199 protein-coding genes, 1 tRNA gene, 1 pseudogene and 1 riboswitch (2 of these 202 running past the window's edge) are annotated in these 227,023 nt (G+C 71.5%); of the genes and pseudogenes, 101 read left to right on the top strand and 100 right to left on the bottom strand.

The window, feature by feature from the left end; translation table 11 throughout:
* On the bottom strand, positions 1-674 hold the start of the coding sequence (locus tag ACIQ7M_RS21140; protein WP_403646428.1) for a hypothetical protein. The gene continues 988 nt to the left of window position 1, outside the view; 674 of the gene's 1,662 nt are visible here — the first part of the coding sequence; its start codon is at positions 672-674; the stop codon falls past the left edge of the window.
* Between the two features lie 288 nt (positions 675-962).
* On the bottom strand, positions 963-2,348 hold the full coding sequence (locus ACIQ7M_RS21135) for a transcriptional regulator (RefSeq protein ID WP_355765437.1): 1,386 nt from the start codon (positions 2,346-2,348) through the stop codon (positions 963-965).
* Positions 2,349-2,653: 305 nt separating this feature from the next.
* Here ACIQ7M_RS21135 and ACIQ7M_RS21130 point away from each other — a divergent pair, with 305 nt between their 5' ends.
* The 3 genes from ACIQ7M_RS21130 to ACIQ7M_RS21120 all read left to right on the top strand — a co-directional run bounded on the left by ACIQ7M_RS21130 (position 2,654) and on the right by ACIQ7M_RS21120 (position 5,854).
* Positions 2,654-3,307, top strand: coding sequence for a bifunctional DNA primase/polymerase (locus ACIQ7M_RS21130; protein ID WP_403646424.1), 654 nt, complete (start codon positions 2,654-2,656; stop codon positions 3,305-3,307).
* A 139-nt stretch (positions 3,308-3,446) separates the two neighbouring features.
* On the top strand, positions 3,447-4,244 hold the full coding sequence (locus ACIQ7M_RS21125) for an ABC transporter ATP-binding protein (RefSeq protein WP_403646421.1): 798 nt from the start codon (positions 3,447-3,449) through the stop codon (positions 4,242-4,244).
* On the top strand, positions 4,241-5,854 hold the full coding sequence (locus ACIQ7M_RS21120) for a transporter (protein ID WP_403646419.1): 1,614 nt from the start codon (positions 4,241-4,243) through the stop codon (positions 5,852-5,854). The genes ACIQ7M_RS21125 and ACIQ7M_RS21120 overlap by 4 nt, the downstream gene beginning before the upstream one ends.
* Positions 5,855-6,033: 179 nt before the next feature.
* Here ACIQ7M_RS21120 and ACIQ7M_RS21115 read toward each other — a convergent pair whose 3' ends face one another.
* Complete coding sequence (locus ACIQ7M_RS21115) at positions 6,034-6,900, bottom strand: alpha/beta hydrolase (protein WP_355765449.1); 867 nt, start codon at positions 6,898-6,900, stop codon at positions 6,034-6,036.
* A 672-nt stretch (positions 6,901-7,572) separates the two neighbouring features.
* A complete protein-coding gene (locus tag ACIQ7M_RS21110; protein ID WP_103554111.1) occupies positions 7,573-8,265 on the bottom strand; it encodes a metal-dependent transcriptional regulator in 693 nt (230 codons plus the stop codon).
* Between the two features lie 359 nt (positions 8,266-8,624).
* On the opposite strand from ACIQ7M_RS21110, the gene ACIQ7M_RS21105 reads away from it, so the two are divergent.
* Positions 8,625-9,380, top strand: a complete 756-nt coding sequence (locus tag ACIQ7M_RS21105) for an SIS domain-containing protein (RefSeq protein WP_355772740.1) — start codon at positions 8,625-8,627, stop codon at positions 9,378-9,380.
* A gap of 57 nt (positions 9,381-9,437) precedes the next feature.
* On the opposite strand, the gene ACIQ7M_RS21100 is transcribed toward ACIQ7M_RS21105, so the two are convergent.
* Positions 9,438-10,829 (bottom strand): PAS domain-containing protein, encoded by a 1,392-nt coding sequence (locus ACIQ7M_RS21100; RefSeq protein ID WP_403646414.1) that lies wholly within the window; start codon positions 10,827-10,829, stop codon positions 9,438-9,440.
* A gap of 741 nt (positions 10,830-11,570) precedes the next feature.
* Here ACIQ7M_RS21100 and ACIQ7M_RS21095 point away from each other — a divergent pair.
* Positions 11,571-12,635, top strand: coding sequence for an isopenicillin N synthase family dioxygenase (locus ACIQ7M_RS21095; RefSeq protein WP_403646411.1), 1,065 nt, complete (start codon positions 11,571-11,573; stop codon positions 12,633-12,635).
* A gap of 61 nt (positions 12,636-12,696) precedes the next feature.
* Here the strand turns inward: ACIQ7M_RS21095 and ACIQ7M_RS21090 are convergent, their stop codons facing one another.
* On the bottom strand, positions 12,697-13,797 hold the full coding sequence (locus tag ACIQ7M_RS21090) for a citrate synthase 2 (RefSeq protein WP_355772748.1): 1,101 nt from the start codon (positions 13,795-13,797) through the stop codon (positions 12,697-12,699).
* A gap of 452 nt (positions 13,798-14,249) precedes the next feature.
* On the opposite strand from ACIQ7M_RS21090, the gene pdxH reads away from it, so the two are divergent.
* Complete coding sequence (gene pdxH / locus ACIQ7M_RS21085; RefSeq protein ID WP_355772760.1) at positions 14,250-14,888, top strand: pyridoxamine 5'-phosphate oxidase; 639 nt, start codon at positions 14,250-14,252, stop codon at positions 14,886-14,888.
* Between the two features lie 54 nt (positions 14,889-14,942).
* On the opposite strand, the gene ACIQ7M_RS21080 is transcribed toward pdxH, so the two are convergent.
* From ACIQ7M_RS21080 to ACIQ7M_RS21045, 8 genes are all read right to left on the bottom strand, one after another.
* Positions 14,943-15,560, bottom strand: a complete 618-nt coding sequence (locus tag ACIQ7M_RS21080) for a TetR/AcrR family transcriptional regulator (protein WP_403646408.1) — start codon at positions 15,558-15,560, stop codon at positions 14,943-14,945.
* Positions 15,548-16,282, bottom strand: a complete 735-nt coding sequence (locus ACIQ7M_RS21075) for an enoyl-CoA hydratase family protein (RefSeq protein ID WP_403646405.1) — start codon at positions 16,280-16,282, stop codon at positions 15,548-15,550. The genes ACIQ7M_RS21080 and ACIQ7M_RS21075 overlap by 13 nt, the downstream gene beginning before the upstream one ends.
* Positions 16,279-17,844 carry a 4-coumarate--CoA ligase family protein gene (locus ACIQ7M_RS21070; RefSeq protein ID WP_403646402.1) on the bottom strand — a complete coding sequence of 522 codons (1,566 nt, stop codon included), beginning with the start codon at positions 17,842-17,844 and terminating at the stop codon, positions 16,279-16,281. The genes ACIQ7M_RS21075 and ACIQ7M_RS21070 overlap by 4 nt, the downstream gene beginning before the upstream one ends.
* Positions 17,845-17,861: 17 nt before the next feature.
* Positions 17,862-19,022, bottom strand: coding sequence for an acyl-CoA dehydrogenase family protein (locus ACIQ7M_RS21065; RefSeq protein WP_389844596.1), 1,161 nt, complete (start codon positions 19,020-19,022; stop codon positions 17,862-17,864).
* 115 nt (positions 19,023-19,137) lie between these two features.
* The gene (locus tag ACIQ7M_RS21060) at positions 19,138-21,018 is read right to left on the bottom strand and encodes an acetyl/propionyl/methylcrotonyl-CoA carboxylase subunit alpha (protein WP_403646399.1); all 1,881 of its coding nucleotides are present in this window, start codon (positions 21,016-21,018) and stop codon (positions 19,138-19,140) included.
* A gap of 8 nt (positions 21,019-21,026) precedes the next feature.
* Entirely contained in the window at positions 21,027-22,625 is a 1,599-nt protein-coding gene (locus ACIQ7M_RS21055; RefSeq protein ID WP_403646397.1) for an acyl-CoA carboxylase subunit beta, read from the bottom strand.
* Positions 22,622-24,295, bottom strand: a complete 1,674-nt coding sequence (locus tag ACIQ7M_RS21050; RefSeq protein ID WP_403646394.1) for an acyclic terpene utilization AtuA family protein — start codon at positions 24,293-24,295, stop codon at positions 22,622-22,624. The genes ACIQ7M_RS21055 and ACIQ7M_RS21050 overlap by 4 nt, the downstream gene beginning before the upstream one ends.
* The gene (locus tag ACIQ7M_RS21045) at positions 24,292-25,086 is read right to left on the bottom strand and encodes a TIGR03084 family metal-binding protein (protein WP_403646391.1); all 795 of its coding nucleotides are present in this window, start codon (positions 25,084-25,086) and stop codon (positions 24,292-24,294) included. The genes ACIQ7M_RS21050 and ACIQ7M_RS21045 overlap by 4 nt, the downstream gene beginning before the upstream one ends.
* Positions 25,087-25,237: 151 nt before the next feature.
* Here ACIQ7M_RS21045 and ACIQ7M_RS21040 point away from each other — a divergent pair, with 151 nt between their 5' ends.
* Positions 25,238-26,008: an SDR family oxidoreductase gene (locus ACIQ7M_RS21040; RefSeq protein WP_403646388.1), complete on the top strand. Its 771-nt coding sequence runs from the start codon at positions 25,238-25,240 to the stop codon at positions 26,006-26,008.
* Positions 26,009-26,202: 194 nt separating this feature from the next.
* On the opposite strand, the gene ACIQ7M_RS21035 is transcribed toward ACIQ7M_RS21040, so the two are convergent.
* The 3 genes from ACIQ7M_RS21035 to ACIQ7M_RS21025 all read right to left on the bottom strand — a co-directional run bounded on the left by ACIQ7M_RS21035 (position 26,203) and on the right by ACIQ7M_RS21025 (position 31,412).
* On the bottom strand, positions 26,203-27,159 hold the full coding sequence (locus ACIQ7M_RS21035) for an EamA family transporter (protein ID WP_403646385.1): 957 nt from the start codon (positions 27,157-27,159) through the stop codon (positions 26,203-26,205).
* Positions 27,160-27,298: 139 nt separating this feature from the next.
* Positions 27,299-28,423 carry a lipid II:glycine glycyltransferase FemX gene (locus tag ACIQ7M_RS21030; RefSeq protein WP_386976543.1) on the bottom strand — a complete coding sequence of 375 codons (1,125 nt, stop codon included), beginning with the start codon at positions 28,421-28,423 and terminating at the stop codon, positions 27,299-27,301.
* A gap of 46 nt (positions 28,424-28,469) precedes the next feature.
* Positions 28,470-31,412 carry an FAD-binding and (Fe-S)-binding domain-containing protein gene (locus ACIQ7M_RS21025; RefSeq protein ID WP_403646960.1) on the bottom strand — a complete coding sequence of 981 codons (2,943 nt, stop codon included), beginning with the start codon at positions 31,410-31,412 and terminating at the stop codon, positions 28,470-28,472.
* Between the two features lie 523 nt (positions 31,413-31,935).
* On the opposite strand from ACIQ7M_RS21025, the gene ACIQ7M_RS21020 reads away from it, so the two are divergent.
* The 7 genes from ACIQ7M_RS21020 (at position 31,936) to serC (ending at position 38,951) form a co-directional block, all read left to right on the top strand.
* Positions 31,936-33,756, top strand: a complete 1,821-nt coding sequence (locus ACIQ7M_RS21020; RefSeq protein ID WP_403646381.1) for a sensor histidine kinase — start codon at positions 31,936-31,938, stop codon at positions 33,754-33,756.
* Positions 33,753-34,160, top strand: coding sequence for a roadblock/LC7 domain-containing protein (locus ACIQ7M_RS21015; RefSeq protein ID WP_261701833.1), 408 nt, complete (start codon positions 33,753-33,755; stop codon positions 34,158-34,160). Before ACIQ7M_RS21020 ends, ACIQ7M_RS21015 begins: the two co-directional genes overlap by 4 nt.
* Positions 34,157-34,513, top strand: a complete 357-nt coding sequence (locus ACIQ7M_RS21010) for a DUF742 domain-containing protein (protein WP_355764934.1) — start codon at positions 34,157-34,159, stop codon at positions 34,511-34,513. The genes ACIQ7M_RS21015 and ACIQ7M_RS21010 overlap by 4 nt, the downstream gene beginning before the upstream one ends.
* Positions 34,494-35,132 carry an ATP/GTP-binding protein gene (locus ACIQ7M_RS21005; RefSeq protein WP_389844622.1) on the top strand — a complete coding sequence of 213 codons (639 nt, stop codon included), beginning with the start codon at positions 34,494-34,496 and terminating at the stop codon, positions 35,130-35,132. Before ACIQ7M_RS21010 ends, ACIQ7M_RS21005 begins: the two co-directional genes overlap by 20 nt.
* Positions 35,129-36,349, top strand: a complete 1,221-nt coding sequence (locus tag ACIQ7M_RS21000; protein ID WP_403646376.1) for a cytochrome P450 — start codon at positions 35,129-35,131, stop codon at positions 36,347-36,349. Before ACIQ7M_RS21005 ends, ACIQ7M_RS21000 begins: the two co-directional genes overlap by 4 nt.
* A gap of 113 nt (positions 36,350-36,462) precedes the next feature.
* Positions 36,463-37,686, top strand: coding sequence for a cytochrome P450 (locus ACIQ7M_RS20995; RefSeq protein WP_355764941.1), 1,224 nt, complete (start codon positions 36,463-36,465; stop codon positions 37,684-37,686).
* Between the two features lie 146 nt (positions 37,687-37,832).
* On the top strand, positions 37,833-38,951 hold the full coding sequence (gene serC, locus ACIQ7M_RS20990) for a phosphoserine transaminase (RefSeq protein ID WP_355764944.1): 1,119 nt from the start codon (positions 37,833-37,835) through the stop codon (positions 38,949-38,951).
* A 143-nt stretch (positions 38,952-39,094) separates the two neighbouring features.
* Here the strand turns inward: serC and ACIQ7M_RS20985 are convergent, their stop codons facing one another.
* Complete coding sequence (locus ACIQ7M_RS20985; RefSeq protein ID WP_403646371.1) at positions 39,095-40,087, bottom strand: WD40 repeat domain-containing protein; 993 nt, start codon at positions 40,085-40,087, stop codon at positions 39,095-39,097.
* A 176-nt stretch (positions 40,088-40,263) separates the two neighbouring features.
* Between ACIQ7M_RS20985 and ACIQ7M_RS20980 the strand changes: the two genes are divergently transcribed.
* Complete coding sequence (locus tag ACIQ7M_RS20980; protein ID WP_355764950.1) at positions 40,264-40,947, top strand: SGNH/GDSL hydrolase family protein; 684 nt, start codon at positions 40,264-40,266, stop codon at positions 40,945-40,947.
* Positions 40,948-41,063: 116 nt separating this feature from the next.
* Positions 41,064-42,056 carry an aldo/keto reductase gene (locus ACIQ7M_RS20975; RefSeq protein ID WP_403646367.1) on the top strand — a complete coding sequence of 331 codons (993 nt, stop codon included), beginning with the start codon at positions 41,064-41,066 and terminating at the stop codon, positions 42,054-42,056.
* 266 nt (positions 42,057-42,322) lie between these two features.
* Here ACIQ7M_RS20975 and thpR read toward each other — a convergent pair whose 3' ends face one another.
* The 3 genes from thpR to ACIQ7M_RS20960 all read right to left on the bottom strand — a co-directional run bounded on the left by thpR (position 42,323) and on the right by ACIQ7M_RS20960 (position 45,185).
* Positions 42,323-42,913, bottom strand: a complete 591-nt coding sequence (gene thpR / locus ACIQ7M_RS20970; protein WP_389844645.1) for an RNA 2',3'-cyclic phosphodiesterase — start codon at positions 42,911-42,913, stop codon at positions 42,323-42,325.
* Positions 42,914-43,062: 149 nt separating this feature from the next.
* Positions 43,063-44,427, bottom strand: a complete 1,365-nt coding sequence (locus tag ACIQ7M_RS20965; RefSeq protein WP_403646363.1) for an MFS transporter — start codon at positions 44,425-44,427, stop codon at positions 43,063-43,065.
* 320 nt (positions 44,428-44,747) lie between these two features.
* Positions 44,748-45,185: a MarR family winged helix-turn-helix transcriptional regulator gene (locus tag ACIQ7M_RS20960; RefSeq protein ID WP_103551027.1), complete on the bottom strand. Its 438-nt coding sequence runs from the start codon at positions 45,183-45,185 to the stop codon at positions 44,748-44,750.
* Positions 45,186-45,329: 144 nt separating this feature from the next.
* Here ACIQ7M_RS20960 and ACIQ7M_RS20955 point away from each other — a divergent pair, with 144 nt between their 5' ends.
* The gene (locus tag ACIQ7M_RS20955; protein WP_037624226.1) at positions 45,330-45,512 is read left to right on the top strand and encodes a hypothetical protein; all 183 of its coding nucleotides are present in this window, start codon (positions 45,330-45,332) and stop codon (positions 45,510-45,512) included.
* A 31-nt stretch (positions 45,513-45,543) separates the two neighbouring features.
* On the opposite strand, the gene ACIQ7M_RS20950 is transcribed toward ACIQ7M_RS20955, so the two are convergent.
* On the bottom strand, positions 45,544-46,995 hold the full coding sequence (locus ACIQ7M_RS20950; protein ID WP_355764963.1) for an NCS2 family permease: 1,452 nt from the start codon (positions 46,993-46,995) through the stop codon (positions 45,544-45,546).
* 235 nt (positions 46,996-47,230) lie between these two features.
* Between ACIQ7M_RS20950 and ACIQ7M_RS20945 the strand changes: the two genes are divergently transcribed.
* Both ACIQ7M_RS20945 and ACIQ7M_RS20940 read left to right on the top strand, forming a co-directional pair.
* Positions 47,231-47,506 carry a DUF2530 domain-containing protein gene (locus ACIQ7M_RS20945; protein ID WP_386983422.1) on the top strand — a complete coding sequence of 92 codons (276 nt, stop codon included), beginning with the start codon at positions 47,231-47,233 and terminating at the stop codon, positions 47,504-47,506.
* 142 nt (positions 47,507-47,648) lie between these two features.
* Positions 47,649-50,048 (top strand): cation-translocating P-type ATPase, encoded by a 2,400-nt coding sequence (locus ACIQ7M_RS20940; protein WP_386983420.1) that lies wholly within the window; start codon positions 47,649-47,651, stop codon positions 50,046-50,048.
* Positions 50,049-50,063: 15 nt separating this feature from the next.
* Here the strand turns inward: ACIQ7M_RS20940 and ACIQ7M_RS20935 are convergent, their stop codons facing one another.
* The 4 genes from ACIQ7M_RS20935 to ACIQ7M_RS20920 form a co-directional block, all read right to left on the bottom strand.
* Complete coding sequence (locus tag ACIQ7M_RS20935) at positions 50,064-50,996, bottom strand: hypothetical protein (protein ID WP_403646357.1); 933 nt, start codon at positions 50,994-50,996, stop codon at positions 50,064-50,066.
* Positions 50,997-51,277: 281 nt separating this feature from the next.
* Complete coding sequence (locus tag ACIQ7M_RS20930) at positions 51,278-52,081, bottom strand: hypothetical protein (RefSeq protein ID WP_403646355.1); 804 nt, start codon at positions 52,079-52,081, stop codon at positions 51,278-51,280.
* Positions 52,082-52,380: 299 nt separating this feature from the next.
* Positions 52,381-55,545 carry a sacsin N-terminal ATP-binding-like domain-containing protein gene (locus ACIQ7M_RS20925; protein ID WP_403646352.1) on the bottom strand — a complete coding sequence of 1,055 codons (3,165 nt, stop codon included), beginning with the start codon at positions 55,543-55,545 and terminating at the stop codon, positions 52,381-52,383.
* Positions 55,546-56,026: 481 nt separating this feature from the next.
* Positions 56,027-56,953, bottom strand: a complete 927-nt coding sequence (locus tag ACIQ7M_RS20920; RefSeq protein WP_355772443.1) for a DUF3027 domain-containing protein — start codon at positions 56,951-56,953, stop codon at positions 56,027-56,029.
* 409 nt (positions 56,954-57,362) lie between these two features.
* Between ACIQ7M_RS20920 and ACIQ7M_RS20915 the strand changes: the two genes are divergently transcribed.
* From ACIQ7M_RS20915 to ACIQ7M_RS20900, 4 genes are all read left to right on the top strand, one after another.
* Complete coding sequence (locus ACIQ7M_RS20915; protein WP_355772440.1) at positions 57,363-58,787, top strand: MFS transporter; 1,425 nt, start codon at positions 57,363-57,365, stop codon at positions 58,785-58,787.
* Between the two features lie 75 nt (positions 58,788-58,862).
* Entirely contained in the window at positions 58,863-59,369 is a 507-nt protein-coding gene (locus ACIQ7M_RS20910) for a DUF2771 domain-containing protein (RefSeq protein ID WP_355772437.1), read from the top strand.
* Between the two features lie 26 nt (positions 59,370-59,395).
* On the top strand, positions 59,396-60,094 hold the full coding sequence (locus ACIQ7M_RS20905; protein WP_389844836.1) for a futalosine hydrolase: 699 nt from the start codon (positions 59,396-59,398) through the stop codon (positions 60,092-60,094).
* Positions 60,078-60,941, top strand: a complete 864-nt coding sequence (locus ACIQ7M_RS20900; RefSeq protein ID WP_355772434.1) for a 1,4-dihydroxy-6-naphthoate synthase — start codon at positions 60,078-60,080, stop codon at positions 60,939-60,941. Before ACIQ7M_RS20905 ends, ACIQ7M_RS20900 begins: the two co-directional genes overlap by 17 nt.
* Positions 60,942-60,969: 28 nt before the next feature.
* On the opposite strand, the gene ACIQ7M_RS20895 is transcribed toward ACIQ7M_RS20900, so the two are convergent.
* Positions 60,970-61,353 (bottom strand): cold-shock protein, encoded by a 384-nt coding sequence (locus ACIQ7M_RS20895; protein ID WP_339130057.1) that lies wholly within the window; start codon positions 61,351-61,353, stop codon positions 60,970-60,972.
* A 197-nt stretch (positions 61,354-61,550) separates the two neighbouring features.
* Here ACIQ7M_RS20895 and ACIQ7M_RS20890 point away from each other — a divergent pair, with 197 nt between their 5' ends.
* On the top strand, positions 61,551-61,802 hold the full coding sequence (locus tag ACIQ7M_RS20890; RefSeq protein WP_355772431.1) for a hypothetical protein: 252 nt from the start codon (positions 61,551-61,553) through the stop codon (positions 61,800-61,802).
* Between the two features lie 88 nt (positions 61,803-61,890).
* On the opposite strand, the gene ACIQ7M_RS20885 is transcribed toward ACIQ7M_RS20890, so the two are convergent.
* Positions 61,891-62,511: an HAD family hydrolase gene (locus ACIQ7M_RS20885; RefSeq protein WP_403646345.1), complete on the bottom strand. Its 621-nt coding sequence runs from the start codon at positions 62,509-62,511 to the stop codon at positions 61,891-61,893.
* A 64-nt stretch (positions 62,512-62,575) separates the two neighbouring features.
* Entirely contained in the window at positions 62,576-63,583 is a 1,008-nt protein-coding gene (locus tag ACIQ7M_RS20880; RefSeq protein ID WP_403646342.1) for a hypothetical protein, read from the bottom strand.
* Positions 63,584-64,104: 521 nt separating this feature from the next.
* On the opposite strand from ACIQ7M_RS20880, the gene ACIQ7M_RS20875 reads away from it, so the two are divergent.
* Both ACIQ7M_RS20875 and ACIQ7M_RS20870 read left to right on the top strand, forming a co-directional pair.
* Complete coding sequence (locus ACIQ7M_RS20875; RefSeq protein ID WP_403646339.1) at positions 64,105-66,660, top strand: helicase-associated domain-containing protein; 2,556 nt, start codon at positions 64,105-64,107, stop codon at positions 66,658-66,660.
* A 75-nt stretch (positions 66,661-66,735) separates the two neighbouring features.
* Positions 66,736-68,382: a DNA repair helicase XPB gene (locus ACIQ7M_RS20870; protein WP_355772419.1), complete on the top strand. Its 1,647-nt coding sequence runs from the start codon at positions 66,736-66,738 to the stop codon at positions 68,380-68,382.
* Positions 68,383-68,411: 29 nt separating this feature from the next.
* Here the strand turns inward: ACIQ7M_RS20870 and ACIQ7M_RS20865 are convergent, their stop codons facing one another.
* Positions 68,412-68,606: a hypothetical protein gene (locus ACIQ7M_RS20865; protein WP_355766752.1), complete on the bottom strand. Its 195-nt coding sequence runs from the start codon at positions 68,604-68,606 to the stop codon at positions 68,412-68,414.
* A gap of 424 nt (positions 68,607-69,030) precedes the next feature.
* On the opposite strand from ACIQ7M_RS20865, the gene ACIQ7M_RS20860 reads away from it, so the two are divergent.
* A complete protein-coding gene (locus ACIQ7M_RS20860) occupies positions 69,031-71,100 on the top strand; it encodes a HelD family protein (protein ID WP_403646334.1) in 2,070 nt (689 codons plus the stop codon).
* Between the two features lie 101 nt (positions 71,101-71,201).
* Here ACIQ7M_RS20860 and ACIQ7M_RS20855 read toward each other — a convergent pair whose 3' ends face one another.
* Positions 71,202-72,416: a trypsin-like serine peptidase gene (locus ACIQ7M_RS20855; RefSeq protein ID WP_403646331.1), complete on the bottom strand. Its 1,215-nt coding sequence runs from the start codon at positions 72,414-72,416 to the stop codon at positions 71,202-71,204.
* Between the two features lie 203 nt (positions 72,417-72,619).
* On the bottom strand, positions 72,620-73,324 hold the full coding sequence (locus ACIQ7M_RS20850) for a copper homeostasis protein CutC (RefSeq protein ID WP_403646328.1): 705 nt from the start codon (positions 73,322-73,324) through the stop codon (positions 72,620-72,622).
* 158 nt (positions 73,325-73,482) lie between these two features.
* Between ACIQ7M_RS20850 and ACIQ7M_RS20845 the strand changes: the two genes are divergently transcribed.
* Positions 73,483-75,918, top strand: a complete 2,436-nt coding sequence (locus ACIQ7M_RS20845) for an N-acetylmuramoyl-L-alanine amidase (RefSeq protein ID WP_403646325.1) — start codon at positions 73,483-73,485, stop codon at positions 75,916-75,918.
* 24 nt (positions 75,919-75,942) lie between these two features.
* Here ACIQ7M_RS20845 and ACIQ7M_RS20840 read toward each other — a convergent pair whose 3' ends face one another.
* Together ACIQ7M_RS20840 and ACIQ7M_RS20835 are read right to left on the bottom strand one after the other, a co-directional pair.
* On the bottom strand, positions 75,943-76,620 hold the full coding sequence (locus tag ACIQ7M_RS20840) for a maleylpyruvate isomerase family mycothiol-dependent enzyme (RefSeq protein ID WP_355766767.1): 678 nt from the start codon (positions 76,618-76,620) through the stop codon (positions 75,943-75,945).
* A 67-nt stretch (positions 76,621-76,687) separates the two neighbouring features.
* Positions 76,688-77,719, bottom strand: coding sequence for a saccharopine dehydrogenase family protein (locus ACIQ7M_RS20835; protein ID WP_403646321.1), 1,032 nt, complete (start codon positions 77,717-77,719; stop codon positions 76,688-76,690).
* Positions 77,720-77,829: 110 nt separating this feature from the next.
* Here ACIQ7M_RS20835 and ACIQ7M_RS20830 point away from each other — a divergent pair, with 110 nt between their 5' ends.
* The 3 genes from ACIQ7M_RS20830 (at position 77,830) to ACIQ7M_RS20820 (ending at position 80,833) form a co-directional block, all read left to right on the top strand.
* Entirely contained in the window at positions 77,830-78,882 is a 1,053-nt protein-coding gene (locus ACIQ7M_RS20830) for a helix-turn-helix domain-containing protein (RefSeq protein ID WP_403646318.1), read from the top strand.
* Complete coding sequence (locus tag ACIQ7M_RS20825) at positions 78,840-79,520, top strand: hypothetical protein (protein ID WP_403646314.1); 681 nt, start codon at positions 78,840-78,842, stop codon at positions 79,518-79,520. The genes ACIQ7M_RS20830 and ACIQ7M_RS20825 overlap by 43 nt, the downstream gene beginning before the upstream one ends.
* 206 nt (positions 79,521-79,726) lie before the next feature.
* Positions 79,727-80,833, top strand: coding sequence for a GNAT family N-acetyltransferase (locus tag ACIQ7M_RS20820; protein ID WP_403646311.1), 1,107 nt, complete (start codon positions 79,727-79,729; stop codon positions 80,831-80,833).
* Between the two features lie 74 nt (positions 80,834-80,907).
* Here ACIQ7M_RS20820 and ACIQ7M_RS20815 read toward each other — a convergent pair whose 3' ends face one another.
* On the bottom strand, positions 80,908-81,177 hold the full coding sequence (locus ACIQ7M_RS20815) for a DUF4031 domain-containing protein (protein WP_355766781.1): 270 nt from the start codon (positions 81,175-81,177) through the stop codon (positions 80,908-80,910).
* Entirely contained in the window at positions 81,174-81,569 is a 396-nt protein-coding gene (locus tag ACIQ7M_RS20810; protein WP_389844711.1) for a hypothetical protein, read from the bottom strand. The genes ACIQ7M_RS20815 and ACIQ7M_RS20810 overlap by 4 nt, the downstream gene beginning before the upstream one ends.
* Before the next feature lie 56 nt (positions 81,570-81,625).
* Here ACIQ7M_RS20810 and ACIQ7M_RS20805 point away from each other — a divergent pair, with 56 nt between their 5' ends.
* Genes ACIQ7M_RS20805 through ACIQ7M_RS20790 form a run of 4 tightly spaced genes read left to right on the top strand, consistent with a single transcriptional unit; the run spans position 81,626 to position 85,694 of the window.
* Complete coding sequence (locus ACIQ7M_RS20805) at positions 81,626-82,546, top strand: MurR/RpiR family transcriptional regulator (protein WP_355766787.1); 921 nt, start codon at positions 81,626-81,628, stop codon at positions 82,544-82,546.
* A gap of 38 nt (positions 82,547-82,584) precedes the next feature.
* The gene (gene murQ / locus ACIQ7M_RS20800; RefSeq protein ID WP_403646306.1) at positions 82,585-83,520 is read left to right on the top strand and encodes an N-acetylmuramic acid 6-phosphate etherase; all 936 of its coding nucleotides are present in this window, start codon (positions 82,585-82,587) and stop codon (positions 83,518-83,520) included.
* 16 nt (positions 83,521-83,536) lie between these two features.
* Positions 83,537-85,072: a PTS transporter subunit EIIC gene (locus ACIQ7M_RS20795; protein WP_403646303.1), complete on the top strand. Its 1,536-nt coding sequence runs from the start codon at positions 83,537-83,539 to the stop codon at positions 85,070-85,072.
* 34 nt (positions 85,073-85,106) lie between these two features.
* Positions 85,107-85,694 (top strand): hypothetical protein, encoded by a 588-nt coding sequence (locus ACIQ7M_RS20790; protein ID WP_355766795.1) that lies wholly within the window; start codon positions 85,107-85,109, stop codon positions 85,692-85,694.
* Between the two features lie 42 nt (positions 85,695-85,736).
* Here ACIQ7M_RS20790 and ACIQ7M_RS20785 read toward each other — a convergent pair whose 3' ends face one another.
* A complete protein-coding gene (locus ACIQ7M_RS20785; protein WP_355766823.1) occupies positions 85,737-85,943 on the bottom strand; it encodes a hypothetical protein in 207 nt (68 codons plus the stop codon).
* A gap of 122 nt (positions 85,944-86,065) precedes the next feature.
* On the opposite strand from ACIQ7M_RS20785, the gene ACIQ7M_RS20780 reads away from it, so the two are divergent.
* Both ACIQ7M_RS20780 and ACIQ7M_RS20775 read left to right on the top strand, forming a co-directional pair.
* Positions 86,066-86,905 carry a helix-turn-helix domain-containing protein gene (locus tag ACIQ7M_RS20780; protein WP_403646299.1) on the top strand — a complete coding sequence of 280 codons (840 nt, stop codon included), beginning with the start codon at positions 86,066-86,068 and terminating at the stop codon, positions 86,903-86,905.
* Positions 86,889-87,092, top strand: coding sequence for a DUF397 domain-containing protein (locus ACIQ7M_RS20775; protein WP_403646296.1), 204 nt, complete (start codon positions 86,889-86,891; stop codon positions 87,090-87,092). Before ACIQ7M_RS20780 ends, ACIQ7M_RS20775 begins: the two co-directional genes overlap by 17 nt.
* 80 nt (positions 87,093-87,172) lie before the next feature.
* Here ACIQ7M_RS20775 and ACIQ7M_RS20770 read toward each other — a convergent pair whose 3' ends face one another.
* The 5 genes from ACIQ7M_RS20770 to thrC all read right to left on the bottom strand — a co-directional run bounded on the left by ACIQ7M_RS20770 (position 87,173) and on the right by thrC (position 92,846).
* Positions 87,173-88,294 (bottom strand): NADH:flavin oxidoreductase, encoded by a 1,122-nt coding sequence (locus tag ACIQ7M_RS20770; RefSeq protein ID WP_403646293.1) that lies wholly within the window; start codon positions 88,292-88,294, stop codon positions 87,173-87,175.
* 299 nt (positions 88,295-88,593) lie between these two features.
* Positions 88,594-90,216, bottom strand: coding sequence for a chaperonin GroEL (gene groL, locus ACIQ7M_RS20765; protein ID WP_355766807.1), 1,623 nt, complete (start codon positions 90,214-90,216; stop codon positions 88,594-88,596).
* A 414-nt stretch (positions 90,217-90,630) separates the two neighbouring features.
* Positions 90,631-90,834 (bottom strand): cold-shock protein, encoded by a 204-nt coding sequence (locus tag ACIQ7M_RS20760; protein WP_005315736.1) that lies wholly within the window; start codon positions 90,832-90,834, stop codon positions 90,631-90,633.
* 441 nt (positions 90,835-91,275) lie between these two features.
* Complete coding sequence (locus ACIQ7M_RS20755; RefSeq protein WP_355766811.1) at positions 91,276-91,551, bottom strand: MoaD/ThiS family protein; 276 nt, start codon at positions 91,549-91,551, stop codon at positions 91,276-91,278.
* Positions 91,548-92,846 (bottom strand): threonine synthase, encoded by a 1,299-nt coding sequence (gene thrC, locus ACIQ7M_RS20750; protein ID WP_403646289.1) that lies wholly within the window; start codon positions 92,844-92,846, stop codon positions 91,548-91,550. Before thrC ends, ACIQ7M_RS20755 begins: the two co-directional genes overlap by 4 nt.
* Positions 92,847-92,863: 17 nt before the next feature.
* Positions 92,864-93,020, bottom strand: a riboswitch (SAM riboswitch).
* A 205-nt stretch (positions 93,021-93,225) separates the two neighbouring features.
* Between thrC and ACIQ7M_RS20745 the strand changes: the two genes are divergently transcribed.
* The gene (locus tag ACIQ7M_RS20745) at positions 93,226-94,170 is read left to right on the top strand and encodes a glucosyl-3-phosphoglycerate synthase (RefSeq protein WP_355766817.1); all 945 of its coding nucleotides are present in this window, start codon (positions 93,226-93,228) and stop codon (positions 94,168-94,170) included.
* A 78-nt stretch (positions 94,171-94,248) separates the two neighbouring features.
* Positions 94,249-95,709 (top strand): trehalose-6-phosphate synthase, encoded by a 1,461-nt coding sequence (locus ACIQ7M_RS20740; RefSeq protein ID WP_403646284.1) that lies wholly within the window; start codon positions 94,249-94,251, stop codon positions 95,707-95,709.
* Between the two features lie 317 nt (positions 95,710-96,026).
* Here the strand turns inward: ACIQ7M_RS20740 and otsB are convergent, their stop codons facing one another.
* The gene (gene otsB / locus ACIQ7M_RS20735) at positions 96,027-96,881 is read right to left on the bottom strand and encodes a trehalose-phosphatase (RefSeq protein WP_403646281.1); all 855 of its coding nucleotides are present in this window, start codon (positions 96,879-96,881) and stop codon (positions 96,027-96,029) included.
* 193 nt (positions 96,882-97,074) lie between these two features.
* On the bottom strand, positions 97,075-97,302 hold the full coding sequence (locus ACIQ7M_RS20730) for a DUF3263 domain-containing protein (protein ID WP_261701885.1): 228 nt from the start codon (positions 97,300-97,302) through the stop codon (positions 97,075-97,077).
* 361 nt (positions 97,303-97,663) lie between these two features.
* Between ACIQ7M_RS20730 and ACIQ7M_RS20725 the strand changes: the two genes are divergently transcribed.
* From ACIQ7M_RS20725 to ACIQ7M_RS20715, 3 genes are all read left to right on the top strand, one after another.
* Positions 97,664-98,659, top strand: coding sequence for an ROK family protein (locus ACIQ7M_RS20725; RefSeq protein ID WP_403646277.1), 996 nt, complete (start codon positions 97,664-97,666; stop codon positions 98,657-98,659).
* 7 nt (positions 98,660-98,666) lie between these two features.
* Positions 98,667-99,851: an N-acetylglucosamine-6-phosphate deacetylase gene (gene nagA / locus ACIQ7M_RS20720; RefSeq protein ID WP_355775352.1), complete on the top strand. Its 1,185-nt coding sequence runs from the start codon at positions 98,667-98,669 to the stop codon at positions 99,849-99,851.
* Positions 99,852-99,995: 144 nt separating this feature from the next.
* On the top strand, positions 99,996-100,925 hold the full coding sequence (locus ACIQ7M_RS20715; protein WP_403646274.1) for a 1-phosphofructokinase family hexose kinase: 930 nt from the start codon (positions 99,996-99,998) through the stop codon (positions 100,923-100,925).
* A 119-nt stretch (positions 100,926-101,044) separates the two neighbouring features.
* Here ACIQ7M_RS20715 and ACIQ7M_RS20710 read toward each other — a convergent pair whose 3' ends face one another.
* Together ACIQ7M_RS20710 and cdgB are read right to left on the bottom strand one after the other, a co-directional pair.
* Positions 101,045-102,007 (bottom strand): CBM35 domain-containing protein, encoded by a 963-nt coding sequence (locus ACIQ7M_RS20710; RefSeq protein WP_386985872.1) that lies wholly within the window; start codon positions 102,005-102,007, stop codon positions 101,045-101,047.
* A 117-nt stretch (positions 102,008-102,124) separates the two neighbouring features.
* A complete protein-coding gene (gene cdgB / locus ACIQ7M_RS20705; RefSeq protein WP_355763257.1) occupies positions 102,125-103,849 on the bottom strand; it encodes a diguanylate cyclase CdgB in 1,725 nt (574 codons plus the stop codon).
* A gap of 509 nt (positions 103,850-104,358) precedes the next feature.
* On the opposite strand from cdgB, the gene ACIQ7M_RS20700 reads away from it, so the two are divergent.
* Entirely contained in the window at positions 104,359-104,841 is a 483-nt protein-coding gene (locus ACIQ7M_RS20700; RefSeq protein WP_355763358.1) for a flavin reductase family protein, read from the top strand.
* A gap of 83 nt (positions 104,842-104,924) precedes the next feature.
* Here ACIQ7M_RS20700 and arfB read toward each other — a convergent pair whose 3' ends face one another.
* On the bottom strand, positions 104,925-105,353 hold the full coding sequence (gene arfB, locus ACIQ7M_RS20695; protein ID WP_355763260.1) for an alternative ribosome rescue aminoacyl-tRNA hydrolase ArfB: 429 nt from the start codon (positions 105,351-105,353) through the stop codon (positions 104,925-104,927).
* 214 nt (positions 105,354-105,567) lie between these two features.
* Between arfB and ACIQ7M_RS20690 the strand changes: the two genes are divergently transcribed.
* Complete coding sequence (locus ACIQ7M_RS20690) at positions 105,568-106,143, top strand: TerD family protein (RefSeq protein ID WP_266399397.1); 576 nt, start codon at positions 105,568-105,570, stop codon at positions 106,141-106,143.
* A gap of 72 nt (positions 106,144-106,215) precedes the next feature.
* Here the strand turns inward: ACIQ7M_RS20690 and ACIQ7M_RS20685 are convergent, their stop codons facing one another.
* Positions 106,216-107,625, bottom strand: a complete 1,410-nt coding sequence (locus ACIQ7M_RS20685; protein ID WP_403646269.1) for a M1 family metallopeptidase — start codon at positions 107,623-107,625, stop codon at positions 106,216-106,218.
* A 502-nt stretch (positions 107,626-108,127) separates the two neighbouring features.
* Between ACIQ7M_RS20685 and ACIQ7M_RS20680 the strand changes: the two genes are divergently transcribed.
* A complete protein-coding gene (locus ACIQ7M_RS20680; RefSeq protein ID WP_355763266.1) occupies positions 108,128-108,628 on the top strand; it encodes a hypothetical protein in 501 nt (166 codons plus the stop codon).
* Between the two features lie 25 nt (positions 108,629-108,653).
* Here ACIQ7M_RS20680 and ACIQ7M_RS20675 read toward each other — a convergent pair whose 3' ends face one another.
* Entirely contained in the window at positions 108,654-109,607 is a 954-nt protein-coding gene (locus tag ACIQ7M_RS20675; RefSeq protein ID WP_403646266.1) for a hypothetical protein, read from the bottom strand.
* A gap of 131 nt (positions 109,608-109,738) precedes the next feature.
* The gene (locus tag ACIQ7M_RS20670) at positions 109,739-110,446 is read right to left on the bottom strand and encodes a pentapeptide repeat-containing protein (protein ID WP_403646263.1); all 708 of its coding nucleotides are present in this window, start codon (positions 110,444-110,446) and stop codon (positions 109,739-109,741) included.
* A 192-nt stretch (positions 110,447-110,638) separates the two neighbouring features.
* Here ACIQ7M_RS20670 and ACIQ7M_RS20665 point away from each other — a divergent pair, with 192 nt between their 5' ends.
* The 3 genes from ACIQ7M_RS20665 (at position 110,639) to ACIQ7M_RS20655 (ending at position 114,465) form a co-directional block, all read left to right on the top strand.
* Complete coding sequence (locus ACIQ7M_RS20665; protein WP_403646260.1) at positions 110,639-111,805, top strand: NAD(P)-binding protein; 1,167 nt, start codon at positions 110,639-110,641, stop codon at positions 111,803-111,805.
* 99 nt (positions 111,806-111,904) lie between these two features.
* Entirely contained in the window at positions 111,905-112,885 is a 981-nt protein-coding gene (locus ACIQ7M_RS20660) for a zinc-binding dehydrogenase (RefSeq protein ID WP_403646257.1), read from the top strand.
* 80 nt (positions 112,886-112,965) lie between these two features.
* Entirely contained in the window at positions 112,966-114,465 is a 1,500-nt protein-coding gene (locus tag ACIQ7M_RS20655; protein WP_403646255.1) for an MFS transporter, read from the top strand.
* 22 nt (positions 114,466-114,487) lie between these two features.
* Here the strand turns inward: ACIQ7M_RS20655 and ACIQ7M_RS20650 are convergent, their stop codons facing one another.
* On the bottom strand, positions 114,488-115,894 hold the full coding sequence (locus ACIQ7M_RS20650; protein ID WP_403646252.1) for an NAD(P)/FAD-dependent oxidoreductase: 1,407 nt from the start codon (positions 115,892-115,894) through the stop codon (positions 114,488-114,490).
* 9 nt (positions 115,895-115,903) lie between these two features.
* A complete protein-coding gene (locus ACIQ7M_RS20645; RefSeq protein WP_386985882.1) occupies positions 115,904-116,557 on the bottom strand; it encodes a rhomboid-like protein in 654 nt (217 codons plus the stop codon).
* A gap of 170 nt (positions 116,558-116,727) precedes the next feature.
* Between ACIQ7M_RS20645 and ACIQ7M_RS20640 the strand changes: the two genes are divergently transcribed.
* Positions 116,728-119,673, top strand: coding sequence for an AfsR/SARP family transcriptional regulator (locus ACIQ7M_RS20640; RefSeq protein WP_403646249.1), 2,946 nt, complete (start codon positions 116,728-116,730; stop codon positions 119,671-119,673).
* A 34-nt stretch (positions 119,674-119,707) separates the two neighbouring features.
* Here ACIQ7M_RS20640 and ACIQ7M_RS20635 read toward each other — a convergent pair whose 3' ends face one another.
* The 3 genes from ACIQ7M_RS20635 to ACIQ7M_RS20625 form a co-directional block, all read right to left on the bottom strand.
* Positions 119,708-120,406: a sigma-70 family RNA polymerase sigma factor gene (locus tag ACIQ7M_RS20635; protein ID WP_355763289.1), complete on the bottom strand. Its 699-nt coding sequence runs from the start codon at positions 120,404-120,406 to the stop codon at positions 119,708-119,710.
* A 185-nt stretch (positions 120,407-120,591) separates the two neighbouring features.
* Positions 120,592-121,554 (bottom strand): hypothetical protein, encoded by a 963-nt coding sequence (locus ACIQ7M_RS20630; protein ID WP_403646244.1) that lies wholly within the window; start codon positions 121,552-121,554, stop codon positions 120,592-120,594.
* 17 nt (positions 121,555-121,571) lie between these two features.
* Entirely contained in the window at positions 121,572-122,399 is an 828-nt protein-coding gene (locus ACIQ7M_RS20625) for a lytic transglycosylase domain-containing protein (RefSeq protein WP_403646240.1), read from the bottom strand.
* A 597-nt stretch (positions 122,400-122,996) separates the two neighbouring features.
* Between ACIQ7M_RS20625 and ACIQ7M_RS20620 the strand changes: the two genes are divergently transcribed.
* The 8 genes from ACIQ7M_RS20620 to ACIQ7M_RS20585 all read left to right on the top strand — a co-directional run bounded on the left by ACIQ7M_RS20620 (position 122,997) and on the right by ACIQ7M_RS20585 (position 131,457).
* Positions 122,997-123,575, top strand: a complete 579-nt coding sequence (locus tag ACIQ7M_RS20620) for a hypothetical protein (RefSeq protein WP_403646237.1) — start codon at positions 122,997-122,999, stop codon at positions 123,573-123,575.
* A complete protein-coding gene (locus tag ACIQ7M_RS20615) occupies positions 123,572-123,871 on the top strand; it encodes a hypothetical protein (RefSeq protein ID WP_403646234.1) in 300 nt (99 codons plus the stop codon). Before ACIQ7M_RS20620 ends, ACIQ7M_RS20615 begins: the two co-directional genes overlap by 4 nt.
* Positions 123,872-123,948: 77 nt before the next feature.
* Positions 123,949-124,236 carry a hypothetical protein gene (locus tag ACIQ7M_RS20610; protein ID WP_355763305.1) on the top strand — a complete coding sequence of 96 codons (288 nt, stop codon included), beginning with the start codon at positions 123,949-123,951 and terminating at the stop codon, positions 124,234-124,236.
* A gap of 18 nt (positions 124,237-124,254) precedes the next feature.
* Positions 124,255-125,004 (top strand): hypothetical protein, encoded by a 750-nt coding sequence (locus tag ACIQ7M_RS20605; RefSeq protein ID WP_403646231.1) that lies wholly within the window; start codon positions 124,255-124,257, stop codon positions 125,002-125,004.
* Position 125,005: 1 nt separating this feature from the next.
* Positions 125,006-126,238: a hypothetical protein gene (locus tag ACIQ7M_RS20600; RefSeq protein ID WP_355763311.1), complete on the top strand. Its 1,233-nt coding sequence runs from the start codon at positions 125,006-125,008 to the stop codon at positions 126,236-126,238.
* Between the two features lie 142 nt (positions 126,239-126,380).
* Positions 126,381-127,874, top strand: a complete 1,494-nt coding sequence (locus ACIQ7M_RS20595) for an SCO6880 family protein (RefSeq protein ID WP_355763314.1) — start codon at positions 126,381-126,383, stop codon at positions 127,872-127,874.
* Positions 127,875-128,128: 254 nt separating this feature from the next.
* Positions 128,129-129,664, top strand: a complete 1,536-nt coding sequence (locus tag ACIQ7M_RS20590) for an ATP/GTP-binding protein (protein WP_386987408.1) — start codon at positions 128,129-128,131, stop codon at positions 129,662-129,664.
* The gene (locus ACIQ7M_RS20585) at positions 129,652-131,457 is read left to right on the top strand and encodes a type IV secretory system conjugative DNA transfer family protein (protein WP_403646227.1); all 1,806 of its coding nucleotides are present in this window, start codon (positions 129,652-129,654) and stop codon (positions 131,455-131,457) included. The genes ACIQ7M_RS20590 and ACIQ7M_RS20585 overlap by 13 nt, the downstream gene beginning before the upstream one ends.
* Here the strand turns inward: ACIQ7M_RS20585 and ACIQ7M_RS20580 are convergent.
* Both ACIQ7M_RS20580 and ACIQ7M_RS20575 read right to left on the bottom strand, forming a co-directional pair.
* On the bottom strand, positions 131,375-132,541 hold the full coding sequence (locus tag ACIQ7M_RS20580) for a DUF418 domain-containing protein (RefSeq protein WP_403646224.1): 1,167 nt from the start codon (positions 132,539-132,541) through the stop codon (positions 131,375-131,377). The two genes, ACIQ7M_RS20585 and ACIQ7M_RS20580, sit on opposite strands and share 83 nt — an antisense overlap.
* A 284-nt stretch (positions 132,542-132,825) precedes the next feature.
* The gene (locus tag ACIQ7M_RS20575) at positions 132,826-133,218 is read right to left on the bottom strand and encodes a hypothetical protein (protein ID WP_355763326.1); all 393 of its coding nucleotides are present in this window, start codon (positions 133,216-133,218) and stop codon (positions 132,826-132,828) included.
* A gap of 160 nt (positions 133,219-133,378) precedes the next feature.
* Between ACIQ7M_RS20575 and ACIQ7M_RS20570 the strand changes: the two genes are divergently transcribed.
* Entirely contained in the window at positions 133,379-134,422 is a 1,044-nt protein-coding gene (locus ACIQ7M_RS20570) for an NlpC/P60 family protein (protein WP_403646220.1), read from the top strand.
* A gap of 284 nt (positions 134,423-134,706) precedes the next feature.
* On the opposite strand, the gene ACIQ7M_RS20565 is transcribed toward ACIQ7M_RS20570, so the two are convergent.
* Positions 134,707-135,150: a DUF4913 domain-containing protein gene (locus ACIQ7M_RS20565; RefSeq protein ID WP_386987392.1), complete on the bottom strand. Its 444-nt coding sequence runs from the start codon at positions 135,148-135,150 to the stop codon at positions 134,707-134,709.
* Between the two features lie 290 nt (positions 135,151-135,440).
* On the opposite strand from ACIQ7M_RS20565, the gene ACIQ7M_RS20560 reads away from it, so the two are divergent.
* From ACIQ7M_RS20560 to ACIQ7M_RS20550, 3 genes are all read left to right on the top strand, one after another.
* Entirely contained in the window at positions 135,441-137,138 is a 1,698-nt protein-coding gene (locus ACIQ7M_RS20560) for a hypothetical protein (protein ID WP_403646217.1), read from the top strand.
* 153 nt (positions 137,139-137,291) lie between these two features.
* Positions 137,292-137,486, top strand: a complete 195-nt coding sequence (locus ACIQ7M_RS20555; RefSeq protein WP_403646214.1) for a hypothetical protein — start codon at positions 137,292-137,294, stop codon at positions 137,484-137,486.
* A 2-nt stretch (positions 137,487-137,488) separates the two neighbouring features.
* Positions 137,489-138,640: a hypothetical protein gene (locus ACIQ7M_RS20550; RefSeq protein ID WP_403646211.1), complete on the top strand. Its 1,152-nt coding sequence runs from the start codon at positions 137,489-137,491 to the stop codon at positions 138,638-138,640.
* Positions 138,641-138,743: 103 nt separating this feature from the next.
* Here ACIQ7M_RS20550 and ACIQ7M_RS20545 read toward each other — a convergent pair whose 3' ends face one another.
* Positions 138,744-141,878, bottom strand: coding sequence for an AfsR/SARP family transcriptional regulator (locus ACIQ7M_RS20545; RefSeq protein WP_403646208.1), 3,135 nt, complete (start codon positions 141,876-141,878; stop codon positions 138,744-138,746).
* A 196-nt stretch (positions 141,879-142,074) separates the two neighbouring features.
* On the opposite strand from ACIQ7M_RS20545, the gene ACIQ7M_RS20540 reads away from it, so the two are divergent.
* The gene (locus tag ACIQ7M_RS20540) at positions 142,075-143,742 is read left to right on the top strand and encodes a hypothetical protein (RefSeq protein WP_403646205.1); all 1,668 of its coding nucleotides are present in this window, start codon (positions 142,075-142,077) and stop codon (positions 143,740-143,742) included.
* Between the two features lie 272 nt (positions 143,743-144,014).
* Positions 144,015-146,585, top strand: a complete 2,571-nt coding sequence (locus tag ACIQ7M_RS20535) for a hypothetical protein (RefSeq protein ID WP_403646202.1) — start codon at positions 144,015-144,017, stop codon at positions 146,583-146,585.
* Between the two features lie 78 nt (positions 146,586-146,663).
* Here the strand turns inward: ACIQ7M_RS20535 and ACIQ7M_RS20530 are convergent, their stop codons facing one another.
* From ACIQ7M_RS20530 to ACIQ7M_RS20520, 3 genes are all read right to left on the bottom strand, one after another.
* The gene (locus ACIQ7M_RS20530) at positions 146,664-146,960 is read right to left on the bottom strand and encodes a hypothetical protein (protein WP_386989604.1); all 297 of its coding nucleotides are present in this window, start codon (positions 146,958-146,960) and stop codon (positions 146,664-146,666) included.
* A gap of 800 nt (positions 146,961-147,760) precedes the next feature.
* Positions 147,761-148,561: an HNH endonuclease gene (locus ACIQ7M_RS20525; protein ID WP_403646198.1), complete on the bottom strand. Its 801-nt coding sequence runs from the start codon at positions 148,559-148,561 to the stop codon at positions 147,761-147,763.
* A gap of 7 nt (positions 148,562-148,568) precedes the next feature.
* Positions 148,569-149,840 (bottom strand): restriction endonuclease, encoded by a 1,272-nt coding sequence (locus ACIQ7M_RS20520; RefSeq protein ID WP_403646195.1) that lies wholly within the window; start codon positions 149,838-149,840, stop codon positions 148,569-148,571.
* Positions 149,841-150,353: 513 nt separating this feature from the next.
* Here ACIQ7M_RS20520 and ACIQ7M_RS20515 point away from each other — a divergent pair.
* Positions 150,354-151,742 (top strand): hypothetical protein, encoded by a 1,389-nt coding sequence (locus ACIQ7M_RS20515; protein ID WP_403646192.1) that lies wholly within the window; start codon positions 150,354-150,356, stop codon positions 151,740-151,742.
* A 30-nt stretch (positions 151,743-151,772) separates the two neighbouring features.
* On the opposite strand, the gene ACIQ7M_RS20510 is transcribed toward ACIQ7M_RS20515, so the two are convergent.
* Both ACIQ7M_RS20510 and ACIQ7M_RS20505 read right to left on the bottom strand, forming a co-directional pair.
* On the bottom strand, positions 151,773-152,342 hold the full coding sequence (locus ACIQ7M_RS20510) for a GNAT family N-acetyltransferase (RefSeq protein WP_403646189.1): 570 nt from the start codon (positions 152,340-152,342) through the stop codon (positions 151,773-151,775).
* Positions 152,339-153,106, bottom strand: coding sequence for a GntR family transcriptional regulator (locus ACIQ7M_RS20505; RefSeq protein ID WP_403646186.1), 768 nt, complete (start codon positions 153,104-153,106; stop codon positions 152,339-152,341). Before ACIQ7M_RS20505 ends, ACIQ7M_RS20510 begins: the two co-directional genes overlap by 4 nt.
* 471 nt (positions 153,107-153,577) lie before the next feature.
* Between ACIQ7M_RS20505 and ACIQ7M_RS20500 the strand changes: the two genes are divergently transcribed.
* From ACIQ7M_RS20500 to ACIQ7M_RS20440, 13 genes are all read left to right on the top strand, one after another.
* A complete protein-coding gene (locus tag ACIQ7M_RS20500; protein ID WP_403646183.1) occupies positions 153,578-153,844 on the top strand; it encodes a DUF6284 family protein in 267 nt (88 codons plus the stop codon).
* Positions 153,841-154,731 carry a DUF2637 domain-containing protein gene (locus ACIQ7M_RS20495; RefSeq protein ID WP_403646180.1) on the top strand — a complete coding sequence of 297 codons (891 nt, stop codon included), beginning with the start codon at positions 153,841-153,843 and terminating at the stop codon, positions 154,729-154,731. The genes ACIQ7M_RS20500 and ACIQ7M_RS20495 overlap by 4 nt, the downstream gene beginning before the upstream one ends.
* Entirely contained in the window at positions 154,731-155,111 is a 381-nt protein-coding gene (locus tag ACIQ7M_RS20490) for an RRQRL motif-containing zinc-binding protein (protein WP_403646177.1), read from the top strand. The genes ACIQ7M_RS20495 and ACIQ7M_RS20490 overlap by 1 nt, the downstream gene beginning before the upstream one ends.
* 29 nt (positions 155,112-155,140) lie before the next feature.
* A complete protein-coding gene (locus tag ACIQ7M_RS20485; RefSeq protein ID WP_403646174.1) occupies positions 155,141-155,371 on the top strand; it encodes a hypothetical protein in 231 nt (76 codons plus the stop codon).
* 2 nt (positions 155,372-155,373) lie between these two features.
* On the top strand, positions 155,374-155,691 hold the full coding sequence (locus tag ACIQ7M_RS20480) for a hypothetical protein (protein ID WP_403646171.1): 318 nt from the start codon (positions 155,374-155,376) through the stop codon (positions 155,689-155,691).
* 72 nt (positions 155,692-155,763) lie between these two features.
* On the top strand, positions 155,764-157,887 hold the full coding sequence (locus ACIQ7M_RS20475; RefSeq protein ID WP_403646168.1) for an ATP-binding protein: 2,124 nt from the start codon (positions 155,764-155,766) through the stop codon (positions 157,885-157,887).
* A 204-nt stretch (positions 157,888-158,091) separates the two neighbouring features.
* Positions 158,092-158,568, top strand: a complete 477-nt coding sequence (locus ACIQ7M_RS20470; protein ID WP_403646165.1) for a hypothetical protein — start codon at positions 158,092-158,094, stop codon at positions 158,566-158,568.
* A gap of 86 nt (positions 158,569-158,654) precedes the next feature.
* Positions 158,655-159,341, top strand: a complete 687-nt coding sequence (locus tag ACIQ7M_RS20465; protein ID WP_403646162.1) for an SAM-dependent methyltransferase — start codon at positions 158,655-158,657, stop codon at positions 159,339-159,341.
* A complete protein-coding gene (locus ACIQ7M_RS20460) occupies positions 159,338-160,231 on the top strand; it encodes a bifunctional DNA primase/polymerase (RefSeq protein ID WP_403646159.1) in 894 nt (297 codons plus the stop codon). The genes ACIQ7M_RS20465 and ACIQ7M_RS20460 overlap by 4 nt, the downstream gene beginning before the upstream one ends.
* Positions 160,228-160,662 (top strand): hypothetical protein, encoded by a 435-nt coding sequence (locus tag ACIQ7M_RS20455; RefSeq protein WP_403646156.1) that lies wholly within the window; start codon positions 160,228-160,230, stop codon positions 160,660-160,662. The genes ACIQ7M_RS20460 and ACIQ7M_RS20455 overlap by 4 nt, the downstream gene beginning before the upstream one ends.
* Positions 160,659-161,816 (top strand): DUF3631 domain-containing protein, encoded by a 1,158-nt coding sequence (locus tag ACIQ7M_RS20450; RefSeq protein WP_403646153.1) that lies wholly within the window; start codon positions 160,659-160,661, stop codon positions 161,814-161,816. Before ACIQ7M_RS20455 ends, ACIQ7M_RS20450 begins: the two co-directional genes overlap by 4 nt.
* 168 nt (positions 161,817-161,984) lie before the next feature.
* Positions 161,985-162,185, top strand: a complete 201-nt coding sequence (locus ACIQ7M_RS20445; protein ID WP_365734053.1) for a helix-turn-helix domain-containing protein — start codon at positions 161,985-161,987, stop codon at positions 162,183-162,185.
* Positions 162,186-162,253: 68 nt separating this feature from the next.
* Positions 162,254-163,639, top strand: coding sequence for a tyrosine-type recombinase/integrase (locus ACIQ7M_RS20440; protein ID WP_403646149.1), 1,386 nt, complete (start codon positions 162,254-162,256; stop codon positions 163,637-163,639).
* Positions 163,640-163,685: 46 nt separating this feature from the next.
* On the opposite strand, the gene ACIQ7M_RS20435 is transcribed toward ACIQ7M_RS20440, so the two are convergent.
* A tRNA-Thr gene (locus ACIQ7M_RS20435) sits at positions 163,686-163,759 on the bottom strand.
* A gap of 239 nt (positions 163,760-163,998) precedes the next feature.
* On the opposite strand from ACIQ7M_RS20435, the gene ACIQ7M_RS20430 reads away from it, so the two are divergent.
* The 3 genes from ACIQ7M_RS20430 to ACIQ7M_RS20420 all read left to right on the top strand — a co-directional run bounded on the left by ACIQ7M_RS20430 (position 163,999) and on the right by ACIQ7M_RS20420 (position 166,709).
* Positions 163,999-165,135: a sn-glycerol-3-phosphate ABC transporter ATP-binding protein UgpC gene (locus ACIQ7M_RS20430; RefSeq protein WP_355763355.1), complete on the top strand. Its 1,137-nt coding sequence runs from the start codon at positions 163,999-164,001 to the stop codon at positions 165,133-165,135.
* 246 nt (positions 165,136-165,381) lie between these two features.
* Complete coding sequence (locus tag ACIQ7M_RS20425; protein WP_355773729.1) at positions 165,382-165,831, top strand: hypothetical protein; 450 nt, start codon at positions 165,382-165,384, stop codon at positions 165,829-165,831.
* Between the two features lie 146 nt (positions 165,832-165,977).
* Complete coding sequence (locus tag ACIQ7M_RS20420) at positions 165,978-166,709, top strand: nucleotidyltransferase family protein (protein ID WP_329300396.1); 732 nt, start codon at positions 165,978-165,980, stop codon at positions 166,707-166,709.
* 200 nt (positions 166,710-166,909) lie between these two features.
* Here the strand turns inward: ACIQ7M_RS20420 and ACIQ7M_RS20415 are convergent, their stop codons facing one another.
* From ACIQ7M_RS20415 to ACIQ7M_RS20390, 6 genes are all read right to left on the bottom strand, one after another.
* Positions 166,910-168,616: a DoxX family protein gene (locus tag ACIQ7M_RS20415; RefSeq protein ID WP_403646955.1), complete on the bottom strand. Its 1,707-nt coding sequence runs from the start codon at positions 168,614-168,616 to the stop codon at positions 166,910-166,912.
* A 123-nt stretch (positions 168,617-168,739) separates the two neighbouring features.
* On the bottom strand, positions 168,740-169,684 hold the full coding sequence (gene rlmB / locus ACIQ7M_RS20410; protein ID WP_355773732.1) for a 23S rRNA (guanosine(2251)-2'-O)-methyltransferase RlmB: 945 nt from the start codon (positions 169,682-169,684) through the stop codon (positions 168,740-168,742).
* A gap of 118 nt (positions 169,685-169,802) precedes the next feature.
* Positions 169,803-171,203, bottom strand: a complete 1,401-nt coding sequence (gene cysS / locus ACIQ7M_RS20405) for a cysteine--tRNA ligase (protein ID WP_403646144.1) — start codon at positions 171,201-171,203, stop codon at positions 169,803-169,805.
* A gap of 342 nt (positions 171,204-171,545) precedes the next feature.
* Entirely contained in the window at positions 171,546-172,115 is a 570-nt protein-coding gene (gene ispF, locus ACIQ7M_RS20400) for a 2-C-methyl-D-erythritol 2,4-cyclodiphosphate synthase (RefSeq protein WP_386989281.1), read from the bottom strand.
* Complete coding sequence (gene ispD, locus ACIQ7M_RS20395) at positions 172,105-172,857, bottom strand: 2-C-methyl-D-erythritol 4-phosphate cytidylyltransferase (RefSeq protein WP_355773737.1); 753 nt, start codon at positions 172,855-172,857, stop codon at positions 172,105-172,107. Before ispD ends, ispF begins: the two co-directional genes overlap by 11 nt.
* 346 nt (positions 172,858-173,203) lie before the next feature.
* Positions 173,204-173,686 carry a CarD family transcriptional regulator gene (locus tag ACIQ7M_RS20390; RefSeq protein ID WP_003953493.1) on the bottom strand — a complete coding sequence of 161 codons (483 nt, stop codon included), beginning with the start codon at positions 173,684-173,686 and terminating at the stop codon, positions 173,204-173,206.
* 1,040 nt (positions 173,687-174,726) lie between these two features.
* On the opposite strand from ACIQ7M_RS20390, the gene ACIQ7M_RS20385 reads away from it, so the two are divergent.
* Positions 174,727-175,389, top strand: a complete 663-nt coding sequence (locus tag ACIQ7M_RS20385) for a DUF461 domain-containing protein (protein WP_386980607.1) — start codon at positions 174,727-174,729, stop codon at positions 175,387-175,389.
* 178 nt (positions 175,390-175,567) lie between these two features.
* Here the strand turns inward: ACIQ7M_RS20385 and ACIQ7M_RS20380 are convergent, their stop codons facing one another.
* Positions 175,568-176,248 (bottom strand): response regulator transcription factor, encoded by a 681-nt coding sequence (locus ACIQ7M_RS20380; protein WP_037622332.1) that lies wholly within the window; start codon positions 176,246-176,248, stop codon positions 175,568-175,570.
* A complete protein-coding gene (locus tag ACIQ7M_RS20375; RefSeq protein ID WP_355759776.1) occupies positions 176,245-177,525 on the bottom strand; it encodes an ATP-binding protein in 1,281 nt (426 codons plus the stop codon). The genes ACIQ7M_RS20380 and ACIQ7M_RS20375 overlap by 4 nt, the downstream gene beginning before the upstream one ends.
* 243 nt (positions 177,526-177,768) lie before the next feature.
* On the opposite strand from ACIQ7M_RS20375, the gene phoU reads away from it, so the two are divergent.
* The 5 genes from phoU (at position 177,769) to ACIQ7M_RS20350 (ending at position 185,111) form a co-directional block, all read left to right on the top strand.
* Positions 177,769-178,458 carry a phosphate signaling complex protein PhoU gene (phoU, locus tag ACIQ7M_RS20370; RefSeq protein WP_339130165.1) on the top strand — a complete coding sequence of 230 codons (690 nt, stop codon included), beginning with the start codon at positions 177,769-177,771 and terminating at the stop codon, positions 178,456-178,458.
* 870 nt (positions 178,459-179,328) lie between these two features.
* Positions 179,329-179,481 carry a hypothetical protein gene (locus tag ACIQ7M_RS20365; RefSeq protein ID WP_328451008.1) on the top strand — a complete coding sequence of 51 codons (153 nt, stop codon included), beginning with the start codon at positions 179,329-179,331 and terminating at the stop codon, positions 179,479-179,481.
* Between the two features lie 286 nt (positions 179,482-179,767).
* Positions 179,768-183,685, top strand: a complete 3,918-nt coding sequence (locus ACIQ7M_RS20360; protein WP_403646135.1) for an ATP-binding domain-containing protein — start codon at positions 179,768-179,770, stop codon at positions 183,683-183,685.
* 102 nt (positions 183,686-183,787) lie between these two features.
* Positions 183,788-184,294: an HAD domain-containing protein gene (locus tag ACIQ7M_RS20355; RefSeq protein WP_386980610.1), complete on the top strand. Its 507-nt coding sequence runs from the start codon at positions 183,788-183,790 to the stop codon at positions 184,292-184,294.
* Between the two features lie 124 nt (positions 184,295-184,418).
* The gene (locus tag ACIQ7M_RS20350; RefSeq protein ID WP_403646132.1) at positions 184,419-185,111 is read left to right on the top strand and encodes a PA14 domain-containing protein; all 693 of its coding nucleotides are present in this window, start codon (positions 184,419-184,421) and stop codon (positions 185,109-185,111) included.
* A gap of 959 nt (positions 185,112-186,070) precedes the next feature.
* Here ACIQ7M_RS20350 and ACIQ7M_RS20345 read toward each other — a convergent pair.
* Both ACIQ7M_RS20345 and ACIQ7M_RS20340 read right to left on the bottom strand, forming a co-directional pair.
* Positions 186,071-187,189 (bottom strand): fatty acid desaturase family protein, encoded by a 1,119-nt coding sequence (locus tag ACIQ7M_RS20345; protein WP_403646129.1) that lies wholly within the window; start codon positions 187,187-187,189, stop codon positions 186,071-186,073.
* A 7-nt stretch (positions 187,190-187,196) separates the two neighbouring features.
* Complete coding sequence (locus tag ACIQ7M_RS20340) at positions 187,197-188,252, bottom strand: ferredoxin reductase (protein WP_403646126.1); 1,056 nt, start codon at positions 188,250-188,252, stop codon at positions 187,197-187,199.
* A gap of 87 nt (positions 188,253-188,339) precedes the next feature.
* On the opposite strand from ACIQ7M_RS20340, the gene ACIQ7M_RS20335 reads away from it, so the two are divergent.
* Positions 188,340-189,479, top strand: a complete 1,140-nt coding sequence (locus tag ACIQ7M_RS20335; protein WP_403646123.1) for a PucR family transcriptional regulator — start codon at positions 188,340-188,342, stop codon at positions 189,477-189,479.
* A 630-nt stretch (positions 189,480-190,109) separates the two neighbouring features.
* On the opposite strand, the gene ACIQ7M_RS20330 is transcribed toward ACIQ7M_RS20335, so the two are convergent.
* The 3 genes from ACIQ7M_RS20330 to ACIQ7M_RS20320 all read right to left on the bottom strand — a co-directional run bounded on the left by ACIQ7M_RS20330 (position 190,110) and on the right by ACIQ7M_RS20320 (position 192,950).
* Entirely contained in the window at positions 190,110-190,943 is an 834-nt protein-coding gene (locus ACIQ7M_RS20330; RefSeq protein WP_403646120.1) for a hypothetical protein, read from the bottom strand.
* Between the two features lie 9 nt (positions 190,944-190,952).
* Complete coding sequence (locus tag ACIQ7M_RS20325; protein ID WP_403646117.1) at positions 190,953-191,486, bottom strand: SigE family RNA polymerase sigma factor; 534 nt, start codon at positions 191,484-191,486, stop codon at positions 190,953-190,955.
* A gap of 702 nt (positions 191,487-192,188) precedes the next feature.
* Complete coding sequence (locus ACIQ7M_RS20320; RefSeq protein WP_355759792.1) at positions 192,189-192,950, bottom strand: phosphoglyceromutase; 762 nt, start codon at positions 192,948-192,950, stop codon at positions 192,189-192,191.
* A gap of 195 nt (positions 192,951-193,145) precedes the next feature.
* On the opposite strand from ACIQ7M_RS20320, the gene ACIQ7M_RS20315 reads away from it, so the two are divergent.
* A complete protein-coding gene (locus ACIQ7M_RS20315; RefSeq protein WP_403646114.1) occupies positions 193,146-194,504 on the top strand; it encodes an MDR family MFS transporter in 1,359 nt (452 codons plus the stop codon).
* A gap of 124 nt (positions 194,505-194,628) precedes the next feature.
* On the opposite strand, the gene ACIQ7M_RS20310 is transcribed toward ACIQ7M_RS20315, so the two are convergent.
* Positions 194,629-195,153 (bottom strand): DUF2000 family protein, encoded by a 525-nt coding sequence (locus ACIQ7M_RS20310; RefSeq protein WP_403646111.1) that lies wholly within the window; start codon positions 195,151-195,153, stop codon positions 194,629-194,631.
* A gap of 49 nt (positions 195,154-195,202) precedes the next feature.
* On the opposite strand from ACIQ7M_RS20310, the gene ACIQ7M_RS20305 reads away from it, so the two are divergent.
* Positions 195,203-195,994, top strand: a complete 792-nt coding sequence (locus tag ACIQ7M_RS20305; protein WP_386980653.1) for an AraC family transcriptional regulator — start codon at positions 195,203-195,205, stop codon at positions 195,992-195,994.
* Between the two features lie 36 nt (positions 195,995-196,030).
* Here ACIQ7M_RS20305 and ACIQ7M_RS20300 read toward each other — a convergent pair whose 3' ends face one another.
* From ACIQ7M_RS20300 to mshA, 3 genes are all read right to left on the bottom strand, one after another.
* Positions 196,031-197,785 (bottom strand): glycosyl hydrolase family 28-related protein, encoded by a 1,755-nt coding sequence (locus ACIQ7M_RS20300; RefSeq protein WP_403646108.1) that lies wholly within the window; start codon positions 197,783-197,785, stop codon positions 196,031-196,033.
* A gap of 188 nt (positions 197,786-197,973) precedes the next feature.
* Positions 197,974-198,465 (bottom strand): YbjN domain-containing protein, encoded by a 492-nt coding sequence (locus ACIQ7M_RS20295; RefSeq protein ID WP_355759802.1) that lies wholly within the window; start codon positions 198,463-198,465, stop codon positions 197,974-197,976.
* A 71-nt stretch (positions 198,466-198,536) separates the two neighbouring features.
* Positions 198,537-199,874 (bottom strand): D-inositol-3-phosphate glycosyltransferase, encoded by a 1,338-nt coding sequence (gene mshA / locus ACIQ7M_RS20290; RefSeq protein ID WP_403646105.1) that lies wholly within the window; start codon positions 199,872-199,874, stop codon positions 198,537-198,539.
* A 379-nt stretch (positions 199,875-200,253) separates the two neighbouring features.
* On the opposite strand from mshA, the gene ACIQ7M_RS20285 reads away from it, so the two are divergent.
* The 3 genes from ACIQ7M_RS20285 (at position 200,254) to ACIQ7M_RS20275 (ending at position 204,298) form a co-directional block, all read left to right on the top strand.
* Positions 200,254-201,066, top strand: coding sequence for a class I SAM-dependent methyltransferase (locus ACIQ7M_RS20285; protein WP_403646102.1), 813 nt, complete (start codon positions 200,254-200,256; stop codon positions 201,064-201,066).
* Positions 201,067-201,320: 254 nt separating this feature from the next.
* Entirely contained in the window at positions 201,321-202,463 is a 1,143-nt protein-coding gene (locus tag ACIQ7M_RS20280; protein ID WP_403646099.1) for an NlpC/P60 family protein, read from the top strand.
* 497 nt (positions 202,464-202,960) lie between these two features.
* A complete protein-coding gene (locus tag ACIQ7M_RS20275; RefSeq protein ID WP_355759808.1) occupies positions 202,961-204,298 on the top strand; it encodes a SpoIIE family protein phosphatase in 1,338 nt (445 codons plus the stop codon).
* 407 nt (positions 204,299-204,705) lie between these two features.
* On the opposite strand, the gene ACIQ7M_RS20270 is transcribed toward ACIQ7M_RS20275, so the two are convergent.
* The 3 genes from ACIQ7M_RS20270 to ACIQ7M_RS20260 form a co-directional block, all read right to left on the bottom strand.
* Positions 204,706-205,044: a DUF2516 family protein gene (locus tag ACIQ7M_RS20270; protein WP_355759810.1), complete on the bottom strand. Its 339-nt coding sequence runs from the start codon at positions 205,042-205,044 to the stop codon at positions 204,706-204,708.
* 116 nt (positions 205,045-205,160) lie between these two features.
* Positions 205,161-205,751: a hypothetical protein gene (locus tag ACIQ7M_RS20265; RefSeq protein WP_355759812.1), complete on the bottom strand. Its 591-nt coding sequence runs from the start codon at positions 205,749-205,751 to the stop codon at positions 205,161-205,163.
* A gap of 55 nt (positions 205,752-205,806) precedes the next feature.
* Complete coding sequence (locus ACIQ7M_RS20260; RefSeq protein ID WP_355759813.1) at positions 205,807-206,319, bottom strand: helix-turn-helix transcriptional regulator; 513 nt, start codon at positions 206,317-206,319, stop codon at positions 205,807-205,809.
* 376 nt (positions 206,320-206,695) lie between these two features.
* On the opposite strand from ACIQ7M_RS20260, the gene ACIQ7M_RS20255 reads away from it, so the two are divergent.
* Both ACIQ7M_RS20255 and ACIQ7M_RS20250 read left to right on the top strand, forming a co-directional pair.
* Positions 206,696-207,166, top strand: coding sequence for a DIP1984 family protein (locus ACIQ7M_RS20255; protein WP_108710717.1), 471 nt, complete (start codon positions 206,696-206,698; stop codon positions 207,164-207,166).
* A gap of 277 nt (positions 207,167-207,443) precedes the next feature.
* A complete protein-coding gene (locus ACIQ7M_RS20250) occupies positions 207,444-207,857 on the top strand; it encodes a DUF5958 family protein (protein ID WP_403646094.1) in 414 nt (137 codons plus the stop codon).
* An 18-nt stretch (positions 207,858-207,875) separates the two neighbouring features.
* Here ACIQ7M_RS20250 and ACIQ7M_RS20245 read toward each other — a convergent pair whose 3' ends face one another.
* On the bottom strand, positions 207,876-208,469 hold the full coding sequence (locus ACIQ7M_RS20245) for a DUF4240 domain-containing protein (protein WP_403646091.1): 594 nt from the start codon (positions 208,467-208,469) through the stop codon (positions 207,876-207,878).
* Positions 208,470-208,744: 275 nt separating this feature from the next.
* Here ACIQ7M_RS20245 and ACIQ7M_RS20240 point away from each other — a divergent pair, with 275 nt between their 5' ends.
* From ACIQ7M_RS20240 to ACIQ7M_RS20225, 4 genes and pseudogenes are all read left to right on the top strand, one after another.
* The gene (locus ACIQ7M_RS20240) at positions 208,745-208,969 is read left to right on the top strand and encodes a hypothetical protein (protein ID WP_403646088.1); all 225 of its coding nucleotides are present in this window, start codon (positions 208,745-208,747) and stop codon (positions 208,967-208,969) included.
* A complete protein-coding gene (locus ACIQ7M_RS20235; protein ID WP_403646085.1) occupies positions 208,966-210,009 on the top strand; it encodes an AAA family ATPase in 1,044 nt (347 codons plus the stop codon). The genes ACIQ7M_RS20240 and ACIQ7M_RS20235 overlap by 4 nt, the downstream gene beginning before the upstream one ends.
* Positions 210,010-210,012: 3 nt before the next feature.
* Positions 210,013-210,420 (top strand): annotated as a pseudogene (locus ACIQ7M_RS20230) (TniQ family protein); the annotation flags it as partial.
* Positions 210,421-210,564: 144 nt separating this feature from the next.
* Complete coding sequence (locus tag ACIQ7M_RS20225; protein WP_403647005.1) at positions 210,565-210,993, top strand: hypothetical protein; 429 nt, start codon at positions 210,565-210,567, stop codon at positions 210,991-210,993.
* Between the two features lie 262 nt (positions 210,994-211,255).
* Here the strand turns inward: ACIQ7M_RS20225 and ACIQ7M_RS20220 are convergent, their stop codons facing one another.
* The 5 genes from ACIQ7M_RS20220 to ACIQ7M_RS20200 all read right to left on the bottom strand — a co-directional run bounded on the left by ACIQ7M_RS20220 (position 211,256) and on the right by ACIQ7M_RS20200 (position 217,120).
* Positions 211,256-213,388 carry a HelD family protein gene (locus tag ACIQ7M_RS20220; RefSeq protein ID WP_403646082.1) on the bottom strand — a complete coding sequence of 711 codons (2,133 nt, stop codon included), beginning with the start codon at positions 213,386-213,388 and terminating at the stop codon, positions 211,256-211,258.
* 40 nt (positions 213,389-213,428) lie between these two features.
* On the bottom strand, positions 213,429-214,109 hold the full coding sequence (locus ACIQ7M_RS20215; protein ID WP_403646079.1) for a TetR/AcrR family transcriptional regulator: 681 nt from the start codon (positions 214,107-214,109) through the stop codon (positions 213,429-213,431).
* Between the two features lie 40 nt (positions 214,110-214,149).
* Positions 214,150-215,022 (bottom strand): phosphotransferase family protein, encoded by an 873-nt coding sequence (locus ACIQ7M_RS20210; RefSeq protein ID WP_403646076.1) that lies wholly within the window; start codon positions 215,020-215,022, stop codon positions 214,150-214,152.
* A gap of 476 nt (positions 215,023-215,498) precedes the next feature.
* Positions 215,499-216,287: an HAD family hydrolase gene (locus ACIQ7M_RS20205; RefSeq protein WP_386980673.1), complete on the bottom strand. Its 789-nt coding sequence runs from the start codon at positions 216,285-216,287 to the stop codon at positions 215,499-215,501.
* Positions 216,236-217,120: a GntR family transcriptional regulator gene (locus ACIQ7M_RS20200; protein WP_403646073.1), complete on the bottom strand. Its 885-nt coding sequence runs from the start codon at positions 217,118-217,120 to the stop codon at positions 216,236-216,238. The genes ACIQ7M_RS20205 and ACIQ7M_RS20200 overlap by 52 nt, the downstream gene beginning before the upstream one ends.
* A gap of 188 nt (positions 217,121-217,308) precedes the next feature.
* On the opposite strand from ACIQ7M_RS20200, the gene ACIQ7M_RS20195 reads away from it, so the two are divergent.
* Entirely contained in the window at positions 217,309-217,503 is a 195-nt protein-coding gene (locus ACIQ7M_RS20195) for a hypothetical protein (protein ID WP_382792264.1), read from the top strand.
* Here the strand turns inward: ACIQ7M_RS20195 and ACIQ7M_RS20190 are convergent.
* On the bottom strand, positions 217,493-218,422 hold the full coding sequence (locus tag ACIQ7M_RS20190) for a winged helix-turn-helix domain-containing protein (protein ID WP_403646069.1): 930 nt from the start codon (positions 218,420-218,422) through the stop codon (positions 217,493-217,495). The two genes, ACIQ7M_RS20195 and ACIQ7M_RS20190, sit on opposite strands and share 11 nt — an antisense overlap.
* Before the next feature lie 195 nt (positions 218,423-218,617).
* On the opposite strand from ACIQ7M_RS20190, the gene ACIQ7M_RS20185 reads away from it, so the two are divergent.
* Complete coding sequence (locus ACIQ7M_RS20185; RefSeq protein WP_037622368.1) at positions 218,618-218,803, top strand: hypothetical protein; 186 nt, start codon at positions 218,618-218,620, stop codon at positions 218,801-218,803.
* A 163-nt stretch (positions 218,804-218,966) separates the two neighbouring features.
* Here the strand turns inward: ACIQ7M_RS20185 and ACIQ7M_RS20180 are convergent, their stop codons facing one another.
* The 3 genes from ACIQ7M_RS20180 to ACIQ7M_RS20170 all read right to left on the bottom strand — a co-directional run bounded on the left by ACIQ7M_RS20180 (position 218,967) and on the right by ACIQ7M_RS20170 (position 222,501).
* Positions 218,967-220,322: a GNAT family N-acetyltransferase gene (locus ACIQ7M_RS20180; protein WP_403646065.1), complete on the bottom strand. Its 1,356-nt coding sequence runs from the start codon at positions 220,320-220,322 to the stop codon at positions 218,967-218,969.
* Between the two features lie 267 nt (positions 220,323-220,589).
* Positions 220,590-221,702: an asparaginase gene (locus ACIQ7M_RS20175; protein ID WP_403646062.1), complete on the bottom strand. Its 1,113-nt coding sequence runs from the start codon at positions 221,700-221,702 to the stop codon at positions 220,590-220,592.
* A gap of 145 nt (positions 221,703-221,847) precedes the next feature.
* On the bottom strand, positions 221,848-222,501 hold the full coding sequence (locus tag ACIQ7M_RS20170) for an AmfC protein (RefSeq protein WP_403646059.1): 654 nt from the start codon (positions 222,499-222,501) through the stop codon (positions 221,848-221,850).
* Positions 222,502-222,695: 194 nt separating this feature from the next.
* Between ACIQ7M_RS20170 and dtd the strand changes: the two genes are divergently transcribed.
* Positions 222,696-223,121, top strand: a complete 426-nt coding sequence (dtd, locus tag ACIQ7M_RS20165) for a D-aminoacyl-tRNA deacylase (protein WP_403646055.1) — start codon at positions 222,696-222,698, stop codon at positions 223,119-223,121.
* 43 nt (positions 223,122-223,164) lie between these two features.
* On the opposite strand, the gene ACIQ7M_RS20160 is transcribed toward dtd, so the two are convergent.
* The 5 genes from ACIQ7M_RS20160 to ACIQ7M_RS20140 form a co-directional block, all read right to left on the bottom strand.
* Positions 223,165-224,130: a YgfZ/GcvT domain-containing protein gene (locus ACIQ7M_RS20160; protein WP_403646052.1), complete on the bottom strand. Its 966-nt coding sequence runs from the start codon at positions 224,128-224,130 to the stop codon at positions 223,165-223,167.
* Positions 224,131-224,173: 43 nt separating this feature from the next.
* On the bottom strand, positions 224,174-224,599 hold the full coding sequence (locus ACIQ7M_RS20155) for a Fur family transcriptional regulator (RefSeq protein WP_355759844.1): 426 nt from the start codon (positions 224,597-224,599) through the stop codon (positions 224,174-224,176).
* A 75-nt stretch (positions 224,600-224,674) separates the two neighbouring features.
* Complete coding sequence (locus ACIQ7M_RS20150) at positions 224,675-225,250, bottom strand: FABP family protein (RefSeq protein ID WP_351860268.1); 576 nt, start codon at positions 225,248-225,250, stop codon at positions 224,675-224,677.
* A 263-nt stretch (positions 225,251-225,513) separates the two neighbouring features.
* Positions 225,514-226,506: a hypothetical protein gene (locus ACIQ7M_RS20145; RefSeq protein WP_403646048.1), complete on the bottom strand. Its 993-nt coding sequence runs from the start codon at positions 226,504-226,506 to the stop codon at positions 225,514-225,516.
* Positions 226,503-227,023: the 3' portion of a hypothetical protein gene (locus ACIQ7M_RS20140; protein ID WP_403646045.1), read on the bottom strand. The gene runs 406 nt beyond the window's last position; the window shows 521 of its 927 coding nt (coding positions 407-927); the start codon falls outside the window, past its right edge — the gene reads right to left on this strand; it ends in the stop codon at positions 226,503-226,505. The genes ACIQ7M_RS20145 and ACIQ7M_RS20140 overlap by 4 nt, the downstream gene beginning before the upstream one ends.

Genomic DNA, 227,023 nt, shown 5'->3' with positions numbered 1-227,023 from the left:
TGCGGGGTGCCGGCCGCGACCTCCGGCGGCAGGGCGCCCGGCCCGACCGGCGGGATGAACTGGGTGGCGCCCTCGTCCGGCCCGGCGGGGACCGGCGGTATGAACTGCGTCGCCCCCTCGTCGGCACCCGGGGCGGCCGGTATGTACGGAATGTACTGGGTGGCGCCGTCCTCGCCGCCGGACGGGAGCTGAGTCCCGTGGCCGGCGTGCCCGCCCTGCTGCTCCTGGGTCCCGTAGGCGCCGTAGCCGTCGTATCCGGCGGCGGCGCCCGAGCCGTGCGCCCCCGGCGCATAGCCGTTCTGGGCGCCGTACGCCGAGGACTGCGCGCTCTCGGGCGGCAGCGGCGCGGAGCCGGATCCGGGCGCGCCGAAGCCGTGCGCCTGCTGTGCGCCGTGCGGATCCGCCGCCGCCGGCCAGCCCTGGGCACCGGGAGGCGTGGGGGCACCCCACGACGGATCGGCGTTCGCGGGCGCGCCCCAGCCGTCGGCGGCCTGTGGGGCGGGGGCGGCCGACTGGTCGGGGCCCCACTGTCCACCCCAGGCCGGACCACTGGCCGGGGTCACACGGTCACCCGTCGTGCCCGGCAGCAGAGGCTCGCTACCGTCGGAGGGCAGCACGATGCCTTCGCGCGCGGGCCGCGCCGAGGGCTCCTCGCCCTGTCCACTCTGCGTCACCGGGACTCCTACGAATGGGGGACCTTCGGAATCATCGGCTCACGCTACCGGGTCCCCACAACCCGGTGCCACGCAGCACCTGCGGTGACCGCGGCGCCCTGTGACGCGGGTAACGAAACCGCCCCCGAATGCGCTGTATCTCACTCCTCTCCCCCACAGCGCCCTCGTTTTCCCGGCGTTCACTCCTCTACGGGCCATATGTTCACGGACCCGAGCCCGGAAGACCGCGAAGCGAAATGATCACACCCGCACCGACGACCGCTGCCGCACGAGGTCTCCGGCGTGCGGTCACGCCGCCGCCTGCAACTCCATGCGCGCCCCGAACTCCCGCACCACGGCCTCGTCCTGGAACGGCGCCAGGCGCTGCTGAAGGTCCTCCAGATACTCGGCGCCGCGGTTGGAGCGGAGTGTGCCGAGGAGTTCGACGGCCCGCAGACCGGTGTGGCAGGCCTGCTCCACCTCGCGCCGCTGGACCTGTGCGGTGGCGAGCAGGACATAGCCGATGGCCCGGCGGCGGGCACGCGACTCGGGAAGGCGGGCCAGGGCCTCCTCGGCGCACCGCGCGGCGGCCTCGGCCTGGCCGAGGTCCCGGTGGCAGTGGGCCAACTCGTCGGCCAGATAGGCCTCGTCGAAGTGGGCGATCCACGTCGGGTCGTCCCCGGAGGCCGCGTCCGCGTTCTCCAGGGCCGTGACGGCCTTCCCGGACGCCACCTGCGCGGCGCGCGCGTCGCCCAGCAGCGCGTGCCCGCGCGCCTCGGCGGCGTGGAACATCGACTCCGCCCGCGGTGTCACCCGGCCGCGCGCCCCTTCCTGGGCCGCGCGCGCCAACTGCGCGATCTCGCGCGGGTTGCCGAGCTGGGCGGCCAGGTGGCTCATGGACGCGGCGAGGACGTAACCGCCGTAGGCGCGGTCGCCGGCCGCCTGCGCGAGCCGCAGTGCCTGGATGTAGTAGCGCTGGGCGAGCCCGGGCTGGCCGGTGTCGATGGCCATGTAGCCGGCGAGTTCCGTCAACCGGGAGACGGCGGCGAACAGTTCACGTCCGACCGCCTCGCGGTAGGAACCGGCGAGCAGCCCGGAGACCACGCTGTTCAGGTAGTGCACGACCACCGGGCGCACATGCCCGCTGCCGTACTGGTGGTCCAGGTCGGTCAGGGCCTGGGTCATCGCGCGGACGGCCGCCACGTCCGAGAGCCCGACGCGCGGGCCCGCCGACCTGGCCACCTGCGAGTCCGGCGACGAGATCAGCCAGTCGCGGCTCGGCTCGACGAGCGCGGAGGCGGCGACGGACGACCCGGACAGGAAGTCCCGCCGTCCCACGTCGCTGCGCCACAGCTCGCAGACCTGCTCGATCGCGCCCAGTATCGTCGGCGAGAACTGGAGCCCCACCCCGGACGCCAGGTTCTTGCCGTTGGCCATGCCGATCTCGTCGATCGTGACCGTCCTGCCGAGCTTGCGGCCGAGCGCCTCGGCGATGATCGCCGGAGCCCGCCCCCGGGGCTGCTGCCCACGCAGCCAGCGCGCGACCGACGTCTTGTCGTAGCGCAGATCGAGTCCGTGCTCCGCTCCGCACATGTTCACTCGGCGGGCCAGCCCGGCGTTCGAGCAGCCCGCTTCCTGGATGAGTGCCTGGAGCCGTTCGTTCGGCTGCCTGGCGATGAGAGGCCTTGCGGCCATGGCGTACCCCCTGTGGCTGCGGTGCCTGCCCACGCACCGAGTTGACGTGTCCTCACCGGCCGGTGCACCGAAGGAGGCCGGCCAGGAAGATCAATGCCCCGCAGACATACCGAAGATGCGAGACATGTGAGGATTGCCGGGGTAAGGGCGGTCGCCCGACCCCACCCCTGATTACCCGCTACCGGCTGCCGCTGCCCCCGCGCGCCCCCACACGTGCATCCATGCGCCCCAGCCGGGAAACCGATGCTCCTCCCCCGCGCGCGTGTCCCCCGTAACCCTGGGGTGACGCGGAAGTTGAGATCGACGTGGAAGAGATCATCACAGGAACCGAGTCCGCACACATTCCCCAGCAGCGTGGCGAATCGCTGCCGGAAACCGCCGTGCGCTATGCCGAGGAACGCCACTGGGACGTGTTTCCCGGCACCTGGCTGGTGACGGCCGGCGGGGTGCAGCTCTGCTCCTGCGGTGACCCCGCCTGCGCCGCGCCCGGCGCTCATCCGGCGCGCGAGGACTGGGCGGCCCAGGCCACGGGCAGCGCGACCGTCGCGCGGCGGTTCTGGTCGGTGCGGCCGGAGGCGTCGATCCTGTTGCCCACGGGGCGTGCGTTCGACGCGATCGACGTGCCCGAGACGGCCGGGTTCCTGGCGCTCGCCCGGATGCGGCGGATGGATCTCGCCCTCGGGCCGGTGACGTGCACCCCGGACCGCCGCATGCAGTTCTTCGTGCTCCCCGGAGCCGCGGCGAAGGTCCCCGCCCTGGTGCGGGCGCTGGGCTGGCCGCCCGCCTCGCTCGATCTGACCGTGCTCGGCGAGGGCGCCTACGTGGCCGCACCGCCGACCCGGGTCGGATCCCGGGGTGCCGTGCAGTGGGCCTGCCGGCCGACGCCCGCGAACCGCTGGCTGCCGGAGGCGGAGGAGCTGATCTCCCCGCTGGCCTACGCCTGCGGACGGGACCGGTAGCGACCGGCGGGGACCGCCGGAGAGGGGCGGGGACGGGCGGTGCCCGGACAGGAACGGGCGGAGCCCGGCCGGCATCCGTAGATCGACCGGACTCGGCGGGGACCGGTACCGGGCGGCCGGGGGCCCTTAGGGTGCCTGTATGAGCGAGGGAGCGAAGGGCGGCGGCGTGCCCGCCGTGCGTGTGCGGGGGCTCTGGAAGCGGTTCGGTGAGCAGGTCGCCGTGGCCGGGATCGATCTGGAGCTTCCCGCGGGACAGTTCATCGGGCTCGTCGGGCCGAACGGCGCCGGCAAGACCACCACCCTGTCGATGGTGACCGGGCTGCTCAGGCCCGATCAGGGCACGGTCGAGGTCGTCGGTCGCGACGTCTGGCGCGACCCCGCGGAGGTGAAGGCCCGGATCGGCGTGCTGCCGGAGGGGCTCCGGCTCTTCGAGCGGCTCTCCGGACGGGAACTGCTCGGCTACACCGGCCGGTTGAGGGGGCTGCCCGGCGCCGAGGTCGACAAGCGCGCCACCCAGCTCCTCGACGTCCTCGACCTCGCGGGCTCCCAGCACAAACTCGTCGTCGACTATTCGACGGGCATGCGCAAGAAGATCGGCCTGGCCTGCGCGCTGCTGCACAACCCCGAAGTCCTCTTCCTGGACGAGCCGTTCGAGGGCGTGGACCCGGTCTCCGCGCAGACCATCCGGGGCGTCCTGGAGCGGTACACCGCGTCCGGCGCCACCGTCGTCTTCTCCTCCCATGTGATGGAGCTGGTCGAGTCGCTGTGCGACTGGGTCGCCGTCATGGCCGCCGGGCGGATCCGCGCGCACGGCCCGCTCGCCGACGTGCGCGGCAGCGCGCCCTCGCTCCAGCAGGCCTTCCTGGAACTGGTCGGCGCGCACGGCCGCGGCACCACGGCCGATCTGGACTGGCTGGGCGGCGGGACGCCCCGATGAGCGCCGGCACCGGCGTCTCCGCCGCGTCGATCACCCCCGTCGTCGTACGGCTGAAGCTGTCGCTCCTGCGCAACGGCCTGCGGCAGTCCGCCGGGCGGCGGGCCGCGTTCATCGCGTCCACGGTGCTCGTGCTGCTCTTCGCCGCGCTCCAGCTGCTCGGCCTGATCGCTCTGCGCGGCAACGAGCACGCCGAGGCCGTCGGCGTCCTGCTCACGGTGATCCTGGCGCTCGGCTGGGCGGTGATGCCGCTGTTCTTCCCCAGCGGCGACGAGACGCTCGATCCGACGCGGCTGGTGATGCTGCCGCTGCGGCCCCGGCCGCTCGTCCGGGCGCTGCTGGCAGCCTCCCTGGTCGGTGTCGGGCCGCTCTTCACGTTCTGCCTGCTGCTCGGTTCGGTGATCGCGGTCGCGCACGGGGCGGCCGCGTACGCGACGGCGGTGGTCGCCCTCGTCCTCGCCCTGCTGGTCTGTGTGGCCCTCGCGCGGGCCGTCGCGGCCGCCAACATCCGGCTGCTGTCCAGCCGCAAGGGCCGCGATCTGGCGGTGCTCAGCGGACTGGTCGTCGCGGTCGGCGCCCAGCTCGTCAACTTCGGCGCGCAGCGGCTCGGTTCGGCGGGCGGGCTGTCGGAGCTGGACCCGGTGACGGACGTGCTGCGCTGGATCCCGCCCGCGTCGGCGGTCGGTGCCGTGGACTCGGTGAGCGACGGGTCGTACGGGGCGGGGACGGTCCAGCTCGCGCTGTGCGCGGCCGCCCTGGCGGGGCTGCTGGCGCTCTGGTCCCGTCATCTGACGCGGCTGATGACCTCACCCGACGGGTCCACGCTCCAGGCCGCGGAACCCGCCGCCAAGGAGCGCGGCCCCTCGGGGCTCGCGCGGCTGCTGCCGGCCGGACGCACCGGCACGGTCATGGAGCGCAGCCTGCGGTACGTGTGGCGCGATCCGAAGACCAAGGCGGCCTGGGTGACCTCGCTGGCCATCGGGCTGATCGTGCCGGTGTTCAACGCCCTCCAGGGCACCGGCTCGGTCTACTTCGCGTGCTTCGCGGCCGGGATGCTCGGGATCCAGATGTACAACCAGTTCGGGCAGGACACGTCCGCGTTCTGGATGGTGGCGCTGACGATCTCCTCGACCCGCGACGCCTATGTCGAGCTGCGCGGGCGGGCGCTGGCCCTGCTGTTGATCACCCTGCCGTACGCGACGCTCGTGACCACCCTGACGACCGGGCTGCTCGGCGCGTGGGGGAAGCTGCCCGAGGTGCTCGGCCTGTCCTTCGCGCTGCTCGGCGCGATGCTGGCGACCGGCGCCTGGTCCTCGGCGCGCTTCCCGTACTCCATCCCGCAGGAGGGCTACAAGAACGTGGCGCCCGGTCAGGCCGGTCTCGCCTGGATCGCGATCTTCGGCGGCCTGATCTCGGCCGCGCTGCTCGCCTCTCCCGTCATCGCCCTGACGATCTGGCTGAACGTGAGCGCCGACGGCGACCGCTGGACCTGGCTGCTGCTGCCCGTGGGCGCCGTCTACGGGGCGCTGATCACGCTGCTGGGGCTCAAGCTCGCGGCACCCCGGACGGCGGGGCGGCTGCCGGAGATCCTGACGGCGGTCAGCAAGGGGTGAGCGCGCGGGCCGTCACCGGTGCTTGCGCGGCGTTGCGGTGCGCGTCCCCCTGAAAGGTGAGCTGAGCGGCCGGGACGGCACACCGCGCCGCAGCACTATTGGGCACCGCACACGAGCGGAATATGAAGATCCGGTGAAGGTTCGTGATCATCTTGTGACGCGTCCGGACGGCGCCGGCGCTAGCCGGTGAGCACTCCGTCCAGGAACGGCTCGATCGCGGCGCGCCACGCCTCGGGCTGGTCGTAGTGCACGAGGTGGCCGGCGTCCGCGACCTCGGCGTACTGGCCGCGCGGCAGGACCCGGACCATCTCCTGGGACTCGGCCCGGCCGAGTTCGCCGTCGAGGCCGCGGACGACCAGGGCGGGGCACCGGACCTGGGCGAGCTCCTCCCAGTGGGCGTCGTACACCCAGGTCTGGCGGGACTTGAGCATCTGCTCGGGCTCGAAGACGGGGCGCCAGCCGTCGGGGGACTCGTGCATCACCTCGGCGTAGAACTCGCCGCGGGAGGGATTCGGGCGTTCCACCCAGGGATCGTCCTCGCCGAACCACTTCCGTACGTCGGCGAGTGTGGCGAAGGGGACGGGCCAGGCCTTGAACCAGTCCTCCCATTCGCGCTGGGAGGCGGAGCCGAGCGCCGAGGCCCGCATGTCGCAGATGATCAGGGCCCGGACGAGATCGGGGCGCTTGGCGGCGAGCTGCCAGCCGGTCAGTGCGCCCATCGCGTGGCCGACGACGACGGCCGGTCCGAGGCCGAGCTGGTCGAGGGCGGCCTCGGCGTCCTCGACGTAGGCCTCGCGGGTGTACTCGGCCTCCGGGGCCTTGCCGCTCTGGCCGTGACCGCGCTGGTCGAGGGCGATGGCGCGATGCCGCTCGGAGAGCCAGCGGGCGGTGGACGCCCAGTGCGAGGCGCGGCCCATGAGGCCGTGCAGTAACAGCACGCCGGGCGCCTCGGACGCCTTCGGCTGGTCACTCTTGGGAGGGTCGGCGTACTCCCATGCGGCAAGGCGTACACCGCCCGCTCCCGTCACGTCGATGCGCCGCACCATCGGTAATGGCACCCCCCTGGCTCGCTCGGACCCGCTCGCTGCCGCTCTTCCCGGCCGGTCCACTCGTACCGCTCTCTGCCGCTGTTCCCGGTGTGCGGGCCGATGCCCTCGCGCACTCCGCCACATCGTCACGTTATCGAATGGGGATTCGAGAATGGCCTTTCCGGCCGCAACACCCCTCGTTCGAGTGACCACCCGCCAGGATTGACCGCCGTCGCCCGGGGGAGATCTTCTGCGGGAGGCGGACCGCTCGGGGAAAACGGTCCGAAGGGAATGACCCTGGGAGCTCGGGGCTCCGGGTCAGCACAGGGGAGGACAGGCCCCGGCGCCGGAAGGCGCCGGGGCCCTCTCCGCGTCTGCGGCACATCCTCACGCCCCTCCCCGACCGTGCACGCTCGCTCCCGGACACGGTCAAGAGCCCTCAGGTCATATGCCTCACGCGACAGCCTCGCACGCAAACGGTCTCGGCGCTGCGATTCGGCACACTGAATCTTGGTTTCGAGATGGTCGCGGAAACATCACAACTGCCCCTCCCGCCACAGCAGTTGACCCGTCAGGGGCGGTACGGACAGGGGTGTCCGGCGTGCTCCCGGGCGCCGACGTGGAGGTCAGCGACTGCCGGCCTCTCGGTCGGCGCCCGGGAACTGCCCCTCGCGGGTACCGGAAGACGTGTCAGCGCTTGGCGACGAACACATGCGAGGCAACGTCCGCCTCCAGCTCCGCGGCCTCACCGCCGCTGCCGACGAGGACCCCGCCGGCCGACTCGGTCACGCTGACCACGGAACCGGGCTGCACGCCCGCCCGCCGCAGCGTGTACATGAGCTGGGCGTCCGTCTGGATCGGCTCTCCGATCCGCCGGACGACCACGGTCTTTCCGTCCAGACCCGGGTCCAGCTCGGACAGCGCCACCATGCCCTCGTCCAGGAACGGGTCCGCGCCGTCCTTCTCGCCCAGCTCCTCCAGGCCCGGGATCGGGTTTCCGTACGGCGACTCGGTCGGGTGGCGCAGCAGTTCCAGCACGCGCCGCTCCACCGCCTCGCTCATCACGTGCTCCCAGCGACAGGCCTCCGCGTGCACCTGCTCCCACTCCAGGCCGATCACGTCGACGAGCAGGCACTCGGCGAGACGGTGCTTGCGCATGACGCGGGTGGCCAGTCGCCGCCCCTCGTCGGTGAGTTCCAGATGCCGGTCGCTCGCCACCGCCACCAGACCGTCGCGCTCCATCCGCGCCACTGTCTGGCTCACCGTCGGGCCGCTCTGGTCGAGCCGCTCCGCGATCCGGGCGCGCATGGGGACAACGCCTTCCTCCTCCAGCTCGAGGATGGTGCGGAGATACATCTCCGTGGTGTCGATCAGTCCGGACATTCGTGCCCCTCGATTAGCTCTGCCGGAGACTCGATGGCCCACCGGCGTGTGCGCTGGCCCTGGACTCAATTCTGACGCATACCACTGACAACCGTGCCTCGCCGTCCGAACCGCTTGGCAACGATCGCCCCGGAATCCACGCGGACGAGGACCCGCCCGGCCCCCGGGCGCCCTCGCCACCGTGCTCGCGGGCGCCCCGGAAGCCGTATTGACAGGGCAGTGGTCCAGACCGCAACGTGATCCGCGACACGACGGGAGTACGGCCGCGCCGGGCGACCGGTTCAGCCGTTCGCCCGCCCCGCGCCGACCCGGCGCCGACGAGATCTCCAAGCCGACGAGACTTCTAAGGGGCTTCGCCGATGAGCGACAGCAAGCTGGCCGGGCAGTTCTTCGACGCCGCGATCGGCCTGCTGCGGCGGGTACGCGACGAGGACACCGGGGAGATCGAGGCGGCCGGGACCCTGATCGCGGACACCGTCGTGGACGGCGGCCGGCTCTTCGCCTTCGGCGCCGGTCACTCCTCGCTCGCCGCGCAGGACATCGTCTACCGCGCGGGCGGCCTCGCCCTGATGAACCTGCTGGCCGTACCGGGCGTGGTGGGCGTCGACGTCATGCCCGCGACCCTGGGCTCCGCCCTGGAGCGGGTCGACGGTCTGGCGAGCGCGGTCCTGGACTCCAGCCCGCTGCGCTCCGGCGACCTGCTGGTGATCATCTCGCTCTCCGGCCGCAACGCGCTCCCGGTGGAGATGGCGATGAACGCCCGCGCCCTGGGCGTGAAGGTCATCGGCGTCACCTCCGTCGCCTACGCCACCGAGACGACGTCACGGCACGTGTCGGGGACCTACCTCAAGGACCACTGCGACGTCGTCCTCGACTCGCGGATCCCGGTCGGCGACGCGGAACTCACCCTGGACTCCATCGAGGCACCCTTCGCCCCCGCTTCGACCGTCGTCACCTCGGCCCTTCTCCAGGCCGTGATGGCCACCGCGGCCGGCGCCCTCGCGGACCGCGGTATCGAGCCGCCCCTGCTCCGCTCGGGCAACGTCGACGGCGGCCACGAATGGAACGGCCGGGTCATGACGGAGTACGGGGACCGGATCTTCTACCGCCGCTAGGGCGCGTCCGGCGGACCGGGCAGGAGGAGCGCGTCCGGCGGACCGGGCCGGAGGAACTCACGGGCCCTGTGGCCTGTCCGCGAGTTCCTCCAGGTCCAGGGCCATCGCGATCCGTACGGCCACGTCCTCCGCGTACATCGCGTCCGAGCGCTCGAACCGGCTGCGGCCCGCGCTCCGCAGGAACGTCACGACGCCGAGCGTCCGGCCGCGGCTGCGCAGCACCGCGCACAGGGCGTACACGGAGTCGCGCGGCCACTGGCGGGCCAGGGCCCATTCCCGCGCCTGCTCGGGATCGGCGGCGGCCGCGTCGGCCCGGACCGAACCGGCGCGGTCCACGCACTGGAGCGCGGGGTGCCCCTCCCCGTAGCGCAGGGGCAGTCCGGCCTTGCCGGTGATGTGGCTCGGTCCGGGCGACCCGGCCGGCGTGGCGACGGTCCGTACGAGCCGGACGGGCCCCTCCCCGTTCGCCGGCCCGCCCGGGGCCACCCGGTCGACCAGGGCGTGGTCGGCGAAGCCCGCGAGGGCGAAGTCGAGGTGGACGGCGGCGGCCTCGCCCGGGTTCTCGCACTCGGCCGCGGCCCGCGCGGCACGGTGCAACTGGTTGGCGCGGAAGCGCAGCAGCGCCGCCTCCTGCTCGGTCTGCTTGGCCTCGGTCACGTCCTGGAAGAGCCAGCCGACACCGAGCGGTACGGGCTCCTCCGCGAGCGGCGAGGCGAGCCGCACGAAGCCGCTGCGCCAGCACCGCCGCTTCTCGCCCTCCGGCGTGCGCAGGCCCACCCACATCTCCGCGGGGGCCGGCGGCGCGCCTTCGGACAGGACGTGGGTGAGGGCGCTCTCCAGCTCCTCGCCGCCGTGGGAGAGCAGGTCCCCCAGCGGCCGGCCGAGGGCGGAGCTGCGGCCGGTGCCGAGGGCCTGCGCGGCGTAGGCGTTGACGACGGCGGGCCGCAGGTCCGCGTCGACGAGCACCACGCCCCAGCCGGCGTCCTCGAAGAGCGCCTCGCTCAGGGCGATCGACCGTTCGAGGTCGATCTGGGTGTGCACCTCGCTGAAGGCGCAGTACACCCCGGCGGGCTTGCCCTCCGGGCCGCGGACGGCGGCGGACTGGGTGCGGACGAGCACCCTTCCGCCGTCCTTGGTGAGGAGCGCGAACTCGTGCACCTGGCGGCCCGGCGCCTCCATGGCGGACATCAGCCGGCCCTCGACCTCCTGGGCGTCCGCGGTGCGCACGGCCCAGCCGGCGAATCCGCGCCGCCCCACCGCCTCGGCCGCCGTCCACCCGAGGATGCGCTCGGCCTCGCGGTTCCAGTGGGTGAGGACACCGTCGGCGTCGAAGGCGCACAGGGCGGCGTCCATGCCGTCCAGCAGCGCGGCAAGCAGATCGGAGCCGTCCGGCTCGGGCTCGTCCGGCCCCAGCTCGTCGGTGGTCCCACTACGCCGGGAAGCACTCACCTGGACCCCCTGCAGGCTGCGTCCGTGTGTACGGCGCGACAGTTCGCTCGCTCATCACCATTCAACTCGAACGTGACCGAGCCCACACCTCGTTCCCCGAAGATGCCCGAAGACGAGGGAAATCCCTGTGTGCCGCGAACAGCGCGAAGACCCCGAATAAATCGCTTGAGCCTTCCGGGACGGGTTCCTAAAGTTCTCCACACGTAGGAGAGGAGGTGGTTCGGCTCATGACGGAAACCCGGACATACGAGGTGGCTGCGGGCTAGCGGCCCGTTGTCGGACTCGGTTCGGCGCCGGACCGGCATGCGACACGCATGCAGCCGGCCCAATCCAACGCAGTCACCCGACCCGTGAGCTCGCCGGTGCGTCCGGCCGGCCCCGTCGCCGCGAGGCGGAGGGACCCGAGCTCACGGGTCGTCCGCGTTCCCGGTCCGCGCCCGCCGCTTCCGGGCGGACCCCTGGTGAACGCGGACCCCGGGCGAACGCGGGCCTCCAAGTGAGCGCGGACCATCGGGTGACCCGGGTCACAGGCGGTTCGCGGGGAGAGCAGTAGGCTGTGGCCATGCTTCCGATGCTCGTCCGACGCCGCCACGTGGATTTCGTGCGCGTCACGAGCATGGGCTGTCGGCGCTCCGCCTGACCGGCCCCCTTCGCACGGCTTCTTCCCTTCCCCGGCACCCGTGGCCCCCGCCCCACCCCCGGCGGCCGCCCGGGCACCCGTAGACCCCGCGGACGCACCTCATGACGACGAACACGTCTTCCACGTATTCCACCGCTGCCCAGGACGAGCGGCCCCCGGCCCCCTACCAGCAGCTTCCGATCATCGACCTCTCGGCCGCCGACCGCGGCCCCCAGGCACGGGCCCTGCTGCACGCGCAGCTCCACAGCGCCGCCCACGACGTGGGGTTCTTCCAGCTCGTCGGGCACGGAGTGACCGAGGCCGAGACCGACGCCCTGCTGCGGGCCATGCGCCGGTTCTTCGCGCTTCCCGAGGCCGACCGGCTGGCCCTCGACAACGTCTTCTCACCGCACTTCCGCGGGTACACGCGGACGGGCGACGAGCGCACCGGCGGCAGCCGCGACTGGCGGGACCAGCTCGACATAGGCGCCGAGCGGCCCGCGCGGGCGCCCGGTCCCGGCGAGCCCGCGTACTGGTGGCTCCAGGGGCCGAACCAGTGGCCGGCCGCGCTGCCGGAGCTGCGGACGGCCGCGCTGGCCTGGATGGAACGGCTGAGCGCGGTCGCGGCCCGGCTGCTGCGCGAGCTGCTGACCGCCATCGGGGCTCCCGCCGGCTTCTACGACCCGATCTTCGGCGAGCGTGCCCACCCGCACCTGAAGCTGGTGCGCTACCCGGGGAGCGCCGGCGACGGGGCCGACCAGGGCGTGGGCGCGCACAAGGACTACGGATTCCTGACGCTGCTGCTCCAGGACCGCATCGGCGGGCTCCAGGTACAGCGCGAGGACGGCCGTTTCCACGACGTGCCGCCGCTGCCGGGTGCCTTCGTGGTCAACCTGGGCGAGCTCCTGGAGGTCGCGACCAACGGCTATCTCGTGGCGACCAACCACCGGGTGGTGAGCCCGGCCGGGGCCACCGAGCGGTTCTCCGTGCCGTTCTTCTACAACCCGCGCCTGGACGCCCGGATCGAGCCGCTGCCGTTCCCGCACGCCTCCGCCGCGCCCGGCGTCACCGACGACCCGTCGAATCCGCTCTTCGCCGAGTACGGCTTCAACGAGCTCAAGGGCAAGCTGCGGGCGCACCCGCTCGTCGCCGCCCGCCACCACGCGGAGCTGCTCGCTCCCGCGTGATGACGGACGGCCCGCGACGCGGCCGGTGCGCCCCGCACAGGGCCGGCGCACCTCGCACGGGTCAGTGGACGATGTCCTCGAAGCCCTCGACCTCCTGGACGCCGCGCGTGCCGGGGCCCACGTAGTGCGCGGAGGGGCGCACCAGGCGGCCGGTGCGCTTCTGCTCCAGGATGTGCGCCGACCAGCCCGCGGTACGGGCGCACGTGAACATGGACGTGAACATGTGCGCCGGGATCTCGGCGAAGTCCAGGACGATGGCCGCCCAGAACTCGACGTTCGTCGCGAGGACGCGGTCCGGGCGGCGGGCGTGGAGCTCGGCGAGGGCGGCCTTCTCCAGGGCTTCGGCGACCTCGAAGCGGGGGGCGCCCAGCTCGCGCGCGGTGCGGCGCAGCACCCGGGCGCGCGGGTCCTCGGCGCGGTAGACGCGGTGGCCGAAGCCCATGAGGCGCTCGCCGTTGTCGAGGGCCTGCCGGACGTAGGCGTCGGCGTCCCCGGTGCGCTCGATCTCCTCGATCATGCCGAGGACGCGGGAGGGGGCGCCGCCGTGCAGCGGGCCCGACATGGCTCCCACGGCCCCGGAGAGCGCCGCGGCGACGTCCGCGCCGGTCGAGGCGATCACACGGGCGGTGAAGGTGGAGGCGTTCATGCCGTGCTCGGCGGCCGAGGTCCAGTAGGCGTCGACGGCGGCGACGTGCTTGGGGTCCGGCTCGCCGCGCCAGCGGATCATGAACCGCTCGACGATGGAGTGGGCCTTGTCGATCTCGTTCTGCGGGACCATGGGCAGGCCCTGCCCGCGGGCGGACTGGGCGACGTACGACAGCGCCATGACGGCGGCGCGGGCGAGGTCCTCGCGGGCCTGCTCGGCGTCGATGTCGAGGAGGGGTTTGAGGCCCCAGACGGGCGCGAGCATCGCGAGCGCGGACTGCACGTCGACGCGGATGTCGCCCGAGTGGACGGGGATCGGGAACGGCTCGGCGGGCGGCAGGCCGGGGTTGAAGGCGCCGTCGACGAGGAGTCCCCAGACGTTGCCGAAGGAGACGTGGCCGACGAGGTCCTCGATGTCGACGCCCCGGTACCGGAGAGCGCCGCCCTCCTTATCGGGTTCGGCGATCTCCGTCTCGAACGCGACGACTCCTTCGAGTCCGGGTACGAAGTCGGACATCAGGCGGCTCCTCGTGATGTGTGCGACGGATGGTGTTGTCGGGGTTGTGGTGACCCTGCGCCCCTGTGGGGGTGACGGTCGACGGTGAGGCGCTTCGCCGGCCGGTTCCGCGGTCGTCCGCGAAGACTCCCGAATGTTCTTCGGTCGGTCTCCGCCGGCTCGCGGTCCGAAAGCGGTCACCCCGGTGATGCCCCGTACGACTGGTCCTCCAACCGGAACGGCACCAGCACGATATCCCCGAGTGCCATCTTCAGGGAGAGAACGCGGCACTGAGTGCCACTGCGTGACGAAGCACACCCGCTCGCGCACCCGGCCCGCGCAGCACCCCGATACGGCAGGATGACGGCGTGAACGATCGTGTCCCGGACGAATCCACGAACGAGCCCCTCATCAAGGCCGCGGCCGAGGCCGCCGAGGCCGCGCACGAGAAGATCGCCGCCGACCCGGCGTCCATGCGGGCGCACTACCGCGCCGAGGGACTCGACGAGGGCGATCTCGCCGCGCACCCGATGGAGCAGTTCTCCCGCTGGTTCGAACAGGCGGCGCAGGCGGCGGTGCACGGTTTCGTGCACGAGCCGAACGCGATGGTCGTCTCCACGGCGGACGCCGAGGGCCGGCCCAGCTCCCGCACGGTGCTGCTCAAGGGGTACGACGACCGGGGCTTCGTCTTCTACACGAACTACGACTCCCGCAAGGCCCGCGAGCTGGCCCACAACCCGTACATCTCGCTGCTCTTCCCGTGGCATCCGCTGGCCCGGCAGGTCATCGTCACCGGGACGGCGCGGCGCACGGGCCGGGAGGAGACCGCCGCGTACTTCCGCACCCGCCCGCACGGCTCCCAGCTCGGCGCCTGGGCGAGCACCCAGTCCACCGTCATCTCCGGGCGCAGCGAGCTGGATGTCGCGTACGCGGAGCTGGACGCCCGCTACCCGGAGGGCGAGCGGGTGCCCGTGCCGCCGCACTGGGGCGGATTCCGGATCGCCCCGCAGACGGTCGAGTTCTGGCAGGGCCGCGAGAACCGTCTCCACGACCGGCTCCGCTACGTGGCCCGGTCCGACGGCGGCTGGCGGATCGAGCGGCTCAGCCCCTGACCGGGGGCCGGGAACGCCGCGGGGCCGCGGCGCGGGCGGGCGCCGGGCCGCGGATCAGCCGAGCGTCTCCTCCACGATCGTCCCCCACTGCGCCACGACCCGCTCCCGGCGCGCGGTGTCGTCGGTGAGCAGGTTCGCGAGGCCGAGCCCGCGCGCCATGTCGAGCAGCCCCTGCACCGTCTCGCGCACCCCGGGCCGGGACTCGTCCGCGCCCAGCAGGTCCACCGCGATGCGGTGGCTCTCGCGGCCGACGCGCCCTTCGAGCTCGGTCACCCGCGCACGGAGCTGATCCTCGTTCGAGGCCGCGACCCAGAGGTGGAGGGCGGCGCGGAACAGCGGCCCGGTGTAGAGGCCGACGAGGGCCTCGACGACGGCACGCCGGTCGGCGGGGCCGTCGGGGAAGAGGTCCCGCAGGGCGCTGGAGCGTTCCTCGGCGACGTACTCGACGGCCGCCGTGAAAAGGTCCTCGCGGGTGGGGAAGTGGTGCTGGGCGGCGCCCCGGGACACCCCGGCGCGCTCGGCGACGACGGAGACCGTGGAGCCCGCCCAGCCGTGTTCGGCGAGGCAGGCCACGGCGGCGGCCAGGAGCCGCTGCCGGGTGACCCGGCTGCGGTCCTGTTTGGGGACGTGCGGAGTACGTGCCGCGTGTTCCGTCGAGCTCACACCACCCATGCGGGATCCCGTCGTTCGAGGAAGGCCGTCATCCCCTCGCGGGCCTGCGCGGAGGAGAACAGCCGGGCCGAGAGTGCGGTGAGGGCCGCCGCGTCCCGGTCGAAGGTCTCCAGCACCTTAGCCGTGAGCAGCGCCTTCGTCTCGGCGAGGGCTTCGGGGGCCGCCCGGCGCAGCCCGTCGAGGACGGGTGCGAGGACGGCGTCCACGTCGTCCCCGGACGCCGTGAGGAGCCCGGTGCGGACGGCCTCGGGCGCGTCGAAGCGTTCGCCGGTGAGGTAGTACCGGGCGAGTGCGCGCGGGTCGGTGCGGGGCAGCAGCGGCAGCGAGATGACGGCGGGGGCGACCCCGATCCGTACCTCGGTGAGGGCGAAGCTCGCCGCCTCGCCCGCGACCGCGATGTCGCAGGCCCCGAGCAGGCCGAGGCCGCCCGCCCGGACGTGTCCCTCCACCCGGGCCACGACGGGCTTGCGCAGCTCGACGATCTGCCGGAGCAGGCCGACGAAGGCCTCCGGTGGCGGGGGGTCGCGCAGGTCGGCGCCCGCGCAGAAGGTGTTCCCGGTGTGGGTCAGGACGACGGCGCGTACGTCGCCGTCCTTGCCGCAGCGGGTGAGCGCGTCGGCGAGCTCGCCCACGAGGACGCCCGACAGCGCGTTGCGGGTGGCGGGCGAGTCCAGGGTGAGCGTGGTGATGCCGCGCTCGTGTTCGGTGCGGACGACGGTCATGACAGGCCTCGCAGTTCGCGGCGCAGGATCTTCCCGGAGACGGCCCTCGGGACGGCGTCGATGAAGGTGACGACGCGGACCCGCTTGTACGGGGAGACGCGCTCGGCGACGTACAGCATGACCTCGTTCGCGGAGAGGTCGGCGGCCGAGGGCTGGCGTACCACGAAGGCGTGCGGGACCTCGTTGTTGTCCTCGTTGTAGGACCCGATGACGGCGGCGTCGGCGATGCCGGGGTGGGTGAGCAGCAGTGCCTCCAGTTCGGCGGGGGCGACCTGGAAGCCCTTGTACTTGATGAGCTCCTTGACGCGGTCCACGACGAACAGCCAGCCGTCCGCGTCGACACGACCGACGTCCCCGGTGTGCAGCCAGCCGTCGGGGTCGATCATCGCGGCGGTCGCGTCGGGCCGGCCCAGATAGCCCTTCATGACCTGGGGTCCCCGGACGACGATCTCACCGCGTTCTCCGACGCCGACGTCCTTGTCCGGGTCGTCGAGGGAGACGATGCGCATCTCGGTGCCCGCGACGAGTTTGCCGACCGTCCCCGGGGGCGGGTTCTCGGCGTCCAGCGGGACGACGTGCGTGCCGGGCGACAGTTCGGTCATGCCGTAGGCCTGACCCACCGGAGGCAGCCCGAGCCTGGCCGAACAGGCGGCCGCGAGCGCGGCGTCCAGGGGCGCGGCCGCCGAGACGATGTACTCCAGGGACGACAGGTCGTACTCCGCGACGGCGGGGTGCTTGGCGAGCGCCAGGACGATCGGCGGCGCCACGTACAGACCGGTGATGCGGTGTTCCTGGATGGCGCCGAGAAAGGTGTCGAGGTCGAAGCGGGGCAGCACGACCACGGTGGCGCCCTGCCGCAGGGGGGCGTTCATCAGGGCCGTCAGTCCGTAGATGTGGAAGAACGGCAGCACGGCGAGGATGCGCTCGCCGGGGCCCATCGGCATGGCCGGCGAGAGCTGGGCGAGGTTGGTGGCTATGGAGCGGTGGGTGAGCATCACGCCCTTGGGGACGCCCGTGGTGCCCGAGGAGTACGGGAGCGCCGCCACGTCCTCGACGGGGTCGATGTCCACCCGCGGTTCGGGCGCGGTGCTGCCCAGCAGGTCGAGCATGGACCGGTGGCCCTCCGCCTGGTCGCAGACGAAGATCTCCCGTACGCCGCCCGCGAGTTCGGCCGCCCGGCGGGCGGTGTCCAGCAGGGGCGAGACGGTCACGATCCAGCGGGCCGAGGAGTCCAGGAGCTGCTTGGCGAACTCCTCCGCCGTGGCGAGCGGGTGCACCGTGGTGACCGACGCCCCCGCGCGCGTGGCCCCGTAGAAGACCACGGGGAAGGCGATGGTGTTGGGGCTGTGCAGGGCGAGCACGTCGCCCTTGCGCAGCCCCGCCTCGGCGAACGCGGCGGCCAGCCGCCGGTGGAACTGGTCGACCTGCGCGTAGCTGAGCGTGGTGCCGTCGACGCCGTCGACGAGCGCGGGCGTCTCGCCGCGCTCGGCTGCGCGGCCCAGGACGGCCTCGTGGATGGGTTCCTCGACGGCCGGTACATCTGCGTACTCGCTGCGGAACACGGTTCCTCCTAGAGCGCTCAGTACGACTTGGGCAGGCCCAGGGTCTGGTGGGAGACGTAGTTGAGAATCATCTCCCGGCTCACCGGCGCGATACGAGACACGCGCGCCGCCGTGATGAGGGAGGCGAGGCCGAACTCCCGGGTGAGGCCGTTGCCCCCGAGGGTGTGCACGGCCTGGTCGACGGCCCGTACACAGGCCTCACCGGCCGCGTACTTGGCCATGTTGGCGGCCTCCCCCGCCCCGATGTCGTCGCCCTCGTCGTACAGGTACGCGGCCTTCTGCATCATCAGCCGGGCCAGTTCGAGCTCGATGTGGGCCTGAGCGAGGGGGTGGGCGATGGCCTGGTGCGCACCGATCGGCGCCTTCCAGACGGTGCGTTCCCGCGCGTACTCCACGGCCCTGGCGAGCGCGAAACGGCCCATGCCGATCGCGAACGCGGCCGTCATCACGCGCTCCGGGTTGAGACCGGCGAACAGTTGCAGCAGTCCCGCGTCCTCGTCGCCGACCAGCGCCTCGGCCGGCAGCCGCACCTCGTCCAGCGTGAGCTCGAACTGCTTCTCCGCGCTGGCCAGTTCCATGTCGATCTGCCGCCGTCCGAAGCCCTCGGCGTCGCGCGGGACGATGAACAGGCAGGGCTTGAGACTGCCGGTGCGGGCGTCCTCGGTGCGGCCCACGATGAGCGTCGCGTCGGCGATGTCGACGCCGGAGATGAACACCTTGCGGCCGGTCAGGACCCAGTCGGTGCCGTCACGGCGGGCCGTGGTGGTGATGCGGTGCGAGTTGGAGCCGGCGTCGGGCTCGGTGATGCCGAACGCCATCGTGCGGGTGCCGTCCGACAGGCCCGGCAGCCAGGTGCGCTTCTGCTCCTCCGTGCCGAAACGGGCGATGACCGTGCCGCAGATGGCGGGCGAGACGACGAGCATCAGCAGCGGACAGCCGGCCGCGCCCAGCTCCTCCAGGACGATGGACAGTTCCGCGATGCCGCCGCCTCCGCCGCCGTACTCCTCCGGGAGGTTCACCCCGAGATAGCCGAGCTTGCCCGCCTCGGCCCACAGCTCGTCGGGGTGACCGCCCTCGGCGACGGCCTTGGTGAGGTACGCGCGGCCGTAGCGCTTGCCGAGAGCGGCGACCGCGGAACGGAGCGCCTTGTGTTCGTCGGTCTCTGTGACAGGGCTCATGAGGGCTCCTCGATAAGGAGAGTACGGAAAATACGGCCTGTGCATAGCGGTCGGGCCCGCGCGGCGGACCCCTCGCGCGGTGGTGCGGCCCGGCGCCCCGGAGCGGGGCGCCGGCTCATCCGGCGCCGGTCTCCGGCGCCCCGCCGGGCGCCGTCTCCTCCGTGACGACGGCCAGCAGCGCGCCCACCTCCACCTGCTGTCCGACCACGGCGTGCAGGGCGGTGAGCGTCCCCGCCGTCGGCGCCGAGATCCTGTGCTCCATCTTCATCGCCTCCAGCCACAGCAGCGGCTCCCCGGCCCGCACGGCGGCGCCCTCGGCGAGCCCCTCGGCCACCCGGACCACGGTGCCGGGCATCGGGGCGAGCAGCGAGCCCGGAGCCCGGTCCGCGGCCGGATCGGGGAAGCGGGGGAGCTCGGTCAGCGCGGTCGCGTTCACGAAGACCCGGCCGCCGCCGTACCGCGCGACCTCGAACGTCCGCCGCACGCCCGCCACTTCGAGGACGACACGGCCGGCGTCGGCGTGCAGCACGCGCACCCCGTCGGCCGCGAGTCCCTGACGCGTGTGCCGGTACGCGGCCTCGTGCTCGGCGCCGTGCATCCGGTAGCGCCTGGTCTGCGGAGCCGACGCCAGGTTGCGCCAGCCGCCGAACCGGGAACGCCCGTGCGCGTCGGCCAGGGCCGCGGCCAGCGGGGCGTACGGGTCCGGGGCGGGCTCCGTCAGCGCGGCGAGGTGACGGTCGTAGAAGCCCGTGTCCATGCGGGCCTCCGTGAACTCCTCGTGGCGCAGCGACCGTACGAGCAGATCGCGGTTGGTGACCGGGCCGTGGAGCGTGGCCCGCTCCAGGGCGCCCGCCAGCCTCCGCACGGCCTCCGCGCGGGTGGCGCCGTGCGCGACGACCTTCGCGAGCATCGGGTCGTAGTGGATGCCGACCGAGTCGCCGTCGGCGAACCCGGTGTCCAGCCGGACGCCGTCCGGGACGGCGATCCTGTGCAGGGTGCCCGTCTGCGGCGCCCAGGCGCCCGCCGGGTCCTCCGCGTACAGCCGGGCCTCGACCGCGTGGCCCCGCGCGGGCGGGGGTTCGCCCTCCAGCCGCTCCCCCTCCGCGACCCGCAGTTGCAGGGCCACCAGGTCGACCCCGAACACCGCCTCCGTCACCGGGTGTTCGACCTGGAGGCGGGTGTTCATCTCCAGGAAGTGCGCGGTGCCGTCGGCGACCAGGAACTCGACCGTGCCGGCACCGACGTAGTCCACGGCGCGGGCGGCGCGCACCGACAACTCGTACAGACTCCGGGTGAGTTCGTCCCCCAGCCCGGGGGCCGGCGCCTCCTCGATCACCTTCTGGTGGCGGCGCTGGAGGGAGCAGTCGCGGGTGCCTAGCGGCCAGACCGTGCCGTGCGCGTCGGCCAGGATCTGCACCTCGACGTGCCGGCCGCCCTCCACGTACGGCTCGACGAACACCTCGCCGTCGCCGAAGGCGCTCAGCGCCTCCGCCCGGGCCGCCTCCAACTCGGCGTCCAGATCCGCCAGTTCACGGACGATCCGCATCCCGCGCCCACCGCCGCCCGCGGCGGCCTTGACCAGCACCGGCAGGTCCCCGGCGGTGACCCGCTCCAGGGGTGCGAGCCCCATCAGCTTCTTGGCCCGCGTCTTGGACGCCATCGCCTCGATCGCCTCGGGGGACGGCCCGACCCACACCAGCCCGGCGTCGATCACCGCCCGCGCGAAATCCGCGTTCTCCGACAGGAACCCGTACCCCGGGTGCACCGCGTCCGCGCCCGCGTCCAGCGCGGCCCGCACGACGAGATCGGCCCGCAGATACGTCTCGGCGGGTGTCGCGCCCGGCAGCCGCACCGCCGCGTCCGCCTCGCGCGTGTGCAGGGCGTTCTCGTCGGCGTCGGAATACACCGCGACGGTGCGCACCCCGGCCGCACGGCAGGTGCGGAAGACCCGGCAGGCGATCTCGCCCCGGTTGGCGACCAGCAGACTCGCAATCAAGTGATCCCTCACATCCGGAAGACGCCGAAGCCACCGCGCGCGCCCTCGAAGGGCGCCGTGTGGATCGCGGACAGGCACAGGCCGAGGACGGTGCGGGTGTCGCGCGGGTCGATGACCCCGTCGTCGTACAGCCGCCCGGACAGGAACATCGGCAGCGACTCGGACTCGATCTGCTGCTCCACCATGGCGCGCAGCGCCGCGTCCGCGTCGTCGTCGTACGGGCGGCCCTTCGCGGCGGCCGACTGCCGGGCGACGATCGACAGGACGCCCGCGAGCTGCTGCGGTCCCATGACGGCCGATTTGGCGCTGGGCCAGGCGAACAGGAACCGCGGGTCGTAGGCCCGCCCGCACATCCCGTAGTGGCCGGCTCCGTAGGAGGCGCCCATGAGCACCGACAGGTGCGGGACCCGCGAGTTGCTCACCGCGTTGATCATCATCGCGCCGTGCTTGATGATGCCGCCCTGCTCGTACTCCTTGCCGACCATGTAGCCGGTGGTGTTGTGCAGGAAGAGCAGCGGGATGTCGCGCTGGTTGGCCAGTTGGATGAACTGGGCGGCCTTCTGGGACTCGGCGCTGAACAGCACGCCCTGCGCGTTGGCGAGGATGCCGACCGGGTAGCCGTGCAGGCTCGCCCAGCCGGTGGTCAGGCTCGTCCCGTACAGCGGCTTGAACTCGTCGAAGTCCGAACCGTCGACGAGCCGGGCGATCACCTCGCGCGGGTCGAAGGGGTGCTTCAGATCGCCGGGGACGATGCCCAGCAGTTCGTCCTCGTCGTACTTGGGGGGCTCGGCCGGGGCCGGATCGCCGTACGCCTTGCGGTGGTTGAGCCGGGCGACGACCCGGCGCGCCTGGCGCAGCGCGTCCCGCTCGTCGACGGCGAAGTAGTCCGCGAGGCCCGAGACGCGCGCGTGCATCTCCGCGCCGCCCAGCGACTCGTCGTCGCTCTCCTCGCCGGTGGCCATCTTCACCAGTGGCGGACCGCCGAGGAAGACCTTCGCCTTCTCCTTGACCATGATCACGTGGTCCGACATGCCGGGGACGTACGCGCCTCCGGCGGTCGAGTTCCCGAAGACCACGGCCACCGTGGGGATCCCGGCCGCCGACAGCCGGGTGAGGTCGCGGAAGATCGCGCCCCCGGGGATGAAGATCTCCTTCTGCGAGGGCAGATCGGCGCCGCCCGACTCGACCAGGCTGATGCAGGGCAGCCGGTTGGCGAGGGCGATGTCGTTGGCCCGCAGTGCCTTCTTCAGGCTCCACGGGTTGCTGGCGCCGCCGCGCACGGTCGGGTCGTTGGCGGTGATCAGGCACTCGACGCCCTCGACCACGCCGATACCGGTGACGAGCGAGGCGCCCACCGTGTAGTCGCTGCCGTAGGCCGCGAGCGGCGACAGCTCCAGGAACGGGGTGTCCGGGTCGAGCAGCAGCTCGATGCGTTCGCGGGCGAGCAGCTTGCCGCGCCCCCGGTGCCGCTCGACGTACTTCTCGCCGCCGCCCGCGAGGGCCTTGGCGTGCTCGGTGTCCAGGTCGGCGAGCTTGGCGAGCATGACCTCGCGGTTCGCCCGGTAGTCCTGGCCGCCCACGTCCAGGGCGGACGAAAGGACCGTCATAGCAGGACCTCCGGGATGTCGAGGTGACGGGAACGGAGCCATTCGCCGAGCGCCTTGGCCTGCGGGTCGAAGCGGGCCTGGGAGGCGACGCCTTCGCCGAGGATGCCCTCGACCACGAAGTTGAGGGCGCGCAGGCCGGGCAGGACGTGCCGGACGACCCGCAGCGGACGGCTCTCCGGGAGCAGCTCGCGGAAGCGGTCGGCCGTCAGTTCATGGGCGAGCCAGCGCCAGGCCTCGTCGGTGCGGACCCAGACGCCGACGTTGGCGTTGCCGCCCTTGTCGCCGCTGCGGGCGCCCGCGACGAGACCGAGGGGGGCCCGGCGGACCGGACCCGCGGGCAACGGCTCGGGCAGGGGCGGTTCTTCGAGTGTCTCCAGTACGAGCGTGTCCTGGGCCGGGATCACCGAGAGGCGGTTCCCGTCGGGCAGGACGGCCCCGTGGTCGACGGCGCCCTGGGGGACGTACACATCCTCGAAGACCCCATAGGGCGCGCCCTTCCCCGGTGGTGCCACCACATGGAATCCGGGGTAACTGGCGAGCGCCAGCTCGATGGCCGCCCCGCTCAGCGCCCGCCCGACGGTGGCCTGGTCGGGATCGCGGACGACGAGCCGCAGCAGGGCGCTGGCCGTCTCCTCGGTGTCCGCGTCGGCCCGGTCGGTGCGCACCAGTTCCCAGCGCACCTCCGCGGGCGGCGTCTTGGCGAGCGCGTCGCCCATCTGCTCCCGCACCAGCGCGGCCTTGGCCTCGACGTCGAGTCCGGTCAGGACGAAGGTCACCTCGTTGCGGAAGCCGCCGAGCCTGTTGCGGCCGACCTTGAGGGTGGGCGGCGGGGCCTCGCCGCGCACGCCCTCGATCCGCACCCGGTCGGGGCCGTCCTGGACGAGCCGTACGGTGTCCAGGCGGGCGGTGACGTCGGGTCCCGCGTACCGGGCGCCCCCGGTCTCGTACAGGAGCTGCGCGGTGACCGTGCCGACGTCGACGAAGCCGCCGGTGCCGGGGTGCTTGGTGATGACGCAGCTCCCGTCCTCGTGGATCTCCGCGAGCGGGAAGCCGGGACGGCGTACGTCGCCGTCGCCGAAGAAGGAGTAGTTGCCGCCGGTGGCCTGGGTCCCGCACTCCAGCACGTGCCCGGCGACGACGGCTCCCGCGAGCCGGTCGTGGTCCGTGGGCCGCCAGCCGAAGTGGGCGGCGGCGGGCCCGGTGACCAGGGCCGCGTCGGTGACCCGTCCGGTGACCACGATGTCCGCGCCCGCCGACAGGCACTCGGCGATGCCGAAGCCGCCGAGGTAGGCGTGGGCGGCGAGACTGCCCGGGTGGCGGGCGGTGAGGTCGTCGCCCTCGACGTGGGCGACGCGCACCGGGATGCCGAGCCGGCCGGCCAGTTCCCGTACGGCGTCGGCGAGCCCCGCCGGGTTGAGGCCCCCGGCGTTCGTCACGATCTTCACGGACCGCTCGTGCGCCAGGCCGAGACAGTCCTCGAGCTGCCGCAGGAAGGTGCGGGCGTATCCGGCGGCGGGGTCCTTCAGCCGGTCCCGGCCCAGGATCAGCATGGTCAGCTCGGCGAGGTAGTCACCGGTGAGGACGTCGAGTTCGCCGCCGGTGAGCATCTCGCGCAGGGCGTCGAAGCGGTCGCCGTAGAAGCCGGAGGCGTTGCCGATGCGCAGGGTCACTCCGCGTCCCCCTTCGGCGGGCGTCCGTCGCCGGGCGGGCCCGCGAAGGCCTGGGCGATGCCGAGCCAGCGGTCGGCGTCGGGCCCCTCGGCGCGCACGTCGACGTCGGCGCGGTTCGCCCGCTGGGTGACCAGCAGACAGAAGTCGAGGGCGGTGCCGGTGACGCGCTGGGGGGCGTCCTCGGGGCCGTAGGTCCAGGTGGCGCCGGAGGGGGCGAGGATCTCCACCCGGAACTCCTCGGCGGGCGCGGCGAGCCCGCGCGCGGCGAAGGCGAAGTCCCGGGTGCGCACCCCGATGCGGACCACATGGCGGAGCCGGTCGGTGGGGGCGCGGACCACACCGAGGGCGTCGGCGACGTCCTGGCCGTGGGCCCAGGTCTCCATGAGCCGGCCGGTGGCCATGGAGGCGCCGGACATGGGCGGGCCGTACCAGGGGAAGCGGGTGCCCGGCACGGCCTCCCGCAGGGCCCGGTCCAGTGCGGCGCGGCCGCCGCGCCAGCGCGCCAGCAGTTCGGCGGACGGCAGCCGGGCCCCGTCGTCGGCGCCGTCGTCCACGAACGTCGTGGGCGCCGCGAGCGCCTTCTCGACGAGGCCGTGGAAGGCGTCGGCGTCCGTGACGGACAGGTGGGCGGAGTGGTCGGTCCAGGCGAGGTGGGCGATCTGATGGGCGACGGTCCAGTGCGGCGCGGGCGTCGGGAGCGCCCACTGCTCCGGACCGAACTCGGCCACGAGCCGGTCGAGTTCTTCGCTTTCGTCACGCAGATCGTCGAACACGGGCGTCGGATCGGACATGGGGGGAGCATCTCAGCGCCCCCAGAAACAATCAAGCATGCTTGCATTAAATTATTTCTCCGCTTCCCGCCCCGGACCCGTCACATCTCCTGTCCCCGCTCCGTCATACCGATGACGACGCGACACGAGGGACGCAGAGGGAGACGTGAGCATGAGCGAGACCAAGAAGATCGCGGTGGCCGGGGCGACCGGGCGACTCGGGCGGCATGTCGTGGACGTGCTGACGGAGCGCGGGCACACGGTCGTAGCGATGTCCCGGGCCACCGGGGTCGACATCGTCACCGGGGCCGGACTGGCCGAGGCGCTGGAGGGTGTGGACGTCGTGATCGACGCGTCCAGCACGCCCTCGCCGGACCGGGAGGTGGCGACGGAGTTCTTCACGGCCGCGGCCCGCAATCTGCACGAGGCCGGGCAGAAGGCCGGGGTCGGCCGGCTGGTCGTCGTGTCGATCATCGGCATCGACGCCTCGGTCGCCGGTTACAACGCGGCCAAGCTGGAGCACGAGCGCGCGGTGCTGGCGGGACCGGTGCCGGTGCGGGTGCTGCGGGCGGCGCAGTTCCACGAGCTCGTGGAGCAGTTCACGCAGTGGGGGCGCCAGGGCGACACCGTGTACGTGCCGAGGATGCGGACCCAGCTCGTCGCGGCGCGGGTCGTCGCGGAGGCGCTGGTGGAGATGGCGGAGGCGGAGGAGGCGCCGGGGGCGCTGGCCCCGTTCCCGGAGGTGGCCGGTCCGCGCGAGGAGAGCCTGGAGGAGGCGGCCCGGCTGCTGCTGTCCCGCCGGGACCCGGCCGCGAAGGTGATCGCCGTGAGCGACCCGGCCAACCCGGAACGGGACCTGTTCGAGGACGGCGGCCTCCTCCCGGGGCCGGACGCCCGGCTGACGGGCCCGGCGTTCGCGGAATGGCTGGACACGACTTCCTGAGCCGGGGCGCCCCGGGGTGCCGGGGGCGTCCGCGCCGGGGGTGCCGGGTGGGCGTGGCACCGGAGACGCCGGGGGACGTGCTGGGTGCAGGCGTCGGGGGTGCAGGGTGGGCGCGGGCGTCGGGGCGTCGCAGCGCGAAGGGGGCGGTTCGCGCAGGGCCGGCCGACCGTGACCGGGCCCGTGCCGGGTGGGCGTCAGGGGGCGTCGAGCGGGAGTGTCGCCTTGCCTCGGCCCACCTGGGTCCGTACCGCTCCGATGCTCGCGCCGATGACCAGGGCGATCGCGGCCGACTGGGTCGCGGACAGGGACTGGTCGAGGATGAGGAAGCCCGCTGTCGCGGCGATGGCGGGCTCGAGGCTCATGAGGACCGCGAAGGTGGAGGCGGGCAGGCGGCGCAGGGCGAGGAGTTCGAGGGTGTAGGGCAGCACCGAAGAGAGGACCGCGACCGCGGAGCCGAGCGCCACCGTGGTCGGGTCCAGGAGCCGGGTGCCGGACTCGGCGATCCCCAGCGGCAGGAACAGCAGCGCCGCCACGGCCATGGCCAGCGCCAGCCCGTCGGCCTGTGGGAAACGGCGGCCCGTACGGGCGCTGAAGACGATGTACGCCGCCCACATCGCGCCCGCCCCGAGCGCGAAGGCCACGCCCACCGGGTCCAGGGAGCCGAACCCTCCGCCGCTCAGCAGGAAGACCCCGCACAGGGCGAGGCCCGCCCAGACCGCGTTGACCGCGCGGCGGGAGGCCATCACCGAGAGGGCGAGGGGGCCGAGCACCTCCAGGGTGACGGCGGCGCCGAGGGGGATGCGGGCGACCGACTCGTAGAAGAGGCCGTTCATCGCGCCCATGGTGATGCCGAAGACGGCGACCGTCCCCCAGTCGGCGCGCGAGTGGCCGCGCAGCCGGGGACGGCAGACCACGAGCAGGATCACCGCGGCGGCGAGCAGCCGCAGGGTCACCACGCCGAGCGCGCCGGCGCGCGGCATGAGGGTCACGGCGAGGGCGCCGCCGAACTGGACCGAGATCCCCCCGGCCAGCACCAGCCCGACGGGCCCGAGGGAACCGAGACGACCGGGCGCGCCGCCCGAGGACACGGTGGCGTGCTCCGTCCCGGGAACGGGTGCGGACGTCGAGGTGGTGGCGCTGGGGGTGCTCACGGGCGGTCCTGGAGGCTGGCTACGGGTCGGGGCGTTCATCACGATGCACTACCGAGTCCAGGGTAGTGGACTTCGTCAGGAGTGTGAACCGCTTATACAGCTGTCCTGGATGCTGAGACCGGGGCCGGTTCGTTCCGCCTCAGCGACGGGACATGTAGACGTCCAGCGCCTTGTGCAGCAGCCGGTTGATGGGCAGGTCCCACTCCCCGAGGTACTCCGCGGCCTCGCCGCCCGCCCCCGCCTTGAAGCGCAGCAGCCCGACGAGGTGGTCGCTCTCGTCGAGGGTGTCGGTGATCCCGCGGAAGTCGTACACGGCGGCGCCCAGCGCGTGCGCGTCGCTCATCATGCGCCACTGGATGGCGTTGTTGGGCTGCACCTCGCGCTTGCGGCCGGTGGAGGCGCCGTAGGAGTACCAGACATGGCTGCCGACGGTCAGCATGGTGGCCGCGGCCAGGACGTCGCCCTCGTGGCGGGCGAGGTACAGCCGCATACGGTCGGGGTCCTCGGCCGTCAGCGAGGTCCACATCCGCTGGAAGTAGGGCAGCGGGCGCGGGATGAAGCGGTCCCGTTCCGCCGTCTCCGCGTAGAGCTCGTAGAAGGCGGGCAGGTCGTCGTAACCGCCCCTGACCACCTCGACGCCGGCCTTCTCGGCCTTCTTGATGTTGCGCCGCCACTGCTGGTTGAGGCCCTTGTGGATCTCCTCCAGGGAGCGTCCGGCGAAGGGGACCTGGAAGACGTAGCGCGGCTGGCCCGCCGCGAAGCCGTCCTCGCCGCCCGGCTCGGTCCGCTGCCAGCCCATGGCCCGCAGCCGCTCGGCGATCTCGGCGGCGCCCGGCTCGTGCGAGGAGGCCGTCACCTCGCCCAGGCGCCGCGCCGCCGGATCGGCGATGGCCGTCTTGACCGTGTCCGCGCTCCAGCGGCGCGCGACGACGGGCGGGCCCATCTTCACGGTGAACGCGCCGCGCGACTTCAGGTGCGCGACCATCGGCCGGAGCCAGCGTTCGGCGAGGTCCGGGTCGTGCCAGTCGATGACGGGACCCTCGGGCAGATACGCGAGATAGCGCTTGACCTTCGGCAGCGGGCGCAGCAGCACGAGACCGGCCCCTCGGAGGCGGCCGTCCGCGTCGAACCAGCCGAGGCTCTCCGCGCGCCAGTCCGGCTTCACGTCCCCCCAGGACGGCACCTGCATATGGCTGGCCGAGGGCCGCGAGCGGACGAACGTCAGATGTTCGTCGCGGGTGATCGACTGCAGGCGGAGGGTCATACGGGTCGCTCCTCGAAGTCCTTCGGCCGGTGCCGTCCCAGCGTACTTACGCGGTTCCCGCGGACCCCTCGTTCCGCGGGCCGTCGTCCAGCGCCTGTGCCAGTACCTCCGCCAGGTGGCGGCCCCGGCGGCCGGAGAGCTGGGCCAACTGGGTGCGGCAGGAGAAGCCGTCGGCGAGGATCACGGCGTTCTCGTCGGCCGCCCGGACCGCCGGCAGGAGCTGTTCCTCCGCGCAGGCCCGGGACACCTCCTCGTGGCCCTTCTCGAAGCCGAAGTTGCCCGCGAGTCCGCAGCAGCCGCCGGCGAGGGCGCCGGTCAGGCCCGCCGCCTCGCGCAGCCGGCGTTCGGGGCCGTCGCCGAGGACCGCGTGCTGGTGGCAGTGCGTCTGCCCGGCCGCCGGGCGGTCCAGGCGGGGCGGGGTCCAGTCCGGCGCGTGCCGCTCCAGTGCCTCCGCGAAGGTCACCACCGCCGTCGCCAGCCGCGCCGCGCGCGGGTCGCCGGGCAGCAGTTCGGGCAGGTCCGTGCGCAGGGCCGCGGCGCAGCTCGGCTCCAGCACGACGACCGGGAGGCCGTCCATGGCGAGGTAGGGCTCCAGGAGGTCGAGGGTGCGGCGCAGGACGGCGCGGGCGCGGTCGAGCTGGCCGGTGGAGACGTACGTCAGTCCGCAGCACACGCGCTGCCGGCGGCGCGGGAGCAGCGTGCCCGGGCGGAGGGGGCCCCTGGTGACCCCGTCACCGACGGGCCCGTGGCGCCACACCGTCCTCGGCGGCAGCAGCACCGCCAGTCCGGCGGCCTCCAGGACCCGTACGGCGGCCCGTCCGACGGAGGGTTCCAAGTGCTCGGTGAAGGTGTCCGGCCACAGGAGGACCGTCCGGCCCTCGAACCCCGGGAACAGCGCGGTCCCGGGCCGCCGCCCCGCCGCGCTCGCTCCACCCCGGCGGCGCTCCCGCACGTACGCCCGTGCCCGGTCCCGGAACCGGGCCGACCACCACTGGCTGAACGTCTCCGGGGCCAGCCGCGGGATGTCCCGTCCGGGTGCGACCCCGGCCAGACGCTTGGCCGCGGCGGCCACCGGGGGCAGGGACACGAGGGCGTTGACGAGCCGGGCCGAGCGGGTGCGGGTCACGGCCGCGAGCCAGAAGGGGAGCCGGCCCAGGGCGTAGTGGGCGGCGGGGCGGCGGCGGCCGGCGTAGTGGTGGTGGAGGAACTCCGCCTTGTACGTGGCCATGTCGACGCCGACCGGGCAGTCGGACCGGCATCCCTTGCACGACAGGCACAGGTCCAGCGCGTCACGGACCTCCGTCGAGCGCCACCCGTCGGTGACGATCTCGCCGGCGAGCATCTCGTGCAGCAGCCTGGCCCGGCCGCGCGTGGAGTGCGCCTCCTCGCCGGTCGCCCGGAAGGAGGGGCACATGACCCCGTCGGGGCCCGGGGCCGGTGCCGTACGGCACTTGGCGACGCCCACGCAGCGGCGCACCGCCGCCGAGAAGTCGCCGCCGTCCGCCGGATAGCCGAACTCCACGTCCACCGGCCGGCGCGGGAGCACCGCGAAGCGCAGGTTCTCGTCCAGCCGGTGCGGGCGTACGAGCATGCCGGGGTTGAGCAGGGCGTCCGGGTCCCAGAGGTCCTTGGCCCGTTCGAAGAGGCGGACCATGTCGGCGCCGTACATGGCCGGCAGCAGTTCGGCGCGGGCCTGCCCGTCGCCGTGCTCGCCGGACAGGGAGCCCCCGTGGGAGACGACGAGGCGGGCGGCCTCCTCCGAGAAGCGCCGGAAGCGGGCGACGCCCGCCGCGGAGATCAGGTCGAAGTCGATCCGGACGTGGACGCAGCCGTCGCCGAAGTGCCCGTACGGGATGCCGTGCAGGTCGTGGGCGGTGAGCAGGGCGCGGAAGTCGCGGAGGTACGCGCCGAGCCGGGCGGGCGGCACCGCGCAGTCCTCCCAGCCGGGCCAGGCCTCGGCGCCGAGCCCGCGCCCCCGGCCGGACAGGGCGTCGTCGCCCGCGTACGGCATCCGGGTCGCCGTGCCGCTCGCGTCCTCCCGCAGCCGCCACAGCGCCCGCTGCCCGGCCGGGTCGGTGACCACCAGGGCGTCCAGCACGTCGGCCGCCCGCACGATCGTGTCCGCACGCGCGCGGGCCTCGGCCGGCGATCCGCCGCCGGTCTCCACGAACAGCCAGGCCCCGCCGCGCGGCAGCCCCGCGTCGGCGGGCACGAGATCGGCGGCCATCCCCTCCACGGTCAGCGGCCCGTACCCGAGCAGGCCGGACGCGGCGTCCGCGGCCGCGCTCTCGTCGGGGTAGGCGAGGACGGCCAGCGCCCGCGCCCGGGGTGCCTCGACCAGTCGTACGACCGCCTCGGTGAGCAGGCCCCAGGTGCCCTCGGAGCCGCAGAACGCGCGGGCCGTGTCCGCGCCGCGCTCGGGCAGGAGCGCGTCGAGGGCGTACCCGGAGATCCGTCGCGGAAGCTCGGGGAAGCCGGTCCGCAGCAGCGCCAACTCGCCTTCGACCAGGGCCCTCAGGCCGTCCGGGGCGCCCTGCCAGGCACGGCCGAGGCGGCGGGCGTCACCGGCCGCGCCGACGACGGTGAGTTCCCGCACGTTGTCCGCGGTGGTTCCCCAGGCGACCGAGTGGGAGCCGCAGGAGTTGTTGCCGATCATCCCGCCGAGGGTGCAGCGGCCGTGCGTGGAGGGGTCGGGGCCGAAACGCAGGCCGTGCGGGGCCGCGGCCTCCTGGAGACGGTCGAGTACGGCACCGGGCTGGACGACGGCCGTACGGGCCTCCGGGTCGACCGCGAGGATCCGGTTCATGTGCCGGGTGAAGTCGAGGACGACGCCGGTGCCCGTGGCCTGCCCGGCGATCGAGGTGCCGCCGCCGCGCGCGACGACCGGCACCGCGTGGGCGCGGCACACGGCGAGCGCGGCGGCCACGTCGTCGGCGTCCCGCGGGGCCACCACACCGAGGGGTACGCGCCGGTAGTTGGAGGCGTCCATGGTGGTCAGCGCCCGCGCCGTCGCGTCGAAGGAGACCTCGCCGCGCACGGCCCGCACGAGCTCGGACCGGAGCTCGTCGGACGGCGCTCGCGACCCCCCGGCGGGGAGCCCGTCCGGCCCGTCCCCGGACGGACCGCCAAGCCGTCCGGTGGCCCGGCCCCGCCCTCGCCGCCGGGGCCGCCCGCCCGGTTCGCCCCCGGCCTGACCGCCGGGGCCCCCGGCCGCCTTCCCCCCGGCCCGTCCGTCGGGCTTCCCCTCGGGCTTTCCTTCCGGCCGACCACCCAGATCCGTCATGTCTCCAGAATGCCGCCGGGCTTCGGCGACGGCCCTCCGGCCGCGCACCCGAAAGGCCCCGATATGCGGGGGCGATCATGAAACCGCTTTTCGAAGCTTCCCAATCGGATCACGAACTCTCATATAGTGACGGCGAGTTGAGCATCATGTGTCGCTTCTCGCCCAGGACCGACCGAGGACACGACCGAGGACACGTTCTCCCCCCAGGAACACGACCGAGGACCCATTGATGACCCCGCCCCAGCCCTCCGGCGAACGACCCGCCCCCCGCGCCACGGCGAAAGCCGCGCTGAGCGCCGCCGTCCCGGCCGCCGCCGCCGTGGTGGCCGCCGTCCTGCTGGCCCCCGAGCCCGCCCGCGTGCCCCTCGCCTGGGGCACCGGCGCCGCCGCGTTACTGCTGTGCGCCGCCGTCGCGGTGGCCGCCCACGCCGTACAGGCCAGACGCATCGCGCTCCGCCGTCTCGACGGCGTGACCAAGGACACCGGCCGGCTCCTCCAGGAACGCGCCCGGCTGGTCGAGGAGTTCGGCCAGGAGCGGGCCCGGCTCGCCGACGAGGCCGCCCGCGAACGCGCCCGCGCCGCCGAGGCCGCCGCCCAGGAACGGATCCGCCTGACCGAGACGGCCGAACGCGAACGAACCCGCCTCACCGAGCAGTTCGCCGAGGAGCGGACGCTGCTCACCGGCGACCGCGCCCGGCTCACCGAGCGCAACGCCGAACTCTCCGAACGCACCCGGCGCGCCGTCGGCGACCGGGCCGCAGCGATCTCCGCGACCGCCAACGCGGCCGCCCGCATGCAGGCGCTCTCCACCGGCATGCTCGCCGACCTGCGGGCCATGGAGGAGCGGCACTCCGACGAGGACGTCCTCGCCGACCTCCTCCATCTCGACCACCGCACCGCGCAGGCGGGCCGCCTCGCCGACTCCGTCGCCGTCCTGACCGGCGCGCGCTCGGGGCGCCGCTGGGCCCGCCCGATCGTCATGGAGTCCATCCTGCGCGGCGCCATGGGCCGCATCGGCGGCTACCAGCGGGTGCGCGTCCACTCCGCCAGCGAGGCCGCCGTCTCCGGCCACGCCGCCGAGGGCGTCATGCACGCGCTCGCCGAACTCCTCGACAACGCCGCCAACTTCTCGCCGCCCACCGCCGAAGTGCACGTGTACGTCGAGGAGGTCCCGGCGGGTGTCATCGTCTCCGTCGAGGACAGCGGCCTGGTCATGGGCGACGTACAACTGCGCCGCGCCGAACGCGCCGTCTCCGGGGAGGCGGTGGGCCCGGCCGGTCTCGGCGGCCTCACCGGCACCCGCCTCGGTCTCGCGGTGGTCGGCCGGCTGGCCCGCAAGCACGGCCTGAAGGTGTCGTTCCGGCCCTCCGCCCGCGGCGGCACCGGCGTCCTGGTCCTGATCCCGCAGGACATCCTCACGCAGCCGAACCTCCCCCTCGGCGCGGCCCCGCTGCCCGTCGGACCCGAACTCGTCGTCCCCGTCGCCCCGACCGCCGTCGACGGCCAGGCGTCCGCGCCGAGGTCCCTGGACGGCCCCGAGTCGCCGGAGCCCGTGCCGTCGCCGGGATCGCGGGAGTCCCGTACGCACCGGGAATCCGCCGAGTCCCCCGAGTTCCCCGTGTCGCCGGCGTCCCCCGTGTCGTACGCCGCCCACGCGTCCGGCGATCTCGACCCGGACCCCGTCCCGACCCACGACTCGCCCCGGCACGAGCAGGGCCTCGCCGACACCGGCGGCCTGCCCAGACGCCGCCGCGGACGCACCCTCGCCCACGCCGAGCGCAGCCGCTCGCACGTCACACCCCCGGCCGCCCCCGAACCCCGTACCGGCGACGACCCCAAGAACCGGTCGGCGGCCCGCTTCGGCACCTTCCGCCAGGCGGTCCGCGGCACGACGCCGGACGCCCCCGGGCCCGTGACGGCCGACGATCCGGCCCCGGCCGAAGCACCGGCACGGGCCGAGGACCACGCATCCGCGTCCACCACCGCCCCCACCCCGACCCCCACCACCCCCACCGCGCACGCGCTCCCGGAAGGCGACACCACTTCATGACCGGCACCATCACCGCCGACGAGAAGCTCACCTGGCTCATCGAGGGCCTCCTCGAGCGCACCCCGGGCGCACGGCACGCGCTCGTGCTCTCCCGCGACGGACTGAAGCTGTGCCGCACCCCGGAGCTGTCGGTCGACCAGGCCGACCAGCTCGCCGCCATCGCCGCCGGCATCCAGTCGCTGTCCCACGGCGCCTCCGTGGAGTTCGGCGACGGCAGCGGCGGCGTCCGCTCGGCGATGGCCGAGTTCTACGGAGGGGTGCTGTTCATCGTGGAGGCCGGCGACGGCGCGCACCTCGCCGTCGTCACCGCCGAGGACGCCGACGCCGGACTGGTGGGACACAACATGAGCGAACTCGTGGAACAACTCGGCGAGCACCTGACCTCGCCGCCCCGGTCGTCATGAGCCGTCCCGGCAGGGACGACGCGCCGGACCGGCTGTACACCCTCACCGGAGGCCGCACCCGGTCCGGCCCGGACACCCCCTTCGACCTCGTGACGCTGGTGGTCGCCGAGTGCGACCCGGCGGTGGGCATGCAGTCCGAGCACGCCGCGATCCTGCGGATGTGCGAGCGGCCGACGGCGGTCGTGGAGATCGCGGCGGAGCTGAAGCTGCCGGTGTCGATCACCCGCGTCCTGCTCTCCGACCTGCTCTCCACCGGCCGGGTCAGCGCCCGTCACCCGCACACGACGGTTCCCTCCGGTCTTCCCGATCCCGACATCCTGGAGCAGGTGCTCGTTGGACTCCGTAACCTCTGACGCTCGTGCGCCCCTGTCCGCGTCGGCCGACAACGGCCTCAAGATCGTGATCGTGGGCGGCTTCGGGGTCGGCAAGACGACCCTCGTCCGCTCGGTCAGCGAGATCCGTCCCCTCAACACCGAGGAGACGATGACGCAGGCCGGCGAGGCCGTCGACGACATCAGCGAGGTGCGCGGCAAGTCCGCGACCACCGTCGCCTTCGACTTCGGCCGCATCACGCTGGACACGCACAACATCCTGTACCTGTTCGGCGCGCCCGGGCAGGAGCGGTTCTGGTTCCTGTGGGACCGGCTGTTCTCCGGGACGCTCGGGGCGATCGTCCTGGTCGACACCCGCCGCATCGACGAGTCCTGGTACGCCATCGACCGGCTGGAGCACCACGGCACGCCCTTCATCGTGGCCTGCAACGACTTCGGCGGCCCCGCGCACACCCCGGCGCAGATCCGCGAGGCCCTCGACCTCGACCCGCACGTACCGCTGCTCGACTGCGACGCCCGCTCCCGGGAGTCCAGCAAGCAGGTGCTGATCACGCTGGTGGAGCACCTCCAGTCCCACTACGCCCGTCACGGCGCCGCGGCCGTGGAAGGCGCCCTTCAATCACCGGAGCCCGCGCTGTGACCCCCGCCTCCACCACCGCGCCCGTCCCCCTCGGCGGACCGCGGTTCCAGACCGAACCCGCCGAGCTGTACCGGGAGATGCGGCGCGACCACGGCTCCGTCGTGCCCGTCGTCCTCGACGGCGACATCCCGGCCTGGCTCGTGCTCGGCTACCGCGAACTGCACCAGGTCACCGGCGACCCCCAGCTCTTCAGCCGGGACTCGGAGCTGTGGAGCCAGTGGGAGCGCATCCCCGACGACTGGCCGCTGCTGCCGATGATCGGCCGCAAGCAGCCCTCCATCCTGTACACCGTCGGCGAGCGCCACCGCGAGCGCGCCGCGATGATCAGCGACGCCCTCGAAGCCGTCGATCCCTTCGAACTGCGCTCCCAGGCCGAGAAGTTCGCCGACGAGCTGATCGACGCGATCTGCCCCGAGGGCGAGACGGACCTCATCGGCGACTACGCGGCCCTGCTCCCCGTACGGGTCCTCGCGACGCTCTACGGCTTCTCGGACGAACAGGGCCCCGGCCTGGTCACCGCCCTGAACGACATGATCAACGGCCGTGAGGGCGCACTGGCCGGACAGCAGCATCTGGCCTCCTCCATGGCCCGGTTGATCGCCGACCGCAAGGAGACGCCCGCCGACGACGTCGTCTCCCGGATGCTCGCCAACACCGCCGGCTTCGACGACATGGAGATCGTCCAGGACCTCATGGTCATGATGGCCGCCGGCCACCAGCCGACGGCCGACTGGATCGGCAACTCGCTGCGCCTGATGCTCACCGACGAGCGGTTCGCGGCCTCCCTGTTCGGCGGCCGGCACAGCGTCGCCGAGGCCATGAACGAGGTCCTGTGGGAGGACACCCCGACCCAGAACGTGGCCGGGCGCTGGGCCTCCCGCGACACCCAGCTCGGCGGCCGCCGGATCCGCTCCGGCGACCTGCTGCTGCTCGGCCTCCAGGGCGCCAACTCCGACCCCCAGGTCCGCACCGACAGTTCCGCGCTCACCGGCGGCAACAACGCCCACTTCTCCTTCGGTCACGGGGAGCACCGCTGCCCGTTCCCGGCACAGGAGGTCGCCGAGGTCATCGCGCGGACCGGCATCGAGGTCGTCCTGGACCGGCTGCCGGACATCGACCTGGCGGTACCCGCCGACACGCTGACCCGGCGCCCCTCCCCGTGGCTGCGGGGACTGAACGAACTGCCCGTGCGCTTCACGCCCGTACCCGTCCTCTGAGACCCCTTCGCCACCCGGCCGGCACACCCCTCGTCCGGCCGGGTTCCGGGGCTGTCCCCATGCCCCGGGGGAAAACGCTTCACCCCCACCCCAGCCCTTGGAGGCACCCCCGCATGACCACCGGTACCGAAGAGACCCGCATAGTCCTGGACCCCTTCGTCGCCGACCTGGACGGCGAGAGCGCCGCGCTGCGCGCCGCGGGGCCGCTCGCCGCCGTCGAACTGCCCGGCGGTGTCCCGGTGTGGGCCGTCACCCACCACGCCGAGGCGCGCGCCCTGCTCACGGACCCCCGCCTGGTGAAGGACATCAACGTCTGGGGCGCCTGGCAGCGCGGCGAGATCGCCGCCGACTGGCCGCTGATCGGCCTCGCCAACCCCGGCCGCTCCATGCTCACCGTGGACGGCGCGGACCACCGGCGGATGCGCACCCTGGTGGCGCAGGCGCTGACCCCGCGCCGGGTGGAGCAGATGCGGGAGCGGATCGCGAAACTGACGGAAAGTCTGCTCGACAACCTCACCGGGGACGTCGTCGACCTGAAGGCCGACTTCGCCTACCCCCTGCCCATGTACGTGATCGCCGACCTCATGGGCATCGAGGAGTCCCGGCTGCCGCGCCTCAAGGAGCTCTTCGAGAAGTTCTTCTCGACGCAGACCCCGCCCGCCGAGGTCATCGCGACGCTCACCGAACTGGCCGGGATCATGGCGGAGACGGTGGCGGCCAAGCGCGCCGAGCCGGGCGACGACCTGACCAGCGCGCTGATCCTGGCCTCCGAGGACGGCGACCACCTCACCGACGCCGAGATCGTCTCCACCCTCCAGCTCATGGTCGCGGCCGGCCACGAGACGACGATCTCCCTCATCGTCAACGCGGTCGTCAACCTGTCCGCCCACCCCGAGCAGCGCGCCCTCGTCCTGTCCGGCGAGGCGGACTGGTCCGCGGTCGTCGAGGAGACCCTGCGCTACGCCACTCCGACCTCCCACGTCCTCATCCGTTTCGCCACGGAGGACGTCCCGGTCGGCGACAAGGTGATCCCGGCGGGCGACGCGCTCATCGTGTCGTACGGCGCGATCGGCCGTGACGAGAACGCCCACGGGCCCACCGCGGGCGAGTTCGACATCAGCCGCACCGGCAAGAACCGGCACATCTCCTTCGGCCACGGGCCCCACGTCTGCCCCGGCGCCGCCCTGTCCCGCCTGGAGGCGGGCGTCGCCCTGCCCGCCCTGTACGAGCGCTTCCCGTCCCTGGACCTGGCCGTCCCGGTGGCGGAACTGCGCAACAAGCCGGTGGTGACGCAGAACGACCTGTTCGAGCTGCCGGTCCGGCTCACCGCCGAGTGAACTGACCAGGCGTGACGGCACGGCCGCCGGAGGAGCCGCCACGGCCCCTCCGGCGGCCGTGCCCTCGGCACGCGCCGTCAACACAAGCCGTCTCAGCCGACGGACGACGTTTCACCGAGGTTTCCCGGAACGGCTAGGCTCCTGGCGTGGCTGATATCCAGATCCCCGCTGACCTCAAGCCCGCCGACGGACGATTCGGCGCCGGCCCCTCCAAGGTGCGGACGGAGGCACTGGACGCGCTGGCCGCGACCGGCGCCTCCCTGCTCGGCACCTCCCACCGCCAGGCCCCGGTCAAGAACCTGGTCGGCAAGGTGCGCGAGGGCGTCCGCGAGCTGTTCTCCCTGCCCGACGGGTACGAGGTCGTCCTCGGCAACGGCGGCTCCACCGCGTTCTGGGACGTCGCGACGCACGGCCTGATCGAGAACAAGTCGCAGCACCTCACGTTCGGCGAGTTCTCCTCCAAGTTCGCGAAGGCGGCCAAGCTCGCCCCGTGGCTCGCCGAGCCGACCGTGGTCTCCTCCGACCCGGGCACGCACCCCGAGCCGGTCGCCGAGGCGGGCGCCGACGTCTACGCCTTCACCCACAACGAGACCTCGACCGGTGTCGCCGCCCCGATCAAGCGGGTCGCGGGCGCCGACGAGGGCGCCCTCGTCCTGGTGGACGCCACCTCCGGCGCCGGCGGCCTGCCCGTCGACATCGCCGAGACGGACGTCTACTACTTCGCCCCGCAGAAGTCCTTCGCCTCCGACGGCGGCCTGTGGATCGGCGTGTTCTCCCCGGCCGCGATCGAGCGCGCCGAGCGCATCCACGCGTCCGGCCGGCACATCCCGGAGTTCTTCTCGCTGCCCACGGCGATCGACAACTCCCGCAAGAACCAGACGTACAACACCCCGGCGCTGGCCACGATCTTCCTGCTCAACGAGCAGCTCGAGTGGATCAACGGCCAGGGCGGCCTCGCCTGGTCCTCGGCCCGCACGAAGGACTCCTCGACCCGCCTGTACCGCTGGGCCGAGGACAGCAAGTACGCCACCCCGTTCGTGACCGACGCCGCCAAGCGCTCGCAGGTCATCGGCACGATCGACTTCGCCGACGAGATCGACGCCGCCGCCGTCGCCAAGGTGCTGCGCGCCAACGGCATCGTCGACACCGAGCCGTACCGCAAGCTCGGCCGCAACCAGCTCCGCGTCGCCATGTTCCCGGCGATCGACCCGGCGGACGTCGAGGCGCTGACGCGCTGCATCGACTACGTGATCGAGAAGCTGTAACCGCGGAACGACCACCGAGGGGCGTCCGGCGCGCGAGCGTGCGGGGCGCCCCTTCGTCGTGTGCGGGGACCGCCGGGCGTCCGTCGCCACGGGCACAGGCCCGCCGGACGCCCCTCGGCCGTCGTACGGGCCGTGACCGCGCGTCAGCGGCGGCGCAGCCGCTTGAAGCCGAACACCACGGCGAAGAGGGCCGCGACCGCGATGGCGCCGACCTTCACCTGACCACTCATCCCGTCCCCGCTCCCGGCAGCCGAACCTCCGCCCTTGGAAGGCGAGTTGGAACCGGAGCCCGAGGCACCCGGCGCGTCCTCCGGCTCCACGGGGCTGTCCGCGCCCTCACTGCCGTACATGAGCTTCGATCCGTCGGGCGTGTAGGTGATCGACTCACCCTGGCCCTGGAGGGGCACGTTCAGGCGCTCCAGGCGTTTGATCCGGCCGCCGTTCCAGGAGTAGGCGATACCGCCGAAGTAGCCGCGCACGGCGAGCTGCCGGCCGTCGGGGGAGAACGCGCCGTCCGTGACCCACAGGTCGATCGTGGCGACCGGCTTGAAGACGTTGGTCGTGGTGGCGGAGAGCTCGGCGGGACCTTCGTAGAGGTGGCCGCCGTCCTCGTCCTTGTCGGCGATGTAGACCCGCCCGGTCTTGGGATGCACCATCAGCGCCTCCGCGTTGCGGGGACCGTCCGCGTACTTCACGACGTACTGGGTGGCACGGATCGTCTGGTCCTTGAGCACCTTCGGCTCGGGGAGCTTGTAGACCCACACGTGGTCCCACGTGCCGCCGAGGTTGTCGCCGATGTCGCCGACGTACAGATCGCCGTCGGGGCCGAGGGAGATCGCCTCGACGTCCCGGGGCGCGCCGACCCCGCTCATGGTGATCCTGGCGACGGTCTCGCCCGTACGACTGTCCACCGCGTACAGGTACGGCCCGTCGTCACTGTCGTTGTGGGTCCAGTAGACGCCCGGGTGGATACGGGAGGCGGCGAGGCCGCTGGACTCCTTGATCCGGGGGTCCTTGACGGTGAATCCCCCGTCCCCTCCGTCGGCGAGGGCGGGCGCCGCCAGAGCGAGGACGAGGGCCGCTCCGGCAAGGGCTCCGGCGGCGGCTCCGGACACGTACGAGTGGGATCGGCGCATGGCCCAAGCCTGCCATCCCACCGGCCCGTTCACGTCGCCGCCGCCCTCCCGGACACGTACCGCCCGGCCACCGCTCCCCACCCGGACCGGTGCACCGCGCCGGACCCCCCGCGGGCGTGTCCAGCCTCACACCGTCCGGGCCCATGGCACCCGGGCCGATCGTCCATGATGATCGGATGCTCAGGTTCATGCCCGTCGGCGACTCCATGACGATCGGTAGCGCGGGCGAACACACGTGGCGCTACCGGATGTGGCAGCACCTGCGCGCGACGTACGGGGGCCCGTTCAAGATCGTCGGCCCGCGCGAGACGCTCCACGACAAGGCGACGGACTCCCCCGACTCGTACGAGTACGCGGACCCGGAGTTCCCCCGCGCCCATCTGGCCGGCTGGGGCGAGGGCTGGCTGCACATGACCCCGCTGATCCGCGAGGCGGTCCGCGCCCAGCGCGCCGACGTCCTGCTGGTCTCGCTCGGCCTCATCGACCTCGGCTTCTACACCAACGCCGTCCAGACCGCCGACAACGTCCGCGCCTTCGTCGCCGAGGCCCGCGCCGCGAACCCGCGCGTCCGCATGGTCCTCCTCGCGGTGATACCGAACGTCCGCGCCCGGGACGACGCACCCTTCGCCACCGAGGTGGCCGCGTTCAACGAACTCCTCGCCAAGACGGTCGCCGACCTCGACGAACCGCGCTCCCCGCTGCTGCTCGCGTCCCCGCCCTCCTCGTACGACATCGACTTCGACACCTACGACGGCACCCACCCGAACGCGAACGGCGAGCACAAGATCGCGGAGAGTTTCGCGGAGGCGATGCACCAGGCGTGGGACCTGGGCGAGTCGTACACGGCCCAGCCGGCCTGACAACCGCGCCCGGCAACCTCGCCCGCGTCCGGCTCCGTTCGTCCCCGGCCCCCTCGCCCGCCGTCGCCCGGCCCGCTCTTGCCTAGAGCGCACTCCACGTCGTTGGCTGGTGAACCATGAAGTACACACAGCTCGGACGCACGGGGCTCAAGGTCAGCCGGCTCGTCCTCGGCACCATGAACTTCGGCCCGCAGACAGACGAGTCCGACAGCCACGCGATCATGGACGCGGCGCTGGACGCGGGAATCAACTACTTCGACACGGCCAACGTCTATGGGTGGGGCGAGAACAAGGGCCGTACGGAATCGATCATCGGCAACTGGTTCGCCCAGGGCGGCGACCGCCGGGAGCGGACGGTCCTCGCCACCAAGGTGTACGGGAACATGGGCGCCGAGGGCGACCCGTGGCCCAACCAGGACAAGCTGTCCGCCCTGAACATCCGACGGGCGGTCGAGGCGAGCCTGAAGCGGCTCCAGACGGACTACATCGACATCTACCAGTTCCACCACGTCGACCGGTCCACCCCCTTCGAGGAGATCTGGCAGGCCGTCGACGTCCTCGTCCAGCAGGGGAAGATCCTCTACGTGGGGTCCAGCAACTTCCCCGGCTACAAGATCGCCCAGGCCAACGAGATCGCCGCCCGCCGCGGCGGGACCATCGGCCTGGTCAGCGAGCAGTGCCTCTACAACCTCGCCGAGCGCCGCGCCGAGATGGAGGTCATCCCGGCCGCCGAGGAGTACGGGCTCGGCGTCATCCCCTGGTCCCCGCTGCACGGCGGGCTGCTGGGCGGAGTGATCAAGAAGGAGGTCGAGGGCGGCCGCCGGGCGAGCGGCCGGTCCGCCGACGCCCTCGCCGACACGACCGTACGCGCTCAGATCCAGGCGTACGAGGATCTGCTGGAGAAGCACGGTCTGGAGCCCGGAGAGGCCGCGCTGGCCTGGCTGCTGACCCGCCCCGGCGTCACGGGACCCATCGTGGGCCCGCGCACGGCGGAACAGCTCGAATCGGCGCTGCGCGCGGTGGAGCTGGAACTGTCGGAGGACGTCCTGGAGGGCCTCGACGAGATCTTCCCGGGCCCGGGCCCGTCCCCCGAGGCATTCGCCTGGTAGAGGAGCCGTCCCGCGGGGCGTTCGTCTCGTGGCGGGGCCGGGGCCGTGGCCTCAGCGCGCTCGCCTCGGAGCGGGGTCGCGGCCTCAGGGCGTTCGCCTCGGAACGGGCCGTGGCCCCAGGGCGTTCGTTCGCCGTGCTGCCCGGCCGCGCGTCCGGCGGTGGCGGTCGCTATCTGACCGCCGCCGCCATGGCCACGACGAAGAACATCAGCACGAGCACACCGGCCATGATCCGGTTACGGGTCTTCGGGTTCACGCCACCGAGGTTAACGGTCCACCGGGCCGGTCCCGTCGCCCGCCCCCAGCGGGCAACCGGCCACTGTTTCGTATCGGGGCTGCTCACCGGGCACTCCCGACGTCGGCAGGTTGCTGCGGACGAGACACAGCTCACCCACCGTCCAGGGATTCCCGGCGAACGCGTCCAGCGCGGCGACGTACGGCTTGAAGTCCGCGGAGTCGCGGCTGCGGGCCACCGTCAGATGCGGCCGGTAGCGGCGGTGCTCCTCCATCTCGACGCCCGCCTTGCGGCCCGCCGCCTCCGCCCGGTCCGCCAGCAGCCGCATGGTCGCGATGTCCCCCGCGGCGCCCACCCACAGGGCCCGCCCGCCGAAGTGCCCGCCGCCGCGCAGGGACAGCGGGAACGGGTCGGTGCGCCGGCCGGCCCGCAGCAGCCGCTCCGTGAGGTCCGGGACGATCTCGTCGGCGACCTCGCCGTAGAACGCGAGCGTGAAGTGCCAGCCGGGGCGGCCCGTCCAACGCAAGGCGTCCGCTCCCGGCATCCGCCGCAACGCGTCCACGTCCGGGGCCAGTTCACGCACCGCACCGGCGGGGGGCAGTACCGCCGCGAAGAGTCTCATGGGCCCCAGCCTTCCAGGGAACGACGGTCGGCACACGGGAGTATCCGCGCGGTGGCCGGAGACGTGCGAGAGGCGGCCGACCGCTTCGCGCGGGCCGGCCGCCTCCGAGCCGCCTGGTCACACGACGGCGGGGTCCCACGGACGTGAAGTCACACCGCGGTGACGAGCTGCTCCTCGCTCCGCACGCGCGGGACGAAGCGGACCCGGGGACGGCCGTGATGCCACCCGAGGGAGACCCGCAGCCCGCCGAGGCGGGCCAGGACCAGACCGATCGCCGTCGCCGAGGCCATCGCGACCAGTCCGCCGAGCGCGAAGCTCACACGGGGCCCGTAGACGTCGGTGACCCAGCCGATCAGCGGCGCGCCGAGCGGTGAGCCGCCCACGAAGACCATCATGAACAGCGCCATGACCCGGCCGCGCATGGCCGGGTCGGTGGCCATCTGGACCGAGGTGTTCGCGGTGACGTTCACCGTCAGCCCGAAGATGCCGATGGGGACCATCAGGAGCGAGAACAGCCAGAGCGTGGGAGCCATGGCGGCCACCACCTCCAGCGCGCCGAAGGCCACCGCGGCCGCGATCAGCACGCGCAGCCGGGCCGTGCCGCGCCGGGCCGCGAGCAGCGCCCCGGCCAGCGAACCCAGTGCGATGAGCGTGTTGAAGAGGCTGTAGGCCCCGGCACCGGAGTCGAAGATGTCGTCCGCGTACGCCGACAGCCAGACGGGGAAGTTGAAGCCGAAGGTGCCGATGAAGCCGACGAGGACGATCGGCCAGATCAGTTCGGGGCGCCCGGCGACATAGCGGAGGCCCTCGCGGAGCTGGCCCTTGGCGCGCGGCGCCCGCTCGACGACGTGCAGTTCACGGGCCCGCATCAGCAGCAGACTCGCCAGCGGGGCCACGAACGACAGGCCGTTCAGCAGGAAGGCCCAGCCGGTGCCCACGCCGGTGATCAGCAGGCCCGCGACGGCGGGTCCGACCAGCCGCGCGGACTGGAAGTTGGCGGAGTTCAGGCTGACCGCGTTCTGGAGCTGGCCGGGGCCGACCATCTCGGAGACGAAGGACTGGCGTGCCGGGTTGTCGACGACGGTGGCCATACCGACGGCGAACGCGGCGAGATAGACGTGCCAGACCTGGACGTGTCCGGAGAGGGTGAGGAAGGCGAGCACGAGGCCGGTGAGGGCCATCGCCGTCTGCGTCACGAGGAGTGTGGGCCGCTTGGGGAGGCGGTCGACGAGAACACCGCCGTACAGGCCGAAGAGCAGCATCGGCAGGAACTGGAGGGCGGTGGTGATACCGACCGCGGCGGAGGAGCCGGTGAGGCTGAGCACCAGCCAGTCCTGGGCGATGCGCTGCATCCAGGTGCCGGTGTTGGAGACGACCTGACCCAGGAAGAACAGGCGGTAGTTCCGGATCTTCAGCGAGCTGAACATCGAGGAGGAGCGGGGGGAGTCGCGGGTGGCCGGGGAGTCGTGGGTGGCTGGTGCGGGGGCGGAGTGTGCTCCGGGTCCCGTACTCAAAAGGGCTCGCCTCCAGTGCGATCGGGGACGTCGGCGTCATGGGGGCGTCGGCGCTGGTTTTTTTGGGGGGACGGCGGACCCTCCGTTGCTCCGAGATCGGTGATCCGAACCGAGATCAGCGATCCGGACCGAGACCGGTGATCCGGCCAGTGACCGGTGATCCGGGCCGAGATCAGTGATCCGAGTCTTAACCGGCGATCAAGACCGAGATCAGTGCTCTCGGCCGAGAGCGGCGATCCGATTCGTGACCGGCGATCCGAACCGAGATCGGTGATCCGGACCGGGATCGGGATCGGGGAGCGAAAGAGGGCCGTCGTCGGTCAGATGTGCGCGAGCTTCTCCAGGACGGGAGCGGCTTCGCGGAGCTTGGCCCATTCGTCCTCGTCGAGGGCCTCGACCAGTCCGGCCAGGAACGCGTTCCGGCGGCGGCGGCTCTCCTCGAGCATCGCCTCGGCCTTGTCGGTCTGCGTCACCACCTTCTGGCGCCGGTCCTCGGGGTGCGGCTCCAGCCTGACCAGCCCCTTGGCTTCGAGCAGCGCGACGATGCGGGTCATCGACGGCGGCTGCACATGTTCCTTGCGGGCGAGCTCGCCGGGCGTGGCGCTGCCGCAACGGGCGAGGGTGCCGAGCACCGACATCTCGGTGGGGCTCAGCGACTCGTCGACTCGCTGGTGCTTGAGTCGACGCGACAACCGCATCACTGCGGAGCGCAAGGCGTTCACGGCGGCCTCGTCGTCGCCATGGGTGAGGTCAGGCATGTTCTTTAGCATAACTCATTACCCTCGCTAAAGAACAACTGGGCACCTGTGAAACGCGCCATCCGCCGCGGGGATCACTCATATGAGTGAGATCGCTCCGGAAAGTGACCCGTATCCGGCCGGGAAGCGGCGACCCTCGACTGCATGGGGACCAGCGTGCTCAGCCTGCGTATCGACGGGGAGCTGCTCGACCGGCTCCGCGACCATGCCGCGAAACGCGGAATGAGCGTCCAGGACTATGTGGTCCGGACGCTCATTCGCGACGACTTCGACGAGCGGTTCCAGACCGCCGTCGAGGAGACGGAGAAGTTCTACGGGGTCACGTGAGACCCCGTGCGGCCTGGGCCGCCGATGCCGCTCAGGTCAGGCCGAGGGCCGGCATGAGGTAGTAGAAGGTGAACACCGCCGACACCACGTACATGGCGACCGGGATGTCGCGACCCCGGCCCGCCGCCAGGCGCAGCACGACGAAGGTGATGAAGCCCATCCCGATGCCGTTGGTGATCGAGTAGGTGAACGGCATCATCATCATCGTCACGAAGGCCGGGATGGCGATCGTGTAGTCCGCCCAGTCGATCTCCTTGACCGAGTGGGACATGATCAGGAAGCCGACCGCGATCAATGCGGGGGTGGCCGCCTGGGACGGGACCATCGTGGCGACCGGGGTCAGGAACAGGGCGACGGCGAACAGCGCGCCGGTGACCACGTTCGCGAAGCCCGTGCGGGCACCCTCGCCGACGCCGGCCGTGGACTCCACGAAGCACGTGGTGGCCGAGGAGGAGGAGGCGCCGCCCGCGGCGACGGCGATGCCGTCGACGAAGAGGACCTTGTTGATGCCGGGCATGTTGCCCTGCGCGTCCGTCAGCTTGGCCTCGTCGCTGATGCCCATGATCGTGCCCATCGCGTCGAAGAAGCACGACAGCAGCACGGTGAAGACGAAGAGGATGCCGGTCAGCACGCCGACCTTGCCGAAGCCGCCGAACAGGCTGAACTGGCCGATCAGGCCGAAGTCCGGGCTGGCGACGGGGTTGCCGGGCCACTTCGGGGTGGTCAGACCCCAGGACGGGATGGTCGTGACGGAGTTGATGATCACCGCGGCGACCGTCATGGTGACGATCGAGATGAGGATGGCGCCGGGCACCTTGCGCACGATCAGCGCGAGGGTGAGCAGCGTGCCGAGGATGAAGATCAGGACGGGCCAGCCGTGCAGGTGGCCGTCGGTGCCGAGCTGGAGCGGGACGGTCGTCTGGGCGATGTCCGGGATGCGGGTGACGAAGCCGGAGTCGACCAGGCCGATCAGCATGATGAACAGGCCGATGCCGATCGCGATGCCCTTGCGCAGGCCCAGCGGCACCGCGTTCATGACGCGCTCGCGCAGACCGGTGGCGACCAGGAGCATCACGATGAAGCCCGCGAGGACCACCATGCCCATCGCGTCCGGCCAGGACATCCGGGGCGCGAGCTGGAGGGCGACGACCGTGTTCACGCCGAGGCCGGCGGCCAGCGCGATCGGCACGTTGCCGATGACGCCCATGAGGAGCGTGGTGAAGGCCGCGGTCAACGCGGTCGCGGTCACGAGCTGCCCGTTGTCGAGGTGGTGCCCGTACATGTCCTTCGCGCTGCCCAGGATGATCGGGTTCAGCACGATGATGTACGCCATCGCGAAGAAGGTGGCGAAACCGCCGCGGATCTCGCGCGGAAGGCTGGAGCCCCGCTCGGAGATCTTGAAGAAGCGGTCGAGAGCGCTCTGCGCGGGCCGGGACTCCGGCTCCTGCGGGGCGGGGGCCTTGGTTGCGGCCGAGGTGGACATGCGGGTCCTCAAACGTGCGGGGGGACGGGACGTGATCGAGCCTGGTCAGTGGTCGTACACCAGCAGGTTCCCCCAGGTCGCTGTTGGTGTTTTCTACGAATACAACTGGCCAGACTCGGACCGTTTCAGTATGAACATATGAGTCAGAAATCGCTATCTCCGCGCGTAGACCCTTGTGGCGCAAGGGAGACAGGGTGCGAACACAACCGGTCGCCGGTCCTCGTAAGCTGTGCACATGGCGAAGTGGACCCCCAAGCACGAGGCGCCGGAGCCCCTGGAGGGCCCCGTCGTCGCCACCATCACGGGCGGCACGATCCTCTGGTTCGTCCTCTTCCTGGTGCAGCTCCCGTTCTACGGCTGGTTCGACGACCACGGACACCTGTGGTGGCTGTGGACCTGCCTGGCCGGCGCGGGCCTCGGGCTGATCGGCGTCTGGTACGTCCGCAAGCGTGACGCCGCGATCAAGCGCGCTCAGGCGGACGGCTCCCCCGCCGCCCCCGTGACGGAGTAGACGGCTCCCCCGTACCCCCGTGGTGGAGTGAGGGGCCTTCTCCACCCACGGCAGCACGACCCGCCGCTCCCCGTCCTCCCCAGGTCGGAACTTTGACGCACTCGGCGGGTGAAGCCGCATATCCGCACGTACCGTCGAAGGCATGACCCACACCGACGCGGGCGCCGGACTGGATCCCGTTCACCCCGTGCCCATACCCGCCTCCGGGCGGGCCGAGGGGCTGTCGGCCGCCGAGGTGGCCGAGCGGGTCGCGCGCGGCGAGGTGAACGACGTACCGGTGCGCAGCAGCCGCTCCGTGGGCGAGATCGTCCGGGCGAACGTGTTCACCCGCTTCAACGCGATCATCGGCGTGCTCTGGCTGGTCATGTTGTTCGTGGCGCCGTTCCAGGACAGCCTGTTCGGCTACGTGATCATCGCCAACACCGGGATCGGCATCATCCAGGAGTGGCGCGCCAAGAAGACGCTGGACTCGCTCGCGGTGATCGGCGAGGTGAAACCCACCGTCCGCAGGGACGGGGTCGCCGCCGAGGTGCGCTCCTCGCAGATCGTGCTCGGGGACCTCATCGAGATCGGGCCGGGCGACAAGGTCGCCGTCGACGGCACCTGCGCGGAGGCCGACGGGCTGGAGATCGACGAGTCGCTGCTCACCGGTGAGGCCGACCCCGTGGTCAAGCACGTCGGCGACCCGGTGATGTCCGGCAGCTTCGTCGTCGCCGGCGGCGGCGCCTTCACGGCGACGAAGGTGGGCCGGGGGGCGTACGCGGCACAGCTCGCGGAGGAGGCCTCGCGGTTCACGCTCGTCCACTCCGAGCTGCGCAGCGGTATCTCCACGATCCTCAAGTACGTGACGTGGATGATGATCCCGACCGCCATCGGCCTGATCATCAGCCAGCTCGTCGTCAAGCAGCACGGCTTCAAGGACTCCGTCGCGCGGACCGTCGGCGGAATCGTGCCGATGGTCCCGGAGGGCCTGGTTCTGCTCACCTCCGTCGCCTTCGCGATCGGCGTCATCCGCCTCGGCCGAAAACAGTGCCTCGTCCAGGAACTTCCCGCCATCGAGGGCCTCGCCCGCATCGACACCGTCTGCCTCGACAAGACGGGCACCCTCACCGAGGGCGGCATGGACGTCACCGAGCTGCGCCCGCTCGGAGGCACCGACGAGCCGTATCTGCGCAAGGTCCTCGGCGCGCTCGGCGAGTCGGATCCGCGGCCGAACGCCTCCCTCCAGGCGATCATCGCCGCCTACCCGGACAGCGAGGAGTGGCGCTGCACCCAGTCCCTGCCGTTTTCCTCCGCCCGCAAGTACAGCGGCGCCGGCTTCAGCGAGGGCAACGGCGAGTCGAGCGCCTGGCTGCTCGGCGCCCCCGACGTCCTGCTGGAACCCGATGACGCGGCTCTGGCCGAGACCGAGCGGCTCAACGAGGCGGGCCTGCGGGTACTGCTGCTCGCGCGGACCACCAAGGATCTCGACGACCCCGCTGTCGCGGAGGCCGCCCGGCCCGCCGCACTGATCGTGCTGGAGCAGCGGCTGCGTCCTGACGCGGCCGACACCCTGCGCTATTTCGCCGAGCAGGACGTCAAGGCCAAGGTCATCTCCGGCGACAACGCGGTGTCGGTGGGAGCGGTCGCCGGAAAGCTGGGACTCACCGGCGAGGTCGTGGACGCGCGCCGGCTGCCGGACGAGCGCGAGGAGATGGCCAAGTCCCTGGAGAAGGGCACGGTCTTCGGGCGGGTCACCCCGCAGCAGAAGCGGGACATGGTCGGCGCCCTGCAGGCCGGCGGGCACACGGTGGCGATGACCGGCGACGGCGTGAACGACGTCCTGGCCCTGAAGGACGCCGACATCGGGGTGAGCATGGGCTCGGGGTCCGAGGCGACCCGCGCGGTGGCCCAGATCGTGCTGCTGAACAACAGCTTCTCGACCCTGCCCTCGGTGGTCGGGGAGGGCCGCCGGGTGATCGGGAACATCACCCGGGTCGCGACGCTGTTCCTGGTCAAGACGGTCTACTCGGTGCTGCTGGCCGTGCTGGTGGTGTGCTGGCAGGTGGAGTACCCCTTCCTGCCGCGCCATCTGACCCTGCTGTCCACCCTCACGATCGGCGTCCCGGCCTTCTTCCTCGCCCTCGCCCCCAACAAGGAGCGCGCCCAGCCCCACTTCGTACGGCGGGTGATGCGGTACTCGATCCCGGGCGGCGTGGTCGCGGGAACGGCGACCTTCGCGATGTACCTGATCGCGCGCCACTACTACACGGGAGAGGGCTCGCTGGAGGCGGAGACGAGCGCCGCGACGCTGACGCTGTTCCTGGTCTCGATGTGGGTGCTCGCGATCATCGCCCGGCCCTACACCTGGTGGCGGATCTGCCTCGTCGCCTCGATGGGCGGGGCGTTCCTGCTCGTGCTCGTGGTGCCGGGGCTCCAGCACTTCTTCGCGCTGAAGCTGGTCGGCACGACGATGCCGTGGATCGCGGTGCTGATATCGGTGACAGCGGCGGCCGTCCTGGAGTTCCTGTGGAGATGGGTCGACCGCCGCGTTCCCGCGTAGGGGCTACGTCAGCGACTAGCGCACGTCGACGTAGTCACCCGCGGCCTTGACGGCCGGGGTGGTCGAGGTGCCCACGAAGCTGTAACGGAAGTATCCGTCGACAGTGGCGGTCGTGGTGGTCTTCAGGTTGCCGGAGCCGTCCGTCTTGATGGTCTTGACGGTGGTGTAGGTGCTGCTGCTCTTCTTGCGGAACTGGAGCTGCACCGACTGGCCGGTGTAGCCGTGGTAGGCGTTGTCCTCCCAGTTGGCGCGGGAGAGCTTGCCGGTGACCGTGACGGTCTTGCCCTTCTTCACGGGCTCCGGCGCGGCGTTGACGGTCAGCTTGGAGTAGCGCTGGACGTTGGGGGAGGTGAAACCGCCCTGGTCCGCGACGCCGACCTTGCTCAGGTCGATGTTCTCGTCGGCCGGGTCCTCGCCGTTGTACGCGATGGCCAGGCCGGCGGCCTTCCAGGCGCCCGCGTCCGAGTTGAGCAGCTCGCCCTCGGCCGGGTAGATGTCGATGCCCGCCTTGCAGGAGGCGGCGGTCGCCGAGGTGGCGGTGCAGGTCCCCGGGTTGTTGCCGAAGAGCATGTTGTCCGGCGTGTCGAACGAGCCCTTGTAGAGGTAGGGGCCGTTCAGGAAGTCGTCGGCGGTGATGTCGACGCCGGCACCGTGGTTCAGGGTGTACGTGACCGGGACGCTCACGTGGTTGCTGATGCCGACGGCGATGGCCTTGCCGCCGTTGACCTTGATGTTGGAGAAGGTGACGTCGAGGTCGTACGGAACGCCGTCGACAGCGCCGGTCGAGCCGGTGTACGCGCTCTTGCCGGACGCGGCGTGAGCGGCCTCCCGCACCTTGGCGACATCGGTGCGGTACGAGGAGGAGTCGGCGGCGTGGGCGCCCGGCACGACGAAGGCGGAGAGAGCCAGGGCGCCGGAGACGGCGGCCACAGTGGCACGTATGCGCATGCAATCCCCAAGTGGAGAAGGGGCCCCGACGGTGGTCGTTCCTTACGGCTCGTCTTCACACGGGGCCCACGTGTTGGTGGAGTCAGTTGACTCGGAAGAGGAGATCATCCGGACGCACGAAGGGTTGTACGGGAGATGAAATCTTTGTGCGTCTCTTTCGGCCGGGCTCAGGGCCGGGCTCGGCGTTCGTACGGGGATCGGGACAAACCGAAATCCCCGGCCCTGGGGGCCGGGGATTCCTGGTGGCATCGGGTGTTCAGGTGTGACCGGGCGTTCCGGTGTTACTGAACGTCGAGGTAGTCACCCGCGGCGCTGACGGCCGGGGTGGTCGTGGTGCCCGCGAAGCTGTAGCGGAAGTACCCGTCGGCGGTGGCCGTCGTGGTCGCCTTCAGCTTGCCGGCGCTGTCCGTGGTGACCGTCTTGACCGTGGTGTAGGTGGTGCTGCCCGCCTTGCGGAACTGCAGCTTCACCGGCTGGCCCGTGTAGCCCTGGTACTTGTGGTTGTCCCAGTTCGCGCGGGTCAGGGCGCCGGTGACCGTGATGGTCTTGCCCTTCTTGACCGGCTCGGGCGCGGCGTCGACCGTCAGCTTCGACAGACGCTGGACCTTCTGGGCGCCCAGGTTGCTCTGCCACTTGACGTGGTCGTCGTTGTCGATGACGACCGAGCCGACCTTCCAGGCGCCGGCCTGGGAGTTGGCCAGGTCGTCGTGGTCGCCGGTGGCGGCCGGACGGAACTGGATCTTGGCCGTGCACTTGAGCACGGTGGAGGAGGAGGCGGTGCAGGTGCCGGGGTCGTCGCCGCCGATGAGGGCTTCGCTCGGCGCGGTGATCGAGGTACCGCGGTAGAGCAGCGGACCGCTCACGAAGGAGCCGGCGCTGACGCTCGCGGGGTGCGTCACGGTGTAGGTCGCGCTGACCGTGACCTGCGCGGAAGCGCCGACGACGATGTTCTTGCCGCTGTTGATCACGACGTTGGAGACGGTGACGTCGGACACCGGGTTGCCTGCGGCCTGCGCGGCCGGCACGGCGAGAGCGGAAAGGGCCAGGGCGCCGGTGACGGCGGCCACGGTGGCTCGTATGCGCATGGGGTTCCCCAAGTGGAGAAAGGGGGTCCCGGCGGTGGTCGTTCCTCACGGCTCGTCGTCAGCACGGGACCCAAGTGATCAGTGAGTCTGTTGACTCAAGGGGTGAGATTAGTGAGGGGTGGGACTGGTTGTACGGGCGGGGTGAAGAAGTCGCAGTTTTTAGGTTCGCGTTACGCGGGAATGGCGAAACACGGAGAAACGCCCGGCCCCGGAGTCTCCGGGACCGGGCGGGACCGGGCGGGACCGGGGGAACGAGACGTGTCGTCCGCGGACGGCACGGACCCGGCCGGTCGGGGCAATCAGTCGAACCAGCGGTCCCGGGCCAGTTCCTCCGTGCGGGACGGGTCCTCCAGCAGCGCGGCGACCTCGAAGCGGCGCGGCCACTGGCCCGCCGCCCAGGCGAGTCCGGCAGCGACACCCTCCAGAGTGGAAGCGTGCAGGACCCCGTCCCGGGTGCGGCGCCAGTCGATCTCGGTGCCGTCGACCACGAGCTCCTCGTGCTCCACGTACGAGGCGGGGGTCGCGGGGCCCAGCAGGACCCGTACGGACTCCGGTACGTCGTGCTCGGTGCCCTCGGAGGTCACCTCACCGGTCACCGACTCGCTGAGCCGGCGCACCTGGAACAGCTCGGCGAGCTCGGCGGCCCGCGCCGGAGGCACCGGCAGCAGCGGCATCCCATCGGTGAAGGCCAGCAGATCCGGCGAGTCCACGACCACGGCGTCGGCCGCGTCCACGACCCGCACCTCGCCGTCCACGACCGCCCGCAGCTCGTCAGGCAGCGTCACCCGCTCGGGGTCGAGATCTGCCAACGCGCTGTACAGGCCGTGCAGTTGGGCTCCGGAGACGGGACGGTCGGGTTCCGCGAGCCGGTCGAGCAGTTCGGCCGCGCCGCCCGGTTCGTCGAGCAGGGCGGCAACGGAGGTCCGGACACCGAGCGCCCGCAGGACCTGCTCGTCGTCGAAACCGGTCGCGTCGGCCTCGTCGTACAGACCACGCAGCAGCGGATCGCCGCCGGCGGCCAGCAGACCGGCCGGCCTGCGCCCGTCGAGCACCGGATGCCCGCGCAGCCACCACGCCGTGTACGGCCGGACGATCTCGTGCGTGCCGTCCGGGAGCAGGACGCGCACCTGCTGAATGATCGCGTCCCGCAGCGGCGGCTGGGCGAGCAGCGCCAGGGCCTGCGGCCACCGGTCGTCGTCCACCAGGTCCAGATCCCGTACGGCCACGATCTCGGTCGCGACGGGCGGCACCGGCGAGTCGGGCAGCCTGTCCAGGACGTCCTCGCACCACACGTCCACCGCGTCCAGCAGACCCGCGTCGTCAGTCTCGGCGAAGTCCCCCTCGCGCGGCTCCAGTTCGTCCGGGTCGAGCACGAGGTCGGTGGCGCGCACCAGGGCGAAGCCGGCGAGCACGCCGCAGGCCGCGAGGGGCTGCTCGCCCCAGCGGTCGGCGAGCTCGTCGTCGACGAAGGCGAGTTCGTCCTCGCGCATGATCCGGGCGAACGGGCTGCCGGGCAGCACGAGTTCACCGGCGGGCACGAGTTCGCCCTCGTCGTCCGGCAACGCGAGCGCGCCCAGCCAGGGCTCGTCGCCGGGTTCGAGCGCGGCGTCACGGACCAGCGCGAGGACGGTGTCCGCGAGCTCCTCCGCGTCCAGGGTGTCCTCGTCCCACGCGCCGCCCTCGTCGTCGAGCGAGGCGGCCACCGCGGCCCGCACCTGCGGCGTCGTGAGCACCGCGCGAGGCGAGGCCGGCAACGCGCCCAGCTTCTCCAGGAGGGGGTGGGCCGCGTCGGGGTGCGCGACCTTGAGGCCGAGCCTGGCGAGCGTGCCGGGGGCCACCAGGGACCCCTCGGGGGTGGGCAGCAGGATCTGGCGGGGGCCGATCGTCGTACGGCCGTCGGCCAGCGGCACCGGCAGACCCGACAGCCGGTCCGGGTCGACCCCGGCGAGGCTGTCGTACAGGCGGTGCCACCACTCCGGGTCCTTCTCCAGGCCGGCCAGCCGGTCCACGGCCTCGGTGAGCGGGACCCGGGCGACGCCCAGCGTGCGCAGCTCCACCCGTCGTTCGAGCCCGGCGGGCAGCAGGCCGGTCAGCACCTCGGCGAGCACCCGGACGGTCTCGGCGCCCGCGCCCTCCACCACCTCGGCGTCGCGCGGCCGCAGGGCGGCGGGGGCCTCCGCGGGGCTGCTCCCGGGCCAGTCCTCGGGGGTGTCGACGGCCGGCAGCCGGGCCGGCGGGGCGGCGAGCGGCAGGAACGCGGTGCGCGGCAGCCGGTCCAGGATCGCCTGGCGCAGCGCTCCGTCGAGCTCGCCCTTGCCGAGCGGGCCCGGCACCAGGTCGATGATCCCGGTGTCCACCGGCCGCCAGGCGGCGAGGAGTTCGGCGTACGCGTCCGCCGCGCGCTCCACCAGGAAGTCCGTCAGCGGGCCGGGGGCGGCGTGGCGGCGGGTGGTGTCGAGCGGGAAGGAGGCGATGAGGAGCGCGGGCACACCGAGGGCTTCGTCGCTCGGCGTCGGCGCGTGCACGACGGGGCTGGTCCTCGGGCGGCCCGGGGCTCCCTCGGCGTCCACGGGGACGGCCCAGGTCACGGACCAGTGCGGGCGCAGGCGCTCCTCGACCGGGCGGTCGGCGAGCAGGGCGGTGTCGAGGGGGCCGTGCGCCGCGACGGTGCGGTAGCGGGTGGTGCCGTCGCGGGTGTCGTCGATGACGGCGCCGTGCTCGGCGGCGGTCCGGCGCAGGGTGCGGACCTCGGCGTCGCCGATCTCCACGACCACTTCCTCCAGGCCGGGGAGGGCCAGCAGGAGGGCGTCGTCGATGTCCCGCAGGAGGCGCTCGGCGAGGTCCTCGGCGGCGGTGTCGCGCAGCGGGAGGATCACGGCGGTGTCGTACGGGTCCGGGGCGGTGCCCTCGGCCGCGAACGGCAGCCTCAGCAGTGGTACGTGGCCGTCCCGTCGGCGGATCTCGTCGCCGAGGCCGGGGCTGTCCGCGGCGGTGCCGGCGGCGAGGTCGCGGGCCTCGGCGAGCGCCCAGCGGACGCCGCCGTGCCGGCCCACGACGGCGGGCTCGTCGGTGACGGCGAGGACCGCGGCGAAGCCGACGCCGAAGCGGCCCACGGCCGTCGTGTCGTCGGCGTCCCGCTTCGCGGAGGCCCTGAGGGTGGCGAGGGACTCGACGCCGACCGCGTCGAGGGGGGCGCCGGTGTTGGCCGCCACCAGGACTCCGTCGCGGAGCGTGAGGCGAAGGCGGCCGGGGGTGCCGGCGCGGGCCGAGGCGTCGGCGGCGTTCTGGGCGAGTTCCACGACGAGGCGGTCGCGGTACCCGCCGAGGACGAGGTCCTCCTCGGCGTTGGCGTCCTCGCGGAACCTGGCCGGGCTGGCCGCCCAGGCGTCCAGTACTCCGCGGCGCAGGCGGGCCGTGCCGAACGGGTCCGCACCCTCGGCAGCCGGCCGCACGAACTTACTCACGGGTTCACTCTCCCTCTCGCCTGACGCGACCGCGAATGCTGCACCGGGTCGCGGCTTGAAGGTACCGCGCGCTCTGCCCTGCTCCGGGCGGGGTCCGGGGTGGGTGGGTCGGGGCCGTGCCGGTGCATCAGCCCGTCGCCGTCGGACGGAGACGTGACGGTCGGTGGCGACGGGCATCGATGCACCGGCACGTCCCCTCGCGCCGGATCCCGGCTGCGGGTGCGTCGTGGCCGGCGAAGATTCAGCCCCTCCGGCGTTTGAGGAGCGGGGTCCGGGGCGGAGCCCCGGGTACGGGACGGGTAGGGGCGGAGGGGGCGAAGGAACGGCTCGGCGCGTCCGTACCGGGGAAGGTGTAAGCCCCGGTTCCCCGGACCCGGGGTTCGGCCGCCCGCTCACCGCCGGTTCCCCGGACCCGGGGTTCGGCCGCCCGTTCGCCGGGGACAGCACCTGCCTCGTTCACCGGCCCCGAGGCCAGTGAAAACTACGAGTGGCCCAGTTCCGCCTGGGAATCGTCCGTGGTCGACGGGACCGAGCCCGAGTCGGGGGACGGACGCAGCGGGAACGGGTCCACCTGGGTCTCGTCGATCACGGGAAGCGGCGGCCGCGGCGGCGCCGGCATGACGGCGGCCTCGGAGTGCCCCCCACACCCGTACGCGAGCGACACCACACGCCCGTCCGCGGGCGAGAACTCATTCGCACAGACACCGAACGCCTGCCCGAGCGAGCCCCCGATCCGGTTCAGGAAGCCACAGCTCACGCACGTGGCGGGCGCGGCCTGCGCCATCGCCGTCTTGGCACCGAACGAGTCCTCCCAGCGGTCGGCCGCGACATGCAGCCCGTACCGGGAGAGCACCCGGGCCCGGCGGAGCCCCAGTTCCTCGGCGACGGCGGCGATCGAGCCCCGGCGCGGAGCCATGGGCAGATGCGCGGGCGTGCCCGCGGTCACCTCGGCGTCCTCCGCCTCCACCAGCTCGGCCATGTCCTCGGAGACCGCGGAGTTCGGCGCAGGCTCGTCCTCGCCGGACCAGCCCGGCTCCAGCCGGAGATCCTCGGCGTCCGTGGGGAGCAGGTCCCCGGGGCCCATGTCGCCGGGGCGGAGCCGCTCGCTCCACGGCACCCACTCCGGGGCCAGCAGGGCGTCCGTGCCGGGCAGCAGCACCGTCTCGTCGAGAGTGACGATCTTCGCCCGGGAGGCACGGGCCACGGTCGACGCCCAGCGCCAGCCGCGGTAACCGGGTTCCTTGCACTCGAAGTAGTGCGTGACAACACGGTCCCCCTCGGAGACCATCCCGAGATGCTCGCCCACGATGCCGGGATAGGCGGCTTCCTCGGCTGCCGCGCGGGCGAGGTCGACGGCCTCGGCGCACAGACGGTCCGGGGTGCGGCTTCGCGTTGTCGCTGCGCTCACAGGTATCGCTTCTCTCCTACGCCGTCTCACGGGTGCGCCAGTCCTCGGCGGGGGTGCGGACGGAGCGGACCGTTGGGCCGCGTCGACGTCCGCGCCCGATCGCACTCGGGCGCACCTACGCCATCCATTCTGCGGGATGGCCGAGAGGCGCGCGGCCGAGAACAATCGCCGCAGGCGCGTTACGCACGCTACCTTCTCCTGGCCCCTGGGCCCACACCGGCGGCCTTCTTCGGTGCTCCGCGCCGGGATCTTCGGCGCTCCTCGGCCCCCGGAGTCCCCCGCTCCGCCGCGCCGCGCGACGAATGTTTTCCCCGCGCCCACCCGTCTCGCCCAGTCCGATGGGCCCCACTCGGCCCCCATACGCGCGGTAACCGCACTACGCACCCCGAACTCGGGGCACTATGACGGAGTGGCGTCCGCAAGGTCACCCCAGGGAGCAACCGGAGTCGGTGGCGCCAAGGGGAGCAACCGGAGTGGCGGATCGGGCCGGGTTGCCGGATCCGTCCGTGCGGTCGGGCGTGCCCTGCACTTCCCCGTGTCACGGACCGCCCGCGGCATCCGCAAGGCCACGCACGCGCACGGAGCGGGCGAGTCGGGTCTCGGGAAACTGATCGAACTGCACGCGGTGAACGGCGCGGGCGACGTCATGATCACGGTGGCGCTGGCGTCCACCGTGTTCTTCTCCGTACCGACCGACGAGGCCCGCAGCCGGGTCGCCCTCTACCTGGGCATCACGATGGCGCCCTTCGCCGTCCTCGCCCCCGTGATCGGCCCGCTGCTCGACCGGCTGCCGCACGGCAGGCGGGCCGCGATGGCGGGCTCGATGCTCGCTCGGGCGATGCTCGCGCTGATTCTGGCGAGCGCCGTCGTCACCGGCACCTTCGAGCTCTATCCCGCCGCGCTCGGCGTACTCGTCGCCTCCAAGGCGTACGGCGTGGTGCGCAGCGCCGTCGTACCCCGGCTCCTGCCACCCACGTTCTCCCTGGTCAAAGCCAATTCCCGGGTCACTCTGGGTGGACTCCTGGCCACCGGTGTGGCCGGGCCGATCGCCATCCTGCTCCAGTCGGCGGGAGCGCGCTATCCGCTCTACGGCGCCTTCACGATCTTCATCCTGGGCACATTCCTGTCGTTCTCGCTGCCGCCCAAGGTCGACTCCGCCAAGGGCGAGGACACGGCGCTGCTCGCCGCCGACCCGGACCATCTGCACGGCCCGCGCCTGAAGAAACCCCCGCGCCCCGGACTGCGGACCGTGGGAACGGCCGTCACCCACGCCCTCGGCGCCAACGCCTCGCTGCGCTGCCTGTCCGGCTTCCTGATCTTCTTCCTCGCCTTCCTGCTGCGCGAGCACCCACTCACCGGCAAGAGCGCCGCGGTCTCGCTCGGCCTGGTGGTCGTCTCGGCGGGCGTGGGCAACGCGCTCGGCACGGCCGTCGGAGCCTGGCTGAAGCAACGCTCCCCGGAGATCATCATCGTGACGGTGGTGGCGGTCGTGGTGGCCGCCGCGATCACGGCGGCGCTCTTCTTCGGCACCCTGATGATCGCGTGCCTCGCGGCGATCGCCGGCTTCGCCCAGGCACTCGCCAAGCTGTCCCTGGACGCCCTGATCCAGCGAGACGTCCCGGAACTTGTCCGGAATTCGGCGTTCGCCCGCTCCGAGACACTGCTCCAGATGGCCTGGGTGCTCGGCGGAGCCATCGGCATCGCGATGCCGCTCAACGGTCCGCTCGGCCTCTCCGTGGCCGCCGGGATCGTCGCCGTCGGATGGCTGACGACCGTGCGGGGACTGCTCCTGGTGGCCCGTCGCGGGGGATCCGCCCGCAGCCGCGTCTCCTGAGCCGCGCGGGGGCCTCGCACGGCACGCCGCACCCCACGTGGGGGCACGGGTGGGCGTGCCCGATAGCCTTCGGTCATGACCTCCCTGCCCCGCGGCAGAGCCGCCAATGGACAAGGCGCTGCGCGCCGTCGCCGCGCCGTCGCCACTGTCGGCGCCGTTTCCGCCGGACTCCTCGCCCTGTCCGCCTGCGACAAGCCGACCCCGATGGCCACCGTCACGGTCGGAACCAAGTCGGTGAGCACCGAGACCGACTGCTACAACGACGGCGACACCGTGAACACCGCGGACCTGACGGACTGCCTGCGGTCCAAGGACGTCAAGTCCATCACCGTCGACCCGGACGAGACCGTGCGGTTCGGCGTGGACCCGAAGATCGCGGACAGCGGCTGGACGATCCTGATGAACGGGCAGCAGCTCCTGCCCGAGACCACCAAGAAGACCTACCTGACCATTCCGGGCAGTGTCTTCTTCAACCAGCAGTACGGCGCCACCGGCAACTCGACGCTCGTCTCCGTCAAGGAGGGCGACAAGGCGGTCAAGGGCCTGTGGACCTTCAAGTTCAAGAAGGACACGGACAACTGATCGCCGCCGCCGGGCCGAGGGTGCTCGTGGCCACCGCCGTCTCCGTGGAGCGGGAAGCGGTGGCCGGGGCGTCGTCCGGCACGGCGCGGGAGATACGGCTCCCGGGGGCGACGCTCCACCGGACCGGCGGGCTCGATCTGCTCGCCGCCGGTGTCGGCCCCGCCCTCGCCGCCGCCTCCGTCTCCGCCGCACTGACCGCCGCCGCCCTCGACGGCGCGCCCTACGGCCTCGTCGTCTGCGCGGGGATCGCCGGCGGATTCCAGCCCGACGCGCCCGTGGGCTCGCTCGTGGTCGCCGACGACATCGTGGCGGCCGACCTGGGCGCCGAGGCACCGGAGGGGTTCCTCCCGGTCACCGAGCTCGGCTTCGGGACCGTCAGCCACCGGCCTCCGGAATCACTCGTACGAGAGGTCGCGGCCGTCACCGGCGCCCGCACCGGCACGGTCCTCACCGTGTCGACCGTGACCGGCAGCGCGGCACGCGCCGCCGAACTGCGCGCCCGGCATCCGCGCGCCCTCGCCGAGGCGATGGAGGGTTTCGGGGTGGCCGAGGCGGCCGGCGCGCACGGTGTGCCGGTGCTGGAGATCCGCGCGGTGTCCAATCCCGTCGGCCCGCGGGACCGCGCCGCCTGGCGCATCGGCGAAGCCCTCGCGGCCCTCACCGGGGCATTCGGGAAGCTGGGGCCCCTCCTGGAGAGTTGGAACCCACATGAGCGCACTGCCTGAATCCGCCGAAGCCCTGCGGATCGCCTACTCGCCCTGCCCCAACGACACGTTCGTCTTCGACGCCTGGGCGCACGGCCGCATCCCGGGGGCACCCTCGCTGGACGTGACCTTCGCGGACATCGACATCACCAACGGCATGGCCGAGCGCGGCGAGTTCGACGTGCTGAAGGTGTCGTACGCCGTGCTGCCGTACGTCCTCGACGACTACGCGCTGCTGCCGTGCGGCGGCGCGCTCGGGCGCGGCTGCGGTCCGCTGGTGCTGACGAAGGAGGCCGGGACCGACCTGACGGGCCGTACGGTCGCCGTGCCGAGCGAGCGGTCGACGGCGTACCTGCTGTTCCGGCTGTGGGCGGCGGACACGGTTCCCGGCGGGGTCGGCGAGATCGTGGTCATGCCGTTCCACGAGATCATGCCGGCCGTGCGGGACGGGAAGGTCGACGCGGGGCTCGTCATCCACGAGGCGCGCTTCACGTACCAGAACTACGGGCTGCACAAGCTCGCCGACATGGGCGAGCACTGGGAGCGGACCACCGGGCTGCCGATCCCGCTGGGCGCGATCATCGCCAGGCGGTCGCTGGGAGCCGAGCGGCTCCTGGAGCTCGCCGAGGCCGCCCGCGCCTCGGTCCGCGCCGCCTGGGACGACCCCGAGGCCTCCCGCGCCTACGTCCTGGAGCACGCCCAGGAGATGGACCCGGGCGTCGCGGACCAGCACATCGGCCTGTACGTCAACGAGTTCACGGCCGATCTGGGCGAGCCCGGATACGCGGCGGTCCGCGGGCTGCTCACCCGTGCGGCGGCCGAGGGGCTCGTACCGCCCCTCGGACCGGACGCGCTGGCTTTCCCCTGATCCCTGGTCCCCGGTCCTCGCCCGGGCCTCACACGTCGAGCTGGTCGGCGACCGCGCGCAGCAGGCCGGCGATCTGCTTTCCGGAGGTCTTGTCCGGGTAGCGGCCCTGTTCCAGGGTGGGCGTGATGTTCTCGAGCAGGGTCGTCAGGTCCTGGACGATGGAGGCCAGTTCGTCCGGTTTACGGCGCTGGGCGGCCGCGACCGACGGGGCCGGTTCCAGAAGAGTCACCGAAAGGGCCTGATCGCCGCGCTGACCGGCGACGACGCCGAACTCGACACGCTGGCCGGGCTTGAGGGCGTCTACTCCGGCGGGCAGGACCGAGGAATGGACGAAGACGTCGCCGCCGTCGTCACGGGAGAGAAAGCCGAAGCCCTTCTCAGTGTTGAACCACTTGACTTTGCCGGTGGGCACGTCTGTCCTCGTCCTCGTACTCGTCGGGAACTTCTCGGGGAACGGCTCGGGTGGTTGCAGGGGCAACTGCCCGTTAAACGCCTCTGGATAGCACTACAGCGGGTCCGCCGACCCGCCGGTACCAAGGCTAATGGTCCGTCGGCTCGTGACAAGACGTCGCTGGATTGTTCCTTCGCGCAGGGAACTACCCTGGTGGGGTGCGTGACAAAACCCAAGCGAATTCCACTGAAGCCGGTGACGGGCTGATCCGTGCCGGTGCCATCGTGTTCTTCATCGGAGCGTTGGCCACACTGGTCACCGTGGCCCCGCTGTTGTTCGGCACGAAGCCTTTTCCGTTCTACATGTTCGGCTTGAGCATGCTCATGGGCGTCGGATTCCTGCTGGCCGCCGCGGGCGTGCTCCAGTCCGCCGCGCAGGGCCGCCGCCGCGCCCGAGCCGCCCGTTCCTGACGGCGGTCGTTCCCGACGCGATCGCCCCTGACGGCGGTCGCCCCTGACGGCAGCGGCGGTTCCGGCCGGTGCCGGGTCCGGCGTGCCCTCAGCGGTGGTTCTCCAGCCACGCCGGGAACTCGGTGAGATCGCCGAGGACGACGTCCGCGCCCGCCGCGCGCAGTTCCTCCGCGTCGCACGGCCCGGTCGCCACGGCCACGCTGTACGCCCGTGCCGTGCGCGCCCCGCGTACGTCGCCGGTGTGGTCGCCGACGTACACGCTCGCACCGTGCTCCCGCAGCGCGACCGCCTTCTGTTCGGCCCACAGGTTGCCGACCACTTCGTCCGCGTCGATGGCGAGGTGGTCCAGGTGCAGCCTGGCGTTGGGCTCCCACTTCGCGGTCACGACGACCGCGCGGCCGCCCGCCGCCCGTACCGCCGTGACGGCCTCGCGCGCGCCGGGCATCGCGAGCGAGCCGGTGATCGCGTGCTCCGGGTACATCTCGCGGTAGAGACCGGCCATCGCCGCTATGTCCTCGGCCGGGAACCAGTGGGCGATTTCCTGCTCCAGCGGGGGCCCGAGCCGTGTGACCACCAGGTCGCAGTCGATGTACGTCCCCGTCCGTGCCGCCAGCGCCTCGAAGCAGGCGTGGATCCCGGGGCGGGAGTCGATCAGGGTCATGTCGAGGTCGAAGCCGACGGTCAGCGCGGGTGAGGTCATATGCGCCATTGTGCCCAGACCTCCGGGAGACCGGTCCACGCCTTTTCGCCGAGGCCGGGCTCGGAGGCCGGGCTCAGCGCCTTCGCTGGGAGCGCCAGACCAGGTACAGGGCCGAGGCGATCGCCGCGCCGCGGACGACGAAGGGCCAGGTCTCGGCCATCGCCTCGTTCATGTGGCCCGCGGCGACGGGGTCGCCCCACCGGCCGTCCGAGCGGCCCCAGAGCCAGACGATGCCGGCCGTGGCGGACAGTCCCGGCAGGACGAGGACGGCCCACTTCGACTCCGCCCGGGTCAGCCGGCGCGAGCCGTAGGCGATCAGCCAGCCGAGGCCGAGCGCGAACCAGTTGCCGAGGACCGCGCCCGCGACGAGGAGGGCGGCGGCGAGCAGGAGCAGCGGGTTGGCGTAGCCGCCGAGACGCGGGAGGAGCCGGCGGGGCAGGCGGCGCGCGGTGGTGGTCTCGGCGGCCGGCTCGTCCTCGGGGTCCGGTGCCGCCGGCTCCTCGGCCGGGTTCGTCTCCTTCCCGGGACCGCCGTCCTCGTCCCCCGGCGGCGGCTTGAGCAGTTCGGGGATCTCCACGCCGCCGACGAACCCCGGCACGCTGTCGCCGAGTCCGAAGGGACTGTCGGTGGCGCGCCACCAGTCGGGCCGGGTCGCGCTGTCGCCCAGTTCGGCCGCGCTCGCCAGATGGGGCGGGGACGGCACGTCGGCGCCGGCGCTCTCGGCGGGCCGCTCCTGGGCCGGGCGGGGGCGGGGGACGACGCGGCGCAGTCCCTTGGGGCGCTCCTCCCGTTCGGTGGCGCGCTGGGAGGGCACGGCGGCCCGGGTCCGGGCGCCGGACTCGTCGCCGGGGGTGCCCCGTCCGGCCGCCGCGACGATCTCGTCGGGGGTGCCGAGGCGGTCGAGGATGCGGCGGACCGCGGCGGGGGTGTCGGCGCCGGCTCCGGCCCGGCGGCGGCCGATCTCCTCGCGCAGTTCCGTGACCAGGCGCATGCGGGTGCCCGACGGCAACTGGCGCTGCTGGGCCAGGTCGCCGACCCGGCTCAGGTAGTCGAAGACAAGCTGGTCGCTCTCGATCCCCACGAAGTCCCCTCCGGGGCCGGTGCGTTGGATACCCCGTGGGGACGAAGGTACCGGTTCTCCCCCGCGCGAGAACGTCCGGTCCGGGGCTCGGCCTGCCGTGCGAGGCGCGTCATCCCACCGGGATCCGGCCGCCGGAAGACGTGCGAGACGCCGGGCGGCGGGCCACCGGTGGACACGCGACGCCGGGACCGGGCGCGGGGAGACGGGCCGGAGCCGGGGGCCGGGACACGTGCAGGGGGCCGGGCACCGGCAGACGTGTGCGGCACCGGGACCGGGCACGGGGAGGCGTGCCGGAGCCGGGAGACGTCCAGGGGCCGGGGGCTGGGGGCCGGGAGGGGGCGCGGCGCCGGAGAACGGTCGTCTGGCGGCGCGCGCGGCGCTGGAGAACGGTCGTCGGGAGGCGGGCGGGGTGGCGGGGCGGGCGGGAATGTGATGACAGGTCCTGGATCGCGGGGGCGCCCCGGCGGTCCACCGGCCGGGGGCCGGGTCCGGCGGGCGTGCCACCCGCTACCGTTGACAGGATGAGCCCCGAGACGACCGCCCCGCGGTCCCTGGCGGAAGCACTCCGCGCGCGGGACGACGCCTCGCTGTCCGCCCTCCTGCGGTCCCGGCCGGACCTGATCACCCCCGTCCCCACGGATCTCACCCAGCTCGCCACACGGGCGGGCACCCGGGCGTCGGTCGTGCGCGCCCTGGAGCGGCTGGACCGTTTCACGCTCCGGACGGCCGAGGCGCTGGCGGTGGCGCGGGAGCCGGCGACGTACGACGAACTGCTCGGGCTGCTGGCGGGCGACGACGGCGACCCGGCGGTCACGGCCGCCTTCCCGCACGCGCTCGGGACGCTGCGCGAGCAGGCGCTCCTGTGGGGGGCCGACGACCGGCTCCGGCTCGTCCGCACGGCACGTGAACTGCTCGCGCCCTCCCCTCAGCACCCGTCCCCGACGGGACTCGGACCGACCGTCGGCGAGGCCACCGCGGGCATGTCGCCGGGGCGCATCCAGGAGATCGTGGCCGCGGCGGGGCTGGCGTCCACCCATGACTCCGTGTCGGCGGTGGCCTCGCTGAGCGCCCTGTTCTCCGACCGGAGCCGGATGTCGGCCCTGCTCGACGAGGCGCCCGCCGAGGCGGTGGAGGTGCTGTCCCGGCTGGTGTGGGGTCCGCCGTACGGGCAGGTGACGGCCGAACCCGCGGCGCATCTGCGCTGGCTGATCGCACGGGGGCTGCTGCTGCCGACGGCGCCGGGCACGGTCGTGCTGCCCCGGGAGGTCGCCCTGCATCTGCGGGCGGGCCGCGCGCACCGGGTGACCGAACCGGTGCCGCCCGCGGTCGAGGCCGCGACGACCCACCGTCCACAGGCTGTGGACGCCGCCGCGGCCGGTCAGGCGTACACGACACTGGCGACCGTCGAGGAACTGCTGAAGGACTGGCACGAGGGCGGCCCCGCCGTGCTGCGCGCGGGCGGTCTGAGCGTGCGGGACCTGAAGCGGACGGCGGTGGCGCTCGACGTCCCCGAACCGGTCGCCGCGTTCTGGGTGGAACTCGCCTACGCGGCGGGCCTGGTGGCCTCGGACGGCGAGGCGGACGAACGCTACGCGGCGACACCCGCGTACGACGCGTGGCTGGAGCTGCCCGCCGCGGAGCGCTGGGCGCGGCTCGCCACGGCGTGGCTCGCGGCGACCCGCACGGCCGGTCTCGTCGGCGGACGGGACGCGAAGGACCGTACGCTCTCGGCGCTCGGCCCGAACCTCGACCGCTCCGCGGCACCCGAGGTCCGCCACCGCGTCCTCGCCCTGCTCGCCGAGCTCCCCGAGGGCGCCTCCGCCGACGCGGACTCGCTCCTCGCCCGGCTGTACTGGGAACGGCCCTCGCGCAGCGTCCGGCCCTCGCCGGACGACCTGCGGGCCCGGCTGGCCCGCTGGACGCTCTCCGAGACGGAGCTGCTCGGGGTGACCGGCCGGGGCGCGCTGTCCGCGCAGGGGCGGGCGCTGCTGGGCCTGCCCGCCCCGGCGGGCGCGCGGGCGGCGGAGCCGGAGGGTCCGGGCGACAGGCTTCCCGCGCACAAGCGGCGCTCCCCGGTGGCCGCCGCCGTGCCGGCCGCCGTACCCCGCTCCCCCGCCGAGCGGGCCGCGGCGGCGGCCCGGGCCGCCGCCCTCCTCGCGCCGCTGCTGCCCGAGCCGCTCGACCACGTCCTGCTCCAGGCGGATCTGACGGCGGTCGCGCCCGGCCCGCTGGAACGTCCGCTGGCCGACACGCTCGGGGTGCTCGCGGACGTCGAGTCCAAGGGCGGGGCGACGGTCTACCGCTTCACCCCGGCCTCGGTGCGCCGGGCGCTCGACGCGGGCCGTTCGGCGTCCGACCTGCACGCCTTCCTCGCCGCCCACTCCCGCACGCCGGTCCCGCAGCCCCTCGCCTACCTGATCGACGACATGGCGCGCCGGCACGGTCATCTGCGGATCGGGGCGGCCTCGGCGTACGTCCGCTGCGACGACGAGGCGGTGCTCAACGAGATCATCGCCGACAAGCGCTCCCAGGAGTTCGGGCTGCGGCGGATCGCGCCGACGGTGCTGGTCGCGCAGGCCGACCCGACGACGCTCCTCACCGGTCTGCGGTCGATGGGCTTCGCGCCGGCCGCCGAGTCGGCGGAGGGCGACGTGCTGATCAGCCGGGCGCACGCCCACCGCACGCCGCCGCGCACGGCCCCCGAACCCGTCCCGGACGGCCCGCCGGTCCCCGACGCCACACTCCTCGGCGCCGCGATCCGCGCGATCCGCGCCGGTGACCTCGCCTCCACGGCTCCGCGCAAGGACGACTCGGCCGCCGGGCGTCCCGGCAACGGCGCCCTGCCCCGCACCAGCTCCGCCGAGACCCTCGCGACCATGCAGGCCGCCGTCATGACGGGCGAGGCGGTGTGGATCGGCTATGTCAACGCCGAGGGCGCGGCCAGCCAGCGCGTCATCGCCCCCATCCGGGTCGAGGGCGGCTTCGTGACGGCGTACGACCACACGGCGGACGAGGTCCGCACCTATCCGCTGCACCGGGTCACGGGGGTCGCGGAGCTGGCCGACGACCAGCCGTGACCGCCCGCCGGTAGGGCACACTGGACGTTTGGCCGAGCATCCGCGCCGGGTGCCGCCACGCAGAAAGGGACGGGTGTGAACGGACCCCTCATCGTCCAGTCCGACAAAACGCTGCTGCTGGAAGTCGATCACGATCTGGCCGACGCCTGCCGTCGGGTCATCGCCCCCTTCGCCGAGCTGGAGCGGGCGCCCGAGCACATCCACACCTACCGGGTGACCCCGCTCGGCCTGTGGAACGCGCGGGCCGCCGGGCACGACGCCGAGCAGGTCGTGGACGCGCTCGTCGAGTTCAGCCGCTATCCGGTCCCGCACGCGCTGCTCGTGGACATCGCCGAGACGATGGACCGCTACGGACGCCTCACGCTGAGCAAGCACCCGGCCCACGGGCTCGTCCTGACCACCACCGACCGGCCCGTCCTCGAGGAGGTGCTGCGCTCCAAGCGGATCGCCCCGCTCGTCGGCAACCGGATCGACCCGGACACCGTGGCCGTGCACCCCTCCGAGCGAGGCCAGATCAAGCAGACCCTGCTGAAGCTGGGCTGGCCGGCCGAGGACCTCGCCGGGTACGTCGACGGTGAGGCGCACGCCATCGAGCTCGACGAGACCGGCTGGGCGCTGCGGCCCTACCAGCGGCAGGCCGTGGAGAACTTCTGGCACGGCGGCTCCGGCGTGGTCGTGCTGCCCTGCGGCGCGGGCAAGACGCTCGTCGGGGCCGGTGCGATGGCGGAGGCCAAGGCGACCACGCTCATCCTCGTCACCAACACCGTCTCCGCCCGGCAGTGGAAGCACGAGCTGGTGAAGCGGACCTCGCTGACCGAGGACGAGATCGGCGAGTACAGCGGCACCCGCAAGGAGATCCGCCCGGTCACCATCGCCACCTACCAGGTGCTGACGACCCGGCGGAAGGGCGTCTACCCGCACCTGGAGCTCTTCGACTCCCGCGACTGGGGCCTGATCCTCTACGACGAGGTCCACCTGCTGCCCGCGCCGGTCTTCAAGTTCACCGCCGACCTCCAGGCCCGGCGCCGGCTGGGGCTGACCGCCACGCTGGTGCGGGAGGACGGGCGCGAGTCGGACGTCTTCTCGCTCATCGGGCCCAAGCGGTTCGACGCGCCCTGGAAGGAGATCGAGGCGCAGGGCTACATCGCGCCGGCCGACTGTGTCGAGGTGCGGGTGAACCTCACCGACTCCGAGCGGCTCGCGTACGCCACCGCCGAGAACGAGGAGAAGTACCGCTTCTGCGCCACCACCGCGACCAAGCGGAAGGTGACCGAGGCGCTGGTCCGCCGGTTCGCCGGTCAGCAGATCCTCGTGATCGGCCAGTACATCGACCAGCTCGACGAGCTGGGTGAGCACCTGAACGCGCCGGTGATCAAGGGCGAGACCAGCAACGCGCAGCGGGAGAAGCTGTTCGACGCGTTCCGCGAGGGCGAGATCAGCGTGCTCGTCGTGTCCAAGGTCGCGAACTTCTCGATCGACCTGCCGGAGGCCACGGTGGCCATCCAGGTCTCGGGTACCTTCGGCTCCCGCCAGGAGGAGGCCCAGCGGCTGGGCCGCGTCCTGCGCCCGAAGGCCGACGGTCACCAGGCCCACTTCTACTCCGTGGTCGCCCGCGACACGATCGACCAGGACTTCGCCGCCCACCGCCAGCGCTTCCTGGCGGAACAGGGCTACGCCTACCGGATCATGGACGCCGACGAGATCCTGGCCGACACCGAGTAGCCGCCCGGCGAAGAAGCGGGCGTACGCGTTCAGCGGCGGCGTACGCCGGCTTCTTCGCCGTACTCGCCGAGCAGGACGACCTCGATGGCCGCGCGCCCGAACACCTTGACGGCCTTCAGCGCGTCGCCGAAGCGGTGGCGGTGCTGGGTGGAAGTGACGGCCGTCGCGCCACGCGCGACCGGCCCGGGATGGGCAGGACCTGGGGTGAAAGTGGCTGCGCTCATATCTCCATGGTGCGGCCACACCGACCCGAACGGCGTCGGTCCATGGACCGAACCTCGCCCACCCCTCAGGTACCGCTCCGGGCCACCCGCCGTACGCCTCACGACGGACCCCGCCCCCTAGGGACTCCCGGGCCGAGCCCTGAGGCGCCACGTGGGCACCGGGAGGACGCGGCGCCCGGACGCGGAAAAACCATTGGCCCCGGCATCCATCCTTCGCCTAGAATCTTCGGTCTTGCCCGCCTCCCTCGACGGAGTGCCGCCGCCCGGCCGGAAACCGGACGGCACCCGGAATCACCGCGGATTCCGCAGGGATTCCCGACGGAATCCGTGGCGATTCACGATCTGCACCACTCGCGCAGCACCGCCAGAAGCACCACGGCACTCCCGCAGCACCCCCACAGCAGGTTTCCGGAGGCAATTCCCCGTGTCCACCCTGTCCGACGGTCCGCCCGGCGCCCCTTCCGAGTCCGACGATCCCCTCTCCCGCGAGCGCTCCCACCTCACCCACTCCCGTTCGGCGCTCCGCGCGATGCGTGAGGACGCGGAGAACCTCGACATCCGCGACGTCACCGCGAACTGGGTGAACGCCGAGGTGCTGCACCGCCAGATCACCGAGCGCATCAAGGCCCTCGCCGACCTCAGCCACACCCCGCTCTTCTTCGGGCGGCTCGACTATCTGCACGCCCCGGGCTCCGACCTGGCGGAGGGCGCCGAGGGCGAGCGGTTCTACATCGGGCGCCGGCATGTCCACGACGCCGACGGCGACCCGATGGTCATCGACTGGCGCGCGCCGGTGTCGCAGCCGTTCTACCGGGCCTCGAAGAAGGACCCGATGGACGTCGGGCTGCGCCGGCGGTTCGGCTACACCGGAGGCGACCTCACGGCGTACGAGGACGAGCACCTCTCCGACCCGGCCGAGGCCGCGGCCACCAGCAAGCTGCTCCAGCAGGAGATCGAGCGCCCGCGCGTCGGCCCGATGCGCGACATCGTGGCGACCATCCAGCCCGAGCAGGACGAGATCGTACGGTCCGGGCTGTCCGGTTCGGTCTGTGTGCAGGGAGGTCCCGGCACCGGGAAGACCGCCGTCGGCCTGCACCGGGTCGCCTATCTGCTGTACGCGCACCGGGAACGGCTCGCCCGCACCGGCACCCTGGTGATCGGACCGAACAAGTCCTTCCTGCACTACATCGAGCAGGTCCTGCCCGCGCTCGGCGAGCTGGAGGTCAGGCAGGCGACCGTCGACGACCTCGTCGCGCACGTCGAGGTGCGCGGAAGCGACGACGCGCCCGCGGCCGTGATCAAGGGCGACGCCCGGATGGCCGAGGTGCTGCGCCGGGCCGTGCGCTCGCACGTGACCGTCCCCACCGAGCCCGTGATGGTGGTCAGGGGGTCACGGCGCTGGCGCGTTCCCGCGTACGAGCTGGAGGAGATCGTCCGGGAGCTGCTGGACCGGGACATCCGGTACGGCGCCGCCCACCAGGCCCTTCCGCAGCGGATCGCGCACACCGTGCTGGTCCAGATGGAGCGTTCCGGCGAGGCGCCGGACGACCGGGTGCAGGACGCCGTCGCCCGCAACCCCGCCGTGAAGGCCGCCGTGAAGGCGATCTGGCCGCAGGTCGACCCCGCGAAGCTGGTGCTCCGGCTGCTGACCGACGCCGGTTTCCTCGCCGCGCACGCGGAGGGGCTGCTGGACGAGGCCGAGCAGAAGGAGATCCTCTGGGCGAAGCCGGTGCGCAGCGTGAAGAGCGCGAAGTGGTCGGCCGCCGACGCCGTGCTGATCGACGAGGCCACCGATCTCGTCCAGCGCACGCACTCCCTCGGGCACGTGGTGCTCGACGAGGCGCAGGACCTGTCGCCGATGCAGTACCGCGCCGTGGGCCGGCGCTGCACGACGGGGTCGGCGACCGTGCTCGGGGACCTGGCGCAGGGGACGACCCCGTGGGCGACCCGGAGCTGGGAGGAGGCCCTCGGGCATCTGGGCAAGGGCGACGCGGTCGTCGAGGAGCTGACCGCGGGTTTCCGTGTCCCCACGGACGTGATCACCTACGCGTCCCGGCTGCTGCCGCACATCGCGCCCGGCCTCACGCCCGTCGCCTCGGTGCGGGAGAACCCGGGCCACTTCGAGGTGCGCGCGCGTACGGCGGACGCCGAGGTCCTGGGCGCGGTGGAGGAACTGCTGGGCCAGGAGGGGTCGGTCGGACTGATCGCCGCCGACACCCGGATCCCGGTGCTCGCCGAGGCGCTGACGGCGGCCGGGCGGACGTACATCGGTCCGGGCGAGGAGACGACGGCCGAGACCCGGCTGACACTGGTGCCGGCCTCCCTCGCGAAGGGCCTGGAGTACGACTACGTGGTGCTGGACGAGCCGGGCGCCGTCGTGGACGGCGAGCCGGACGAGCGCACCGGGCTGCGCCGCCTGTACGTGGCGCTCACCCGGGCGGTCTCGGGGCTGATCGTGACCCACGCGGCGCCGCTCCCGGCCGAACTGGCCTGACCGGACGACGGCCCCGGCGCGGACGCGGGCCGCCCCCTGGTACGGACGCGGACGGCCCCCGGCACGGATGCCGGGGGCCGTGAACCGCTGTGCGCCAGGGGCTACTTGAACTTTCGGCTGGTCGCCAGGTAGACCTGCTTGGCGTTCTCGCCGAGGCGTGGCCCGGTGATGAACGTCTTGCGGTCGCTCAGGGAGTTGTTGGAGACCAGATAGGTCCGGCCGTTGTGGCTCATGAACCAAGGCCCGCCGGACGCGCCGCCGTTCATGGTGCAGCCGATCATGTACTGGGCGGGGACGTTGCTCGCGAGCACGAACCGCTTGGTGGCGCCGTGGCAGTCGTACATCTTCGAGCCGTCGTAGGGCGCCTCGGCCGGGTAGCCGCGGACCTTCATGGACGTGACCTTGTTGGCGGCCGGCGCTCCGAACCACACCGGCAGGGCCGAACCGAGCTGCTCCTGAAGGGACTTGCCGCCGCTCTCGGGCTTGACGTGGAGGACGGCGTAGTCGTACCCGGAGGCCGCGTTGCCCGTGTGGCCGCCGCCCTTCATCCACTGGGAGGACGTGGTGGCCCAGTCGGCCCACCAGATGCCGTACGGGGAGACCGACTTGGCGCGCGGGTTGGTGATCTGCCGGCTGGTCAGGCTCGCGCCGTTGTTGTACGAGGGGACGAAGGCGATGTTGCGGTACCAGCCGCCGCCCTTGCCCGCGTGCACGCAGTGGCCCGCGGTCCACACCAGGTTGGACTTGCCGGGGTGCGCCGGGTCGGTGACGACGGCGGCCGAGCAGACCATGTTGCCCTCGGGCGAGGAGAAGAACATCTTGCCGACGGGCGGCGCGTAGTGGTGATAGGTGCTCTTGACCTTGGCGGCGGTCTGCTTCCTCACCTTGCCGTCGGGCAGGTAGGAGGTGGCGCCGCTGCCCGATCCCGAACTGGTGCTGCCCGCCCGGACGACCGGGATGCTGGCCTTGGCCTGCGCCATCTTCTCCGGCGACCAGAAGTCCTTGATGTACGGGTTGGCGAAGTCCTCCGCCTTGGTGGCCCAGTCGCTGTAGTCCTGCCACCCCCCGTTCTTCCACTTGTCCAGGGCGGCGCCGCTGAGTTCGGTGGGAATGCCGTCGGGCAGTTTGTAGCCGCCGATCGAGACGGAGCCGTCGTCCTGGCCGGTGTCGACGCCCTTGTCGGCCTGGGCGGACGACGAGGGCCGCGCGGCGGCCCCCTCGTCGTCCTTCCCGCTGTCACAGGCCGTGGTGGTGATCATGACGGCCGCGATCACGGCGGCGGCCGCCGCGAGCGTGCGGCTGCGTATGGATGGCATGAAGCCCTGTCCCCCTGATGCTGCTGTGCTGCCGCACCGCGTTCGCCGGCACGCACATCCGTGTGATTGTCATGCCCCGGGCGATCGAGGCAGATCAAATATGCACGCGAAAAGCCGCGCGGTGATCGACACGTGACTCTCACAACACAACAACTACGAGGCGGAGATGGATCCGTGACCTCCCGGGCCGGAGAACCGGCCGCCTAGGCGTCGACGGCGGTCCGCCACTCCCGTACCGACTCCGCGGAGACCGGCCCCGTCCAGCCCTCCGGACGCGCGGCGCCACCGATGTGGAAGGCGTCGAGGCCCGCCGCGCGCAGCTCCGGCAGATGGTCGAGGCGCAGCCCGCCGCCGACCATGATCCGCGGCTCGTACCCCGGTTCGCCGCGGCGGGCGGCCTCGGCGGCGAGGACGGAGAGCCCGTCGTCGACACCCGTCGGGGACCCGGCGGTCAGATAGGCGTCGAGGCCGGGCAGGTCGCCGAGCTGCTTGCGCAGCGCGTCCCGGTCGGCGGCGCGGTCGATCGCGCGGTGGAACGTCCAGCGGCAGCCGTCCAGTTCGGCGACGATCCGCTCGACGGCGGCCAGGTCGGGACTCCCGTGCTCGTCGAGGAACCCGAGCACGAACTCGTCCGCGCCCGCGGCCCGCAGTTCGCCCGCGGCCCGCACGAGAGCGTCGACGCCCGCCGTGCCGCCCGCGGAGAAGCCGTCGGACAGGCGCAGCATCACGCGCAGCGCGATGTCGACGGAAGCGCGGATCCCGGCGAAGGTCTCCACCGACGGGGTCAGTCCGTCGGCCGCCATGTCCGTGACCAGCTCCAGCCGGTCCGCACCGCCGGCCTGAGCGGCGACCGCGTCCTCCACGCCGAGGGCGATCACCTCCAGGACCGCGCTCTTCCGCTCAGTCATCGGACCTCTTCCCTTGGGCCGCTATAGGTCTAGTCCAATCCAGAGTACGCGGGCGGGGGCGGGGGTGCGAGAAGATCCCGTCCGCCGCTGTAGTTGATCTTTCATATAACCTTCTCGCGTGTGAAGATCATGTGATGGTCGTGTGGAGGGGTGGGGCAGTGCGACGACGTGGGTGGGGTGCCGCCGTTCTGGCGGTCGCGGCGGTCTCCGGAACCCTGGTGATCCGGGGGACGGGCGGGACCGGCGGGAGTGACGGCGCGTCCGGGCCGATCAGGACGCGTACGACGACCGCCGCGCTGACGGTGACCGACGGCGGCACGTCCGCGCGGCTCGACCGGCGGGACACCGCTCCCTTCAGCATGCTGGGGATCACCTGGGCCGAGCCGTCCGCACGGGTGACCGGCCCGATCGAGGTCCGGACCCGGGACACCGCGCGCCACACGTGGTCGAAGTGGCTGCGGCTGGACGGTGACAGCGGCGAGGGCGAGGAGGGCGCGTCCCGCGGCGGGACCGCTCCGGCGTGGGTGGACCCCTCCGACGGGGTGCAGGTGCGGATGTCCGGCGCGCCGTCGCGGCGGCTGCCCGAGAGCCTGCGACTGGACATGATCGACCCGGGCGACGCGGCCTCGTGGGAGCCGGCCGGGTTCGTGATGGACCCGGCCGACCCGACCGGCACCGCCGACCCGGCGGACCCGACCGGCCCGACCGCGACGGACGAGCCCGCGGAGACCTCCTCTCCCGACCCGTCCGCGTCCCTGACCTCCGAGCCCTCGTCCGACCCGACGGACTCCGCCGTACCCACGGAGTCGCCGACACCGCCGTCCAGCGGGAGCGCGAGCCCTTCCTCGACCGGCTCCGCCCCGGAGTCCGCCTCGCCGACCGCGACCACGACCGTTCCCCCGGCCCCGCAGTCCACCGTGCCCCGCCCGCCGATCACCTCGCGCGCGGGCTGGGGCGCCGACGAGTCCATCAGCCCGGAGGAGCCCGGCTATCTGCCGGGCGGGAGGATCAAGGCGGTGGTGCTGCACCACACCGCCACCTCCAACGACTACACGTGCGCGGAGGCCCCGGCCGTCATCCGGGCCGTCTACGCCTACGACGTGCAGCAGTTGACCTGGAAGGACATCGGCTACAACTTCCTCGTCGACAAGTGCGGCACGATCTACGAGGGCCGCAAGGGCGGCGTCGACCGGCCCGTGATGGGCGCGCACGCCTACGGCTTCAACTCCGAGACCACGGGCATCGCGATCATCGGTGACTACAGCGACGTGGCGCCGCCGAAGGAGGCGATGACCTCGGTCGCCCGGCTCGCCGCGTGGAAGCTCGGCCAGTACGGCGTCGACCCGACGGGCACCGCCACCCTCACGGCGGGCGCGAGCGGGCCGAACTACTTCCGCCAGACGTGGGAAGCGGGGACCAGGATGACCTTCCCCGTCATCCACGGCCACCGCGACGGCTACAACACCGTGTGCCCGGGCGACGCCTACTACGCCCTGCTGCCCACGGTCCGCGCCTGGGCGGGCGGGACGGTCGAGGGGCTCAAGCTCGACTCGGTCACCGGTACCGGCGTGTCCGGCACCACCGTCCCCACCGACACCGCCGTCACCGTGAAGTGGTCGGCCTCCACCCCGGCCTCGCTGGTCGGCCGGTACGACGTCCTGGTCGACGGCGAGGCCGCGGCCACCGTCGCCGGGACCGCCTCCTCCGCCGAGGTGAGCCTGACCCCGGGGACCCACAAGGTCGCCGTGCGGGGCGTCCACCAGTCCGGCAGGACCGCGGTCACCGAGGACGTCACCGTCGTCGCCGAGTCCCCCTCGCCCACCCCGACCCTCACGGCCCCCGCCACGACCGCCCCGCCCACGACGACCGCCACACCCCCCGCCGCGACGACCTCGCCCACGATCAAGGCCACCACCCCGGCGCCCACGGCCTCACCCACCACGAAGGCCCCCACCCCCGCCGACACCACCCCGCCCCTCTTCTCCACCAGGCCGAATCTCGCGCTGCGCACCGGCACGGTGAGCACCACGGCCGTCCCGGTCACCCTGAGGTGGAAGGCCACCGACGCGAAGGGGCTGAAGGAGGTCCGCCTGACCGCCCCGGTCGCCAGGACGTACGGTCCGACCGTCACGAGCGCGGGCCTCACCACCAAGTCCGGTGTCGCCACGACCTGGAGGATGACCGCGTACGACAAGGCCGGCAACGCCCGCTCGGACTCGGTGAGCGGCACCCCCGTGATCCTCCAGGAGAGCGCGGCCAAGAAGTCCGGCACCTGGACGTCCAAGTCGTCGAGCGGCTACCTGGGCGGCAAGTCGTACGGCAGCTCCACGAAGAACGCGTCGCTGACCTGGACGTTCACCGGACGCTCGGCGGCCCTGGTGGTCTCGCGCGCCGCGACCTCCGGCCAGGTGTACGTGTACGTGGACGGCAAGAAGACCGCCACCCTGGATCTGAGGTCGACGACCACGAAGTACCGCGACGCCCTCTGGGCGACCACCTGGACCACCGCCGCGAAGCACACGGTGAAACTCGTGGTCGTCGGCACCGGCGGGCGGCCCACGGTCACGGCCGACGGGCTCGTGTATCTCAAGTAGCCGGTGGCCCGTCGGCCGGCCGGGTCACCCGAACAGGTTGAGCTCCTCCTCCCGCGCCCCCACCAGCTCGTACACCGTCGTCCTCGGGACCGGCCGGCCCGAGCAGAGCCGTACGAGGGTCCCGGCCCCGCCGATGTAGCGGGCCGGGGGGCGGTCGCCGGGGATACCGCCCAGGAGAAGCGGGTCGTCGAGCTGGTCGAGGTCGGCGTGCAGCGGCACCCGGCCGCTCTCCCGGCTGTAGCGGGCCAGGAGGGCGAGGGCGTGGGGAAGTCCCTCGCCCTCGTAGGCGCCGGGTTCGCCGAACGCCTCGCGCACGTCTCCGGCGTGGATCCACTCGCCGAGCGCGACCGCGTCGAGGGCGCCCCTGGTCCGGGCGATCGCCGGGCCCGCCTCGGTCATCCCGCGTTCCAGCTCGTCGATCACCCGCTCCGTCGGCCAGTCGGCGCGCTCGGCGATGTCACGGTCGTTGGACTCGGACTCGAACACCCCCGGTTCGAAACGGCGCTCGACGACCCGGGTCAGCACGGCCGAGCAGTGCGCGAGCACGTCCCGCACCGTCCACGCCGGACACCCGGCCGTCGGACGGGAGAAGTCGTCCTCCGGGCGGGCCCGCAGCAGCGGGATCAGCGCGTCGCGCTCGGTGCGCAGGAGCAGACCGGGCAGTTCCGGATCCCGTACATCGTGTGCGTCTTGAGGAATCATGACTCCACGCTAGGGGCCGCGGTCCGGAAATACCGGCGTCCGCGGGGGCTCGCCGTCCGGCCGCCCGCTACCCGCCCAGTTCCACGGAGATGTGCGGGGCGAGCGCGCGGAGGAAGTCCGGGGCGTCGAAGATCCCGCCGGCGGAGGCGACGCCGGTCGTCCTGGTGCGTCCGGTCACGACGCGGTCGAGCGCCTCCACCACGAGCGGCGCGGTGACGGCGTAGATGTCCCGGCCCCGCGCCACGGCCCGGCGTTCGGCGCCGCCGGAGCGCACCACGGCGTCGACGACGAAGGTCTGTTCCGACCGCCCGCGCTCGTCGGCCGCGCGCGGAGCCGGGGTGTCCGGGGCCGCCAGTTCCCCGGCCGCCTCGACGGTCATGTAGGTGCGCACCTCGGGGACGGCGAAGTGGCTGGGCACGGTGACCACGTCGGCCATCGAGAACTCCCCGATGACGGCACGCGGACCCGTCGGGTCGGGGAACGGCCACTCCAGGGTGGGCGGAGTGTCCTGGACGTACTCCAGCCGCCCCTCCGTGTAGCGGACGCGCCGGCCGCCGCGCCGCTCCCGGGAGACCGCGCCCGCCTCGCGCGTCCCGGGGGTGGGGTGCCAGCCGCTCAGCCCGTACGCGATGTGGGCCTCGTCGGCCGCCGTCCACTCACCCATCGCGGCGGTGACCAGCAGGTCGCCGAGGCCGCCGTAGAACGCCATGGCCGGGACGATCACCGCGCCCGCCGCCTCGGCCCGCCCGGCGAACTGCGTGAACGTGTCGAGGTTGGCCTCGATCTCGGCCGCCACGTCCAGGTACGGGATGCCCGCGCGCAGGGCCGCCTCGATCACGGGGGCGGCCGTCGTGGCGAAGGGTCCGGCACAGTTGACCACCGCCACGGCACCGGCCAGCGCGTGGTCGAGGGACGCCGGGTCCCCGACCGTGGCCGGCCGGACGTCCAGGCCCGGCCACGAGGCCGCCAGGTCCTTCAGCTTCTCGGCGTCCCGGCCGGAGAGGACCGGGGTGAACCCGCGCTCCAGCAGTTCGGCCACCACGAACCGGCCCGTGTGCCCGTACGCGCCGAACACCGTCACCGCCTGACCCGCCTTCATGGGTTCTCCCCCGTGCTCGAAGTGAACTGCCTTGATCTGTAAGGACATCCTGGCGAGAGGGAACGCTCCGCACGAGTGTCCGGAACGCCACGCCCCGTACAATTCCGGACATGACCTCTGTCGCGCTGGCCGTCACCGACGGGATGCTGCACTTCGAACTGGGCCTGGCCTGCGAGGTCTTCGGATCCAAGCCGGACGCGGTGCGGGTCCCCTGGTACGACCTCGCGGTCTGCGGGCCCGGGGCCGTGCGCGTCGGCCCGTTCCGGCTGGAGCCCGACCACGGCCTCGACCACCTCCCCCGCGCCGACACGGTGATCGTCCCGGGCTGGGCCGACATCGACCGGGAACCGCCCGCTGACCTCGTCAACGCGGTGCGCGCGGCCCACGAGGCGGGTGCGCGCGTGGCCTCCCTGTGCACCGGAGCCTTCGTCCTGGCCGCCGCAGGGCTGCTGGACGGGAGGCGCGCGACCACGCACTGGGCGCACACCCGGGCGCTGGCCGCCCGCCATCCCCGGGTGCGGGTGGACCCGGACGTCCTCTACGTGGACGACGGCGACGTGTTGACCTCCGCGGGCAAGGCCGCCGCCATGGACCTGTGTCTGCACCTCGTCCGCCTCGACCACGGGTCCTCGGTCGCCAACACCGTCGCCCGCAACCTGGTCGTGCCCCCGCACCGGGACGGCGGCCAGGCCCAGTTCGTCAGCACCCCGGTACCCGCCCCCGACCACCACCCGCTCGCCGAGTTGTTCCCCTGGGTCATCGAGCGGCTGGACCGTCCGCTGACCGTGGAGGACCTGGCCCGCCGGGCGCGGATGAGCTCGCGCAATCTGGGCCGCCACTTCAGGTCGGTGACCGGCACGACCCCGCTCCAGTGGCTGCTGATCCAACGCATCCGTCACGCCCAGGAGTTGCTGGAGACCACCGACGCGGGCGTCGAGGCCATCGCGGCGGCCACCGGCATGGGAACCGCCACGACACTGCGCCGGCACTTCAACCGCACGGTGGGCGTGCCTCCGGACGCCTACCGCCGCACGTTCCGCTCACGGACGGGCCCGGCACCGGCGGACGGCACCACGGAGGGCACCACGCCGGGGGCCGCGGCGGCGGGGACAATGGACGCATGGCAGCAGAGAGCAACCGCCACCCGGCCCACGAGGAACTGACGAAGCGCTGGGCGGACACCGTCCTGGCCGCACGGGACGGCGACGGGGCCGGACCCGCGCCGGGGCCGTACGCGGAGAACCTCCTGGACCGCTGGGCCGAACCGCAGCGCCGGTACCACACCACCGATCATCTCCTCGCGGTCCTCGGCCACATCGACGTGCTGGAGGCCCACGGGGAGCGCGCCGGCGATCCGGCCGCCGTGCGCCTGGCCGCCTGGTTCCACGACGCCGTGTACCTCCCGGACCGCTCGGAGAACGAGGAACGCTCCGCCCGGCTCGCCGAACGCGCGCTGGACGAACTGGGCGTCGCCCCGGACCGCACGGCCGAGGTCGCCCGGCTCGTCCGCCTCACCGTCTCCCACGACCCCGCCGACGACGACACCGACGGCGCCGTCCTGTGCGACGCGGATCTCGCGATCCTGGCCTCGCCCCCGGCCGCGTACGCCGCCTACACGGCCGCCGTCCGCGAGGAGTACGCCTTCGTCCCCGACGACGCCTTCCGCGCGGGCCGCGCGGCGGTTCTCCACCAACTCCTCGCCCTGCCACGCCTGTTCAGAACCACCTACGGCCGCCACACCTGGACCGCTCCGGCCCACCGGAACATGGAGACCGAACTGGCATCGCTGACCGGAGAATGATCCAGCCCCTCCGGCAGGACCGTTTCAGCCCCTCCGGCGGAAAAGTTTCAGCCCCTCCGGCGTTTGAGGAGCGGGGTCTGGGGCGGAGCCCCAGGGACGGGAAGGGCAGGGGCGGAGGGGGCGAAAGAAGCTTGTGGGGCTCGCAGGACGGGGACGGCGAGTAATGCCATAGGCCCGGCGACGCGATCCGACCTATTCTCGGCCGCATGACTGACACGGGTGGGGACCGGATCGAGGAAGCCGTCGCGAGCTGCGCCACGCTGCTGCGGACGGCGGCCGCACACGACTGGGAGGGCGCACGGGCGGGACGCCTGGAGTGGAACTGCCGGCACACAGCCGAGCACATCGCCGGTGATCTCATCGCGTACGCCGGACAGTTGGCGGGCCGGGCCACCACGGCCTACGTACCGTTCGAGATCACGATGGACGAGGGCACGGACAACGCGGGCGTCGTCGACGTGATCGAGACGACCGGCGCCCTGCTCGCCGCCACCGTCCGCACGACCCCGCGCGAGGTACGCGCCTTCCACCCGTACCCGTTCCGCAGCGCGAACCGCGAGGGCTTCGCCGCGATGGGGGTCGCCGAGGTCCTGCTGCACACGCACGACATCGCCGAGGGCCTCGGCCTGCCGTACGAGCCGCCGGCCGAGCTGTGCGCCTGGGTCCTCGGCCGGATCTTCCCGCACGCGCGGCCCGAGCCGGACGCCCCGTGGAGCACACTCCTGTGGGCCACCGGACGCGGTGACCTGCCCGGCCGTGAACCGCTCAGCGAGTGGCGCTGGAACAACAACCTGGTGATCGGCACCGAGCGGCTGACCCTCCAGGGCGTCACCCCGGCCGCCGCCGCCGACCTGCGCGCGGGCGGCACGGGCGGCTTCGAGTGGATCGAGGGCGGCCCGTTCCACGGCACCCGGGAGGCCGCCGGGATGGTCGCGAGCTCCTACGAGAAGGGGGTGCACCGGCCGGAGTGGGGGATGTTCGTGCTCGTACGGCGCGAGGACGGACACGCGGTCGGCGCGATCGGCTTCCACGGCCTGCCCGACGAGGAGGGGCGCGCCGAGGTCGGCTACGACCTCGCGGAGAACGCCCGCGGCTACGGCTACGCCACCGAGGCCCTGCGCGCCCTGGCGGAGACCGCCCTCGCCCGCGACGACGTCAAGCTCCTGTTCGCCGCCATCGAGCGGGACAACGCCCCCTCGCAACGGGTCATCGCCCGCGCCGGTTTCACCCGGGCGAGCGAGGAGGTGGAGAAGGCCGCCCACGAACTGCACGACCTGGAGGAGTCCTTGAGGCTGTACTCCCGCGAGGCCTGAGGGCACGACCTGGCCCGTGTCCGCCCTGAGGCCGGGCGCCCGGTCCGCCCTGAGGCCGGGCGCCCCTGTCCGCTCTAAGGCCGGACGCCCCGCTTGCGGCGGCGCAGTCCCGCGCCGTGCAGCAGCCGTACGACCTCGCGGCTGCTGACCTCCACCGCTCCGGCGGCGACCGCGTCGGCGTAGCGGTGCGAGGGGATGTCGTAGTGGTCGCGCTCGAAGGCCCGCGGGGGCGCGCCCAGCTCCTCGGCGAACGCGTGGAGTTCGTCGTACGAGACGTCACTGATCAGGTGGGACCAGACACGGCCGTGCCCCGGCCAGGTGGGCGGATCGATGTAGACGGTCACGAGGGCGGGTTCGTGCCGGTCGCCGAGCCGAGCGAGCCGACGGGGGAGATCTTCACACCGGCCTCGTGGCACACCCAGTGCGGGTCGGGGCCCAGTTCGGGCTCGACGTCCAGGGCGTGCGGGCCGCCGGAGGTGCACACCGGGCACAGCGGCCACCGTCCGTGCCGCTCCAGGAGCGCGTCCTGCACGTCCTGGGCGACGAGCCCGGCGACGAACTCGACGCCGTCCGGCCACTGCTCGACCCACCAGCGGCGCTGCACCACCGAGTCCTCGACCAGGGAGACGACGTCCGCCTCGGCCACCTGGCCTGTTATCAGGTCGGCGAGCACACGGGCGCGCGCCGCGTGCAACGCCTGCTCCAGAGGGCTGAGGGGGCTGCCGGTGGGGTCCATGTCCCTATTGTGCGCACCCTTGACCGTTCACCCCAAAGGAAAATATCTTTCATGGTGTGACCCATGACGTGAAGGAAATTTTCGCGGGTGCGGCACCCCCCGCCCCCGCGGCCCTCGCCGCCAAGGTGCGGACCCTCGCGCCCTCGATGACACGCTCCATGCAGCGGGTCGCCGAGGCCGTCGCCGGTGACCCGGCCGGATGCGCGGCCCTCACGGTCACCGGACTCGCCGAGCTCACCGGCACCAGCGAGGCCACGGTCGTGCGCACGGCCCGCATCCTCGGCTACCCCGGCTACCGGGACCTGCGCCTCGCGCTCGCCGGACTCGCCGCCCAGCAGCAGTCGGGCCGGGCCCCCGCCGTCACCGCGGACATAGCGGTCGACGATCCCATCGCCGACGTCGTCGCCAAGCTCGCCTACGACGAACAGCAGACCCTCGCCGACACCGCCGCCGCGCTCGACACGGTCCAGCTCGCCGCCGCCGTGGCCGCCATCGCCGCCGCCCGCCGCGTCGACGTCTACGGCGTCGGCGCGTCCGGGCTCGTCGCCCAGGACCTCCAGCAGAAGCTCATGCGGATCGGGGTCATGGCCTTCGCGCACATCGACCCGCACCTCGCGGTGACCAGCGCGGTCCAACTGCGCGCCAAGGACGTGGCGATAGCCGTCACGCACTCCGGCTCGACCGGCGACGTCATCGAACCGCTCCGCGTCGCCTTCGAGCACGGGGCGACGACGGTGGCGATCACCGGCCGTCCGGGCGGACCGGTCGCGCAGTACGCCGACCACGTCCTCACCACCTCGGCCGCCCGCGAGAGCGAGCTGCGCCCGGCGGCCATGTCGTCGCGGACCAGCCAGCTCCTGGTGGTGGACTGTCTGTTCGTGGGGGTCGCCCAGCGCACCTACGACACGGCGGCGCCCGCGCTGTCCGCCTCGTACGAGGCCCTGGCGCACCGCCACTCCCCGCGCGGCGGCCGGTAGCCGCTCCGCACGACCTCATCGGAAAGAGCCGCCTCTCCATGACCTCCATGTCCAACCACGGCGATCTTCGAGCAGAGTTGGAGACGCTGACCACCGAGGCGTTCCGCCCCGAACTGTCGGAGATCGACCGGCTGCCCACGCTGGAGATCGCGCGGCTCATGAACGGCGAGGACACGACGGTGCCCGCGGCCGTCGCCACGCAGCTCCCACACATCGCCGCCGCGATCGACGGCATCGCGGAGCGCATGTCCCGCGGCGGCCGGCTCGTCTACGCGGGCGCCGGCACCGCGGGCCGCCTCGGCATCCTGGACGCCTCCGAGTGCCCGCCCACGTTCAACACCGATCCCTCCCGGGTCGTCGGGCTGATCGCGGGCGGCCCCGACGCCGTGATCACCTCGATCGAGGGCGCCGAGGACTCGCGGGAACTCGCGGCGGCCGACCTGGACGCGCTCGCCCTGACGGCCGACGACACCGTGGTCGGCGTCTCCGCCTCGGGCCGCACCCCGTACGCCGTCGGCGCGGTCGAGCACGCCCGCAAACAGGGCGCGCTCACGATCGGCCTGTCCTGCAACGCGGACAGCGCGCTCGCCTCCGCCGCGGATCACGGCATCGAGGTCGTGGTCGGCCCCGAACTGCTCACGGGCTCGACCCGGCTGAAGTCCGGCACCGCGCAGAAGCTCGTCCTGAACATGCTCTCGACGATCACGATGATCCGGCTCGGCAAGACGTACGGGAACCTGATGGTCGACGTTCGGGCCTCGAACGAGAAGCTGCGGGCCCGCTCCCGACGCATCGTCGAACTCGCCACCGGGGCCTCCGACGAGGAGATCGAGCGCGCGCTCGCCGCCACTGACGGCGAGGTGAAGAACGCCATCCTGACCATCCTCGGCGGACTCGACGGGCCCACCGCCGCCCGCCTTCTGGAGGAGTCGGGGGGCCATCTGCGCGCCGCGCTGGCGGCTTCGGCCGGCTGACCAGCACGCTCGGGGAGTGAGCACCCCCGACTCCACCACAGCAGCGGCGATCCTCCCCCTCGTGGGCGGTCCCGCGAACGTCCTCACCGTCGCCCACTGCATGACCCGGCTCCGGCTGGGTCTGCGGGACCCCGGTCTGGTGGACGGGCCGGGCCTGCGGGCCCTGCCCGCCGTCCTCGGCCTCGTCGCGGACGACGGCTCGTACCAGATCGTCCTGGGCCCCGGCACGGCCGCCCGGGTGACCCCCGCGTTCGAGGCCCTGCTGACGAACGCCCCGCACGGCACGGAACCGGTGCCCACCGCCGGACCGGCCGCCCCGGACGCCACCGGACCCACGACCACCTCGACCACCTCGACGACCGCGGACCTGCTCGCCCTGCGCGGCGCCGAGCTGAGGGCCGCCCGCTCCCGCCGCAACGCCACCCCGCTCAAGCTGTTCCTGCGGCGGATCGCGGACGTCTTCGTGCCGCTGATCCCGGCCCTGATCGGCTGCGGGGTGATCGCCGGCCTCAACGGCCTGCTGATCAACCTCGGCGTGCTGAGGGACCTCACCCCCGCGCTGACCGCCATCGCCTCCGGGTTCATGGCGCTGATCGCCGTCTTCGTGGGCCACAACACGGCCAAGGTGTTCGGCGGCACCCCGGTCCTCGGCGGCGCGGTGGCCGCCGTCGTCGTGTACGCGGGGGTCGCCAAGGTGACCGTCCTCGGTGTGACGCTCGCCCCCGGCCAGGGCGGTGTCCTGGGCGCCCTGGCCGCGGCCCTGCTCGGGACGTACGTGGAGAAGTGGTGCCGCCGCTGGGTCCCGCCCACCCTGGACGTCCTGGTCACCCCCACCCTGACCGTGCTGCTCACCGGCCTGGTGACCCTGTACGCGCTGATGTACGCGGCCGGTGAGCTCTCCGCCGCCATCGGCACCGCCGCCGCCTGGCTGCTCTCCACCACCGGCGCCCTCGCCGGGCTCGTCCTCGGCGCCCTGTTCCTCCCCCTGGTGATGCTCGGCCTGCACCAGGCCCTCATCCCCATCCACACCACGCTCATCGAGCAGCAGGGCTACACCGTCCTGCTGCCCGTGCTCGCCATGGCGGGCGCGGGCCAGGTCGGCGCCGCCCTCGCGGTGTACGTCCGGCTGCGCCACGACACCTCGCTGCGCACGACGATCAGATCGGCGCTCCCGGCCGGTCTCCTCGGCGTCGGCGAACCCCTGATCTACGGAGTCTCCCTTCCCCTCGGCCGGCCCTTCGTCACGGCCTGCGCGGGCGGAGCGGCGGGCGGCGCGTTCATCGGCTTCTTCTCGATGCTGGGCGACCACGTCGGCTCGACCGCCATCGGCCCCTCAGGGCTGGCCCTGTTCCCGCTGCTGTCCGGCAACCGGGGCCTCGCCGTCACCGCGGCCATCTACGCGGGCGGTCTGCTGACGGGGTACGTGGTCGGTTTCGCGGCCACCTACTTCTTCGGCCTCGGCGGCATCCGCGACAACGGTCTCGACGGCGGGCTCGACAGCGGCCTCGACGGCCGGTCACCGGCCCGGCGGGCGGAGCAGGCCGCCGTGTAGCCGTGCTGTCGGTGGCGCGTGCGAGGCTGGGGGCATGAACCACGCACAGCTGACCGCCCTGGGCCGTGCTCTGCGGCTGCTCGGAGAGCACGGCGACGCCTTGAACGCCGACACCCCCGACGCCAAGCTGCACGAGGTCAAGGCGGACCTGAAGCGGGCCCTGGACCTGCTGGACGAGACGGTGACGACGGCCAAGCCGACCACCCGCTGCTCCGAGCACCCGAACGGCCCGGTGGACGAGAGTGCCCCGGACCGCTGTCTGCTCTGCGAGACCCGCCGCCGCACCGCCCGCCGCACCGAGGTCAACGACGCGTACACGCACGGCCGGGCGCCCGCCCCGGACGAGCTGCCCGACCGCACGATGTCCCGCTACGGCGTGCGCGGCGACCGCCCCCAGCCCCAGCAGCGCTGGCTCCCGGAGGTCTGGAACGGCCAGACGTGGCTCCTGTGCGGCACCCCCCGCCGCGACCGCCAGGAAGCCGAGCGCTTCCTCGCCGCCGAGCGCCGGGCCCCCCGCCCCGGCATGGCCTACCGCCTCGTCCACGAGTTCACCGACTACGAGGTGCTGCGGATCTGGGGCACCCCGGTCAAGGTCGACATCGAGCCCATGGGGAATCTCTAGGCAAGCCGGGGCCCGAGAGCGGGCCCCGTGCCCGGCACCGGGTCAGGGCAGCCGCCCCTCCGCGTTGAGCCGCCGCACCCGGGCCCGCAGCACCTCGCCCGGCGGAGCCTCCCCGAGGGCCTCGGGCGGACAGTCCCACTCGATCCCCCCGCCGGGCGGCCGCAGTTGTACGAGACCGCCCTCGCGCCCCATCACCTGCCCGAGCCGTCCGTCCCGCACGTCGATCGCGTACTCCTCGCCGGACGTCATCTCCATACCCACCGATCCCTCCACGCTGAGTGTTCCCTTTCACCACCCAGCGTGACCGGCATGCCCGTAGCCTGGCCAGAGTCGGCGCTCCAACAACCCCACCTGTTGGACGGGAAGTCGCCATGCCCCACCCCAAGGACCTCGACCCCTCCTCCTCCCCGCGCGCCATGATCGGCGCGGAGCTGCGGCACGCCCGCGAGAACGCCGGCCTCAGCCAGTCCGAACTGGGCGAACCGCTCTTCGTCAGCGGTTCGTTCATCGGCCAACTGGAGTCGGGGACACGGCGGTTGCAGCTCGAATACGCCGTCCGGATAGACGAGATCCTCGGAACCAGGGGCTTCTTCGAGCGCAATTGCAGGGCCCTGGCCAGGTCGAAGTACCCGGACCACTTCGTCGAAGCGGCGGAGGCGGAGGCCTTGGCGGCGGCGATCAGGGAGTATGCGCCGGCGCTCGTCCCCGGCCTGTTGCAGACACGGGGGTATGCCCAGGCGATGTTCCGGCGGGGTCTCCCGACGGCAACAGTGCAGGCCATCGATGACTTGGTCGCGGCCCGGCTGGACCGTGCACGCCTGCTCGACGATCCAACAAAGCCGTTGTTGTGGGCGATCCTTGACGAGGCTGTACTGCGCCGAAGGGTCGGGACGTGGCCGGTCATGGCCGAGGCCTTACGTCACATTGCCACCCTGGCCGAGGAGCACAGGGTCATCGTGCAAGTGCTGCCCTTCGCAGCAGGAGCCCACATGGCCATGGAGGGCTCCCTCAAGCTGATGACCTTCGACGGCGCAGCACCTCTTGCTTACCTGCAAGGTCTGGGAACAGGCCGACTGGAAGACGACCCGGCCACTGTCGCCCACCACGACCTGACCTTCCATCTCCTTGCGGCCAGCGCACTCTCACCGCACGAATCACTGGCTCTGGTCCACTCGGTGGCAGAGGATTACGCGCATGAGCGACAGCCCTGAGTACGCCCTGAGCAAGGCCACTTGGCACAAGTCCAGCTACAGCGGAGCAAGCGGCGGCGACTGCCTGGAAGTCGCCCTCGGCGTGAGCCACCCCGACCTCGTCCCGGTCCGGGACTCCAAGAACCCCGGCCCGGTGATCGCCTTCGGTGCCGCAGCCTGGGGTGCCTTCGTCGCGCACCTCGGCTGACCGGAAGAGCGCAAAAAGGGACGGCACCCGCGTACAGCGGGCGCCGTCCCTCCCCCGTTCCCCCCGTTTCCGGGAAGCTGTCAGCTCAGCGAGCCCAGCGCCGCCGCGTCGTACGGCGCGAGCTCGTCGAAGCGGCCGGCCAGGACCTTCGCGGCCCACTCCGGGTCCTGGAGGAGCGCGCGGCCGACGGCCACCAGGTCGAACTCGTCGCGCTCCATGCGGTCGAGGAGGTCGTCGATGCCCTTGACCGGCGAGCCCTCGCCCACGAAGGCCTTGATGAAGTCGCCGTCCAGCCCGACCGAGCCGACGGTGATGGTGGGCTTGCCCGTCAGCTTCTTCGTCCAGCCGGCGAGGTTGAGGTCGGAGCCGTCGAACTCGGGCACCCAGTAGCGGCGCGTGGAGGCGTGGAAGGAGTCCACTCCGGCCGCGGCGAGCGGGGCGAGGATCGCCTCCAGCTCCTCCGGGGTCTCCGCGAGCCGGGCGTCGTACGCCTGCTGCTTCCACTGCGAGTAGCGGAAGATGACGGGGAACTCGGGCGAGACGGCCGCGCGCACCGCGGCGACGATCTCCGCCGAGAACTTCGTACGGGCCACCGGGTCGCCGCCGTAGGCGTCCTCGCGCCGGTTGGTGCCCGCCCAGTGGAACTGGTCGAGCAGGTAGCCGTGGGCGCCGTGGAGTTCGACACCGTCGAAGCCGATGCGCTCGGCGTCGGCGGCAGCCGTGGCGAACGCCTCGATGACGTCGTCGAGGTCCTGCTGGGTCATGCTCTTGCCGGTGACCTCGGCACCCTCCTTGTAGAGGCCGGAGGGGCCGACCGGCGGGGCGTCGGTGAAGGGCGGCTCGCCGGTCTTGCGGACCATGCCTATGTGCCAGAGCTGCGGGACGATCGTGCCGCCCGCCGTGTGCACGGCGTCGGCGACGTTCGCCCATCCGGCGAGCTGGTCCTCGCCGTGGAAGCGCGGCACCGCGTCGCTCTGTCCGGCCGAGTCGTGGCCGACGTAGGTGCCCTCGGTGACGATCAGGCCGACGCCCGCGGCGGCACGGCGGGAGTAGTAGCCGACCACGTCCTCTCCCGGTACGCCGCCCGGCGAGAACATCCGGGTCATCGGGGCCATGGCGATCCGGTTCGGGACGGTCAGGCCGTTGATGGAGACGGGACGGGACAGGATCTCGGCTGCGCGGGACGCGGCGTCAGCGGTCACGTGGGGGCTCCTAGGAGAGGTGGTCGGTATGACGTCGAGTGGTCTGCGATACAGGAGATTCCGTGCGGTATGTGCACATGCATCAACTGCTCGTCAGCGTCAACCTCCGCACCGGGCGGGGCATTCCGCCGCCCCCGGACTCATTCCTGTGATCCGGGCCACGTCACGGGGCCGCCCCGCCCCCGCGAGACGTCGCGGGAGACGTCGGGGCCGGGCCGGGAAACGCCCGAGGGCGGCACCCTCCCTCGCGGGAAGGTGCCGCCCTCGGAACGTCAGGACGGTTGATCGACCGGGGTCGATCAGAAGTCCATGTCACCGCCCGGCATGCCGCCCGGAGCGGCCGCGGAGGCCTTCTCCGGCTTGTCGGCGATGACGGCCTCGGTGGTCAGGAACAGCGCGGCGATGGAGGCGGCGTTCTGCAGAGCGGAACGCGTCACCTTCGCCGGGTCGATGATGCCTTCGGCGATCATGTCGACGTACTCACCGGTCGCGGCGTTCAGGCCGTGGCCGACGGGAAGGTTGCGCACCTTCTCGACGATGACGCCACCCTCGAGGCCACCGTTGACGGCGATCTGCTTGAGCGGGGCCTCCAGGGCCAGACGGACGGCGTTGGCGCCGGTCGCCTCGTCACCGGTGAGCTCGAGCTTCTCGAAGACCGAGGAAGCCTGGAGCAGGGCCACGCCACCACCGGCGACGATGCCCTCCTCGACGGCCGCCTTCGCGTTGCGAACGGCGTCCTCGATGCGGTGCTTGCGCTCCTTGAGCTCGACCTCGGTGGCGGCACCGGCCTTGATGACGGCCACGCCGCCGGCCAGCTTCGCCAGACGCTCCTGGAGCTTCTCGCGGTCGTAGTCCGAGTCCGAGTTCTCGATCTCGGCACGGATCTGGTTCACACGGCCGGCGACCTGGTCGGCAGAGCCGGAGCCGTCGACGATCGTGGTCTCGTCCTTGGTGATGACGACCTTGCGGGCACGGCCCAGCAGGTCCAGACCCGCGTTCTCCAGCTTGAGGCCGACCTCCTCGGAGATGACCTCGCCGCCCGTGAGGATGGCGATGTCGCCGAGCATGGCCTTGCGGCGGTCACCGAAGCCCGGGGCCTTGACGGCGACGGACTTGAAGGTGCCACGGATCTTGTTGACGACCAGGGTCGACAGGGCCTCGCCCTCGACGTCCTCGGCGATGATCAGCAGCGGCTTGCCGCCCTGCATGACCTTCTCGAGGAGCGGGAGCAGGTCCTTCACGTTCGCGATCTTGGAGTTCGCGATCAGGATGTACGGGTCGTCGAGGACGGCCTCCATACGCTCCATGTCGGTGGCGAAGTACGCCGAGATGTAGCCCTTGTCGAAGCGCATACCCTCGGTGAGCTCCAGCTCCAGACCGAAGGTCTGGGACTCCTCGACGGTGATGACGCCTTCCTTACCGACCTTGTCCATCGCCTCGGCGATGAGCTCGCCGATCTGGGTGTCGGCGGCGGAGATGGAGGCCGTGGAAGCGATCTGCTCCTTGGTCTCGACATCCTTCGCCTGCTCCAGCAGGGCACCGGAGACGGCCTCGACGGCCTTCTCGATACCGCGCTTGAGAGCCATCGGGTTGGCGCCGGCGGCGACGTTGCGCAGACCCTCGCGCACGAGCGCCTGGGCCAGCACGGTCGCCGTGGTCGTACCGTCGCCGGCGACGTCGTCCGTCTTCTTGGCGACTTCCTTGACCAGCTCGGCGCCGATCTTCTCGTACGGGTCCTCGAGCTCGATCTCCTTGGCGATGGAGACACCATCGTTGGTGATCGTGGGGGCGCCCCACTTCTTCTCGAGAACGACGTTGCGACCCTTGGGGCCGAGCGTCACCTTGACGGCGTCCGCGAGCTGGTTCATGCCGCGCTCGAGGCCGCGCCGTGCCTCCTCGTCGAACGCGATGATCTTGGCCATGTGAAGTGGTCCTCCCGGACGGGGTGGATTGCTCCGGATCGCGCCCGCGCCCGCGACGGACGGCCCTCGTGCCCTGTGGTTCCTTGCCCCACAGGCCCGCGAGCCTCGCCGGCCCGATCCAAGTTCTGTCACTCTCACTGGGAGAGTGCTAACGCCAATGATTAGCACTCGACCCCGTCGAGTGCAAGGTGCGCTCGCGAAAGCGAGCTCATCGAGGGGTGGCGGTCGGGCGACGGGCGGGCGCGAGCGCCTCTCACGAAAACAGCCCCCCGACCCAGTCCCCGCACGGGTCCACACCGGGGCGCGCGGGCGTACGCGGGGCGGGAGGCCGACCGAGGACGCACGAGGGGCCCGCACCCCTGGTGGGATGCGGGCCCCTCGTGCGTGAGTGAGTCGGTGGTCGTTCGCGCCCGATCAAACGGCGAGTTTGACCATGTCCGCCTGCGGACCCTTCTGGCCCTGCGAGATCTCGAACTCCACTCGCTGACCCTCTTCAAGGGTGCGGTAGCCGTCCATCTGAATCGCGCTGTAGTGCACGAAGACGTCCGCACCACCGTCGACCGCGATGAAGCCGTACCCCTTCTCCGCGTTGAACCACTTGACGGTGCCCTGAGCCATGCCTAACTCCCCTATTACTGGCCCTTGCACAGATCCGCACTTCGCGGATCCGGGTCAGACCTCACCCCCCAACGGTTGGGGGTGTGCGCCGGAACGCGTCGACCGCGGCTGAATGTATCTGTCCAACTGCCCTCTGCAACAGGTCAATCGGACGAGAATTCTGGGCATGGCCGATCAATGATATGCGGAGAATGTGCAAGGATTCAGGGCAAGTCGGGCCCCGCAAATGCCATAAAATGCCCAAAAAGGTGAGTCACTTTGGCTACTTCTTGTCGCCCGGAGAACGGTCACTCATATGCGCCCGGCATGAAACCAACATCAAAATTGAAGCGACTTCCCCAACTCTAGCGCGTTCAACCCTACAGAATTGCCCCCTCCGCTTGTCTCACGGAGGGGGCAATTCTGTGAACGCAATGTGTTCGGCATTACCGAGGGTAACGATCAGCCTCCGGCGACGGCCGGAATGATCGAAACGCCGACACCGTCCGGAGTCGCCGTCTCCAGTCCCTGCTCGAAGCGCACGTCGTCGTCGTTGACGTACACGTTGACGAAGCGGCGCAGCTTGCCCTGGTCGTCCAGGACGCGCGCGGCGATGCCCGTGTGGTTCTTCTCCAGGTCGCTGATGACCTCGGCGAGGGTCGCGCCCTCGGCCGTCACCTCGGCGGCGCCACCGGTGTAGGTGCGCAGGATGGTGGGGATGCGGACGTTGACGCTCATGATGCGAGGCCAGCCTCTCGGAAGGAGTCGAGGTTCGGGCGGATGGTCGCGGTCAGCCCGGTGTCGGAGGCCACCGCGTCCAGGGTCTTGAGGCCGTCGCCGGTGTTCAGCACGACCGTGGTGAGGGCCGGGTCCAGGAGGCCGTTCTCGATCAGCTTGCGGGTGACACCGACGGTCACACCGCCCGCCGTCTCCGCGAAGATGCCCTCGGTGCGCGCGAGCAGCTTGATCGCGTCCACGATCTGCTCGTCGTTCACGTCCTCCACCGCACCGCCGGTACGCCGGGCGATGTCGAGCACGTACGGGCCGTCCGCCGGGTTCCCGATGGCGAGCGACTTGGCGATGGTGTCCGGCTTCTGCGGCCGTACGACGTCGTGGCCGGCCTTGTAGGCGACGGACACCGGGGAGCAGCCCTCGGCCTGGGCGCCGAAGATCTTGTACGGCTTGTCCTCGACGAGGCCGAGCTTGATCAGCTCCTGGAGCCCCTTGTCGATCTTCGTGAGCTGGGAGCCGGAGGCGATCGGCACGACGAGCTGGTCGGGGAGCTTCCAGCCGAGCTGCTCGCAGATCTCGTACGCCAGGGTCTTGGAGCCCTCGGCGTAGTAGGGCCGCAGGTTGACGTTGACGAAGCCCCAGCCCTCGCCGGCCGGGTCCCCGATCAGCTCGGAGCAGAAACGGTTCACGTCGTCGTAGTTGCCCTCGATGCCGACGAGCTCGCCGCCGTAGACCGCGGCCATGACGACCTTGCCCTGCTCCAGGTCGTGCGGGATGAACACGCAGGAACGGAAGCCGGCACGGGCCGCCGCGGCGCCCACCGCTCCGGCGAGGTTGCCGGTGGAGGAGCAGGAGAGGGTGGTGAATCCGAAGGCGCGGGCCGCTTCGATGGCCTGGGCGACGACGCGGTCCTTGAAGGAGTGCGTCGGGTTGCCGGAGTCGTCCTTGACGAAGAGCTTTCCGGCGTCGACGCCGAGCTCACGGGCCAGGTTGTCGGCCCGGACGAGCTTGGTCCAGCCGGGGTTGATGTTCGGCTTGTCCGCCACGTCCGCGGGGACGGGCAGCAGCGGCGCGTAGCGCCAGATGTTCGCGGGTCCCGCTTCGATGCGCTTGCGGAGTTCTTCGGTGTCGTAGGCCGAGAAGTCGTAGGCGATCTCCAGCGGGCCGAAACACTCCTCGCAGGCGAAGACCGGACCGAGCGGGACGCGGTGTCCGCACTCGCGGCAGGAAAGCGCCGCGGCCGGTCCGAGGTCTACCGCGTCCGCGGAGTTCGTGGTGCTTGCAACTGTCTGCGCAGCCATGGAGGCGAGGCCCTTTCTCCTCATCTTCCTCACGGCGCACTTCGCCGTGAGACGGATTTGGCACCTTCCCTAGCCGGGAGCCTCGCGACGCGATCGACATCGATCGGTACGAGACCGGCTGGAGGGTTGCCGGGGCTTCATCGGGCCGTATCCCTCTGCCCCTCTGGATGAGCGGTATTTGATTGTTGAACTGTTGAACACGATACGCGCCGACGATCCAGGACATGCGATGGTCATGCGCGTTGTTCAAGACTGTAACCGAAGGCCAGGACAGTTGAGATAGTCGTCCGAACCGCGAGACGACGGCAATCGATCTGCCGCTGGCCGCAGCGGGCACGCCGATGAGAGCGTGTGATCAGACAGTGAGGAGCCGCAGACGGTGCTGAGAGAAGTCGAAAGCTGGCTGAGCACACGCTCCTGGTCCGCGACCGACCGCCCGCTCCACAGGATCATGGCAGCCAAACGCGTCACCGGGTCGACGGTGAGTGTCGTGCTGCCCGCGCTCAACGAGGAGGAGACGGTCGGCGAGATCGTCGCGATCATCCGCCACGACCTGATGCAGCAGGTGCCCCTCGTCGACGAGATCGTCGTCGTCGACTCCGGCTCGACCGACCGCACCGCCGCGGTCGCCGCCGCCGCGGGCGCGCGGGTCGTGCACCGCGACGACATCCTCCCGCGGATCCCGGCCGTGCCCGGCAAGGGCGAGGTGCTGTGGCGGTCGCTGCTCGTGACGAGCGGCGACATCGTCTGTTTCATCGACGCGGACCTCAAGGAGTTCTCGTCCGACTTCGTCTCCGGGATCGTGGGCCCGCTGCTCACCGAACCCGGCGTCGACCTGGTCAAGGCCATGTACGACCGCCCGCTGGCCGGCGGCGGCGGGCAGGGCGGCCGGGTCACCGAGCTGATGGCCCGCCCGCTCCTGAACATGCACTGGCCGCAGCTCGCGGGCTTCGTCCAGCCGCTCGGCGGCGAGTACGCGGCCCGCCGCTCGCTGCTCGAACAGCTCCCCTTCCCCGTCGGCTACGGCGTCGAACTGGGCATGCTCGTCGACGCCCTGCACCTGGTGGGCCTCGACGCCCTCGCCCAGGTCGACGTCGGGGTGCGCAAACACCGCCACCAGGACGGCCAGGCGCTCGGCCGCATGGCCGCCGCCATCTACCGCACCGCACAGCTCCGGCTGGCGCGCGGGCACCTGATCCGCCCCGCCCTCACCCAGTTCGAGCGCGACCGCGACGGTTTCCGGCCGCGCACGTACTCCGTGGACACGGAGGAAAGGCCGCCGATGAGCGAAATCTCCGAGTACCAGACGCGCAAAGCCGCGTAGTCCGGCGCCGACGGCCGCCGATCGCATACGGCCGAAGGGCGCGTTTGAGCGTTTCGAGACGGGGCTAGGTTTCGAGGCATGGCTTCAACGCACGGTGCCCACAGGATTCTGGTCGCCTCCAACCGCGGCCCGGTCACCTACGAGGTACAGGAGGACGACTCGCTGCACGCCAGACGCGGCGGCGGCGGTCTCGTCTCGGGACTCTCGGCGATCGGGCCGGACGCGGGCGCCCTCTGGGTCTGCTCCGCCCTCGGCGACGGCGACCGGGAGGCCGTCCGGCGCGGAGTCCACGAGGACGGCGTACGAATGCTGGCCATCGACGCCGCCACGCACGCCGACGCGTACAACGGCATCGCCAACTCCGTGCTGTGGTTCGTGCACCACCTGCTCTACCAGACCCCGCTGGAGCCGGTCTTCGACGCCGAGTTCCGGCGCCAGTGGGAGTCGTACCGGACCTACAACCGCGCCTTCGCCGAGGCGCTGGCCGAGGAGGCGGCCGACGGCGCGGCCGTGCTGGTCCAGGACTACCACCTGTGCCTGGTGCCCGGGATGCTCCGCGAGCTGCGCCCCGACCTGCGCATCGGTCACTTCTCCCACACCCCGTGGGCGCCCGAGGACTACTTCCGGATGCTCCCCGACGACATCCGCGCGGAGCTGATGGCGGGCATGCTCGGCGCGGACCGGGTGGCCTTCCTGACCTGGCGGTGGGCCACCGCCTTCATGCGCTGCGCGGAGGGGACCGAAGCCGGCCGCTACCGGGCCACCTGGCCCTCGGGCGGGTCCTCCCACGCGATCGAGCACCTGGACGGCGCCCGGCCACCGGTGCGCGAGACCCGCGTCGGCGTGCACGGCCTCGGCGCGGACGCCGAGTTCCTGCGCGAGCGCTCGCACCGGGCGGACGTCGGGGAACGGATGGCCGCGCTGCGCGAGGAGATCGGCGCGGACCGGCGGACGATCGTGCGCGTCGACCGGACCGAGCTGTCCAAGAACATCGTGCGGGGGCTGCTGGCGTACCGGCAGCTCCTCGACGACCACCCCGAGTGGCGCGAGCGGGTCGTCCACGTGGCGTTCGCCTACCCGTCACGGCAGGACCTCGCGGTCTACCGGGACTACACGGCCGAGGTGCAGCGCGTGGCCGACGAGATCAACTCCCGGTACGGGACGCCCGGCTGGACCCCGGTGGTCCTGCACGTGAAGGACGACTTCGCGCGCTCGCTCGCCGCCTACCGGCTCGCCGACGTCGCCCTCGTCAATCCCATCAGGGACGGCATGAACCTCGTCGCCAAGGAGATCCCGGTCGTCTCCGACGAGGGCTGCGCGCTGGTCCTGTCCCGGGAGGCCGGGGCGTACGAGGAACTGGGCGAGGACGCGATCTCCGTGAACCCGTACGACATCACCGGGACGGCGCGGGCGCTGCACGAGGCGCTCACCATGCAGCCCGGCGAACGCGCGGAGCGCACCAAACGCCTGTCCGCCGCGGCCACCGCCCTCCCCCCGGCCCAGTGGTTCCTGGACCAACTGCACGCGCTGGAGGGCTGAGGAGGAGCGTGCGGCGGTCGCGGGTCCGGCCGGTGGGTGGGTCGGGGCCGTGCCGGTGCATCAGCCCGTCGCCGTTGGATGAGGAGTGACCGTCGGTGGCGACGGGCATCGATGTACCGGCACGTCCCCTCGCGCCGGATTCCGGCTGCGGGTGCAGGGTCCAGACGGTTCCAGCCCCGGCCGGGGAAGTTTCAGCCCCTCCGGCGTTTGAGGAGCAAGGTCCGGGGCGGAGCCCCGGGTACGGGACGGGTAGGGGCGGAGGGGGCGAAACAAGCCCTGCCCCCACCCCGGCCCACCCCGGTGACGAGCCGGCCGGGTCAGGCGAGTCGGGCCGCGATGGCGGCAAGCAGCCGGACGACCCCGGCGGGCCCGTCGACCACCAGGTCGGCGCGTTCGGCCAGCTCGGCGACCTCGGAACTGCCGCTGCACACCAGAAGCCCGGGAACCCCGTCGGAGCGGAGCTTGTCGACGGCGGCGAACGCGGGCAGGTCACCCAGGTCGTCCCCCGCGTACAGCACGGCCTCGGCCCCGGCCTCCCGGACGTACTCCATGAGGGCGACGCCCTTGTCCATGCCCGGCGGGCGCAGCTCCAGGACCATGCGCCCCGGCTCGACGATCAGCCCGTGCCGGGCGGCGAGCTCACCCAGCGGCTCCCGCAACGCCTCGAACGCGGCCTGCGGATCGGCGGCACGGCGCGTGTGCACGGCGACCGCGCGGCCCTTCTCCTCGATCCAGGTGCCCTGCCAGGCGCCGATCCCGTCGAGGAACCCCGGCAGTTCGGCACGGACGGCGGCCACGCCCGGGTGCGGGGCGGGCGCGGTGACGGTGCCGCTGACCGCGTCCCAGCGCTCCGCGCCGTAGTGGCCGAGGACGACCAGGTGCTCCAGCCCCGCCACGCCCGCGAAGCCTCCGTGACGCACGGCGACACCCGCCGGGCGGCCGGTGACGACGGCGACGGAGGCGACCTTGGGAGCGAGAGCGGCGAGCACCGGGACCGCGTCGGGGTGGGCGCGGGCCCGGTCGGGGTCGGGGACGATGGGGGCGAGGGTTCCGTCGAAGTCGAGTGCGACGACCGTCCGGGCGGGGCGCGTGAGGATCGCTTCCAGAGCGTCGCGCCCGGCGGGGGTCACCGGAGTCGGCAAGGAGTCCTTGGATTCGGGGTGGCTGCCCATGGGCCGACCCTATCCGGGCGGCGCCGGACGCACCCCCCACTCCACCCGGCCGGGCGTCCCTCCCCCCTGAATGCCCGGATCCCGCCCCGCCAAGACGTTCTCTCGCCCCCTCCGCCCCTACCCGACCCGTATGGGGGCGCTGCCCCCGGGGCCCCGCTCCTCAAACGCCGGAGGGGCTGGATCCTGCCCGTGCTCAGCGTTCGTCGCGGCGGGATTCGCGGACCCGGCGGAGCCTGTTCACCGTGACGGGGTCGTGCGCGAGGGCGCGCGGGTCGTTCAGCAGGGCGTTCAGGAGCTGGTAGTAGCGGACCGGGGCCAGGCCCAGTTGTTCGCGTATGGCGCGCTCCTTGGCGCCGGGGCCGGGGAAGCCGCGGCGCTCCAGGGCGAGAATGCTCCGTTCGCGCGCGGGCAGCTCTTCCATGGACAGCACGGTAGCCCCCGGCACCGACAGACGCCGGGCCCGGGGCATCCCGGGCCCGGGGGCCGGGGGCCGGGGGCCGGGGGCCGGGGGCCGGGGGCCGGGGGCCGGGGGCCGGGGGCCGGCACGGCCCCTCCCTCAGGACCCCTCAACGCCCCACTTCGCCCCCTCTTCGCCCCCTCACCACTCCCTCCGCGCCCGCTTCGCCCCCCTCTCCGGCTCCGTCCTCGGCCCCGATCACACCCCTCCGTGGCCCCGATGGCACCCTTCCGCGGCCCCGGTCATGTCTCGGAATGCGGATACAAGGTCTCCATCCCGTGAGTGGACTAGACCTTTCCAGGGGTAAAGCGCGACACTGTCCCCCGTGAGACACGTCATCGCCCTCGATGTGGGCGGCACCGGGATGAAGGCCGCCCTCGTCGGGGTGGACACCGAGCCCTCCCCGGACCACCCCGACAGCCCGCGGCCGCGGGCATCCGGCCACCCCGCGCTGCTGTACCAGGCCCGCCGGGCGACCGGCCGTGAGCGCGGGCCCGACGCCGTCGTCGAGGACATCCTCGACTTCGCCGCCGAACTGCGCGCCTACGGCGAGGAGCACTTCGGCGAGAGCGCGCTGGCCGCCGGCGTCGCCGTCCCCGGCATCGTCGACGCGCAGAACGGCGTCGCGGTCTACGCCGCCAACCTCGGCTGGCGCGACGTCCCGCTGCGCCGGCTGCTCGGCGAACGGCTCGGCGGCATCCCCGTCGCGCTCGGGCACGACGTGCGCACCGGCGGCCTCGCGGAGGGCCGGATCGGCGCCGGACGGGGAGCGGACCGCTTCCTGTTCGTCCCGCTGGGCACCGGCATCGCGGGCGCCATCGGCATCAACGGCGGCGTCGAGGAGGGCGCGCACGGCTTCGCGGGCGAGATCGGCCACATCGTCGTACGGCCCGGCGGGTCCCCGTGCCCGTGCGGGCAGCACGGCTGTCTGGAGCGGTTCGCCTCCGCGGCGGCCGTCAGCCAGGCCTGGGCCGAGGCGTCCGGCGACCCCGCGGCGGACGCGGCGGACTGCGCCAAGGCCGTCGAGTCGGGCGACCCGAGGGCGCTGGCCGTCTGGCAGGAGGCCGTCGACGCGCTCGCCGACGGCCTGGTCACCGCGCTCACCCTGCTGGACCCGCGCACCCTGATCATCGGTGGCGGGCTCGCCGAGGCGGGGGAAACCTTGTTCACACCCCTGCGGGCCGCGGTCGAACGCCGTGTCACGTTCCAGAAACTGCCGTCCATCGTCCCCGCCGCCCTCGGGGACACCGCCGGATGCCTCGGTGCCGGGCTCCTCGCCCGGGACCTCCTGAACACCACTTCTACGACTCCCCGGAGGTAACCACCCGATGGCCCCTAGCAAGGTTCTCGCCGGCGCCCGGGTGGTGCTGCCCACCGGGATCGTGCACGACGGCCGCGTGATCATCGACGGTTCGCGGATCGCCGGCGCGGGTGCCTCCGAGACGCGACCCGACGGAGTCCACGGGGCAGCGCCCGCGGACGCGGCCGTGACGGACCTCTCCGGCCACTGGGTGGTCCCCGGCTTCGTCGACCTCCACAACCACGGTGGCGGCGGCGCGTCCTTCACCTCGGGAACCACCGAGGACGTCCTGCGGGGCATCCACACCCACCGGCTGCACGGCACCACGACCGTCGTCGCCTCGACCGTCACCGGCGACATGCACGGCCTCGCCGAGCGCGCCGGGATGCTCTCCGAACTGGTCGAGCAGGGCGACCTCGCGGGCATCCACTTCGAGGGCCCGTTCATCTCGCCGTGCCGCAAGGGCGCGCACTCCGAGGAACTGCTGCGCGACCCCGACCCCGCGGACGTCCGCAAGCTGATCGACGCGGCCCGCGGCCGGGCCAGCATGGTCACGCTCGCCCCCGAACTGCCGGGCGGCCTCGACTCCGTACGGCTGCTCGCCGAGCACGGGGTGATCGCCGCGATCGGGCACACCGACGCGACGTACGAGCAGACGAAGGCGGCCATCGACGCGGGCGCGACCGTGGCGACGCACCTGTTCAACGCGATGCCGGCGCTCGGGCACCGCACGCCGGGCCCGATCGCCGCCCTCCTGGAGGACGAGCGGATCACGGTCGAGCTGATCAACGACGGCACGCATCTGCACCCCGCCTCGCTGGAGCTGGCGTTCCATCACGCGGGTCCCGGCCGGGTCGCGTTCATCACCGACGCGATGGACGCGGCCGGTTTCGGCGACGGCCGCTACATGCTCGGCCCCCTGGAGGTCGAGGTCGCCGACGGCGTCGCCCGCCTGGTGGAGGGCGGTTCGATCGCGGGCTCCACGCTCACCCTCGACCGCGCGTTCCAGCGCGCCGTCACGGTCGACCGGCTGCCGGTCGAGGACGTCGTCACGGCTCTCTCCGTCAACCCCGCCCGCCTGCTGGGCCGGTACGACCGCGTGGGCTCCCTGGAGCCCGGCAAGGACGCGGACCTCGTGGTTCTCGACGCCGACTTCGCGCTCAAGGGCGTCATGCGCGGCGGCGAATGGGTGGTCGATCCCCAACTGGGGTGATTCATACCTTTGTTGCTTACGGCGGTTGGCCCGGGGGGACTGGGCCGACCGCCGTTGTGTTTGGCATGATCGAGCCTCCGGAAACACCGGCGGGCGTCCGACAGGCGCCCACGTCACAGAACTCTTCGGGGGAGGTCGGCCCAGGTGATCCTCACGGTCACACTGAACACCGCTCTCGACATCACCTATCGCGTGCGGTCCCTGCGCCCGCACGGCTCGCACCGGGTGAGCGAGGTGACCGAACGCCCGGGCGGCAAGGGCCTGAACGTGGGACGCGTGCTGGCCGCGCTCGGGCACGAGGTGACGGTCACCGGGTTCACGGGCGGCGCGACCGGCCGCATCGTGCGGGACCAACTGGCCGAGTCGGCCGGGGTGGTGGACGCGCTCGTCCCGGTGGAGGGACCGACGCGCCGCACGATAGCCGTGGTCGACACGACGACCGGTGACACGACCCAGCTCAACGAACCGGGACCGGCGATAACCCCCGCCGAGTGGGCGGCCTTCCAGGAGACGTACGAGCGTCTGCTGCGCTCCGCCTCGGCGGTGGCCCTGTGCGGCAGTCTGCCCCCGGGCGTCCCGGTCGGCGCCTACGCCCAACTCGTCCGCACCGCGCGCGCGTCGGCCGTCCCCGTGCTGCTGGACACCAGCGGGGAACCGCTGCGCCGGGGCGTGGCCGCCCGCCCCGACATCGTCAAACCGAACGCCGAGGAACTCGCCGAGCTGACCGGCTCCCACGACCCGCTCCAGGCCACCCGCTCGGCACGCCGGCGCGGCGCCCACACCGTCGTGGCCTCCCTGGGCGCGGAGGGACTCCTCGTCGAGAACGCGGCGGGCCGCTGGCGGGCCGCTCCCCCGCGCCGGGTCCACGGCAATCCGACGGGCGCGGGCGACTCGGCGGTCGCGGGCCTGCTGTCGGGGCTGGTCGAGAACCTGCCGTGGCCGGAGCGGCTGGCACGGGCCGTGGCCCTGTCCGCGGCGACCGTACTGGCCCCGGCCGCGGGCGAGTTCGACCGCCCGACGTACGAGGCCATGGCGGATCAGGTGGCGGTGACGAGCGAGGCGTCCGCGGCGTAGACCGTGTGACGTGATCCCCGCCGACGGACCCACGGGAGAGGGCGTCGACTTACGGAAGAGGGGCGCCACGACAGTCCCGCTGTCGTGACGCCCCTCGACGTTCGTCTACCGGCCGTGGGCTACTTCCACCCGGATTCCAACCAGAACTGGTCGAAGTTCGCGTCGCACTGGTTGCCCTCCCCGCAGGAGATCTGAATCGTGTTGGTGCCCTTGTTGAGCGTGATGTCCGCCCAGGTGTTGGTCCAGCCCTTCTCATAGTCGCCCTCCGCCGCGTGGGCGAAGTTCTTCATGTTGAGGGGGCGGTCCTGGGCCGTGCCGTTGACCGTGAGCGTGGCGTTGGCGTCCTTGCCGGGCACGCCGTAGTTGATGTTCAGCGTGTACTTGCCGGCCTTCTCGATGCCGCTGACGTTCCAGACGACCGAAGCGCCGACGTGGTTGAAGCCCGTGACGTAGACCCCGCCGTCCGCCTTGGCGCCCTTGATGTCGGACGCCGTCGTGACGCCCGCGCCCAGGTTCAGCGCCTTCGCGTCGAGCTTGGGGAGATCCTTGGGCTTGTCGGCGCCCTTCGTCTCCTCCTGGGTCGGCGCCGCGCTCTGGGAGGCCGTCGGGGTCGTGCCCGCCTGGTCGCCGCCCTTGTCGTCGTCACCGCCGCCCGTCATGGCGATGGCGATGCCGATCACCACGGCGGCGACCACGGCGATCGCGCCGATGAGGAGACCCTTGGTGTTCGGGCCGCTCCCGCGCCCGCCGCCGTCGCCGTGACCGGGCATCGGCGTCCGCGCGGTCTGCGCGCCGCCGGGAACGGTCTCGGGGGCTCCGTAGTGCGCGTTCGGCTGGCTGTAGCCGCCCTGCTGCGGCACCTGGCCGTACGGGGTGGTGGCCTGCTGACCGTAGGCGCTCTGAGCGGTCTGCTGGCCGTACTTGCGCTCGCCGACCGCCCGCACCCGGTTGACCGAGCCCGGGTAGCCGTAGCCACCGCCTCCAGAGGGCGGCGTGGCTCCGTTGGCCTGACCGTCGGCGTAGAGATAGCCGAACGGGTCGTCGTCCTCGGGCGTGCTCGCGCCGTTGTTGCCGGGCGTCATCCCTTGGTCTCCTCAGCGGGTGCGGTTCTGACTCAGTACACGAATGAATGGCGAGCCTACCCGGTTTCGCTGGGCCGAACGGGGGTCCTTCACCGCATCGATGCACTGACCTGCGTGTTATCCCGCACGCCGGTGCTGTTTGGGACGAGAACGTTTCTCGACGTACATCCGCTCGTCAGCGGATTTCAACACCTCGTCCGCCGTCATTCCGCAGTGGGCCCACCCGATGCCGAAGCTGGCGCCCACGCGGACGGCCCGTCCATCGACCCTGATGGGAGGAATGATCGCGTTCCTCAGGCGTACGGCGAGGTCCTGGGCGTCCGCCCGGCCGAGACCGTCGGCGAGCACCACGAACTCGTCTCCGCCGAGCCGGGCCACCGTGTCGCCGTCCCTGACCCCGTGGGTGAGCCGGCGGGCGACCTCGATGAGAACCTCGTCACCCGCGTTGTGCCCGAACCGGTCGTTGATCGACTTGAAACCGTCGAGGTCGCAGAACAGCACCGCGAGCCCCTTGGTGCCGTCGTCGGTCTCGCCCTCGGGGGCGACGGTGTGCACATGGTGGTCGAAGGCCTCGAACGCCTCGGCACCGGCCCGGAAGTCGAAGCCGTGGCCGTTCCCGTCGTAGGCGGGGTGGCCGGTGTCGTCGTACTCGCCGGACATCGGGTCCGCGAAGTCCCCGTGGCCGTACGCGGCGTCCAGCGAGGCGACCACGCCGGGCGGCAGGGACGCCGGGCGCCGGCACAGCCGGGCGCCGAGCCGGGAGCGCAGCTCGGCGGAGTTCGGCAGCCCGGTGAGCGCGTCGTGCGAGGCGCGGTGCGCGAGCTGGAGCTCCCGGCGCTTGCGGTCCTCTATGTCCTCGACGTGGGTGAGCAGGAAGCGCGGGCCGTCGGCGGCGTCCGCGACGACGGAGTTGCGCAGGTGGACCCAGACGTAGGTGCCGTCGCGGCGCCCGAGCCGCAGCTCGGCCCGGCCGCCCTCGGCGGAGGTCCGCAGCAGGGTGCCGATGTCCTCGGGGTGCACGAGGTCGGAGAAGGAGTAACGGCGCATCGCGGAGGCGGGCCGGCCGAGGAGCCGGCACAGGGCGTCGTTGGTGCGCAGGATGCGGCCGTGCTGGTCGCCGCCCATCTCGGCGATGGCCATGCCGGAGGGGGCGTACTCGAAGGCCTGCCGGAAGGACTCCTCGCTGGCGCGCAGGGCCTGCTGCTCACGTTCCAGGCGGACCAGGGCGCGCTGCATATTCGCGCGTAGACGAGCATTGCTGATCGCGATGGCGGCCTGGAAGGCGTACATCTGGAGGGCTTCGCGGCCCCAGGCGCCCGGCTTGCGGCCGTTGCGCGGCCGGTCCACCGACAGCACGCCGATCAGCTCGCCGTGGCCGCCGCCGGGGTTGCCGCCGCTGCCGGAGACGCTCGGGGTGTACAGCGGCGCGAAGAGGCGGTCGGAGGGGTGCCACTCGTCCTCGAAGCGGGGCGCGGGACCGTCGGTGTACCACTGCGGCACATCGTCCTCGTCCAGGACCCAGCCCTCGGTGTGCGGTATGAACCGCAGGTCGCCCCAGGCCTCGCCCATGGTGAGGCGGCGGTCCCAGGAGGTGCGGGAGCCGACACGGCCGGTGATGAGGGCTTCGGCGGCCGGGTTCCCGGCGAGGGCGGCGACGACGAGGTCGCCGTCGGGGCGTACGAGATTGACGCACGCCAGCTCGTAGCCGAGCCCGGTGACGACGCCGTCGGCGACGGTCTGCAGCGTGTCCGCCAGGCTGCGCGCGGTGTTCATGTCCGCCATCACCTGATGAAGCTGCCTCAGGGTCGCAAGACGGACGTAGGGCTCCGACTCGGTCTCCATTCGCCCTCCCCTCGAGACCTCGCAGCAACTCCAGGGTTCCCTCGGCGTACTGGGTGCTCTTACGGTTCCGTGCTGACTGCCCGGCGCTCTCCCGCGAACCCCTTCACGCCGTACTGCTTGGTAGCTTCCCCGCTCAACGCCTCCGCCACTGAATCACAGCGCGCTCCCCACTCGGTACACAGGGTCAACAAAATATGGCTCCTGTGACTCAAGTCACAGCGGAACCTGAGCAATTGAGTGGAGTTTCTGCATTTCAGTGTGCGTTTGCCGAATGCATTATTCGACGACTGTGCAGAACCTGTGCACTCCCCGTGCCCACCGAAGGAGTACGGACGAGGGTACGGCCTCTCCCTCCGTCCCGGGACCTAGGTCCCGGATCGGGCCGAGGTCCGATGCGGCGCCCGCGGTGCGGAGACTAGCGTTTCGGCGTGCTCACGACTTCCCCAGCCCTCCCCGCCACCCCGTCCGTGCATGCTGAGGGGGTGAGCAACGACGAGTTCCGCGCCGCCATGACCCGGCTGGCCGCGGGTGTGGTCCTGGTGACCGCCCACGAGCCCGCGCTGGCCCCGGACGGGCCGCGCGGCGAGGACATCGGCATGACCGCGACCGCGTTCATGTCCGTCTCCCTGGACCCGCCGCTCGTCCTGGTCAGCCTGCGCGAGGGGTCCCGGATGGACGACCTGCTCGACGAGCAGCCGCTGTGGGGCGTCTCCGTGCTCGCGGAGAGCCAGCGCCACATCGCCGGCCGGTTCTCCATGAAGGGCCGCATCAGCGACCGGCTCCTCTTCGAGGACATCCCGTACGTACGCGGCGAGGCGTCCGGCGCCCTCCTGGTGGGCGGCGCCCTGGCCACCCTGGAGTGCAGCACCGAGCAGCGGATCCCCGCGGGCGACCACACCCTCGTCATCGGCCGTGTCCTGACGGCCCGGGTGCCGAGCGCGGACGGCGGGCCCCTGACGTACTTCAAGGGCCGCTACCGGCAGCTCGGCTGAGACAGGCCGGAACGGGGCCCGGCGGCCCCCACGACGGCCGCCGGCGGGCCACAAGCAGGGGATGCGGGGCGCCCGGTGAGGGTCTAGCCCCAGTCGCGGCCCGTGCGGCCGCGCTTGGTCTCGGAGCGGGCCTTCTTCTCCCGCAGCCGGCGTTCGTTGATGCCCCGGGGGATGCGGGTGGCGCGGCGCGGCCTGGGCGGCGGCGCGGTCGCCTCGGCGAGAAGGGAGGCGAGGCGCACGGCCGCCGTCTCACGGTTGCGCCACTGGGAGCGGTGCTCGGAGGAGCGCACGCTGATGACGCCGTCGACGAGACGGCCCTCCAGCTTCGCGAGGGCACGCTCCTTCCACACGGGCGGCAACGCCTCGGTGTTCGCGAGGTCGAAGCGGAGCTCGACCTGCGAGTCGCTGGTGTTCACGTGCTGCCCGCCCGGCCCGCCGGAGCGCGAGAAACGCCACATGAGCTCGGCCTCGGGCAGGGAGACGGAGCCGCGGATGACATAGGGACCGGACATGTGTTCATGGTCGCCCGCCCGGCCGGTCCGCGTCACCCGGTTTTCGGCACCTGTCGGAGTGAACATCGGCCCGTGTCGGGGTGAAGAGGGGAGTCTCGGTAAAAAAGGTAAAGACAGACGGAACCTCGGGTACCCCCCTTGGCGTTCATAGGGGTGACGGTAGCTTCGTCCCCAGTACGAAGCCCGTACGTCACGAGGGAAGGGACTCCCAACAATGGCTGTAAGCCTGTCCAAGGGTGGCAACGTCTCGCTCACCAAGGAGGCTCCGGGCCTGACCGCCGTCACCGTGGGCCTCGGCTGGGATGTCCGCACCACCACGGGCACCGACTTCGACCTCGACGCCTCGGCCATCGCGGTCAACCCCCAGGGCAAGGTCTACTCGGACGCCCACTTCGTGTTCTTCAACAACAAGCAGACCCCGGACCAGACCATCGTCCACACCGGCGACAACCGCACGGGTGAGGGCGCCGGCGACGACGAGGCGATCAACGTCAACCTGGCGGGCCTCCCCGCCGACGTCGAGAAGATCGTCTTCCCGGTCTCGATCTACGACGCGGAGAACCGCTCGCAGAACTTCGGCCAGGTCCGCAACGCCTACATCCGCATCGTGAACCAGGCCGGCGGCGCCGAGATCGCCCGCTACGACCTCTCCGAGGACGCGGCCACCGAGACCGCCATGGTCTTCGGCGAGCTCTACCGCAACGGCGCGGAGTGGAAGTTCCGCGCGGTCGGCCAGGGCTACGCCTCGGGCCTCGTCGGTATCGCGCAGGACTTCGGCGTCAGCGTCTGACGGCCGAGCGCGCAGGCGCACTTCGAGAGGAGCCCCCGGACCGCGGTTCGCCCGGGGGCTCCTCTCGTGCGCTCACGGGTGGGCGGGCTTCCCCTCCCCGTACAGCCAGTTCTTCCAGATCCCGCCGAAGTCCTTGTCCGGAGCGGCCTTCTCGACGTACGCGGTGAACTCGGCCGTGTCCGCGTTCGCGTGCCGATGGGTGGCGGCCCAGCCCTGGACGATGTCGTAGAAGGTGTCGTCGCCCACGAGTTGGCGGATCTTGTGCAGGACCATCGCGCCGCGGTAGTAGACGGGCGGGTCGGAGATCTGCGCCGCGCCGGGCGGGTTCGCGGGCGGGAAGGCCCAGACCTCGCCGCTGTCGACCGGTTCGTAGTAGTCGCCCCGGTAGAGGGAGTTGAAGATCTTCTCGGCCGAGTCGCCGCCGTGGTCCTCCTGCCACAGCCACTCCGCGTAGGTGGCGAACCCCTCGTTGAGCCACATGTCCCGCCAGGACTTCGGGGTGACCGAGTCGCCGAACCACTGGTGGGCCAGTTCGTGGACCAGGGTCCCGGTGTCGGGGGCGCCGGGGAAGACGGGGCGCGTCTGGGTCTCCAGGGCGTAGCCCACGTCGTCGGGGCGGTCCACGATCGCGCCGGTGGAGGAGAAGGGGTACGGGCCGAAGTTGTACTCCTCCCAGTCCATGATCTCGGGGATCCGCCCCAGCACCTTCGCGCTCGCCTGCTTCTGGGTCGGGTCCACCGCCACGTCGACCGGCAGTCCGTTCCTCGCCGTCGAGCGGGTGATGTCGTACCGGCCGATCGCGAGCGTCGCCACATAGCTCGCCATCGGTTCGGCGGTGTGCCAGGCGTAGGTCGTCCTGCCGTCCTTGGTGGACTCGCTCGTCAACTCGCCGTTGGAGATGGCCTGGACGCCCTTCGGGACGGTGATCCTGACGTCGTACGCCGCCTTGTCGGAGGGGTGGTGGTCGCCGGGGAACCAGGTCATCGAACCCGTGGGCTCGCCGAGGCCGAGGGCGCCGTCGGCCGTGCGCAGCCAGCCCTCCTTGGAGGCGTCGGCGTCGGTGATCGTCCGGGGGGTCCCGGAGTAGCGGACGGTCGTGCTGAACGTCTCGCCCTTGTCGAGGTCGTCCCGCGGGCGCACGGTCAGCTCCTGGCCCGCCCGGCTCCAGCCGGCGCCGCGGCCCTCGACGGTGACGTCGGAGACGTGCAGCCCCAGCAGGTCGAGATGGAAGGCGCTGAGGTCCTGCAGGGCCCGCGCGGTGATCTCGGCCGTGCCCGTCAGCCGCTTGCGCTCGGGGTCGTAGGACAGGGTGAGTCCGTAGTGCGTGACGTCGTACCCGCCGTTGCCCATCTTCGGGAAGTACGGGTCGCCGGCACCGGCCGCGCCGGGTTTCCCGTGCACGCCGTCCCCGCCGCAGGCGGTGAGCCCGGCGACGAGCGCGAGAGCCAGGACAAAGGGGACGGTGGCGGAAGATCGGGGCACATCCGCGATCCTAGGCCGCGGGGTCGCGCCGCGCGGGGTGTGCGGGGGCCTGACGTCCCCAACGCCCCCGGCCGGGCCGGAAACAGCCGCCAGGCGATCCCGGTCGGCCGGAAACCACCGCCCCGGCCCTCCCGCCGACCGGGCCGGGGCAGCCGTCGAACGGCCCTCGGACGGCGGGAAGCGGACGGCCCCGGGCGGACGGAAACAGGTGCCCGGGACGGACGGGATGCGGTCGGCCCCGGGCGGACGGAAACAGGTGCCCGGGACGGACGGGATGCGGTCGGCCTCGGACTGACGGCAGACAGGCGGCCCCGGACGCACGGGAGACAGGCGACCCCGGAGGTGCGGGAGCGGGCGACCCCGGACGCACGAGAGCGGGCGACCCCGGACGCACGAGAGCGGGCGACCCCGGACGCACGAGAGCGGGCGGCCCCGGACGCACGAGAGCGGGCGACCCCGGACGCACGGGAAGCGGGCGGCTCCGGCGTGACACCATCACCTCGTGCTCGACATCGGCTACGCCCTCTCCAACCGCTTCCCGGACCCCCCGCAGACCGACTACCGCCGCGCGGACGTCCACGCGCTGCGGCACGACCTGTTCTGCGGGGACGTGTACCTCGCCGACACCAAGACGGACCGGGAGGTGTCCACGGGCTGGGGCTGGGTGCCGGTGCTCGACTTCGCGTGGGCGCTGTGCGACATCGTGGAGCAGCTCGACCGCGACCCGATGGGCAGCCGGGCCTCCCGGCCCCAGCAGGCGGAGCTGGACTTCACGGAGTCCACCGACCGCATGCTCTTCGAGCGCCGCTTCGGCTGGGTGGACATCGAGGCCGACTGGATGCCGGGCGACGAGGAGCCGCTGACCTTCTCCCACACCGAGCTCCGCCGCGAGGCCCGCGACTTCCTGCACGACCTGCTCGCGGACCTCACCGACCTGCACGAGGACCTCGCCGAGAACCCCGCGATCTGGACACTCCAGGCCCGCTTCCCCCGCGTCTCCTAAGCAGGCCCGGCCAAGTGCCCCTCGGTCACGTGGACGGACCGTTGCGGTTGGTGACGGCCTTCGGCGGTGGCACCGGAACGGCCGAGGGTGTCGCCACCGCGGACGTGCTGGAGGTCACCGCACCCGGTGACCGCAGGGAGGCCACGCTCGTCAGGGCCGGCGAGCCGGACGTCGGGAGCGGGTTCATGGCGTAGGTGTCGGCGGACAGGCTCGTGTCGCTGTTGCCCTGCCGTGCGCTGACGTCGGCGCTCGTGGCCGGCGATTCGGTGTACGGCAGGAAGTTCTGCTGCGTGGGGCGGTGGGTGAAGCTGGTCAGCCCACCCGCGGCGGTGAACGCCGCTCCCAGGGTCGTGAGCCGTTGCAACTGCTCACGCGTCCGCTCGGGCTCGGCCGCCTTCGCGCTCATCACCGTTCCGGCGACGGAAGCCAGGCTGCCCGCCACGCTGGTCGCGGCCCCCAGCCGGTTGGTACCGGGGTCGCTGTAGGCCTTGTAGGCGGCGTGGCCCATGTTGCCCACGGCTTCGACCGCAGCGAGATAGGTCGACGCCTTCTGAAGGTTGGCCGACGTGGCGCCCTCGGTGTAGGTCGAGGCGACCTGGGTGGCGAGGGGGAGGGCCTTCGCCGCGAACGAGAGGATCGGCTCCGCCTTCGTCTTGAGCCATGCCCCCGCGGCCTGGCTGTAGTTGTAGATCTGTCCGGACATCCCCTGCGCCACGAACTGCGGGGGTACGAGGTCGCCGTCCTGGAAGTAGATGCCGTGTTCCCGCTCGGGGTGGATCGGCTCGGGGAGCTCGGTCATGTTCGGCGGAGCGGGGGCGGTGATGGGCAGAACGCCGGGTTCGCCCTGACCGTTGATGGTGGCGGCGACGAAGGGGACATCGGTGACACTGGTGGCCGACGCGTTCGAACCCTCGTTGTCCGAACCCGAGGCGTTCTGCGCCTCCATGTCCCGGTCCCGCGTCTTCTTCTTGGGTGGCATCCGAGAATTCCTTCCGTGTGCCGGGGCCCTGTGTAGGGAGCACAACGGACCCGCGGCCGCGCCGGTTCACCGTTTTCCACGAGTCGGCGGACCGGTGGCCCCTGCCGTGGATCCGGCAGGGGCACGGGACGTCAGCCCTCCACCCTGACCCCCAGCGCCGCCGCCAGCACCGGTGCGAGGTCCAGGAGTTGGTGGGTGTTGATGACCGCGCCCGCGAGCCGGTCCACTCCGCGCGCGATGTCGAACTCCGCCGCCGCGCGCAGGTCCACGTCCACGAGGGTGGCCTCGGTGAGGTCCGCCCCCTTCAGGACGCAGTCCACGAACTCCACCCGCTCCAGGCGGGCGCCGCCGAAGTCCGGCTCGACCAGGACACAGCCCTCGAAGACGACGTCCTTGAGTCTCGCCTTTCGCAGATTCAGATAGTCGATCTTCCCGCCGCGCACGACCACCCGCTCCAGGACGGAGCCGTGGAGCTGCACCCCGCCGAGGCGGGCGTCGATCAGCTCGACGTCGCGCAGCGTCGACTCCGCGAGATCGGTGCCGACCCCCCGGATGCCCGTGAGGACCGAGTCCAGCACGCGCGCGTGGTGCAGCCGCGTCTCGTCGAGCGCGCAGCCCGTCAGCGCGCAGTCCATGAAGCGGGCTCCCCCGCCGTCCTGCCCGGCGAAGTCCGCGTCCCGGAACTCCAGCCCGTCGTAGTCGCCGTCCGGCTCCAGCTCCGCCCCGTCGTAGGGCTCCAGCGGGGGCAGCCGCAGCTCCGGCCGCCGTGCCGCCCTCGGCCCCGCCCCCGGCGCCTTCGCACCCGTCCCGCCGCGTCCGCCCGCCACTCTCCTCGCCATGCCCCCATCCTGCCCGCCCCCACCGACATCGGGCGCCGGACCGCGACGCCGGGTGCCGTGGCCTGCGAGAACGCCCCGCATGTCACATTCCCGGCCCGCGTCCCGTCGTAGTCACGGAAAGGCCTGTCGTCACAGCACCGCCGCGCCTCCGGGAGCGGGACAGCCGACACCGAGCAGAGGAGACCTCCAGCCATGCACCGCATCACCGTCATCGGCGGCGGCTTCGCCGGACTCACCGCCGCCATCACCGCCGCCGAGGCGGGCGCCGAGGTCACCGTGTACGAGGCCCACCACACCCTCGGCGGACGGGCCAGGACCGCCGAGGGGCCGTACCGGACGAACGAGGGACCGCACGCCCTCTACAGCGCGGGCCCGCACTGGACCTGGCTCGCCCAGCGGGACCTGGTCGGGGCGCTCGCCCCGATCCCGCCCCTGGAGGCCGCCCGGCTGCGGCTGCGGCACAAGGGCGTGCTGCGCCGCACCCCGCCCTTCGCGATGCTGAAACTGCTGCGACGCTCCTGCCAGCAGGCCCCGGCGGACGTCGACTTCCTGACCTGGGCGACCGGACAGGCCGGGGAGGAGGGCGCGCGGGCCGCGGCCCACTACTCGGCCGTCGCCCTCTTCCACCACGATCCCGGTTCGCTGTCGGCGGCGTTCGTGCAACAGCGGCTGCGCCGGGCCATGAAGGTGCCGACGGAGGTGCACTGCCCCCGGGGCGGCTGGGCCAACGTCATCGACCGGATGGCGGGGCGGGCGTGGAACCTCGGCGTGCGGATGGAGACGCTGGCCCGGGTGGACACCGTCCCCGCCGGCCGGGGTCCGGTCGTCGTCGCCACCTCGCTCGACTCGGCCCGCCGTCTGTTGAAGGACGACTCGCTGACCTGGCCGAGCGGCCGTACGGCCCTCGTCGACCTGGCGCTGCGCACCCGCCGCGGGGACGCGTTCGCCGTCTCCGACCTGGACGCCCCGGGCTGGATCGAGCGTTTCACCGCCCGGGACCGCACCCTCGCCCCGGCCGGTGAGCAGCTCCTCCAGGGGCAGATCCCGATCGCCCCGGGAGAGACCGGGGCGCACGGCGCCGCCCGTGCCGAGCGGTTGCTCGACCTCGCCTTCGAGGGCTGGCGCGAGCGGGTCACCTGGCGGCGTACGAGCGTGGCGAACGGCCGTACGGGCGCGGTCGACCTGCCCGGTACGACCTGGCGGGACCGTCCGCGCATCGACCGGGGGGACGGCGTCTATCTCGTGGGCGACCAGGTCGCGGCTCCCGGGGTGCTCTCGGAGGTGTCCTTCAACAGCGCGATGGAGGCCGTGTCGCTGGCCCTGGGCATCCGGGAGCGCCTTGACCTCAAGCGAGCTTGAGGTTGAACCCTGGTAACGCGATCCGCGGATGCCACGGATCGCGCAGATCCCCGTAGATCCCGCGGATCCCCGCAGATCCCGCAGCCCGAGGAGCCTTCGATGCACGCGATCCGACTGCACGCCTTCGGCCCCGCCGAGAACCTCGTCCTCGAACGGACCGAGGACCCCGAGCCGGGGCCCGGCCAGGTCCGGATCGCCGTGGCCGCCGCGGGCGTCCACCTCCTGGACACCGCCCTGCGCGCGGGCATGCGGGGCGGTCCGGTCCCCCAGCCCGTCCTGCCGACCGTCCCGGGCCGTGAGGTCGCCGGGACCGTCGAGTCGCTCGGTGAGGGCGTCGCCGGGCTCTGGCTCGGCAGGCGCGTCGTCGCCCATCTCGGGTTCGCCCCGGGCGGCTACGCCGAGCTGGCGGTCACGGACGTCGAGCGCCTCCACGACATTCCCGGGAATCTCGACTTCGCCGAGGCCGTCGCCATGATCGGGACGGGTCGTACGGCCATGGGGATCGTGCAGTTCGCCGAGTTCGGCCCGTCCTCCGTGGTCGTCGTGCCCGCGGCGGCGGGCGGCGTCGGCACGCTCCTCGTGCAGTACGCGCACCACGCGGGAGCGACGGTGGTGGGTCTCGCGGGCGGCCCCGAGAAGGTGGCGCTGGCCCGCGCCAACGGCGCCGATCCGGCCGTCGACTACACCGATCCCGGCTGGCCGGAGAAGGTCCGCGCGCACCTCGGCGGCCGGGCGGCGACGGTCGTGCTCGACGGGGTCGGCGGCGACGTGGCCCGGGAGGCCGTCGAGCTGCTCGGCCCCGGCGGCCGGCATCTCGTCTTCGGCTGGTCCGGCGCGGGCGTCGGCGGCGGTTCCCCGTACCTCGTGGAGGGGGTGTCCGAGCAGGTGCTCGGCCCCGTGATGATGCGCAGGGCGGGCGGACCCGATCCCGTGCGGACCCTGGAACTGCGGGCCCTGGCCGCGGCCGCCGCCGGGCGGCTCGTCCCGGCCGTCACCCGGTTCCCCCTCGCCGAGGCCGCCTCGGCGCACCGGGCCCTGGAGAACAGGGCCACGACCGGAAAGGTGGTGCTGGAACCATGACCACGAGCAGGCACGACGCGTCCCACGAAGCGAAATCGCCCAAAGATGCGACTCATTCCGTTTCATGGTCTTCTGAGCGAATGAGTGTCACCCGGACAGGTGAACCAGAAGCGCCCGTGGGTCCCGACCCCCATCGCTGGTGGGCGCTGGTCGTCATCGCGCTGGCCCAGCTCATGGTGGTGCTGGACGCGACGATCGTGAACATCGCGCTCCCCTCCGCTCAACGCGATCTCGGCATATCCGACGGCAACCGGCAGTGGGTCATCACCGCCTACACGCTGGCGTTCGGCGGGCTGCTGCTGCTCGGCGGGCGCGTCGCCGACCTCGTCGGACGCAAACGCACGTTCGTCATCGGACTGATCGGCTTCGCCCTGGCGTCGGGTCTCGGCGGCGCGGCCACCACGTCCGGCATGCTCTTCGGCGCCCGCGCCCTCCAGGGCGCCTTCGCCGCCCTGCTCGCCCCCTCCGCGCTGTCCCTGCTGACCACGACCTTCACCGATCCGAAGGAGCGCGGCAAGGCGTTCGGCATCTACGGGGCGCTTGCGGGCTCGGGCGCGGCGATCGGGTTCATCGTCGGCGGCCTGCTGACGGAGTACCTGAACTGGCGCTGGTGTCTGTACGTCAACATCCCCATCGCCGTCATCGCGGTCTTCGGCGCGTTCGGACTGCTGCGCGACCGTCCCGGCCACAAGAACGTCCGGCTCGACGTGCCCGGCGCGGTGCTGGGCTGCGGGGGGCTGGTGGCGATCGTCTACGGGTTCAGCGAGGCGGAGTCGCGCGGCTGGACGGACGCTCTGGTGCTGGCCCTCTTCGCGGGCGGGGTGGCCCTGCTGGTGGCGTTCGTGTGGTGGCAGAACAGGGCGCCCAGCCCGCTCCTGCCGCTGCACATCGTCAAGGACCGCAACCGCGCCGGCTGCTTCCTGACGATGGGGTTCGCCGTCATCGGCATGTTCGGCGTGTTCCTGTTCATGACCTACTACCTCCAGGTCGTCCTGCGGTACTCGCCGCTGAAGACGGGGCTCGCCTTCCTGCCGCTGACCGTCGCCATCATCATCGGTTCGACGCAGATCTCGGCGCGGCTGCTGCCCCGCGTGGCCCCGCGCATGCTGATGGTGCCGGGCATGATCCTGGCCGCCGGCGGCATGCTGTTCTTCACCCAGCTCACCGTCGACTCCGCGTACGCGAGCGAGCTGCTGCCCGGACTGCTCCTGCTGGGCCTGGGCATGGGCCTGACCTTCATGCCGGTCTTCGCCACCGCCACGGCGGGGGTCGCCCCGCAGGACGCGGGCGTGACCTCCGCGACGGTCAACACCTCGCAGCAGGTCGGCGGTTCGATCGGCACGGCGCTGCTGAACACCATCGCGACCACGAGCAGCACCGCCTACATCGCCGCCCATCTCCGCGATCCCGCGCAGAAGGCGCTGATCGTCCGCGAGGGCACGGTCCACGGCTACACCGTGGCCATCTGGTGGGCCGCCGGCATCATGCTCCTGGCCGGTCTGGTCGCGGGCCTCATGGTCACGGCCAAGGCGCCCCGGCACGCGACGACGGGCGCGGCGGTCCCGGAGTCGGTGGGCTGACGCCGGGCGGGGGCGCCCGGGGTCAGTGGCGCCCCGCCACCCGGTCGGCGATCCGGGCCAGCCGGGACGACTCCGCGCTGTGGGTGGTCCGTTCGCGGCGGTCGGCCGTGCGGTAGGTCGCGTACATGCCGTGGACGCCGATCCAGCGGAAGGGCTCCGGTTCCCACTTGCGGACCTCGTGGCCGACCCAGGGCAGGGCGGTCAGCTCGGTCGCGCCCGCCAGGCCCGAGTCCTGCCGCACGAGGTCGCGCAGGGTGCGGGCCGCGAGGTTGGTGGTGGCGACACCGGAGCCGACGTAGCCGCCGGCCCAGCCGAGACCCGTCGAGCGGTCCAGGGTGACGGTGGCGCACCAGTCGCGCGGGACACCCAGCACGCCCGACCAGGCGTGGGAGACCTGGACGCCGGTCAGCGACGGGAAGAGGCGGACGAGGATCTCGTACAGGGCGTCGATGGTGGGCTGCTGGGTGCGGCCGTCGTTGTCGGTGCGCGAGCCGAAGCGGTACGGGACACCGCGGCCGCCGAGCGCGATACGGCCGTCGGCGGTGCGCTGGGCGTACATGTACGCGTGGGCCATGTCGCCGAGCGTCTCGCGGCCCTCCCAGCCGATCTCCGCCCACTGGCCGTCCGTCAGCGGCTCCGTCGCGATCATGGACGAGTTCATCGGCAGCCAGGTCCGCTTCTGGCCCTTGAGGTTCGCGGTGAAGCCCTCGGTGCAGCGCAGGACGTAGGGGGCTCGGACGGTGCCGTACGGGGTCACCGCCTGCCGCGGGCGGATCTCGGTCACCGGGGTCTGCTCGTGGATGGTGACGCCGAGGGCCTCGACGGCCGCGGCGAGGCCCTTGAGCAGCTTCACCGGGTGCAGCCGGGCCCCGTGCGGGGTCCAGGTCGAGCCCACCGCGTCCGCGACGCGGATCCGTTCGGCGGTCTCCTTCGCGCCGTACAGCTCGCGGTCCTTCTCGCCGAACGACAGCTCGTGCGCGTGGAAGGCCTTGAGCCGCGCGAGCTGGGCGGGCGTGTACGCCACCTCCAGGACTCCGCCCTGGTGGACGTCGGCGTCGATGCCCTCGTCGGCGGCCACCCGGACGACCTCGTCCACGGTGGCGTTCATGGCCCGCTGGAGTCGTACGGCCGCCTCCTGGCCGTGCAGCTCCGCGTACCGGTCGCGGCCCGCGATGCCGTTGTAGAGCCAGCCGCCGTTGCGGCCCGAGGCGCCGTAGCCGCAGAACTTCTGCTCCAGGACGGTGACGCGCAGGGAGGGGGCCGCCTTCTTCAGGTAGTACGCGGTCCACAGTCCCGTGTAGCCGCCGCCGACCACGACGACGTCGGCGGTCGCGTCGCCGGGCAGCGGCTCCCGCGGCGCGGGCAGACCGTCGTCCGCGTACCAGAAGGAGACGCCACCGTTCACGACCTTGCCCACCGAGCTGCTCATGACGGGACGCTAACTCCGTCGGGTGTCGGCTGTCTCCTTCGGATTCCATGCTTTTCCGCGCCCTCTGGTCAGCGGAAAACAGGCCAGCCCGACGAGAACGGAGGTGAAATGCCCGAGATCGGTGAAGGTCCGGGCCATCAGGAAGGGAATCCCGTACGCCGCCAGGACGGCCAGGAGATACACGTACCGCCAGGGGGCCGCGATCCGGTAGGTGAGCACGCCGACCACCCCCGCCAGGGCGTAGCTCACCCCGACGTCGAGGGTGTCGACCGCCGAGTGCGGTGCCACGCCGTGTTCGATCGCCCAGAGCAGGGCACCCTCGCTGACCAGCGTCGACAGGATGTGCGCGGCCGCGTTGACCGCGAGCCAGCGGGCGGTTCCCAGCCAGCGTTCGGCGGGCGCCTGGAAGAGGGTGTAGAGGACGGCGTACGGCAGCCAGTGGCCGCCGTCGATCCACATCGCGCTCGCGAACAGCACCCGCACCGGATTGCTCGACAACTCGTGGATGTTCGTCGAGCGCTGCCGCAGGAAGTCCTCTTCGAAATCCGGAGACATGTGGTGCAGGGCCACGGTGGTGATGAAGAGAATCGTCAGCCAGATGTACGTGCCCGGCGCACCGCGCACGTACATCCACACCCTGTGGAAGAACCGTTCACCCCGCATGGCCTGATTCACCCATGCCACGAGTGTCCCTTGTGTGATCGACATTCCGGGCGAGCCGCCCGGGCTTCTTCGCGTACACGACACGAACCTGTGAAATGGCCGAATCGACCGGGTGTTCGTAACCGCCCTCGCTACTCTCTGGTGCCGTGAGGGTTACCGATGGTGCGGAAGTGCTGCGTCTTTCCCTGCTGGGCCCGCCGCGCGCCTGGCGGGGCGGAACGGAACTGGCGCTGGGACCGCCGCAGCAGAAGGCCGTTCTCGTGGCGCTGCTCCTGCGCCGCGGGCGCGCGGTCGGCGTCGGCGAACTCGTCGACGGCATCTGGGGGCACGACCCGCCGGCCGGCGCCGTCCCCGTGCTGCGCACCTATGTGTCCCGGCTGCGCAAGGTGCTGGAGCCCGGACGGAGCCCGGGCGCCCCGCCCCGCCTCCTGGTGTCCATCGGCGACGGCTACGCGCTGCGCACCGAGGAGATCACCAGCGATCTCGGCGAGTTCGAGGACGACCTCGTGCTGGCCGAACGCCACCGCGCCCGGGGCGACAGCCGCGGGGCCGCCCGGCTGCTGCACACCGCTCTCGCCGGCTGGCACGGCACCCCCCTGACCGGCGTTCCCGGGCCGTTCGCGGAGACCGAGCGGGCCCGCCTGGCCGAACGGCGGCTCGCCGCCCTGGAGTACCGGCTCCGGGTGGAGCTCGAACTCGGGCGCCACGAAGCGGTGCTGCCCGAACTCGTGGCGCTGCACGCGGCACAGCCGCTGCGCGAGGCCGTGTGCGAACTGCTGCTCGTGGCCCTGTACCGCTGCGGCCGGCAGGCCGAGGCCCTGGAGGTCTACGCGAGCACCCGGCGCACGCTCGTGGACGAACTCGGCATCGAACCCGGCCCGTCCCTGCGGGCCGCCCACGCGCGGCTGCTGGCCGGGGATCCGGACCTGTCGCCCCCGCCGGTGCCGGTGCCGGCCGTGGACACCGGCGCCGCGGACACCGGCGACGGCCCGGACACCGGCTCGGCGGACACCGGCGCGGCGGACGCTCCCCGCCGGGACGATCCACCCCGGGCCGCGGGGGACGTACACCCCTCCCAACTCCCGGCGGACCTCCCGCTGTTCACCGGCCGTGACAGCGAACTCGGACGGGTGGACGCGCTGTTGCCCGCCGACGGCCATCCGGACACCGCCGTCATCGGCCTCATCAACGGCATGGCAGGAGCCGGCAAGACCACGCTGGCCGTGCACTGGGCGCACCGGGTCGCCCACCGCTTCCCCGACGGCAGCCTCTACGTGAACCTGCGCGGGTACGACCAGGGCGGCTCCGTCATGGACCCCTCCGAGGCGCTGGAGACCTTCCTCGTCGCCCTCGGCGTGGCCCCGCAGGCCGTCCCCGAAGGCCTCGACGCCCAGGCCGCCCTCTACCGCAGCGTCCTCGCCCGCCGACGCGTCCTGATCGTGCTGGACAACGCCCGTGACAGCGGACAGGTACGACCGCTGCTGCCCGGCACACCGGGCTGCCTCGTCGTCGTCACCAGCCGCAGCCGGCTCACCGGACTGGTCGCCGGACACGGCGCCCACCCGCTCACCCTGGGCCCGCTGACCGGCGACGAGGCCCGCGCCATGCTCACCCGGCGCATCGGCGCCGCGCGCGTGGACGCCGAACCGGAAGCCGCCGAGGCCATCGTCGGCCTGTGCGCCCGGCTGCCGCTGGCCCTCGCCATCGTCGCGGCCCGCGCCGCCCACCACCCCGGCTTCCGGCTCGCCGACATCGCGGGCGAACTCCGCGAGACCCACGGAAGCCTGGACGCGTTCACCGGCGGCGACGCCCACACCGACGCACGCGCCGTCTTCTCCTGGTCGTACCGCGCGCTGCCGCCCGCCGCGGCGGAACTGTTCCGCCGGCTGTCCCTCCACCCGGGACCCGACATCAGCACGGCCTCCGCCGCCGCCCTGGCCGCGGCACCCGCGCGCCCGGTGCGCGCGCTGCTCGCCGAACTCACCGGGGCCAGCCTGCTCGGCGAACACGCGCCCGGCCGGTACGCCTTCCACGACCTGCTGCGGGCCTACGCCCGCGAACTGGCCGACACCGAGGACACCGAGGAGCGGCGCGGCGCCGCGCTGCTGCGCATGCACGACCACTACCTCCACACCACCCACCACGCCTCCGCGATCATCAGCCCGCGCCGCGAGACCCTGCCCCTGCCGCCGAGCACAACGGACAGCGGCCCGCTCCGGTTCACCGGGCGCAGAGAGGCCACGCAGTGGTTTCGCACCGAGCGGCACGTCCTGCGGGCGGTCGTCCAGCACGGCGCCGCCCACGGTTACGAGGACCGCGCGTGGCGCACCGCCGTCGGCCTCGACCTGTACTTCGACCGGCTCGGCTTCTGGCACGACCTGATGGAGATCAACAGCGCCGCGCTGCGGGCCGCCCGAGCCGTCGGCGACCGGGTCGGTGAGGCGCACGCCCTGCGCGGCCTGGGCTTCTTCCACACCCGGTTCGCGCACTCCGCCGAGGCACGACGGGACCTCGGGCGCGCGCTGGAACTGTTCCGGGCCGCGGGAGACGGGCCCGGCCAGGCCCGGACCCGGCGCTGTCTCGCCTACCAGGCCAACGGGGAGGGCCGGTTCACCATCTCGCTCGACCACTACACGCACGCACGCGAGCTGTACCGGGCCGAGGGCAACGTCGGCAACGAGGCCCTCGTCCTGAACGAGGTCGGCTGGACGTACATCCTGCTCGGTGAGCACGACAGGGCGATGGAGTACTGCGAGAAGGCCGTCGCGCTGCACCAGGAGACCGGCGACCCGATCGGCGAGGCGGCTGCGCAGGACAGCGTCGGCTACGCCCTCCACCACCTCGGCCAGTACGGCGGCGCCGTCGAACGCTTCGAGCGCGCGCTGGCGTTGTACCGGGAGGTCGGCGACCACTATCTGGAGGCGGACACCCTGCGGCACATCGCCGAATCCAGGCTCGCCGCCGGCGACCGGGAAGCGGCGGTCGGCGCCTTCCGCGCGGCGCTGGCCCTCCTGGAGGAGAACTCCCACCCGGAGGCCGCGGACCTCCGCGAGACCCTCCGCGACCTGGAGACCTCGGGTCCCGGGGCGAACGAGCCGGGACCCGGCGGGCCGTGACCGCACGTGCCGGGGGCCCGGGCGGGGGCGGGCTTCAGGCCGCGGTTCGGGACGGGTTCGAGGTCGGCTTCGGCAGTGGGGCCGGCTTCGGTGTCGGGACCGGGTCCGGCTCCGGGGTTCGGGTCGGTGCCGGATCCGGCGTCGCGTTCGGGTCGGGGTCCGGGTGGCGCAGGCGGCCGTCCTCGTCCGTCACGACACCGTGCTCGCGCAGCGCCAGCCGTAAGCCGCGCAGCGCGTAGTACACCCGGGACTTGACCGTGCCCTGCGGGATGCCCAGGACCTCCGCCGCCTCCTGCGTGGTGCGGTCCTCCAGGAACGTCGCCCGGATCACGTCACGGTGGGCGGGCGTGAGCGCCCGCAGCGCCTCCTGCACCACGATGGACGACAGCATCCGCTCGATGTCGTCCACCTCGGCGCCCAGTTCGCTCAGCCAGGTGGCGCCGCCTATCTCCAACGGCCGTGCCATCCGCGTCCGGTGGGCGTCGATGACGAGGTTGCGGGCGACCCGGAACATCCAGGGCCGTACGGCCATTCCCTCGTCGTCGACCAGGTTCCGCTTGTTCCAGCAGCGCAGCAGCGTCTCCTGGATGACGTCCTCGGTACGGTGCGTGTCCCCGCCCAGCATGCGCAGCACGTACGTGTAGAGCGCCGGGCCGTGTTCCACGTAGAGGTCGCGCAGCGCCCGCTCCTCGGTCGAGACCGCGCTCGCCGATCCGATGACGGTGACGTTCATGGAGTGCTCCTGTTCCTTGGGAGGACCGGCCCCGGTCAGGGGACCGGAGCCGGGGCCTCCGGGAGAACGGAGTGTCGCGAGGGGCGTTCCACGTTCGTTTGACGTCGGGTGTACGAAGCGATGGACGAGCCGGTCACGGCCGGTGTGACCGTGGGTAGCCGGTGAGGCGCGTGTGGCGACCGGGCTCAGACGTACGCCTCCAGGGCGTCGACCTGTGCGCGGACCTGTCCGACGAGTGCCGCGTAGCCGGGGGGCAGCAGACCGTGCCGGTCCAACGTGGCCCACATGTGCAGGAGTTCACGCCCGTGGGCGACGACGGCACGGTCGTCGTCGAGCTGCTGCCAGGCCGCCGCGGCCCGCGCGACCTCCGCGGGCGCCCGGTCGTCCCTGGCCGCGCAGCGGATCCGCGCCACGGCCAGCGCCAGCACGATGGCCTCCCGGTGGTCGCCGAGCAGGTGCGCGAGGTACGCCTCGACGGCCCGTGCCTCCACGGCGTACGGGTGCTCGGCACCCATCGAGCCCGTCAGGCTCTCCCGCAGCGCGGTCGCGTCGCCGAACGCCTCGTCGAGCTGCCCGTCGGAGGCCAACGCGTTGATTCGGCCGATGTGTTCGGCGAGGTCGGCCGGGAGCGCGGCGGTGACGGCGGGGGCCACGGCGGCGGCCGGGTCCGGCACCTCGGCGCGGGCGGCGGCCGTGGCGCGAGCCCGGGCGACCGCGGTGGCGACGGCGGAGGCGGTGGCCGCGGCGGGCGCCGGAACGACGACGGTGGCGGGGGCGTCGGCACCGGCGGGGGCGTCAGCGGGGACGGGGGCGGTGGTGGTGTCAGCGGAGACGGAGAGGGTGGCGGTGGCGGTGGCGGTGGCGGGGGCCGTGGCGGTGGGAGCCTCGGTTTCGGCGGGCTCGGCGGGCGTCTCCTCCTCCGGTTCCAGGACGCCGCTCGACCCGTCCGGAAGCACCTCCAGCAGGAACCGGGCGGCGCCGGGGCCGTCGTACACCGTCGCCACGACGGCGCCGTCCCGCTCCTCCGCGTACCCCTGAAGGCGGTCGAGGACGGCCTCGTGCACGGACTCGCCGGGCTCGGGGACCAGGGTGTGTCCGTCGATCTCGGCGAGCCCGTCGCCGGAGATGTACACATCGAAGCGGGCCATGGCTGTCCTCCTCATGCTCAAGTGGTGGTCGGCGCGGGGCCGGTCGTGGTCGCGTCCGGGTCGGGCGTGACCCCCGGAGTGGCACCAGAGGGAGGGGCGCCGATGCCCTGGTACTTGGCGAACTGGGCGCGGACGGCGAGGACATAGCCCTGGGCCTCGTTCGTCTGCGGCACGCCCTTGGCCGCGCGGACGGCGTCCATCCCGACGTCGTAGCCGGCCAGCGCGAGGTCCAGGACGGTGTTGGTGGTCCCGTTCCCGTCGCTCTGGTTCACCTGTCCGGCGTCGATCATCTGCTGGCCCTGCTTGGCGAGTTCGCACATGTACCGGCCCTGCGCCATGATCGAGTCCTTCGCGTCCAGGGCGGAGGTCTTGCCGTTGTCGTCGTCGTCCTTGCCGTACTTGGTGAAGATGTCGGGCGGCAGTTGCGAGAGACCCAGTTCGCCGTTCGGGCCGGTCAGGGCGCTGTTGAAGCCGGACTCCTTCTCGATCTGTGACGCGATGACGATCGGGCCGACGGCCCCGCACAGTTCGCCGGCCTTCTGGATGGGGTCCACCAGGTCCGCGGGGACGGTGGAGGTGTCCAGCTCGCCCTTGCCGTCACCCTGGAAGATGCCGAGGGTCTGGTCCGCGGTGTCCTGACTGGGGGGATCGCCCCCGCCTCCGTGGAACAGCAGATACAGCGCGATGAGCGGGGCCAGCAGGACGCCGAACCCGCCCAGGATCACCACGACGACCAGCGTTCCGGCCAGGGCGAGCGGTGACAGCAGACAGCCGCAGCCGGTGCCCGCGATGATCCCGTTCCGCACGGCGGTCGACGCACCGCCTTCCCCGCTCTCTTGGCTCATGAGCGCCCGCCTTCTTCCTCTCGCCTTGAACCGCTGTGGCCACACGGCCCGTTGTGCTGTCCGACGGGCTCGACAGATCCAAACGGGCCCCGGGGCAAATAAGTTCAAACCAGTGGAAACCAGATGAGCCAGAGCAGCCGATCTACGAGCGAAGAGGGGGGCGGGGCACACATGGGCACTCCTTCGGCGATGCCGTCGGGCCCGGGGTCATGGGTACGGGGACCGAAGAACGCGCAACCGGCACCACCGCGACCACAACCCGCTCCCGCCGAGCCTCCGACGGCACCCGCACCACAGCCCGTCGCGGAGGCCTCATCCCGGCCCGTCGCGGAGGCCTCACCGCAGGCCGCCGCGCAGGCCGCACCGCAGCCCACACCGCAGCCCGCCGCCCACGCCGGTGCGCAGGCCGCGCCACTGGCCGTGGCACAGGCCGTGGCGCACGCCAGAACGCAGCCCGCACCGCAGCCCGCGCCGCAGGCGGTGGCTCCGCCCGCACTTCAAACCGCTCAAGCCGTACCGCAGGCCGTCGCGCAGCCCGTACCGCGGGCCGAGGCGCGGCCCGGGACGCGGACCTCGCCACAGGCCGTGGCTCAAGCCGTGGGTCAGCCCGTCGTGCAGCCCGCTCCGCGGCCCAAGGCCGTTCCGGCGCGGGCCGGGGCCGGGCGGCGGGCGGCTTCGGCCTCCGGGGCGGAGCCGGCCTGGGGCCGGCCGAAGGCGCCCAGGGCGGCCCGCGGCACGTCACGTGACGAGGTCGGATGGGTCAAGGCCCACGGCGGCTCCGGCGCGACCTCGCTCGTCGAGCTGTTCGGCGGAGTGGAGGTGGGGGCCCGCTGGCCCGACCCCGCCCGCGGCGAGCCACGCCGGGTCGTCCTCGTCGGCCGGACCAGCGCGCGCGGGCTGCGGTCCGTCTCCCAGGCGCTCGGCGCGCTCAACGACGGCGACGCCCCCCAGGGGCTCGAACTGCTGGGCGTGGTCCTCGTCGCCGACGCCCCCGGACGGCTCCCGCTCGGTCTGCTGCGCCGCATCCGCGTACTCCGCTCCGTCGCCCGGGTGCACCGCGTGCCGTGGGTACCGGCGTGGCGTACGGGCGGCCGCCCCAAGTCCGTCCCCAGGCAACTCGCCACGCTCGCCGAGCTGGTGGGCGCCGGGCACCACGGCGAGGGGGCCGCGTCGTGACCCAGCCCCTCCTCGACGCGCGGTTCCTGGCCGGCGCGCGGTTCCTGGCCGCGTACACCCCGCCCGTGGAGGCCGACACGATCCTCGGCCTGCTCGCCTGGTGCGCCTCGGCCTGCGGAGTCGGCGGACTGATCATCGTCGGCATCCAGATGGCGCTCCAGCTCCGCCGCGGCGATCCCGGCGAGGGCGGCGAGCACTTCCGCGGCGTCTTCTTCGTGACCCTGAGCTGCCTGGTCGCCACGTCGGCCGGTCCGCTCGTCGCGGCCCTCGGCAGCCTCCAACTCCTCGGTCCCTGAACCGACGCACCTTCGCGCACCGCAAGTCACCTCCCGCCCACCGCTCGTGCCGGGCGCCGAACCCTTCGGAGATCCTCATGTCCTCTCTGCTGTACGAAGCCACCAACATCCTCGCCGCCGGCGTCCCGCAGCCCGCGGCCAACGCCCCCGGGGAGCTCACCTCCAAGGTCAACACGGTCCTCGGCATAGCCGCCTGGGCCGGCACCGCCGCCGGCGTCGCCGGAGTGCTGATCACCGGCGCGATGATGGCCATGTCCGTGAAGCGGGGCGAGAGTTCGGAGCACATGAGCCGGCTCGGCATGGTGCTCGGCGGCTGTGTCCTCGTGGCCACCGCGGGCCCGCTCGTCAGCTTCGTCTTCGCGTAGGCCCGGCGGACGGTCGTGATGTTCAAGCGCAGGGAGCGCCGGCCCGCGGAATCCGGGCCGTACTACAAGCAGCGCAGTTGGCAGCTTTCGGCCGGATTCCTGGCCGTCGTGGCCGTGGTGGGCGGCGTCGTCACCCTGCTGTCCGGCCCGGACACGACCGCGGCCCACGCGAACGCTCCGGCCACCGGGGGCCCGCTGGCCGGCCCGTCCGCGAAGGACGGGCGGCCGCGGGGCTGCCGTACCGACGACAGCGCGGGCGCGGTCCTGCCCAAGAAGGCGCCGGAGGACGTCGGCTGGCGCACGCTCGGTGTCGCGCGGGTGCCCGTCTCCGTCTCCGCGGGGCCGACCCGGATCCAGGGACCCCTGTGGTGGTGCTACGCGCACACGCCCACCGGGGCCGCGCTGGCCGCCCACATCATCCCCTCGCAGATGAGCGGCTCTGACTGGCACACCGTCACCGAGCAGCAGGTCGTCCCCGGCCGGGGACGCGACATGTTCGCGTTCCAGCGGGCCACCGTCCAGAGCACCGACACCCAGAGCAGCGGCACGGCGGTCGCGTCGTACGTGGGCTTCTCCGTGAGTTCGTACACGGCGAAGGCGGCGACGGTCCGACTGCTCCTCAAGAGCGCCCAGGGATACGCGGCGACCGACATCTCCCTGCGCTGGAGCGGCGGCGACTGGAAGGTCGAGGCCGACGACAACGGCTCGCTGCACTCGCCGGTGTCGGCCGTCCAGAGCACCAACGGCTTCATCCTTTGGGGGGTTTGACGTGAACTGCACGTCCGGGAACCCGGTCATCGACCTGGTGAAGGGGTTCTTCAGCTTTCTCGGCGATCCCATCGGGACCATCGTCGACCTCATCGCGAAGACGATCCTCGCGGGCGCGGTCGCGGTGTTCGCGGCGCTGACCACCAACGTCCCGACGCTGGAGCAGACCCAGACGTCGAAGGACATCAGCAGCGACACGCAGTGGATCGTGGTCTACCTCGCCGTCGGCTCGCTGCTGTTCGCCGCCTGCCGCATGGCCATCGAGCGCAAGGGCGACGCGGGCCGCACGGCGCTGAAGGGCATCATGCGGGTGGTGCTCGTCTCGGGCGCCGCCACCACCGTCGTCGTGGCCGCCGCCGCCGTCGGGGACAGCTACTCCAACTACCTGTTCAACAACGCCGTACGCGATTCGCTGAACAACGTCGGGGCCTGCTCGGACGGCAGCGGGATCCAGTCCTTCCTGCTGCTGGTCCTCGCGTTCCTGCTGCTGATCGCCGGGATCGTCCACACGGTCCTGATGTACATCCGGCTCGGCGTGATGATGCTGCTGCTGGGCACCCTCCCGCTGGCCGCCGCCGCCTCGATGACCGACTGGGGCGCCGGCTGGTGGCGCAAGCACATCGGCTGGATGATCGCCTGGCTGCTCTACAAACCGGCCGTGGCCCTCGTGCTCAACGCCGGCATGGCGATGATCAACTCGGGCAGGAACAGCGGCACGGGTGATGTCAGCACCATCAACACCCGGATCGCCGGCATCGGCGTGATGCTGCTGTCCGCCATCGCCCTGCCCGCGCTGCTGAAGCTCATCGTGCCCGCGACCGCCGCCATGGGCACCGGCAACCCGATGTCCGCCATGGGACAGGCGGGCTCCAGCCTGGCCAGCGGCGCGGTCCAGCTCGGCGGCAGCCGCGGCGCCTCCGGCGGTGGCGGGCAGATGGGGCCGAGCGGGGCGACCGGATCCGGCGGCTCGGGCGGCTCGTCCGGAGCGGGCGGCTCGGCCGGAGCCACCGGGGCGGGCGGAGAGGCGGGCGGGTCCGGAGCGGGTGGCGCGAACGGCGCGGCCGCGGCGGGCCGGGCCGGTGCCTCGGGTGCCTCCGCGGCGGGCGGCGCGGCCGCGGCCGCCGGACCCGCGGGGGTCGCCGTTCTCGCGGCGGTCGCCGCGGCACAGGTGGCCAGTTCCACCGTGACCGGTGCCGTCGAGGGCGCCGACGGCGAACTGGGCCACAACAAGTGACCCCCGTCGCCTGACCCTCCCCTCCTGTTCGTCTCGCTCGCCCCCCAGAACGGCCGCCGGGTTCCCGCTCCCCCCGCGGGAACCCGGCGGTCTCACCTCGCCGCGCCCGACCCCCGTCACCTCACGAAGGGAAACCGGACTCATGTCCACGGAAGCCGTCATCCATCCGACCTACGGAAACTGGCGCAGGCCACGACGGCCAGGGCTCGGACCGCTCGGACTCGTCGGCACCTTCGGGGTCTTCGGCGGGCTCATCGTCACCCTGCTCGCGTCGCTGATCTCGCTGTACGCGGCGCTGGTCGTGCTCGTCCCGGTCGTCGTGTTCCTGGTGCCGCTCGCCATCCGCACCCAGGACGGGCGCAACGTCTACCAGTTGATCACCCTGCGCGTCGGGTGGTGGCGCCGCAAGGCCAAGGGCGCGCACCTCTACGTCTCCGGCCCGCTGTCCGCCCGCCCCGGCGGCCGGTTCCGCCCGCCGGGCCTGCTCAACAAGGTCACCGCGACCGAGGGCCGGGACGCCTACGACCGCCCGTTCGGCGTGCTGCACCACCCGGTCCGCAACCTGTACACGATCGTCCTGGGCTGCGACCCCGACGGCGGCTCCCTCATCGACCCGGACCAGGTCGACGTATGGGTGGCGCTGTGGGGCGAGTGGCTGGCCCGGCTGGCCCACGAACCCGGTCTGAAGGGCGCCACCGTGATCGTGGAGACCGCCCCCGACCCGGGCACCCGGCTCGCGCACGAGGTACTGCCCCGCATCCACCCCGACGCCCCGCCGGCCGCCCGCGCGGTCATGGAGGAGGTCGTGGAGCGGTACCCGAGCGCGTCGTCCGAGATGCACACCTACATCACGCTGACCTACGGCGTCCCGCCGGGCCAGCGGCGCAAGAAGGACGACGTGATCGCCGATCTCGCCGTCCGCATCCCGGGCCTGCTCAGCGGACTCGTCGCGGCCGGCGGCGGTGCCGCCTACCCGCTGTCGGCCGAGCGGATCGCCGAGGTCGTCCGGGTCGCCTACGACCCCTCCGTCGCCGCCGACGTCCTCACCGCCCGCGCCCAGCAGGGCGGAACGGGCCTGGAGTGGGACGACGCGGGCCCCGCCGCAGCCGTCGAGACCGTGAACAGCTACCAGCACGACTCCGGTGTCTCCCGCACCTGGCTGCTGACCCTGGCGCCGCGCGGCACCGTCCGCTCCTCGGTGCTCCGGGGCATGCTGGAGGCGGCCCCCGGCACCCGCCGCAAGCGGGTCGCCCTGGTCTACCGGCCCATCGACCCGGCCACCTCGGCCCGCATCGTCGAGGCGGACCGGCGCAGCGCCCAGTTCATGGCCTCGTCCGGCAAGGGCATGGTGCAGGCCCGCGCGGCCTCCGAGGTACGGGCGGCGGAGCAGACCGCGAACGAGGAGGCCTCGGGCGCGGGGCTCGTGGAGTTCTCGCTGATGCTGACGGTGACCGTCGACAGCATGGAGGAGCTGGCGGACGCGAGCGTGACCATCCGCAACCTGACCGCCGCGTCCCGGGTGCTGATGCGGCCCGCGGACCGGATGCAGGCGGCGGCGTTCACCTGCACGCTGCCCGCCGGGATCCTCCCCTGGGAGCAGACCCTCGTCCCGCACGAACTCCAGGAGGCGCTGTGAGCCGGCGCGAGCAGAAGCGGGCCGAGCGGGCCGACCGGCTGGCCGAGGAGCGGCAGACGCTCACGACCGTGGACGGGGGCGCGGGCGGAAGCGCGAACAGGGACAGCCACACGGCGAACGCCCTGACGGAGGAAACCTCGAAGGGTGCTTCGAGGAGGGCGTCCAAGGCAGCGTCCAAGGCTCCGGTGAAGGCCAAGGAGCTGTTCGTGCCGCACCGGGGCTGGTACGGCGTGGGCGGCGGGCGCGTCGGCTACATGGATCCGCCCACCATGTGGCGGGCCACTACCGTGCAGGCGTGCGGCATGTGGCCCTTCGCCGCCGGTTCCGGATCGCCGATGACCGGGGTCCCGCTCGGGCAGCACCTGTTCACCGGTGCCACCGTCTGCGGCGACCCGCTGAACTGGTTCACCCGGGCCCGCTACATCTCCAACCCCTCCCTGTTCATGCTCGGCATGCCGGGCCTCGGCAAATCCACCCTGGTCAACCGCATGCTGATCGGGCTCGCCGCGACCGGGGTCGTCCCGCTCGTCCTCGGCGACCTCAAGCCCGACTACGCCGACACCGTCCGCGCGCTGGGCGGACAGGTGATCTCCATCGGCCGCGGCCGGGGCGGCATCAACGTCCTCGACCCCGGCGCCATGGGCGAGGCCGCCGTGAAGATCGGCGGCGAGGCCGGAGAGGTCCTGAAGGCCGAGGCCCACGGACGCGTACTGAACATGGTCGCCGCCCTCATCACCATCGTCCGCGGGCGGCCCATGGACGACCACGAACAGTCCGTGCTCTCCGCCGTCCTGCACCATCTGCGCGAACGGACGCCCGAGGGAAGGGCGTTGCTGCTGCCCGACGTACTGCGGGTACTGACGGAGGGGCCGCCCCGGGTCCGCGCGGTCACGCTCGACCGGGGCGACGACGCCCGCTACCGGGACGCCGTCGACCCACTCCACCGCTCCCTGCTCGGCATCCTCGACGGCCCGCTCGGCGACACGTTCGCCTCCGAGACCTCCACCCGGATCGACCCCGACGCGCCCGCCGTGTGCATCGACATCTCGGGCATCGGCGAGGCCGACACCCAGCTCACGGCCGCGGCGATGCTGGCGGCCTGGTCGGACGGACTCGGCACGGTGGCCGCCTCGCACGCCCTCGCGGACGCCGGACTCGCGCCCAGGCGCTGGTTCTTCACCGTCCTCGACGAGCTGTGGCGCCCGCTCCGCGCCGCCTCCGGCATCGTCGACCGCATCGACGCGCTGACCCGGCTGAACCGCTCGCTCGGACTCGGCGACGCGAAGATCACCCACACGCTCAAGGACGCCGAGGCCCTCGGCACGGACGCCGACCGCGCCAAGGCCCGCGGCTTCGTCGAACGGGCCGGGATGGTCGTGTGCGCCGGGCTGCCGAAGACGGAGATGGAGGACCTCGGCAGGGTGGTCGGCCTGTCGCGGCGTGAGATCGAACTCGTGTCCTCGTGGTCCTCGCCGCCTGGCTGGGGCGTCAACGGCGACAACGAGGAGCCTCCGGGCCGCGGCCGTTTCCTCATCAAGGTCGGCGGCCGCCCCGGCATCCCCATCAAGGTCGCCATCACCGACGCGGAGCGCCGGCTGCACAACACCAACACCCGCTGGACGCCGAACGAGGACGCCGTCGAGAAGGCCGCCGCCCGCGCCGCCGAGCAGGTGGCACGGGCCGCGCGGGAGGGCGTCCACGGATTCCCCGGCATCCCCGGTACTCCCGGCGCCTCCGGCACCCCCGGAACTCCCGGTACCGAGGCGGCGGCCGGGCGGTGGACCGCGTGAGCGCCCCCCGCAGCGGGACCGACCCGCACGATCTGCTGCCGTGGGCCGTCGTCGCCCTCGCCGGCACCGGCCTGCTGGTGTTCACGGTCGTCTGGTCCGGCGGCACCCTCGGGTCCGGGCTGTCCGGCAGCGGCTGGGCCGCCCCGCCGTTCGCCCTGTCCACCGTCACCCGCCTGGCCTCCGACGGGCCGGACGCCCTGTGGCCGGATGCGCCCGCCGCCGCCGTCTACGGAGGCATGGCCGGGCTTCTCACACTGGTGACGCTGCCCGTCGCCGTCGTCGTACGCCTCCTCATGGACCGTTCGGCCCGCCCCAAGGGCCTGGCCGGGCGGCGGGAACTCGCCGCGATGTGCCCGAAGGGCATCGAGGCCCGCGCCCGCGACCTGCGCCCCGGCCTCTCCGGCCGCGACCAGGTGCACCCGGACGAGACCGGCAACCTCCTCGGCGACCTGGAGCCCAAGGGACCCGAACTGCGCAGCAGTTACGAGGACGTGGAACTCGACCTCATGGCGCCCCGCGCCGGCAAGTCGACCGGCATCGCCGTCCCCCGGGTGCTGCGCGCCCAGGGTGCCGTCCTGCTGACGTCCAACAAGGCCGACGTGTACGCCGTCACCCGCGCCGAACGCGCGAAGGCGGGCACGGTCTGGACGTTCGACCCGCAGGGCATCGCCCACACCCCGCGCGCCATGTGGTGGAACATCCTCGGCGAGTGCCACACCATCGAGGGCGCCCGCCGGATGGCCGGCCACTTCGTCGCGTCCGTCAACGACGACAGCGCGAAGAAGGACTTCTGGATCTCGGCCGCCCAGAACACGCTCACCGCGCTCTTCCTCGCCGCCGCACGCGGCAGGACCCCGCTGACCGAACTCCTCGCCTGGCTCGCCGACCCCGCCGACCGCACCCCGATCGACCTGCTCCGCCAGGTCGGGCTCGCGGCGATGGCCGAACAGTTGCAGGGCACGGTGCGGGGCGCGGTGGAGACCCGCGACGGCATCTACGAGACCGCCCGGCAGACCGTCTCCTGCCTCCTCGACCCCGAGATCCTCGCCTGGGTCACCCCCGACCCCGGCCTCCCCGAGTTCCGCCCCGACGAACACGTCCTCGGCCACGACACGCTCTACCTCCTGTCCAAGGACGGGGGCGGTTCGGCGGCCGGCGTCATCGCGGGCCTCGCGGACGCGACGATGCGGGCCGGTGTCGTGGCCGCCGAACGCATGGGCGGACGCCTGGACCCGCCGCTGACCGCGGTGCTCGACGAGGCGGCGAACGTGTGCCGCATCTCCGATCTCCCCGATCTGTACTCGCACTTCGGCTCCCGCGGCATCAACGTCGTCACCCTGCTCCAGAGTTACCGCCAGGGCGCCCGGGTGTGGGGGGAGGTCGGGATGGACGCGCTGTGGAGCGCGGCGACCATCAAGCTCCTCGGCGCGGGCCTGGACGACGCCGACTTCGTCCAGAAGATCTCCACCCTCGTCGGCCAGCACGACGTGCGCACCCCGAGCGTCTCGCGCAGCAAGGACGGCACGTCACGCTCGTACTCCTACCGTCAGGAGGCCGTCCTGCCCCCCGACCGGATCCGCGCCCTGCCGAAGGGCACCGCGCTGCTCCTCGCGACCGGGGTCAGGCCCGCCCTGATCCGGCTGCGCCCCTGGTACAAGGAGCCCGGGGCCGGCGCCATCTCGGCGGCGGCCAAGGCGGAGACGGCGGCGATCACGGAACGGGCAGCCGGTCGCGCCCTGCCGGGTGTGACCCTGAGCAAGCCGGAGCCCGGCCGGGACGTCGCGCCAGCGTGACCGTGCGCAGCACCAGCTCGGCGGGCCCGTAACGGACCCGCCTCATCAGCCGGACACCGAGGGCCAGTTGGGCGCCGTACAGGAGCACGCAGCCCACGAGGACGACGGCCGTGCCGACACGGTCGTAGAGCCCGAACCCGTACCCGGTGAACACGCAGGCGAGGACGAGCGACTGGGTGAGGTAGTGGCTGAGCGCCATGCGTCCGGAGGCGGCGAGCACGCCCGCCACCGGGCGCACGGCACCGGCCAGCAGGAGCACTCCGCACACGTACGACGCCGTGAGGGCCGGCGCGGTCAGCAGCGACACCGCGTGCCCGACCAGGAACCACCGGCTGTCCAGCGGCCCGTTCGCGCAGCAGGCGGTGACGGCGCCGCCCGCCAGACCCACCGGCAGCCACCGTACGGCGGTCCGCCGCAGCCACACCCGGTCCCGGCCGCGCCGCTCCACCAGTCCGGCCTTGGCCGCCGCGAGTCCCGCGAGGAACGCGGCCAGCATGTCCGGGGCGTACATCAGGTTCGCGCCGAGTGCCGAGGGCAGCTCGCGCAGATGCGCCCCGATCACCGACAGGGGACCGCCGCGGTAGGCGGCCACGGTGTCCGCGACCCGGGGCGCGTACTGGGCCGGGGTGACCGGTTCGGTGAGGGCGACGGTGAGCAGCCCGTACCCGAGCAGCAGGACGGCCAGGCCCGCCACCAGAGCGACCGCGAGGCGCGCGGCGGCCCGGGGCGTGAGGTCGCGCAGCCCGTACAGGATCAGCCCGAGAGCGGCGTACGTCATCAGGATGTCGCCGGGGTAGAGCAGCACGGCGTGCGCCAGCCCGAGGCCGAACAGGCCTGCCGTGCGCCGCAGATGACGGAGTCCGGCGGCGGGGTCCGACGGCCGGGCCGCGCGCCGGTCGAGGACGAAGCTGTAGCCGAGGAGGAAGGAGAAGAGCTGGTAGGCGGTGGTCGTCGCGGTCACGGCCCACGCCGCCGCCCGGTCCACGGCCGAGGCCCCGGGCCCGCCGCCGAAGGAGGTGTAGGGGCCCGCCATGAGCTGCGCGTTGACGAGCAGGATGCCGAACAGGGCGGCCCCGCGCAGCACATCGACCTCACCGACCCGGCCGCTCCGCAGGCCACCCCCCGCGTCGCTCCCCCGACCACACCGCCCGGCCCCGGCCCCCGGCTCATCCTCGGGTCCACCGCGCGCCCCGCCGGCGCCCACGCCGCCCCACGCGGCGCCGACCCCGCCCTCCCCGCCCCGTCGGCCGCTCCGGCCACTGCCGCCCGCGTCGCTCCTCCGGCCGCCTCGCACGGCCCCGGCACCCGGCCCATCCTCCGGGCGGCCACCTCGCGCGCCGCCGGCGCCCGTCCGGCCCTTCCGTCCGCTCACGACGAGACCACGACGCCCGTGCCGAACGCCAGGGTCGAGGACAGGAACCATCCGAACGACGGCGCCAGCAGGTACCGCAGCGTCCACAGCCGGGCCGTGGCGGGCCGGTTCCGCGTGTAGACCACGGGCACGCGGCCGCCGACCGGCGGCAGCCCGCACAGCGGCCCCCGCCAGCCCGGATCGAGGACGAGCCCCCGCCCCAGATGGTCGGAGAACACCACGAGCCCGCCCCACCGGCGGTCCGACGCCTCCCGGGGTCTCACCTGACCCATGACGCGCAGTCCGCGCAGGGACAGCCGTACGGCCGCCAGCGCCGACCGCGTCGCCAGCGTGAGGAACCCGAGGCCGGACCCCGTGCACAGCGCCAGCAGCACCAACTCCGCGCCCATGGCGCTCCCTTCGTCCGCGAACCGCACCTGGACGCACAACGGGGCGCGCGTCCCACCGGTTCATACCCGCGGTTTGAACCACCGGACGCCACCGCCCCGTTGTGGGGGCGACCCCGCCCGCACCCCGCATGCGACGCTCTTGGAAGGAGCTTCGGCACAGATGAGACGGACTCTGCGCGCACACGGCCACCGGACGGCGGTGACCGTCACCCTGGCCCTCGCCCTGGCCGCGACGACACCGCCGCCGGCCGGTGCCGACCCGGCCGAGCCCGGCACCCTCGCCGAGGTACGTACCGAACTCAAGCGCTTGTACCACGACGCGGAGGTCGCCACGAACAAGTACGACGCCGCCGACGAGAAGGTGACCGAGCAGGAGAAGCGCGTGCACACGCTCCGGACCCGGATCGAGGCGGCCGAGTCACGGCTGGGCCGCCTCACCTCCCTGGCGGGGGCGGCGGCCCGCGCCCAGTACCGCGGCGACAGCCTGCCGGCCGAGATGCAGTTCGCCCTCTCCGACAACCCCGAACACGCCCTCGACAACGCCTCTTTGGCCCGTCAGGCGCAACAGGCGACCCAGGGGGTGCTGACCGCCCTGACCGCCACCCGCGAGGACCTGGAGACCCGCACCCACGACGCCACCGATGTCCTGAAGAGCCTGCGGGAGAGCCGCCGCGCCAAGGACACCGAGCGCCGGGCGATCGAGAGGCACATCGGGAACGCGAAGAAGCTGGAGTCGCGGCTGGAGAAGAAGGAGATCGAGCGGATCGCCGCGCTGGAGAAGAAGGAGTCCGACGCCGCCCAGGCGAAGTGGGTGGGCTCGGGCATCCTCGACAAGGTCGGCACCGAGGCGACCCCGGCCGGGAAGAAGGCGATCGAGTTCGCCACCCGTCAGCTCGGCAAGCCCTACGTGTGGGGAGCGGAGGGCCCCGACTCCTACGACTGCTCCGGGCTGACCTCACAGGCCTGGCTGTACGCGGGCCACCCCATCCCCCGTACCTCCGAGGAGCAGTGGCGGCGGCTGAAGCGCGTCCCCGTCGAGGACATGCGCCCCGGCGACCTCATCATCTACTTCGCCGACGCCAGCCACGTCGCCCTCTACATCGGCGACGGCAAGATCATCCAGGCCCCTCGTCCGGGCCGCTGGGTGTACGTCTCCCCGGCCGCGTCGATGGAAATCCTGGGGGTGGTCCGACCGGACGCCTGAGGCCCGGACGGCTGAAGCCCGGACGGCTGAAGCCCGGCGGCTTGAAGCCCGGATGCCCGGAGCCCGGGCAGCCCGGATGCCCGGAGCCCGGCGGCTTGAAGCCCGGCGGCTTGAAGCCCGGCGGCTTGAAGCCCGGCGGCTTGAAGCGCGGCCGTCCGAGGCCGCCCGGACGCGGAAGGGAGGCGGACGCGGACGGGGACCGACCCCGGTGGTCCGCCCCCGTCGGCACCGGGCCCCGGACGTCCGCCGGTCCTGGGCACGCCCGTCCGCCCCGAACGCCTCCCTCAGCCTTTGGCCGACGGCGGCCCCGGCGGCGGCCCGAACGGGTCGACGGCGTCGACGACGGGAACCTCCTTCGGGCGGTGCGAGCCGGGCTTGCAGCCGGCGAACACCCCGGACGGGTCCCGCAGGTTCTGCATGATCGGGGCCAGATAGTCCCGGTGCCAGCCGGCCGGACCGCTCGGACCGGACTCGGAGCCGGTGTCGCTCAACTCCCCCCAGGCGAGCCACAGCCCGTGCAACTGGGCGACCGCCTCCGGGTGCTCCCACCAGCGCGAACACCAGGGAGCCAGGGCGGTGACCTCCCTGCCGTAGACCGGGAGGAGCACATGGTGCACCCACAGGGTGAGCTGTCGCAGCGCCCGGCCGTACTCGGGCGCCTCCAGGTAGAGGATGAACTTCGGGGCGGGGGGCGCCGCCTGCTCGGCGTCATGCGTCCGGACCGTCATGGCGCTCCTTCCTGATGCACGGCCGAGGCCGCGTCGGACAGTGGTCGCGGAAACCGGGGGCGTGACACCCGGATCCCGGCACCACAACGCGTGCGTGCGGTACGGGGTTCACGCGTCCGGCGGATCCGCGCGCCGGCGCGCCGGGTTGAACCGCGCGGAGGTGACGTCCGTTGCGTCTTTCGCGGCCCGAAGCGGCCGCGAACGCAACGGAAGACGATCGTTCGGCACGGCGGTGCCCCAACGCGGGCGAGCGGCACATCACTTGCCGCTCCGGCAAGGAGGACCTCACGATGGCGCCATTCGACGAGGTGAAATTCAGGTCCGACGAAGCGGGCATGAGAGCGGACCTGAAGAAGTACAACCTGCACAAGGACCCGGCGTTCATGCAAGCCTTCGACGGCTATATGAACCAGCTCCACCTGAACGGGCAGTGGCTCAACAAGGGGTACGCGCCCGACCCGTCGTGGTCGGGCGACGCGGCGAACAACCTGATCACCCAGTTCGACCGGCTCAACGCCCTGCACGTCCCGGCGGACTGGTGGCGGGCGAACCGGAAGAACCAGAACTTCGACCGGATGCGGGACGAGAAGGCGCGGGAGACCTTCGACAAGAAGTACCTCTGGAGCAAGACGGAGCCGTACTACCCGGCCCGCCAGGCGGCGAAGGCCGGCGGTCTCATCCTGGAGACGTCACCCCCGGGAAAGATCTTCAACGGCAGGAACTGCGGGTTCGAGAACTGGTCGGACGCCCAGGTCCAGGCCGACCTCTGGACGTACATGTCGAACCACTACGTGGACGGCGCGCGGGGCCCGGTCGAGGCGGTGATGCTCGGCGGCAGGGTGGACAACAGCGTCCTGACGAAGTACGAGTGGCCCCACCTGAGGGAGCGGATCGAGGCCGGTCTCGTCACCAATATGCACGTCAAGGTGATGGGCATCAGGAACGACTCGCAGGAGTCGGGGGCGTGGTCACTGGAGACGAGGGCGACGTACAACGTCCACTCGCAGAACTCGTTCGACCAGATCCCCGCGCCGGACGACCCCCAGTTCGCGGACAAGCAGAACCGCTGGCGCAACCAGGAGAAGGCGCGCAACGCGAGCAAGTCCTCGGCCAGTTCGTCGACCTCCCAGGAGAGCGCGGCGAGCGGCCATTCGCTCAAGACCTTCCACAAGGCGTTCGACGACCCCAACGCGGTGGTCGTCCTGGCGGACCCCGCGACGGGACGGGCGGTGGGCACGGAGAGCCCGAACGACCTGTCCCAGGTGGTGAGCCGACAGCTCACCCGGGTGGACACCAACGCCTCGCTGCAAGGGGCGGGCAGGGCCGCGACCGTGGCGGCGGTGCGGGCCGAACTCCAGGCCCAGGCGGCGGCGGCCCACACGCTGGACCAGAAGCTCGCGGCCTTCCAGGAGGAGCAGCAGCGACGGGCGAGCACGTCGGCCTGGCCCGGCACACCGGACTACGGCGCCCAGTTGTCGCAGGGCATGACCGGACTGGACCTCGGGTCCTCCGCCGCGAACTACTCGCCGACGGCGGACTACTCCCCGACAGCCGACTATTCGCCGACGGCGGAGATGCCCACGACCGGGGGCTACTTCCCGCCGGGCGGCCTGGTGACCGAGCAGCCGCACTACACCTACCCTCTCCAGCCGGTGGGCACGGGACAGGGCTACTCCTTTCCGCAGTCCGAGTCGCCCGACCAGGAAGAGGCGTTCGCGTATCCGCCGTCGCCGGTCGGGAACACCGAGATGTACCACCCCTCGTACACGAACACGGAGCGCCACACACCGAGTACGGGCTCGGCCTCCTCGGAGTTCGGGGAGCCCCTGGCCCGCGCTCCCAGGAACCCCAGCCCGCCGTCCAGCACCCCGGCGCAGAGCAGTTCGTCGGGGAAGAAGGCGAAGGAGCCGAAGGCCGGGGGCGGCTTCGGGGCGTGGGTGAGGGGCGACCAGTACCGGAAGAAGTCCGGCGGCCCGAGCAAGAGGTAGGCCGCTCGGGGCGGGTGGCGGCCGTCGGCCAAGAAGCACGGCCACGGCCGCCATCTCCGTTGAACCGACCGGTGCCCGGGGCCCGTTGTGCTTCCCGAACCCCTGTCGGCACCCGGCCGACGCCGTACGACCGAGAAGTCCGGAGGTACGCGCATGTCCGCTGGCCACGCACGGCGGTTCGCGGCGCAGGGCCTGTTGAAGCGCCGCCGGTCCACGCCTCCCGCGAACGGGTGCTACCACCGTACGGACCCGCCGCGTCCGGCCGACGGCGTCCGCTGGTTCCCCGACGCCCCGCTGCCTCCGGGCCTGCTGCCGTTGCCGAGCGGGTTCGAACCGCGCGGGGCCTGACGATGGCGACCGACGACGTGGCCCCCCGGGACCGGGCCCGGCTGACCAGGAACGGTTCCCCGTCCAGGCTGGCGCGTGACCTGCTCAGAACCGAGTACGGCAGACGGAACCGGGGGCGCGGCGGGACGGTTCCGGCCGACGCGGACGGCGTCTGGGAACGGCTCGTCGCCGAACTGCGCCGCCTGTTGCGGACCTTCACGGGCGGGTCGCGCTCGGCGCCAGGTGGAGGCGGGAGCGGCCCCGCGCCGGGCGGAGGAGTCCCCGCGTCCGGTGGCGGCCGGGGCGAAGGGCAGGAGACCGGCCCGGGAGCCGGACGCGGCGAAGGGCGGGAGGCCGGACAGAGCGGCGGGCGGCGACCCGGCCCTGAGGGTCCCGTGCACGCGGGACTGGCGATCCTCGAACAACGCGTCCGCCGACTGCCGACGCCCGAGCGCGAGGCCTTCGAGGACGCGGTCCTGGACCTCGTCAGGAACAACAGGAAGTACCGGAAGGCGTTCGAGAAGTCTCCCGAGAGCATGCCGCTCGTCGCGCGCTGGGCCACCGACGCGTACGAGAGGGAGCTGGCGCGTGAGGCTCCCCCGGCCTCCGTCTCCTCGGGGCAGGACCCCGCCGGGCCGCGGCGGGACGAGCCCGAGCGGTCGCGCGGCGAGCGCCCCGCGTTGAACCGGGCGGTGCCCGCGGTCGCTCCCTCGGTCCTCGACCTGCCGAGTCGAGCGACCTCTCCGTTCCTCTCGAACGCGGAGTCCCCGCTGACGACCCCGGAGTCCCCGCTCACGAGCCGGGCGTCCCCGCTGACGGACCCGTCGGACGGACTCTCTCCGCTGCCGTACCCGGCGAGCCCGGTCTCCCCGCTGCCGTACGTGGCGATCCCGGTCTCCCCGCTGCTGAGCCAGTCGACCCCGGTCTCTCCGCTGCTGAGCCAGTCGACCCCCGTGTCACCCCTGCTCGGGCAGGCCGTCCCGGAGTCCCCGCCGCTCGGTTCCGCCGCCGTGGCGTCCCCGATCAGCGGTGACGGTCACCGGGTCCTGAGCGATTCGCTCGATGCCGTCTCCCGGTCCTCGGCCCCGAGGAGCCCCGGCACCTCTCCACGACCCGGGACCTTGAGACCACCGCCCGCCACCCGGGACCCGTCCGCCCCACCGCGACGCGTCTGACATCCGCAGCCCGGGGAACCGTCCGACCCGGCCCCGGTTGAACCGTCCTCCCCCGCACCCCGTTGTGCGGAGGGGAACCCGAAGGCACCGAAGGAGACGTATGTCAGACGGTCCGCTCCGGCTCGGCGGGCCCCTGCGCGTTGGCGTCGGACGGGGTGCCGGACGGGGCGTCGCCCAGGCGGCCGAGCCGTTCACGTACCTTCTCGGCGTCCGGATGGTCGAACTCCACGAAGATCGCCAGAGCCTGCCGCCAGGCCTCGCGCGCGCCCTCCGGCTCGTCGGCGTCGAGATGGACGTCCCCGAGATTGCCCAGGGTGTGGCCCTCTCCCCAGCGGTTGCCGATGTCCCGGTGGGTCTTCAGCGCCTGGAGGTGGTACTCGACGGCGGCACCGTGACGCCCCAGACGGCGGTGGGCGGTGCCCAGGATGTCGAGGGTGACCCCCTCGACCCACCGGTTGCCGCCCGCGCGCAGGACGGCCAGGGCCTGCTCCAGGCAGTCGACGGCCTCCTCGAACCGGCCCTGCCGCTGATAGGCGTCACCCAGGTTGCACAGGGAGATCCCCTCGCCCCAGGCACCGCCGATGGCCCGCTCGATGACGAGCCCCCGGCGGGTGTACTCGACGGCCTCGGCGAGCCGCCCGGACTGCAGATAGGCGTCGCCCAGGTTGGACACGGCCGCGCCCCTGCCGTCGTGGTCCCCCAGATCGCGGTAGGCGATCATCGCCTGGCGCAGATGGTCGATCGTCTCGTCGAGCCGGCCCGAGCTGCGCAGGGCCGCCCCCACGTCCGCGAGCCCCTGGGCCTCGCCCCAGCGGTCGCCGGCGGCGCGGGCGGCCGCGAGCCCCGCCCGGGCGGTGTCGAGCCAGTCGTGCATGTGGCTGCGGAGGTAGAAGAACCCCCACAGGACGGCGGGCAGCCGCCAGGCGATGCCGGGATGTCCCGCCGCGGCGGCCGTGTGCACGGTGCTGACCAGGTTGCCCCGCTCCTTCTCGCACCAGCCGAGCGCCTCGTCGTACGTCGTGAACTCCAGCGGCCGGCACAGCGGAGGCGGCGGGTCGAGGGGAATCGGGCGCCGGCGTGGCGTGATGTGCGGGTAGGCGGCGTTCGCGGTGTGCAGGTACCAGGAGAGCAGCCGTTCCCGGGCCAGGTCCCGCTCGCGCGGTGTCTCCTCGGCCTGGACGCGTTCGGCGGCGTACACGCGCAGCAGGTCGTGCAGGGTGTAGCGGCCCGGGAAGTGCTCGGTGAGCAGATGGGCCCGGGTCAGCTCGACGAGCAGACCGCGGGCCTCCCGCGCCGGAAGCCCGGCGAGCGCGGCCGCGGCGGGCGCGGAGATGTCGGGCCCGGAATGCAGGCTCAGCAGGTGGAACAGACGCGCGGCCGGCGCGGACAGCGCCTTGTACGACCAGGAGAAGACGGCCCGTACGTCCGTGGTGATGTCGTCGCCCCCGGTGAAGGCGTCCAGGCTGCCGTGGCTCTCGCGCAGTTCGTCGACGATGGCGCTGAGCGGGAAGCCGGGGTGCGCGGCGGCATGGGCGGCGACGATGGACAGCGCCAGCGGCAGCCGGGCGCACCGCGTGATGATCTCGTCGACCGCCCGCGGTTCGGCCGCCGGACGGTCGGTGCCGAGGCGGCGCGCCAACAGGTCGTACGACTCGGCGGGGGTGAGCTGGTCCAGGGTCAGCGGGTACGCGCCTTCCGCGGCGACCAGACCGGTGAGCTGGTTGCGGCTGGTGACGATGACCAGGCAGCCCGGAGAGCCGGGCAGCAGCGGGCGGACCTGTTCGGTGTCGCGGACGTTGTCGAGCAGGACGAGGATCCGGCGCTGGGCGAGCATGCTGCGGTAGAGCGCCGCCTGGGCGTCGAGACCGGCGGGGATCCGCATCGGGGGGACGCCGAGGGCGTCGAGGAAGGTACGGATGGCGTCTTCGGGTGTCATCACCACACCGGTCGGGTCGAAGCCGCGCAGGTTGACGTAGAGCTGTCCGTCGGGGAAGCGGCCGGCCATCTCGTGGGCCCAGTGCACGGCCAGGGTGGTCTTGCCGATACCGGCCATGCCGCCGATCGCGCTGATCACCACGGCGGTCGGAGCCTCACCCGCCCCTGGCAACAGGGCTCGTACGCGTTCGAGTTCCGCCTCTCGGCCCGCGAACGTCGGCAGGTCCGCGGGCAGTTGGGCCGGGATCGCCGCCTGCGTGCCGCTCGACGGGGTCGGCCGTGCGGACGACTCCGGTCGGGACGGCTCGGGTTCGGGTGTCCGCGAGGCGGAGGAGGGCCCCGGGCCCGGCGAAGGACCGCCGCCGCCGGACGACCCGAGGCCCGCGTCCGATCCACCGGCCGAGTGCGACCCACTGGACGGGTGCGGATCGATACCCGCAGGTGGCCCGATGCCCGAAGGCGACCCGAGGCCCGAGAACGAGCCGAGGCCCGAAGGCGGGCCGACGCCCAGAGACGGACCGATGTCCAGGGACGGGTCGGCGGCCAGGATGCGTTCGTGCAGGCCCTTCAGCGCCGCGCCGGGTTCGATGCCCAGCTCGGACACCAGGGTGCCGCGTGTCCCCCGGTAGGCGGCCAGCGCCTCGGCCTGCCGCCCGGACCGGTACAGCGCCAGCATGAGCAGTCGGCACAGCCCTTCCCGCAGCGGGAACTTCCCGGCCAGCGAGACCAGTTCGGCGATCACCTCGCCGTGGCGTCCGAGTTCGACGTCGACGTCCAGCCGCAGCTCCACGGCGGCCAGCCGCTGCTCGTCCAGCCGGGCGCCCTCGGACTCGGCGAGCGGCCCCGGCACTCCCGCCAGCGCCGTCCCCTGCCAGCCGCCGAGCGCGGCGCGCAGCAGTTCGGCCGCCGCGGACGGGTCACCCGCGGCGCGCAGCTTCCTGGCCCCGGCGACCCGTCTCTCGAACACCCCTAGATCCAGGGCGCCTTCGGGGACCCGGAGCGCGTAGCCGTCGCCGACGGAGACGATCACCCGTGGGGCGGCGGTGGCGTCGCGTTCCGGTTCCAGACCCTTGCGCAGACGTGAGACATAGGTCCGTACGACCGACACGGCGGCCGTCGGCGGCCCCTCGCCCCAGACCGCGTCCAGGAGTTCGCCGAGCATGACGGGCCGTCCCCGGCGCAGGAGCAGTGCCGCCAGCACCGCCCGCTGCTGCGGGGCACCGACGTCCACCTCGCGCTCCCCGCGCCATGCCCGGACCGGTCCCAGCACGGCGAAACGCACGGATTCCTCGTAGGCGTTCACTCTCCGCACTCTACTGAACACCCCTTTCCACTTAGGGGTGTTGGGAGTGTGCAAGGGGCCACACACCCGTTCCGCTTCCGCAGCGCGCCGCCCGGGATTTGAACCGTTCCCGGGCGGCGCCCGTTGCGCTACGAGGACCCGACGCGACGGGCCCGGCCGGCACGGACGCGGTCGGGCACGTCAGGAAGGAAGCGCCATGAGCCGGGGCGAACAGACACCCGAACCGACCAGGGAGGACGTCCCCGCCGTGCCCGGCGAGCCGGATTCCCGCTTCACGGTGGTCATCTCCGGTGACGGTTCGGCCGTCATCGACGGTGAGCCCGTACCGTCGGCGGACGGGGTGACGGTCGACGCCGCGATCCTCGACGTCCTGCACGGGTACGCGCGGGACCGCGGCACCACCGTGACCGCCACGATCTCGGACCCGTCCGCGGGCTACGTGGCGTACGTCGAGGTGGCCCCGGACGGTTCGAGCACGCTCGTGGACCAGCGAGAGGAACCGCCACCCCCGCCGACCTCCGAGAAACGGCCCGCCACCGGGAACGGGGAGGCGGCCGAGCCGAACGGCCTCTGGTACGACGCGGACGCGGAGAACGACCTCACGTCCGACGAGGACGGAGACGGAGACGGAGACGGAGAGAACGTCCTCACGTCCGACGAGGACGAGGACGACGACGACTTCGACATGGAGGCGTACACGCTGGAGCAGCAGCGCCAACGGGAGTCCCGGACCCTGCCCCCACCTCCACCCCCCGCCTCGAACCGGGACGCGGACCCAGCCGCGGACGCGGGTCCGGACCCGGACCCGGACCCGGACCCGGACCCGGACGGCAAGGATCCTGAATTCGGCGCGGCCTCAAGCCCGGCGGCGGGATTCGACCCGCCCGCGGACTCCGGGCCCGCCACCGACCGTCCCCCGACCCGCCGTCCCCCCATCACCCGTCCCGCCCCCCGGCTGACGCGCCGGGCCGGGTCACGTCAGTCGGACGACGAGTACGAGGGCCCGGGCCTGCTGCACAGGCCGCTGGTCGTCGGGCCGGTGGCCCTGGTGGCCGCCGCTCTCGTCATCGTTCCCCTCGTGATGCTGGGCAGCGGCGGGTCGGACGACGGCGGGCGCCGCGCGGAAGCCGCCAGGTCGACCGGCGAGACGAGCACGAGCCCGCAGGCGGAGCGGTCGGGACCGGTCCCCACCTCGTCGGTGAGCGTCCCGCCGCCCGGCCCCTCGACCTCGCCGTCGGCCGGACCGAAGGAGTCGAAGGGCGCGAAGAAGGGATCGAAGGGGGCCGGCGGCACGAAGGACAGGGGGAACGGCGCGGGGGCCGTCGTCACGGTGACCGCGAAGCCACCGCGGGCCACGGTGACCGCGAAGCCCGCGCAGGACACCGCCGCCACCGCCGTGAACCGACTCGCCCGCAACGACCCCTCGGGGCGGCACATCTGCTACCGCGCCTACGTCTCCGGACAGGGCTGGCAGAAGCCCGTGTGCGACGGCACGATGGCGGGCACCTCGGGCCGGAACAACCCGATCAAGGCCCTGAACATCGCGGTGTCCGGCGGCGGCGGCTCGGCCGCCAACGCCTTCGTCCACGACCCCGCCTCGTCCGACGGCCGGGGCATGTGGGAGCCGCGGTGGACGGCCGTGATCGCCGACGGCAGGAACAACTACATCGGCAGCACGAAGAAGAGCGCGCCCGTGATGTCGGGCTTCGCCATCAACATCGGCAGCGGCCGCATCTGCCAGACGGCCAAGGTCCACGGCTTCGACTGGGGCGCCCAGGGCTGCGCCGACGCCCGCCCCGGCTACGTCTTCGGGGGCGCCCTGGAGAACGACCGCTGGCTCGAAGCGGTCAAGTTCACGGTCTGACGGCCCGGTCGCCCCGGGACAACCGCACGACGGAGGGCGGCGCACACCCTCGCGCCGCCCTCACCCGCGCCGCCCTCACCCCGATGCGACGCTCATAGCCGGGCTCTCCAACCCCGAACCCGGCGACGCAGCCTCGAAATCTCACGACGCGGCCGTACAACCAAGAGGCGAGGTCAGCGGTCTCACGCGTGTCCGGCACCCCACTGCCGGCCGTTCCGTCAGCGACAGGCGCGGTCGTACGGCCGCCTGTCCGCCCGCTCTCCAGGAGTCCCATGCGCCTCAAGCAGGTCTCGCTCGCGGCGGCGATATCCGTCGTCGCAGGTCTGACCACCGCCGCCGTCGGCCTCACCGGTCCCGTCGCCTGGGCCGACGGCGGCACCACGGCCGCGCTGCCGCTGTCGCACTACGCCCACATGGCGGTCGACGGAGCCCACCAGCACCTGTTCTTCAGTCAGGGCACCGGTACGACCGGCATCGTGGTGACCGACCTGTCCGGCGCCCCCGTCACCACCATCGACGGTGAGCAGGGCGCCGACGGCCTCGTCCTGTCCGCCGACGGCAAGACGCTGTACGCGGCGCTGACCGACGGCGACGCGATCGCCGTCATCGACACGGCGACGCTCACCGAGACCGGCCGCATCGGCACCGGCACCGCCAGCGCTCCGGTCTCCGTCGCCCTGGCCGGCGGCAAGCTCTGGTACGGCTACACGGCCGACGACGGCAAGGGCACCGTCGGCTCGGTGGACCCCTCCGCCGCCGACCCCGCGCCGACGGAGCAGCCCGTCATGCCGCACTGGCCGGGCGCCCCTCTCCTCAGCACGGGCGGCGGGGTGCTCGCGGTGACCGCGGCGCAGGACGTCCACTCCTCCATGACCCACATCGCCACCTACGACGTCTCCTCGGGGACCCCTTCCCTCAAGGTCGACATGGGCCTCGGCGGCGCCACGACGGGCCCCGTCAAGGTCACCTCCGACGGCACGAAACTGCTCGTTCCGCAGTCGGCCTCCGTGTACGTGTACAGCACGGCGGACCTCATGGCCGCCAAGCCCTACGGGTACTACACCGGCGGAGTCAGCTCCTCCCCCGACTCGGTCGCGATCGACTCCGACGGCACGATCGCCCTCGGCGCCACCGCGGGCTCGGGCGCGGGCGCCTACCTCTACGCGGCCGACCAGATCGCCGAGAACCACATCGCCTTCCCGGCCGGCACCGTCGCCCCCGACGGCCTCGCCTGGGGCGCCGACGGCCGCACGCTCTACGCCGTCACCCAGGACAACGGGTCCTACGCCCTCGACGTCAGCGGCGACGCCAAGCTCACGGACACCGCGCTCACCCTGAACTCCCCGTCGCCGTACGCGATCCCCGCCCAGCGGTTCACGGTGAACGGAACGGTGGGCGGCCACGGCTTCGTGCCGGCCGGCGCCACGCTGAAGGTCACCCGCGACGGCACCGACCTGCCCGACGTCACGGTCGGCGCGGACGGCTCGTTCGACATCACCGACACCCGCCAGGACGAGGGCGGGTACACCTACGAGGTGTCGTACGCCGGCGACGCGACGCACCGGCCCGCGACCACCTCGCTGAAGGTGTGGGTGTCCAGGGTCTCAACCTCCGGCCCGTTCGCGGAAGTCAGCTCGTTGACGCCGCACAAGGTGGCCTTCACCGGCACGGTCATGACCGACCTGACCCGCGGCCCCTTCGCCCAGGGCGACACCGTCCAGGTGACCCGGACGAACGAGGACACCCACGAGTCGGTCCAGCTCCCCGCGGCCCCGCTCGACCCGGCCACCGGCACGTTCACGGTCACCGACGCCCCCGGGGCGGCCGGATGGTTCACCTACCGCCTGTCCTTCGGGGGTGACATCACACACCAGCCGGTCTCGAACGACGCGAGCTTCACCGTCTCGCCCTACGCATCGGCGCTCACGCTGAAGGCCCCCGCGACCGCCACGCGCGGCAACGCGCTGAGCTTCGGCGCCGTGCTGGGCGACGGCCCGTACGGCAGCGGGGAGAAGGTCACCGTGACCCGCACGGACGCGGCGCACACCACGACGCCCGTGACGTGGACGGCTCCCGTGGCCGCCGACGGCACGATCACCGTCAAGGACACCCCCACCATCGGCGGCACCAACGCCTACACGGTCAGCTACGCGGGCGACTCCAGCCACCGGGCGGCCACCGCCTCCGCGACCGTCCAGGTCTCGCGCGCCACGACGAGCCTGACCGTGGCCGCCAACGCCTCGACCTACGCGTACGGCGCGACGGCCACCGTCACCGCCCACCTGGGCACCACGTACAACGGCCGTACGGTCTCGGTCTACGCCACGCCCGCCGGCGGCAAGAAGACGCTGGTCAAGACGGGCACCGTGGACGGCAAGGGCAACCTGACGGCCACGTACAAGCTCATCGGCAACACGACGTTCACCGCGTCCTACGCGGGCGACTACCACTACGCCCCGCTCACGGTGACCCGCGCCGTGAGCGGCCAGGCGAAGGTCGCGCAGGCCCTGAGCGGCTCGTACACGACCACCACGTACAGCGGCATCACCTACCGCGTCTACCACCACACGGTGCAGCCGACGGTCACCACGACCGTGTCGCCGAACAAGGCCGGCCAGTGCGTGCACTTCCAGGTCCAGCAGTACTACAGCGGCGCCTGGCACACGCTCAGCACCTCGGGCTGCCTCACGCTCGACTCCAGGAGCACGGTGGCGGCGCGGCTGAGCCTCACCCACGCGGTCAACCAGAAATTCCGGGTGCGCTCGGAATACGTCCACAGCTCGAAGGACACCGCCAACGTGACCACATGGGGCGGCTGGCAGTACCTGACGGTCAGGACCTGACACACCTGCCGCCCCCACTGAAACACGCGAGCCCGGCTCGGACACGGTCCGAGCCGGGCTCGCGTGTTCAGCAGGCCGCTACCGCGCGGAATTGTCGACGATCTCGGCGATCTCCACGAACTCGACGACCGGCGCGACGCCGTACAGACCGGTCACCCGCTCGCGCAGCTCCTCGGAGAAGAACTGTTCCGCCTGCTCCTTCGAGTCCCAGACGTAGAAGTTGACCGCCTGCTGCCGCTTCTCGTCGAAGGTGAAGAACTTGAACCGCACGCCCGGCATGCCTTCGAACATGCCCCGGGCTTCCTCGGCCACCTTGGTTATCCGTGAGCGATCGAAGTCGCCGGCGTAGGAGAAGGTGACGGTGGCACCGATCATGGCTGCTCCCCGTGTCGATGGATAGGTTCGCCTCGCCTCACCCAAAACGCTACGCCCTCCCACTCCGACCGGCCAGCTCGATCGATCATGTGGGGCGCCACGCCCACTGAACGCAAAAGCCCAGCTCAGACCACGTCTGAGCTGGGCTTGCAAGAGAGCCCCCTGTCGGATTCGAACCGACGACCTACGCATTACAAGTTGTCCGATCTTGGTCCGGGGACGTCCGCGAGCGTCTGCGGAGTCGGCTCCGCGCCTGGTCACGAGGGTTGTCAAGCTCCGGTGGACATGAGCGGACAGCCCCGGAACGGGTGGCAAGCGAGACCCCAACTGAGACCGCGCCGCCCTCGTCCCCTTCGGCAACAACGCCTCCAGCGTTGCCCGTCGACAGCTCCCAGCGGCTACGACCTACAAGGGCTTCTGATAGACCTCAGGCATCGGATGCCCCGTACCTGAGCGCCACTCGTGCCGCTGGGCGTTGTACTCCGTGTCAGCTTTGATGTCGCCGCCACGAGACTTGGCGCCGCACTCGCAACGCCAATGCCAATTGGGCTCGTTCTGGGACCAGTCGTACCCGGAGTCTGAGGTGGTCTCTGACTGCGCCGCAGCATCCTGGAGCGCACGCCGAATGATCAACGCCCCAGCCACGACCACTGCGGCCGTCGCGCGACCGGCCCACCTTGGAATCCCCATGCGCCGAACCGTAACGCCTCGCTGCTCTCTACACGCAGAAGGCCCCGGAACTGGTCCGAGGCCTCCGCGTCCTGCTGCAACCGTGCTGCGGCCCATGTATGACCTGGTGGTCAGCCTGTCTCGCCAAGACGCTCGGCCAACTTTCCGATGACTCGGTCACGGTCTGGCGCAGCCAGTCGGCGTGCGCGGTCGTATGCCTGGTCGACCCGGGACCGCGGTCGCTCGCCCTTCCGCATCCATTCGAGAAGCTGTCCTGCTTCTTTGGCGGTGAGCCGCTTGAGCCCAGCCAGGACTTCGTCGAGCTGTTCCGGGTCGGGGACCTCATCACGCACAGTCTCGTTGCAGCGGGAGCACTCCGTGCGCCAGTTGCTGAGATCGTCCCGGGCCCCTCGTGACTTCAGCCGCTCCTGCGGAACCAGATGACCGATGGTGAGCCGGACCTGTTCCCCGTCCTCGTAGTACGTGTCGTCGGGCCCCAGTCCGCAGATCCTGCACCGCGAACCGTCCTGGTCCATGACCAGGCGGCGGATGCGCGCGCTGGGGGCGAACTTCTGGTGCTTGTCCCTCTCACCGGGGAGCCAGATCTGTCCGCCCTTGGCCTTGAGCCGGTATTCGTCCTGAGCCAAGGTGCTGTCGGTCCGCTGGGAGGGGATGCTCCAGTCGCATTTGCGGAGTTCTCGCAGGCGCCGGTTGAGGTGCTCGGCGTTGTCGGCGATATCCGGCCCCAGGGCAGCACGCAGTTCTCGCATCGTAAACGTGTCGCCTAGGCTCTTGTTGAACCACAGCCAGGCGGCGAGGCGCTTCTCCTGGCCGAAGGGCTTCGCCTTTGTGCCGGGCTGGATGGTGAGGTCCCACCACGGCGTCCCGTCAGGCGCTCGGGTCTCGTCGTTTTCACTGGTCTCCACAGGCATATGCCAACTATCTGCCAGGCGAAGGATCTTGCGCAGCGGTTTGATCGAGTCTCTGTTCCGGGCCCGCCTGAGTTCCAGGGAAGCTCTGTTGCAGCCAGTCCTCCACCGCCGCGGGAGTGGTCCTGCCGTGCTGGCGGAGCGCGTCTGTGATGTCACGCCCGCAGACCAGGGCGATCGGATGCCCGTCTTCGTGCACCTCGCTCTGGACCTGCTGGTTGAAGTGCGAGGTGGTGACGAGCACTCCGAAGTTCCGGTGTCGAATTCGGGAGATGAGCCGGGACACTTCTCTGACCCCAACGCTGTTGCCCGGTCCGTAGCACTTGGCCTCCAGGGCAAAGTCGATGCTGATGGGAGCCGCCGGCGGCCCGAGGACGTATGAGCCGACGGCATCGCGGCCACCGTCACGGCTGGGGCGTGTCACATCCACCGTCCCGGTGGCCGGCGCAATCAGACGCCAGATAGCCACGGCACAGGCCTCGAACTCTGTTTCGCGCCCGCGGAAGTACTCCCGGATTTCCGACAGGATGGCTTCGCCGACCGGATCGTCGGGCAGCTGCTGAGCTGTCGAGCGTATGACCGTCGTAGCAGGGGCAAGCAGCGGTCTGTAGACACGGCTCGCGACCCAGGTCCTCCAGGCTTCCGGACAGTCGCCCCCGAGAGGATCGCCACCCGCCAGTAGGTGGCGGATCCAGGTACGCGGGACACTGGCTTCGTCCAACACCGTGAAGCGAGCGCGGTAGTTCTGGAACCTGCGGGTGCCAGTTGCCCGCCAGATGGCGGAGAGTTCATCGTCCGGCGCCAGAGTCGGCCCCCCGGGAGCTAGCAACCCGCGGAAACGGACACTCCGGCCAGACGCAGCCTTCTCGAAGAGCAGGAACGGCGGCACGCCGCTGGCCCGTTGTTGTGCGGTGCCATGAGAGAGCTCGAAGGCATCGCGCAGCAGCACGTTGCCCTTGCGGGGTGTCTCGTGAAGCCCCTTACCTGGGGTCCGGTTGTCGCCGTAGTACGTGAAGGTCCCGGTCTCCACATCCAGGTGGTCCGGCCAGTCCACAGCCCCGCCACTGGTGTACAGCACAGCCAGGCGGACGGTCCCCTGTGCCGGAGACCCGGCGTAGCGAAATCCTCCCTGGTTCCCGGTACCGGGAATGAGCTTGCTGATGGGGTCATCGCCAGAGTGCCCGAAGGTCCCACCGGCGTAGACCGCGTCAATCACCAGGTCGGCGTCACCAAGGTGCTCGAACCGGGTACTCGGCTCGGCTGAGCGGGTTGCAGGGATCATGGTGTACGTCTATCAAACGCCGTGCCCGAACGCGGATGATCCGCCATCACGCATCCCGAGCCAGAAGCGCGCATTACAAGTTGTCAGATCTTGGTCCGAGGGTGTCCACGATGGTCCGACAAAGGGGAATCATTCCTGGTCAGCCGGACTCCCGACCACAACGGACGTCACCGAATCCTGGTCACGTTGAGACCATGAGTGAGACCCTCCAGACCCGCCGAGTCTCTGACCACGTCCAGGGCTGGTAAGTCGCTGGCAGTCATGGTCAACCGATCGGTGACAGATCTGTAGTCGGCTTCAGCTCCCCATCCTCGGCCTCAGGCTCCCTCCGCACCGGACCGTTACCGGCGAAACAGCGCCTGCTCACCGATGGGCTGCACTCCAACCTGCGTTCGACAGATGCACAAGATCACGTGAGGTGCTCGCGTGTGAGTCCAGGGAAACAGCCCCAGCACTCCCGCTGAGGCGACTACAGTCCGCATCCATGAATCGTCGACCTCAGGAGCCGAGCCTGTGCCTGATGAAGTAATTACGAGCCTCGGAGAGAAACTCAACGCCGACGACCCTCGAATTCAGGTAGCACAGATTTGCAGCTCTACAAACGGGTTCGAATACAGATGGAAAGATGGAGATGCAACTTCCATCGCACAATTGAGCGCCGGAATCCCCAATGGCCGCGAAACCCGATGGCGACGTCTCGACCCCGTAAAGGCATCAGCTTACCTGGCTCACAATTTCGCAAGCATCATCTATCTAGGCGACTTCGACGCTTTCCTGTCTAAGGACACTCGTACGATCGAGGCTGCCGTTCTGCACGTAGAGAGATTCGGAGGAACAGCAAAGATCACAAGGACTCTGCCAGGCGTCAAAAAGCTTCGAGGTGACCGAGCAGAACGACAGCAACTCGAATTGCAAGATGAGCCTCTTTCGGATTCTGACTCAGAAGCAGGAAACATTCAACTCGGCGATGACTGGGAGGTGGTCGTTGAGCAAGCTCCGGGGGCGCTCTACTCGATAGCACTCGGTAGCTCTACCGAGCGCTTCGGAGAATTCACAACCCAACGTTACCGAACTACGGGGCGATATCGCCAGTCGATCACCACCCTCAGAATTCATGGCGTCACCGCCTCTCGACACGATGACGCCCTACGCATCCTTCAAGACGTGGCCAACTCTTTCTTCTTTGAGCTGGACCTAAGCTTCGACTTGGCACTCAGGCTTGCGCCGGCGGCGCCAAACCGACTGCTTTCGCCGCGCCAAGACGCTTGGTCCGGGAATATTGCTCCGCAATCGGTAAGACACCCCCGAACTCAATACTCCGATAAGCCCCTCAGCCTCTACTGGTATGCGCGGTCATCGATCGGGCTTCCACTCCTCGAATATCTAGCCTACTACCAAGTATTGGAGTACTACTTCCCAATCTACAGCCGCCGCGACGCCTTAACTCGAATGAGAAATGAACTAATCGACCCTAGATTTCGTCCCGAAGATGACGCGCATCTCTCACGCCTTTTTTCCATCGTTTCGCAATCCGGAAAAGGTTTCGGCACAGAACGAGAACAGCTTAAATCAACTCTCCTCGCGTGCACATCCGAACATCAAGTCGGCGAGTTCATTACTCAAAATAGCTGGCTTACAGAACACCTTAAAGGAAAGCAGGTAATCAAGCAGGTCTCAGTAGTCAATACCCAAGACTCCTCCGGACTCCTTCCTCAAATCGCAAATCGCGTTTACGACATCAGATGCAGAATCGTGCACGCGAAGGAGGATGGTGGCGGAAAGGATGCAAACCTTCTACTCCCATTCTCAAAGGAGGCAGAAGCCTTGGGTCCCGACATTCAGCTGATCAAGTTCCTGGCACAGAAATGCCTCATCGCTGGGGCTTCTCGACTCCAAGCATAAATAAATCTACGCGCTGGTTCTATCTCACGGTCAAGCAGCAAACCGAAGCTTTTCAGGGGTGGGCGTACGATCCGTAAATCCATGGTCAGCCAACCGTGCCGCTCGCTGCGCGAGCCATCCGGAGACCCGGGGGCCGCCATTCACTGCCACGCCTTCACGAACGGTGCGAACGTGCGTGAAGCCATGCGCAAGGTAGTACCGCTGAAGGCCCTCGTTTGTCGTCCAAGCGTCCAGGCGAAGCCACTGTGCGCCCGCGCCCCGTGCGCGGTTGCTGGCCCAGTCCAGCAACCGACCCCCAAGGTCCTGCCCGGCATACTCACGGGTGACGGTGAGCTTATTGACGAACAGCGATGGCTCGGTCAGTTCGTCGTCCGTCCACAACCCCTCCTCAGCATTCGGGGTGAGCGTGATCGTGCCAGCAGTCGTATGACCGTCCCGGAGCATGAACACGGTGCCCGCCTCGATCGTGGCCAACAGCTTGTCGGCCGGATACGGACGACTCCACTGGTCAGACCCCATGGTTCGCAACCAGGCTGCCGCTTCCTCGCGGAAGGCAAGCAGCTTGGCAACGTCGTGCGGTTCTGCGGGAGTGATGATCACGCGTTCTCGCCTCGGGCAGACAGGTCGCCGATCTCGTAGTTCATGCGGTTCAGGTCCCCTCGAAACGTCGTGATCGTGCAGCGGATCGGACGATCTGCCGAGTAGCCGGTACGCGTCCAGAGCATCACTGGCACGCCAGCGCCGATCTCCAGCAGTCGAGCCTCCTCCGGCGTGGGCATACGTGAGGCAATCTCGTCGAAGTACCCCACCTGCTCGATCCCTCGCGAGGCGAGGTATCGAGTCGTGCCCTCCTCGATGTCTCCCGGCTCCGCCAGTCGCGGCGACTCCTCGACCAGCCAAGCCGGATAGTAGGTGGCCTGGGTGGACCATGGAACGTCGTCCACATAGCGATGACAGAACCGCAATACAGCCTTCGTACCTGCCGGAACCTTGAGTCGCTCAGCAACCTCGTTTGAAGCCGGGAGCATCTCCACACGGAATGTCTGGTGCGGTCGCCGGCCAGCGTTCGTCACGTCGGTGCTGTACGCGTCCCCGTTCTGCGGAAAGGTCAAGTTCTCGAACCGCGACGCGTTCAGTTCGAAGACCTCATGCGACTTGACCTCGTACCCGAGCCCCTGGCTGGACGCAATCAGACCCTCACTAACCAGCAGGCTTAGCCCGTTGCGGATCGTGTTCCTCGACGCGTCGAACCGCTGCTGCAAGTCGTTCTCGGACGGCAGCCGCGCCCCCGGCGCGTAGGTGCCGTTGTCAATCTCACGACGCAGGATGTCCGCGACCTGTCGGTACTTCGGCTGCTTGGTCATAGCCCCATCATGACGCACTCGCGCAACTTGTTGGTACATGTAGCCCAACCCTCTTGACGACTCACTGTCCGTGGGTGCAGCATCACTGCATCAGCTTGTACCAACAAGCTGAGCAGGTGGTGCAACACCACTAGGTGACGCCTGGCTGCGCTGATGGCGTCCGGAGGAAAGCCCGCAGGGGTGAGTACGAAGGAAGCGCTAGTTGCTTGAGAACTCAACAGTGCGCTTGAGAAAGACCGCCCCGCCTCTACAGGTACGGGGGCGGCGTGCGCGGCCTCTGATGGCGCGCACAAGCACAGCTCGTTTCGACCTTTCGCAGCTCAACCGCTGCGGCCGGTTGCCTCCGCTGCTCGTCTCGTACGAGCAGCGCAGAGGGGAGCCGGATCTACCGACTTCAACGGCGCGCGGCCCCGGTGCTCGAACACCGGGGCCGCTGTTCGGGCCGTTCCTGTGTGAGAGGAACACGACCCAATGAACGACATCGTTACTGTTCAGGACGCTGTTACCGCGTTCGCCGACTTCATGGAGCCGACGGACGCGGAGCTGGACGCGATCGGCACCGAGATGCCCGCGCTCCTCGCGGACGTCGACCTGCTCGACGCGCAGATCATCACGCTGGACCGCACGCCGACCGAGCTGGACATCCGGCGCATCCGCCGGGCATATCGCCGGTTGCTGGCCGCCGAACGCGACCTCGCCAACCGGTCCGCCGACGACTCGGCGGGCGGCGCGGCATGAGCCTTCACCGCAAAGGACGGGCCGCCCTCGTGCTGGCCCTGGTCGCCGTGGTCGCCATGGCGTTCCGGGTCTCCTGGAACGCGTTGCGGGACATCGCGAACGCGGTCGGCGCGGACAACACGGCCGCGACGCTCTACCCGTTCGTGGTCGACGGCCTGATGGCTCTCGCCCTGGTCGCCACGCTCGTGCTCGCGGGCAGGGACCGGACGTTCGCGCTGCGGGTGCTGGGCACCTACACGCTCGCCTCGCTGGTCCTCAACTACGTGCACGGCCTGGTCCCCAAGCTGCACGACGCCAACCTCGACTGGACCCGCCTCGCCGACTGGGACCCCGCCAACTGGGCCCTCGTCCTGCTCGCGACATCCCTTCCGGTCGGGTCGATCTACTTCGGTTCCGATCTGGTCACCAAGGTTCTCCACCACCGCCCCGACCCGATTCCGGCGCCGGACGCGAATGCGGAGGAATCTACCGAGATCCTGAGGAATCGGTCTACGGCTGACCTGCCGGTATCGACCCCGGCACCCGCCCCGGTACTCCCTGTGCGGATTCCCGACCCGGTGTCGGCCGGCTTCCTGAAGTCGACTCAGCTCGCGAAGCCGATCCCGGCCCCGGCGCCCGCTCCGGTTGCCGCGATCGAGCGGCGCCCGGTGGCCGCTGAGTCGACCCGGGCGCGCCGGGCGACGGGACGCGTTCCCGATGTGGCCCGCACTCCGCGGCCTCGCCGGACGGCGGCTCAACTGCTCGATGAGGCCCGCACCGCCACCACTGGTTGGCCTGACGTCCAGATCACGGCGGAGGGCATCCGGCGCACGGTCCGCACGTCGCCGGCCAACGCCCGGATGCTGCGCGACACCCTGCTCACCGAGCGCGCCGCCAACGCCGTCTGATGGGCGGCTCGCTCAGCAAGTGCTTCGACCCGAACGGCGCCCGCTACGAAATACCGACGTTCCCATGGCGCCTCGCCCCGGACGGCTACGCCACCCGCCGCCAGTTACGGGCCCGGGGACTGCGTCCGGGCGGGCAGCCAGTCGCGGCGCAGATCCTGCGCCCCCGGTACCGGCACGGGCCGTTGGTCGCCTACCTCTACCGCATCGACCGCGCCAAGCCAGTCCGCCCAATGACCCCGGGCCGACGGGTCGCACTCGCCAAAGCGATGCTCGCGCGCCGCACCTGCCCGACGTGCCGCACGGACGCCGGATACGTCATCCCCGCCTCGCTCGGGACCTGCGTGCCCTGCGCCTACCCCGACGACCAGCGCACCGCCTGAACCTTCCCTCCACACCTTGGAGTTCTGCTGTGACCAGCGCCAACGCTGCTCCGAGCAGCATCGCATACGCCTGGCACGCGCACGTGTCCGTGCCCGGCGAGGGCCCCGGGTTCGCCCACGGGACCGTCACGGCCCCCGCGTCCTTCTGCTGGACACGGGTCACCCGCGAGGTCGCCGCGTGGCTGCGCTCGCAGGGATCGAGCGTCCAGCTCGCCGACATTCACCTGATCCTCGCCCCGAACGCCGGAAAGGCGGTCTGACCATGGGCAAGCCCGACACCCGTCGCCTGGACCGGGCGATCCGCGAGACGAACCGAAAGCTCGAAGCCGTCCGACGCGGCGAACTGTGGCCGCTCACCGGCTCCGAGCGGCGCCAGATGCTCGCCGCCGTGGCAGGCGGCTCCTACCGGGTGATGCGCGGCAAGAGCACCGGCCGCGCCGACAACCGCATCGAGTCGGTCTCCTCCTCGGCGGCGACGCGGCTGATCGCGGAGATCACCGCGTTGCAGATCGAGCGGCAGCGGATCGTCACCGAGGCCGCCCGCGCCAAGGCCGCGAAGAAGTCGTCCGGCTGGTGGTGACCACCCGCCCGCACTGCGCTTTCTCCCTTCCCTCCAACCCCGGTCCCGGGGCAGTCAGGAGCGTCACCAACCATGAGTGACAACGTCGTTCACCTGCACAAAGACAACCTCACAACAGAGCCCGCCAACGTGACCACGTTGACCGTCGTCCCCGAACCGGCACCCGTGCCGCCGGTCCCGCTCTGGGTCCGCTCCGGGCGCGCCATCCGGACCGTGGTCACGCACGAGACGACCAAGACGACCGCCCGCGCCGTCGCTCGGCACGCGCTCTACGTCGCCGGCGGCGCCCGGATCGCGGCGAAGCGGACGTGGGACGGACGGACCGCCTCCCGCTACGAGCGGCTGTTCCGCGCGGCCGAGGCCGCCGGGAATCACGAGATGGCCACGGAGTGGGAGGAGCGGGGCCAGCACTTCCGCGAGGCCCGCCACCGCAGGCGCATGGACCTGCTGCACTCCCCGCTGGACGCGGCCAAGGGCGTCGGCATCACCGCGGGCATGGGGGTCGGCTCGCTGGTCGCGCTCGGGGTGGTGATGGCGATCGCGACGAAGGACGTCACGCAGGTCGTCACGCCTTTGATGGCCACGATCGAGTTCATCAACCTGATCATCACCATCGTTCAGGTGGTCTGGGGGCCCGCGCTCGCCATCGGCCCGTTCCTGGCCCTGCTGGCCTTATGGGCCGTGGGCAGCAAGCAGCACGCCGCACCCGCGTGGGCGCTCCCGGCGAACGTCAGGGACAGCGAGGGTGAGCCGATCACCCCGTCGATCGTGGTGAAGGCCCTGCGCGACCTCGGCATCCCTGCGCTGCGCAACGCCATCAAGGAGATGGGGGACGCGGGCGCGTCGATGCTCGGTCCGATCCGGATCGCCGGATGCGGCGTGGAAGTCGACGTCACCCTCCCATCCGGGGTGGCGACGAACGAGGTGCAGGCCAAGCGCCGCAAGCTCGCGGAGAACCTGAGCAGGCATGAGCACGAGGTGTTCATCGTCATCCCGCAGGCCGCCCGCACGGTCCGCCTGTGGGTCGCCGACTCGGGGGCGCTGGACGAGCCGATCGGCCCGTCGCCGCTCGTCACGGACGAGACGATGACCGCCGACTACGCCAAGGGCCGCGCCCCCTGGGGTCAGGACCTGCGCGGTGACGCGGCGGCTCTGTCGCTGTATCAGCGGCATTTGCTGATCACGGGTCTGTCCAACCAGGGCAAGACGGCCGCGCTGCGATCGCTCGCGCTGTGGGCGTCGCTGGATCGACGCGTCGAGTTCCGGATCGCGGACCTCAAGGGCGCGGGCGACTGGTCCATGTTCGACGGGCTGGCCACCGTCCTGATCCAGGGGCCGACCGATGAGCACGTGATCGAGGCGACCGAGATGGTTGAGGGACTGGTCGAGGAGATGAACCGGCGCATTGCCGCGCGACAGGCCGATCCGACCGTGGTGTTCGACCCGCTGATCGGCATCGTGGACGAAGCGCAGGTGGCGTTCATGTGCCCGGCCGTCGATGACGACAAGCGCCCCTACGGCGGGTCCAAGGCCACGTCCCGCTACTTCATGGGCGTCCGCAAGGTCCACAACCAAGGCCGCGTGGTCGACGTGCTCATGTACGAGGGCACCCAGGACCCCACCGACCAGAACCTTCCCAAGCTGGTCCGGGAGGGTGCGCACACGCGGGCCTCGCTCGCGCTCGGAACCGAGGCACAGGCCGTCATGGCCCTCGGAGAGAAGGCAGTCAACGGCGGCGCCGCCCCGCACCTGCTGCGCCAGGGACTGGACAAGGGAACCCTGGTCATCGCCTCCGACGGCATCGAGATCCCCAAGGGCCAGTCGTCCATCACCGTGCGCACGCACTTCATCGGCGACGAGGACGCCAAGGCCATCACCGACCGGGCCAAGGCCCTGCGCAACGGCGTCACCACCCTGCACGCCATCGAGCGAGGCCAGGACCGTGACTCGCTCGCCGACATCGCGAGCGTGCTCGGAGACGCGGAACGCTCGCACACCCAGGACATCGTCAAGCGGCTCGCGATCCTCAACGAGGACGCCTACGGCGGCTGGTCGTTCATCGACCTCAAGCGCGTGCTGGAGGCCCACGGAGTGATGCCCTACAAGTCGCACGGACGCATGGTCGTCCGCCACGACGACGTCACCCGCGCCCTCGCCGACCGCGACAGCGACGGTTCCGCTTCCGCGACCCAGTAGCGGGGAGGCGCACCCACCCGGCCCGGGGAGGCGGGGAGAACTCCCCAACCCCCTCCCCGGGCCACCTCCCCCGCATTGATCAGCGAAAACACCGTTTCAGGGAGGCGGGGAGGCATCGCAGGTCAACCCCCGAAAACCCCCTCCACAGCCCACCCCCAAGGGGGTGCCCCAGCCTCCCCGGCCAAGTACCGGAAGGGATTCCGCATGTACCCCGAACAGTCCGCCTACCTGCCCGCCCAGCGGGCCGTGACCGTCCACCAGCCGCAGCCGCTTGAGCCCTACGACCCGGGCCTGTCGGTGGCGCTGGACCCGTACGGCGAGCGTCAGCCGGTGGTGTGGGTGCCTGATGCGTACGGGCGCATGGTGCCCATGCCCAAGCACCTTGCCCCCGCACCGATGCTCGCCGCCGAGCCGCGCGACCTGACCCCGCTCCCGCTCCTGGACCCTGTCGCCCAACGTTTCCTGGGTGCCGGACTCGGGGGCGGTGCCCTCGCGGCCGGCATCGGCTACGGCGTGGGCGAGATCGTCTCCGCCGCCGCCGGCATCAGCGGAGGGGCCCTCGTGTGGGTCGCCGTGATCGTCCTCGCCCTGCGCACCCCGGTCCGCGCGATCAGCGGCGGCAACGGGAGCACGGTCAACATCCGCAAAGCCGTGATCAAGCGCAGCCACTTCCACGGCTAGCTACGCCAAGGGCGGCCCCCCATTCCGCCAAGAACCGGGGCCGCCCTGTTGTCCAGCAACTCATCAAGGAACTGGAGATATCCAGCATGACGCAACCCACCAGCATCCGGCGAGTGCGCGGCCGACGGCCCCGCTTACTGGATCTGTTCTGCTGTCAGGGCGGCGCGGGCAAGGGCTACGACGACGCCGGGTTCGACGTGACCGGCGTCGATATCGCCCCGCAGCCGCGCTACCCGTACGCGTTCGTCCAGGCCGACGCCATCGCCTACGTCCTCGCCCACGGCGCGGAGTTCGACTTCATCCACGCCTCGCCCCCGTGCCAGTTCGACAGCGACTGCCAGCGCATCCAGAACAACCCCCATCCCGACCTGATCGCCCCGACCCGCGCCGCCCTGGAAACCACGGGACGGCCGTGGGTGATCGAGAACGTGGGCGGGGCGGTGCCCAAGCTCCGAAACCCGGTGATGCTCTGCGGGCCGATGTTCCACCTGACCACCTACCGGCACCGGTACTTCGAAGCCGGCGGCTTCATCCTCCCCCAGCCCAGCCACCCCGAACACGCCGTGCCGCAGGCGAAGATGGGCCGCCCTATCCCGCCCGGCCACTACGGGCAGTTCGTCGGCAACTTCTCCGGAGTCGACCACGCCCGCCACGTCATGGGCGTCCCCTGGATGAACCGCGACGGCATCCGCGAGTGCATCCCGCCCGCCTACGCCCGATGGACCGGCACCCACGCCCGCTACAGCCTGCACGCCAAGGCGGTAGCCGCATGAACCAGCACCTCACACGTGCCGCACTGGAATCCGCGGAACGCGGCTGGCACGTCTTCCCCCTCCGCCCCGGCACCAAGCGGCCCGCACTGCACGGCGAGCGGGGATGCACCGGCACCGGGCCGTGCGAGAGCGGGCACCGGAAGTGGGAGCAGCGCGCCACGACCGACCCCGACCGCATCCGCGCCGCGTGGTCCCGGGCGCCGTTCAACGTCGGTATCGCCACCGGCCCTTCCGGGCTGCTGGTCATCGACCTGGACATGCCGAAGGGCAACATCAGTGCGGACGCGCCTGACGGCGCGGAGACCTTCGGGGCGCTCTGCGAGCGCACCGGGCACGCCGTCCCCGACACCTACGAGACCCGGACCGCGAGCGGCGGGGGGCATCTGTACTTCACCGCGCCAACTGGGGTTCGGATGGCCAACACGGCAGGAACCATCGCCCCGTTGGTCGACACCCGGGCATGGGGCGGATACGTCGTCGCCGCCGGCAGCACCACCCCCACAGGAACCTACGAAGCCCTGTGCGGGCCCGTGGCGGCCCCTCTGCCTCCGTGGCTGCAAAGCATCCTGCAACCGGCCCCTAAGCGGTCTCAGGACCCTTCGGTGGCCGTAGCGGGGCAATCACGTCGATACGCGGATGTTGCGCTCGTCGACGAATGCCGGAACGTGGCTTCGGCTCAAGTCGGTAAACGGGAAGCCGCGTTGTTCCGGGCCGCACGCGCGTTGGGGCGGTTCGTCGCGTGGGGCGACCTCCCCCGGCACGTGGTCGAGGACGCTCTTCAGGCGGGGGGCGAGGCGGCCGGACTGTCCGCGTCCGAGTGCCGCTCCACTCTGCGCAGCGCCCTGGACTGGTCCGCCGCCCACAACCAGATCCGCCGGGCGACGGCATGAGCATCCGACCCCGCCCCCCTCTGAAGAGCATCACCACCACCCAGGACCGCCCGCACGCCGCCCCACAGCCTGTGGACATGGCGGCCGTGGGCGAACCGAAGGTCGTCGCCCGTCAGGGCGTCCTTTCAGTCCTTGTCCGCCCGGACCGCCACCCGGCCAGCGCGGCACCCGGGCACGGCGACGATCCGACACCGGACCGGCCCGGTATCCGCATCTACGCCCCGCCGGTCTACCGCCACCACTACGACGGCGCTCGCTGGTCAACGCGACACGGCGACACCCCGACTGCCGCGTACGCCTGCGCGTGTGGCCTCACCGACACCGCGCGCGGCGCCGACGATGTCGCCGCCCTGATCTCCGACTACGAGTACCACCGCGCCAAGGAGTGCACCGGAGCACCCGCACTCACCGAAGGGAGGGCCGCCGCATGACCGAGACCATCGACGGGGCCGCGCTGCTCGACGAGGTGGAAGCCTTCCACCGCCGCTTCAACGTCTTCCCCCACGAGGCCGCCTACGTCGCCGTCGCGCTGTGGGACGCACACGCCCACCTGCTCGACTGCTTCGACTCCACCCCCCGCCTAGCCTTCCTCTCCCCCGAGCCGGGGTCGGGGAAGTCCCGGGCGCTGGACGTGGTCGAGACGCTCGTGCCGCGTTCCATGGCTGCGGCCGACGCGTCCGCAGCCGCGTTGTTCCGGTCCGTGTCCGGCATCGACGGCGGCCGGCCCACCATCCTGTTCGACGAGATCGACACCGTCTTCGGCCCCAAGGCCGGGGACAACGAGCAGCTACGCGGCTTCATCAACGCAGGCCACGCACGCGGGCGGGTCATGTACCGGTGCGTCGGGGACGGTTCCAACCAGCAGGTACAGGGCTTCCCTTCGTACTGCGCCGTCGCCGTCGCGGGGCTCGGCTCGCTGCCCGACACGATCCTCACCCGCTCCGTCATCATCCGCATGCGCCGCCGGGCCAGGAACGAGAAGGCGGAGCCGTTCCGGTCCCGCATCCACGTGCGCGAGGGCAACGAGATCCGTGACCGCCTCGCCAAATGGGCCGAGTCCGTGGAAAAGCAGGTCGCCGGAGCCTTCCCCGCACTCCCGGACGGAGTCACCGACCGCCCGGCCGACGTGTGGGAACCCCTGCTCGCCGTCGCCGACGCGGCCGGCGGCGACTGGCCCGAACGGGCACGTACCGCCTGCGTGGCACTGGTCACCGCGTCCAAGACCAACGACAAAGGCAGCATCGGAATCCGGCTACTGACAGACCTGCGCGACCACGTCCTCATCGGCATCGACCGCCTTCCCACCGTCGCCATCCTCGACCGCCTCAACGCGCTCGACGACGCCCCGTGGGCCGACCTCAACGGCAAGCCGCTCGACAACCGGCGCCTGTCCCAGATGCTCGGCGACTACGCCACCGCCGAGGGGGACCCGGTCGTCTCCCGCAACATCCGCACGGCCGGCGGAGTCCTCAAAGGATTCTTCGCCAAGGACCTCGAAGACCCGTGGGCGCGCTACTGCCCTCCGCCAGGGTCCGCTACATCCGCTACGCCGCTACATCCCAGCTCAGAGCAACTGAATCTGTAGCGGCAACCACCGATGTAGCGGCTACGGCCACCCGCCCCGAAACCGCCGTAGCCGCTACATCCGACCCGTCCGCTACAAAAATCATGCCGTTGACCTGCGATGTAGCGGTGTAGCGGATGTAGCGGACTTCTGAGAGGGACCCCGAGCCCACAGAGGAGACACGTCCCGATGAGCAGCACCCGCCTGGCAACCGATCAACTGCTCTATACCCCCGAAGCCGCCGCCGAGGTTCTCTCCTTCGGCCGCTCCACCGTCTACGAGCTGATGGCCGAAGGACTCCTGAAGTACGTGAAGCGAGGCCGCTCCCGCCGCATCCGGCGCAGCGACCTGGAGGCGTTCGTCAACAGCCTCGAACCGTCGCCCAACTGACCCTTCCGACAGCCCAATCGAGGCGGCCCCGGACCACGTCCGGGGCCGCCTCGCGCATGGAGGAGCGCATGAGCCCCCGCAGACAGAACCTGGAATCATCCATCTACCTGGGTGGCGACGGCTGGTGGCACGGTCGCGTGACCATGGGCGTCAAGGACGACGGAAGCCCGGACCGCCGCCATCGTCGTGGCAAGACCGAGGCCGAAGTACGGCGCAAGGTCAAGGAATTGGAGCGGCTCCGCGACAAGGGCCGTGCCCCGAAGGCCGGCCGGGCGCCCACGGTGGCCGCGTGGATGGAGAACTACCTGACCAACATCGCGAGCCTCAAGCTCCGCCCGCGCTCTCTCGACGACTACTGGTCCAAGACCCGCAACGACATCATCCCGGGCGTCGGCCAACACCGTCTCGACAAGCTCGCCCCCGAGCACCTGGAGCGGATGTACCGCGCGATGCTCGACGACGGACACGCACCCTCGCACGTGCTGAAAGTCCACCGCATCCTGTCGCGGGCCCTGAAGATCGCCCACCGTCGCCGGATCATCTCTGAGAACGTCGCCACCCTCGTTGACCCGCCCACCGTCGACGAGACCGAGGCCAACCCGTTCACGATCGAGGAGGCGAAAGCTTTCCTACGAGCAGCGGCGAAGCGCCCCACCTCGATGCGCTGGATCGTCGGCGTCGGCATGGGATTCCGTCAGGGGGAAGTCCTCGGCCTCCGGTGGCCGTACGTCGACCTGGAAGGGGAGATGTTCCACCCTCAGTGGCAGTTGCAGCGGCTCACGTGGCGCCACGGCTGCAAGGCTCCGGGCGCGTGCGGTGCACGGCTCCACCGATTCGAGCCCTGCCCGCCGGACTGCACCACGCACAGGGGATACAAGCGTGGATGCCCCTCGCCGTGCCCGAAGACGTGCACTGGGCACGCGAGTGCCTGTCCCGAGCGGAAGGACGGCGGTCTCGTCTTCACCCGCCCCAAGACGAAGAAGAGCCGCAATTCCGTGCCGATCCCGCCGCCGTTCATCCCCTTCCTGATCGAGCACAAGGCCCGGCAGGAAGCCTTACGTGAAGCCGCGGGCGACGAGTGGGAGGACCACGGCGCCGTATTCACCCGTCCCGACGGGCGCCCGCTCGACCCCCGGGCCGACTGGGAGGAATTCAAGGACCTGCTCGCCGAGGCAGGCATCGACGACCGCCGCCTCTACGACGGAAGCCGTCACACGGCCGGCACGATCCTGAACGAGCTGGGCGTGGACATGGTCACCATCATGGAGATCCTTCGGCATACGCAGATCAGTCAGACGCGGCGGTACGTGAAGGGACGCTCTCACCTCTCGAAGGATGCGATGCGCCGGATGGGAGACACCTTCCTGCCCTCGCCGCAGGCCCCTGCTGAGACCACAACTGAGACCCCCGACACCCGTGCGGCCCGCGCCGCGCGTCGCCGCCGCATCCGCTGAACGCAAAAGCCCAGCTCAGACCACGTCTGAGCTGGGCTTGCAAGAGAGCCCCCTGTCGGATTCGAACCGACGACCTACGCATTACAAGTGCGTTGCTCTGGCCATCTGAGCTAAGGAGGCCTGACGCGCGCCCGGGGCGTACGTGCCCGTGCAGTGTACCCACGTCGCCGCGCGGGGCTGTCGAGAGTTTCCGCGAACTTCACCGGTGTCCGGGTGCTGACAGAACACATGAACGCCAGGTAGCGTCCTGACCCAGTTCACTCATATGGACTACACCACTATGGGCGTTTCCATAGTGGATCACCACCTTTACAACGGATCGTCCGGCACGTTCCTGCCGGTGAAGGGGGCCCCTCACCATGGCCACTGTCTCGTTCAACAAGGCGACCCGCATCTACCCGGGTGGCGACAAGCCCGCCGTCGACCAGCTCGAGCTCGACGTCGCGGACGGCGAGTTCCTCGTCCTCGTCGGTCCCTCCGGCTGCGGAAAGTCCACCTCCCTGCGCATGCTCGCGGGTCTCGAGGACGTCAACGGCGGTTCGATCCACATCGGCGACCGCGACGTCACGCACCTGCCGCCCAAGGACCGGGACATCGCGATGGTGTTCCAGAACTACGCGCTGTACCCGCACATGACCGTCGCCGACAACATGGGCTTCGCGCTCAAGATCGCCGGCGTCAACAAGGCCGAGATCCGCCAGAAGGTCGAGGACGCGGCGAAGATCCTCGACCTCACCGAGTACCTCGGCCGCAAGCCGAAGGCCCTCTCCGGCGGTCAGCGTCAGCGTGTCGCCATGGGCCGCGCCATCGTGCGCGAGCCCCAGGTCTTCCTCATGGACGAGCCGCTGTCGAACCTCGACGCCAAGCTCCGCGTCTCCACCCGTACGCAGATCGCCTCGCTCCAGCGCCGCCTCGGCATCACCACGGTGTACGTCACCCACGACCAGGTCGAGGCCATGACCATGGGTGACCGCGTGGCCGTGCTCAAGGACGGTCTGCTCCAGCAGGTCGACTCGCCGCGCAACATGTACGACCGCCCGGCCAACCTCTTCGTCGCCGGCTTCATCGGCTCCCCGGCCATGAACCTGGTCGAGGTCCCGATCACCGACGGCGGCGTGAAGTTCGGCAACAGCGTCGTCCCGGTCAACCGCGAGGCCCTCCAGGCCGCCGCCGACAAGGGCGACCGCACGGTCACCGTCGGCGTGCGCCCCGAGCACTTCGACGTCCTCGAGCACAACGGCGAGGCCGCCAAGTCGCTCTCCAAGGACACCGAGGACGCCCCGGCCGGGCTCGCCGTCTCCGTGAACGTCGTCGAGGAGCTCGGCGCCGACGGCTACGTCTACGGCTCCGCCAAGGTCGGCGACGAGCACAAGGACCTCGTCGTCCGCGTCAACGGCCGCGCCGTCCCGGACAAGGGCGCCACGCTGCACGTCGTGCCGCGGCCGGGCGAGATCCACGTGTTCTCCACCTCGACGGGCGAGCGTCTGTCCGACTGACGTCCGCGTCAGCCGGGCGAAAGCACTCACCCCCGTAAGGGTTGAATTCACCCAAGTTGACGAAGAGGGCCCCGCGGCCGACCGCGGGGCCCTCTTCGTTGTCGACAAATACCCCGGCAGACCGGGCATTTCGATCGCCGTACGGTAGCCGCCCGTCAACCCGCTACCCAGAAAAACCAACTTCCCCGTCCCCCGAACCGGTGACTAAATGTCGCCAAATCATCACCCCGCGCTACCCTCACTCGCGTGAAGCACACCACCACTAACCAGCGGCCCCGGCGTGGCCGTGGCCCCGCCCGTCAGATCGGCCGGACCCTCGCCCTCGTTCTGCCTGTCGTCCTGGTGCTCTCCGGGACTCTCGCGGTCACCCAAGTCAACTGGTCGGGGAACCCCTCGAGCTCGGTGCTCACCGCGTCCTCGGAGGAGGTCTCGACGCGAGCCGTCTCCCGCACCCCGCAGGACGTCCTGCGCGACGAGCTGCTCCTGGAACTCCAGGAGAAGGACCCGGGCGTGGCCCTCACCCACCTCCAACAGGCGGTGAACGGCCGTCCGTCGCTCGCCAAGCACTGCGTGTCCATCGCCCGCGCCCTCGGCCGCGCCGCGGTCCGCGCGTACGGGCCGACGCGCGCCCAGTCCTTCGCCCGGCCCGTGTGCGACACGGCGTTCGCCTCGGGGGTCGCGGTCGGCCATCTCTAGCACGCACCGGTCGGCACTCACCGGCTCGCACGCATCAATCGGCACTCACCGGCCGGCACCCACCGGTTCCGGCCCGTCCGGTAACAGCCTGTTAAGGAACGGTTGCCGCGGGAAAGCGCGTGCGGGGCGCCACGTAGAGTTCGAACATGACCGATCCGAACGCCGCGTCGCGCCCCGTGCAAGCCGTCGTCCTGGCCGGCGGCCAGGGTTCCCGGCTGCGTCCCTACACCGACGACCGGCCCAAGCCGATGGTCGAGATTCCCGGCACCGGGACACCGATCATCGGCCACCAGCTCACCTGGCTCGCCGAAGAGGGCGTGACCGACGTCGTCGTCTCCTGCGGTCACCTCGCCGACGTCCTCCAGAAGTGGCTGGACGCGGCCGACCTGCCGCTGAACGTCACGACCGTCGTCGAGACGGAGCCCCTCGGCCGCGGCGGTGGCCTCAAGTACGCCGCCGCGCATCTGCCGCACCCCGACCTGCCCTGGTACGCGACGAACGGTGACATCTGGACCCGTTTCTCGCTGCGCGACATGGCGGACTTCCACGCCGAGCGCGACGCCGTCGCCACCCTCGCGCTGGCCCGTCCGCGCATCCCGTGGGGCGCCGTCAAGACGGACGGCTTCGGTCACATCACCGACTTCATCGAGGCGCCGCCCTCCACGTTCGAGATCAACGCGGGCGTCTACGTCTTCTCGCCCGAGTTCACCGACATGCTCCCCGAGCGCGGCGACCACGAGCGCACCACCTTCCCGCGCCTGGCCCGCGAGCGCCGGCTGTCCGGCTTCCCGATCCCGCAGGGCGCCTACTGGCGCGCCATCGACACCGCCAAGGACCTCACGGAGGCGGCGAAGGAACTCGCGGCCCTGGGCCGCTAGGAGCCGCCCGCACGGTTCCAGGAGACGCGGACCGGCCCGCACACGCGGTCCCGCGAGACCGTACAGGGCACGCGGGACCGGACGACAGCGCAACAGCACGACACAACCCAGGAACACGACGGCAGGGCCCCGCACATCCGTGTGCGGGGCCCTGCCGTCGTCGCGCCCGGCCGTGCGGGCGTCGCGGGGTCGGTGGGACGTCAGCCCAGCAGGCCGCCCACCAGACCCGGCTGGCCCGTGGACGAGCTCCCGCCGGTGGAGGTGCCGCTCCCGGTGCCCGTGCCGCCGGTACCGCCGGTGCCGCCACCGCCGCCGGTCGCCGTGCCGCCGCCGCCGCTGGAGGGACCGGCGCCGGTGCTCGGGGCCCGGTCCACCGGGGTGGACTGCTGGGGCGGGGCCTGGCCGCTGCCCTGGGTCTGGCTGGGCTGCCGGCCGCCGCCGACCGGGTCGGTCTCCTGGGTGGCGCCCGGAGTGCCCGCCGTGTGCGACGGCGTCGCGGAACTGCTCCGGGTCGGCGGCTCGGAGGCCGAGGGGGTGGCCTTCCGGTGCCGTTCGCCGGGCGTCTCGGGGAGCGGCGAACCGGGCAGTTCGTTGCGCGGGGCGTCGCCGGGACCGGGAACCACGATCCGGCTGGAGTCGCGGACGGCGCCGCCGAGGAGGGAACCGATGAGCAGGGTCAGTCCGACGACGACGGCCGCGAGCAGCGCGCCCCGCCGCAGCACACGGGCGCGCAGGTCCCAGATGTCGGCGCGCGGACCGAGCGTCCGCCAGGCCTCGCCGGCGAGCCGTCCGTCGGCGGAGTAGACCGGGGCACCCGCGATGATCAGCGGGGACCAGGCGGCGAGGTAGATGATGTCCGGCGTGTCGTACACGGGCACCGTCTTCCAGCTCACGGTGACGATGAGCGCCGCCGACAGCATCGCGCCGACCACGGCCGCCACCCGCTGCCACAGCCCGAGGACGGTCAGGACGCCGACGATGACCTGGAAGAAGGCGATGACGAGTCCGGAGCCGATGGGGTGGTGGAGCGCGAACTGCCGCAGCGGCTCGGCGACTTCCCACGGATGCAGCGTGTTGAGCCACTTCACCATCGAGCCGCGCTTGCCGCCATCGAAGTAGACGGGGTCGCAGAGCTTGCCCATGCCGGCGTAGACGGAGATGAATCCGAGGAAGACGCGCAGCGGGAGCAGCACGACGCCGAGATTCATCCGGCGCCCGGGGTGATACGCGTGCCGGACCGTGTCGGAAGCGCGCCGCCTGCCGGAGGTCTCGCGCGCCGGCTCCTCGAAGCGGTCGTCGTCCTCGAAGCCGTCGTCCCCGAAGTCGCCGTCCGTGTACGCGTGTTCGCCGTACGGCGGTCCGCCGTAGCGCGGTTCCTCGTACGCGCTGCCCACGCTGCGCATCCGGGGCAGCAGCCGCTGCTCGTCGCCGAGAGGGGAACGCTGGTTGCCAACGAGGGGTGTCTCGACCGTGTCGACCGTCAGATCGCCCGCGTAGCCGGGCTGTTCGCCGATGCGCGGGATGAGCTGCGTCGAACCGCCCTCGGGCGTAAGCCCGGTGGAGCCGTGGGGCACGCCGGCGCTCCGTACGGCCTGGAGCAGGCGGTGGGCGCCGGTGTCGTCCGGCGCGGACTTCCCGCTCCAGACGACGGGCGCACGGCGGCGGGCCCCGCCGGCCGGACCGGCCCCGCCCGCTCGGCCCGGCGCACCGGCGCCGGGAGAGCCCAAGTGCCGCGCGATGCGCGGGGACTGGCCCCGTGACGCACCCGCCAACTGGACGCGGAAGCTCGCATGGTTGACGATGACCTGCGCCGGATCGCTCGGCACCTTCACCATGCTCAGCGCGGGAACCTCGTCGAATCCCGACGAGCGGTCCCCCGTGGGTGTGCGGGGTGTTCTGGTGTCCACACTCATCTAACCGAGTGACGTGTGGTTAGGACACTGCCTTGACCACGCGGAACTGTCCGGACCGCGTCAAGATCGTTCAGAACACCCCGATCACCCCGCGAGGGTGACCACCCGGACGTCCGTTCAGGCGCGGCGGCGCGCCGCCTCGTACAGGACAACTCCCGCCGCCACACCGGCGTTCAGCGACTCCGCGCCACCGGGCATCGGAATCCGCACCCGGAAGTCGCAGGTCTCGCCGACGAGTCGGGACAGACCCTTGCCCTCGCTGCCGACGACGATGACGACGGGGCCGCCCAGCGCCTCCAGTTCACCGACCTCGACCTCGCCGTCGGCGGCCAGGCCGACCACCACGAGGCCGGCCTTCTTGTACGCCTCCAGGGCCCGCGTCAGGTTGGACGCGCGCGCGACGGGCGTACGGGCGGCGGCACCGGCCGACGTCTTCCAGGCACCGGCGGTCATGCCGGCCGCGCGCCGCTCGGGCACGACGACGCCGTGGCCGCCGAAGGCGGAGGCGGAACGGACGACCGCGCCGAGGTTGCGCGGGTCGGTCACCCCGTCGAGGGCGACGATCAGCGGGTCCTGGCCCTCGTCGTACGCGGCGGCGGCGAGGTCCTCGGGGTGCGCGTACTCGTACGGCGGGACCTGGAGGACGAGACCCTGGTGGTTGAGCCCGTTGGTCATGCGGTCCAGCTCGGGACGCGGGGCCTCCATCAGGTGGATGCCGCCGCGCTCGGCGACGAGCTGGAGCGCCTCGCGGACCCGCTCGTCGTTGTCGATGAACTGCTGCACGTACAGCGTCATCGCGGGGACGCCCTCGCGCAGCGCCTCGACGACGGAGTTGCGCCCGACGACCATCTCGGACGTGCCCTTGCCGCCGCGGCCCTTGGGGTGGGCGGGACGGCGGACGATCTGCTTCGCCTTGGCGTTGGCGACGCGGTTCTTCTTGTGTCCCTTGCGCGCTTCGGCGGGCGGGGTCGGACCCTTGCCTTCCAGGCCCCGGCGTCGCTGGCCGCCACTGCCGACCTGCGCGCCCTTCTTGCCGGACATGCGGCGGTTGTTAGCAGCCATGACCTACCTGTCTGTGTGAGACGTGCGTGCGTACGTAATGAAGTGTGCCGCCCGGAGGTCCGGGCGGCACAATCGATCAAGGCCGACCGAGGTCGGCCGGGACCGCCGGAGCGGATGCTCAGCGCGGTCCGAGCGTCCAGCGCGGCCCCTGCGGGCTGTCCTCGATGACCAGGCCGGACTGGTTGAGCTGGTCGCGGATGGCGTCCGCGGCGGCCCAGTCCTTGCGGGCGCGGGCGGCCTCGCGCTGGTCGAGGACCAGATGGACGAGGGTGTCGACGACTCCGTGCAGATCGTCGCCGCGGTCGCCGTCCTCGACCCACTGGGGGTCGAGGGGGTCGAGTCCGAGGACGCCGAGCATGGCCCGTACCTCGGCGAGGCGCGCCACGGCGGCTTCCTTGTCGTCGGCGGCCAGGGCGGAGTTCCCCTGGCGGACCGTCGTGTGCACGATGGCCAGCGCCTGGGGGACGCCCAGGTCGTCGTCCATCGCCTCGGCGAACGCGGGCGGCACCTCGGCGGCCGGCTCGACCACGCCCCCCGCCTTCTCGACGACCCGCTGCACGAAGCCCTCGATGCGCGCGAACGCCGACTCGGCGTCGCGCAGCGCGCCTTCGCTGTACTCGATCATCGAGCGGTAGTGCGGGGTGCCGAGGTAGTAGCGCAGCACGATCGGACGCCACACCTTGGTCATCGTGGAGACGAGGACCGAGTTCCCGAGGGACTTGGACATCTTCTCGCCGCTCAGGGTGACCCAGGCGTTGTGCACCCAGTACTTCGCGAACTCGTCCCCGAAGGCCTTGGCCTGCGCGATCTCGTTCTCGTGGTGCGGGAAGATCAGGTCGATCCCGCCGCCGTGGATGTCGAAGGCGCTGCCCAGGTACTTGTGGGCCATGGCCGAGCACTCCAGGTGCCAGCCCGGACGGCCGCGGCCCCAGGGCGTCTCCCAGCTCGGCTCGCCCGGCTTCACGGACTTCCACATGGCGAAGTCACGCGGGTCGCGCTTGCCGGTCTCGCCCTCGCCCGACGGCTGGAGCAGGTTCTCGAGCTCCTGGTTGGAGAGCTCGAGGTAGCCGTCGTACGAGCGCACGTCGAAGTAGACGTTCCCGTCGGCCTCGTAGGCGTGACCGCGCTCGATGAGACCGCGCATCATCTCGATCATCTCGGGGATGTGACCGGTGGCACGGGGCTCGTACGTGGGCGGCAGGCAGCCGAGCACGTCGTAACCCTCGTTGAAGGCGCGCTCGTTCTCGTAGCCGATGGACCACCAGGGGCGGCCCTGGGCGGCCGACTTGACGATGATCTTGTCGTCGATGTCCGTGACGTTCCTGATGAACGTCACGTCATAGCCGCGGTACGCGAACCAGCGGCGCATGATGTCGAAGTTGAGGCCCGAGCGGATGTGCCCGATGTGCGGTGCGGCCTGTACGGTCGCGCCACAGAGGTAGATCGAGACGCAACCCGGCACGAGCGGGGTGAAGTCACGGATCTGCCGGGCGCTGGTGTCGTACAGGCGAATAGTCACCACTCCAGGGTAGTGGGCCCCGGGCAGTGCCCCGCGCCCCTTCCCACAGCATGGCCACGTATTCGTGACAAACGGGGGAGCCGGGGGCTGTACGGGGGAGCGTCGGGGGGACCGCCGGGTGGTCCCGGCGCACCCGGACGCCCGTACTCCGCACCGCAGGCCCCCGGAGAACCGGTGCTCCGGTCCACCGGGCCGCCGGACGACCACTGCTCCCGACCACCCGGACGGCCGGTTCCGACCACCCGGACGGCCGATGCTTCCGACCACCCGGACGGCCGATGCTTCCGACCACCCGGACGGCCGGTGCCCTCGGTCCCCGAACAGCCAGTGCTCTCGGCCCGTTCAGCCCGCTCGTACGACCAGTGCCGTGGCGACCGCCATCAGGCCCTCGTCGCGGCCCGGGAAGCCGAGGCCGTCCGTCGTGGCGCCCGACACCGAGACCGGCGCCCCCACCGCTTCGGACAGGATCTTCTGGGCCTCGTCCCGCCGCTTGCCGATCTTCGGGCGGGGGCCGACGACCTGGACCGCGACGTTGCCGACGACGAAGCCGGCCTCGCGGACGATCCGCGCCGCCTCCGTCAGGAGCACGACCCCCGGCGCCCCGGACCACTCCGGACGCCCGGTGCCGAAGTGGGCCCCGAGGTCACCGAGGCCCGCGGCCGAGAAGAGCGCGTTGCACGCGGCGTGCGCGACGACGTCGGCGTCGGAGTGCCCGGCGAGCCCGGGCCCCTCCCCCTCCCACTTCAGGCCGGCACACCACAGTTCCCGCCCTTCCTCGAAGGCGTGGATGTCGGTGCCGATCCCGACCAGCGGGAGCACCAGTCCCTGGACCGGGGCCTGACCCGGCCCCTGAACGGCCGTCCGCTCCGAGGCCCCGGTGGAACCCGCCGCTTCCGGCGACTCAGAACCCATCGTTGAGCCTCCGCCGCGCGAGAACCGCCTCCGCCAGCACCAGATCCAGCGGGCGCGTCACCTTGAACGCCTCCTCGTGGCCCGGCACCACCACGACCGGCACGCCCAACTGCTCGACCATGCTCGCGTCGTCGGTCACGTTGTCGGTGACGCTCTCGTGGGCCCGCAGAAGCGTCACGCGGTCGAAGCCCTGGGGCGTCTGCACGGCACGCAGCCGAGCCCGCTCCGGGGTGGCCACGACCGGCTCGGTCTCCCCCGCGACGGCCGCGGGCTCGACCTCCTTGACGGTGTCGGCGAGCGGCAGCGCCGGCACGACGGCGGGAGCGCCGTCCCGTACAGCCTCGATGACGGCGTCCACCGTGTCGACGGGGACGAGCGGCCGGGCCGCGTCGTGCACCAGGACGATGTCGACGCCGGGCGGCAGCGCCTCCAGGCCGTACCTCACGGACTCCTGGCGGCTGTCCCCGCCCGGGACGACGACGAAGTCGGTGCGCTCGGGCAGCGCGTGCGCGTCGAGCAGCGTCTTGACCTCGGCCGTGCCGTCCGGCGGAGCCACGACGACGACCAGCGAGACGGCACGCGAGGCGGCCATCGCGCGGACCGCGTGGATGAGCATGGGCGTGCCGTTCAGCGCGCGGAGCGCCTTGGGGGCGCCCGGACCGAGGCGCACACCTCGTCCGGCGGCCGGGATCACGGCGGCGGTACGGGCCTCCGGCGGCGAAGGGAGCGAAACGTCAGACATCGGTTCCTGTCAGGTTTGTGTGCTCGACCGGGATGGGTATGGCCTGGGGGTACCCCCTGCTCGGGGAGCTGGGGGAGCACCGGGCGCGACGCCTTGACCGGACCCTTCCGTGACATCCGGTCAAGTCGACTGCCCGGTTCGGCATCCCAAGTATCGGATACGCCGGTATACCGCGGGAAAGCCGATACCGGGTGAACGGCCGGTTTACCGAATGGGTGCGGGTACGAACATGCCGCAGCGCCCGGCGACAGCAATTGCGTCATCGGGCACCGCGGCATTTCATTGCGCTTCTGCGCAGGCTTGGGCGTACGTCAAGACGGCTCGCGTCTCGGCGACTGAGCCGGCGTCAGGACGCGAGAACCTCGTCGAGCAGGGCCTCGGCCTTGTCCTCGTTGGTGTTCTCCGCGAGGGCGAGCTCGCTCACCAGAATCTGGCGCGCCTTGGCGAGCATGCGCTTCTCACCGGCGGAGAGTCCGCGCTCGCGCTCACGACGCCACAGGTCACGCACGACTTCCGCGACCTTGATGACATCGCCGGAGGCGAGCTTCTCCAGATTTGCCTTGTAGCGACGCGACCAGTTCGTGGGCTCCTCGGCGTACGGCGCGCGCAGCACCTCGAAGACCCGGTCCAGTCCATCCTGACCGACCACATCACGTACGCCGACGAACTCCGCATTGTCCGCTGGCACACGTACCGTCAGGTCACCCTGGGCGACCTTCAGCACCAAGTAGGTCTTGTCCACGCCTTTGATCTGGCGAGTTTCGATGGCCTCGATCAGCGCGGCCCCGTGATGGGGATAGACCACGGTGTCGCCAACCTTGAACGTCATGTGACAGGTACCCCTTCCGTGGCTATCCAGAGTAACACGGAAACGGCGTCTTCTGAATGGCGTTTTCGCAGGTCAGGGCATATCTCGGGGCTTGACAACCGCAACAGGAACGTGCTGCGAGGGGCGAGCGGAAGAGGGTATTCGCAGGTGGGAGCGGCTGTCCAGGCGGAGTGAAACGCGTACGTTACACACACCCGGAGCCCGTCGCCAGGGTCCGAACATCCCGTTTTGTCCTGCTCCAAGAGCGCGAGTTCCGCTACTCCGTTCGACGGGCGGAGCCGAGTACGAGACGAATCCGGAATTGATCAAGGCGATCGATGATCACGCACTCGGCGGCCCCCGATGACACCGTGATCCTTTTCCCGGAGAGCCGGGCATTCATTCCGCGAAATGCGCAAGCGTAAGTCTGCGGAACTTATGTGAATGGCGGACCGGCGCACGACAAAGCGATGGGCGCACACCGGCGCACGGCGTGTCGAACGGTCGCCCAGGGGCGCACACGCGTCGCACAGAAGCCCACCCCCACACCCCATGCCCCCCACCCGACCCCCTCCACGACATCAACGCCCGTCACCACCACGAACCACCCGCGGCCGGGATCCGGCGCGAGGGGACGTGCCGGTACATCGATGCCCGTCGCCACCGACGGTCACCTCTCCGTCCGACGGCGACGGGCTGATGCACCGGCACGGCCCCGACCCACCCACCGGACCGACACCGAAGACGCCCACCGGACAGAACCCCGCTCCGGGCAGCCGAGCCGGACGCAGAGAGCCCCCGGACCCACCGGCTCAGCCCTGGACACTCGAGCCGGTGCCCGACAGGCCCCCGGGGCCCTTCCGACCAACCCCGAGACCCGGCGTCGGCCGCCCCGACCGTGCCCCCTTGTTTCACCCGGGTGAGCAAAGTCGGGGGCTTGGGGAGGGTCGGGTGCGGTCGGGCGGGAACGGATCGGTAACCTAAGGCCGCTGACAGACCCTTAGGGCGGCTTTACACAGAGGTCGCCCTGCTTCGCCCACGTTCAAGGAGTTGCCGCCGCCGTGAGCAGCAGCCTTCGACGCGGCTCTCTCGCCGCCGCCGTCATCGCCTTCTCGATCGCCTCGCTCGCCGCGTGCGGTGCCGGCAGCGACGCCCAGACGTCCGAGATCAAGCCGGACAACGCTGCCACCTCCGTGGGCGTGATCAAGGTTCAGAACGCCCTCGTCATCACCCAGCCCGATGTGAAGGCCACCGGCCCGGCCGTGGTCTCCGCGACGCTGTACAACAACGGCACCACCGACCAGACCGTGGACTCGATCAAGGTCGAGGGCGAGGGCACCGCCGAGGTCAAGGCCGCGGACGGCAAGGGCAAGCTGACCGTCCCGGCCGGCGGCTCGGTCGTCCTCGGCGGCAAGGGCAACGCCTCCGCGGTGCTGTCCAGCCCCTCCCAGACCGTCCTGAACGGCAGCGTCCAGAAGCTGACCTTCGCCTTCAGCGAGACCGGTGACGTGAGCCTGGGCGCCTTCGTCGTCCCGGCGGAGAGCTACTTCTCCGACTGGGGCCCGAGCGACATCCCGTCGGCGCCCGCCACCTCCTCGGCCCCGGCCACGTCGCCGTCCGAGTCGGCCACGGGCTCCCCGTCCGCGTCCGCCTCCGAGGGCCAGGCCGGCACGAACGCGTCGTCGAGCGCGACGGCCACGGCGTCGGCGTCCACCGGGCAGTAACCCCGGACGCGCGCTGGACGCGGGCCGGTCTCCGGCCCCGTACGCGGCCGGCGACCACCGCACGGCCCTACGTACTCCGCGCGCGGCAGATCCGTACGCCGAAGGGCGGGACCCCCATCTCCGGGGATCCCGCCCTTCGGCGTACTGCCGTGTCGTACCGCTCGGGCACGAGGCCGGTCTACGGCTCGAACTTGTAGCCGAGACCGCGGACCGTCACCAGGTAGCGGGGCGCGCCCGGGTCCGGCTCGATCTTCGCGCGCAGGCGCTTGACGTGGACGTCGAGGGTCTTGGTGTCACCGACGTAGTCGGCACCCCAGACCCGGTCGATGAGCTGCATACGGGTCAGCACGCGGCCCGCGTTGCGCAGCAGCATCTCCAGGAGGTCGAACTCCTTCAGCGGAAGGTCGACCTTGCCGCCGGAGACGGTGACCACGTGACGGTCGACGTCCATCCGGACGGGCCCGGCCTCGAGGGCGGCCGGGGCGACCTCCTCCGGCTCCCCGCGGCGGCGCAGGACGGCCCGGATACGGGCGACCAGCTCACGGGAGGAGAAGGGCTTGGTGACGTAGTCGTCGGCTCCTATTTCGAGTCCGACCACCTTGTCGATCTCGCTGTCCTTGGCGGTGACCATGATCACCGGCACGTTGGAGCGGCCACGCAGTTGACGGCAGACCTCCGTGCCGGGCAGCCCCGGCAGCATCAGGTCGAGGAGGACGAGGTCGGCGCCGTTGCGCTCGAACTCGTCCAGTCCGTCGGGCCCGGTGGTCGCGATGGCGACCTCGAAGCCCTCCTTGCGAAGCATGTACGACAGGGCGTCGGAGAACGACTCCTCGTCCTCGACGACGAGCACACGGGTCACGGAAGGACCTCCGGGGCAGGAAGCGGTTCGTACGGGGATGTGACGGTGGTCGTCCCGTCGGGCTGCCCGGTCTCGTCCTCTTCGTCGAGTCCGGGCATGTGGTGATCGGTGGTGACACGGTCGCGGGCCGCACTCGCCTCCGGCAGCCGCAGGGTGAACGTGGAGCCCTGACCCTCGGAGCTCCACACCGTGACCTCCCCGCCGTGCGAGGCGGCCACGTGCTTGACGATCGCCAGCCCGAGGCCCGTACCGCCGGTGGCACGGGAGCGGGCGGGATCGACACGGTAGAAGCGCTCGAAGATGCGCTCCTTGTCCTTGTCCGAGATGCCGATGCCCTGGTCGGTCACGGCGATCTCGATGTGCTCGCCACCGGGTGCCGTCACCCGGCGGGCGGCTATGCCGACGCGGGTGCGGGCGGGCGAGTAGTTGACGGCGTTCTCGACGAGGTTGCCGAGGGCGGCGGCGAGCTGGCCCCGGTTTCCCCAAAGGCTCAGGTCGGCAGTGCCGCCGGCGGCCATGGTGATCTGCTTCGCGCCGGCCTGGTGGCGGCAGCGGTCGATCGCCTCGGCGACCAGCTCGTCGACCCGGACCGGCTCGGCGTCCTCGAGGGGATCGTCGTTCTGCACCCTCGACAGGTCGATGAGCTCCTGTACGAGGTTGGTGAGCCGGGTGGCCTCTATCTGCATGCGTCCGGCGAAGCGCTCGACGGCCTCCGGGTCGTCCGAGGCGTCCATGACGGCTTCGGAGAGCAGGGAGAGCGCTCCGACGGGGGTCTTCAGTTCATGGCTCACGTTCGCGACGAAGTCCCGCCGCACCGCTTCGATGCGGCGCGCCTCCGTCAGGTCCTCCACGAGAAGGAGGACGAGCCTGGATCCGAGGGGAGCGACTCTGGCCGAGACGGCGAGGGCCTCTCCCCGTCCCGTGCCCCTTCTCGGCAGGTCCAGCTCCACCTGACGTATCTCCCCGTCACGACGGGTGTCACGCGCCATGTGGAGCATCGGTTCGACGGCGAGCTTGCCGCCGCGCACCAGTCCGAGGGCGTACGCCGCCGAGCTGGCCTTGACCACGGCGTCCGCCTCGTCGAGTACGACCGCGGACGACCTGAGCACGGAGAGCACGGTGTCGACGCCGGGCGGAAGCACGGCGTCCGTGTGCAGGGAAGTGCGGGTCGGGCGTTTCTGGTCGCGCTCGCTCCAGCGGAACGCCAGCATGGCGATGACACCGGTGAGCACTCCGGCGATCGCTGCCGCTGCGGCGACCGCCGCGTTCACGTCCATGCACCCAGGTTAGGCATGGCGTAGCTCCTGGCCACAGCCATCCGAGTGCGAGCTCGAACACTCGTCGCCCAGAGTTCACCCAGGAGCCAGTACTGATTCACTTGAGATGCCGGAAACGGACGCGTACGGGGCCGAACGTGGGAGCGTGGGGTTCCAGGGTCCCTCCGGCTGCCGGCCGGTGGCCGGAACTGGCAGGTCCCGGACCCCGGACCCCGGAAGCTGACGTACGAGAGGGACGACCACATGCGTGACGCGTATCACGAGGAACTTGACTCGATCGGCGACGGCCTGGTCGAGATGGCCCGGCTCGTCGGGTCGGCGATCGGGCGCGCCACGACGGCCATCCTCGATTCCGACCTGAAGCTGGCCGAGAGCGTGATCGCCGCCGACCAGAGGGTCGACGATCTCCAGCACGAGCTCGAGGCCCGCGCGATAGCCCTGCTGGCCCGCCAGCAGCCGGTGGCGACGGATCTCCGTATCGTCGTCACCTCGCTGCGGATGTCCGCCGACCTGGAGCGTTCCGGTGACCTGGCCCAGCACGTGGCCAAGCTGGCCCGGCTGCGTTTCCCGGACCGCGCGGTCCCACACGACCTGCACGCCACGATCCTGGAGATGGGCCAGCTCGCCCAGCGCCTGATGGCCAAGGCGGCCGAGGTCATCATCACCAAGGACGTCGACCTGGCGATGCAGCTCGAACAGGACGACGACGACATGGACCTGCTGCACCGCACGCTCTTCCAGCACCTGCTGGACGACAAGTGGCAGCACGGCATCGAGACCGCCGTCGACGTGACCCTCCTCGGCCGCTACTACGAGCGCTTCGCCGACCACGCCGTGTCGGTCGCCAAGCGAGTCGTCTACCTGGTCACCGGCGAACACGCCGACGATCTCCAGTCGGACATCCAGCCGGTCACGGGAGTCGAGGGCGCGTAGCCCTGCCGGGCGGGGACCGGGGGCTGACACCTGGCCCCCTCCGGGCGGGGACCGGGCGGTGCCTGGCTGGCCCTTGCCGGGCGGGAACGGATGGGGCGTGCCGCCTCCGGGCGGGGCCGGGGGATGAAGCGTGCCCCCTCCGGGCGGGGCCGGGCGGCGCCTGGCCCCTGGCCGGGCGGGGACCGAGGGATGACATTTGTCCCCCTCCGGGCGGGGACCGGGCGGTGCCTGGCCCTTGCCGGGCGGGGACCGGGGGATGATGCGTGCCCCTTCCGGGCGACTGGGCGGTGCTTGGTCCCGTGCCCGGAAGGGGACTCAGTCCCACCCGGGCACGGGCCGCGACGGTGACCGACCTCTGCCGAACGGTGAACGGGTCGGCGCCTGGCCCCTGCCGATGGAAAATGCCCAGCCGTTGCCGGCACCGGGCCGTCCCGGTGCCCGGTCCCTGCCGGGCGGACACCGGGACGGTGCCCAGCCCCGGGCGGGCGATCGGCCCTTGCCGCAACGAACCAGGACGGTGGCCGCCCCTACCGGGTGCAGGCCGCAGGGGCCTCGTCCTCCCGGGGACGGGCCCTGGTGGGGGCAGGGCGCCGGCCGTTCCCCGGGAGGCGGCGGAGCCAGGCTGATCTGGATGGAGCCGGGCCCTGCCGGGGAAGTCGACGGGCCCCCTTCCGGGGGTGGTCCCCGGTTTTGGGGTGGGGTGGGGTGGTGCCGCCTCGTGGTGGGTCGCCCCGCGCGGGATTCGCGCTCTGGGCGCGTAAGACGCCTCAGTGCGCCGTTGATGCGCCCGCCGGGCTGGGCATGAGATGGGCGACGGAAGCCGTGCGGCGCGGTGTGCGCCGGACGCCTTCGTGCCTGAAGGAGGGACCCATGGCCGAATCCCCCAGCACGCCCGACCCGACCCAGGACCGCGACACCCAACAGCCCGCCGAGATCAAGAACCTCCCTTTGTTCGGCGCCTGCGGCTGCGGCTCAGGCTGCGGCTGCGGCTGCCAGTCGGGCAATCCCTGCCAGTGCGGCTGATCACGTACGTACGTCCCGAAGGGCCCCGTCACCACGACGGGGCCCTTCGTCCTTCACCCACCGCCGACCCCGCCGCGCGATCCCGCCCGCCATTCACGGCTCCGCCCGTCGCGCGAAGACGTACGCGCGAGGACCGGATGTGCTCGGGCCCGACCGAAATCTGCTCGATTGTGGTGCTGTTGTCCGATTGACCGTGGTCTGACCGGCGAACTCTGCTACCTCTGAGACAGGGGAGGCGGGCCCTGGCCCGCGGCGGCGCGAAGGGCGTCGCAAGGAGGGGACATACGTGAGCACGACACCACGGGACGCGGTCATCGCCACAGAGCAGAAGGCCGTCAACCGCGCCTACGACTGTTACGAGGCCAGGCTCGCCGAGATGACGTCGCCGTCGGCGGCCTCGGCTTCCGCGAGCGGCAAGGACGGCATCGCGGTCCGCGAGAAGGCGGAAAACGCGGCGGAGGAGTACGGCGGACTCGGGGGCGAGGCCCTGGTCATCAGCCGTGTCGACGTCCAGGAGGCGGGCGACGCCGAGCCGGAGACGTTCTACATCGGACGACGCCATGTCTTCGACACCGAGACCCGCGATCAGGTGGTCGTCTCCTGGACGAACCCGATCGCCGTGAGCTGGTACAACGCCCGGCCGGAGACACCGGGCGAGGTGCTCCTGAGACGCCAGTTACGCTGCGCCGGGCGCCTGGTCGAGGACTTCCTGGACGAGATCAGCCCGCCCAGCGGTCCGTACCCCGGCTCGTCGGAGCCGGGCCTGGAGGGCGTCCTGCCGGCGGCGTTCACGGACGAGCCCGGACCGCTCGAAGCCCTGGGGCTTCCCGGAATCCCCGGAGACCCCGACGTCCTGGACACCCGTGACGCCCTCGGCGCCGAGGACTCCCCGCAGGACGCGGACGGCACCAACGCCCCGCCCGCCGGAGGCCGCCACGCACGGCCGCGGACGATCCCGGCCCAGCGACAGCCCCCCGGCCGACGCCGTCAGAAGCCGCAGCCGGTCGACGAATTCCTCCTGCGGGAGCTGCGCCGCTCCCGCAGCGGCCGGATGCGCGACATCGTCGAGACGATCAGGCGCGACCAGATGGCCCTGGTCACCGGTTCCCCCACGGACGTCCTCGTCATCCAGGGCGGACCCGGCACCGGCAAGTCCGCGGTCGGTCTGCACCGGGTGACCTGGCTCGTCAACAACGACCACTTCCGCGCACAGGACATCCTGGTCGTGGGCCCGCACCAGAACTTCCTGGAGTACGTGGGGCGCGTACTCCCGACCCTCGGCACCCGGAACGTCACCGCCGTCCAGCTCGCCCGCCTCTGGGAAGGGGAGGTCCGGGGCTCGGACTCCCCCACCGCCCGGCTGGTGAAGTCCGACGAACGGATGGCGGCCGTGCTGCGCAGGCGGGTGGAGAGCGAGTGCCGCCCCGAGGCCCTCGACACGGTCGTCTCGGCCCCGTCCCACGCCCAGGACGAACCGGCCTTCGTCGTTGTCGTGGGCGGCACCTCCCTGCGTCTGGCGCGCTCGGACGTGCTCGGTCTCCTCCTGGACGCCCGTGAGGGAGCCGAGGGCCACCGTGCGCGCCGGGACCGGTTCCGCACGCTGCTGGTGGACCGGCTGCTGGGGGAACTCGTAGGCATCGCCCCGCACCGCGGCAGGGACGCGACCGTGCGCCGCGAGCTGGAGCGCAACCGGCAGGTCGCCACCCTCGTGGAGCGGATCTGGCCCGCGCTCAGCGCCGAGGAGGCACTGCGTGGTCTGCTCAACTCCCCCACCAGGCTGCGCGAGTGTGCCGAGGGAATCCTCGATCGGGGTGAACAGGCCTCCCTGCAGAGGCGGAAGGCCGACAGCGCCGCTGAAGAACCCTGGACGATCGACGACTTGGTCTGTCTCGAAGAGCTGCGCTTCCTCATCGCGGGCGAGAGCCCCCGGAGGTACCGGCACATCGTGGTCGACGAGGCACAGGACCTCACCCCGATGCAGGCGAGGTCGCTGCGCAGACGGTGTCCGACCGGCTCGATGACCGTGCTCGGCGATCTGGCCCAGGCCACCGGACCGCACTCCTACACCAGTTGGAAACGACTGGGAGGAATCCTGTCCGCCCAGGGCGACTGGCGCGTGGCCGAACTGAACACCAGCTACCGCGTCCCCGCGGAGATCATGGAGTTCGTGGCACCCCTGGCCCGGGCCATCGCCCCCTCCCTCCCCTACCCCACGGCCGTACGAAGGGCCGGGGACGGAGCCGTACGGATCGTCCCCACCACCCCGTGGGAACTGCTGGACGACGCGGCGACCCGTACCGCACTCCTCGCGGGCACGAACGACGGCCGCACCCCCCGGTCGATCGCCGTCGTCGTCCCCGACGACTCCGGCTGGCTGGAGGAGGTCCGCCGGCGCGTCGGCCTCATGGACGGCATGACCGAGGAGACCCTGCGGACCGTGTCCGTACTCCCCGCCGCCCAGGCCAAGGGCATGGAGTTCGACCACGTCCTGGTGCTGGAGCCCGCGGCCATGGCCGACCAGACTCCCGCCGGGCTGCGCCAGTTGTACGTCGCCCTGTCCAGGAGCACCCAGACGCTGACGATCCTCCACACGACACCGCTGCCGCCGGAACTGGGCAGGCCGGACGACGACGGGAACGGTGAAGTCAGTTCCGCGTACGCCTACTTGGCGCCCACGGCGACGCAGTCACCGAACGGGCAGTCGCCGAGCGGGACGATGTCCAGCGGTTCAGACCCCCACGCCTCCACCGGCGACGACCTGCCGGTGGGCACGCCCGTCGAGATGCGGGTGCTCGGGCCCGGTCCGGGTTCCCATCTGAAGGTGAAGGTCCTCGCGCCCGCCACCGAGCGAACCGTCCTCCTCGTCCCGCGCCACGGCGAACCCACCCCGGCCACGGGCTCCCGTCTTGACGGCTGGGTGACCCGGAACGAGGGCCAGTTGAGCCTGGTCTCGGCCGGCGACTTCGGCCGCCGCCCCATCTCCTCCCGGATGGTCCCCCGTTACGAGGCCGCGCTCGGCGTCCTGCGGGACATCGCCCACGGGGACGGCACGCCCTCACCGGAGACGACGGCCCTGCTCTCCGAGCTGAAGGGCATGGCCGCCCGCTGCCTGCGACGCGACCGGGTCGACTGGCTGAGCGTCTGGCGTCTGCTGGGGTCCGCCGACCGCGACCGGCTGAGCGAGCTGGCGGACCTCGCCCAGCACACCCGGCAGGCGATCGGGTCGGACGCTCCCGGCCTGCGAGCCGCCCTGACGGACGACCCGGCGTTCCGCCACTGGACCGACACCCTCGACCGGGCCCGGGACGAACTCCGCCATCGGCTCCACACCGGCCCGGAAACAGGGACGCCGACCGAGACGGGCCTCTCGACCGAGACCGAGACCGCCCCCGAGCCCGAGAACCAGCCGGAGATCGAGCACGAGCACCAGCCCGAGAACGAGACCGCGAACGAGACCGGAGCGCCAACCGAAATGCCAACCGGAACGGACGAGGAAGCGGAAACGGAAACGGACGCGGACGCGGACGCGGAATCAGAGTCGGGCACGGACTCGAAAGCGGGCTCAGAACCGGACTCGGAACCGGACTCGAAATCGGAGCCGGCCCCGGACACAGACCCGGAACCGGACCCGGATACAGACACGGACACGGACACGGCACCCCCCGGAACGATCACGCCCCCACTCACCGAGCCGCGCAGAACACTCGAACCGAAGGACACCGACCCCATGAACACTGCCGCCCTCCTGGAGATCGAGCCCGCCCCGTCCGAGGGAGGGACGGCGTGGAGCGAGGCACTCGCGCGGCGACTGGACGTCGAGGCCCAGGCCGACCGGGACTGCAACACGCACGAGGCCGTGCGCTACGAACTGAAGGCCGCACTCCTGCGAGCGGGACTCCGGCCTTCGGACTCCCGGGTCTCCGACGCGACCCTGGAGGGCCCGGACGGCTTCGTCCGCTACGAGGTGCTCGGCGCCGACCGTTCCGGCTACCCGCAGTTGCGCGCGGGAGCCGCCCGCCTCATCGAACTCGACCGGGTGGAGACACGCACCGCGGACACCCGGTACCTGATCCTGTCCGAGCCCCCCACGGAGGACTGGGCTCCCGACGCGATCCGGGAGGCCTTCGGCGTACACGTCGTATGGCGAACCGCGTCCGGCTGGCACGGCCAGGACGCGCGAACGGCCCTGCGCCTGACGGATTGACCGATTGACCGATTGACCAGGACTCGACCGACCGATTGACTGCGCCGTCGGGGACGCTACCCACCGCCCCCGACGGCGCAGAAGGGAACCACCCGGCACCTGATGGAACGCCCCCTCCTCTTCCTCGACGTCGACGGCCCCCTGATCCCGTTCGGCCCGTCACCCACCCGCCCCGAAACCTCCGGCTCCGACTCCGAGGCACTCCCCGACGGGGGGAACCCGCTGCTGAGGCGGCTCGACCCGACTGTCGGCCCGCGTCTGATGGCGCTCGGATGCGATCTGGTGTGGGCCACGACGTGGATGGAGGAGGCGAACGCGTCGGTGGGCCCAGTGATCGGACTGCCCGCGCTGCCTGTGGTGGAGTGGCCCGAAGCCACCGAGGCGGGCCCGCGGGGCCTGCACTGGAAGACCCGCCCCATCGTCGAATGGGCCGAGGGCCGCCCGTTCATCTGGGTCGACGACGAGATCGGCACCGTGGACCGGCTGTGGGTGGCCGCGCAGCACGAGCGCCCCGCCCTGCTGCACCGCGTCTCCCCGTCCGAGGGTCTGACCGGCACCGACTTCGCCACCCTCACCAACTGGCTGCGCACCACCGCGCCGAGCCGCTGACGGGAAACCCGCTGACAGCGGACGCACGGACATCCGATCATTCGCGCCGGTGCTCCCCAACCCCGTGGCTCGGCGCCGTCCTCCACGCCCCCATGACGAGAGCGATCCACCGATACCCATGCACATGCGTTTCCGCGCTGCCCGCGTCACGGCCGTCACCATCGCCACTGCCGCCGCGGGACTTGCCCTGCCGGCCACCGCCCACGCCACCGTCACCTGCGCGGACGGCGTGTGGAAGGCCACGTACCACCCGAACACCACCTTCAGCGGTACGCCCAGGCTGACCACCTGCGACACCTCGATCAACGAGAACTACGGCACCGGCGACCCGGCCGGGGTCACCCTGCCCAGCGACAACTTCGGCGTCCGTTGGCAGACCACCCGCGACTTCGGCTCCGGGGGACCCTTCAGCTTCAGCATCGCCGTCCGTGACGGCATCCGCGTCTACGTCGACGGCACCCGCAAGGTCGACATGTGGAAGAACGTCTCCACGACCCAGGTCAAGACCGTCAACCTCTCCGTTCCGGCCGGCCGTCACAGCATCCGCGTCGACTTCGTCGCGTGGACGGGCTCCGCCAACGTCAAGTTCGGCTACGCGCCCCGCACTTCGGCGACCGTCGACACCGTCAAGCCGCCCGCTACTACGTCTACCGGGCGAGCCAGATCATGGACGACGACTCGGCCCCCGTCTACAGCAAGGTCGCCACGGTCACCGCGGCCTCCTGGACGGACACCAGCGCCCGGGAACAGTTGCACCACCTGTACCGCGTCTCGGCCGTGGACGCGGCAGGCAACGTGTCCGCGCGGTCGGCGGTAGACGGTGCCACCCGCGGCGACCACCCGCCGCTCCCGCCGACCGGTCTCACGGCCTCGCCCGTGTCCGGCAGCGGCATCCTGCTGAACTGGACCGCCTCGCCCAGCGAGGACGTCCATCACTATCAAGTGTACAGGGACGGCCGGCTCGTGGAGGACAACGTGCGGACGGCCACGTACACCGACCCGTACGTGCTCCACGACGAGGAGTACGACTACACGGTCACCGCCGTGGACCGCCAGTCGAACGAGTCGGCGAAGTCCGTGAAGGCCTCCGCCGTGGCCCCGCGGGAAGGACTGGCACCGGCTCCCGTCACAGGCGTGCGCGCCACCCCGCGAGAGGACGGCGTCGCACTCACGTGGCAGCCGGGCACGAGCGAGGACATCGCGCAGTACCAGATCTACAAGGGCGAGTACGCGGCGGGCACTTGGACCTACTACCTGCTCTGGGAGGAGTGGTACGGCGTCGGCGATGACACCTACCACTTCGACGAGACCCCGGCGGACGGTGAGACCGTGCGCTACGCCGTGGTCGCCGTCGACGAGTCGGGCAACTCACGGTTCGACACGGGCGAACCCTTCTCCTTCGCCACCGTGACCGAACTCGACCTGGCCACCCCCACGATTCCGACGCCACCCGGCGCGCCGTTGCGGCTCACCGCGCGGTCGATCGGCGAGGAGTGGGCGGAGCTGACCTGGAGCTGTGACGCCGAGGACTGCGCCGGCGCGACGGGATTCCACGTCTATCGGTGGGACGGCCACACCTCGTCGTACGTACGGCTGACCAGCAGCCCGCTGAGCGCCGGCACCCGCTTCTACTCGGACACGCGCGCCCCTGGGGGCATCGCGCATCACTACCGGGTCACCGCGGTCATGCCGGACGGCACAGAATCGGCTCCCGCCGCGGCCACGGACAAGACCGACGACAACTGAAGCCGACCACCAGAAACAGCAGGCCCGCCATCAGGCCGCGACGAGCTCCTGCTCGCGGTCCGGTGTCCTGACCTTGGGCTTCTTGTTCGGCAGCGAGAGCCGGAAGACCTTGTGCCACGCGGAGAACACCTGCTTGGGCAGCGGCCCGGTGACGTACTCCAGCTCGTACTTCTCGAACAGCGCGCGCACCTTCACCGCGACCTCGGCGTACCGGTTGCTCGGCAGGTCGGGGAACAGGTGGTGCTCGATCTGGTGCGACAGGTTGCCGGTCATGAAGTGCATGGCCCTGCTGCCGCTGATGTTCGCCGAGCCCATCATCTGGCGCAGGTACCACTGACCGCGCGTCTCGCCCCTGATCGACCTGCGCTCGAAGACCTGCACGCCCTCGGGGAAGTGCCCGCACATGATCACCGAGTGGGTCCAGATGTTGCGGACCAGGTTCGCGGTGAACGTGGCGGCGAGCGTGGGGAGGAAGGACGGGCCCGACAGCAGCGGGTGGATCACGTAGTCCTTGAGCACCTGCTTGCGGATCTTGCGGCCCACGGCCCTGGCCCGCTCACGGAACTCCGGGTTCTTGCGGCGGCGCTTGGACAGGTTCTTGCCGAGCTCCAGGTCGTACGCCGCGATGCCGTACTCGAAGAAGCAGGCGTTGAGGAAGTTCCACAGCGGCTGGCCGAGGTGGAAGGGGTGCCACTTCTGGTCCTCGTCGACGCGCATGATGCCGTAGCCGAGGTCGTTGTCCTTGCCGATCACATTGGTGTACGTGTGGTGCAGCTCGTTGTGCGAGTGCTTCCACTGCTCGGACGGCGAGACGTGATCCCACTCCCAGGTGGTGGAGTGGATCTTCGGGTCCCGCATCCAGTCCCACTGGCCGTGCAGGATGTTGTGGCCGATCTCCATGTTGTCCATGATCTTCGCCACGGACAGACCGGCGGTGCCGAGCACCCACGCGGGCGGGAAGAGCGAGAACAGCAGCACTCCCCTGCTGACCAGTTCGAGCTTGCGCTGCGCCGAGATGACCTTGCGGATGTAGGCGGCGTCCTTCTCGCCGCGACCGGCGATCACCTCGTCGCGGATCGCGTCCAGCTCGCGGCCGAGCTCCTCGATCTGCTCCGCGGTCAGGTGGGCGGTGGGGTCGATGGCGGTCAAGGTGCTCCTACCGTTCGATGTCGCAGGGGCCCGCCGCGGCGGACACGCAGGTCTGGATGAGGACGCCCGGCTCGGCCTCGGTGATCTCGCCGGTGCGCAGGTCGCGGACGGCGCCCGCCTTGAGCGGGGTGACGCAGCCGAAGCAGATGCCCATCCGGCACCCGGAGGGCATGAGCACGCCGGCCGCCTCGCCGATGTCCAGCAACGGCGTGGCGCCGTCCGCGTCGACGCTCTTGCCGGTGACGCTGAACGTGACCTCGCCGCCGTCGCCGGCGACGACCATGCCGGGGCGGAAGCGTTCGGTGTGCAGGCGCTCGGGTACGCCGTGCTCGCTCCAGTGCTTCTCGGCGGCGTCGAGCAGGCCCGCGGGCCCGCAGGCCCAGGTCTCGCGCCCGGCCCAGTCGGGGACGAGTTCGTCGAGACGGGTGATGTCGAGCATGCCGTCCGTGTCGGTGTGCACCTCGGTGAGCCGCAGCTTCTTGTCCGCGACCAGGCTGTGCAGTTCGTCGCGGAAGATGACGTCCTGCGGCCGCGGCGCGCAGTGGACCATGACGACGTCGTCGAGCTCGCTGTCGCGCAGCATGCCCATCACGGGCGTGATGCCGCTGCCGGCCGTCAGGTAGAGCACCTTGGCGGGCTTGGCCCGCGGCAGCACGAAGTCACCGGTCGGCTGGTCGAGCTGGATCAGCGTGCCCGGCTTCGCCCTGCGGACCAGGTGGTTGCTGACCTTGCCGTCCGGGATCGCCTTCACGGTGATCGTGACGCGGCCGTCCTTGCGGTTCGTCGGCGAGGTGATGGAGTAGGCACGCCACAGGCGCACCCCGTCGACGTCGACCCCGATCCGCACGTACTGACCGGCGGTGTGACCGCGCCAGCCCCGTCCCGGTCTGATCACGACGGTCGCGGCGTCACCCGTCTCGGGGTGCACGGCCTCGATGCGCCCCCGCAGGTCGGCGCCCGCACGCAGCGGGCTGACCAGGTCGAGGTAGTCCGACGGCAGCAGCGGCGTCGTGACCATCTCCAGCAGTTTCCACGCCCTGCTGCGGAGGGCTGCACTCGTCATGACCCCAGCTTGCTGTGCCTCAGGGCGTAAAGTCCTGACCGCAGGACGTGAATCTGGTCGACTGAATTGTTCGCAGGGAACAAAAACGTGAGTCATGCAATCCGGAGGGCCAGCGAACTGGCCCTGGACAGGACGACGGTCACCGCGCTTCGGGCCGCGCTGAAGACCACCGCCGACGAGGTCGTCCAGGCGATCATCGACGAGGTCCCTCCCTACGCCAACGCCCTTTCGGGCCGCATGGGCGGCACCATCCGCCGAGCCGTCCGCACCGCCCTGGGGCACTACCTGGACCTCGCGAGCGGAAACGCCACGGGCGGCGACGGCGGCGACGCGGCCTACGAGCTGGGCCGCGGCGAGGTGCGCGACGGCCGTTCGATGGACGCCCTGCTCAGCGCCTACCGCGTCGGCGCCCGCGTGGCCTGGCGATGCCTGGCAGCGGGTGCCGTACCCGCGGGTCTGCCCGCCGCCGAGGTCGCCAAGTTCGCCGAGCTGACCTTCGCCTACATCGACGAGCTCTCCGCCGCGAGCGCCGCCGGCCACGCCGACGAACTGGCCGCCCAGGGCCGGGCTCACGAGCGCCACCTGGAACACCTGGCCCGCGACCTCCTCGCCGGCGCGAGCCCGGACGTCCTGCTGGCCTCCGTGCAACGGGCCGGGTGGCAGACTCCGGTTTCGCTCACCGCGGTCCTGCTGCCCGCCGCCCAGGCCCGGCCCGCCTACCGCGCGCTCGACCCGAGCACCCTCGTCCTCGACGATCTGCCGGACGCCACCGGGGTGCTGCTCGTCCCCGACGCCGACCGATCACATCTCTTGCGGCAGCTGACCGACCGCACCGCCGTGGTCGGCCCGGCCCGGCCATGGACGCGTGCGTCCGCCTCGTACGCCCGAGCCGTACGCGCGCGCTCCCTCTCCTCCGACATTCGCGACACGGAGAACCACCTGCCCGAGCTGGTGCTGAGCGCCGACGTGGACGCGTTCGCGGACCTGCGTGCCCGAGCCCTCGCACCGTTGCGGACCTTGCCCGTCGCGACCGCACGGCGGCTGGAGGAGACGTTGCGGGCGTGGCTGCTGCACCAGGGCAGGCGGGACGAGGTGGCGGCGGCGTTGTTCGTCCACCCGCAGACGGTCCGGTACCGGATGTCGCAACTGCGCGAGCTGTTTCCGGATCTCGCATCGCCACACCAGGTCCTCGAACTGACGCTCGCGGTCGGCCTCCGCACCGGCTGACGCACGTCGACCGTCCACGACCACGTCCGCGAGCGGTCCAGGAATCGCGCCTCGGACCGACCACGGCCCCTCGATGCGAACGATGAGCCGTGAGCGAGGGGCCCAAGCCACGAAAACGCCCCCGCCCTGCACTGTATGCGCAGGTCGGGGGCGTGATCGCGGCCTCTACTTCTTCTGCCCTGGGTCTTGCCGGAGATCTTGATGACCTGCTGCTTCCCAGCTCGGCGGCGGTGATCTCGTGCGCCTGGTGGTCGACATTGGTCGTCATTGGCCGCCGTTGAGCAACGTCGGACGGCCCAGAGACGGCCCAGCCTGGCGGCACCACGTTCCCACCGACTGTGGCAAGTTGGGCCGCATGGGAGCCGGGGAAGGGCGTCTGCCTTGCTCCAGAGTTCGTCCGCCGCCGCCCCCTGCCCAGTCCACGGTCTCGAAAGCCGTCGTGGCGCGAGTCACCGTGGGTTCAAATCCCACGCCCACCGCAGGTGAACGGCCCCTGACCTGCAGAAACGGTCGGGGGCCGTTGCGTTGCCTGCTGCCCGTGAGTGCCAAGTCCGCGATCTGACGGGAGCCGGGAACACCGGTGGAAGTTCGGATCAACCGCTCCTGACGCGCGCCCTACGGGGTGGTGTGTCATCTGTAGGAGGGAAGTTGGGTGGCGTCACGCACCAGGTCGAGGAACCGAGAGTCGCCTGCGGCGGCCAGCAGTTCCTTCCGTGTGATCGGGGAGGAACCCGAGGTGCCCACTTCCGGGAAGACGTCGATAATGACATCGCTGTTCGCGTAGGCGAAGGTGACCGCGGTGGACATGACATCGGGCGATCTGACGAACATGCGGAGCGACGTGGCCTTGATACCGCCCCGCAGGGTGACGTTCTCACAGCTTCCACCGTTCCTGAAGCTCCCGGAGCAAGGCCATGGTGCGGGGCCACTGCTGGGGGGCCGCACGGAGAAGATGATGGTGAACACCTTGCCGTCTTCTGTCTCGCCTTGGTACTGCGTCTTGTCAAAGTAGACCGGACGGATCAGGCCGACGGTGTCCGGCAGAAGCTGGTCGAGCAGAACTGCCGCCTTCTGCTGGAACTCTGCCCGTCGAGTCCGCTCGACCGCCGTCAGACCCTTCAGGTGCTGCTCCTCCCGAGCCGTCGAATAGATGTGGACCGGTGTGCGGTAGGGCTTCGGCTGGATCGGTCCGGGCGACTCGTGCGGCGAGGTCGCGGCGGGACGGACCGACGAGCGGGCGCCGTCCCCACCGGAGAGCGTCAAGACGGCGACCGCTACCGCCGCGGCTGTACAGGCGCTTCCGGCGGCGATCGCGAGACGGGCACGCGCCTTGCGGCGCCGGCCCTGGGTGACCGCGGCGGACACCAGGCCGTGCAACGAGGGCAGCTCCGCCACCGCACTCTCCATCGCATCGCGGACCAGCAGGGTGCTGTGGCGGTCTTCTTCGGTGATGTTGTCCTTCATGGCGGTTCCTCAGCTCCCCGTGGCGTAGATGTGGGCTTCGTCCAGTTGGGTGCGCAGCTTTGCCAGAGAGCGTGAGCACTGGCTCTTGACCGTGGATTCGCTGCACTTCAAGAGCTCGGCGACGGACTCGACGCTCTGGTCCTCCCAGTACCGCAACACGACCATGGCCCGTGCTCTGGGGGGCAACCCGGCCAGTGCCGACATCAGCGTCACCCGCAGGTCGGTGTGGTCGGGCGCCGGCCGGGGGTCGGGGTGGGAATGAGCCAGCAGGTCCCGCAGCCGCCGACGACGCTCGGCGAGGTAGGTGCGGGTCAGTACGGTCCTGGCATAGGCCTCGATGTAGTCGGCTGCACTCGCTCGCCCCCAGTGCTGGAAAAGCTTGGCGAGCGTGGTCTGTGTAAGGTCGCGGGCCGTGTCCGGGTCCCCGCACAGCAGGTATGCGGTCCGGTACAGCCATCCCTGGCGCGACTGTGCGAAGGCCTCGAAGCTCTCGGGCGCCTGGGATCTCTGTGGCGCTTCGAAACCTCGACCGTTCTGCGGCATCTGCTCTCCCTTCCGGTGCCTGTCAGGGGCTGTGTCCTGTCACCCCTCTGTAGAGCGCCGCCGCCCAGCAAAGGTTGAAACCGAATTTTCGCGCTGCCTCACACGCACTCTCGCTTCGTACGCTGCGGGCGGTGCTGCAGCGACCACCCCGCACCGACCGGCACCTCGGGGAGCCTGTGCCTGAAGGGGGTCGGCGGCGTTGGCCAACCGGCCGTAGCCTCGGGCTGACCGTTCACCGGGGTCCAACGCTGACCGTTGCTGTCCGGGCCTGTTGGTGTCAGGCATTGATGTCAGTGGCACGGTTTTTGGGGCTGGTCAACGAGGTGATGACCTCAACTGACCTGCCGTCGGGCGGTCGTTGGTTGTCGCTGTCGGTCGCTGACGGTTGGCCTCGGAGGTTTGCCGCGCGGCGGCGTCGCCACGGGTGGGGGTGGGATGGCCGGCACCATCCCAGGCCGCCCATGACTTGCGGCCTTGGGCACGCGCTGACTCGACACGCCCACCCTGGACAAGATTCGCAGACGGCTTCGGGATGCCGGCTACGCAGCCACGTTTGAGCGTTTGGTCCGCTGCTGCTGAGCTCAAGCCGTCCAGCCCTCGCGGAGGGCTGGACGCGGCGCTTGAGGGCCCAGCAAGGACCCAGAACGACCGAAGGCCCCTGACCTGCACTGTAATTGCAGGTCAGAGGCATGATCGCGAAAGTTACTTCTTCTTGCCCTGGTTCTTGACCGCCTCGATCGCGGCCGCTGCCGCGTCCGGGTCGAGGTAGGTGCCGCCCGGGTTGAGGGGCTTGAACTCGGCGTCCAGCTCGTAGGAGAGGGGGATGCCGGTGGGGATGTTCAGGCCCGCGATGTCGGCGTCGGAGATGCCGTCGAGGTGCTTGACCAGGGCGCGCAGCGAGTTGCCGTGGGCCGCGACCAGGACCGTACGGCCGGTCAGCAGGTCCGGGACGATGCCGTCGAACCAGTACGGGAGCATGCGGACGACGACGTCCTTGAGGCATTCCGTCTGGGGGCGCAGCTCGGGCGGCAGGGCCGCGTAGCGCGCGTCGTCGAACTGGGAGTACTCGGCGTCGCGGTCGAGCGCCGGCGGCGGGGTGTCGTACGAGCGGCGCCACAGCATGAACTGCTCCTCGCCGAACTCGGCGAGCGTCTGGGCCTTGTCCTTGCCCTGGAGGGCGCCGTAGTGACGCTCGTTCAGGCGCCAGCTCCGGTGGACGGGGATCCAGTGACGGTCCGCGGCCTCCAGCGCGAGCTGCGCGGTGCGGATCGCGCGCTTCTGGAGCGAGGTGTGGACCACGTCGGGCAGCAGGCCGGCGTCCTTGAGCAGCTCACCGCCGCGGACTGCCTCCTTCTCGCCCTTCTCGTTGAGGTTGACGTCCACCCAACCGGTGAACAGATTCTTCGCGTTCCATTCGCTCTCGCCGTGGCGGAGGAGGATCAGCTTGTACGGTGCGTCGGCCATGGCTCCGAGCGTAATCGAACCCCGCGACCCCTCGCTCCCTAGGCCATCAGTCGGACACGGGAGCCCCCGGACGGCCGTCCCCCGCCCGCTCCGGCGCCCTTCAGTTGACGGCATCTGTTAATCGAGTGGCTCTCGGAGGCCGGCGACTCGTAAGTTGTGCGCACCGCCCGAGCCGCTTACATCCGTGGGGGATCCATGCCTGCCGCCGTCATGAGACGTGCTGTCCGAGAGACCGTCTCAGGGCTCCCCCGCGAGTTCTGGTGGCTGTGGACGAGCACACTCGTCAACCGGCTCGGGGCGTTCGTCGCCACCTTCATGGCCCTGTATCTGACCCTCGACCGCGGCTACTCCGCCTCGTACGCGGGTCTGGTCGCCTCCCTGCACGGCCTCGGCGGTGTCATCTCCTCGCTCGTCGCGGGTGTCATGACCGACCGGTTCGGCCGGCGCCCCACGCTGCTCCTCGCGCAGGTCTCGACGGCCGCCTCGGTCGCGCTGCTCGGCTTCATGCACGACCCCGTGGCCATCGCCGGCGTCGCCTTCCTCGTCGGCATGGCCAGCAACGCCTCCCGGCCCGCCGTGCAGGCGATGATGGCCGACATCGTCCGGCCCGAGGACCGCGTCCGCGCCTTCTCGCTCAACTACTGGGCCATCAACCTCGGTTTCGCCGTCTCCTCGATGGGCGCCGGCTTCATCGCCGAGTTCAGCTATCTCGCGGGCTTCCTCATCGAGGCCGGCATGACCCTCGCCTGCGCGCTCGTCGTCTTCGCGAAGCTCCCGGAGTCCAAGCCGGTGCCGGCCGCCAAGGAGGCGGAGGCCGCGGTCGGGCTCGGGACCGTACTGCGCGACGGACGGTTCATGAGCGTGGTCGGGCTGTCGTTCCTCGTCGCCCTCGTCTTCCAGCAGGGCTCCGTGGGACTGCCGATCGCTATGGGCGGGGCCGGTTTCACCCCGGCCGACTACGGCACGGCGATGGCCGTCAACGGCTTCATGATCGTCGCGCTCCAGATTCCGGTCGGCCGTTTCATCGAGCACCGGGACCCCAAGTGGCTGCTCGTGATCTCTTCACTGCTCGCCGGGTACGGGTTCGGGCTCACCGCCTTCGCCGGGTCGGTCGGGGTCTTCACGCTCACCGTCTGCGTGTGGACCCTCGCCGAGATCGTCAACGCGCCTACGCAGACCGGTCTCGTCGTCCGTCTCTCGCCCGTCCACGGGCGCGGCCGCTACCAGGGCATGTACACCCTCTCCTGGGCGCTGGCCTCGCTCGTCGCCCCGGTGATGTCCGGTGTCGTCATCGACCGCTTCGGCGCGGCCTGGCTCTGGGGACTGTGCGCGGTGGTCGGCACGGCGGCGGGCCTCGGGTACGGGCTGCTCATGCGACGGCTCCCGGCGGAGGAGTCCGTCCGAGGGGCCGGATCGGTCCCCGACTCCGCACGGGAGCCGGAGCCGGTACGGACGCCTGTACGGGAGTCCGCGCCCGGCTCCGCGCGGGAGCCGGCCCAGGGCGCCGGAGCCGGAGCCGGAGCCGCAGCCGCAGGCGGGGTCACCCCGGCCTGAGCCCCGGCCCGAGGGCCCGGGCACGCCCAAACACCCCGGCATGCCCGGGCACCTCGGCACGCCCATACAACCCGGCCCGGCCTCGCACCGGCCCGGACATCCCCTCCGCGGACACGTCCGCGCCTCACGGATGCATCCGCGCCCCCTTCACCACCTTGTCCACCGCGTTCCGGGGCCCGTGCACCGCGAGTCCCACCAGGTCCAGTTCGCCGGTCGGCACCGCTCGTACGGCCGCCCGGTTGTCCCGGTCGTTGCCCGTGGCGAAGAGGTCCGAGGTGAACACCGCGCGCGGCAGCGCCCGGGACAGCGCGCGGCCGTGGGCGGCGGTCAGCGTCTCCTTCGACGCTTCGAGGACCAGCACCGGCTGCCGGAACATCGGCAGATAGGAGACCCCGTCGGCGTCCTCGTACGGCTCCCCGATCACCTCGGGGACGGCCGTCCCCAGGCCGCTGACGAGGAAGGCAGTCACATTGAGCCGCTGCCAGGGTTCCAGGTCGTCCCGCAGGACGACGGTGATCTTGGTGTCGAAGCGCACGGGCGCGACGTCCGGAAGGCTCGCGCCACCGACGCCCAACGGGTTCGTCCCGGTCTCTCCGGACGGGTTCACGTCGGTCTCTCCGGACGGGTTCATCTCGGTCTCGCTGCTCATGCGAGAAGAGTGCCGAGCCGCGTACCGCGTCGTCTTGTACGTTCTTTGCATGGCCCCCCAGCGTGAGACGTCCGCCTGGCGCCCCGGCGTCCCGGGCATCGTCGAGGTCTTTCACGCGCACTACACCGAGTACGCGTACCCGATGCACGTGCACGAGGCCTGGACCCTGCTGATCGTCGACGACGGCGCCGTCCGCTACGACCTCGACCGGCACGAGCACGGCACCCCGCGCGACACGGTGACGCTGCTGCCGCCGCACATCCCGCACAACGGGGCGCCCGCCACCGCGCACGGTTTCCGCAAGCGGGTCCTCTACCTCGACGGCTCGCGCCTCGCCGACGACCTCATCGGTCCCGCGGTGGACGGCCCCGATCTCGCGGATCCCGTGCTGCGGGCCCGGGTCGCCCAGGTGCACACGGCGCTCGCCCGCCCCGGGGACGAACTGGAGGCCGACAGCAGACTGACGCTGATCGCGGATCGGCTGCGCGGGCTGCTGGTCCCCCGGTCGGCGCCGGAACTCCCGCCCGCCGACCGGCCGCTCGCCCGCCGGCTGCGCGAACTCCTCGACGAGCGGGTGGTGGAGGGCATCGCCCTGGACGAGGCCGCGCGGATCGTGAACGCCCACCCGGCGCACCTGGTCCGGGCGTTCAGCGGCGCGTTCGGCATCGCCCCGCACCAGTACCTGATGTCCCGCCGTGTGGACCGCGCCCGCCGCCTGCTCCTCGACGGACGCCCGCCGGGCGAGGTGGCCGCCCTGACCGGCTTCTACGACCAGTCCCATCTCACCCGTCACTTCCGGCGGTTGGTGGGGGTGACTCCGGGACGGTACGCGCGGTCGTGAGCCGGGGCGGTCCGGGCCGACGCAGGCCCGCGTGTCCTAGAGGCCGCGCTGGGCCTCGTACAGATTGCGCGGCCGTACGACGTCCGTCGTCCCGTACAGCTCCAGCCGGGAACGCAGGTCTCCGGTGAAGTCGGGTACATCGATCTGGTCGAACTCGGTGACCTCGTTGACGCCGACGGTGGCGCTGCGGGGAGCGAGGCCGTCGATCTTCATCAGACCGGCCCGGCCGTTGGTGACCCGGATGTTCCAGTGGGTGAAGCGCGCCCCGAAGAGCGGTCCCGCCGAGGCGTCGCCGCCGTGCCGGCCGTCGTTGTCGACGGTGATGTCGGTACGGACGTTCGCGAAGGGCAGTCCGCGGTGGGAGTCGAAGGTGCCCATCCGCATGTCGCCGCGCGACCAGACGTTGTACGAGGACAGGCCCTCGACGTTGATGCCGTGCAGCTGGGTTCCGGCGGGCGCGGGAACGGTGCGCTCCTCGACGGTGAAGTCCTCGATCAGGTTGTCGTGCGAGCCCTCGCGGCAGAAGTACGGGTGGTGCGAGCCGCGTCCGGCGACGGTCGTACGGCGCAGGGTGCAGGCGGAGGCGGCGACGAGCCCGAAGCCGTTGTCGACGTGGCGGACCGTGACGTCGTCCACCCAGCAGTCGTAGGCGCACTGGAGGACGACTCCGTTGTGGCCCTTGTCGAGGAGGTGCGGGGACTGCGGTGTCTCCACGGCCTCCAGGGTCAGCCCCTCCACCCCGGAGCCGGTCAGCTCCTCGACGTGTGTGGTCAGCCGGGGGTCCCACTCCGGGCGTACGTCGAGCGGGAGGGGGCGTTCGAGGGTCACCCTGCGGCCGCGCACCTGGGCGACGCGGACGGGCCACTCGTAGGGGACGTACGAGGTCAGCTTGGTCTTGTCGTCCCAGAAGTACGCCTCCGGTCCCGGTCCGCCGCCCGACATGTGCTCCAGGAGCGTGTGGCCGGCGTCGTCGGCGAGGCGGAGCAGGACGAGCGCGCCGGGGCGCAGTGCGGAGGCGTCCGCGACGGTCACCGTCCACGATCCCTGGCGCGCGGGCTCGACGGTCGTGAGGGTCCGCCAGGCGTCGCGCGAGTTGCCGGTCCAGCCCTCGAAGGGCCAGGCCTTCGCCCGGATGGCGGCGACGAGGGAGTGCCAACGGGCCGTGGGGGCCAGCCAGATGAGGCCGCCGGCCCAGGACCAGGACGACTTGTCGCCGCCGTAGCGGGATCCGTAGGCGCCGATCAGTTCGGTGAGGTTCCTGGTCGCGTACAGCGTCGTACGGCCTCTGCCGGCACCCCGGAGGACCACGTTCGAGTGGCCGATGTGGATCAGGCCGTCGATGCGGAACGTCCCGGGCGGGATGGTGACCGTGCCACCGCCGGCCCTTCCGGCGGCGGCGATGGCACGGTTGATCGCGGGAGCGCAGTCCGTCGTGCCGTCGGCGGCGACGGCACCGTGGTCGCGGATGTCGGTCACGACGGGACGGCGGGGCAGGCGCGAGGCCCCGCGGTGCGCGCCGGACCTGCCGACGTACGGGATCTGCGGGTGGGTGAACGGGGAGCGGACGAACTCCCGCCAGAGCGCCGGGACTTCTCCGGTCCGGGCGGAGGCGCCCGCCGTGCTGCCGGACGGGGCGACGCGGACGCCCCGTGCGGGTGGTGGGAACACCACTGCCGTCCCCGGCGCCGCCGCGGCGGCCGTCGTAGCGGTGACGGCGCCGGCCGCCACGGCCGTGGCGCCGGCGAGCAGCGCCCGCCTGGTGATCCCCGCGTACCCGTGCCTGTCGTTCATGCCCGTCCGCCCTTCCACGCGTTCCCGTTTCCGTGCACTTCCCGTTTCCGTGCGCTTTTCATGGATGTGAACGATGTTCATATCTGCGTCGGCGGTGAGCATGCCACGGAGACCCGGGGCGGGGAAAGGGTCCCGCACGGGCTAATAGGAGAAGGCCAAGTGCCGGAGGAACTGCCGGACGAGGAGCGTCAGTTGGCCGGCCGCTGAGTCAGATGTGTGAACGCTTCGAGATTGCGCGTCGACTCGCCGCGGGACACCCGCCACGCGTACTCCTTGCGGATCGCGGAGGCGAAACCGAGTTCCAGGAGGGTGTTGAAGGAGCCGTCGGCGGCTTCGAGGACGGATCCGAGGAGACGGTCGATCTCCTCCGGGGTCACGGCGGTCAGCGGCAGCTTGCCGACCAGATACACGTCTCCGAGGGGATCGACCGCGTAGGCGACCCCGTAGAGCTTGAGATTGCGCTCCAGGAGCCAGCGGTGGACCGCTTCGTGGTTCTCGTCGGGGTGGCGGATCACGAACGCGTTCAGCGACAGCGAGTGCCGGCCGACGATCAGCGAGACCGTCGTCGAGAGCTTGCGCGTGCCGGGCAGTTTCACGACGTACGAGCCCGCGCCGGGGCTCTCCCACTCCAGCTCGGCCTCGGTGAGGACCTGCTCGATGATCGACGCTGCGTCAGCCATGCGGCGAGCGTACGTGACCCGCGGGAGGCCCACCGAACGGGGCACACCCGCGTCGGCACGGGGTGGACGCGTCAGGCGTGGTGGGCGCGCAGGCGGCGCCGGTGGTCCTGGGTCGCCGCCGCGTACACGTCCGCCGTCGCCGCCGCCGCGGTGTCCCAGCCGAAGCGCTCCGCGTGGCGTGCCGCGGCCGCGCCCATCCGGGCCACGAGGGTCTCGTCGTCGGCGAACTCGCGCAGCACGCGCGCGTAGTCGGCGGGATGGTGACCCTGTACGAGGAAGCCGGTCTCCTGGTGGCGCACGGCCACCGGCAGGCCTCCCACCTCGGCCGCGAGCACCGGCGTACCGGCCGCCTGCGCCTCGATGGCGACCAGCCCGAAGGACTCGCTGTACGAGGGCATGACCAGCACGCTCGCGGCCCGGAACCAGTCCGCGAGCTGGTCCTGCCCGACGGGCGGCCGGAACCGTACGACGTCGGCGATGCCCAGCCGCGCCGCCAGCTTCTGGAGCCCTTCGGGCTTGGCGAGCCCGCTGCCGCTCGGACCGCCCACCACGGGGACGACGATCCGGCGGCGCAGCTCGGGCCGCTCGTCGAGCAGGACGGCGACCGCGCGCAGCAGCACGTCGGGGGCCTTGAGGGGCTGTATGCGGCCCGCGAAGAGGGGGATCAGGGCGTCCTGCGGGAGGCCGAGCCGCGCGCGGGCGGCGGCACGGCCGTCTGCGGGCCGGAAGCGGTCGAGGTTGACCCCGGGGTGGACGACGGCGACGCTGCCGGAGTCCGCGCCGTAGTGGCGTACGAGCTCGTCGGCCTCCTCGGCGGTGTTCGCGATGAGGCGGTCGGCGGCGCGCACGATCTGGGTCTCGCCGATGACACGCGCGGCGGGCTCGGGGGTGTCGCCCTCGGCCAGCGCCGCGTTCTTGACCTTGGCCATGGTGTGCATGGCGTGGACCAGGGGCGCGCCCCAGCGTTCGGCGGCCAGCCAGCCGACGTGACCGGAGAGCCAGTAGTGCGAGTGCACGAGGTCGTAGTAGCCGGGGCGGTGACCGGCCCAGGCCTGCATGACGCCGTGGGTGAAGGCGCAGAGCTGGGCGGGGAGGTCTTCCTTGGCCAGGCCCTCGTAGGGGCCCGCGTCGACGTGCCGGACGAGGACGCCCGGGGCCAGTTCGACGGCCGGCGGGAGTGCCCCGGTGGTGGCCCGCGTGAAGATCTCGACCTCGATGTTGATCGCGGCGAGCCGTTGGGCGAGTTCGACGATGTACACGTTCATGCCGCCCGCGTCGCCCGTGCCGGGCTGGTGCAGGGGCGAGGTGTGCACGGAGAGCATGGCCACGCGGCGGGGCCTGCGGTGCAGCCTGAGCAGCGAGGACGCTGCCGGGGAGCGACGCCCGAGCCTGCTCACGTACTGACTCACGTGGCCATCCTCCTTGCCGCGGGCATGCCGGTCGGAGGACGTGTTCACGCCCTCCAGGAGGTGGAACGCCGGACGGGTCCGCTCCATTTCCCCTTTGCCGAATCATTACCCCGTGTCGCTCAACCGTTCGACGACGGGATGCGTCTGCCTCCCTGGCTGCCTTTACCCGTTTCGGCCCGGACCTTGCCCGTCCCTGCCCGTCCCTGCCCGTCCCTGCCCGTCCCTGCCCGTCTCTTCCCGTTCCCGCCCTCGCTCCTGCCCGCCCCTGCCCGCTTCTGGCCGTCCGGGCGCGCCGGGGTTTTCCACAGCGGGCGTGGGAGCGGGCGTCGGTTGTCCACAGGGTCAACCGGTCCGTCGCGGGCCGCCTACTCTCGTACGCATGACAACCCGCGCAGCGTCCCGGCCCGTGGGCACGGTGACGCGCGGGACGACGAACCCCAACCGCCTGCGCCGCATGGACCGCTGGATCGCGGCCACGCACGGCGCCGAACTCCGCCGGGCACCGGAACCGGTGGCCGTGGACCTCGGCTACGGCGCCGCGCCGTGGACCGCCGTCGAGCTGCTGACCCGGCTGCGCGTCGCCGCCCCCCGCACCCACGTCTTCGGCGTCGAGATCGAACCGGCGCGGGTCGCCGCGGCCCGCCCGTACGAACGCGAGGGCCTCGCCTTCCGGCACGGCGGCTTCGAGGTTCCGGTGCCGGGCCGGCCGCATCTGATCCGGGCCGCGAACGTGCTGCGCCAGTACGACGAGGAGCAGGTCGCCGAGGTCTGGCGGCGGCTCCGCGCTCGGCTCGCGCCCGCTGGGCCCGGCTCCCGGGGCGGACTGCTCGTCGAGGGCACCTGCGACGAGATCGGCCGTCGGCACGTCTGGGTCGCCCTCGGCCCGGAAGGCCCGCGCACGGTCACCTTCGCCACCCGGCTCGGCTCCCTGGACCGCCCGTCCGACCTGGCCGAACGGCTGCCGAAGGCCCTCATCCACCGCAACGTGCCGGGCGAGCCCGTGCACGCGTTCCTGCGGGACTTCGACCGCGCCTGGGCGGCCGCCGCGCCGTACGCCGCGTACGGCGCGAGACAGCGCTGGATACGCACGGTCCGCGATCTGACGGCCGACTGGCCGGTCGTGGACACGGCCGCCCGCTGGCGGCAGGGCGAAGTGACGGTGCGCTGGGAGGCGTTGGCGCCCCACGCCTGACGGAGTGCGGGGGTCAGGCGACCGGGAGGCGACCAGTGTGTGGCCCGGGGGGAACGATCTCGGTGAGTCGCACGTCACACAGGCCGGGGGATGAGATCGTCATGCCGACGCGGGCTCCGGGGAAGGGAGTTCCTGCCTGCCTCGCGCGCGAGGGAAGGGAGTTTCTTGCCCGGCTCTGTCGCATTGCGCGCCGACATGGCACGATCCCTCAGGCGTCCGTAAGTTACTGACGGTAAATCAGGTGGGGGGCGGAGATGGGATCCGGCAAGTGGAGTCTGACCACGGCGGCCATGGCCCTGGCCTGCGCATGCGCCTGCGTGGTGCTGGCGCCGTCAGGGACGGCCTACGCGAGCCCGGCACCGAAACCGGCGCCGACCAGGACTCCCACGGCCACCCCGACACCCGTGAGCAACAAGGACCTTGAAGCGGTCCGCAAGAAGCTCGACAAGCTCTACCACGAAGCGGCGGTCGCCACGGACGCGTACAACGCCGCCGAGGAGAAGACCCAGAAGCAGTCCGCCGAGATCGTCGGGCTGGCCCAGCAGATCGTCAAGGGCCAGGCGAAACTGGACACGTTGAAGGACCGCGCGGGTGCCGCGGCCCGCGCCCAGTACCGCGGCGGGGGCCTGCCGCCCGAGGCACGGCTGTGGCTGAGCGACGACCCGGAGCAATTCCTGGACGGAGCCGGCCGGGTGCGGCAGGGCGAGCACGCCACCAGGGGACTGCTGGACGAGATGGCGCGCACCCAGCAGGACTTGCGGCAGTACGCGAAGGACGCCTCCGCGCAGTGGCGGAAGCTGGAGGCCGACCGCGAGGCCAGGGCCGAGGCCCAGAAGAAGATCGAGCAGCGGATCTCCGACGCCGAGAAGCTGGAGTCCCGGCTGGAGAAGAAGGAGAAGGAGCGGCTCGCCAAGCTGGAGGAGGAGGCCGCCCACCAGGCGCAGTCGGCCTGGCTGAGCTCCGGCGTCCTCGCCGACATCAAGAGCGACGCGTCCGAACAGGGCAAGAAGGCCGTGAAGTACGCGACCGACCAGATCGGCAAGCCGTACGAGTGGGGCGCCGAGGGCCCGAAGACGTTCGACTGCTCGGGGCTCACCTCGCAGGCCTGGGCGGCCGCCGGTCACCCCATCCCCCGCACCTCGCAGGAGCAGTGGAAGCAACTCCGGCACATCGACATCAAGGACATGCGCCCCGGCGACCTGATCATCTACTTCGACGACGCCAGCCATGTCGGGATGTACATAGGGGACGGCGCGATCGTGCACGCCCCGCGCCCCGGGCGCACGGTGACGATCACGGGCGCGGGTTCGATGCGGATCCTGGGCGTCGTACGGCCGGACGCGGACGCCGCTTCGTCGGGCGGCGACGCCACGAAGGAGGTGCGCCGCCACTCGTGACGGCGTTCCGTCGGCGGTTCGCGGAGACGGGTGCGTGCGTCCGGCTGGATCGCGTGCCCGGCGACCGCCGGGTGCGCGCCGGGCGCGGCAGGTGACCGGCGCTCGGCCTGGACCGGGCGGAACAGTGGAGCCTGCGAGGCGCAGGTGACATGGCGGTGGGGCCCGTCCGATCAGGCATCCGGCGCCGCGCGTGGCGGGCATCCGGCGCCGCGCACGGCGCGCTCCGTCTCGCGGGAGGGCGTACGCGTGACGCGCCGCACGTGACCCACCGCACGGTTGCCCCGGCCGCCCGAGCCCGGGGACGTGACCTTCGTCATCCCCGGCGGGACCGCGTCGTGTCCAAATGCGTTACGGGATGCGGCATATGACGGTGGCCCTTTGCCCCACGGCGCGCCGTCGGCCATTCCGTTGCGGCACCGGCGGGCGCTATGGTCCCCGTCGGTGGGTCGAGGTCCTTCGCCCACCACGCCCTCGGGGGGAGGGAAGGAACCCAGACGATGCCCGTACCCGTACCGCGGCAGAGAGCGATCCCGGCCGTGGAGAGTGGTCAGGCTCAAGCCGTGTTCTCACCCGGCGGCCCATCCGGCGACACCACCGGCGGCCCCGCCGGCACAGCACCGGAAGCCCGCACCACGACCACCACGACCCCGAACCCCGGCACCACCCATCTCACGCTCCTGGTCATCGAGGACGACCCGGCGGGTTCGCTCGGCGTGCCCGAGATGCTCGACGCGGCCGGCAAGCCGGTCAGGGTCCGTACCGCCCGCAACCTCACCGAGGCCGAGCGGCTCCTCACCGACGACGTCCACTGCATCCTGCTCGACCTCGCGCTGCCCGCGCCGGGCCGGGCGGCGGAGGGCGCCGACGAGCTGGCGACGCTCAAGCACGTCCTGCGGCTCGCGCCCGGCCACGCCGTCCTCGCGCTCACCGCGTCCGGTGACGCCGAGCGCGGCACGGAGGCGGTGCGCGTCGGCGCCCAGGACTATCTCTTCCGCGACGAGCTGGACAGCCGGCTGCTGAGCCGCGCGATCCGGTACGCGGTGGAGCGGAAACGTTCCGACAAGGCCGAACGCCGGCTCACCGAGTCCAAGCTCCGCGCCCAGGAGAACGCCCGCCTGGAGCGCGGGCTGCTGCCGACACCGCTGCTGGAGGGCTCCTCGCTGCGCTTCGCCGCGCGCTACCGCCCGGGACGCTCCCGCGCGCTGCTCGGCGGCGACTTCTACGACACCGTGCGCACGGCCGACGGCACGGTGCACGCGATGATCGGTGACGTCTGCGGGCACGGGCCCGACGAGGCGGCGCTCGGTGTGGAGCTGCGTATCGCGTGGCGCGCCCTGACGTTCGCGGGGCTGTGCGGCGACGAGCTGCTGTCCACGTTGCAGCAGGTTCTGGAGCACGAGCGCGAGAACGACGAGATCTTCGCGACGCTGTGCACCGTGGACATCGCGCCGGACGGGCGCCGGGCCGGGCTCTGTCTGGCCGGCCACCCGTCCCCGCTGATCGCCCGTCCGGGCCGACCCGCGGAACTGCTGCCGTACGACAACAACGGACCCGCGCTCGGTCTGCTGCCGAACGCCCGCTGGCCGCGGATGCAGGTGGAACTGGGTGCCGCGTGGAGTCTGATGCTCTACACCGACGGCCTGATCGAGGGTCACACCGGCGTGGGCAAGGAACGTCTGGGCCTGGACGGCATGGTGGACATGGTCCGGCGGCAGCTCGCGCTGGGGCTCCAGGGCGAGGATCTGCTGCGTGCGGCGGTGAACGAGGCGCGGGAACTCAACGGCGGGGAGCTGGCGGACGACGTGGCGGTGCTGTTGCTGGACCGGGGTCCTTAGCGGGGGCTCGCCTCTGGCGGTCGCCGGGTAACTGCGCCGGCTGTCGCGGGTTCACTGCGCCGGCGTTTGCGGTGCCGGGTTCCGGCCGGTGGTGGGTCGGGGCCGCGCCGGTACATCCGCCCGCATCCGAACGGATCTCAGCTGCGTTTCGAGGTGCGGATGGGTGCTGATCCGTCCGGCCTGCGGGCATTTGATGTACCGACACGTCCCCTCCCGTGCGTCGCCGGGCGCGGATCGTCGTGGTGACCGTGCCGCTGTTCCGGGTGTGACCGGCTGCGGGTGCATCGTGGGGCCGCGCCGGTCCGGCCCGTGCGCTCCCGATTGCGGGTGCGTCGTGGTGGCCGTGCCGGGGCGACCCTCCGGGTCCCGGATGTGGGTGGGGGGCGGCTGTTGCCGGCCGGGGGTGGTTACCTGCCGCCGTTGTACGGGCCGTACGGGCCGTCGCTGCTGCTGCCGCCTCGGCGGCCACCGCCTCCGCCGGAGACCTGGCGCAGCGCGGGGCGCACGTCCACGAAGAAGACGATCGTGGCGACCAGGCCCGCGAGCTGGAGGAAGAGCATCGGCACCAGCAGGTTCACCGCCACGGTGACCCCGAGGATGATCAACCAGAACACCTTGTTCTGCTTGTCGGCGGCGCGGTAGGCGTCCTCACGGGCGATCGCGGCGAGCACCAGCGCCACCACGGCGAGCACGAGCATGGCTGTGAAGATCAGCCACATCAGACCGCCGAATGCCGTCATCAGCACAATGTCCACCGCCCGGTTCGAGTCGTCTCTACGGCCACCGTACCCGGAGAACGGGCCGGGAACTCGGAGAGTGCCCGGCCCGTCCGCGCACGGCGGAATCGTGGTGCTTCGCTCGCCTACTTGGCGGGCGGAGCCGTCTTCTTGGCGACCGGCTTGCGCACCGAGGCCTTCTTCGCCGGGCTCTTCTTGGAGGAGGCGTCCTCGACGGCGGCGACCGCCGGCTTCTCCTCTTCCTTGACCTCGACCGGCTCGGCCTTCGGCTCGACGGCGATGGCGAAGTCCTCGATCTCCTCGGCGGCCTCGCCGCGCCAGGTCCGCACGGTCTGCTCGCCGTGCTCGGCGACCTTCTCGTACGTCTCGCGCGCCTTGACGGCGTACTCGGCGGCGACGCCGACACCGCGCAGGGCGAGGTCCTGGGCGGACTCGCCGAGCTTCTTCAGGTCGGTGTCGAGGGTGCTGAGGATCTCCGTCACCTTGGCCTGGAGGTTCTCCTGCGCCACCTTGGCGCGGGCGGTGGCCTTCTCCTGGACGGCGTTGGGGTCGATGTTCTTCACGTTGTCGATCCGGCCCGGGGCCTCGGCGCGGATCTGCTCCACGATGCCGGGGACCTTCTTCGCCTGCTGAACGGCCAGGTCGGCGGTGCCGGCGAGGAAGTAGAGCGGGGTCGGGTCCGTGGCGGCCTTGCGGATGTCGTCGGTGATGGCCATGACGATGGTCCTCCCGTAATCGCTTTCAGCTGAGGGTTTGGTGATCCGCATGCGGTCAGCTCGCGCTCTGCTGCGGACCGGCATCGCTGCCGTCGGCCGTGCGGGGGCCGCGGACGGCGGTGTCCTGTGGAGGCTGGGCGTCCGGTATGTCCTGAGTCTCGGGTGCGTCGGTGCCGGGCACCTCGCCGCCGTGACCGGTCTCGTCCGCCGGCGCGATCTCGAATCCGTTCTCCTTGCGGAAGGACTCGTAGACCTGGAGCAGCACCTGCTTCTGCCGCTCGTTCAGCGTGGGATCGGCAAGGATGACGGCACGCGTCTCCACCTCGTCCCGGTCCCGCTCGGCGTCGAGGATGCCGGCTCGCACGTACAGCGTCTCGGCGGAGATCCGCAGGGCCTTGGCGACCTGCTGGAGCACCTCCGCGCTCGGCTTGCGCAGCCCGCGCTCGATCTGGCTCAGATACGGATTGGACACCCCGGCGGCGTCGGCGAGCTGCCGCAGCGACAGCTGCGCGGTGCGCCGCTGTTCCCGCAGATACTCACCGAGATTGCCGACGTTGAGCGATGCCATGCCCCCACCTTGCCTCATCGTCGCTAACTATTGCAAGCACCTGCTTGCAAAAGTGCGCCACGCCACGAAGGCACGCCCCTGGGGCCGGTCGCCCTGTGTCCGTTCTCAGTAGATGTGGCGAGTCCCAGCGCTTCTGGCGAACGACTTGGCGGAGTCCTGGCGAAGCTGGCCAGCCTGTTGTCCGGCCTCGCTGAAACCGGCAGATTCCCACTCATTCTCGTTCGCACTGTCGGGTTCTCTTTGCGTAGCGCTCTGAGCGGCTGTCCGCTCTCGTTCCAGTGGCTGGTCAGAGCCCCTGTGGATCAAAATCCAAGTGCGTATGAGCTGGTTCGCACTCGTATACTCGTGCGAGCTCATGGAGGGGGAGGTGGAGACAGTGAAGCTTGCTGAGGCACTGGCAGAACGTGCGGAAGCGACGCGCCGTGTAGAACAGTTGCGAGCGCGCGTCGTCAGCAGTGCGCGGTACCAGGAGGGGGAGACGCCCGCCGAGGATGCCGCCCAGTTGCTGGCTGAGGCCGGTGAGGTGCTGAGCGCTCTGGAAACGTTGATCCGGCGGATCAACCGGACCAATGCCACCGTGGAGATGGGCTCGGACGGCACGCTCACCGATGCCCTCGCACGCCGGGATGTCCTGCGCTTGCGTCACTCCGTGGTCACCGCGGCGGCGGACGCGGCGGCGGGTAGCGGCGAGCGGGGATACGGCCGACAGCTTCGGTCCGAGCTGATGATGCTTTCCGCGCTTCCGGTGGCGGAACTGCGCGGTCAGGCGGATGTTCTCGCGCGGGAGATCCGCGAGGTCGATATACGGATCCAGCGTACGAACTGGGAGGCGGATCTGCTGGACTGAGTAGTCCAGCAGGCGGGGACGATGTGGAGCAGGTAGCAGCTTCGGAGGCGTGCACACACCGAGGGCCGGCGGTTTTCCAGCCCACTCCTGGCGCGTGAAGAGCAACGCGGGGGTTCGACTCCCCATCAACAGTGCAGCTCAGCACGGCGTACAGGTAAAGGTGCACATCGCACAGCACATCACCACGTGCAGATCCGAAGCAGTGAGGGCGGGTTCGGGGCTTTCCACATCGCAACACCATGGACAACGGCGATCCGAGCGAAACGGGGGCGTGCGAATGGCTGATCCGTACATCACTCTCAACGAGCTCGCCCAGGAGCTTCGGCCGATGTCACAGGGCATCGAGTGGTTCGAGAGCCTCTCCGCTGAAGAGCAGTCCAACACCCTGCGCCTCCTGTCACATTTCTGCATTCAGGCCCGCGCCACCGCCGAGGACGGCCCGGAAAGTATCCGACGCGCCGGACTTCGCGCCACGCACACACCGGCAGTTCTGATCACACGAGGGCGGATCGACCAGCAACTCGGAAAGATCGCCAGTCTCACCCCGCACGACGAGCGCCTAAAGTCATTCCGGCTACTGATCGCGGTGCTGGCCGTCGCCGACGAACGCCGACGAGAGCGCTTCTGCTCCGACGGTTGCGGCCACGCGTGGCATCGCCTGTCTGTCGACACCCCCGAAGCCTCGGCCTGATCCCTCGCGCTTTCACGCCTACCGGACCAGTGGCCGGAGGGGAAACATCGCGCTCAGTCTCGGCAGTTTGCGCATCGCCTCGTCTTCGCATCGCACGTCCCACTGCTCGCCGCGCGGCCCTCGATTGCCGCCTACAGCGCCCTCCTCGGCTTCGACGGCTTCATAGAATGCGTCGCCGCAGTCGTCATCCGCGCGGGTGAGTAGTCCATACGCCTCCATGGCCACGTAGTCGAGAGACTCCCACTCCGGCCAGTCGTCGTTCCAGAACTCCCGAGGGCGACCCACCAGGCACTGAACCTCTGGGGTGTCGGCCAGAGAGTCGGGATCGATCACTGCCCGCACGAAGGCTTCCCGACCGATCCCCACCATCCACAGGCCGAAGTAGCAGAATCCGTCGTCCGAACACCAGCCGCCGAAGATCCGCTCCGCAGCAGCCCAGAGATCCCAGGTGAAGGCTTCGTGCGTCACTTCGTCCAGGCGAACCTGGAACTGCACGATCTCTGTCAGCGGCCTCCGCGACAACTCGTCACGCAACCAGGTCAGCCGTTCGTCCCGGCCCCGCGTCTGCCGTCGGCACTCTTCGATGAGCTTCCAGAAGGAATCGATGTTCACGGCGGCACTGTGCCAGGCACCTCTGACACCGCAGGGTCGGCGAACTATGTTCGAGCAGTGGAGAACACGGAGAGCATCATCAAGCTCACCTCTGATGAAGCGACGACCCCTACGACCTGTCTCAGGTCTGGGTACGCAACGCGCGCACCGGAGAGTGGATCACGGTTCCGTGGACACACCGGCACCTGGTCTCGACACCGTTTGCGGACTTCACCTGGCGCCGAGCCCGGGACCTGCTTGCGATGCGGGGCCAGGACGACACCAACCAAGCCGCCGTGGCCGCAGCAGTCGACCAGTTGCTGACGCGGGCGGAAACCGGGCCGGACGGCCGTATCGCGGCCCGTACCCGCGCCGCCCTGGAGCCCGCCCGGTCCGTCCCTGCTCTGCCGCAGGCTTCAGCTCCGGAAGACGCCGAGGACGAGACCACCGTCCTGGAGCAGCCGTCGAACGTCATTCCCTTCGGCGTCTTCGACGCCTTCACCGACGGGAGCCGCCTGTGAGCGAGGCTCCGCCACAGGACATCGCCAACCCGCAGATGTCACTGACCACGAAGGAAGGCTGGCGGGCGTTCGTCGACGAGAACCCTGATCCCCCGGCGTCACTCCCGTCCGGCACCGTCCTGGACGAGGGCGAGCTGGAGTCCTGCAGGGAAGCGCGGATCGACTACCACACACGATCCGTCATCGTGAACACTCCCACGATCCGCGGCGTCGTCACTACGGGTCGCAAACGCATCGTGCTCAACCGGCACCAAGTCTCCGCCCGTCGCGGCCTGATCGTGTCCGGTTCGGCCGGCACCGGCAAGACCACAGCGATCACCCAGCTGGGCAAGAACGTCGAACAGATCACCCGGCGGCGCAGCCCCAACGCCGTCGGCGGACTGCCGGTCGTCTTCGTCACCGTCCCCCCAGCGGCTACCCCGAAGATGCTCGCAGGCGAGTTCGCCCGATTCCTTGGCATCCCGCTGGAGCACCGCATGAGCCAGGTCCAGATCACCAACGCCGTCTGTGACCTGCTCGGCAAGCTCGGCACCACACTCGTCCTGGTCGACGAGATCCACAACCTCGACCTGACCACCCGCAATGGAGCCGAGGCATCCGATCAGCTCAAGTACCTCTCGGAACGGATCGCGGCCACCTTCGTGCTAGCTGGTCTCGACGTCGAGACCAGCAGCCTGTTCCAGGGCACTCGCGGACAGCAGATCGCCGGCCGCTATACGGTCATCCCCTCCCGACCCTTCGGCCACAGAATCCGCGCGGACAAGGAGAGCTGGCAGGCCCTGGTGGTGACGATGGAGAACTCCCTGCGCCTACACGCCCATCGTCCCGGCACCTTGGTCGCCATGGCCGATTACCTCCACGAGCGCACTGGCGGGCTGATCGGCAGTCTTTCCCAGCTCATCCGAGAAGCCGCAGTCGACAGCGGCACGGAAAAGATCACCAAGCGCATGCTCGACGCGATCGAGCTCGACCACGCCGTCCAGAAGACCCGGCCCGATCGCCCCCGCCCCAAGTACGCCCGCAGGCCGAAGGCGGCCTGAGCAATGGAGCCCTGGGAAGCCCCGGTCAGGCTCCTGCCACTTCCTCTGCCACCAGTCCACGGAGAAGTCTTCGGCTGGTACTTGCACCGCCTCGCCGCCGCCAACAATGTGACGGCGGGCCAGCTGGCGAAGACTCTGACACCATTCAAAAACGCGCAGGTTGGTAAGAGAACGGACACGCTTTGGCGCTGGACTCCGATGGTTCTGCCACGGCTGGCCACCCTGACGGGCCTTACGCCCGAGACCCTCCGGATGCTGCTACCAGCGATCGCCCGGGTTGAGGCGCGCACCACAGGTGAGGTAGTCCGCTACCGTCGGCATCTCTACATCGCCTGCTCACACTGCATGCACCGCCGCGGGATCACCAGGCCAGTCCTCGCCCATCGCCCCGCAAATCCCCAACTCTGCCGCCGACACGGCATCTGGGTGGACGGCAACCGCCACTACCGTGTCGGTCACCTACCAGAGCTCGGTACCGCTGAGCACCGACACCGACGGATCGCCCGGCGCTTCCCCGACACCCTGGAAGCAGCGACAAAGGAAGCGCAGCACTTGGTGCGCTCATGGCTCCTGAACAAGAAGCAACCTCATCTGCTCTCACGCTGGAACGACCGCCTCGCCCAGCTTCCTCCAAAGGAAGCCATCTACGGGAACATCATCAGGCGACGCGTCGACGAGCGGGAGTACATCGCCACCTATCCAGAGTTCGTCACGCTGCTGGGCATGCTGGCCGATCCTGCTTGGCGGGCACTACGGGAACCTGGCCGATGGACGAGCCTCAGCCAGCACCGGCGCACCATCGACACCGTCTACACAGAGGCCGAGCACCGGCTGAACGTCCCCACTCTCCGCGAGAAGCTCCGTTCCCACGCCTTCTCCAACGACCCCCTCTTTCGCTGGACCGACTCCCTGGGACGATCACTGATGCTGGTGACGACGCCGGACGACTACGACGCCCTACGGGAAGAGTCCCACCAGAACTGAAAAGCACCAGGCCACGGCCGTGCCGTCCGACAGGACAAATGGGACCGCCTCGGCTCGCGCTCAAGCAGGCGCAGCACCGTCCAGATCCACTGGGCCGCCCGGCTTCGAACCCGTCCCAACAAAACTGACAAGGCCCAGGTCAGAGGCACCTCCTCGATCCAGATCTTTTGGGAACGGACACCTGTCGCTGTGATGCGTGGGCAGCCCCCCTCTTCCGTAGGTGAACCGGCCGAATCGCCGGGCCGCGGGAACGGCCGCGGGGTCACCAGGGCAGCGGGCGTGTGTGGATCACGTCCAGGCGGGACACCGCACGGGTCAGCACCACGTAGAGCCGGTGCAGGCCCCGCGCCTCCGCCTCCGCCATCGCCGCCGGCTCCACGGCCACCACATGGTCGTACTCGAGGCCCTTGGCCAGGCTCGCGGGCAGCACCGCGATCCGGGCGCCGAGTTCGTCGACTCCGGCGACGTTCATCCCGGCGGCGCGCAGCGCGTCCCGCACCTTCGCGACATCCGCGTCCGCGGTGATGACCCCGATGGACCCCTCGTGCGCGAGCGCCTCCGCTACGGCCGCGACGGTCTCGGCCGAGAGGTCGGTGGCCGGGCGGATCCTCAACTCGCCGTCCCTGCGCAGGGACCGGGCCGGAGGCACGCCCACGTCCAGGCGGTCCAGCACCCGGTTGGCGAGTTCGACGACGGCTCCGGGCACCCGGAATCCGACCGTCAGCGGGACGACGGCCGCATCCGGTTTGCCCAGATGCGCCAGGAGTCCGCCCCACTCCCGCGCCGCCCAGGGGGTCGTGCCCTGCGCGAGGTCCCCGAGCACGGTCAGCGACCCGAAGGAGGCCCGTCGAGCGATGGCCCGGCACTCCATCGGCGACAGGTCCTGCGCCTCGTCGATCACCAAGTGGCCGTATCCCTCGGGGTGCTCGATCAGCCCGGCGATCTCGTCGAGGAGGACGAGATCGGCGGCCGACCAGCGCGCCGACTTCCACGACCGAGGCGGCTTCGCCCACAGGAGCGCCTTCCGTTCCTCGGCGTCGAGGATCCCGTCGGCCACCCGCTCCAGCGCCTCGGCGTCGGTGAGCAGCCGGGCGAGCAGCTCCTCGGGGCGCACCCGCGGCCACACCGCGTCGACGTACGCGCCGACCGGCCCGGCCCGCGAGATCCGCTGCGCCCAGGCGTTCGTCTGCGGCCCGCCCCGCAGCTCGGCCTTGTGCCGCACATGGCGCACGACCCGCGTCCGCACTCGCTCCCGCCCCACGTCGTACGGCGGTTCCTCGGCTCGTACGTCGTCCACGATGCGGCGCAGTACGGCGACGGGGACACGCCAGCGGTAGGTGCCGTCCGGCACCGCGAGGTCGTCGTCCGGCACGCCGATGTGCCCGTACAGCGCCCGGCGCAGCACCCGCGCCATCCGGGCGTCGTGCTTGACGACCTCGGTACGTTCGCCGTCCTCCCCGGTCACCGGACGGCGGGCGATCTCCTCGCCGATGGTCGACTGGCGCACACCGGTCTCCCCGAGCGCGGGCAGGACCTCCGCGATGTACGACAGGAAGGTGCGGTTGGGGCCGAGGATCAGCAGTCCGCCGCGCCGGACGCGCTGTGGATGCGTGTAGAGGAGATAGGCGGCCCGGTGCAGCCCGACGGCCGTCTTGCCGGTGCCCGGGGCGCCCTGCACACAGACCGAGGCCGCCGGATCGGCTCGTACGAGATCGTCCTGTTCGGGCTGGATGGTGGCGGCGATGTCCCGCATGGGGCCGACGCGAGGGCGCTCGATCTCCTCGGTGAGGATCGAGCCTCCCCGAGCGGCCTCGTCCTCCACACTCCCGGCGTCGGCCGCCTCCTGCGGGGCCGGGCCCGGTGACGGCCGCTCGATCCCGATGGGTTCGTCCTCGAGGCCGGTGAGGTCGGCGGAGTCTCCGCGGCTGCCCGGGGCCCAGCCGAACCGGCGGCGGACGGCGACGCCCTGGGGGTCGCGGGCGCCGGCCTGGTAGAAGGCGCGGGAGACGGGGGCCCGCCAGTCGACGACGAGGGGCGGGGCGGCGGGGTGTTCCCTGATCCGCAGCCGCCCGATGTGGTAGCTCTGCCCGGCGTGATCGCCCGCCGCCGCGGCGGAGTCCTGGAAGTCCAGGCGGCCGAAGAACAGGGGGCCCTGGGGCAGCTCCCGCATCTCCTTTGCCTGGCTGCGCAGCTGGTACCCGAGCACTTCGGCGTCGGCTCCGGAGGCGGAGACGTCCTCACCGGTGACGACCTGCTCCTCGGCACCGTCGACCATCGCGGCGAGGGCGGCTCGACAGGTGTCGTGAAAGGCGCGTTCGCGGGAGAGGGACCGGGAGAGGGAGCGGGCGAGCGGCAGGTCCGGGGCAGGCCGTCGGGCGCGGTCGGGTGGTGTCATTCCATCCAGAGTACCGGAATAACGTAACCGCGTAACATTTTTAACCGGGATGCATTTCCGGGGTCGGGCGGGCCGTGCCCGAGTGAGCGGACCGGGCCAGCCCGGGAAATCCGGCCGCGAGCTGCGCGAAGGCCCGCTCGGCGGCCGCCACCGCGTCCGGCCGTACGGCCGCCACCCGCTCCCCCTCCGCGATCCGCCGCAGGTTCTCCTCGGCGAGGATGCGGCGCACGGCCGTGATCTGTCCGGCGGCGAGCCGCGCGTCGAGCCCGGCGCCCAGCGGCTTCGCGAGGGCGTCGGCGAGCGCGGCCTCCGACCGCTCCAGGTACCCGTACATCCGCGCCACCAGCGAGGGCGTCCCGTAGAGCAGCCGGTGGAAGGCGAGGATGCCGGGATGTTCGTTGAGCCCGGTGACGGGGTCCTCCCGGCGCAGACCGTCCAGGAAGTGCTCGCGGAGCGCGTCGATCGGGGACCGCCCGGCCGCCCGGCCCTCCTCGACGACCCGCGCGGCCTCGGTCTCGTGGTCCGCGAACCGGTGCAGGACCAGGTCCTCCTTGGACGGGAAGTACCGGAACAGCGTCGGCTTGGAGATCTCGGCGGCGGCCGCGACCTCGGCGACGGACACGGCGTCGAACCCCTTCTCCAGGAACAGGCCGATGGCGATGTCGGAGACGGACTGGTACATCCGTCGCCTCTTGCGTTCGCGCAGTCCGGTGTCACTCATGGTCACGAGCCTACGCATGGCCGGGGGGCCGGTGACCGGGTCACGGCCGGCGCCTGCCGCCGACCGGCGCGCAGCTCTTGAAGTACCACTTCCCGAGCGAGGCCGTGACGTCCTCCTCGGACGGCGACTCGATCCCCAGCGGTTCCTTCGCGGCGTGCAGCACCTGCCGCATCCTGCCGCCGGCACGGACCAGGAGACGCTCGTCGACCTCCGCCTCCTCGGCCAGCGACAGGGCCGTGCGGATGACATCGGTGAAGACGGACTGGGCCCTCTTGAAGGCGAGCAGCTTGGGCAGGTCCGCCTCCCACCCGGCCGAACTGCCGGGGGCGACGCTCTCGACGGTCTCGGACCACCGCTCGGTCATGCGGTCCGCCTGGTCCCGCGGATACCGCATCAGGTAGAGATGGGTGGCCAGGTCGTAGAGCGGGTCTCCGAACATCGCCAGTTCCCAGTCGATCGTCCAGAGCCGGCCCAGTCCGTCGACCACGAAGTTCTCGCGGTGCAGATCGGCGTGCAGCAGACAGAAAGGGCGGCTGGTCAGTCCCGACACATGCTCGCGGAGCTTTCCGAAAGAGGCGCCGTCCAGCCCCAGGTCGTAGAACAGGCCTTTGAAGTCGGGCATATTCCGCTGGTACACCTCCTCTTCCGTGAACAGGATCAGCCGCCTCAAAAAGCCGTCGGTGTCGCCCTCGGAAGCCCGGTAGACGGATGCGCACGTCCGTTCCGCGGTCAGGGAATCGGGCTTCACTCGGGCCAACTGCCCGAAGAGGGAAACGATTTGCCCGAAGAGGGACAAGGGGATCCCGCTGCCGGATCCGTACAGCGCTCCCAGCGTCTCGCCCTCGATGAACCGCTGAAGACCGGCGGAGCCCGCCTGAATGAGGTCGGGGATGCCCCCGATACGCCCCTGCAACGCGCGGAGCAGCTCTTCTTCGGACGCGAAACAGCGCCGGTCGAACCACAACAGTCCGGGTCGCGGTTCGCGGCACTTCCAGCGAACCGCTTCGGCCTCTTCCGTCCGACTCGGCAGCGGAAAGACATACGTCTCATGGTGGTAGCCGTGAAGTGGTCCCTCGACCACTCCCGCGTCGCCACTCACCTCGACGGCTCGCCGCAGAGCCAAGGAAACCGATTCGGGTGACATTGACCGTTCTCTCACGCAACCGCACACCAAAGAGAAAAGAGGGGAGAACGGTAACTCCGTGCGCTCCGTCGCCACTCGTGAATGGGCATAGTTCCAGAGGACCAGCTCCTCAGCGCGCCGGGCGGCTGCACGAAAGCCCGTCTTCCCCCTGCCGTGACACGGGCACTGAGCAGCGGCTACGGCACGCGCGAGCCCTCGCGCGGGCATCTCACGGTTCACTCCCCCGGGGCACAGCCCGCGCCCCTTCAGCGCTGACCCCACAAGGCCTGCAGCACCGTCTTCATGGACGTCACCACGTGCTCGGCCCCGGCGTCCCGGAGCTGCTTCTCCTTGTCCTCGTGACGCGCGTAGCCGAGGAACGGGACCCCGGCCCGCTGGGCCGCGTACAGGTCCGAGGGGGCGTCGCCGATCATGAGTGCCTTCGACGGCTCCGCGCCGAGGGCCGTCAAGGCCCGGTTCAGGCAGTCGGGGTCCGGCTTGAGATGGTGCAGATCCTGGGTGCGGCCGTAGATGTGGGGCGCGAAGCATTCGGCCAGGCCGCGGTTCTCCAGATAATGAGCGGCTGTGCGGGGCGAGTTGTTGGTGGTGATCGCCAGCCGGACACCGATGGCCTTCCAGGTCCGTATCACCGCGTCGGCGTACTCGGTGGGCCAGGCCTTGGCCACCGCCTTGAGCTCCTGCTGGGTGAACCGCGCCTCCAGCTCGGCCACCAGGTCACTGCGCGGACGCCGCCGGTCGACCGCGTGCAGGACCACCAGCGGATCGGGGTGCCGACGCTCCTCCGGGGTCAACAGGCCGCGCATCCCCTGACGTTCGAGCCAGTCGACCAGATCCCTGGCCACCTTCTCGGCGGCGTGCCCCGCGTACAGCCGGCAGACCGGCCCGTCGAAGTCGAAGAGCACGAAGCGCGCTTGGGTGATCGTGTCCCGCAGGTTCTCCGTCTGTGTCGCCACCGCATCAGTCTGCGTCGTATCAGAAGTCACTAGGTGAGTTTCAGGTCCGTGGTGATGGTTTCCCAGAGGGCGTTGAACCACTTCTCGGACTCGTCCACGAAGGCGGTGTCCCGCGCCCCGGACTGCTTCTCGAAGGAGAAGAGCAGGGACTCGGTTCCGAGGGTGTCGTACATGTCCAGCGTCTCGTCGTCCGAGATCTCCTCCTCACGCCTGGCGATCATGTAGTAGGCGATCAGCGCCTCCGTCCCGTTCAGCAGGTACAGCTTCACCGGCGGCGTGAAGGGCAGGGCCCGGAAGGCCACATGGACGTCGATGCCGTGGGAGAAGCGCAGGGACTGGAGGTTGTGGCGCAGGACGTGACCCTGGGCGTTGCGCTGCCGCAGCCAGCGGTCATGGACCGGGTCTTCGTCCCCCTGGTCGTCGACAGAGATGGGGAACGCCAGGTTGATCTCCCGGCTGGGCAGCAGGATCCGCACGTCGATGCGCTCCGGGCGGATCCTGCCGTCGTGGATCTGGCGGAGCGGCTCGCCGAGCGCCAGCATCAGCGTCTCCGCGGTGAGACAGGCCGCGTCGATCCGCACATGGGGGACGGAGAACGCCTCGGTGAGACGCGGGGCGAGGCCCACCATGGTCGGCTGCGGCCCGTTGCGGCTGGGAGTGACCTGCGCGATCCGTGGCGGGCTGCCCTTGCTGACATTGCTGAGCAGGCCGCCCTCCTGGAGCTCGCGCAGGGCGAGGCGGACCGTGCCGCGCTCGACGCCGAACTCGTCGGCCAGCTCCGCCTGGGTGGCCAGACGGTCACCGGCCTTCAGCTCGCCGGTACGGATGCGCTCCCGCAGGACCTCGGCGATCTCCTGGGGCGAAAGCCTTCTGCTGCTGTCACTCACCACAACGTTCTCCTGAGTCACGACCAAACGGTACAACTCTCTCCCATCTTTGGGGAGTTACTCGAAAGTTGTTTATGGACACTTACCAAGTGGGGACAACCTAACCAGAGTTGGTTACCAACTTGGCCAAGATGGCGGAAGTTTTGCCTCCTCTCACCCATCTACGGCACCCGGCACCCCCAGCACGTCTCCGAAGAGAAGCAGGAGGAACCACCATGCCCGCCATCGCCCTCCTCTCCGCCGTCTTCGTCGTCGGCTTCGAGCAACTCGTCCAATGGCAGTACGGACCGACGGGCATCGTCGGCCTGCTGCTGCTCACCATCGGGATCAAGGCGAAGAACCCCACGTGCAGCTCCATCGGAGCCGTCGTCCTGGCCCTGCTGGTGGCGGGACCGGCCGTCAGTTCGTGATCAGCGGTTCCGAACTGATCGTCTCCCACAGCGCGTCGAACCAGCGGTGGGACTGTTCCACGAACGTGGTGTCCCCCGGTCCCACCCCCTGCCGGAAGGGGAACAGCATCGACTGCGTGCCCTCGGCGTCGTACGTCTCCAGGTACTCGTGGTCGATCTCCTCGCCCCGCCGCGCCAGCGTGTAGTACGCGAAGAGCGCCTCCGCCTCGTTGAGGAGGTAGAGCTTCACGGGCGGGGTGAAGGGCAGCGCGCGGAAGGAAACCCGCACGTCGACGCCGTGCGTGGTCCGCAGCGCCAGCAGGTTGTGCCGCAGCACCTGCACCTGGGCGTTGCGCTGGGCCAGCCAGCGACGCCGCGGACGGTCGTCCGCCATGCCGTCGACCGGCGCGGGAAACGCGAGGTCGATGTCGCGGCTGGGAAGCAGCACCCGGACGTCGACCCTGGCCGGTTTTATGCGTCCCGCGTGAATCTCGCGCAACGGCTCGCCCATGGCGAGGGTGAGCGACACGGCGGTCAGACACAGCGCGTCGATCGCCACGTGCGGGACCTCGAAGGCCGCCGTCATCCGCGGGGCGAGCGCCACCATGGTCGACTGCGGCCGCGACTGCGGCCCGGTCAGGACTCTCTCGGGATGGTCCGCGACCGTCGCCGGGCTCCCCTTGGACACGTCGACGAGCAGGTGCTCCGACTGGAGGATGCGCAGCGCCTGGCGCACCGCGCCGCGCTCGACGCCGAACTCGTCGGCCAGTCTGGCCTGGGTCGGCATGCGCTGGCCGGCCCGCAACTCACCGGACCTGATCCGGCCGCGCAGCTCGTCGGCCACCTCGCGGTGTGACCTCGGTGGCCGTGGTGACCTGTTCCGTCCGTTGACGACGGCATGCTTCGGCTCCACAACCAGAACCCTACAACTTCCCGCCATCTTTGGGCAGTTGCCGGATAGGTGGTTATGAGTCGTCCCAACACGGAGATAAGTAACAGTGAGTTGGTAGCCAACTTGCACAACATGGTCAAACTTCCAGAGGGTTGGCCGCCGAAGTTCCACCTGGACACCGGGTGGCCGGGGCGGACGGTCCTCAGCGGGGGTCCGCCTCCCCGTCCCGAAGGAGGGACCGTCATGCCGCTCGTCGCCCTCGCCGTCGCCGCCCTGGCCATCGGATTCGAGCAACTCATCCAGTGGGAGTACGGGCCGATGGGCATCATCGCGTTCGTCGCGCTGTCCGTCGGGCTCAAGGCCCGGAACACCACCGTCAGCGGCATCGGGGCCGTGATCCTCGTGATGCTGCTCGCCCAGTCCGGCTGAGCGGACGTCACCGTCCGCCAGTCCGGCTGACCGCGCTCCCCTCCGGAGGGGAGCCGGGAGCACGGTCAGTCAGCACCACACAACTGAATCGCTACGGATCGGCAGTCGCAGCAGTCGCCCGCCACCCGCACGGAAGGAGAACGCCCCTACAGGCACCCACCGTTCAGAAGATGTCCGGGCACCACGGTCGCCTGGACGTCCGCAGCAGGGCGTCGGCCAGAGCGGCGGCGCCCTCTTGCCGTTCCCGGACCCGGCCCAGCGCCGCGAGCCGCACCGCGGACTCGTCCCCGAGCCACAGCGTCGCCAGATCGGCGATGGACAGCGACAGGTCCGCCTCCTCGGCGACCGGCTCGCAGGTCGCCGTGCCGTCCGGAGCGGCCCGGAGCCGGAAGCGGCCTCCGTCCGGTCCGCTCTCGTCCCGCACGTCCAGCACGAGCGTCCCGGCGGTGCCGTACGTCCGCGCCTCCAGAGCCCGTACGACGTCCAGGATCCGCACCCAGAGCCAGTCCGTCTGGCCGCTGATACGGGCGCCACGCGGATCCGGCAGGAACTGCGGAAGCAGGTCGTCGGGAGCGCGTCGGCCGGTCTTGACCCGGGTGATCCAGTCGATGGAGCAGAGGTAGCTCCACAGGGCGCGCTCGGCCGCCGTCGTCACCGCGAGCAGCCACTTCACCTCCGCCGTGTTGTGGGGCTGGTTGGAGTCCGCCCAGTCGTCGTCCGCGGTGTAGGCGACGAGGCCCTCGATCTCGCCCGACGCCGAGCGGTAGGCGGCGTAGAACGGCTCCTTCCAGGGGAAGCCGGCGAACCTCAGCACGCCGGTGTTCATCTGCCACCAGCGGGCGTCGCGGTTGATCATGCCGGGCCGGCCGCGCCGGAGCCGCTCGTGCAGTTCGGGGCCTTCCCTGCGGACCTCCTCGACGTCCAGGAGGTCGATACGGCCGCCGTCGGCCGGGCCCGCCCAGCGCGGGTCGAGACCGGTGCGCGGTACGTCGACGGTCCACTCGGTGGAGGTGGTGGCCGGGCCGAAGCCGAACCGGCCGTAGATCGGGTACTCGGCGGCGATGAGGGTCGCGACGACATCGCCCCGCTCCCTCGCCGCCGCCAGGTCGGCCGTCATCATGCGGGTGAGCAGGCCCCGGCGGCGGTGCGTGGGAGTGACGGTCACGTTCGAGATGGCGTCCGCGGGGACGGCCGCCCCGCCGACCGCGGTGACCTCCTGCGGGAACGACCGGAACGTCGCCACACAGCGGGAACCGTCGAACGCGCCCAGGGTCCTCCCCAGGATGAACGCCGATCTGCGGTTCTCGACGTCCTCGTCCGAGACGACCGGCTCCTGAAGGAACCCCGTCTTCACGGCACGCAGCCAGTCCCGCAGGTCGGGGGCGGCGATCGGTCGTACGTCGATCGCGTCGGCGGCCGCGCCCGTGCCGCCGGTGTCCGCGCCTCCGGCGTCTCCGGCGTCATCGGCATCTATGACGGCTTGGGCGTCCTGGGCGGCGAGAGCTTCGTGCGGGGTCATGGAGCCACGCTAGGCGGACCCCGGCCGGGGTGTCGCGCGGATTTCCGCACGCCCCCTCCCGGCCGGTCCTGGCCGTCCCCGCCCGGATCCCGGACCGAAAAGGCCACCCCTGTCCCGGGTGGAGGAGGCCTCCGGATCCCGGACCGGAAAGACCACCCGGATGCCGGGCCGAAAGGGGCGCCGGATCCTGGATCGAAAAGGCCACCCCGCCCCGGAACGGAAACGCCACCCCGCACCCCGGGCCGAAAAGGCCACCCGGATCCCAGGTCAGAAAGCCGCCCGGATCTCCCCCACCTCGCGGCCGCCGCCCAGCAGGGGGGCGGCGCCGATCCGCGTCACCACCGGGCCCGTCACGCCCAGCAGGTCCAGGCCGCGGGCGAGGACGGGGCCCAGGGCACGGGTCCCGCCGTCGTCGATCTTGAAGGCGAGGGCGCGGCCGTCGGGCAGCGCGACCGCCTGGACGGCTTCGGCGCCCATCTTGGACAGGACGCCCGGGACCTCGCGCATCAGCCAGGTGTCGGGGCGCCGGGTGCCGGCGACGTACTCGGGGTGGGCGCGCATGGCGTCGGCCACCCGGCGTTCGGCGGAGCCGGGGGCCGCGAGGACGAAGGACCGGAAGGCGCGGGCGAGACCCGTGAGGGTGATGGCCATCAGGGGCGCCCCGCAGCCGTCCGTACCGACCGCCGCGACGGGCTCCCCGGCCGCGTCCTCGACCACGGAGTGGATGAGCTGCTGGAGGGGGTGCCCGGGATCGAGGTAGGACTCGGTGGACCAGCCGCGCTGCGCGCACACCGCCAGCATCGCCGTGTGCTTGCCGGAGCAGTTCATGGTGACCCGATCGCGGACGGCACCGGAGGCGAGGTAGGTCTCGGCCTCGACGGGGTCCAGCGGCAGGTCGGGCGGGCACTGGAGCTGTCCGGCGTCCAGCCCGTGCTCGACGAGCATCTTCTGGACCAGATCACGGTGGAAGATCTCGCCGGAGTGGCTCGCGGCGGCCAGGGCGAGGCGCTCCCCGGCCAGGTCCAGGCCCGCGCGCAGGATGCCCGCCGCCTGCATGGGCTTGTTCGACGAGCGCGGGAAGACCGGTGCCGTCACCTCGCCGAGCGCCAGCTCGACCGTCCCGTCCGCGGCCAGGACGACCAGGCTGCCGCGGTGGTGCCCCTCGACGAAGCCGGACCGCACGACCTCGGCGAGCACCGGGAGCGTCCCGGATGCGCCGGTCGCGCCGGACCGGGGTGTCCCCTCGGGGCCGGGAGCCGTACCGGGCGTACGAGCCGTGCGGGGCGTGCTCGGGGCGCCCGGTGTGCCGGGCTCACCCGGTACACCCCGGGTGCCGTCGGATATGGGCGAGCCTTCGGGCGTGCGGGGAGCTGCGGACATCGGCGGTGGCCTTCCGGAACGGGGACCCGCTCGGAAGGCGGCGGCCGGGTCGTGCCCCGGACGGCGCCCTCGCCCGCGCGGAGCGGAACCGCGCCTCCTGGGTGCCGGCGCGCCCCTCGGCCCCGGGATCGCCGGGGCCGCCACGTCACATGAGCAGGTCGTCTACTTGTGCTTCCCCTTCACGGTACCTGCGGGCGATCTCGGCGCTGCAATCGTCGGCCGTGCGCTGGAGCTGCTGGCGCCGCCGGGAGACCTGCTGCTCGTACCGCACGAGACGGCCGAGCCCCGCGCCCAGCTCGTCGTCCGTACGGGCCTCCAGGTCCGACAGCTCCACCTCGGCGAGCATGTCGGCGGCCAGTGCCCGGTACTCCTCGCCGTGCGGCGTTCCCACGGTCACATGACGGGCCGAGGAGCGGTACCGGGCCGGCGCGTCCGTGAGGATCTCCGAGAGCCGCTCGACGACCGAGGGCTTCCCGCGGTCCATGGGCAAGAGGTGTCCGGAGGCCGCGGCGGGCATCCGGCGCTCCCCGCGGCGGGCGAGCTCCGCGCGCAGGATGTCGATACGTCCCTGGAGCAGCCGTCGGACGTAGCTGAGGTCGGCCTCGTCCCGCTGGGCGTCCCGGCGCAGTGTCCGCAGTTCGGGCAGGCGGAGCACGACGATGCCTGCCGGGGCCGGATCGGCCGCCAGCGGGCCGCTGTCGGTGCGCTGCACCGGCGTCCGGGCCGTCATCGCTTCCGCCCGTGCGCTCGTACGGGTCAATGACACGGCTCCGGTCCGCCCGGTCCTCGATGTGCTCATGTACCTCTACCGTCCCCTCGACCGGCGCGGTCCGCCCAACGGCCGGACCGCAACACCCCGCATGGTGCCACCCCAGATGGCCGCTATGTGACCGAGTGACCCGATCAGCCCCAGATGGCGGGTTGGTTACCCCGGAAAATCACGCGAAGGGCCCGCACCGCGCGACGCAGCCATGACACGGCATCATGGTCCGCATGCGTGCGGTGGTGCAGAGAGTGGACGGCGCGAGCGTCGTCGTGGACGGCGAGACGGTCGGCGAGATCAGCGGCGAGGGCCTGTGCGTCCTCGTCGGGGTCACCCACGAGGACACCAAGGAGAAGGCGGCCCAACTCGCCCGTAAACTCTGGTCCGTCCGGATGCTGGCCGACGAGCGGTCCTGCTCCGACATCGACGCGCCGCTTCTCGTCATCAGCCAGTTCACGCTGTACGGCGACGCCCGCAAGGGGCGCCGCCCCACCTGGAACGCGGCCGCCCCCGGCGATGTGGCCGAGCCCCTCGTCGACGAGGTCGTCGCCCAGCTCCGCGCCCTGGGCGCCACCGTGGCCACGGGCCGGTTCGGCGCCCAGATGCGGGTCTCCCTGACGAACGACGGCCCGTTCACCGTCCTTCTGGACATGTGAGCCTTCTGGACGTGTGAGCCGCGGGGCCCGGCCGATGTGAGCCCTACGGCTCGACCACGACCTCCTGCGCCGCCGCCGTCGAGTCCGCCATCAGCGGGGCGTCCACCGGCACGTTGCGCTTCACGAGGGCCAGGGCGATCGGGCCGAGTTCGTGGTGGCGTACGGAGGTGGTGATGAAGCCGATCGTGCGGCCGCCGGGGTCCTCGCCCGCGAGGCGCAGCTCGGTGCCGTGCGGGGGCAGGACGACCTCGCTGCCGTCGAGGTGGAGGAAGACCAGGCGGCGCGGGGGCTTGCCCAGGTTCTGGACGCGGGCGACCGTCTCCTGGCCGCGGTAGCAGCCCTTCTGGAGGTGGACCGCGGTACCGATCCAGCCCAGCTCGTGCGGGATGGTGCGGTGGTCGGTCTCGAAGCCGAGGCGGGGCCGGTGCTGCTCGACGCGCAGGGCCTCGTGGGCGAGGAGTCCCGCCGGCGGTCCGGCCTTCTCCGCCCAGGAGTCCAGGTCCGCGCGCGGCAGGAAGAGATCACGGCCGTACGGCGTCTCGCGGACGACGACGCCCTCGGGGGCCTCGGCGATCGAACCGGCCGGCAGCTCGACGACCGCGAAGTCGGCGGTGCGGTCGGCGACTTCGACCCGGTAGAAGAACTTCATCGACTCCAGGTAGGCGACCAGCGCGTCCTGGGTGTCGGGTTCCGTGTGCATCCACACCGTCGTGCCGTCGTCGACGAGGTACAGCGCGTGCTCGATGTGGCCGTTCGCGGAGAGGATCAGCGCCTCGGTGGCCTGGCCGGCCGGGAGGTCGGTGACGTGCTGGGTGAGCAGCAGGTGCAGCCAGGCCAGCCGGTCGTCCCCGGTGACGGTGACGACACCGCGGTGCGAGAGGTCCACGAAGCCGACGCCGTCGGCGAGGGCGCGCTGCTCACGGAACAGGTCGCCGTAGTGGGCGGCGACGCCTTCGTCCACGCCCTCGGCGGGAACGGCGCCGGGCAGGGACAGGAGGGAACTCTTCATGGACATACACACTACGACCGAGCGGTCGCCGATTTTATTTCTGTCACTTCTGGAGGTCCTGGCAGTCCTTGCAGCGGCCGAAGATGGCGAAGTGCTTCATCTCCGTCTCGAAGCCGAAGGATTCCCGGAGCTTCGCGGTGAACTCGGCGGCGACGGAGACGTCGGCCTCGATGACGTTCGAGCAGTCGCGGCAGACGAGGTGGATGTGGTGGTGCCGGTCGGCCAGGTGGTAGGTCGGCGCGCCGTGTCCCAGATGGGCGTGGCTGACCAGCCCGAGCTCCTCCAGGAGCTCCAGGGTCCGGTAGACCGTGGAAATGTTGACCCCCGACGCCGTCTTCCTCACTTCGCCGAGGATGTCGTCGGGGGTCGCGTGCTCCAGGGTGTCCACTGCTTCGAGGACAAGCTGGCGCTGAGGCGTCAGCCGGTAGCCGCGCTGCCTGAGGTCGCTCTTCCAGTCGGTGCTCACCACACTGGAAGTCTAGGACCATTCCCGGGGACGCCGCCCTGGGGAACGGCAGGCGGCCCGGGAGCGCGCGGCGGGGTCCTACTTGAAGAAGGCGATCCCGTCGTCCGGCATGTCGTCGGGCAGGGCCTTGGCCCAGCGCTCGACGTCCTCCGGGGTGACGACCTTCTTCAGGTGCCCGGACATGTAGGGGCGCAGCTCGACCTCGGGGGTCTGCTTCTCGCCGACCCACATGAGGTCGCTGTTCACGTAGCCGTACAGACGCTTGCCGCCGCTGTAGGGACCGGAGGCGGCCGTACGGGCCACGGCGTCGGTGACCAGGTCGATCTGCGGCTTCTTGTCGGCCAGCTCGCCGTACCAGATCTCGACGACGCCGTCGTCGCGGGTCATCACGACCTCGACCTTGCGGTCGGCGTCGACGCGCCAGAAGCCGGTCTCCGTCTCCAGCGGCCGGACCTTCTCGCCGTTCTCGTCGAGCACCCAACTGTGCGAGCGGTACTCGAGGAAGTCCCGCCCGTCGTGCGTGAAGCTGACCTCCTGCCCGAAGTTGCACTTCTCGGAGCCGGGGAAGTCGTGGACACCGACTCCGGCCCAGTCGCCGAGCAGGAAGACAAGGGGGACCAGGTCCTTGTGGAGGTCCGACGGGATCTCGATCATGAGCTGAACAGTTCCTTGGTGGGGGTCAGCGCTGGCCCTGGTACAGCTTCTTCACGGTCAGCGCGGCGAAGGCGAGCACGCCGACGCAGACCAGGGCCAGCAGGGTTTCGAAGAAGATCTCCACGCGGGTGCTCCTCGGTGAGCGGAACGGGGTCCCCGCTCGGGCACAGCCGAGATGGGGGAGTACACAAAAGCCGGGCCCCAGCTTACGCGGCTGGGGCCCGGCCCTCTCTTCCAGGTGGGCCCTGCCGGGCCCGTCACGCTCAGCCGAGGAGCTGGCTCTGCAGGACGACGGTCTGCTGGAAGGGGATCTCGGGCGTCGCACCCTTGCGGGACTGCACGACGAGGGCCACGGTGTCCCCGGCCGACAGATACGCCTCGCGCACCTGTTCGGCGCCGTACGGCTTGCTCTCCGTGTACGCGTACCGGGTGACTTGGTCGACCGCGGCCCGCTCCGGGAACGCCTCGTCCCGCTCGACAAGTTCGGCCCCCTGCAGGGCGTACTGCGGGGAGTCGTAGTACGCCACCTTGTTGGCGACCAGGTCCTCCGCGACGGCGGCGGTGTCGAACTGGAGCAGATAGATCCGTGTGCGCGTGCCGTCGGCGGTGGTCCAGCCGCGTGCGGCGATGTGCCGCAGGGCGTAGTCGGTCAACAACTGGCCGACGGTGTCCCGGTCCGTCTTCTCCGCGTACTGCGCCAGGAAGGACCTCTTCGCGAGCCAGCCGTCCGCGCCGCGCAGCGCCGGGTCCGCCGTGGCGCCCTTCGGGGCGGTGAGCAGGAGCTCGCGCAGGTCGGCGGAGTGGACTCCGGCCTTGTTGGACTCGGCGAACGGCCCCGGGCTGCCGGACGGCAGAGGTGGTTTGACGATGGCCGGGTAGTCCCAGCGCCCGTCGGACTTCGTCGCGAGACCGGGTACGTCGGTGCGCTCCATACCGGTGATGCCGTACGCGGCGGCGGAGCCGACCGCGGCGAAGACCACGGTGGCGGCGGTCCAGCGCAGGACGGCGCGGAGCACCCGGCGGTCCTTCTTGACCTTGACTGGGATCGCCTCGGGTTCACCGGCCACGGTCGGCGCGACAGGCGACGGCGGCGCCGCGGCCCGGGCCCCGGCCTCCGTCCCGGCCTCCGCCACGACGACCGGCTGCTGCGGCTCGGCGGCGCGCGACTCCTCGCGTTCGGCGGACACTCCCTGCTCGACCTGTGTCGTGTCCTCGACCGGTCTCATGTCGTCGACCGGTGTCGTCTGCTCGGTCATACCGCCTCTCCCGGCTCCTGGATACGGTCGAGCTGCTCACGGAGCAGGTACGCGACCCCGTCGGTGGTCATCGGCCTGGGCGCGTACGCGATGGCGCTGACCAGCACGTCACCCTGATAGGCGGAACAGATCATCATGTCGAGCTTCTCCCCCTTCTCCTTGGGCGACAGGAAGCACTTGGCGTTCTTGTGGCCCTCGATCTTCGGTCCGGAGCGGAAGATCTTGAGGGCGTCGAACAGCCCGTTCTGGAACGTCGACATGTTCCGCACGGCGCGCTTGTCCTCGATCTGCGCCAATTGGATGCTGACCGTGACGACGCCTTCTCCAGGGAAGCGGCTGTCGAGGTAGCTGCGCATGGCCATGCCCTTGGTGTGCTGCTTGTCGATCTCCTTCTCGATCCGCCGCCGCTGGGAGCGGGGCAGGCCGCGGACCGCCTCCTTGCGCAGGGCGGTGGCCTCGCCCCCGCTGAGCGCGGCGTCGGAGCCGAACCGGGCGATGTCCGGACCCCGTTTCCAGG

The sequence above is a fragment of the Streptomyces sp. NPDC096324 genome (genome assembly GCF_044763015.1).
Lineage (GTDB): Bacteria > Actinomycetota > Actinomycetes > Streptomycetales > Streptomycetaceae > Streptomyces.
Note: the sequence above shows the minus strand (reverse complement) of the source record. Positions and strands in the feature narration are given on the sequence as shown.

Coding starts and splice junctions, on each gene's coding strand:
- ACIQ7M_RS20650 (WP_403646252.1), bottom strand. CDS start 115,894: ATGAGCAGCTCGGTGGGCAAGGTCGTGAACGGTGGCGTCTCCTTCTGG.
- ACIQ7M_RS20355 (WP_386980610.1), top strand. CDS start 183,788: ATGGAACGCCCCCTCCTCTTCCTCGACGTCGACGGCCCCCTGATCCCG.
- ACIQ7M_RS20950 (WP_355764963.1), bottom strand. CDS start 46,995: ATGTCCACCTCGGCCGCAACCAAGGCCCCCGCCCCGCAGGAGCCGGAG.
- ACIQ7M_RS20190 (WP_403646069.1), bottom strand. CDS start 218,422: ATGGCGGGAAGTTGTAGGGTTCTGGTTGTGGAGCCGAAGCATGCCGTC.
- dtd (WP_403646055.1), top strand. CDS start 222,696: ATGCGTGCGGTGGTGCAGAGAGTGGACGGCGCGAGCGTCGTCGTGGAC.
- ACIQ7M_RS20420 (WP_329300396.1), top strand. CDS start 165,978: ATGACCGATCCGAACGCCGCGTCGCGCCCCGTGCAAGCCGTCGTCCTG.
- ACIQ7M_RS20450 (WP_403646153.1), top strand. CDS start 160,659: ATGACCGAGACCATCGACGGGGCCGCGCTGCTCGACGAGGTGGAAGCC.
- ACIQ7M_RS20575 (WP_355763326.1), bottom strand. CDS start 133,218: ATGGGCGCGGAGTTGGTGCTGCTGGCGCTGTGCACGGGGTCCGGCCTC.
- ACIQ7M_RS21120 (WP_403646419.1), top strand. CDS start 4,241: ATGAGCGCCGGCACCGGCGTCTCCGCCGCGTCGATCACCCCCGTCGTC.
- ACIQ7M_RS20665 (WP_403646260.1), top strand. CDS start 110,639: ATGCACCGCATCACCGTCATCGGCGGCGGCTTCGCCGGACTCACCGCC.
- pdxH (WP_355772760.1), top strand. CDS start 14,250: ATGCGGGCGCACTACCGCGCCGAGGGACTCGACGAGGGCGATCTCGCC.
- ACIQ7M_RS20885 (WP_403646345.1), bottom strand. CDS start 62,511: ATGGCGCATATGACCTCACCCGCGCTGACCGTCGGCTTCGACCTCGAC.
- murQ (WP_403646306.1), top strand. CDS start 82,585: ATGACCTCCATGTCCAACCACGGCGATCTTCGAGCAGAGTTGGAGACG.
- ACIQ7M_RS20390 (WP_003953493.1), bottom strand. CDS start 173,686: ATGACGTTCAAGGTTGGCGACACCGTGGTCTATCCCCATCACGGGGCC.
- ACIQ7M_RS20655 (WP_403646255.1), top strand. CDS start 112,966: ATGAGTGTCACCCGGACAGGTGAACCAGAAGCGCCCGTGGGTCCCGAC.
- ACIQ7M_RS20470 (WP_403646165.1), top strand. CDS start 158,092: ATGTACCCCGAACAGTCCGCCTACCTGCCCGCCCAGCGGGCCGTGACC.
- ACIQ7M_RS20520 (WP_403646195.1), bottom strand. CDS start 149,840: ATGATCCCTGCAACCCGCTCAGCCGAGCCGAGTACCCGGTTCGAGCAC.
- ACIQ7M_RS20440 (WP_403646149.1), top strand. CDS start 162,254: ATGAGCCCCCGCAGACAGAACCTGGAATCATCCATCTACCTGGGTGGC.
- otsB (WP_403646281.1), bottom strand. CDS start 96,881: ATGGGCAGCCACCCCGAATCCAAGGACTCCTTGCCGACTCCGGTGACC.
- ACIQ7M_RS20325 (WP_403646117.1), bottom strand. CDS start 191,486: ATGCCGCAGAACGGTCGAGGTTTCGAAGCGCCACAGAGATCCCAGGCG.
- ACIQ7M_RS20340 (WP_403646126.1), bottom strand. CDS start 188,252: ATGACGAGTGCAGCCCTCCGCAGCAGGGCGTGGAAACTGCTGGAGATG.
- ACIQ7M_RS20305 (WP_386980653.1), top strand. CDS start 195,203: ATGGCCCCCCAGCGTGAGACGTCCGCCTGGCGCCCCGGCGTCCCGGGC.
- ACIQ7M_RS20535 (WP_403646202.1), top strand. CDS start 144,015: ATGCGCCTCAAGCAGGTCTCGCTCGCGGCGGCGATATCCGTCGTCGCA.
- ACIQ7M_RS20195 (WP_382792264.1), top strand. CDS start 217,309: ATGCCCGCCATCGCCCTCCTCTCCGCCGTCTTCGTCGTCGGCTTCGAG.
- ACIQ7M_RS20930 (WP_403646355.1), bottom strand. CDS start 52,081: ATGCGCATACGAGCCACCGTGGCCGCCGTCACCGGCGCCCTGGCCCTT.
- ACIQ7M_RS21010 (WP_355764934.1), top strand. CDS start 34,157: ATGAGCCGTCCCGGCAGGGACGACGCGCCGGACCGGCTGTACACCCTC.
- ACIQ7M_RS20985 (WP_403646371.1), bottom strand. CDS start 40,087: ATGCGCCGATCCCACTCGTACGTGTCCGGAGCCGCCGCCGGAGCCCTT.
- ACIQ7M_RS20330 (WP_403646120.1), bottom strand. CDS start 190,943: ATGAAGGACAACATCACCGAAGAAGACCGCCACAGCACCCTGCTGGTC.
- ACIQ7M_RS21135 (WP_355765437.1), bottom strand. CDS start 2,348: ATGGCCGCAAGGCCTCTCATCGCCAGGCAGCCGAACGAACGGCTCCAG.
- ACIQ7M_RS20960 (WP_103551027.1), bottom strand. CDS start 45,185: ATGCCTGACCTCACCCATGGCGACGACGAGGCCGCCGTGAACGCCTTG.
- ACIQ7M_RS20280 (WP_403646099.1), top strand. CDS start 201,321: ATGGGATCCGGCAAGTGGAGTCTGACCACGGCGGCCATGGCCCTGGCC.
- ACIQ7M_RS20710 (WP_386985872.1), bottom strand. CDS start 102,007: ATGACGCCCGGCAACAACGGCGCGAGCACGCCCGAGGACGACGACCCG.
- ACIQ7M_RS20215 (WP_403646079.1), bottom strand. CDS start 214,109: ATGAGTGACACCGGACTGCGCGAACGCAAGAGGCGACGGATGTACCAG.
- ACIQ7M_RS20900 (WP_355772434.1), top strand. CDS start 60,078: ATGAGCGCACTGCCTGAATCCGCCGAAGCCCTGCGGATCGCCTACTCG.
- ACIQ7M_RS20995 (WP_355764941.1), top strand. CDS start 36,463: ATGACCACCGGTACCGAAGAGACCCGCATAGTCCTGGACCCCTTCGTC.
- ACIQ7M_RS20700 (WP_355763358.1), top strand. CDS start 104,359: ATGACCCGGCTGGCCGCGGGTGTGGTCCTGGTGACCGCCCACGAGCCC.
- ACIQ7M_RS21125 (WP_403646421.1), top strand. CDS start 3,447: ATGAGCGAGGGAGCGAAGGGCGGCGGCGTGCCCGCCGTGCGTGTGCGG.
- ACIQ7M_RS20265 (WP_355759812.1), bottom strand. CDS start 205,751: ATGGCCATCACCGACGACATCCGCAAGGCCGCCACGGACCCGACCCCG.
- ACIQ7M_RS20185 (WP_037622368.1), top strand. CDS start 218,618: ATGCCGCTCGTCGCCCTCGCCGTCGCCGCCCTGGCCATCGGATTCGAG.
- ACIQ7M_RS20455 (WP_403646156.1), top strand. CDS start 160,228: ATGAGCATCCGACCCCGCCCCCCTCTGAAGAGCATCACCACCACCCAG.
- ACIQ7M_RS20635 (WP_355763289.1), bottom strand. CDS start 120,406: ATGAACGTCACCGTCATCGGATCGGCGAGCGCGGTCTCGACCGAGGAG.
- ACIQ7M_RS20820 (WP_403646311.1), top strand. CDS start 79,727: ATGACTGACACGGGTGGGGACCGGATCGAGGAAGCCGTCGCGAGCTGC.
- ACIQ7M_RS20250 (WP_403646094.1), top strand. CDS start 207,444: ATGGCTGATCCGTACATCACTCTCAACGAGCTCGCCCAGGAGCTTCGG.
- ACIQ7M_RS20645 (WP_386985882.1), bottom strand. CDS start 116,557: ATGCGGGGTGAACGGTTCTTCCACAGGGTGTGGATGTACGTGCGCGGT.
- ACIQ7M_RS20730 (WP_261701885.1), bottom strand. CDS start 97,302: ATGGAAGAGCTGCCCGCGCGCGAACGGAGCATTCTCGCCCTGGAGCGC.
- ACIQ7M_RS21020 (WP_403646381.1), top strand. CDS start 31,936: ATGACCCCGCCCCAGCCCTCCGGCGAACGACCCGCCCCCCGCGCCACG.
- ACIQ7M_RS20690 (WP_266399397.1), top strand. CDS start 105,568: ATGGCTGTAAGCCTGTCCAAGGGTGGCAACGTCTCGCTCACCAAGGAG.
- phoU (WP_339130165.1), top strand. CDS start 177,769: ATGCGTGACGCGTATCACGAGGAACTTGACTCGATCGGCGACGGCCTG.
- ACIQ7M_RS20630 (WP_403646244.1), bottom strand. CDS start 121,554: ATGGCCCGCTTCGATGTGTACATCTCCGGCGACGGGCTCGCCGAGATC.
- ACIQ7M_RS20500 (WP_403646183.1), top strand. CDS start 153,578: ATGAACGACATCGTTACTGTTCAGGACGCTGTTACCGCGTTCGCCGAC.
- ACIQ7M_RS20220 (WP_403646082.1), bottom strand. CDS start 213,388: ATGACACCACCCGACCGCGCCCGACGGCCTGCCCCGGACCTGCCGCTC.
- ACIQ7M_RS20875 (WP_403646339.1), top strand. CDS start 64,105: ATGAGCCCCGAGACGACCGCCCCGCGGTCCCTGGCGGAAGCACTCCGC.
- ACIQ7M_RS20850 (WP_403646328.1), bottom strand. CDS start 73,324: ATGACTGAGCGGAAGAGCGCGGTCCTGGAGGTGATCGCCCTCGGCGTG.
- ACIQ7M_RS20445 (WP_365734053.1), top strand. CDS start 161,985: ATGAGCAGCACCCGCCTGGCAACCGATCAACTGCTCTATACCCCCGAA.
- ACIQ7M_RS20785 (WP_355766823.1), bottom strand. CDS start 85,943: ATGACGTCCGGCGAGGAGTACGCGATCGACGTGCGGGACGGACGGCTC.
- ACIQ7M_RS21075 (WP_403646405.1), bottom strand. CDS start 16,282: ATGACCGTCGTCCGCACCGAACACGAGCGCGGCATCACCACGCTCACC.
- ACIQ7M_RS20525 (WP_403646198.1), bottom strand. CDS start 148,561: ATGCCTGTGGAGACCAGTGAAAACGACGAGACCCGAGCGCCTGACGGG.
- ACIQ7M_RS21080 (WP_403646408.1), bottom strand. CDS start 15,560: ATGGGTGGTGTGAGCTCGACGGAACACGCGGCACGTACTCCGCACGTC.
- ACIQ7M_RS20315 (WP_403646114.1), top strand. CDS start 193,146: ATGCCTGCCGCCGTCATGAGACGTGCTGTCCGAGAGACCGTCTCAGGG.
- ACIQ7M_RS20940 (WP_386983420.1), top strand. CDS start 47,649: ATGACCCACACCGACGCGGGCGCCGGACTGGATCCCGTTCACCCCGTG.
- ACIQ7M_RS21025 (WP_403646960.1), bottom strand. CDS start 31,412: ATGGACGCCTCCAACTACCGGCGCGTACCCCTCGGTGTGGTGGCCCCG.
- ACIQ7M_RS20150 (WP_351860268.1), bottom strand. CDS start 225,250: ATGATCGAGATCCCGTCGGACCTCCACAAGGACCTGGTCCCCCTTGTC.
- ACIQ7M_RS20555 (WP_403646214.1), top strand. CDS start 137,292: ATGTCCGCTGGCCACGCACGGCGGTTCGCGGCGCAGGGCCTGTTGAAG.
- ACIQ7M_RS20260 (WP_355759813.1), bottom strand. CDS start 206,319: ATGGCATCGCTCAACGTCGGCAATCTCGGTGAGTATCTGCGGGAACAG.
- ACIQ7M_RS21055 (WP_403646397.1), bottom strand. CDS start 22,625: ATGACGGTCCTTTCGTCCGCCCTGGACGTGGGCGGCCAGGACTACCGG.
- ACIQ7M_RS20540 (WP_403646205.1), top strand. CDS start 142,075: ATGAGCCGGGGCGAACAGACACCCGAACCGACCAGGGAGGACGTCCCC.
- ACIQ7M_RS20605 (WP_403646231.1), top strand. CDS start 124,255: ATGTTCAAGCGCAGGGAGCGCCGGCCCGCGGAATCCGGGCCGTACTAC.
- ACIQ7M_RS20375 (WP_355759776.1), bottom strand. CDS start 177,525: ATGGACGTGAACGCGGCGGTCGCCGCAGCGGCAGCGATCGCCGGAGTG.
- ACIQ7M_RS20475 (WP_403646168.1), top strand. CDS start 155,764: ATGAGTGACAACGTCGTTCACCTGCACAAAGACAACCTCACAACAGAG.
- ACIQ7M_RS20175 (WP_403646062.1), bottom strand. CDS start 221,702: ATGTCCGCAGCTCCCCGCACGCCCGAAGGCTCGCCCATATCCGACGGC.
- ACIQ7M_RS21045 (WP_403646391.1), bottom strand. CDS start 25,086: ATGTCCGATCCGACGCCCGTGTTCGACGATCTGCGTGACGAAAGCGAA.
- ACIQ7M_RS20180 (WP_403646065.1), bottom strand. CDS start 220,322: ATGACCCCGCACGAAGCTCTCGCCGCCCAGGACGCCCAAGCCGTCATA.
- ACIQ7M_RS20320 (WP_355759792.1), bottom strand. CDS start 192,950: ATGGCCGACGCACCGTACAAGCTGATCCTCCTCCGCCACGGCGAGAGC.
- ACIQ7M_RS20560 (WP_403646217.1), top strand. CDS start 135,441: ATGGCGCCATTCGACGAGGTGAAATTCAGGTCCGACGAAGCGGGCATG.
- ACIQ7M_RS20365 (WP_328451008.1), top strand. CDS start 179,329: ATGGCCGAATCCCCCAGCACGCCCGACCCGACCCAGGACCGCGACACC.
- ACIQ7M_RS20955 (WP_037624226.1), top strand. CDS start 45,330: ATGGGGACCAGCGTGCTCAGCCTGCGTATCGACGGGGAGCTGCTCGAC.
- ACIQ7M_RS20810 (WP_389844711.1), bottom strand. CDS start 81,569: ATGGACCCCACCGGCAGCCCCCTCAGCCCTCTGGAGCAGGCGTTGCAC.
- ispD (WP_355773737.1), bottom strand. CDS start 172,857: ATGTCTGACGTTTCGCTCCCTTCGCCGCCGGAGGCCCGTACCGCCGCC.
- ACIQ7M_RS21015 (WP_261701833.1), top strand. CDS start 33,753: ATGACCGGCACCATCACCGCCGACGAGAAGCTCACCTGGCTCATCGAG.
- ACIQ7M_RS20275 (WP_355759808.1), top strand. CDS start 202,961: ATGCCCGTACCCGTACCGCGGCAGAGAGCGATCCCGGCCGTGGAGAGT.
- ACIQ7M_RS20660 (WP_403646257.1), top strand. CDS start 111,905: ATGCACGCGATCCGACTGCACGCCTTCGGCCCCGCCGAGAACCTCGTC.
- ACIQ7M_RS21090 (WP_355772748.1), bottom strand. CDS start 13,797: ATGTCCGACTTCGTACCCGGACTCGAAGGAGTCGTCGCGTTCGAGACG.
- ACIQ7M_RS20465 (WP_403646162.1), top strand. CDS start 158,655: ATGACGCAACCCACCAGCATCCGGCGAGTGCGCGGCCGACGGCCCCGC.
- ACIQ7M_RS20840 (WP_355766767.1), bottom strand. CDS start 76,620: ATGATTCCTCAAGACGCACACGATGTACGGGATCCGGAACTGCCCGGT.
- ACIQ7M_RS20610 (WP_355763305.1), top strand. CDS start 123,949: ATGTCCTCTCTGCTGTACGAAGCCACCAACATCCTCGCCGCCGGCGTC.
- ACIQ7M_RS20295 (WP_355759802.1), bottom strand. CDS start 198,465: ATGGCTGACGCAGCGTCGATCATCGAGCAGGTCCTCACCGAGGCCGAG.
- ACIQ7M_RS20740 (WP_403646284.1), top strand. CDS start 94,249: ATGGCTTCAACGCACGGTGCCCACAGGATTCTGGTCGCCTCCAACCGC.
- ACIQ7M_RS20170 (WP_403646059.1), bottom strand. CDS start 222,501: ATGAGCACATCGAGGACCGGGCGGACCGGAGCCGTGTCATTGACCCGT.
- ACIQ7M_RS20505 (WP_403646186.1), bottom strand. CDS start 153,106: ATGACCAAGCAGCCGAAGTACCGACAGGTCGCGGACATCCTGCGTCGT.
- ACIQ7M_RS20625 (WP_403646240.1), bottom strand. CDS start 122,399: ATGAGCCAAGAGAGCGGGGAAGGCGGTGCGTCGACCGCCGTGCGGAAC.
- ACIQ7M_RS20490 (WP_403646177.1), top strand. CDS start 154,731: ATGGGCGGCTCGCTCAGCAAGTGCTTCGACCCGAACGGCGCCCGCTAC.
- ACIQ7M_RS21115 (WP_355765449.1), bottom strand. CDS start 6,900: ATGGTGCGGCGCATCGACGTGACGGGAGCGGGCGGTGTACGCCTTGCC.
- ispF (WP_386989281.1), bottom strand. CDS start 172,115: ATGGGTTCTGAGTCGCCGGAAGCGGCGGGTTCCACCGGGGCCTCGGAG.
- cdgB (WP_355763257.1), bottom strand. CDS start 103,849: ATGGAGACCGAGTCGGAGCCCTACGTCCGTCTTGCGACCCTGAGGCAG.
- ACIQ7M_RS20430 (WP_355763355.1), top strand. CDS start 163,999: ATGGCCACTGTCTCGTTCAACAAGGCGACCCGCATCTACCCGGGTGGC.
- ACIQ7M_RS21065 (WP_389844596.1), bottom strand. CDS start 19,022: ATGAGCCCTGTCACAGAGACCGACGAACACAAGGCGCTCCGTTCCGCG.
- ACIQ7M_RS20825 (WP_403646314.1), top strand. CDS start 78,840: ATGGCAGCAGAGAGCAACCGCCACCCGGCCCACGAGGAACTGACGAAG.
- arfB (WP_355763260.1), bottom strand. CDS start 105,353: ATGTCCGGTCCCTATGTCATCCGCGGCTCCGTCTCCCTGCCCGAGGCC.
- ACIQ7M_RS20595 (WP_355763314.1), top strand. CDS start 126,381: ATGTCCACGGAAGCCGTCATCCATCCGACCTACGGAAACTGGCGCAGG.
- ACIQ7M_RS21110 (WP_103554111.1), bottom strand. CDS start 8,265: ATGTCCGGACTGATCGACACCACGGAGATGTATCTCCGCACCATCCTC.
- ACIQ7M_RS20760 (WP_005315736.1), bottom strand. CDS start 90,834: ATGGCTCAGGGCACCGTCAAGTGGTTCAACGCGGAGAAGGGGTACGGC.
- ACIQ7M_RS20495 (WP_403646180.1), top strand. CDS start 153,841: ATGAGCCTTCACCGCAAAGGACGGGCCGCCCTCGTGCTGGCCCTGGTC.
- thpR (WP_389844645.1), bottom strand. CDS start 42,913: ATGAGACTCTTCGCGGCGGTACTGCCCCCCGCCGGTGCGGTGCGTGAA.
- ACIQ7M_RS20790 (WP_355766795.1), top strand. CDS start 85,107: ATGAACCACGCACAGCTGACCGCCCTGGGCCGTGCTCTGCGGCTGCTC.
- ACIQ7M_RS20530 (WP_386989604.1), bottom strand. CDS start 146,960: ATGATCGGTGCCACCGTCACCTTCTCCTACGCCGGCGACTTCGATCGC.
- ACIQ7M_RS20565 (WP_386987392.1), bottom strand. CDS start 135,150: ATGACGGTCCGGACGCATGACGCCGAGCAGGCGGCGCCCCCCGCCCCG.
- rlmB (WP_355773732.1), bottom strand. CDS start 169,684: ATGGCTGCTAACAACCGCCGCATGTCCGGCAAGAAGGGCGCGCAGGTC.
- ACIQ7M_RS20835 (WP_403646321.1), bottom strand. CDS start 77,719: ATGAAGGCGGGTCAGGCGGTGACGGTGTTCGGCGCGTACGGGCACACG.
- ACIQ7M_RS20935 (WP_403646357.1), bottom strand. CDS start 50,996: ATGCGCATACGTGCCACTGTGGCCGCCGTCTCCGGCGCCCTGGCTCTC.
- ACIQ7M_RS20350 (WP_403646132.1), top strand. CDS start 184,419: ATGCGTTTCCGCGCTGCCCGCGTCACGGCCGTCACCATCGCCACTGCC.
- ACIQ7M_RS20300 (WP_403646108.1), bottom strand. CDS start 197,785: ATGAACGACAGGCACGGGTACGCGGGGATCACCAGGCGGGCGCTGCTC.
- nagA (WP_355775352.1), top strand. CDS start 98,667: ATGGCCCCTAGCAAGGTTCTCGCCGGCGCCCGGGTGGTGCTGCCCACC.
- ACIQ7M_RS21105 (WP_355772740.1), top strand. CDS start 8,625: ATGAGCGACAGCAAGCTGGCCGGGCAGTTCTTCGACGCCGCGATCGGC.
- ACIQ7M_RS20160 (WP_403646052.1), bottom strand. CDS start 224,130: ATGAAGAGTTCCCTCCTGTCCCTGCCCGGCGCCGTTCCCGCCGAGGGC.
- ACIQ7M_RS20830 (WP_403646318.1), top strand. CDS start 77,830: ATGACCTCTGTCGCGCTGGCCGTCACCGACGGGATGCTGCACTTCGAA.
- ACIQ7M_RS20310 (WP_403646111.1), bottom strand. CDS start 195,153: ATGAGCAGCGAGACCGAGATGAACCCGTCCGGAGAGACCGACGTGAAC.
- ACIQ7M_RS20460 (WP_403646159.1), top strand. CDS start 159,338: ATGAACCAGCACCTCACACGTGCCGCACTGGAATCCGCGGAACGCGGC.
- ACIQ7M_RS20910 (WP_355772437.1), top strand. CDS start 58,863: ATGACCTCCCTGCCCCGCGGCAGAGCCGCCAATGGACAAGGCGCTGCG.
- ACIQ7M_RS20480 (WP_403646171.1), top strand. CDS start 155,374: ATGGGCAAGCCCGACACCCGTCGCCTGGACCGGGCGATCCGCGAGACG.
- ACIQ7M_RS20570 (WP_403646220.1), top strand. CDS start 133,379: ATGAGACGGACTCTGCGCGCACACGGCCACCGGACGGCGGTGACCGTC.
- ACIQ7M_RS20755 (WP_355766811.1), bottom strand. CDS start 91,551: ATGAGCGTCAACGTCCGCATCCCCACCATCCTGCGCACCTACACCGGT.
- ACIQ7M_RS20550 (WP_403646211.1), top strand. CDS start 137,489: ATGGCGACCGACGACGTGGCCCCCCGGGACCGGGCCCGGCTGACCAGG.
- ACIQ7M_RS20780 (WP_403646299.1), top strand. CDS start 86,066: ATGCCCCACCCCAAGGACCTCGACCCCTCCTCCTCCCCGCGCGCCATG.
- ACIQ7M_RS20980 (WP_355764950.1), top strand. CDS start 40,264: ATGCTCAGGTTCATGCCCGTCGGCGACTCCATGACGATCGGTAGCGCG.
- ACIQ7M_RS20775 (WP_403646296.1), top strand. CDS start 86,889: ATGAGCGACAGCCCTGAGTACGCCCTGAGCAAGGCCACTTGGCACAAG.
- ACIQ7M_RS21095 (WP_403646411.1), top strand. CDS start 11,571: ATGACGACGAACACGTCTTCCACGTATTCCACCGCTGCCCAGGACGAG.
- ACIQ7M_RS20855 (WP_403646331.1), bottom strand. CDS start 72,416: ATGCCATCCATACGCAGCCGCACGCTCGCGGCGGCCGCCGCCGTGATC.
- ACIQ7M_RS20975 (WP_403646367.1), top strand. CDS start 41,064: ATGAAGTACACACAGCTCGGACGCACGGGGCTCAAGGTCAGCCGGCTC.
- ACIQ7M_RS20675 (WP_403646266.1), bottom strand. CDS start 109,607: ATGCCACCCAAGAAGAAGACGCGGGACCGGGACATGGAGGCGCAGAAC.
- groL (WP_355766807.1), bottom strand. CDS start 90,216: ATGGCCAAGATCATCGCGTTCGACGAGGAGGCACGGCGCGGCCTCGAG.
- ACIQ7M_RS21030 (WP_386976543.1), bottom strand. CDS start 28,423: ATGACCCTCCGCCTGCAGTCGATCACCCGCGACGAACATCTGACGTTC.
- thrC (WP_403646289.1), bottom strand. CDS start 92,846: ATGGCTGCGCAGACAGTTGCAAGCACCACGAACTCCGCGGACGCGGTA.
- ACIQ7M_RS20590 (WP_386987408.1), top strand. CDS start 128,129: ATGGATCCGCCCACCATGTGGCGGGCCACTACCGTGCAGGCGTGCGGC.
- ACIQ7M_RS20670 (WP_403646263.1), bottom strand. CDS start 110,446: ATGGCGAGGAGAGTGGCGGGCGGACGCGGCGGGACGGGTGCGAAGGCG.
- ACIQ7M_RS20285 (WP_403646102.1), top strand. CDS start 200,254: ATGACAACCCGCGCAGCGTCCCGGCCCGTGGGCACGGTGACGCGCGGG.
- ACIQ7M_RS21040 (WP_403646388.1), top strand. CDS start 25,238: ATGAGCGAGACCAAGAAGATCGCGGTGGCCGGGGCGACCGGGCGACTC.
- ACIQ7M_RS20945 (WP_386983422.1), top strand. CDS start 47,231: ATGGCGAAGTGGACCCCCAAGCACGAGGCGCCGGAGCCCCTGGAGGGC.
- ACIQ7M_RS20145 (WP_403646048.1), bottom strand. CDS start 226,506: ATGACCGAGCAGACGACACCGGTCGACGACATGAGACCGGTCGAGGAC.
- ACIQ7M_RS20865 (WP_355766752.1), bottom strand. CDS start 68,606: ATGAGCGCAGCCACTTTCACCCCAGGTCCTGCCCATCCCGGGCCGGTC.